The organism is Kribbella orskensis (assembly GCF_004342085.1).
GTDB lineage: Bacteria > Actinomycetota > Actinomycetes > Propionibacteriales > Kribbellaceae > Kribbella > Kribbella orskensis.
In genome coordinates, this window is sequence record NZ_SLWM01000008.1 from 111893 (window position 1) to 300475 (window position 188583).

The following is a 188583-nucleotide window of genomic DNA, read 5'->3' on the forward strand; positions in this document are numbered from 1 at the left end:
CCGGCCCGACGACCTGATCACCAGCACGCACCGGGGACACGGCCACGTGCTGGCCAAGGGGGTGAACCCGGCCCGGATGTTCGCCGAGCTGATGGGCCGGGAGTCCGGGCTGAACAAGGGGCGCGGCGGCTCGATGCACGCGGCCGACTTCAGCCTCGGCATCCTCGGCGCGAACGCCATCGTCGGCGCGGCCGGGGCGATCGCCACCGGCGCTGCCTGGGCGCAGCGCCGGCGGGGGCGGTCGACCGTCGCGGTCAGCTTCTTCGGCGACGGCGCGGTCAACGAGGGGATGTTGCTGGAGGCATTCAACCTGGCGGCGCTCTGGCGCGTTCCGGTGCTGTTCGTCTGCGAGAACAACGGCTACGCCACCACGATGCCGGTGCATTCCGCGGTGGCGGGCAGCATCACCGGCCGGGCCAGGGCCTTCGGCATCCCGGCCTTCAGCATCGACGGCCAGGACCCGGAGAAGGTGCTCGCGGCAACCACTGCCGCGGTGGACCGGGCCCGGGCCGGTAAGGGTCCGACCTTCCTGGAGTGCCGGACCTACCGCTTCGACGCGCACCACACGTTCGAGCACTGGGCGCGTCTGAACTATCGCTCGACCGAGGAACTCTCCACTGGGCGGTCGCGGGACCCAGTGGAGATACAGGGCGCACGGCTGGCTGCCGAGGATCGGACAGCCGTCGATGCCGAGGTCGAGGCCCTGCTGGACGCGGCGGCCGGGATCGCGCTGGGCAGTGCCCATCCCGATCCGGCCGCCGCGCTCGAGTACCTCTACGCCACGCCGATGCCGGGACTCCGGAGGTGATGCGCTGATGCCCAAACTGTCCTACCTGAAGGCGTTGAACCGGGCGCTCGGTGACGAGCTGGACCGGGACCCGGACGTCTTCCTGCTCGGTGAGGACATCCGGGCGGCCGCCTCGAACCTGACCGCCGGGCTGTTCACCCGGTTCGGCTCGGACCGGGTGCTGGACACGCCGCTGTCCGAGCAGGCGTTCACCAACTTCGCCACCGGCGCGGCCCTGGCCGGACTGCGGCCGGTGATCGAGTTCCAGATCCCGTCGCTGCTGTTCCTGGTGTTCGAGCAGATCGTGAACCAGGCGCACAAGTTCTCGCTGATGACCGGCGGCCAGTGCAAGGTGCCGGTCACGTACGTCGTACCGGGGTCGGGGTCGCGGACCGGGTGGGCCGGACAGCACTCCGACCACCCGTACAGCCTGTTCGCGCACGTGGGGGTGAAGACGGTCGTGCCGGCCACTCCGGCCGACGCGTACGGCCTGCTGCTGTCGGCGATCCGGGACGACGACCCGGTGGTGGTTTTCGCTCCGTCCGGCGCGCTCGGGGTCAGGGACGATGTCGACTTCGCGACATTGCGGCCGGTGCCGTTGGGGGTCGGGCGGATCGCCCGGGCCGGCAGCGACGTGACAGTCGTTGCCCTGGGCCACCTTGTGCAAGACGCGCTGGCCGTCGCCGACGAGCTCGCGGGCGAAGCCTCAGTGGAGGTGTTCGACCCACGCACTGTCTATCCGTTGGACGTCGACGGCCTGGCTGCGTCGGTGGCCCGGACCCGGCGGCTGGTGGTGATCGACGACTCCAACCGGACCAGCGGATTCGGTGCGGAAGTCCTTGCGGTGGCAGCCGAACGGTTCGACCTGGACGCCCCGCCCCGGCGGGTCACCCGGCCGGACGGTGCAGTGCTGCCCTTCGCGCTCGCGCTGGACCGGGCCGTCCAGCCGGGCCGGGACGACCTGCTCGAGGCGATCCGCGGCGTACTGACAGAAGGGGGACGGTAGTGACCGAACGACCATCCGCGGCCGAGCTGTGGCCGGTGCTGTCGGAAGGCGTCCGCGACAAGTTGCTTGCCTACGGCCACAAGCACTGGCAGCAGGTCTACGAGGACGTCGCGCTGCAGAACCAGAACTGGATCCCGCTCCGCTCACCGGTCGCGACGCGAGCCGGGTACGACGAGATGAACCGCATCACCCAGCGGGTCTCGCAGCTCGTCCTGGACGCGTGCCGCCGCCGGGCCCGGACCGCCGGCGAGCTGCGGCAGGTCCTGCAGGTGCCGGTCGGCCGGATCCAGCTGCTGGACGACACCGAGCCGTTGACCGGCCGGCTGATCAACGCGATCCGCTCGGATCTCCTGCTGGAGCAGGGTGTTCCGCGGATGGTCGAGTGCAACGTCGAGAGCGCGCTGGGCGGCGTACTGGATGCCGACGGCGTGATCAAGCGATGGATGGACGTGTACGCCGGGGAGCCACTCTTCCGGGCGATCGGAGCGGCTGCGCCGCCGTCGGCGATCGACGCCCGCTACGACGCGATCCGGTCCGACGTCGGGCCGGGCAAGGTGACGGCGATGCTGTTCACCGCCGGCGGCGGCTACCCGGGCGCGGATCGGCCGAACTACATGATCAACCGGCTGAAGCCGTTCGCCGACCGTGGTCGCGAGCTCGGCGTAGACCTGGTCGTCTACCCGGTCGAGTGGGTCGAGCAGGACGCCGACGGCCGGCTGAAGGCGGGGGAGCAGACGATCGACGCCGTCTGGCGGATGTTCGTGCCGCCGTTCGTGAACGACAGCCCGGGCCTGCAGGCGCTGCGGCTGGCGAACAAGGCGGGCACCTTCCGGATGTACCTGCCGACCGCGGTCTGGCTGCTCAGCAACAAGACGATCTTCGCCTGGCTCTGGAACGACCTCGACGAACTGCCCGACGAGGACGCCGAGATCGTCCGGGCGCACATCCCACGCACCTGGATCTACGGCCCGGAGCTGCGGCAGCGGGCGATCAACGAGCGCGAGCAACTCGTCTTCAAGCCGACCGACGACTACGGCGGCCACGGCGTCTTCATCGGCCCGCAGACCAGCCCGGAGGCCTGGGCCGAGGCGCTCGACGCCGCCGAGGGCCCGCACATCATCCAGGAGCTGATCGAGGCCGATCCGCTGACGATGCAGTTCCTCAGGCCGGAGACCGCGGAGGTGGTCGAGGCCGACGTCTCGTACTGCGTGTCCACCTATCTGTTCGACCGGATCCCGGCGGGCGTCTTCACCCGCTTCTCACCACCCGGCGCGGGCGGCGTCGTCAACCTGACCCAGGGCGCCTTGACCGGCGGCCTGCTGCTCGTGAACGGAGAGCTGACGTGACCGTCGACTGGCAGCGGACCTCGTCACCGGTCCGCTGCTGGTCGGAAGTGCCTGATCAGGGCCGGGGGTACTTCTGATGCATCAGGGTGATGTCCTTCAGTTCCGCGTCGCGCGGGGTGTCGAGCACGGAGCGGATGGTCCGGGCCATGGTCTCGGGCTGTACCCACTCGTCCGGCACGTACTCCTTGCCCTCCTGGGCGTGCACCTTGGCCTGCAGCGGCGTCGCCACCCGGCTCGCGTAGATGCTGGTCACCCGGACGCCACGGTCGAACTCCTCCAGCCGGAGCGTCTCGGCGAACGCGCGCAGGCCGTACTTGCTCATCGCATAGCCGATCCAGCCGGGCCACGGGTAGAGGCCGACCAGCGAGTTCACCAGGACGACGCTGCCGCGGGCGGCCCGGAGCGCGGGGAGCGCCAGGCGGGTCAGCTCGGACGGGCCGACCAGGTTCACCTCGAGGTGCTCGCGGATCAGCGCCGGGTCGCTCTCGCTGAACGGTCGGCCCTCGCAGATGCCGGCCGCGTGCACCACCGCGCCGAGCCGCTCGGGGAACGTCACGCTGCCCGCCAGGGTGTCCGCCTTGCCGATGTCACCGACCAGCACCTGGGCGCCGGGCAGTTCCGCGGCGACCTTCTCCAGGCTCTCGGCGTTGCGCCCGAACAGCACCAGCGGCAGTCCGTCGGCGTGCAGGGACCGGGCCAGCGTGCTGCCGATGCAGCCGGTGGCACCGGAGATCAGGATCGCGTCGTTGTCGGCCATGCCGGGACTGTAGACGAAGTGATGCCATTTCGGCAGTGTTCAAAAGGGTCGGAAAACACTATCAGAGGATCACCAGATGAAGGAGCAGCCGGTGTCGAGTGCGCCCAACCCAAATGTCATCTACCCGTTCAGTGATCGTCGGCGCACTGTATTCCTGAAACCCCTGATCACGGTCCCCTATGTCCAAATAGGGGAATTCACCTATTACGACGATCCGGACGATGCGGCGGGTTTCGAGCGGAACAATGTGCTGTATCCGTTCGGGCCGGAGAAGCTGATCATCGGCCGGTACTGCCCGATCGCGGCCAAGGCCACCTTCCTGCTGTCCTCGGCGAACCACCCGCTGGTCGGCGTCTCGGCGTACCCGTTCTTCATCTTCGGCGGGGACTGGGCGGAGCGGACGCTGGAGCCTGCCCTGGGGGCGCCGCGCAAGGGGGACACAGTGGTCGGCAACGACGTCTGGATCGGGTACGGCGTGACCGTGATGCCCGGCGTGACGATCGGCGACGGGTCGATCATCGCGACCGGGGCGGTGGTGACGTCCGACGTGCCGCCGTACTCGGTCGTCGGCGGCAACCCGGGCCGGGTGCTCAAGCGTCGGTACGACGACGAGGACGTCGACCGCCTACTCCGCGCCGCCTGGTGGAACTGGCCCGTCGACCTCGTCACCGAGCACGCCCACACCATCTTCACCGGCACCCCGAAGGACGTGGAGGAGGTAGCCCTGAAGCATGGGCTAGTGACTGAGGTGGGCGCCTAGGCGTCTGATCGTTTCGGCGGTGGCGACGGCGTCGCTGCGGGCGTTGCCGTGGCGACCGTCGGTGCTGTAGAGGCTGGGGTCGGTGGAGAGAGGGTGGTCGGTGAGGTGGACGTGGATGGTGCCCAGGCGCTCGGCCAGCGCGCGGGTGCGCCCGGCCAGGGTCCCCATGCGGGTGCGGAGGCCGGGGCGGAGCCACTCGACGACTGCGGGGGAGTAGGACACGTCGAACATCCCGAGCGTGATCACGTCCGCGCCGGCCGTCTGCAGCGCGGTCACCATCGCGCCCAGCTCGGCGTCCACCCGGTCGGCGTCGTACCGGGCGCTGAAGGCGTCGTTCCCGCCTCCGACCACGAGCGCGAGATCCGGTTCCAAGGCCAGCGCGGGAGCCAGTTGACGAGCGCGGATCTCGTGCGCCCGGAGCCCGCTCACGCCGAGGTTCAGGTACGCCAGCGCCGGCGCGGACGCCCGCAGCTCAGCACTCAACCGGTCAGCCCACTGCAGCTCGGAGTACCCCTTTACCGGCTCACACAGCCCCTCGGCCACGCTGTCACCCAGTACTACGAACCGCCGCCAGGGGTGACCCGTCAGCAGCTTGGCCGATTCGCCCTCGGCCAGGCAGTACTCGTCTGTGGCCTCGGTGATCACGCCGCCTCCTCGGACGCCGGGGACCCGTAGCGGGCGAGCTCGACCGGGTGCCGCCACCAGCGGTAGACCGGCACCAGGCTGACCACCAGCAGGATCACCCCGGACGCGATGAGGGCGGGTCGCAGGCCGAAGGTGGCGGCCGACCAGCCGGCCAGGACACCGCCGATCGGGATGCCGATGAAGGCGATCGCGCCGGTCACGCCGAACACCCGGGTCTGCAGCGCGGCGGGCACCCGTTCGTACAGGGTCACGCCCATCACCGGGTTCACCGCGGCGTTCGCGATGCCGCAGCCGAAGCTGACCGTGACGACCACCCAGAGTTGGTGGGACAGGCCCAGCGCGAACAGCCGCGGCGCGCCGCCGATCGCCGCGCCGATCACGAACGACGCGTACTGCGGCAGGCGCGGGCCGAGCACGATGAAGATCACGTTGCCCAGCAGTGCGCCCGCGGCGAACCCGCCGAACAGCAGCCCGAGGGCGGCCGGCGACTTGAGCACCTCCTCGACCCAGAGCGGTACGAAGACCGCCGTGCCGGCCTGGTTGAAGACGTTCAGGAAGAAGACCATCACGATCATGCCGAGCAGCAGCTGGTCCCTGCGCAGGTAGCTGAAGCCACCCCGCAGCGCCTGGAAGTAGGGCTCCTTCGGCGGCGCCGGCGCGTCCTCCGCGGCAGGCGGCAGCCGGACCAGGGCGGCCACGAGCGCGGCGCAGACCAGGAACGAGATCGCGTCCACCCAGATCGCCTTGTTCGGCCCGATCCAGCTGATCAGCAGGCCACCGAGCGGTGCGCCGACGAGGGTCGCGGTCCGGGTGAACCCCTCGTAGGACGAGGTGACCCGGATCATCTGCACCCCGCCGGCGTCGGCCATCGGCTTCAGCATCACGTGCTTGACCCGGTCGCCGAGCCCACGCAGTGTCCCCGCGATCGCGACCAGCAGGCAGAGCCAGGCGAACGACGAGCCCGGTGTCATCACGATCGCCGCCATCGCGACGGCGCTGCCGAGGTCCGTCACGATCGACGTCCGGCGCAGCCCGAACCGGTCCGCCAGCGGAGCCGCCAGCACGCCCGACACGACGTACGGGAGCATCTCGGCGCCGGCGATCAGGCCCATCTTGGCGGGGCTGCCGGTGGTGGTCAGGACCAGCCAGGGGATCGCCACCATCGATACGCGGTTGCCGAGGACGGACACCACGTCCGCGGTGAAGAGGGCGATCAGGCCGGACCGGCGGCTCATCGCGACGCGTAACCCGGACCGCAGGGCGACCTTGTCCACCTTGTGCGCCGAGGTCAGCGGCAGCTCGGCGAGGAACTCGATCCCGCGCGGCATCCACATCTGGTTGAACTCGTCGCGGACCAGGTCCTGCAGCTCCGCCGCGGTCACCTCGGCGTCTTCGTACCGGACCACGTAGGCGTGCGGGACCTCGCCGTACGCCTCGTCCGGTACGCCGATCACGGCGGCCGCGCGGACCCCGGGATGCGCCTGGAGCAGGTCCTCGATCGGGCGGCAGTAGATGTTCCAGTTGCTCGAGCCGGTGACGATCGTGTCCTGCACCCGGTCCACCACGTACAGGTAGCCGTCAGTGTCGAGGTACCCCAGGTCGCCGGTCCGGACCCAGCCGTCGACGATCGCGCGCTCGGTCAGGTCCGGGCGGCCCCAGTACCCGGCGAAGCGGAGCTTGCTGGTCGTGTAGATCTCCCCGGTCTCACCGGGCGGAAGCGGGTTCCCCTCGCCGTCGCGGATCGCCACCCGCACATCGCCGTACGGCGTACCGGAGGAGCGGAGGCGCTCGGGATGGTCCGGGTCGTGGGTCAGCCCCGGCTGGGCGGTGACCACGATGACCTCGCTCAGGCCGTACACGATCCGCAGTACCGGGCCGAACCGCTCGATCGCCTGCCGCAGCCGGGAGGGAGCGGCGGGGCCGGCGCCGACGTTGAGCATGAACAGGCTGCTCACGTCGGTGGCCGGCAGGTCGGGGTGATCGAGCAGTTGGTAGAGCAGCGGCGGCGAGACGTAGGTGGAGTTGATCCGCTCGCGCTCGATCGTCGCCAGCGCGCGGCCGGCGTCCCACTCGTCCTCGAGGAACAGCACGCCGCCCATGAACAGGTTGAAGAAGCTGGTCATCTGCCCGCTCGCGAAGGCCATCGGCGAGTGCGAGAGGTGCCGCAGCACGGGCAGCCCGGCGGCCAGGTAGTCGGCGGCCAGCGTCAGGATCTGCTCGTAGAACGCCTGGCGGTGATGCACCAGCTTCGGTTCGCCGGTCGTGCCGCTGGTCTGCAGGCATGTGGCCGGCTCGACATCGTGCGGCTCCGGCTCGAACTCGGCCGCCGCGGGGACCAGCAGGTTCCGCCCGAGGCCGCCCTCGCCCAGGCAGTGCACCGGTACGCCGAGGCTGACCGCGAGGCGCTCCCCGAGCACGCCCTTGGTGGTCGCGTCGTAGACGAAGACGTCCGCGTCCGACAGCTGGGCGAACGCCTCGATCTCCCGGCGGCCCGCGATCGGCGCGATCCACATCGTCCGCGCGCCGACCAGGTGCAGGGCGAGCTGGAGCGCGGGCAGTTCGGGGGTGTTGCCGGCCAGCACGAGCACGCCGGTGCCCGCGCCGATGCCCCGGTTCTGCAGGGTGGCGGCCAGGTCGAGCACCTGGGCCCGCAACCCGGCGAAGCTGATCCGGCGCTCGCCGGCCACGATCGCCTCGGCGTCGCCATAGCGCTCGAACAAACGCAGCGCGGCCACCACATAAGAACCGGACTGCTCCAGGTTCTCCTCCAGCACGACATCGACCGACATGGCTGCCACACCCTTCCCGATCCGGAAGGACTGTACTTCGAGAATTACGCCGCGGCCAAGGGTCCGGGAGAATTCAATCGGCCAATTCAAAACCGCCGTTGACGTGTCAGGAATCCGGAACTAGGTTTCCGTCACCGCCACTCGCGCCGGGTATTTCTCGCCCGTCGCGCGCCAACCCATTTGGGGGGTTGTTCCATGCGCATTCCCAGTACCGTCAGATCCGCGGCCCTCGCGGCCGCCGTCTCGCTGGCCGGGTCGGCTCTGGTCTTCACCGGCTCCGACGCCGTCCAGTCCTCGAACCAGTCGTCCGGGTACGAGGGCCGGTCGGAGTGGGTCGGCAGCTGGTCGGCCGGTCTCTCGAAGGCCGAGGCGACCGGCTTCACCGCCACCGGGCTCGACAACCAGAGCGCCCGCTACGTGGTCCGGCCGTCCGTGGGGGGCGACAACGTCCGGATCCGGTTCTCGAACATCTACGGCGACCGGCCGATCCAGATCGGCGCCGCCACCGTGGCCAAGGCCGACACCACGACGCCGGTGCAGTCCGACATCGACCCGGCCTCCAAGCGCACGCTGACCTTCGGTGGCTCGCCGACTGCCGTGATGAACAAGGGCGCCGAGCTGCTCAGCGACCCGGTGAACCTTCGCGTCGCCGACCTGACCACGCTGGTGATCAGCGTCTACTACCCGACCGCGACCGGGCCGACCACCTGGCACGCGTCCTCGACGCAGCAGAACTTCTTCGGCCCCGGGGACCTGACCAGCGCGACCGACGGCACGCCGTACATCACCACGCGGGCCTGCTGCTGGACCTTCCTGTCCGGCGTCGACGTGCAGACCGACGAGGCGGACGGCGCGATCGTCGTCCTCGGTGACTCCATCGCCGACGGCCTGCTCAGCACCCTGAACGGCAACAACCGCTGGCCCGACCAGCTCGCCGAGCGGCTGGTCGCCGACCGGCGCGACGACGTACCGGGTGTGCTGAACGTCGGCATGGCCGGCAACCGGCTGCTGCACGACAGCCCGGACCCGATCCTCGGCGCGCCCAACGGCATCGAGCAGCTCGGACCGAACGCGTTGGCCCGGCTGAACGAGGACGTCTTCAGCCAGACCCGGCCGAGTGTCGTGATCACCCACCTGGGCGTGAACGACATCTGGATGGACAACGCCACCACCGACCAGGTCGTCGCGGCGCTGAAGCAGCTCAACGCCCAGCTGCACGAGCGGGGCATCCGCAGCCTGGGCGCCACCATCACGCCGTTCGAGGGCCTGTCCAACCCGGGCGGCTGGACGCCGGAGAAGGAGGCGACCCGGCAGGCGGTCAACTCCTGGATCCGCACCAACCACGAGTTCGACGGGGTGATCGACTTCGACCAGGCGGTCCGCGATCCGCAGGCGCCGAGCAAGCTGCGGGCCGACTTCGACGGTGGCGACCACATCCACCTGAACGACGCCGGCTACCAGGCGATGGCCAACGCGGTCCCGCTGCAGCTGGTCCGGTGAGGTCGAAGTGACCACCGCCGCCGATCAGGTGCTCAAGGGACTCTTCAGCGAAGCCGGCCTGGACGATCCGTACCGGTACTACGCGGAGCTCCACCGGTTGGGCCCCGTGTCGCTCCTTGCCGGCACCGGCTCCTACGCGGCGGTGGTCACTGGTTACGAAGCCGCGGACCAGGTCCTGCGCGACCCACGGTTCCGCGTCACCGACGACGCGTACACCGACGAGCGGAGCGGGCCGGCCTGGCGCGACCACCCGCTGCTCGCGGTGCTCAACAACTCGATGATGTACAGCAACGGCAGCCGCCACTCGCAGGCCCGGCGGCTCTTCCACCAGGTGTTCACGCCGCGCCGGGTGGCGCAGCTCGAACCGGATGTCAGCCGGCTGGTCGACGGCCTGATGGACGGACTGGCGGACCGGCTCGCGACCGACGGGCAGGCGGACTTCATGACGGAGTTCGCCTACCCGTTGCCGAGCAGCGTGGTCGCCGCCCTGCTCGGCATCCCGCAGGCGGACCTGGCCTGGTTCCGGCCCAGGGTCGAACGGATCAACGACTTCCTCGACGTGACCGGCAAGTCCGACGAGATCCTCGCGGCCGCGGATCAGGCGACCGTCGAGTTGTCGGAGTACTACGGGTCGCTGATCGCCGAGCGGCGGACCAAGCCGCGGGACGACCTGATCAGCCAGTTGGCCGAGGCCATCGACGCCGGCGAGCACGACGTCTCCGACCACGACCTGATCTGCAATCTCATGGTGCTCTTCAACGCCAGCTTCGTGACCACGATCCACCTGATCGGCAACGGCATGCGGCTGCTGCTCGACGACCCCGCGCTGCGCCGGGCGGACACGGACAACTTCGTGGAAGAGGTACTGCGGTACGAGGCGCCAGTGCAGTTCGTCGCGCGATTCGCCGCGGAGGAGGCCGAGGTGGCCGGCACGGTGATCCCGCCCAAGCAACTGGTGCTGGTGATGCTCGGCGCCGCCAACCGGGACCCGCGCCGCTACGAGGAGCCTCAGGTCTTCGATGCCGGGCGACCGGAGATCAGGCCGTTGAGCTTCGGCGCCGGACCGCACTTCTGCCTCGGTGCCGCGCTGGCCCGGGCCGAGGGACGGCTCGCCTTCCCGCAACTGCTCGAGCGGTTCCCGTCGCTGCGCGCGGCCGGCGACCCCGTGCGCAACCCGCAGCAGTTCCTGCGCGGCTACAAGTCGATGCCGGTGGCAACATGACGGCCGACGAGCTCCTCGCCGAGCTGCAGACCGACGACGGCCGCCGGGCGCCGTATCCCTTGTACGCAAGGCTGCATGAGCTCGGGCCGGTCAACCTGACGCCAGCCAGTCCGGCGTACGCCGCGGTGGCGAACGGGTACGCGGCGGTCGATCAGATCCTGCGGGACCCGCGCTTCGTGAAGGGTGGTCCGCCGCCCGCGGCCGACGCCGACCCGATCACGACCGCGCTGAGCAACTCGATGATGTTCCGGACCGAGCCGGACCACGGGCGGATGCGCAAGGCCTTCCATCAAGCCTTCACCCCGCGCCGCGTGGCCGCGCTCGAACCGCAGATCACCGCCTTGACCGATTCCCTGCTGGACCGGCTCGCGTCGCTCGGCGCGGACTGTCCGGTCGACTTCATCGCCGAGTTCGGCTACCTGCTGCCGGCCGGGGTGATGAGTGCGCTGCTCGGCATCCCCTCGCCCGATCTCGACTGGTTCCGGACCCGGGTGCAACGGGTCGAGGACTATCTGGACTTCGGCGGCCGAACGCCCGAGAAGGTTGCCGCCGCCAACGAGGCGGCCACCGAGATGAGCGCGTACTACGCGGCGCTGATCGCCGAGCGGCGGGTGTCACCGGGGGACGACCTGATCAGCGGGCTCGTCCAGGTGATCGACGCGGGGGAAGGTGAACTGACCGACGAGGAGCTGATCGGGAACCTGCTGGTGCTCTTCAACGCCAGCTTCGTCACCACCATCAACCTGCTCGGCAACGCGCTGCCGCCGTTGCTCGAACGCCCTGCCCTGGTGAAGTCGCTGGCCACCGATCCCGCTGTCGCCGAGGTTTGTGTGGAAGAGGTCCTCCGGTACGACGGGACCGCGCAACTGGTGGTCCGGACGGCCTCGGAGGATCTCGAGGTCGGTGGAGTCGTGATACCGCGGGGCGGCCTGGTGCTGGTCATCCTCGGCGCGGCGAACCGTGACCCGGCCCGCTTTCCGTCGCCCGAGGTGTTCGATCCCGAGCGGCCCGACAAGCGGCACATCACCTTCGGCGCCGGCGCCTACTTCTGCATCGGAGCAGTGCTTGCCCGGGCGGAGGGACGCCTCGCGTTGCCGCGGTTGTTCCAGCGGTTCCCGGATCTCGCCCTGGCCGAGCCGCCCGTGCAGAGCGCGGGACTCGCGCTGCGTGGCTTCGCCACCATGCCTGTTTCACTGGGCCTTTGACCGTCGCTGGATGAGGGGATTCGTCGTGCCGTTGGATCCACAGGTCGAGGCGATGCGCGCGAAGCGCGAAGCCGGCGATGTGCCGCAGTTGTACACCCAGACTCTCGCCGAAGCCCGGGCAGCCGATCTGGCGTCCATCCGGGCCGCGGGGGGGTGTCGAGCACGTTCACCACGTCGAGGACGTCGTGCTGGCCGAATCGGGACTGCCGCTCCGGATCTACCGGCCCGAGGGCGACGGGCCGTTGCCGACGCTGGTCTATTTCTTCGGCGGCGGCTGGACCCTGGGCAGCATCGACACGGCTGACGGGATCTGTCGTCAACTCGCGAACTCCGTGCCCTGTCAGGTGATCACCGTCGGCTATCGCCTGGCGCCGGAGAACCCGTTCCCCGCCGCTGTCCACGACTGCCACCAGGCGACCCAGTCCATCGTCGCTCGTGCTGCGGAGTTCCAGGTCGACGTGGACCGGATCGCGGTCGGCGGAGACAGTGCCGGGGGCAACCTCGCGGCCGCGACCACCTTGCTGGCCAGAGAATCCGGGCCATCGCTCGTTGGGCAGCTGCTGGTCTACCCGAACACGTTGTACGGCTCGGACACCGCCTCGATGCGTGCGGGGGATGATCCGTTCCTCTTCAACAAGACCTCGGTCGGCTGGTACTGGGAGCACTACCTCTCCGATTCCGCCGACGGCCTCAACCCACTCGCCTCGCCACTGCTGGCCACGTCGCATGCCGGGTTGCCGCCGGCACTGGTGATCACCGCCGAGTACGACCCGCTGCGCGACGAGGGCGAGTTCTACGCCGAGAAGCTGTACGCCGCGGGCGTCCCGACCGAGCTCAGCCGGTACGACGGGATGGTGCACGGGTTCTTCGCGATGTCCGGCGTCCTCGACGGTGGCCGCAAAGCCATCAGCGAAGCCGCCACCTGGCTCCGCAGGACCTTCGATGGCTGACTCTCTCACTGATTATGAGGAGTTGGCTGCTGCGGTACTCCCATCGGCTGTGCGGGATTTTGTTGCCGGAGGCAGCGGTTTCGAGACGACGCTGCACTTGAACAGGGCGGCCTTCGACTCCGTGACCTTGACGCCGCGCGTGCTGGGCGGGATCACTTCTGTCGACACCACCTGGCAGTCCTTCAGTGGTGCGTCGATGCCCGTGGTGGTGGCTCCGATGGCCTACCAGCGGTTGCTCCATCCCGAGGGGGAGTTGCTGCTGGCAAGAGCAGCCGCCGACGCCGGCATTCCCTACACGATCAGCACCTTGAGCAGTTATCCGCTGGAGAAGATCGCCGGGACCGGCCCTTCGTGGTTCCAGCTGTACTGGTTGAGAGATCGCCTGCTGATGGAGTCTCTGGTGGACCGCGCCGAGGCTGCCGGTTGTACGGCGCTGATGGTGACCGTCGACGTGCCGGTGATGGGCAGGCGACTGCGCGACGTGCGCAACTCGTTCGCTCTGCCGCCGGATGTTGTCGCCGCGAACCTGGTCGATGCCGCCACCGAGGCCCACGTCGGGGTCCCTGGTCTCTCGGCTGTCGCAGCTCACACCGCCTCCGCCTTCGAGCCCGCCGTCTCGTGGCAGGATCTGGAGTGGTTGCGATCGAGGACGCAGCTTCCCCTTCTGGTCAAGGGCATTCTCGATCCACGCGACGCCGTACGAGCTGTCGAGATCGGTGCTGCGGGCATCGTCGTGTCGAACCACGGTGGCCGGCAGCTCGACGGAGCCGTCGCCTCGATCGACGCTCTACCCGCTGTGGTGGATGCTGCAGGCAAGCATTGCCAGGTGCTCGTGGACAGTGGCGTACGCAGCGGCACCGATGTACTGCGAGCACTCGCGCTCGGAGCGTCCGCAGTACTGGTCGGGCGGCCGTTGCTGTGGGCGCTGGCCGTTGATGCGTGTGCAGAGGGGTTGGGGCTGCTCCGCAAGGAGTTGGAAGATGCGATGCTGCTCGCCGGGTGCGCGGATCTCGCGGCCGCCGGGCGGCTGACGACCGGGAGGATCTGATGGCCGACCTGCAGTTGGCGGACCTGCACGGCTCGCTCACCGACCGGGCGCTGACCTCGATGAACTTCCTCAACGAGGTGGCGAACCACTACCCCGACGCGATCTCGCTCGCGGCCGGCCGTCCGTACGAGGAGTTCTACGCGCTGGAGGACCTGCACTCTTATCTGGACACCTTCACCCGGTACCTCCGCGACGAACTCGGGTACGACGCGGCTGCTGTCCGGCGGACCGTCTTCCAGTACGGGCGGACCAAGGGCATCGTGCATCGCCTGGTGGCGCGCAACCTCACGATCGACGAGGGGATCGAGGTCGACCCCGAGGCGATCGTGGTGACGGTGGGCTGCCAGGAGGCGATGGTCCTGGTGCTCCGGGCACTCCGGGCCGATCCGGCGGATGTGCTGCTGGCCGTCTCGCCCGCCTACGTCGGGATCACCGGCGCCGCGCGGCTGCTCGATCTCCCGGTGCTGCCCGTTGCGGGCGGCAGCGATGGGGTGGATCTGGAGGATCTGGTCGCGGTGGTGAAGTCCGCGCGGGCTGAAGGACTGCGGCCGCGCGCTTGTTACGTGATGCCGGACTTCGCCAACCCGTCGGGGCTCAGTCTGGACCTGGAGACCAGGCGGCGATTGCTCGAGGTCGCCGCGGAACAGGATCTCCTGCTGCTCGAGGACAACCCGTACGGGCTGTTCCCGGCGACCGGCGTGGACCGCGTGCCCACGCTGAAGGCCCTGGACACCGACAGGCGAGTGATCTATCTGGGCTCCTTCGCCAAAACCGCTTTGCCCGGAGCCAGGGTCGGGTACGTGGTGGCCGATCAGACCGTGGCGTCTCCGGACGGAAGCACCGGGCTGCTCGCGGACGAGTTGTCGAAGATCAAGAGCATGGTGACGGTGAACACCTCGGCCGTCGCGCAGGCGGTGATCGGCGGCAAACTGCTGGAGAGCGGCTGCAGCCTGGTCGCCGCGAACGAGCGCGAGCGAACTGTCTACGCGGCCAACCTGCGTGCCCTCACCGACGGACTGGCCACGCGGTTCCCCGGGGGCGAGGTGACCTGGACCGTGCCGTCCGGCGGGTTCTTCGTCGTCGTCACCGTGCCGTTCCCGGTCGACGACGCGCTGCTGGAGAAGTCCGCCCAGGAGTACGGCGTGCTCTGGACCCCGATGAGCCACTTCTACGACGGCGACGCCCCGGTGAACGCCCTCCGGCTGTCCTGCAGCGCGGTCACCCCGGCCCAGATCGACGCCGGCCTGAACCGCCTGGCGGCCCTGATCGCCGGCCACCTCTGAAATTGGTCCTCTCCCGGCGCCCGGAACTGGATCTGTAGAGCAGACCGGTCTGTTCCTACGGTGAAGTCATGACTGACATCGCCTGTGAGATCCAGACCCTCGGTACTCCGGTCCGCGGTACCACCGACCGGCTTGTCACGCCGCAGTTCGCGCGGCTGCTGGTGATGGTGTTCGGCTCCGGGCTGAGCATGTACCTGCTGACCTCGGTGGTTCCGCTCTACCTGGCGGCCAGCGGGTCCGGCGGGATCGGCGCGGGCCTGTCCACCGGCGCGATGATGCTCTCGGCCGTGGCGATGGAACTGCTGGTCCCGGCGATGCTGGTCCGCTTCGGGTACCGCGGCACGCTCGGCCTCGGGCTGATCCTGCTCGGCGCGCCTTCCCTGGTCCTGGTGGTCACCTCGTCGCTGCCCCTGGTCCTCGCGGTCTGCGTGGTGCGAGGAGCCGGCCTGGCGATCCTGGTCGTCGGCGCGGTCGCCCTGGTCGCCGAGATCACCCCAGCTCATCGGCGCGGCGAGGGCCTCGGCATCTACGGCATCGTGGTCGGCCTGCCGGCGGGGATCGGCCTGCCGCTCGGGGTCTACCTGACCAACGTGGTCGGCTTCGAGGTGCTGTTCGTGCTGGCCGCGGTCGCGTCGCTGGCGGGATTGGCCACTCTGCCGGGGATGCCTCAGCGCAGTACCGAAGGCGCCGGCGAGGAGCAGCACGTGAAGGTGCTGGGTGGGCTGCGGGGGAGCGGGCTGTTGATGCCGACCTTCGTGTTCGCGGCCGTGACCGTTGCCGCGGGCATCAGTGTCACCTTCCTGCCGCTGGCCGCGCACAGTCACGCGGTGGTCGCCGTGGCGCTGCTGATCCAGTCCGTCACCGCTCCTGCCGCCCGTTGGCTGGCGGGCCGGTTGGGTGACCGGTTCGGCCCGGTGAAGCTGCTGGCGCCGGCGCTGGTGCTCGCCGCTCTGGGGGCCGCATCGCTGATCTTCATCGGCAGCCCGGTGGCCGTCATCGTCGGCTCGGCCTTCTTCGGCATCGGCTTCGGCGCCGCGCAGAACCTGACGCTGGCGACCATGTACGACCGCTCGCCGAAGTCGCGGTACGGCCAGGTCAGCGCGCTGTGGAATCTCGCGTACGACGGCGGCTGGGGCATCGGCGCCATTCTCTTCGGCCTGGTGGTCGCGGGCGTCGGCTACCCCGTGGCCTTCGCCGTCACCGCCACCATCGTGGCCGTGGCCGTCATCCCGGCAGCGAAGGCGTCACTTTCCGCTTGAACCAGCCCGGGTCAGAGCTTGCGCAGCCGGACCCAGCGGACGGCGTGGTCGGCGCCCTTGCGGAGGACCAGGGTGGCCCGGGACCGGGTGGGCAGGATGTTCTCCCGCAGGTTCGGGCCGTTGATGCCGTCCCAGAGGGACTCGGCCTTGGCGATCGCCTGTTGCCGGCTGAGCTCGCCGTAGCGGACGAAGTACGACTCGGGGTTGCGGAAGGCCGTCTCCCAGAGCTTGAGGAAGCGGTGCACGTACCAGGACCGGATGTCGTCGGCGGCGGCGTCGACGTACACCGAGAAGTCGAAGAAGTCGCTGACCGCGAGGCCGCTCTTGCCGTCCGCGTGCCGGGGCGCGGGCTGGAGCACGTTCAGGCCTTCGAGCAGCAGGATGTCGGGCTGCTCGACGGTGGTCCGGACACCCGGCATCCGGTCGTAGTGCAGGTGCGAGTAGACCGGCGCCTCGACGTTGTCCATCCCGGACTTCACCTCGACCACGAAGCGCAGCAGCGACTTGCGGTCGTAGGACTCCGGGAATCCCTTGCGCTGCATCAGGCCGCGGCGTTCCAGCTCGGCGTTCGGCCAGAGGAACCCGTCGGTGGTGACGAGGGCGACCCGGGGGTGCTCGGGCCAGCGGGCCAGCAGCTCGCGCAGCAACCGGGCGGTGGTGGACTTGCCGACGGCAACGGACCCGCCGATGCCGATCACGAACGGGGTGCGGGCCACGGTCGGCTTGCCCAGGAACGACTCGGTGTCGGAGTGCAGCGCGCGGGCGTGCCTCACATAGAGTGACAGGATCCGCGACAGCGGCAGGTAGACCTCACGGACCTCTTCGATGTCGATCTCGTCGCCGAGGCCGCGCAGCCGCTCGATCTCCTCGGCCGTCAGCGGTGACTCGGTCGTCTCGGCGAGCTGTGCCCAGGCGGCGCGATCGAGCTCGGTGTACGGGGTCACCTCCCGCGACGGCTGCAGCATGGCACCCATTCTTCCCACAGATGCCCCGGCTACGCTGACCGGCATGTGCGGCTACCAGACTGCGGGTGTGTCAGTTGTCACATCAGGAACCCCATGATCGTCGGCGTCGGAATCGATGTGGTGGACGTCGAGCGGTTCATCAAGACCCTCGAGCGGACACCGGGGCTGCGGGACCGGGTCTTCACCGAGACCGAGGCCAGGAAGCCACCGGCCTCGCTGGCGGCGCGGTTCGCCGCGAAGGAGGCGCTCGCCAAGGCGCTCGGCGCCCCCGCCGGGATGCAGTGGCACGACGCGGAGGTCCGGACCGACGACACCGGCCGGCCCTGGCTGGAGATCACCGGCACGGTCGCCGCGCAGGCATCCCAGCTGGGTGTCCAGAGCCTGCACCTTTCCTTGAGCCATGACGCCGGCATCGCGTCGGCGGTCGTCATCCTGGAGGGCTGAGATGCGCCACGCCCACACCGTCGAACAGGTCCGCGCGGCCGAGGCCGAGCTGATGGCGCGGCTCCCCGAAGGCACCCTGATGCAACGCGCCGCCACCGGCCTCGCCGTTGCCATCAGCAACTTCATCGGCCACGTGTACGGCGCTCGCGTGGTGCTGCTGGTCGGTTCGGGCGACAACGGCGGCGACGCTCTCTACGCAGGCGAGAAGCTGGCTCGACGCGGCGCCGGCGTGATCGCCGTACTGCTCTCCGACAAGGCCCATCCGGCTGGGCTCGCGGCTCTTCTCGTCGCAGGCGGCCGCGTCGGGTCCACCGAGGACATCGCCACAGCGGACGTCGTCGTCGACGGAATCGTGGGCATCGGCGGCCGCCCAGGCCTCAAGCCACAAGCCCTCGCCGCCGTGCAGGCAGCCGAGGAGCACGGAGTACCGATCGTCGCCGTCGACATGCCGTCCGGCGTCGATGTCGACACCGGCGAGACTCCGACCGAGCACGTGAAGGCCGCGCTCACCGTCACCTTCGGCACCCACAAGATCTGCCACCTCATCGACCCCGCGGCAGCAGCCTGCGGCCCGGTCCACCTGGTCGAGATCGGCCTCGACCTGCCACCGGCCGGGGTCCAATCCCTCCAGACCGCCGACGTCCGCGCCCTCTATCCGCTACCGCGCGGCGAGTCCGACAAGTACTCCCGCGGCGTGCTCGGCCTGATCGCCGGCTCCAGCCAGTACCCCGGCGCCGCGGTCATCGCCGCCACCGGAGCCCTCGCCGGCCCGATCGGCATGCTCCGCTACATCGGCCCCGACTCCGTCGCCGAAGCAGTCCGCGCCGCCCACCCGGAAGTAGTAGCCGGCGAAGGCAGAGTCCAGGCCTGGGCGGTCGGCTCCGGACTCGGCGACGAGCTGGACGTCGCGAAAGTGCGCGAGCTGCTCGACGCCGAGGAGCCGGTTCTGCTGGATGCGGACGGGCTGAAGGCCCTCGACGAGTCCGGCGACCACGACGAGGTCCTGATCACGCCGCATGCGGGCGAGCTGGCGCGCCTGCTGGGTGTAGAGCGGACGGTCGTCGAAGCGGAGCGGCTGAAGCATGCACGGATGGCGGCGGAGCAGTTCGACGTGACGGTCCTGCTGAAAGGCTCCACCACGGTGATCGCCCGGCCCGACGGCGAGGTCCGTGTCAACACGAACGCGACCGCCTGGCTTGCGACTGCCGGCGCCGGCGACGTGCTGGCCGGCCTCTGCGGCTCCCTGCTCGCGGGCGGGCTGAATCCCCTGGACGCGGCGAGCGTCGGCGCCTATCTGCATGCGGCGGCGGCCAACCTCGCGTCGGCCGGCGGACCGGCGACGGCGATACAGGTTGCGGGGAAGGTTGCGGAAGCCACGCGGCTGGTGTTGCTTGAAATAGATTCCGGCGGGTAGGACGGATGAGGGCGCGTCTGCGCGGGACGAGCAGTCACGCCCGGCCAGTGCCTCCACCGCCCGAGGAGTCCGCACATGAAGCGTCTGTTCAGTCTGCTTGCCGCGTCGATCCTGCTCACTGGTCTTGCGGTCAGTGTTCCCGCCGAGGCCGGCCCACCGCCGCAGTACGGGTCGGAGGGCAACTATGTGGCCGATCGGGACACCAAGATCGACGTGATGGGGGAGTGGGCGCACCCCGATGACGACACCAGCATCATCGGGCCGTGCGGCGTCTGGCATCAGCTGTACGGCGTGAAGTGCGGCGTGATCATGGTGACCCGCGGTGAGGGCGGCGGCAACGCCGTCGGCACCGAGCTCGGCCCGGACCTCGGGCTGCGCCGGGAGAACGAGGACCGGGTGGCGCACTACCGGTCCGGCACGCTCGACATCTTCAACCTGGACCGGGTGGACTTCTTCTACAACCAGAGCGCGCCGCTGACGCAGTACTTCTGGGACGAGGAGGAGACGCTGCGCCGCGTCACCCGGGTGATCCGGACGACGCAGCCGGAGATCTACATCGGGTTCACCCCGACGCTCGCGGCCGGGCACGGCAACCACCAGCAGGCGGGCCGGCTGATCTGGGAAGGCGTGCTGGCCGCGGCCGACCCGACGAAGTTCCCCGAGCAGTTGCGTGGACCGGACGCCTTGAGCACCTGGCAGGTCAAGAAGGTGTTCTCCGGCGGCAGCACCACCGGGACCGGCGGAACCACCACCGCCGCCAACTGCACCACCGGGTTCGTCCCAACGCCGGGCACCAACCTGGACACGGTGGCAGGAGTCTGGACCGGGTACGACTCGCAGTACAAGTGGCCGACCGGCAACCTGCAGGGGAAGCCGGTGGGGTCGGCGAAGATCTGGCAGCAGGTCGCGGACGAAGGGCGCGCGGCGTACCCGACGCAGAGCCGGGTGATGTTCAAGGGCGCCTCGGCGCCGGCCTGTTCGCGGTTCGGTATGACGCAGTCGTTCGTCCCGTTCCAGCCGAACACCGCTGACGGTACGGCGAACCCGGCGGCCGGTCGTGACGACGCGATCCTGTTCGGGGCCACCGAGGCGGATCCGGGTGGGCTGCCGAAGGGGACGCTGGAGTATCTGACGTTCTCGCGGTTCCTCAACGTGGCCGGTGAACCCTTCCAGGCGACGCTGCACCTTAAGGCCGGCTCCGGCCAGTTGAAGCCCGGCAAGGTCGCGCTGACGGTTCCGGCGGGCTGGACGGTCGACGGGCCGAAGCAGGTCGGCGCGGTGTCCGACAAGCAGGAGACCACGGTGACCTTCACCGTCACTCCGAGCGCGACGGCTCCGGTCAACCAGAACGCGAAGATCTCCGCGCTCTACACGAGCCAGGCGGAGACGGGGTACACGGACAACGTGGTCCGGATCGTCTCGCCCACGGAGGGTCGGTTCGAGCGCTGGGGCAACTGGGCGGAGTACGACGAGTGGCTCGCCGACACGGCCCCGCAGGCGATCCGGCTCGGCCGGTCGGCGGCGATCCAGTCGATGAGCATCGGCAGCACGCTCGCCGTGCCGGTGGTCGTGCACAACTGGTCGAACCAGCCGCAGAGCGGCACAGTCGGCCTCACCCTGCCCGCGAACTTCACCGCCGACGCAACCTCGAAGCCGTACTCCGCGTTGGCGCCGGGCGCCGAGACCACGGTGACCTTCCAGGTCACGAACACCGATACGGCCTTGCCTGCAACGCAGAACGTGTCGATCCCGATCACCACGACCTACAGCGCACCAGCCGGAACGGGCAACGAGACGCTCACCCTGTCGCTGGTCCCGTCGACCGCGATCGCCCAGTCCACGACGACTCCGGTCGTCGACGGCACCGCAGCACCCGGTGAGTACTCCGGTCCGACGCTCGACCTCGGCCGGATCTGGCAGGGCGCCGCGACGTGCACCGGTGTCGACGACTGTGGGGTCTCGCCGACCGGCGAAGGCAGCACGGCCAAGGTGAGCTGGTCCGAGGACGCGCTCTACTTCTTCATCCACATCCGCGACGACTACCAGTCGTACGCCGTCACCCCGCAGGAGTGCGTCGGCCACTGGCAGGCCGACTCCGTCGAGATCCTGCTCGACCCGCGCGGTACCGCGTCGCAGGTGCTGAAGGACACCGCGAACACCTTCAAGCTCGGCATCTTCCCGTTCACGAACGACCCGAGTGCGAGCAACGGGAACGGCGCGAACGGGCCGTGCTGGTCGCGCGACGCCGACAACCACCAGGGCTACTCGACGGGTCCGTTGGCCGGCACGGTCAGCGATGCGCCGAACGCCCCCGGGGTACAGGTGGCCTCGACGGCGACGTGGGTCGGCACCAACGAGACCACGACTCCGCACGCGTATGCGGGTGGCGGGTACGACCTCGAGGTGAAGATCCCGCTGGCCGACCTGCCCGCGGCGGTGGATCCGGCGAAGCTGGGGCTGAACATCACGCCGTACGACAACGACGACACCTCGGCGGCCGGGACGACGACGCTGCGGCACATCGACATGAGCACGCGGCTCGGGTGGTCCGCGCTCGGCTCGGTCCAGTCGGATCCGTATCGCTGGGGACGGGCGACGATGCCCGGGTACACCCCGCCGGCGGATCGGCCGACCACGCCGTCCGCGCCGAACGTGTCGAGCCCGAACCTGAACGGTGCGCTCTCGCCGCAGACGATCGCGCAGTCGGCGAGGAACGACGTACCGATCTCGGGGCGCGTCCCGACCTCGGGGCTCGAGGTTCTGTCCGGTCGGCTGGGGGAGAGCTCGGTGGAACTCGTTACGTCGTCAAGTGTTTCCGGGACGGCTCGGATGTTCCTGACCAGTGGTGAGCTCGGCGCGATCCCCGTCTACACGACGAGTTGCTCGCCGGCGGCCGATCCCGCGCCGGACTACGGGCTGACGCCGTGTGCTGTCACAGATGGCGGGATTCCTGCCTGGTCGCCGGACCTGAGCGGTCACCTGGTGAAGCAGGACAGCAAGCAGATCACCGGGGGAGTGCAGAAGTTCTCGATCCCGCTGACCGCCGCCCAGCGCGCGAAACTGGCAGCCGACGGCCACCTGCTCATCTCGTTCGAAACACCCCAGAACGAGGTCCAGGCCTTCGACCTGAAACTCAGCCGCTGAGCCCGACCTGCAGCCGACGGCCTCGCCGCCGGCTGCGGGCCTCGGTCAGTTGCCTCGGTGCCGGCTGCGGGTCAGTTGCTGGTGAGGTCGATGCCGTTGCCGTCAGGGGTGCGGAGCTTGAGGCGGTTCGCCTCGATGCTGTAGCTCACCTCGCCCTTCAGCGCGGCCAGGACCGCCTTCTCCAAAGCGGCGGCGTCCCCCGTGCACGCTTTGAGGGTGACGCTCAGTTCGCCGAAGGTCAGCTTGTTGCCGGTCCGCGCCACGATGCCCTGCAGGTCGTTGCATCCCGTCGATCCGGTGACGCGTTCGCCGCTGATGGTGAGGTACGACCTCTCCGAACCCACCGAGTGCGAGGCGGTCTCCCCGGCGATCACCGTTTCAAGCGACCATTTGGTGCCGTCGAGGGGTTTGTCGGGCTCCGCGGTCTCCCGATCCTGCAGGACCAGTTCGGTACCGCCATTGGACACGCTGAGCTTGTCCGCCTCGAGCTTCCAGGCCGGTTCGTCCTGCAGGAGTTTCGCCAGCCAGTCGTCCTGGGCGTGCCGGGGCGCGTCGCATCCCATGTCGGTGATCGCGAGATCCTGGACCGACATCTTCCCGCCGTCGGTCGAGACCTTGCCGCCCATCGAGTTGCAGCCGGCGTCCGCGATCAGCCGGCCGTCGTCGGTGAACTGCATCCGGATCCGCGTGTTGGCGACGAGTTCCATCGGCTTCCCGTCCGCCGTCGCGGCGGTGGACAGGTACGACCTGCCCTTCAGTGACCCGCCGCCCGCACTCGACTCGTCCCCGCAGCCGGCGAGCGTCAGCAGCAACCCGGCCCCAGCGACGGCGATCATCCGCATCCTCACACCCTACGGACGCTCCAGCCCCTCCAGACGTTGCAGCCGACTCGGGCGCCCCGAGATGCGCTCGAATCCGGCCGTCGTGGCTGCGATTGACGGGTTGGACGTCGTCCGGCGCCAGGCCCGGAACGGCTCGGATACGCTGCGTGAAAGGGGGTACCCCGGGTTGGCTTTTCGGATCACGGTTGGATAACGTCGGCCGCCGTACGCGCGAGAGCGAACGAGAACGACATGGCCGGCAAGCCTTCATCGCCGGTCTGCCGGGACCGGATCGGCGCTTCGGGGGCGTCGGCTGTCCTGGCCTTTCTGGGGATCCAACAGAAGAGTTTTTGTGGGCCATCGCTGGAGTGCTGGGGCAGTCAGTGGTGGCCCGTCGAGCAGAGGAATGTTTCGCATGCCCCCCATCCGAACTGCCCGAAGCCGCCTCGTCATCCCAGCGGTGTTCCTTGCCCTCGGTGCGCTGGTAGCCGCACCGATCGCCGTTCAGGCGGCCAAGGATTCTCCCGTCGCTGCGACCGCGACCGCCGCGGACAGCACGGTTTCGACCCTCCCGAGCGTCGGCCGCGTGGAGACCTGCGTCCTGGACGCGTCCTCCGGTTGTACCGTCGTGCACGGCTTCGGCGTGAAGCCGGCCGCGATCACGGCGACCGCGGCCGGACCGGCGATCATCTCGATCGACCCGAGCCAGACCAACGACAAGACCTACCGCCTCCGGGCGTTCACCCGGAACGGCGAGAAGTACCGCGCCGGGGCCAAGGTGCGCTATACCGCGCACTACGACTTCGCCGAGGCTCCAGCGCAGCCGACCACCCCGACGCCGACGACCACGACAACCCCGACCCAGCCGCCGGCGAGCACCCCGACCCCGACCACCACCACGACGACGCCGACGTCGACCCCGACGACCACGTCGACGCCGACCGCCAGCCCCACCACATCGACCCCGACGTCGACGACCAGCCCGGTGGGGACCTGCACCAACCCGGTGTGGACCACCACCTCGAGCAACAACCAGGGCGATGGCCGGACCTTCGGCGCGTACTACGTCCACAACAACATGTGGAACAACGACAACGGCACCTACTCGCTGGGCGCCTGCAACTACAACAGCTGGTACGTCGACGTCACTCAGCCGCTGCCGGGTGACAAGGGCGTCCAGGCGTACCCGAACGTGCACAAGGACTACAGCGACGTCCCGCTGTCCAAGATCCAATCGGCCAAGTTCGCCGCGACGACCCCCGCCAACTGCGCGGCCTGCATCTACAACGTCGCGTTCGACGCGTGGATCGGCGACGGTCTGAACAACGAGCTGATGATCTGGACCGACAACAAGGGCCAGGTCCCGGCCGGGCGGAAGGTCGGCACCGTGGCGTTCGGTGGCTTCACCTACGACGTCTGGCACCAGGACGGCTACACCGCCTACGTGTCCCAGGTGACCCAGAAGTCCGGCACGATGCCGCTGGCCAGCTTCTTCAACGACATGGTCTCCCGGGGCTGGGCCCCGAAGGCCACGACCTGGCAGGTCGACTTCGGCGTCGAGGTCGTGTCCACCGGCAACACCAAGCAGCGCTTCAACTTCAACGACTTCTCCATCCAGGAGAACTGACCGCCTCGCTCTCGCGCTCCCCGCGGCCGCCGTGACGCTCGACGTCACGGCGGCCGCGTTGCATAGGGTGCAGCTGTGACTGAACTGGTGATCTTCGACAACGACGGCGTGCTGGTGGACTCGGAGCGGTTGGCCAACACGATCCTGGCCGGACTGCTGACCGAGGCGGGGTTGCCGTACACGTTCGAGGAGGCGGTCCGGGACTTCATGGGCGGCAGCATGGTCTCGATGCGGCAGAAGGCCGAGGCGCAACTGGGTTCGCCGCTGCCCGCTGACCTGGAGGACCGCTACCACCAGCGACTCTTCGACGGCTTCGCCCACCTCCAGCCGGTCCCCGGTGTCCGCGAGGTGCTCGACCAGCTGGACGCGGACGGCATCACCTACTGCCTGGCGTCTTCCGGCACCCACCGGCGGATCCACACCGCATTGACCGCGGTCGGTTTCTGGGAGCGGTTCGAGGGCCGGATCTTCAGCTCGGAGGATGTGCGGCACGGCAAGCCCGCGCCCGACCTCTTCCTGCACGCGGCGAGCACGATGGGCGTGAAGCCGACCGACTGTGTCGTCGTCGAAGACAGCCCGCTCGGAGTCGCCGCGGCCAACGCGGCGGGCATGAAGGTCTTCGGCTTCGCCGCCATGACCGCCCCTGAGAAGCTGGCCGCCGCAACCGCAACGTTCCACGAAATGGCCGCCCTGCCGACCCTCATCCAAACCGCCTGAGAGACTGGAGGGGCTATGTCTGAGCCCCGAGAGTCCTCCAACGTTCGTGCTGAGGCGGTTGTCGACCTCGGTGCGATCCGCCACAACGTGGCCACGCTGCGTGCGCGCGTCGGTACTGCCCAGCTGATGACGGTCGTGAAGGCCGACGGTTACGGGCACGGAATGGTCCCCGTCGCTCGCGCTGCCCGGGAAGCCGGTGCCGACTGGATCGGGGCTGCCGTGCTCGAGGAAGCACTGGCACTGCGTGCGGCCGGCGACACCGGTCCGATCTTCTGCTGGCTGACCACGCCTGGTGAGCCGCTGGAGCAGGCGATTGCCGCTGGCATCGACCTGTCCGCCGCCGCGCCGTGGGAGATCGACGAGCTCGCGGCGGGGGTGACGGACAGGCCGGCTCGGGTGCACCTCAAGATCGACACCGGCATGAGCCGCGGCGGCGCAGTACCGGAGGAATGGCCGGCGCTGATCCGTGCTGCCCTGCGCGAGGTGAAGGCCGGCCGGTTGGAGATCACTGGGATCTGGTCCCACCTGTCCTCGTCGGACGAGCCGAAGAGCGCGGCGAACGAGGCGCAGCTCGCGACGTTCGAGTCGGCGGTGGAGATCGCGGCGTCCCTCGGGGTCGAGCCGCCACTTCGTCACCTCGCGAACTCCGGCGGCACGCTGGCTCTGCCCGAGACGCACTTCGACCTGGTCCGGCCCGGCATCGCGACGTACGGGTTGTCGCCGTTCGGGCATGAGTTGCCGTCGTCCGAGCTCGGGCTGCGGCCGGCGATGACGTTGCGCGCGCGGCTCGCGATGGTCAAGCGGGTCCCGGCCGGCGCCGGGGTGTCGTACGGGCTGACCTGGACGGCGCCCCGTCCGTCGACGCTCGGGCTGATCCCGCTCGGGTACGGCGACGGGCTGCCGCGGCACGCGTCGAACGGTGCGCCGGTCCAGGCCGGGGGCGCGCGTCGTACCATCGTCGGCCGGATCTGCATGGATCAGTGCGTGGTCAATCTCGAGGACGCCGAGGCCGCGGCAGGCGACGAGGTCGTGCTTTTCGGGCCGGGTACCGGTGGCGAGCCGACCGCGGACGACTGGGCGGATGCGGCAGGAACCATCAACTACGAGATCGTCACCCGACTGGGCGCCCGGATCCCCCGTCGGTACGTCGACAGCGGGAGGTGACCGGCGTGGCCAACGTAGGTCGCACCGCCGGCCTGATCGGCGCCGCGGTCGGCGTTATCGCCGCCGGCGCCGCGGCGGGTGTCGCCGTCGAGCGCCAGCTGATCGGCCGGCGCTCGAGCCAGCGCGCCCAGCTCGAGGCCGAGCCGTTCGGATCGCTGCGCGGTGAGCCGCACGTCTTCACCGCCGACGACGGCGTCGAGCTGTACGTCGAGGTCGACGAGCTGAAGCGGTCCCGGCGTCCGGCGCCCCCGGCCAAGCGCCGGCTGCGGCGCAAGGTGGAGGTGAACGCGCCGGAGGACCTGACGCTGATCTTCGCGCACGGCTACGGGCTGAACATGGACTGCTGGCACTTCGAGCGCCGCGACCTGGCCGGGATCGGCACGATGGTGTTCTACGACCAGCGCTCGCACGGACGGTCCGGCCGGTCGCCGAAGGAGCACGTCAGCATCGAGCAGCTCGGCCGGGACCTGTTCGGGATCATGGAGGAGTTCGCGCCGACCGGCCCGGTGATCCTGATCGGGCACTCGATGGGCGGCATGTCGATCATGGCGCTGGCCGAGCAGCATCCGGAGATCTTCGGCGACCGGGTGATCGGCGTCGGGCTGTGCTCCACCAGCGCCGGCGGGCTGGACCGCGTCCCGATCGCGCTGCCGGGCAAGGCCGGGATGCTGATCCGGGCGCTGGCGACGCCGACCGTCTCGGCGCTGGCCCGGATCCCCGACGTGGTCGAGCGCAGCCGCAAGGCCGGCACGGACATCAGCTACCTGCTGACCCGGAAGTACTCGTTCGGCTCCGAGGTGCCGCCGGCCTTCACCGAGTTCGTCAACGAGATGATCGCCGCGACGCCGATCTCGGTGATCGCGGAGTTCTACCCGATCTTCGCGATGCACCAGCGATACGAGCATCTGGAACCGTTGCAGAAGGTGGAGTGCGTGGTCATCGGTGGTGACTCCGACCATCTGACCCCGTTCGAGCACTCGGAGGACATCGTCCGGCACGTACCGGGGGCGGAGCTGGTCGAGGTGAAGAACTGCGGGCACCTCGGCCTGATCGAGCACCACCGCGAGTTCACCGCAGCCCTGCTCGGCATGATCGAGCGGGCCGAGACATCCCTGGGACAGACATGACCGACCTGCACGTGGTGGACGCCACCGCGGAGCACGCGGAAGAGATCGTCGACGTCATCCACCACGCCTTCTCCGCCCGGCGGGTGCTCGACCCGCCGTCGACCGCGCTCTCGGAGAACGCCACCACCGTCGCCGCCGCGGTCGCCGCGCACGGCGGACTGCTCGTCCTCATCGACGGCGTAGCGGCCGGCGCGATGCTCTTCGAGGTCGACGGCGACGTGCTCGGCCTGCGCCGGGTCTCGGTGAACCCGCGCTTCCAGGGCCGCGGCGTCGCCTCCGCGATGGTCGGCTGCGCCGAGGACACCGCCCGCGAGCGCGGTCTGCGCCGGGTTCGGTTGATCGCCCGGGTCGAACTGCCCGACACCGTGGAGTTCTGGCGGCGTCGTGGGTATTCCGTGGTCGAGCGTGAGGGGCAGAACCTCATCTACGCGAAGGCGATGCCGATCGAGCTGACCATCCCCACCGCGGACGACATGCGCGCGGCCTCGGAAGAACTCGCCGGCCAGTTGCGAGCGGGTGACGTACTCGTGCTGTCGGGTGATCTCGGCGCCGGCAAGACGACGTTCACCCAGGGGCTGGGGGCCGGGCTGAAGGTGCGCGGCGACATCACCTCGCCGACGTTCGTGATCTCGCGGGTGCATCCCTCGCTCGCGGGCGGTCCGGCGCTGGTGCACGTGGACGCCTACCGGCTGGGCGGTATCGCCGAGCTGGACGACCTCGACCTGGACGCCAGCCTCGACGACGCGGTCACCGTGGTCGAGTGGGGCCACGGGCTCGCCGAGTCGCTCGCCCCGGACCGCCTCGACATCGTGATCACCCGCGGCGACGACGACATCGACGAGACCCGGGACCTCCGCATCACTCCAGCCGGCCCCCGCTGGGCCGAGACCGGTGTCTCGCTCACCCCGCCGGTTCTGTCCGCGGCGGAGAGGGACTGACCATGTTGCTTGCGTTCGATACGTCCAGTGCCGCGGTGACCGTGGCCGTCGCCGATCCGGTCAGCGGGGCCGTCCTCGCTTCCTCGTCGACCGTGGACGCGCTGCGGCACGGCGAGTTGCTGGCGCCCGCGATCGCTGAGGCCATGGCAGCCGCCGGCTGTATTCCGCGCGACCTGACCAAGATCGCCGTCGGTGTCGGACCAGGTCCGTTCACCGGCCTGCGGGTCGGCCTGGTGACCGCGCGGACCATGGCGGACGTGCTCGAGATCGAGGTCGCCGGTGTCTGCAGCCTCGACATCCTTGCCAGGCAGTCCTCGCTGACTCTGCCCGTCGCCGTCGCGACCGACGCCCGCCGCAAGGAGATCTACTGGGCCCTGTACGACGGACCCGCGGCTGACGGGAGTCGCCGGCGCCTCGAGGGGCCGGCCGTGGATCGCCCGGCCGATGTCGCCCACGTTCTCGCCGGGCTGCCGGTGATCGGACGCGGTGCGGTTCTCTATGCGGAGGCACTCGGGCTCGACACCAGCGACGTGCCCGAGTACCCGTCGGCCGAAGTACTGGCGCTGGGGGTGGCGACAGGGACTCTGCCTGTGGTCGCGCCGGATCCGCTGTATCTGCGACGGCCTGACGTGACGATGTCCGGTGGGCCCAAGAGCGTGCTGCCGAAGTGAGACCTCGCATTCGTCCAGCCGAACCCGCCGACCTGGCGATACTTGTTGCGCTGGACAAGGTCTGCTTCGGCCCGTCCGCGTGGAGCTCCGACTCCTGGGCGGAGGAGTTCGCCCGGTTGGACGACGATCGTGTGGTGCTGGTCGCCGACGAAGGTGCTGTGGTCGGGTACGTGGTACTGCTGGTTCCCGTCGCTCTGGAGGACCCGGTGGATCTGCTGCGGATCGCGGTCGCGCCGGACGAGCGGCGTACCGGGATCGGCGGGCAGTTGCTGACCAAGGCGCTGGAGCGGTGCGCCGGCCGGACCGTCCTGCTCGAAGTTGCTGCGGGCAACGAGTCGGCGAGGGCCCTGTACCGGCGCTTCGGCTTCGAGGAGATCAGCCGGCGGCGCGGGTACTACGCGGGCGGCGAGGACGCGGTCATCATGCGGTGGCCGGGAGACGTGGTGGCAGTGGATGCGGTGGCAGGAGATGTCGGATGAGTGAGAACGAGCCCTTGATCCTGGGCATCGAGACGTCGTGCGACGAGACCGGGGTCGGTATCGTCCGCGGGCAGACGCTGCTGGCCGACGCGATCGCCTCCAGCGTCGAGGAGCACGCCCGGTTCGGCGGTGTCGTCCCGGAGGTCGCCAGCCGCGCGCACCTCGAGGCGATGGTGCCGACGATCCGCCGCGCGTGTGAGACCGCGGGGATCAAGCCGTCCGATGTCGACGCGGTCGCCGTCACCAGCGGACCCGGCCTGGCCGGCGCCCTGCTCGTCGGCGTCGCCGCCGCCAAGGGCCTTGCCCTCTCACTCGACAAGCCCTTGTACGGCGTGAACCACCTCGCCGCGCACGTCGCCGTCGACACGCTCGAGCACGGGGATCTCCCGAAGGGCGCGATCGCGATGCTCGTCTCCGGCGGGCACTCGTCGCTGCTCGCGGTCGAGGACATCACCGTCGGCGTCGAACCGATGGGCGCCACCATCGACGACGCGGCGGGGGAGGCCTTCGACAAGGTCGCCCGGGTGCTGGGGCTGCCGTTCCCCGGAGGTCCATATGTCGACAAGGCGGCACGGGACGGCGGTGACGCGCTCTACGTGCGGTTCCCGCGCGGGCTGACCAGTCAACGGGATCTCGAGCGGCACCGGTTCGACTTCTCCTTCTCCGGCTTGAAGACCGCCGTCGCCCGGTGGGTCGAGGCGAAGCGTCGCGACGGCGAGGACGTGCCGGTGAACCACGTGGCCGCCGCGTTCCAGGAAGCCGTCTGCGACGTGCTGACGCGCAAGGCGATCGATGCCTGCAAGGACCGCGGCTACGAGCACCTGCTGATCGGTGGCGGGGTCGCGGCGAACTCCCGGTTGCGGGCGATGGCCGAAGAGCGCTGCTCCGCGGCCGGCATCGCCGTACGGGTGCCGCGGCCGGGGTTGTGCACGGACAACGGAGCGATGGTGGCGGCGCTCGGCTCCGAGCTCGTGCGGGCCGGGAAGTCGCCGTCGCCGCTGGGGTTGCCGGCCGACTCGTCGATGCCGATCACGACGGTGCTGAACTCATGAGGTGGGAGCACCCGGACGGGTTCGTCGCCGACGACGACACCGCACGGATCGACCTGGATGTGGTGCACGGGTTCCTGCGTACGTCGTACTGGGCGCCGCAGATTCCGCGGGACGTGGTGGCCAAGGCGGTTGCGAACAGCCTCAACGTCGGGGTGTATGCGCCGGACGGAGCTCAGGTCGCGTTCGCGCGGGCGGTGACGGATCGGGCGACGTTCGCCTGGATCGCGGACGTCTTCGTGCTGCCGTCGTCGCGCGGGCATGGGCTCGGGCGCTTCGTGGTCTCCACCCTGCTCGAGCATCCGGATCTGCAACTGTTGCGGCGCACGATGCTGGCGACGGCCGACGCGCACGGGCTCTATCGTTCCTACGGGTTTGAAGATCTCTCTGACCCGAGTCTGTTCCTGGGCGTCGCTCGCAGTCCCGCCGAGATCTACGGCCAACCGTGAAGTGTGTGCTGGGTGGGGGCCGGCCGGCATGAGTCTTCCCGGGATCGATCTGCTCGCCGCGCCGGAGGAGGCGACAGAGCTGGTACTGCTCGCGCATGGTGGCGTGGTGGACTCGCTGGATCCGGCCGGTGGCTGGCGAGCGGCGATCCTGCGGATGTGGCCGTTGGCCCTGGCTGCGCGCTCGGCTGCTCCCGGCGCCGCTGTCGGCCTGATGCGCTACCGGTATCGCGGTTGGAACGGGACCGAGGCTCATCCCGCGAACGACCTTCGCATGGTGCTCGACGGACTCCCGTCGTCCATCCGCCGGGTGGTCCTGATCGGCCACTCGATGGGCGGCCGCGCAGTGGTTGCCGCTGGCAATCACCCGTTGGTCTCGGGCGTTCTGGGGCTTGCTCCGTGGCTCCCCGACAGCGAACCACTCGTCGCGTTGCGCGGGCCCGTAGTACTGGCGCATGGGACGTTGGACCGGATGACGGATCCCGCGCAGACGGCTGCTTTTGCCAGGCGCTTGCGTGCCACCGGAGTACCGGTTGCACTGTTGTCCGTGGAAGGCGAGACGCACGCGATGCTCCACCGCTACGGCGATTGGAATGAACTCGTACGCCGTTTCGTCGCCGCCGCTCTCGGTGGTCCCACGGATTGCCCGGCACTCACCACCGAGCCCGATCGGGTGGATCCGCTCCCGCTGTGGAATCGCCCGGGTGGGAACGCGGCCGGAGTACGAGACATCGCCGCGGCCCGTCTCCGCCTTCGGGTCCTGGGCTCCCAAGCACTCGAACAGGTCTGAGCACTCGAGCAGGTCTGGCTGCTGCGTCTCAGGTCGGGTGCTCCTGCAGCGCGGGGAAGGGCGCGGCAGGCAAGAGCCCGTGGACCTGAACTCACCGCTAGTGTCCCGTAAGCGATGTAGCTTGACGCTATCGGCGCCCAGGCACGCACCTCGCGGCACTTGCCCAGCGCCCACGATGCTCCGCATCGAGGCCACTGCTCAAGCACCGCGATGCACGCACCTGGACACCGTTATCGTTCAAGCTACATCGCTTACGGGACACTCGGTCCCCAGGAAACGGTCAGCGGCAGACCGGTTCCCGCCAACCCTGACGCACCGAGGTGAACAGCCGGCGACACCGACGTGATGCTTAGTGGCGGGCTCCTGGCCGGGTGCGGCAACAGACGCAGCACCTCGTCCGTCGGCTGGCCGGCCAGGAGCCCGCTCGTGAGATCGATCATATGTTCGAATGTGCCGCGAAGGCAAATCGACATGACAGGCAAATCGGCGGCTGACGGTCAGGAAGCCTGCGTGGAAACCCGGCGGCAGGAGTAGGCGACCGCGTCCCGGCCGATCCGGGTCACGATGAGCGTCGCGCTCGCGGAGCCCTTCGGGGCCAGCTTCTTGCGGAGCTGTGCCGGGTCGAAGTCGACGCCGCGCTTCTTGATCTCCAGTGTGCCGATGCCGTTCGACCTTACCCAGGCCCGCAGTGCCTTCTCGCGGTACCGCACTTCCTCGATCACCTCATAAGCAGCGGCCAGAGGAGTCGCCACCAAGGATGAACCGGTCACATAGGCGATCCGCGGATCCAGCAGCCAGCCGTCGACCGCCGCAGCAACGGCGGTGACCAGTCCGGCCCTGACGACAGCTCCATCCGGCTCGTAGATGTACTGCCCGACAGGGCCGCTGTCTACCTCAGGCGCCGTCGTCACTGTCGCGCCGCCAGGCAGGAGCGTCGCCCGGCGGCTGGTGCCGGCGTAGAGCTTCCCGGACCACAGCGCGGCCTCCTTGACCTCGCCTGCGTCGCTGACCCACTCCGCCTCGACACCGTCCGGCACCGCGTCGTGCGGAATGCCCGGAGCCACCTTGACGCACGCAGTACCCGCCAGGAGGTCGGTGATGAAGGACCACGGCGGCGAGTAGGCGTTGTGGTCGAACACCCGCTTCCCATCGGCCCGCCGTGCGGGATCCGCGAAGACCGCCTCGTACTGCGTGACGTCCTGCGCCTCGGCGTCTCCCACCAGGACCTCGCCGGGTAGTCCCAGCGCCGCGAGGTTCGCCTGCGCTGCAGCGGCTGTCGCGGGGTCTCGCTCCACGCCCGTGACGCGCAAGCCGGCGCGGGCGGCGCTGATGAGGTCACCACCGATCCCACAACCAAGGTCGACCACAGTGGCGCCAGGAATAGTGCCCGCGATGCGTGCGGCCCGGTGGACCCCCACTGTGGTTCGCGTGGCCTGCTCGAGCCCGTCCGGCGTGAAGTACATCCGTGCGGCGTCCTCCGCGCCGAACTTGGCGGCCGCCCGATGCCGCAGCGAAGCCTGCGTGACCGCGGCGGTCACCACGGCAGCGTCGTACCGGCGTCTGAGCTGTTCGACCAGCTTGAGCTCACCGCCGGGCCTGAACGCGGCACAGGCCTCGGCCAGTACTGCGTCCCCGGGTGCGGTGAGCAGCGAGGTGATCGACGAAGGGTCCACCCGCCCCAGTCTGCCCGGGGACTACAGCGGGCTGGAGCAGGCCTTGCTCCAGGTGTTCGTCGTCGATGAGAACAGCCGCCAGTTCATGGCCGAGCGGGTCTTCGGGCCGTAGATGCCGTCGGCCGTGAGCTTGTGCCGCTTCTGCACCGCCTTGACCACTCCGCGGGTGTTGCTGCCGTACACGCCGTCCACTGTGAGGCGGTACCCGTAGCAGTAGTTCAGGTTGCGCTGCAGGGTCCGGATCGCCGTGTCGGGATCACCGGTGCGCGCGGAACCGCGGTACGGGTCGTCGCCGGACATGAGGTTGCAGGTCGTACTGGGGCTGTTCCACACCGACGGCATCGGGACACCCCACCCTGTCTTGCCGACCGGTACCAGCCGCGCGGACCGGCACTGCGTCAATGCGGCCGCGGCCCGGGTCTCCGCCTGGGCGTCCGTCTTCGCTTCCGCTGAGTCAGCCTTCGGCGGCTGTACTGCGGGGGCGGCGCCACCCGAGGCGGCGGAGCCTTCCTGGGGCGGGTTGTTCCCGTTGGCCGCGACGGCCGCCACGGCGATCGGGCTGACGAGGATCGCGACGACGGCGACGGCCTTTCGAGGGGTGAGCTTGAAGAGGGACAGGTTCCGGAGCGACGGGATGCGGACGGCCATGGGTTCTCTCCTGGTGCGGTCGATCCCGGGGCGGCCGGGAATGCCTCCACGCAAGACGGTCCCACGCCGGTGGCCCCGCCGCCTAGGGCTCGGTGGCGGAAAGCGCACGGACGATCACTTCCGGTGCGGCTGTCCGCCGTGGGCGAGAATCTGGCACTCGAGTTGACCGAGTGCTAATCGCCGCCTAGATTCGGTGTTGGCACTCTCCACTCGAGGGTGCCAGCGGCCCGGCCTCTGATCCCCGCGACGGCAGAGGTGAACGGCCGCTCGCAGCACCTGCAGAACACACCAAGAACTCGACCGTGGAGGTCAGCAAGTGTCGGTCACGATCAAGCCGCTCGAGGACCGCGTCCTCGTTGCGCCGCTCGAAGCCGAGCAGACCACGAAGTCCGGCCTGGTCATCCCGGACACCGCCAAGGAGAAGCCCCAGGAGGGCGAGATCCTCGCCGTCGGCCCCGGCCGCATCGACGACAACGGCAACCGCGTCCCGCTGGACGTCAGCGTCGGCGACAAGGTCATCTACTCGAAGTACGGCGGCACCGAGGTCAAGTACGACGGCCAGGACTACCTGATCCTGGGCGCCCGCGACATCCTCGCAGTCGTCACCAAGTGATGTAAGGGCGTGCCTCCTCGTCCGGTGCGTGCCGCGTGGCTCTGCCCGCTACCGCGCGGGACGAGGGGACACACCCTCGCTCGCTGTTCTGACTGACACCGCTCCGGTGCCGGATGCCGGCGCCGGAGCGGAGTCGATTCCGGACCCGCGAGCCCCATGTTGAAACTCAGAGAGGGACTAGTTTTCCATGCCGAAGATCCTCGAGTTCGACGAGAACGCGCGGCGCGCGCTGGAGCGCGGCGTCGACAAGCTCGCGAACACGGTGAAGGTGACGCTGGGGCCCAAGGGCCGCTACGTCGTGCTGGACAAGAAGTGGGGCGCCCCGACCATCACCAACGACGGTGTCACCGTCGCGCGTGAGGTCGAGCTGGACGACCCGTTCGAGAACCTGGGTGCGCAGCTGGCCAAGGAGGTTGCCACCAAGACCAACGACATCGCCGGTGACGGTACGACCACCGCGACCGTGCTCGCCCAGGCGCTGGTGCACGAGGGCCTGCGCGCCGTCGCGGCCGGGGTCAACCCGATGGGCCTGAAGAAGGGCATCGAGGCGGCCGTCGAGGCCGTGTCGGCGAAGCTGATCGAGACCGCGCGGCCGGTCGACGACAAGGGCGACATGGCCCACGTCGCCACCATCTCCGCCCGGGACCCCGAGATCGGCACCCTGATCGCGGAGGCCTTCGACAAGGTCGGCAAGGACGGCGTCATCACCGTCGAGGAGTCGAACACGTTCGGCACCGAGCTCGACTTCACCGAGGGCATGCAGTTCGACAAGGGCTTCATCTCGCCCTACTTCATCACCGACGCCGAGGCCGGCGAAGCGGTGCTGGACGACCCGTACATCCTGATCAACCAGGGCAAGATCTCCGCGGTCTCGGACCTGCTGCCGCTGCTGGAGAAGGTCGTGCAGTCCGGCAAGTCGCTGCTGATCATCTCCGAGGACGTCGAGGGCGAGGCCCTGTCGACCCTGGTGGTCAACAAGATCCGCGGCAACTTCACCTCCGTCGCCGTCAAGGCGCCGGGCTTCGGCGACCGCCGCAAGGCGATGCTCGAGGACCTGGCCGCGCTGACCGGCGCCCAGGTGGTCGCTCCCGAGGTCGGCCTCAAGCTGGACCAGGTCGGCCTGGAGGTGCTCGGCACCGCCCGTCGCATCGTCGTCAGCAAGGACAACACCACCGTCGTCGAGGGTGGCGGCAAGTCCGACGACATCGAGGGCCGGGTCAACCAGATCAAGTCCGAGATCGAGCGCACCGACTCCGACTGGGACCGCGAGAAGCTGCAGGAGCGGCTGGCCAAGCTGGCCGGTGGCGTCTGCGTGATCAAGGTCGGCGCGGCCACCGAGGTCGAGCTGAAGGAGAAGAAGCACCGGATCGAGGACGCCGTCTCGGCGACCCGTGCGGCCATCGAGGAGGGCATCGTCGCCGGTGGCGGCTCCGCTCTCATCCACGCCGGCGCGGTGCTGGAGAACGGCCTGGACCTCGAGGGTGACGAGCTCGCCGGTGTCCGGATCGTCCGCAAGGCCATCGTCGAGCCGCTGCGCTGGATCGCGGAGAACGGTGGCTACGAGGGCTACGTCGTCACCGCCAAGGTGGCCGAGCTCGAGGTCGGCAGCGGCTTCAACGCCGCCACCGGCGAGTACGGCGACCTGCTGGCCCAGGGCGTCCTGGACCCGGTCAAGGTGACCCGGTCCGCCCTCGCCAACGCCGGCTCCATCGCGGCCCTCCTCCTCACCACGGAGACCCTGGTCGTCGACAAGCCCGAAGATGAAGAGCCCGCCGCAGGCGGTCACGGCCACGGTCACGGCCACTGATTCCTCGGCACCCGCTCCACCCGAACTGCCCGGCCGGTCCCCTCGGACCAGCCGGGCAGTTCGTCTTCCCCAGCCCGAGTCGCGCAGTACGCGAGCCGGCGTACGGACCGACAGGTAGTACTCGGAGAAACCGCGGTGCAGCTGACTCGCGCAGGCGCGGGCGCGGGCGTGAACCTAGACCTCTTCCTGTCCCTCGGTACGGCGACGCCTCACCAACCGCCGCCATCGGCAGAGGCGGTCGCCCCAGCGGCCCGGACCGGGCGCTGTGGACTGGTACGAGCGCGGTCTGCTGGAAACGCTGGACGGCGCCCGCGTACTCGATATCGGGTGTGGCGCCGGGCGCAACAGCCGCTGGTTCGCGCAGCACGGCGCGAGCGTGGAGGGCATCGACCTCGCGGCGCCCCTGCTCGAACGCGTTCGGCCGGACATGCCCGGCTCGGTGAACCTGACCGCACTGGACGTACTGCGCGACCCACTCCCGGCCGGCCAGTTCGACCTGGTCTACGACTCCGGTTGCTTCCGCCACATCGCGCCGCACCGACGCATCACCTACCTCGAGCGCGCACTGCCGATGGTGTGCCCCGGAGGCCGGTTCGGCATCGTCACGCTCGCCGCCGAGCGCATGCAGACCCCCGACGACAACGAGGTCGTCAGGACCGGCGACACCTCCGGCGGAACGGCCTTCTCCCGCGACGACCTCGGCAGCATCTTCACCCCGCTCAGCCCCGTCGAGATCCGCCAGGTCCACCCCGACCGAGAGGGCACCTTCGGAGCCGACTTCCTCAACGCGGCCCTGTTCACCGCACCCTGAGTGACGCAGTACGCGAGCCGGTGTTCGGACCGACAGGAAGTACTCAGGAAAACCGCGACGCCGCTGGGTCGTGCAGGCGTGGGCGTGAACGGGAACCGCAACATCGGCCTGTCGCTCGGTACGGCGGCGCCCCGCCAACCGCCGCCATCGGCAGATGCTGTGGAGCGCACCCGGCCCGCAGTCAGCAACCGCCGAACCAGGGGCGCGGCGGAGGGCTGGTCGGCGTACTTGCTCACCGGTTGTAGTGAAAAAAGCTCAGTGATTACGCGTTGCCACTATGCAAGCGGGGGTGGCCGCCGTACTATCTTGCAGGCTGACCGGTCTGGAACGAGGGGGGCGAGGGGTGACCGAGGTCCAAGTACCGCACACCCACGATCGGGTCGAGCTCCGTGACCTGGCCGCAGCTGCGGCTGAAGGTGATCGGAATGCTCTGAACGACCTGCTCACCAGGGTGCGGGCAGTCGCCCACCGCTACGTGCGGTCGAGGCTCTGGACCTACCCCGGCGGCGCCGACATGGTCGACGACGTCGCGCAAGAGGTCTGTGTCGCGGTATTCGGCGCTCTGGGCCGGTACCGGGACGAGGGGAGGCCGTTCGAGGCCTTCGTCTACGGCATCGCGGCCCGCAAGGTCGCCGATGCCCAGCGTGCGTTCGCGGTCGCGGACTTGTCGACGCCGGATCTTCCGGACGGGGCGGACGAGTCACCGACGCCGGAGGAGCACGCCGTACGCCATTCAGAGGTCCAGCACATCGTGAGCCTGCTGGACAGGTTGCCGGAGAAGCTGCGGGAGATCCTGCGGCTCCGGGTGGTAGCGGGGATGTCAGCCGAGGAGACCGGCCGGGCACTGGGGATGACACCGGGGGCGGTGAGGGTCGCACAACATCGGGCGTTGAACACGCTCAGGGGGTTTGTGGGGCATGAGGCAAAGATGGAACGAGGGGCAGGGGAGGAGCGACATGGCTGACCGTTTTGATCTCGACGCGATCGAAGCAGATGACGCGTTGCTCGACCTGCTCGCAGCCGGTGGGGAGTCCGCCTGGGAGGCGGGCGAGCACGACCCGGCCCTGAAGCTGCTGGCCGATCTGCGGCTCGCGGTGGAGGTCGAGGACGAGCTCCCGGTCGAGACGATCGACGATCCGGAGAACTTCCTGGCGCGCTGCGCCGCGTTGAACCCGGTGACGGACCCGTTCGCGCGCAAGATGGCCGCCCGGGGTCTGGCCCTGGGTGTCGCCGCGGTGGCCGCGCTGTCGGTCTCCGGCGTGGCCGCGGCCGTGACCGGCGATCCGCTGTCGCCGTACGAGAAGGTCATCGAGAAGGTCGTCGACGGGCTGCGTCCGCAGACGAGCTTCCCGCAGGAGCAACTCGACGGCATGCCGGTGGTCGACAAGACGAAGATCGTCAAGGTCGCGAAGGACTACCAGAAGAAGGTCGAAGAGCAGAAGGCGGCCGCCGAGGAGAAGGTGGCGCAGAACGAGGACCCGCTGACCTTCCCGCCGGCCTCGGTTGTCGCCCAGACGCCGCCGCTGCTGCTGGCCCGGCCTCAACCGACGCAGGTGGAGGAGCCGACCACGGTCCAGGAGCCGGTCGAAGAACAGCCGGTCCAGCCGCAGCAGCCGGTCGACGAGCCGACCACGCCCACCGAGGACCCGACCGCGCCGACGGCCACCACGCCGCCGCCGACCGAGACCACGGACCCGCCGCCGACCACCACCGAGCCGACCACGCCGGTCGAGCCCGGTAGCGGTTCGAACGGCGACCCGGGGACGCAGCCGACCGCCCCGCCGGAGACCGGTACGGGCGAGGCGGGCACCGGTGGCAGCGGCGACACCAGCACTGGTGACACGACCACAGGTGACACCACGGCCGGTGGTGACCAGACCGGCGACACCGCTCCGCAGAGCGGCGGCGGCGGCGAGCAGTCCGAGTCGGCCGACCTGCCCGTAGGCAACCCGCCCGCGGCGCAGTCCGCCGACCAGGGCAACAAGACCGACGAGCGGGCAGCCGACGAGAAGCCCACGATCGAGGTCCCGCCGGTGCTGTCGCTCGCACCGGTTGTGCCGGTCGTACCCGTTGTGCCGGTCGAGGAGCCGACCCGCCTGGAGCAGTACATCGGCAAGTCGGCCGCGTCAGGCGCCAAGCACTCCAACGGCAAGCCGTGGGTGGGCTACGTCAGGGCGAAGTACGCCACCGGCAAGCACTCCAGCGGCCTGTACGCCGAGGGCAGGCACGCCGCGATCGCCCGGGCGCACGGATCCATGAAGCCGGTCACTCTCCGTCAGATCCTGGGAGTCCTGAACACCCCGATGACCGGTCTCTGACCGAGCCACCCACCGCCCACCCACCGCTCGGTGACCGGGCCGGGGGGTGGCTGCCGGGCGGGACCGATTCGGGGCGGCGGGTAGGCGCGGCATACGATGGGGTCCCGTTCTCGCCGTGCAAAGGTGCCTGCCTTCCTCATGGACATCACACCCGCTGGAGTTCCCGACAAGTTCGCCGTCCTCGGCCTGACGTTCGACGACGTGCTGCTGCAGCCGAACGAGTCCGACGTCATCCCCTCCGAAGTCAGTACCAAGTCCCGGGTCAGCCGGAACATCGAGGTCAACATCCCGCTGCTGTCCAGCGCGATGGACACCGTCACCGAGGCCCGGATGGCGATCGCGATGGCGCGCCAGGGCGGCCTCGGCGTACTGCACCGCAACCTCTCGATCGAGGACCAGGCCCAGCAGGTGGATCTGGTCAAGCGCTCCGAGTCCGGCATGATCGCCCAGCCGATCACCATCGGCCCGGACGCCACCATCGGTGAGGCCGACGCGCTCTGCGGCCAGTACCGGATCTCCGGCGTGCCGGTGGTCGACAACGCCGGCGTTCTCGTCGGCATCGTGACGAACCGGGACATGCGGTTCGAGAACGACCCGTCCCGGCCGATCCACGAGGTGATGACGCGGCAGCCGCTGGTCACCGGCCCGCAGGGCATCTCCGCGGACGACGCGATCAAGCTGCTGAGCCAGCACAAGATCGAGAAGCTGCCGCTGGTCGACGAGGCCGGCAAGCTGACCGGCCTGATCACGCTGAAGGACTTCGTCAAGCGCGACCAGTTCCCGCTCGCCACCAAGGACTCCGCCGGCCGGCTCGTCGTCGGTGCCGCCATCGGCTTCTTCGGCGAGGCGTGGAAGCGCGCGATGACGCTGATCGAGGCCGGTGTGGACGTGCTCGTGGTCGACACCGCGCACGGTCACTCGCAGGCCCAGCTGGAGATCATCCGCAAGCTCAAGGCCGACCCGGCCACCCAGGGCGTGGACATCGTCGGCGGCAACGTGGGTACCCGCGCGGGCGCCCAGGCGCTGGTCGACGCTGGCGCCGACGGCGTCAAGGTCGGCGTGGGCCCGGGCTCGATCTGTACGACGCGCGTCGTGTCCGGCGTCGGCGTCCCGCAGGTCACCGCGATCTACGAGGCGTCGCTCGCCTGCAAGCCGGCCGGCGTACCGGTGATCGGCGACGGCGGCCTGCAGTACTCCGGCGATATCGCCAAAGCCCTCGTGGCCGGCGCGGACACCGTGATGCTCGGCTCGCTGCTCGCCGGCTGCGAGGAGTCCCCGGGTGACCTGGTCTTCATCAACGGCAAGCAGTTCAAGGCCTACCGGGGCATGGGTTCGCTGGGCGCGATGCAGTCCGGTGGTCTGCGCAAGTCCTACTCCAAGGACCGCTACTTCCAGAGCGACGTCGGCAGTGACGAGAAGCTGATCGCCGAGGGTGTCGAGGGCCAGGTGCCGTACCGCGGCCCGCTGTCCGCCGTCGCGCACCAGCTGATCGGCGGCCTGCGCCAGTCGATGTGGTATTGCGGGTCCCGGACGGTCCCGGACCTGCAGGACAAGGGCACGTTCGTGCGGATCACCTCCGCCGGGCTGCAGGAGTCGCACCCGCACGACATCCAGATGACGGTCGAGGCGCCGAACTACTCCGGCCGCTGACCCGCCACCACCCAGAAGGAACCAGATGACCGAGATCGAGATCGGCCGCGCCAAGCGGGGCCGGCAGGCCTACGCGTTCGACCACATCGCGATCGTGCCGTCGCGGCGGACCCGGGACCCCGAGGAGGTCTCGGTCGCCTGGCAGATCGACGCGTACCGGTTCGAGCTGCCGATCCTGGCCGCGCCGATGGACTCGGTGATGTCGCCGGCCACCGCGATCGCGATCGGCAAGGCCGGCGGTCTCGGCGTCCTGAACCTCGAGGGCCTCTGGACCCGGTACGACGACCCGACGTCCTTGCTGGAGGAGATCACCACCATCAGCAAGGAAGCCGCCACCACGCGGCTGCAGGAGATCTACTCGGCGCCGATCAAGCCCGAGCTGATCTCCCAGCGGGTGCAGGAGATCCGCGACTCCGGTGTCACCGTCGCGGGTGCTCTCTCGCCGCAGCGGACCAAGCAGTTCGCCAAGCACGTGGTGGACGCCGGGGTCGACCTGTTCGTCATCCGCGGTACGACGGTGTCGGCGGAGCACGTCTCCGGTCAGGCCGAGCCCCTCAACCTGAAGCAGTTCATCTACGACCTCGACGTACCGGTCATCGTCGGCGGGTGCGCCACCCACCAGGCCGCACTGCACCTGATGCGGACGGGCGCGGCCGGAGTACTGGTCGGCTTCGGCGGCGGCGCGGCGCACACCACCCGCAAGGTGCTCGGTGTGGCGGTGCCGATGGCTTCGGCCGTCGCGGACGTGGCCGCGGCGCGCAGGGACTACATGGACGAGTCCGGCGGCCGGTATGTGCACGTCATCGCGGACGGGTCGGTCGGCCGGTCGGGTGACGTGGCCAAGGCGATCGCGTGTGGCGCTGACGCGGTCATGGTCGGCTCGCCGTTGGCGCGGGCGAGCGACGCTCCCGGTGGCGGTTTCCACTGGGGAGCGGAGGCCTGGCACCAGGACCTGCCGCGCGGTGAGCGGGTCGAGGTCGGCGTGACCGGCACGATGGAGCAGATCCTGTTCGGCCCGTCCTGGGTGCCGGACGGCACGATGAACCTGGTCGGCGCGCTCAAGCGGGCGATGGCGACCACCGGCTACACGGAGCTGAAGGAGTTCCAGCGGGTCGAGGTCGTCGTCGGGTGACGACCGGCGTCCTGCTGCTGCACGGCTCCAGCGGCAAGCCCGACCTGGACCGCGTCCAGATTCTGGCGGCTGCAGGGTACGACGTGGTCGCGCCGCAGTGGTTCGACCATCGCATCAGCGAGATCCCGCTGGAGTCGTTCCCGCTGGACGAGTTGGCCGCGCGCAACGACCGGCTGATCACCATGGGGATGTCGCGTGGTGCCGAGGCGGCGCTGCTGCTCGGCACTCTCGATCCGCGGGTCGACGCGGTGGTCGCGATCGCTCCGAGTGCGTATGCGTGGGGCTGGATCGAGAACGGCGTCCAGACTTCGGCCTGGACCTGGCAAGGTGAGCCGCTCCCGTTCGTCCCGTTCGACCTCGACTGGAAGCCCGACGACGACCCGCCGAGCTACGTCGGGATGTACCGCTCGTCGATGAAGAAGTTCCCCGACGAGCTCGAGGCAGCGCGGATCCCGGCGGAGCGGTTCACCGGTGAGCTGCTACTGCTCGCGGGGGGTGACGACAAGCTCTGGCCATCGGTGGAGTTCGCCGAGCAGATCGCGTCGCCCCGAGGAGGCCTCGTCACCGAGGTGCTGATCTCGGGCCAGGCAGGCCACCGCCTGATCTTTCCCGGCGAAGAGCCGAAGACGACCGGCCGGCGGATGGCCCGCGGCGGCACCGACGAAGCCGACCGGAGGTTCGGCGCCGAAGTCTGGCCGCACGTCCTCCGCGTTCTCGAGGGCTGAAACCAGCTCGGAGAAAGAAGGCGCGACACCTGCGGCAGGTGATCGGGTTTGAGGGGTTCTGGAAGGATTGCGGCATGGGATTGTTCAGCCGGAACAGCAGCAAGGACGCCGACAACGTTGCCCTCGCCGCCGCGCGGGCCAGACTCTCCTCCGAGGACGTCGACCAGGTTCGCTTCCTTATCACCACCAAGAAGAACCTCTTGGCGGTGAAGCTGGTGCACGAGCGGACCGGCCTCGACCTCAAGCACGCGAAGGACCTCGTCGACGAGATCAGGCTCGGCCGCTACGTGCCGCCCGTGACCGACACGCCGGTCGTCCGCAGGCCAGGCGCCAACCTCGCCGAGCGCACGCGCGCGCTCAAGGCCGCCGGTGAGCTCCACCAAGCGACCGCCCTGGTCGTCAGCGAGACGGGCATGACCGAACTCGAGGCCGGCCTCTTCGTCGGCGCCTTGAAAAGCGAAGTCCAGGACTCCTAGCGGCCAAGCACCGCTAGCCCTTCACGTAGGACAGCTTCTCGGCGATCTTCCCGTCGCGCAGCTGGATCACGTCGACTCCGCGCACGTGGCCGCGGCTGCCGTCCGGTTCACGCCAGGAGAACCTCCACCGGACGACGGCACGGTCTCCCAGCACAGCCGACTCCTCGGTCTCGAACAACGCGTCCGGAGTCTCGTCGAACAACCTCTGCCACTGCTCCCGTACTGCGTCCGCTCCCTCGAAGCGGGCCCCGTCCGGAGCAGGCGAGGTGGACTCGAACACGCAGTCGTCCGTCATCTGCGCCATGATCGCGTCGACATCCCCGCGCCCGAAGGCATCGCCGAGCGCGGCCACCGCCGCGTGCGCCGGAGTCCAGGCCGGATCCCGCCCGAAGGCGCCCAGCAGCGAGTCCGCCGGATCCGAGAACCCATTCACCCGATCGCCGATCGCGCCGCCACCGCGGTAGAGATCCTCGCGCTCCTTGAACCACTGGGCGATCCCGTCCACCACCTCGGGATCCATCCGAGCGTTCGCGCCGATCGCGACCGCCAGATCCCAGCCGTGGATCAGATGGTCCGCAGCCAGTTGATAGACGTACTCCGCCGCCTGCTCCTCGCCGTACGACAGCTGCACGGAGCTGCCCCGGAGTACGGGCTCGGTGATCGCGTTCTGCGCGGCGCGGGCGGCATGTGCGGCGGCCGAGGCCGGGTCGTCGCCCAGCAGGTCACCTTCGAGCGAGTCGCCGACGTCCTCGATGGTCCGGCCGGCCATCAGCGGCACGGTCCAGCGTTCCTCGCCGACGACGTGGTTCACCAGCGTCCGCACGTCCCAGTCGGTGCACGGCGTCGGGTCGCCCCACTGATCGGGCCCGACCGCGGCGACGTTGCGGACGAAGTCCTCGCTGGCGCGTCTGTGCAGCTCTACGACATCCATCGCAAACCCCCCTCGCCGCCAGACTGCGCCTGCCGGGGAGCGGCAGTCAATGAGGTCCGGGGCTGCTGCCGGATCCGCCTAGGTCTGCAACTGCTGGGCTGCTTCGTGGGCGTGCTGTGAGGCGGTGAAGTCGCCGGTCGCGGCAAGCAGGTCGCCGTGGTGCCGGTAGCAGGCGCCGGCCAGGTCCTTCACCTCGAGATCAGTCATCGTGAACGGGATCAGCGCGGTGGCCACGTCAGCGCTCCAGCCGGCCAGGTCGAGCGCCATGTCGGTCTGCCCGGCGGCGTGGTACGCCTCGGAGAGGTCCAGCAGCACCTGTGCCCAGACCGGCGCGTAGCTGCTCGTCTCGTACCGCATCCGGTGCGACTCGCGCTCCGACGAGATCGCGAACAGGTAGTGCGCCTCGAGCCCGAGCGTCAGCGCGGTCTCCGCGTCGTGTGTGAGCATCGGCCGGACCAGTTCGGCCAGCTCAGTGGCCCGGACCGCGGCCGACTCGGGATCTGTCCGGCCGGAGACGGTCGCCAGCGTCATCCCGGGTGCGGGCTCGCTCAGCGCCAGCAGGCGGTGGTACTGCTCGTATGGCCCGAGCTTGATCTCGGCGTTCTCCAGCGCGGTGGTCAGCGACGGCGGGATGCCGCGGTCGATCTCCTCGGTGACCAGCGCGGCGGTGGCCGGATCCGTCGCGAACGCGGTCCGCAGGCAGTTCTCGCCCTCGATGATCCGGCCGACGACCTCCAGGTGCTTGCCCTTGCGGGTCAGTGCGGAGACGAGCGTGCGCAGGTCGGTCGCGGACTCCGAGTCGGCCAGCGTGTCGGCGGTGTTGAGCCCGATCTCGTCCGCCTCGAGCGCCAGGTCGAGCCGCCCCTCGGCAGCGTGCACGTCGGCCGAGACCGCGGTGGCCGAGCAGAGGTAGCGCGCGTACGACAAGGACTGCGGGCTCGCGTTGATCTGGTCGGCGAGCTGGAGGAACAGCTGGGTGGCCGCGTCCGCGGAGGCGACGGCCAGGTCGGGGTCGCCGTACCGGCGCAGGATGAGCGCGTTCATCGCCAGCACCCGGGCGAAGTCGGGCTGGTGCAGCACGCCGTCGTCGCCACCGACCAGCTGGCCGTAGGCGATCACCGCGCCGTCTATCTCCAGTACCGCGGTCGCGCCGTAGCCACGGTGTGCCTGGGTCATCGCGCGCCGCGCGCGGACATCGGCGAGGAAGGAGGTGGCCTCCAACTCGCCCGCGTCGCTGAGCTCGGTATAGCCGAGTTGAGCCTCGTGCAAAGCGGCAAGCGCTTCCTCGTGACGACCCGACGCGTTCAGGGAGCCGGCCAGCTCGTACTGCGTCGCCGCCATCAGGTGCCTGGCCTCGTAGTGGTCCGGGCGGTCCCCGGCTCGCTCCCTGGCCAGCTCGATCACACGCTGCTGGTACGGTCCGGCCTCGTCGGCGCGCCCCTCTTCGATCAGCACCTGGGCTGTCTGCAGAGCCTCGCCGAGCTCATCCTCAGGAGGCGTCCAGAGCCCCCCGCTGTCCACCATCTTTACAACCCACCCCTTCACACGCTCAGTCGCTCACCTTAGCGCCATCTTTACCGAACTCGCTCGTGATCGGGGCCAGGACATCAGTGCCGTGGCCAAGTACTGACACGAGCTGTTACCGACAGGTAGCCTGGATGAATGAGCGAGCAGACCTCGATCCCTGCTGACCCCGAGCTCGACCCGACCGCGTCGTACGCGACCGACCAGTCGGTCATCCGCCGCCTGGCCGGTCTGTTGCGCGCGTCGGCGGGCACTCGGACGACCTACGCACCCGCGACCGGCCAGCCGATCGCGGAGCTGCCCCTGTCCAGCCCGGACGACGTGCTCGCCGCGGTCCGGTCGGCGCGTCGCGCCCAGCGCGGCTGGAAGAACGTCTCGCTGGCCGATCGGGCGGCCATCCTGCTGCGCTACCACGACCTCGTGCTGGACCATCGGCACGAGCTGATGGACCTGGTCATCGTCGAGTCCGGCAAGGCCCGCAAGCAGGCCTTCGAGGAAGTCGCGCACGTCGCCATGACCGCCCGGTACTACGGGCGCAAGGCCGCCGAGCTGCTCGAGCCGCAGCGCAGGTCCGGCATGTTCCCGCTCCTCACCCGGGCCGAGCAGCGGTTCGTGCCGAAGGGTGTCGTCGGCATCATCTCGCCCTGGAACTACCCGCTCAGCATGGCGATGGCCGATGGCCTCCCGGCGGTGCTGGCCGGCAACACCGTGGTCCACAAACCCGACAGCCAGACCCCGCTGACCGCGCTCCGGGCGCTCGAGCTGCTCTACGAGGCGGGGCTGCCTCGGGACGCCTGGGTGCCGGTGAACGGCGACGGCCCGACGGTCGGCGGCGCGATCATCCAGAACACCGACTACATCTGCTTCACCGGCTCCACCAAGACCGGCCGCCTGATCGCCCAGCAGGCCGGCGAGCGGCTGATCGGCTGCAGCCTGGAGCTCGGCGGCAAGAATCCCATGCTCGTACTGCGGGACGCCGACGTGCACCGGGCTGCCGAGGGAGCTGTCCGGGCCTGCTTCAACAGCGCGGGTCAGCTCTGCGTGTCGATGGAACGGCTGTACGTCGCGGACCAGATCTACGACTCGTTCGTGACAGCCTTCCTGGACCGGGTGAAGCGGATGAAGATCTCGGCCGGGACCGGTTGGGACGTGGACATGGGCTCGCTGGTCTCCAAGGCTCAGCTCGAGACCGTGACCCGTCATGTCGAGAACGCCCGGGCCAAGGGAGCCGTCGTCCTCGCCGGCGGCAAGCCCCGGCCGGACCTCGGGCCGCTCTTCTACGAGCCGACCGTGCTGTCCGGGGTGACGCCCGAGATGGAGTGCTTCGACAACGAGACCTTCGGGCCGGTCGTCTCGATCTACCGCTTCTCGGACGAGTCCGAGGCGATCGAGCGCGCCAACGAGGGCGAGTACGGGCTGAACGCGAGCGTCTGGACGCGGGACGCTCGCCGCGGTCGCGCCGTCGCGGCCCAACTGGTGGCCGGCTCGGTCAACGTGAACGAGGGCTACGGCGCGACCTTCGGCTCGCTCGACACCCCGATGGGCGGCATGCGCGCCTCCGGGCTCGGCCGCCGCCAGGGCGTCGAAGGCATCCGCCGGTACGTCGACCCGCAGGCGATCGCGACCCAGCGCCTGCTCCCGATCGCCGCCTCGCACGGCATCAAGGACGAGGCCTACGCGGAGTTCATGACCGGAGCCCTCCGAGTGTTGAAGAAGTTTGGTCGCGCATGACCGAGCGGAGCGAGGGCATCATTCAATACAGGGCTTCTTGTGCCTCATCCGCGCCCGCAGCGAAGCGAGGACGCGGATGAGTTTCGACCACGACGTCGTGATCATCGGCTCGGGGTTCGGCGGCAGTGTCAGTGCGCTTCGCCTGGTGGAGAAGGGGTATGACGTCGCGGTGCTGGAGGCCGGCGCGCGCTTCGAGGACGCCGGGTTCGCGAAGAACTCCTGGGACAAGAACAAGTTCCTGTTCGCCCCGAAGCTCGGCTGGTACGGCATCCAGCGGATCAGCGCGGTGCGCGACGTGATCATCCTGTCCGGCGCCGGAGTCGGCGGCGGCAGCCTCGTCTACGCCAACACCCTGTACGAACCGTTGCCCGCGTTCTACTCCGACCGCCAGTGGGCCCACATCACCGACTGGAAGGCCGAGCTCGCCCCGTACTACGACCAGGCGAAACGCATGCTCGGGGTCACCACGTACCCCGGCTTCACGCCGGCCGACGAGGTGATGAAGCAGGTCGCGGACGATCTCGGCGTGGGGGACACGTTCCACCCGACGCCTGTCGGGGTGTTCTTCGGTGAACCCGGGGTCGACGTGGACGACCCGTACTTCGGTGGCGCCGGCCCCCGGCGTACCGGTTGTATCGACTGCGGCGAGTGCATGACCGGCTGCCGCCACAACGCGAAGAACACACTGACCAAGAACTACCTGTACCTCGCGGAGAAGGCCGGCGCCGAGGTCTACCCGATGACCACGGTGACCTCGGTCGAACCGCTGCCGGGCGGCGGGTACGCGATCGAGACGCGGCGCACCTCGAACCGGAAGCAGACGCGCAGATTCACTGCCCAGCAAGTGGTTTTCGCCGCCTCGGCGCTCGGGACCGCCAAGCTCCTGCACCGGCTGAGGGACGAGGGCAAGCTGCCGAACCTGTCCGATCGGCTCGGCGTGCTGACCCGGACCAACTCCGAATCATTGCTCGGGGCAATCGCCAGGGACCGGTCGGTGGACTACACCCGCGGCGTCGCGATCACCTCGTCGTTCCACCCGGACGAGATCACCCACATCGAGCCGGTCCGGTACGGCCGGGGCAGCAACGCGATGTCGCTGCTGCAGACCGTGCTGACCGACGGCGACGGGGACAAGCCGCGCTGGCGGACCTGGTTGCGCGAGCTGGGGGTGCAGCGGAAGAACCTGCGCCGCCTCTACGACCTGAAGCACTGGTCCGAGCGGACCGTGATCGCCCTGGTGATGCAGACCGCGGACAACTCGATCACCACCTTCGGCAAGCGGGACCGGCTCGGCCGCTGGCGGCTGACCTCGAAGCAGGGCCACGGGGCGCCGAACCCGTCCTGGATCCCGGTCGGCAACGAGGTCGTCCGCCGGATGGCGAAGATCATGGGCGGTACGCCGGGCGGCACCATCGGCGAGCCCTTCAACGTGCCGATGACGGCGCACTTCATCGGCGGTTGCGCGATCGGGGACTCGGCGGGGACCGGCGTGGTGGACCCGTACCACCGGGTCTACGGGTACGAGGGCCTGCACATCATGGACGGCTCGACGATCTCGGCCAACCTGGGCGTCAACCCGTCCCTGACGATCACCGCGCAGGCCGAGCGGGCGCTGTCGTTCTGGCCGAACAAAGGTGAGGAAGACGCCCGGCCCGCCCTCGGATCGGAGTACCGGAGAGTCACGCCGGTCACGCCAGTGCGGCCGGTGGTGCCGGCGGAGGCTCCGGGAGCCCTTCGGCTACCGATCGTGGAGATCACCAATCGCACGGCCACGAAGCAGGCTGTGACGGAGCCGTGACGCAATGACAACAATGTCCCGTGACCAGTGATGATCACGGGACAGGAATGGCCTGGAGTGAAAAATGAAAAAGCCTCAGGCGATGGCCTGAGGCTTCAATCATTACCAGGGCTTGTGTTCATCCTGGCCCAGACCGTGTTGATCTTCCTCCAGAAAAGGGAGCAGGTCCCTCAGGAACGTTTCCGCCCAAATCGTTTCCCGAGGGACCCACTCAAGCCGGGGTGAGGCGCCCGGCGCTTTGGGATCGGGTCACCAACCATAGCTGGCGACCCGAGCTCATATGCCTCACTCTACTACCGATTCGAGCCATTTCTACCTGCAGAGAGTGGTCGTAGCCACCCTGCGTGCCGATCGTAATGTGCGACCTTTCAGTCGCTCCTCGTTACCGGGAAGCGGTGTTCTTGCGATCAGCGCCTCTGCACACATCAACGAGAGGTCTCACAGAAGGTCACGAGGGGCCGCAGATTTATTTTTCCCGGGTCCCTGAGGCAGTTCGGCGACGGGTGTTCCAGGTGACGCCCCTCGCAGTGCGGGGTGGCCCGGCTGCCTTACTGTGACAACCGTCTGTGGACCGTTCGATGAGGCAGGAGAACCATGAACGACATCCTCGAGGTGGCGCGTGAGCAGGTCCTGGAACGAGGCATCGGCCTCTCCCAGGAGCAGCTGATCGAGGTCCTGCGATCCCCGGACGAGCAACTGGACGACCTGCTCGCCCTCGCGCACGAAGTACGGGTCAAGTGGTGCGGCGAGGAGGTCGAGGTCGAGGGCATCATCTCGCTGAAGACCGGCGGCTGCCCCGAGGACTGCCACTTCTGCTCCCAGTCCGGCCAGTTCACCTCCCCGGTCCGTTCGGTCTGGCTGAACATCCCGGAGCTGGTCGAGGCCGCGAAGGAGACCGCGAAGACCGGTGCGACGGAGTTCTGCATCGTCGCCGCCGTTCGCGGCCCGGACGCCCGGCTGATGTCCCAGGTGAAGGCCGGCATCGAGGCGATCAACGCCGAGGTCGACATCAACATCGCCTGCTCGCTCGGCATGCTCACCCAGGAGCAGGTGGACGTGCTCAAGGCGATGGGCGTGCACCGCTACAACCACAACCTCGAGTCCGCCCGCTCGTACTTCGGTGACGTCGTCACCACGCACTCCTTCGAGGAGCGCTGGGAGACCTGCGTGATGGTGCGCGAGTCCGGGATGGAGCTGTGCTGCGGTGGTCTGGTCGGCATGGGCGAGTCCCTGGAGCAGCGGGCCGAGCTCGCCGCCCAGCTGGCCGAGCTGGAGCCGCACGAGGTTCCGCTGAACTTCCTCAACCCGCGGCCGGGCACGCCGTTCGGAGACATGGAGATCATGGCCGGCAAGGACGCCCTCCGGACCATCGCCGCGTTCCGGCTGGCGATGCCCCGGACCGTACTGCGCTACGCGGGCGGGCGTGAGCTCACCCTCGGCGACCTCGGCACCCGCGAGGGGCTGCTCGGCGGCATCAACGCGGTCATCGTCGGGAACTACCTGACGACGCTGGGCCGTCCGGCGACCGCTGACCTGGACCTGCTGGCCGACCTCAAGATGCCGGTCAAGGAACTCCAGAAGACGCTGTGACCGTGACTACCGTTCTCTACTGCGGCCACTGCGGCCGCGAGGTGGCCGACGGCAGCCATGCCGACTGCCGCCAGGCCCTGACGATGGAACCACCCCGGTACTGCGAGCAGTGCCGCCGGCGGATGATCGTCCAGGTGCACCCGATGGGCTGGACGGCCCGGTGCTCCGCGCACGGCGAGGTCTCGTCGTGATGGACGGCTCCGAACTACTCGCGCGCGACTCCGAGCTGCTCTGGCACCCGTACTCGTCGCTGACCTCGCCCGCGCCCGCCCGGCTGGTCCGCGGGGCGTCCGGGACGCGGTTGAGCCTCGACGACGGCGCCGGGGGACAGGTCGACGCGATCGACGCGATGTCGTCGTGGTGGTGCATGATCCACGGCTACCGGCACCCGGTGCTGGACGAGGCGCTGCACCGGCAGATCGACGACTTCAGCCACGTGATGTTCGGCGGCCTGACCCACGAACCCGCCGTACGGCTGGGTGAGCGGCTGGTCGAGGTGACTCCGGACTCGCTGCGGCACGTCTTCTTCTGCGACTCCGGATCCGTCTCGGTCGAGGTCGCGATCAAGCTGGCCCTGCAGTACCAGGTGTCCCGCGGCCGCACCGGCCGGACCAGGATGCTCACCGTCCGCGGCGGGTACCACGGCGACACGTTCGCGCCGATGAGTGTGTGCGACCCGGTGAACGGGATGCACACGCTCTTCACCGGGGCGCTGAAGGAGCAACTGTTCGGACCGCGGCCCCCGGCCGGGTACGAGCGGACCGCGGACGACCCGGAGCTCGCCTCCTGGATGACCGTGATGAGCGCGCTCGCCGACGAGTTCGCGCACGAGATCGCCGCGATCATCGTCGAGCCGATCCTGCAGGGCACCGGCGGGATGTACCCGTACAGCCCGGACGCGTTGAAGTTCCTCCGCGGGCTCGCCGACCAGCACGGCTTCCTGCTGATCCTGGACGAGATCGCGACCGGCTTCGGCCGGACCGGGACGATGTTCGCCTCCGAGCACGCGGGCATCGAGCCGGACATCCTCTGCGTCGGCAAGGCTCTCACCGGCGGCTATATGTCGATGGCCGCGATGCTCTGTACGTCGGAAGTCGGCGAGGTGGTCTCCAACGGTCCGGGCGGCGCACTGATGCACGGGCCGACCTTCATGGCGAACCCGCTGGCGTGTGCCGTCGCCCTGGCCAGCCTGGACCTGCTGCTCTCGCAGGACTGGGCCGAGGGGATCGCCAGGATCTCAGCGGGCCTGGCCACCGGTTTGAAGCCGGCGGCGGATCTGCCCGGGGTGAAGGACGTCCGGGTTCTCGGCGCGGTCGGTGTCGTTCAGCTCGACCACCCGGTCGACGTACCGCGGATGACCGATGCCGTGCTGAGTCGCGGGGTCTGGGTACGCCCGTTCCGCGATCTCGTCTACACGATGCCGCCGTACGTCTGCACCGACGAGGACATCGCCGCGATCGGCGCTGCGATCACCGGTGCCATTGCCGAGGGCAACTGATGCTCGAGGACTGGCTCGCTCCGAAAGCCGCGGCGCTGGAATCGCGCGGGCTGACCCGCCGGCTCCGGCCGCGTGCCTCCGGGGAAGTGGTCGTCGATCTGGCGAGCAACGACTATCTCGGGCTGGCTCGTGATCCGCGGGTGGTCGAGGCGGCTGTCGAGGCTGTACGCGAGTGGGGTGCGAGCGCGACGGCTTCCCGGCTCGTGACCGGGACGACCGCCTTGCACGCGGAACTGGAGTCCGAGCTCGCGGCGTACGTCGGGCAGGAGACAGGTCTTGCCTTCTCCTCCGGCTACCTCGCCAACCTCGGCGTGATCACGGCACTCGGCGGGCCCGGGACGCTGCTGGTCTCCGACGACCACGTGCACGCCTCGATGGTGGATGCCTGCCGGCTGTCGCGCTCGCGGGTCGAGGTCACGCCGCACAACGACGTCGAGGCCGTCGCCAAGGCGCTTGCCGAACGCAACGAACCCCGCGCCGTCGTCCTGGTCGAGTCGGTCTACAGCGTCCTCGGCGACGCCGCGCCGCTGACCGAGTTGGCGGCGCTGGCGGTCGAGCACGACGCCGTGCTGCTGGTAGACGAGGCCCATGGGTTGGGTGTCACCGGCAACGGTCGGGGTTCGGTGGCGGCCGCTGGTCTGGCCGGCGCGGGCCACGTGATCGTGACGATGACGCTGTCTAAGGCGCTCGCGAGCCAGGGAGGCGTAGTACTCGGTCCGAGTGTCCTTCGCGACCATCTGATCAACCGCGCCCGGGCTTTCATCTTCGACACCGGTCTAACCCCCGCCGCCTGCGGGGCTGCCCTGGCCGCGCTGCGGATCCTGTCCGAGGAACCCTCGCGTCCAGAGGCCATCCACGGCACGGCCGCCCGGCTCGCTGCCGCATGCGGCGTGACCGCGTCGGCTGGTCCGGTCGTTTCGGTCCCGATGCCTGGCCCCCGCGAGGCGGTCCGGGCCGCCGACCTCTGCCTGGCCAACGGCGTACGAGTAGGAAGCTTCCGTCCACCTTCCGTGCCCGACGGCATCAGCCGCCTCCGCCTCACCGCCCACGCAGGCCTCTCCACCACCGACCTCGATCGCGCCTGCGACGTCATCACCACCGCAATCCGGGAAGCCTCATGACCCGCATCCTCTTCATCACTGGCACCGACACCGGCGTAGGCAAGACAGTGGTCACCGCCGCTCTCGCCTCCCGCGCTGCATCCTCGGGCACTGTCGCCGTCGTGAAGCCGGCGCAGACGGGGGTGACTGCTGAGGAGGCCGGGGATCTTGACGAGGTTCGTCGGCTGACCGGGATCACCGACCTGCACGAGGGCATCCGGCTGCTTGAGCCACTGGCACCGACGACCGCCGGCCGTCGGCAGGGCCTGGCGTTGCCCTCGGTCGAAGCCCACGCGAAGACCGTCGACGACCTGGCAGCCGGTCGCGACCTGGTGCTGGTCGAAGGCGCGGGCGGGCTTCTCGTCGGGCTGGATGAAGACGGCAATGACCTCGCCGACCTCGCGGCGCACCTCGAGACCGAGTTCGCCTTCGTCGTGGTCGCCCGGGCCGGCCTCGGCACCCTGAACCACGCCGGCCTGACCGTCGAAGCCCTCCGCGCCCGGTCTCTGCCGGTCGCCGGGCTCGTGATCGGCTCCTGGCCCGCCGAGCCGGATCTCGCCGAGCAGTGCAATCTCGACGACCTCCCGGCCGCGACCGGAGTACCGGTGATCGGTCGGGTTCCCGCCGGGGCGGGTGCGCTGGATCAGGCGGCCTTCACGGCGGCGGCGCCCGGCTGGTTCTCCGAGGCGTTCTGATGTCCGGCTGTCCCGCCCGGTACGACGAGACGCTCGGGATGTGGGTGATCGACGAGCCGGACGAGGTCCGGGAGGTGCTGCTCGATCCGGAGACCTTCCGGCCGGACAACGCCGTACTGGCTCATACCGCGCTGAGCGTGAAGGCGTTGCGGGTTCTGCAGGGAGCCGGGTTCACGCTGCCGCCGACGCTGGCGAACAACGCCGGGCCTTCGCATCGGCCGATTCGTGCCGCGGTCGCCCGATTCTTCAGCCCGGCGCGGGTTGCTGCCGTCGAGCCCCTTGCGCGCCGGCTGGTCGCCGAGCGGGTCACCTTGGCCGAGGCTGGGTTGCGGTCGGGCGCGGTGGATCTCGTCGAGGTGGTGGCTGCGGAGCCACCGGCGCTCGTGTTGCTGGACGTGCTCAGGCTGCGCGACGTCGACGTACCGGCGTTGAAGGCGTGGAGCCGGGAGTCGCTGGAGTTGTTCTGGGGCTGGCCGGACGAGGACCGGCAGTTGGAGCTCGCGCACAGTGCTGCGGAGTTCTACATGTGGTTGCGCCGGCGGGTGGAAGCAGCGAGGCGGGAGACCGGTGACGACCTCTTCGGGGTACTGGTCGAGCTGGGGTTGAGCGATGAAGAGGTGTGCGCGGTCGCCTACTTCCTGCTCATCGCCGGGCAGGAGACGACGACCCAGCTGATCTCGACGACCTTCCGCCGGCTGATCGGTCGGACTGTAGACGATGCGGCCGCTGTGGTCGAAACCATCCTGCGGGAGTCGTCGTCGGTGCCGACCTGGCGACGGATCACGACTGCGCCCGTGTCTGTCGGTGAGGTCGAGTTGCCTGCGGGTGAGCCGGTGCTGCTCGGGCTGACCGGGCACGGCGGCCCGGCGGATCTCGCCTTCGGGCTGGGGATTCACCGTTGCCTCGGCGCGGGTCTGGCCCGCCTGGAGGCCCGGGTCGCTGTCGAATGCGCCGGGCCCCTGCTGAGCGCAGTACAAGCTGTTGAGGCTGATCCGCCGATGATCGACCTGCTGTCCTTCCGAGCCCCGAAGCGGCTGCTGGTGACACTGCCTGGTGGGCAGGCCCTGATCAGGACTAACGTCGATCGAGACTGACTGTCTGCGTCAGTGGGAGGCTGATTGCGATGACCGGACGCGTGGTGCATTTCGAGATTCCATACGACGACGGAGATCGGGCGCGAGCGTTCTACGCGGAGTCGTTCGGGTGGGAGATCCACCTGATGCCCGAGTTGCAGTACACGACGGTGTCGACGGGGCCGGTGACCGAGCAGGGGATGCCTGCCGAGCCCGGCTACCTCAACGGGGGCATGTTCGACCGCTCCAACGGGCCGACGAACAGCCCGGTGGTCACCGTCGAGGTCGACGACATCGACGCGGCACTGGAGAGTGTCGAGCGACACGGCGGCAAGGCGGTGGTCGGCAGGACGGCAGTCGGCGAGATGGGTTTCAGCGCCTACTTCGCCGACCCGGAGGGCAACGTCCTGGGCTTGTGGCAAAGCCGCTGAGCTGCACCGATACGCTTTGTCGGTGACCGTTGCTGAGCATGACCTCGTACTCGTCGTCGACTTCGGTGCGCAGTACGCGCAGCTGATCGCCCGCCGGGTGCGCGAGGCGAAGGTGTACTCCGAGATCGTGCCGCACTCGATGCCGGTCGAGGAGATGCTGGCGCGGAACCCGAAGGCGATCATCCTGTCCGGCGGACCGCAGTCCGTGTACGCCGAGGGTGCGCCGCGGGTCGACTCGGGGCTGTTCGAGGCAGGGGTCCCGGCGTTCGGCATCTGCTACGGGTTCCAGGCGATGGCGCAGACGCTCGGCGGCGACGTACGGCGGACCGGGCTGCGCGAGTTCGGCCGGACCCCGGTCACCGTGAGCGAGTCGGGCACACTGCTGGCCGGCATCCCCGAGGACCTGAACGTCTGGATGTCCCACGGAGACGCGGTGCACGCGCCGCCGGCCGGCTTCGCAGTACTGGCTGCGTCGTCTGGTGCGCCGGTTGCTGCTTTCGAGGACCTGGATCGCCGGCTGGCCGGTGTCCAGTGGCACCCGGAGGTGCTGCACTCGCAGGCCGGGCAGGCGGTGCTCGAGCACTTCCTCTACGACATCGCGGGCTGCGCCGGCGACTGGACGACCACCAACGTCGTCGACGACCAGGTCGAGCTCATCCGTCAGCAGGTCGGCGACAAGCAGGTGCTCTGCGCGCTGTCGGGCGGCGTCGACTCCGCGGTCGCGGCAGCCCTGGTGCACAAGGCGATCGGCGACCAACTGACCTGCGTGTACGTCGACCACGGTCTGCAGCGCTCGGGTGAGTCCGAGCAGGTGGAGAAGGACTACGTCGCCGCCACCGGGATCCGGCTCGAGGTCGTCGAGGCCGAGGACCAGTTCCTGACCGCGCTGGCCGGCGTCACCGATCCGGAGCAGAAGCGGAAGATCATCGGCCGCGAGTTCATCCGCACCTTCGAGGCGACCGCGCGGCAACTGGACGCCGAACGGCACATCGAGTTCCTGGTGCAGGGCACGCTCTACCCGGACGTGGTCGAGTCCGGCGGCGGCACCGGTACCGCGAACATCAAGTCCCACCACAACGTCGGCGGCCTGCCGGACGACCTCGAGTTCGACCTGATCGAGCCGCTGCGGACCCTCTTCAAGGACGAGGTCCGCGAGCTCGGCGTGGCCCTCGGACTGCCCGAGGCGATGGTCTACCGGCACCCGTTCCCGGGCCCCGGCCTCGGCATCCGGATCGTCGGCGAGGTCACCAGGGAGCGCCTCGACATCCTCCGCGCCGCCGACCTGATCGCCCGCACCGAGATCACCGCGGCCGGCCTCGACCGCGACATCTGGCAGTTCCCGGTCGTCCTGCTGGCCGACGTCCGCTCGGTCGGCGTCCAGGGCGACGGCCGCACCTACGGCCACCCGATCGTGCTGCGCCCCGTCACCAGCGAGGACGCCATGACCGCCGACTGGGCCCGCCTCCCCTACGACGTCCTCGAAAAGATCTCCACCCGCATCACCAACGAGGTAGACGAGATCAACCGGGTAACCCTCGACATCACCAGCAAGCCCCCGGGCACCATCGAGTGGGAGTAACCACTCCAACCCGCTCGCGCCCCGCCGCTCAGCCGCCAGCCGGCCGAGCGGCGGTCTGCGTCCAGGCCCCGATCGGGCCGAGGGCCGAGATTGAGGTTCAGGGGAGTTACGAACTACCTTTGAACTATGGCCGAGCTGGAAGAAGTGAACTTTTCGGAGCTGCTCCAGCACCCCAACAAGACGGTGGAGCGGCTCAAGGCGACCCGGGGGCGTGCGTTGCGGGTGCACCGCCGCGGCTCCGAGGACGACCTGATCCTCACCACGGCCGCGCGTGCCACCCAGGATGGGGAACTGGTCGAGGTCGCCGGCCGGGTGCTCCGCGCGGTGATGAGCAACCCGGCGGTGCGGTCGCACCATCTGCTCGACATCCTGCCGCAGGTGTTTCCCTGGACCCGGTTCCTGACCACCGACGATCGGGTGGCCTTCGCCCAGGAACTCATCGACGTGATGGACGCCAGCGAGGACCTGGGGTCGCCGGCACCCGTGCTGCAGTTGATCAACCAGTGGCGGCATACCGCGGAGATCTACGCGGATCCCGAACTGCTGGCTGACTTGCGGGCCGAGACGCTCGACGACTTCGGCACGGTTGCCGAGCCGGTCGAGTGAGCCCAGGCAAGCGAGGCGACCGGGTCGCGCCACCCGCGGAGCCAGGTCGCTGGGTGCTGAAGTTCGGCACCTCCGAAGCAGGCAAGGGATGGGAGGACCTCTGCCGCCAGGCACCGGGCAACACCCTGAGGGCGTGGGAGGCGATCCGCACCGAGCCGCGGCCGTTCCCGCAGACCGACCGTCATCACCGGCTGAAAGGCAAGGAGTTGTCGACGGTGAACGGCCTCGAACAATGGCGGTACGAGGTGACCGGCGGCGGCCGGATCTGGTACCTGGTCGATGCCGCCAGCAAGACGGTCTGGATCAGGGTCGCGGGCACCGGTCATCCCAGGGCGACGGACTAGTCCGCTGCGGAGGTCGCTCTCCCCGGCCGGGGTCTGTGAGGATTGCGGCATGACAGACAGGGATGTTGAGGTTGAGTACCCGTTGACGGAGTTCGTGGCCAAGCTTCGGCGGTTGGCGGATGCGTTGGAGAGTGGGAAGCCGTTCCGGATCCAGGTGGCGAACAAGCGGTTCACCGTGCCGCGGAGCGCGCAGTGGAGTGTCGAGCACGAGGCTGAGCACGGCGAGGTGGAGGTCGAGTTCCAGCTGAAATGGAAACTGGCGGACGCCCCGGACAAGCCGGACCACGACGAAGAGGTCTGATCCGAGGTCCGTACCCGGATGACGGTTCGGCTGTCATCCGGTACGACGCTCGCCCAGAACTGGTCCGCCGACCTACCTTGGGGGGAGACCCGGAACGCGGAACAGGTGTGGCGGATGGATGAGCAAGTGCAGGACGTGCAGGACGTGCTGGCGGCCGAGCGGGAGACCACGGCCGAGAGGCTGGCCGCGTTGGAGCGGGATCTCGAGGGAATCGTCGAGGCCGGCCGGCTGGTCGCCACCGATGACGAGCATGATCCCGAGGGGTCGACGATCGCGTTCGAGCGGTCGCAGACAGGCGCGTTCATCGAGGACGCGCGCAAGCACCTGGCCGCTCTCGACAGCGCGCTGGAGCGGATCGCCGCAGGGGACTACGGGATCTGCGAGAAGTGTGCGCAGCCGATCGCGGCCGAGCGTCTGATGGTCCGCCCGACCGCGAAGACCTGCATCAGCTGCGCGGTCTGAGGTCTACGGCGACGTCAGCCGGGCTTCCAGGGCTTCGGCCTCGGCAGAGCGGTCGAGGCCGCGGAGGCGGTCGGCCAGGAGGTAGCCGGCCCGATGCCACTGGTCGTGGCCGGTCGGCAGGCTGTTGAAGATCTCCTGCAGCATCTGGTCGTCGGTAGTGCCATGCTCCGCGATCAGCAGCCGTGCGTTGAGGAGCTGACCTTCAAAGCCACCACGCTCGTACGACTCTGCCGCCTGCCGCGCGTAGTCCACGGCGGCAGGGATCTCGCCCCGCTGCATCGCCAGCATCGCCAGGTCCCAGTGAACCCCGGCCTGCTGGAACAGCACTGTCTCGTCTGCCGACGGCAACGAGTCGAGCACAGGACGTACCCGGTCGAGGAGCTGCGGGATCAGGTCGAAGTCCCCGGCGTACCGGGCTGATTGCGCCGCAAGCCGCACAGCCTGGACAAACTCGATGGGCAGCTCGGCCGTCTCGAAGTGCTCCGCCGCGGCCAGGAAAACGTCCACGGCCTCCTTGTCCCGATCAAGCCGTTCGAGCAGCAGTCCCTCGTCCTGCCGCGTCATCCCGAGCCAGTGCGGATGCGCCTCCTCCGGAGCGTCGGCCAGCAACGCACGCACCTGCGCCAGCGCCGGCTCCAACTCCCCGAGCGCCCGATAGGCGTCAACCAGCACCCCGCGTACGTCGAGCCGGATGCTCGTCAGCTCAGGCGCTCCCACTGCGGCGAGTGCCTCCTCGGCAGTCTCCGCCGACTCCAGCGGGCGACCCGTGAGGAGATAGGAGCGAGCGAGTTCGAGCCGGCAGATCGCCACATGGATCTCGGCTTCGGGAGTACCCGCCGCCAGCGCGATCGCCTCCTCGAGGTCGTCCACCGCCTCGGCCGGACGCTCCAGGGCGTTCCGGATCCAGCCCCGCTGGCGGAAGGCGTACGACCGGGGGAGTTCGTGCTTCGTCGCAGTCCCCGCGCCAGCCGCCTCTTCGGCATCGTCCAGCCGCTCGAACTGCAGGAACAGGCTGCACTGCAGGATGCCCGCGCCGGCCTTGAGCTCATCCTCGGCGTCGGCCGAGGCGCGCAATGCCGTCGCCTCGGCCAGTGCCTCCTCCGCGCGTCCGGCCTCCGCCAGCATCGTGGCCAATGAATACTGCCAGCCACCTCGCCGCCGCGGCTCGTCGTTCGCGATCAGCCGGCGCAGCGGCTCTTCACCGGTGGCGAGAGCTTCCTCGATCTGCCCTTGCTCGCAAAGGATCCGGGAGATCCGGCCGCGGTCGCGCAGCAGGCGGACCTCCTCGCCGAGTTCGGCGTACAGGCCGAGGGCCTCGCGCCAGGACTCCAGCGCCACCTCATGCTCGTCCTTGGAGGCGAGACCGCGGCCGTCGAGCAACCGAGCCTGGTCGAGCTTGCTGCGCTCGGCCTCCGGGACTTCCTGCTCGAACGCCTGCCAGTCGGCGACCGCCTCGTCGCGGCGATCGTTCTGCCAGTGCTCCTCCGCCCGGTCGAGCCACCCGCTGCCGGTCGGAGCAGGCCCGTCGGCAACTGGTGCCGTGACCTCCGCCTGCTGGACTGCCTGGCGACGAGCGTGGGCCCGCCGCGCGGTCTCCGACAGCGGCAGGTAGTCGATCCACGGCTCGGCGGTCAAGGTCGCCCGAACCATCTCCGTACGGAAGCCCGTCCCGTTGCGCTCGTCGAAGCGCGCCGCCAGTTCCAGCGCTCGCGCGGCCAGATCCTCGGCAAGTCGCGCGGACGGTACGTCGTCCGCCTTCGGCTGCCGGATCATCAGGTCGACCTTGCTCAGGGCAAGCGATGCCGCGGCCGCGAACTCCAGCTCCGCCAGCGGACTCGGCGGATCCTCGAGATCGCCGAGGTGCCGTTCCACCAGCTCGACGGCCCTGGTCTCGTTGCCGGTCCGGGCCAGGAAGACGATGTGGTCGGCGTACGAACCCAGCTCGCCGGGCTCGGCCCGCTGGATCCGGTAGGCCCGGCGATGCGCGTCCACCGCCTCGGAGTACATGCCCTCGGCAACATAGGCCGGCAGCAACGCGGTCAGCATCTGCTGTGGCTGCTCGTTGCAGGTCAGCTGCCCGTCCAGTACGCCGACCGCCAGCGCGACCGCCTCGGCGGTCTGGCCGATCCGGCTCAGGTGCCGCACCTTCGAGGTCGGGTCGCAGCCGACGCAGTCGGACAGGTCGTCGCGCGGCGCGGTCGACCAGAGCCGGAAGTGCTCGGCGGCCGCCTCCGCGTCACCGATGTGGTTGGCGACGAGCCAGCGGTGCTGGTGTACGGCGTGCATGCTGTGGCCGCCGACGCGCCACCGCCGCTCCATGTCGTCCAGTACGCCGTACGTCTGCGCCAGCGGGACCTCGGGGAACCGGGTCAGCGTGCTCGGCGCGTACTTGAAGCACCAGTGGAACGTGTGCGAGTGCTGCTGGTACTTCCCCGGGTCGGCGTCCCAGTCCGCGACGCAACGCGCGAACGGCACCAGCGACTTCCGCGGCTCACCACCCATCACGTACGCCGTGACGAGTTGCAGGCGGGCGTAGAACGCCAGGTCCTCGTCCTCACCTGCATCCGCGCGGCGGACCACGTCCTCCAGCAGGGCCGAGCGGGCCTTGCCGTACGGCGTGCTCTCGGCGCGGTGGAGTCGCTCCAGCAGGTCGTCGCTCATCGGGTCGGATCCTCCTGGTTGCGGTCGTTCAGGGTGGGCACGGCCTGGTCGAGCAGGCCGAGGAATGACCGGTTCACCAGCGCGGAATCCGCCGGGCCGATCGGGTGGTACCCGAGCATCAACGCGTGCCCGTACAGGCCTTCTACCGCCAGCCGTGCCAGTTCGGGATCGCCGAGACCGGCCATCCGCCGTACCAGCGGGCTGCGGTGGTTGAGCACGAGCTGCGGCCGGCTGTCGTCGTGGGTGTCGAGCGCCCCGAGCACCTCGGACCACAGCGCGTCCGCCTTGCTCTTCGTACTGCGAAGCTCGGCGGCGAACTGGGCGGACCGGTCGACCAGGTAGATCGCGGGGAGGTTGGCCGGGTCGAATGCGCGGACCACCACCTCGCAACCGACAGCATCCAGGGCTTCCTGGGCCAGCCGGACGAACGGCCTGAGCTGGAGCTCGGTCTCCGGGTCCAGGCTGTCGAAGCTGGTGCTGAGCTCGGTCGGGTCGAACCTGCTGGTGATCAGGTCGGGAACCACCTCGGGCAGCCGCTCGATCAGCTCGCTGTCGTAGGTGTACCCGCCGTTCACCACGGTGATCTGCTGAGCCGCGGCGACCGCCGCCAGCTGGCGGAACTCCTCGATCGTCGCGACGTACCGGATCTCGCCGTGCCGCTCCTGCAGCTCGGCGGCGGTCATCCGGCCGTGGTTCGTCTCGAACCGGAGCCAGCGGTGGACCAGCCGGAGCATCTCGTCGTCGTGCAGGGCCAACGCCTTCACGCCGAGCTGGTGGATGCCGAGGAAGCGGTCGAGCTTCTGCGGATCGGTGCTGCCGAGACGCACCAGCCAGCCGCGGAGCTGGGCGCCCAGGGCGTCCCGGGTGGCCTCGAGGTTGCCGTCGTCGAAGAGCGCCTCGCGGCTCGCGGTCGGGCGGAGCTCGGAGGTGTCGATCACGGCCCGGACGAAGAACGCCCAGTCCGGCAGGAGGCCCTCGACGCCTTCGGCGAGCAGCATGCGCTTGAGGTAGACGCGGTGGGTGGCGCGCTCGGCGGGATTCGCCGGGAACGGCAGCACGAACGCGACACCGTTCAACCCGGCGGCCGGGATGCTCAGCGGGATCACGTCGAACGGGGTGAACCCCAGCTTGTCCTGCGCGTACCCGACCAGCTCGGCGCGTTGCGCAGTACCGGTGCCTTCCCAGGGTGCGCGGCCGTCGGTGACGCGCTCGCCGTTGACGCGGATCTCGAGCGGGAGCAGGGCGCCGAAGAGCCGTACCAGCTCGACGACAGTGGCCTGCTTGAACCACTGCTCGGCTCCGCGTCTCGCCTTGAGGGTGACGGTGGTGCCGATCTCTGTTCGGGGCTCTGCCTCGTTGATCGTGTAGCGGCCGTCCGCAGTACCGATCCAGAGCGTGGTGGGGCCGCTGGCGGGATGCGTGCGGACTTCGATCTCCTCGGCGACCATGAACGCCGACAGCAGCCCGATCCCGAACTGCCCGAGGAACTCCGTCCGCGCGAACCCGATCTCGTCCCGCTTCGAGCTCCGCCCGATGGTGGCGAGCAACTCCCGCACCTCATCCGGCCGCAACCCGATCCCGCTGTCGGTGATGCTCAGCGTCCTGTCGTCAACGCCGAGGTCGATCCGCGCGGGCGCGTCCGGCTCGTGCGCCTGGCGTGCGGTGATCGCATCCACCGCGTTCTGCAGCAGTTCCCGCAGATAGACCCGCGGACTGCTGTACAGGTGATTGCTCAGCAGATCGACGATCCCGTGCAGATCAACCTGAAAATTCTCGCTACCCATCCCAGCCCTCTCTCAACACCCCCGGCGCGCTGGCCCACGGTACTAGTACCCCGGTCCGCACACCGCCCCCCGTCCGCCATCCCGCCGCCAGGGTTGACCTTCACATTCATGTGACGGTTTGAGGATGAAGCGACGGCTGACACTGAGGAGAGAGACCGATGGAGAACACGCTTTACGAGTACTCGCCGATCACGGAGCGCGAGCCGATCCACTGGCCCGATGGAAAGCGGGTCGCCTTCTACGTCGGCCTGAACATCGAGCACTTCCACGTGGACAAGCCGTCCACCAGCATCCACGAGGCCACCGCCTCGCTTCTTCCGGATGCGCTCAACTACGGGTGGCGCGACTACGGCGTACGGGTCGGGGTGTGGCGGCTCATCGAGGCCCTGGACCGGCACGGAATCCGGGCGAGCGTCCTGCTCAACTCCGAGGTCGCCGAGCGCTACCCGCAGATCATCGAGGCCGGACGCCGGCGGGACTGGGCATGGCTCGCTCACGGCAGGACCAATTCTGTGCTCCACACGGACCTCGACGTCGAGGCCGAGCGCAAGGAGCTCCTCGACATCGTGGACGCGATCGAGAAGGCCACTTTCCAGCGCCCCCGCGGCTGGATGGGCCCGGCGCTCACGGAAACCTTCAATACACCGAAGCTCCTCAGCGAGCTGGGTCTTCAATACGTGCTGGACTGGACCAGCGACGATCAGCCCTTCCCGCTGTCCGTCCCCGGCATGCTGAGCGTGCCCTACACGGTGGAGCTGAACGATCTGGCCATCTTCGGCTTCAAGGGCCTCACCGGGCCGCAGTTCCTGCAGATGTTCACCGACCACCTCGATCAGTTGGTGGCGGACTCCGGCGAGAGCGGACGAGTCATGGCGCTCGCCCTGCACCCGTTCGTCATCGGCCAGCCGTCGCGCCACAAGTACCTCGACCTGGCCCTCGAATACGCGGCCGACCACAGCGACATCTGGTTGACGACGAGCGACGAGATCGCCGACCACTACGCCCGGACCGTCAGTGCTTCTGGTCGAGAAATGCGGTGAGTGCCGCCACGAATTCCGTCGGCGCCTCTCGGTGAACGCCGTGGCCGACCGGGATTTCCTGGAAGGCGCCGCGAGGCATCCGGTCGGCCATCGCACGCATCTGGTCCTGCGGGAACGGGCTGGCCGGGCCACCGCCGACGACCAGTGCGGGAGCCCGGATTGCGTCGAGCTCGTCGAGCCAGCCTGGGCCAGGGGAATTGACCTGCTCGACAAGGGCGACCCGGGCGGCCCAGTCGTACTCGATCGGGCCGTCCGGGCGCTCCGGGATCGGCCGGTACTGCGGGAACGGCGGCGGTGGCTCGACGAGCACCAGTGGCCCGGCGCGGTCCGGGCGCCTCGCGGCGTGCAGGTAGGTCGCGACCGCGCCCATCGAATGTCCGACCAGGATCGGCGCAGTGAGGTCGCGCGCATCGAGGAACTCGCCCAGATCCGCGGCCAGCAGCTCGAACGTGTAGGCGTCGGCAGGCCCGGTCTGCCCGTGTCCTCGCTGATCAGGCACGTACACCCGCCACCTCTCGGCAAGCGCGCCGACAACCCCATCGAACGATGACCCATCCGACGTCAACCCGTGCAACAACACCAACGGCTCGCCACCATGCGGCCCATGACTGCGGAACTCCAGTCGCATGCCGGCATCCTGCCACGCACGAGGATCTGTCGGCGGTCGCTGCCAGACTCGCGGGCCCGGACTGTTCACCTGCGGTCATGGTGACGAAGAGTGGCTGGGGCCGTACGGTTTGGGTACAGCTCGAGGCCTGGGGAGGACTTGATGGCGCTGACGGTGGGGACTTTCAATCTCAACAACCTGTTCGACCGGTGGAACTTCGCCGGGGCGGTGGAGGTGCTGGCGGCGGGGACGAGCACGGTGCCGGCGACGTACACCTTCGATGACGAGCATCGGCGGCGGCTGCAGCTGGACGGGCGCGGCAAGTTGCTGGTGTCGAAGCCGGTCGCGGACACGAACCGGATCGCCGAGCGGCTGCTCGAGGCGGACGTGGACGTGTGGATCGTGCAGGAGGTCGAGAACGTCGACGTACTGCGGGAGTTCAACCGCGAGCACCTGAACGGGTCCTACCGGCACGTGATGGTGATCGACGGCAACGACTCGACCCGGTTCATCGACATCGGGATCCTGTCGCGGCGGCCGCTCGGTGGGGTGACGAGCTACCAGCGCACGTTCCACCCGGACGACCCGTCCCGGCCGATCTTCTCCCGCGACCTGGTCGAGGCGGAGATCCTGGACTCCAAGGGGCGGAAGGTGCTGACCGTGTTCGGCACGCACCTGAAGTCGAAGTTCGTCGACTTCACCGTGCCGAACCCGGTCGAGGCCGCGGCCGCCGCGGAACTCCTGCGCCGGCGGCAGGCCGAGACGATCGTCCGGATCATCGCGAACCGGACCAGCACCCGCCAGCGGTACCTGCTGTGCGGCGACATGAACGACACCCCGGACTCGCCGGCGTTGGTGGCGTACGCGCAGGCCGGCCTGGTCAGCGCGCTGCTGACGCCGACCGAGGTGGGGATGGTGAAGACGACGGTCGACCTGCCCGCGAGCCCGGCGTGGACGTCGACCTTCAAGGAGTCCGGCCAGCCGCGCACGTTCGACCTCATCGACCAGATCTGGCTGTCACCCGGGCTGGCACCGAGGCTGACCGGCGCGTTCATCGGGCGCCGCCGCAAACTGGCCCGCGACGGCACCGACCACGACCCCGCCTGGATCTCCCTCGACATCTGAGCATCCAGGCGAGCGCCTACCGTTCTGGCGTGGAAGAGAGCGTCGCGGACCCTGCTGGACGAGGTCGAGCTCCTCGAACGGCTGAACCGCGACGACGAGGCCATGTTCACCCTGGTCGCGGCGGCAGCGCAGTACGGGCGGTAAGAGCCTCGATGCCGTCGAGCAGGCGGTCGAGGCCGAAGCGGTAGGACTCATCCGCCGCCTCGCGGGTGCCGTCGCCGTACCCGTTCGCGTTCCAGATCGCCGTCATGGTGGGGTGCCGCTCGACGTCGAAGTACGTCTCCCACAGGTCATTCCGCTCGTGCCACCAGGCGTCGTTGCTCTGCCCGGTGGTGCGCTCCACCTGCTCGCTCTCGGCTTCCAGCCCGGCCGCGGAGTCGACGTACGTCGTGATTGCCAGCGCGGCGGTGTTCGTCTGGCGCGCGGGAAGTCCCAGTACTGCGCACGCTGACAGCAGGTACTCCCGGCTGGCGAGCATGCCGGGCCCGACGGGCGGGCGGATCGTGGAGATGCGCGCGAGCCAGGGGTGCCGGCGGAACATCGCGCGGGTCTGCTCGGAGTACAGCTCGATCTGGTCGCGCCAGTCGGCCGGGCGTGGTTCGCCGGGACCGGGTAGTTCGCGTTCGCCGAGGACCTGGTCGACCATCAGATCGAGCAGTTCGTCCTTGGACGGCACGTACGTGTAGAGCGTCATCGTGCCGACCCCGAGCGCCTTCGCCACCCCGTTCATCGAGGCGGCGGCAAGACCTTGCGCATCGGCCAGCGCGATGGCCGCCGTGACCACCGCATCCAGGTCCAGGGTCGGCTTGCGCCCCAACCTGGGCGGCACGTCCTCAGCCGTTCGCTCGCGGCGATTCCGCCAGAGCAACGCGAGCGTCCGCCCTGCCGGCCCCCCACCACTGCGCTCCACCATCCCAACCTCCCCGCCGCGTGCGCCGTTCTGCCGATCGACGATTCGTGCACTGCCGCCGAGTCGCGCACTGTCGTCGCCGAACTTTCTCATAGGCGCTCCGACAGTATTCTCGTATACCCTACGAAAACTGACCGCGGAGTGGAGGAGAGGCTGATGACGATCCTGGTGACCGGGGCGACGGGCAGTGTGGGGCGGTTGCTGGTGGACGAGTTGGTGGCGGCGGGTGCGCCGGTGCGGGCGTTGACGGCAAACCCGGTGAAGGCGGCCCTCCCGGACGGCGTCGAAGTGGTCAAGGGGTATCTGGGGCGTCCCGCGACGCTGCCGGCCGCGTTGGCCGGGGTCGACACCGTGTACCTGGCGCCGCTGCCTGCGTATGTGGACGACTTCGTCGCTGCTGCGCAGGAGGCTGGCGTACGGCGGGTCGTCGTCCTCTCGGGGGAGCCTGCGGAGTACGAAGCGAAGGGGGATCCCGCGGCGTGGCACTACTACAAGGTGGAACGGGCGATCGAGGATGCCGGCTTCGAGTGGGTGCATCTGAGGCCGGGGCAGTTCATGACCAACACGCTCGACTGGGCCGACTCGATCAAGGCCGAGGGAATGGTCCGGGCGCCTTATCCGGCGGCCGTGCAGACTCCGATCGACCTGGCGGACATCGCGGCGGCGGCGCGCGTCGTCCTGCTCGACGAGAGCTACACCGGGCGGAAGTTGACCATGAGCGGGCCCGAGGCGATCACCCAGCCCGAGGAGGTCGCGGCGATCGGTGTGGCGATCGGCCGGGAGTTGAAGTTCGAGGAGTTGTCCCACGCGCAGGCGCTGGAACTCTGGACGCCGGTGATGGGAGCGGAGTCGGCCGAGTGGTTGCTGGACGGCTTCCGGATGATGTCGGAGTTCCGGATGACGCCCGAGACGACCGTGCTGGACGTGACGGGACACCCGGCGACGACGTACCGGGAGTGGGCCGAGGCGAACGCGGACGCTTTCCGCTGACCGGACGGCCTGGTGGAGGGCGAGTTGAAAGCCCGGCGAACATGTGTTCGACTATAGTCCATGCGATGGGCCGGGCAGCGAATCGAAGCGGAGACACCGGGGACGTTGCCGGGCCTGGGGTCGATCGCCGGGCTGGTCCGGAGTGTGACGACGCCGGAGTTCCAGGGGATCACGTTCCACGAGGTGCTGGCGCGGTCCGCGCTGAACTCGGTGCCGGGCTCGGGGCTGCCGTTCAACTGGACGATCAACCCGTACCGCGGCTGCACCCATGCCTGCCGGTACTGCTTCGCCCGGCCGACCCACCGGTACCTCGAACTGGACCAGGGGCTCGACTTCGACCAGCAGATCGTGGTGAAGACGAACGTCGCGGACGTACTGCGGCGCGAACTGGCCCGGCCGTCATGGCGTGGTGAACAGGTTGCCCTGGGCACCAATACGGATCCGTACCAGCGGGCCGAGGGGCGCTACCGACTGATGCCCGGCATCATCGAGGCGCTGGCCGCTTCCGGTACGCCGCTGTCGATCCTGACCAAGGGGACTCTGCTCAGGCGCGACCTGGATCTGCTGGTGGCGGCGGCCGAGCAGGTCCCGGTCGGGCTCGGGGTGTCGCTGGCGCTGGCGGACGAGGAGCTCCGGCGGCTGGTCGAGCCGGGGGTGCCGTCGGTGCGCGGGCGGCTGGAGCTGATTCGCGCGATCCGGGACGCAGGGTTGCCGTGTGGGGTGATGGTTGCGCCTGTGCTGCCGTGGCTGACCGACTCGTCGGAGCAGCTCGACCATCTCTTCGGTGAACTCGCCGCGGCCGGTGCCACCGGGGTCACGACGCTCGTCCTGCATCTGCGACCCGGGGTGAAGGAGTGGTTCATGTCCTGGCTCGCGGAGGAACGCCCCGACCTGGTGAGTCGCTACGACCAGCTCTACTCGCATGGCACCAACGCCCTGCCGAGCTTCCGCAACGCCTTCGAGGACAAGGTCCGCCCACTTCTCGACAAGCACGGCTTCGGCCGAGCCTCCCGCCACCGCGCCAGCTCGGAGTCCCGCTCCGCCTCGGCGATGGGCGCCGGCATCCGCTCGACCAACGGCGTCGTCGAAGCCTCCGGCCCAGGCTCAGACTCCGGCTGGGGCGAACCAGACCCTTCCGACGACCGTTTCCGTGGCCCGAATCGCCGCCCAGACCGCACCCGCCGCGCCGGCGGCCGGTCATCCCGCCACCCACCAGCCCCCGTCCCAGCCGTCACCCCAGGCCCAGAACAGCAGTCACTCTTCTAGCGGTGCTTGGGGCAATGCGGTTCAGCGGGCGGTGAGGATCTCGGGGCCGTGGTCGGTGATGGCGACGGTGTGTTCGGCGTGGGCTCCTCGGGTGTGGTCGGCGGAGCGGAGGGTCCAGCCGTCCTCGTCGATGACGTAGACGGTGCCGGGGCCCTGCCAGAACCACGGCTCGATCGCGATCACATGGCCGGGACGGAGCTTGAGACCGCGGCCGGGCTGACCGCCGTTGGGAATGTGAGGGTCCTCGTGCATCCGGCGGCCGATCCCGTGGCCGCCGAAGTCCAGGTTGGTGCCGACGCCGGCGGCATGTCCGACAGCGCCGATCGCGGCGCCGACATCACCCAGTCGTCCCCCGGGGACAGCCGCGGCGATCCCGGCCGCGAGCGCCTTCTCCGTGGTGGCGATCAACTCGAGGTCCTCTGCCCGCGGCGTACCGACGACGAAGCTCATGGCCGAGTCCGCGCACCACCCCTCGACCGAGGCGCCGCAGTCGACGTTCAGCAGGTCGCCGTCCGCCAGCCGTACGTCGCTCGGCAGTCCGTGCAGCACCGCGTCGTTGACCGACGTGCAGATGACTCCGCTGAACGGGCTGGTCGCGAAGCCGGGCTGGTACCCCTCGAACAGCGAGACCGCCCCGGCCGTCCGCAGTACGTCGCGGGCGACCTCATCCAGTTCGCGCAGAGAGACGCCGACGGCAGCCTCCTTCTTCACCGCGATGAGCGCGGCGGCGACCACCTGGCCGGCGGTGCGCATCTGCTCGATCTCCGCCGCCGTCTTCAGTTCCACCATCTTCTGAGTCCTCAACTTCGCGTGATAGTTATACCGGTACTATTATCACGGTCATGGTTCGACCACCGCTCTCCAGTTGGGACCGCGAACGCGGACGGCAACTCGGCGCCCTGCTGCGCGAGGCTCGCGGCGAGCGGAGCATGGTCGATGTCGCCGCCGCCTGCGGGGTGTCCGTCGACACCCTCCGCAAGATCGAGACCGGCCGGATCCCGACCCCCGCGCTGTTCACCGTCGCGGCCGTCGCCGCCACCCTCGACCTGTCGCTCGACGACCTGGTGCTGGCCTGCCAGTTCAGCAAACCAGCCAAGCGCAACAGCGGCCTGATCGCCTAGCTCCTTCAACTTTTCCATCCTCCAGGACGTCTCCACCAGCAAGCCGGATAGCAAGCACCGGCAACTCTGGGGACGAAGGACGAACGACGTGAAGACAAGGTTGCTGGCAGCAATCGTGGTGCTCGCGGGCACGACGGGGCTGACCGGCTGCATCTCGGACACACAGGCCGCGGAGACCACTCCGTCGGCCGGGACCTCGACCGCGTCGAAGGGCACCAAACCTGCGGCTGAGAACGGACCCGACCGGATCACCTTGGTGGCCACCGGCGACGTCCTGCTGCACGAGCGGTTGTGGACCACGGCCAAACGCGACGGCACCAACGGCGAGTGGAACTTCGCCCCGCTCCTCCAAGGCGTCAAACCCCTGGTCAAGTCCGCCGACCTCGCCGTCTGCCACCTCGAGACCCCACTCGGTACGCCGTACTCCGGCTACCCGCTCTTCCAGGGTCCACCGCAGATCGTCCCGGCGCTCAAGCAGACCGGGTACGACGTGTGCTCGACTGCCAGCAACCACAGCTTCGACAAAGGCGCGGCCGGCGTGGATCGCACGCTGGACACGCTCGACAAGGCAGGCCTGAAGCACACCGGTACTGCGCGCACTCCCGAGGAGGCGGCGACTCCCACGATCGTCAGCGTGCGAGGTGTCAAGGTCGCCCTGCTCAGCTACACCTACGGCTTCAACGGCATGCCCTATCCCGACGGCGAGACCTGGCGGGCCGGCAAGCTCGACGTACCCAAGATCAAGGCGATGGCACAGAAGGCCCGGGAGAACGGCGCCGAGATCGTCGTGGTCAGCTGCCACTGGGGCGACGAGTACTCCAAGTCCGTCAACTCCCAGCAGCAGGATGTCGCCGCCCAGTTACTTGCCGACAGCAACATCGACCTCGTGCTCGGCCACCACGCGCACGTCGTGCAGCCGCTCCAGCGGATCAAAGGGAAGTGGGTTGCCTACGGCCTCGGCAACCTCGTCGCCGCCCATCGCGAGCCGGACAGCCTGAAGGCCGAGGGCCTGCTGGTCCGCTTCACCTTCCAGAAGTCGGGGGACCGCTGGAAAGCCGAGCAGGCGGAGTACGCGCCGCTGCTGATGACAGCCACCCTGCCCGTCCGCGTTCTCGACGTACGGCGTGAGCTCGCGAAGCCCGGCATCTCCGAGGCCCGCAGATCCCGGCTGGAGCTGGCCGAGCGGCGGACGACCGCGACCGTCGAGTCGCTCGGCGCCGAGCCGAAAGCACTCTGAAGCCGTCAAGGTGCTCGGGGGCTTCGGCCTTGCGGTGAAAATACTTTGAAAGCAAGGCGATCCGCACTCTAGGGTCGACGCATGTCTATCAACTACTTCGTGATGGTTCGCCGTGCCCGGCTCCGGGCAGGCGAGGGGTGCCTGGGGATGGCATCCGCTCGATAGTCGTTGGGCCCAACGCGTCGTGGACGCCGCCGGGGTCAGACCCGGTGAGCTCGTGCTCGACGTCGGTGCCGGCCTCGGTGCGCTGACCGCGCCGCTGGTCCGGGCCGGAGCCCAAGTGGTCGCCGTAGAGCTCCACCCTGGTCGTGCCGACCGGTTGCGTCGGCGGTTCGCGGATTCGCCGGTGACGGTGGTTCGTGCTGATGCTGGTGATCTCCGGCTGCCGAACAGGCCGTTCCGGGTCGTCTCCAGCCCGCCGTACGGGATCTCCACCGCTCTGCTGAAGAGACTGCTCGCGCCCGGCTCACGCCTGGTGTCGGCCGATCTCGTCCTGCAGCGCCAAGTGGTGAACCGCTGGGCCAACCAAGATGCTCCCGCGGCTGCCCGTTGGAGCCGGTACTACGACCTGTCGATCGGGATTCGCCTTCCCCGCAAGGCTTTCACCCCACCACCCCATGTCGATTCCGCCGTCCTGGTCCTGCGCAAGCGGGGCCGAACCAAACCCTAGGAAGCCGAAGGGCCCTGCTCCTCAGAGGTGAGGAGCAGGGCCCTTCGCGTTTACCGACCATGCGGGCTCAGCCGCGCCTGCCGACTGTGCAGGAGCTCAGCCGTGCCAAGAGTTCCAGAGCGCGGCGTACGAACCCTGCCGCGCGACCAGTTCGTCGTGGCTGCCGAGCTCGCTGATCCGGCCGTCCTCGACCACCGCGACCCGGTCGGCGTCGTGCGCGGTGTAGAGCCGGTGGGCGATCGCGATCACCGTACGGCCCTCGAGCACCGCTGCCAGCGAACGCTCCATGTGCCGAGCGGCCCGCGGGTCGATCAGCGAGGTCGCCTCGTCGAGCACCAGCGTGTGGGGATCGGCCAGCACCAGCCGGGCGAGCGCCAACTGCTGTGCCTGCGCGGGCGTCAGCGCGACCTGCCCCGAGCCGACGCGAGTGTCCAGCCCGTCGGGCAGAGCCTCGGCCCACTCGCGAGCGTCCACAGCCCCGAGCGCATCGAGCAGGTCGGCGTCGGAGGCGTCCGCGCGCGCCATCACCAGGTTGTCCCGCAACGTGCCGACGAAGACGTGGTGCTCCTGGGTGACCAGCGCGACCTGCTTGCGGAGCTCGTCCAGCGGTAGCTCGGTCATCCCGACGCCGCCCACCGTGACGGAGCCCGTGCGTGGCGGGTGGATGCCCGCGACCAGCCGGCCCAGGGTGGACTTGCCCGCGCCGGACGGCCCGACCATCGCGATCCGCTCGCCCGGCTGGACGGTCAGCTCCACCCCGTGCAGCACATCCCGCCCGTCGACGTACGAGAAGCGGACGTCGCGTGCGGCGACCACCTCGCCGTCGGGAGTGCGTCCCGAGGGCGTCCGGTCGTCCGGCACATCGGTGATGCCGAGCAGCCGGGCCAGCGACGCCGCACCAACCTGCAACTCGTCCATCCAGGAGATCAGCCGGTCCACCGGATCGATCAACTGGTTCACGTAGAGCACGGCGGCGGTGACCGCGCCCAGAGAGACGTGCCCGTTGATGTGCAGCCAGCCGCCGAAGAGCAGCGTGCCGACGATCGGGACGAGATACCCGACCTCCACCACCGGGAACCACACCGTGCGCAGGCGCAACGTGTAACGCTCGGCGTTGTACGACCCGCGGATGTCCCGGTCGGTACGCCGCACGCGGTCGTCGTACCGCTGGAGGGCTTCCACGGTGCGAGCGCCTTCGACGGTCTCGGCGAGCGAGCTCGTCATCTGCGCGTACGCCGCGTTCTCCCTCAGGTACCCGTCCTTGGCGCGGCGCAGGTACCAGCGGGTGCTCAGCGCGAGCACCGGCACCATCGCGAGCAGCGGGACGAGCACCCAGACGCCGACGAGCAAGGTCGCGCCGACCGTGAACAGCACGGTCACGAACGCCACGATCGTCTCCGGCACCGCGAACCGCACGGTCCTCGACAGCGCGTCCACGTCGCGCGAGGTGCGCGACAGCAGGTCACCCGTGCCGGCTTGCTCGACCGTGCCGATCGGCAGCGCGAGGGCGTTGTCGACGAACTCCTCGCGCAGCTCGGCCAGCACCTGCTCGCCGAGCGCGAACGAGCGGTACCGCGCCCACCGGGTGAGCAGCGACTGCACGACGATGAAGACCCCGATCACCAGGATGATCTGGTTCACCTTGCCGGCGGTGGTGCCTTGCTGGACGTCCTCGACCAGCTTGCCGATCAACGGCGGCGCGGCCAGACCGGACACCGCGGCCAGCGAGTGCAGGCCCATCGTGATCAGCAGCTCTCGCGGGTGCCGCCTGGCCAGTCGACGGGCGTGCCGGCGCACCTCGGCGGAGTCCGCCACGGGCAGGATCTGCCTCATGCGAGCACCTCCTCGTCCTCGGTCTGCCGGGTCACGGTCCTGCGGTACAGCTGGTCGGTCTGGAGCAGCTCACGGTGCTTGCCAACAGCAACCACTCGGCCGGCGGAAACGAAGATCACCTCGTCGACGCGGTCGAGCAGCAACGGGCTCGACGTCAGTACGACGGTGCTCCGCCCGGCACGGTGCTCCCGGAGCCGGTCCGCGATCCGAGCCTCGGTGTGCGCGTCGACCGCGGAAGTCGGCTCCACCAGCACGAGCACCGACGGGTCGGCCAGCAGCGCGCGAACGAGAACGAGTCGCTGCCGCTGTCCACCGGAGAACGAGCGGCCCTTCTCCTCGACCGTGGAGTCGAGTCCGTCGGTCAGCGCGACGAGCACGTCCTCGGCCGACGCGGTACGCATCGCGGCCATCAACTCCTCGTCGCTGCGCCGGCCGTCCGGGTCGAGCTCCTCGCGCAGCGTCCCGGTGAACATCTGGGCGCCGGTGTCGCTGACGAAGATCCGCCCGCGCACGTCCGCACGGGTCGCGCTCGCCAGCGTGACCCCGCCGTACCGGACCTCACTGGTGTCGTCGTACCGGCCGAGGCGGTCGGCCAGCACGGCGGCGCGGTCGGGCTCGGCCGAGACGATCGCGGTCAGCAGGCCGTCGCGGGCACGGATGCCGGAGACGGGGTCGACCAGGTCGCCACGATCCGGCAGGCCGACCGGGGTCGCCGGGTCGACGATGTCGGAGGTCAGCGACAGCACCCGGTTCACCCGGCGGGCTGCGACGAGGCCGCGCATCAGCTTGTCGGCGGCCTCGGTCGCGGTCCGCAGCGGCATCACCAGGAAGGTGGCGTAGCCGTAGAAGGCGACCAGCGTGCCCGCGCTCAGCTCGCCTCGGAGCGCGAAGTGCGCGCCGAGACCGACCACGATCACGATGAAGATGCCGGGCAGGAACACCTGGGCGGCATCGAGCACCGACTGGATCCGGGCCACCCTCACACCCGCGCCGCGAACCAGCTGCGACTCGCGCCGGTACCGCGTGGAGAACGAGTCCTCGCCGCCGATCCCGCGCAGCACCCGCAGGCCGGCCACGATGTCGGAGCCGAGCGAGTTCAGCTCGCCGACCGCCTCGCGGTGCGCGGACTGCCGCTTGTGCAGCGGCCGCAGCATCGGGCCCAGGCAGAACAGCATCACGGGCACGCCGATCAGCACGACCAGGCCGAGCAGGGTCGACGAGGAGAGCAGGATCACCGCGACCACGACGAAGGCGACGATCGCGCCGGCGAACCGGGCGACCACCTCGAGCACGTTCCCGATGTACGCCAGGTCGCTGGCGCCGACGCTGACCACCTCACCGGTGGCCAGGTTCTTCGGCAGCGTGGCGCCGAGGTCGGCCGACTTGCGGGTGACGACCTGGACCGTGCGGTAGGCGCCGCTCAGCCAGTTCACCACCGCGAACCGGTGCCGCATGATGCCCGCGAGCGCCTGCAGCACGCCGACCGCGAACAGCGCGGTGGTCCACAGCAGCAGCCGCTCGGTGTCGCCCGCGGCGATGCCCTGGTCGATCGCCTTGCCGAGGATCGCCGGCACGAACGCCTGCGCTCCCATCCAGAGGATGCCGAACGCCATCCCGCCCAGGAGCGTGGCCTTCTGACCGCTGGCCACCCACAGCAGGTAGCGGGCCGGCGAGCGGTGATCAGGTGTGCCGGGGTCGGCGACGGGAAGTTGTCTCATAACCCTTCGAGGCTAGGCGTGCCCACCGACAAAAGCATTCGAATAAAAGGTCTCCCGAGCGCCGGACGGTCACTTCCCAGGCGGTAGCCGACCGAGACCGGGAGAACACACTTGGTGTTCCGGCTTCATCTTGCGTTGGGCAACGAGTTCCCGGGCCGCCACCTGCACCGCCTGTGCTGGCTCCATGCTGGTGATCGCGCATCGGGGAGCGAGTGGCTACCGCCCGGAACACACGCCGGCGGCGTACCGCCTGGCTGCGGCCCTGGGGGCCGACTACCTGGAACCCGACCTGGTCGCCACGCTCGACGGCGTCCTGGTCGCCCGGCACGAGAACGAGATCTCCGGTACCACGGACGTCGCGGAGCACGCGGTGTTCGCGGACCGCAGGATCACCAAGATCATCGACGGCACCGCGGTCACCGGGTGGTTCGTCGAGGACTTCACCTACGCCGAGCTCAGCACCCTCCGGGCCCGGGAACGGATGCCCGCCCTCCGTGTGGCCAACACGGCGTACGACGGACGCGAGGCGGTCCCGACCTTCGACGACGTGGTCGCGCTGGCCCGGCAGGAGTCGGCCCGGCTCGGCCGCCCGATCGGGGTGATCCCGGAGATCAAGCACCCGGCGTACTTCCGCCGCCTCGGGCTGCCGCTGGAGGAACTGCTCGCGGAACGCCTGGACGCCCTCAGCCTGCACACGGGCGAGGTGATGATCCAGTCGTTCGAGCCGACGAGCCTGCGCCGCCTGTCGGTGATGACGGAGGTCCCGCTGGTGCAACTCGTGGACTCCGAGAGCGCGCCCAACGACTTCCTCCGGCACGGCGACAGCCGGACTTTCGCCGACCTGATCGAACCCGCCGGGCTGCGCGAGATCTCGACGTACGCGCAGGTGCTGGCACCGCACAAGGACCTGGTCATCCCGCGGACCGCGAACGGGTGCCTCGGCGAGCCGACCCCCCTGGTGGACCAGGCACACCGCGCCGGCCTCTCGGTCCAGCCCTGGACCTTCCGCGCGGAGCGCCGCTTCCTCCCGACCGGCCTCGACCTCGCTGGTGAACTGGACCGCTTCGCCGCCACCGGCATTGATGGCGTCTTCGCCGACCACCCCGACGTCGCGGTAGCAGTCGCAGCCAAGAAGACCCTCAAGGTCTAGCGCGGCAACTCCTGCCGCAACTCCTTGAGCACAGCCTCGGCCGTCGGCTTCAGCTCCTGGTCGATGGCCCGAGCCTGGTCCGTGCCCAGTACTACGAGCGCGTGCTGGGCAGGCCTGGTCCGGGACCAACCTCGTGCGCAGGTACGTCGGCGGGTGGGTCGAGTCGATCCGGGTGTCGCGCAGCCGGCTGAGCCGGACCTGCCGCTCGATCTCGCGGACAGGCACCTCGGCGGCAGCCCGGCGTACCGCTTCCAGCGGCTCCACGTCCTTGTCGAAACGCAGGGCGCGCTCGAGTGCCCGGCAGGAGGATTCGGCGAGCAGGGTCCGCTCCAGTGCCCAGGTGGTCGCGTCGGAGCCGGCGATCTCGGCCGCCTTGCGGTCCGCGAGGTACTCGGCCCGCTGGTTGCTGCGGAAGTTCACCATCTCCAGCAGCCAGGCATAGCTGCGCGCCGCGCCACCGATGACGGCGTTCAGGATCCTGGTGACGAGGGCCGGGGTCTGATCCATCCACATCTCAGTCGCGATGTCATCGCGGTACCGGTCGTACGGCTGTTCGCTGAAGGTCTTCTGGAGCTCGTCGAGCACCTGAGCGGCCGCGCCGACCACCCAGCCGTGCCGGGCGTCGGCGTTCTTACCGTGCCCGAGTTCGTGCGCGAGGATCGCGACCCGCTCTTGCGGCCCGAGGCCGGTCCAGAGCGGCAGGCCGATACCGATCACCGGACGGAAGCGCCAGCCGATCCCGGCGAACCAGATGTTCGGCTCCGCGTCGACCGCCACGGCTGCGATCGGCTTGGTCCCGATGGCCTCGGCGATCTCGTCCAGCAGCGCGAACAGGGCGGGTGCCTGCTCGCGGTACAGGAGGTGGGCGTCCGGGTCCAGCCGGTGGGCGCGGGGACGGAGGAGGACCGCCATGCCGAACGGCATCACGGACAGCGGGATGCTGAGCCAGAGCGGGCGGTAGAAGGTCAGCAGGGCGATACCGCCGAGAAGGCCGACCAGGGGAAGAAGGAGGACTACTGCCGACAGCAGGTATGCCCCGAGCCGGGCGGCGTCCCAGCCGGGGCGGTGGATGCTGCCGCGCTCGAGTTCGCGGTACAGGGTGTCGGCGAGCCTTTGCTCGAGCCGTTGTCGCCAGAGGGGCTGGTCGGCTTCAGCCGACGACGGATCGACGTTCCAGTCGCACTTTTCGCACCAGGTGACGTAGCGCCGGTAAGGCGGATCTGCTGGGCGCACTGGGGGCAGCGAGTGACGCCCTCTTGGGTCTGCACCGGAGCAGTGTGGCACCACTTCGGGCTGGTTGGTTGGGGTTGGCTGCCTGGGATTTGGCTGGTTCGGATTTTGGATGGTGCCGTCTCAGGCGGATCGGCCTGAGACGGCCGGGGGACGGACTGCACGGCAGCAGGGTGATGGCGCCTCGGGCCTATCAGGAGGCTGGTCAGCTTGCTGCCGTGCAGGGACCGTCAGGCCGCCGGCGGCTTGTCGTCATAGATCCGGGCGGCGATGTCCGACTCGGGGTTGGACTGCTGGTGGTTCTGCTGGACGTTCTGCCAGACGGCCTTGCCGTCGGCCTCCGGCATCACGATCCACGCGATCACGTAGCCGATCAGCGCGGTACCACCGGTGATCAGGGTCAGGCCGACGATGGCGAGCCGGACGAGCGTGGCGTCGATGCTGAAGTACTCAGCGAGGCCGCCTGAGACGCCCGAGAGCATCCGCTGGTCGCGTGATCGGCGAAGGGTCTTGCCGGACAGGTTCGAGAAGGGTGCGGTGGAGTTCGTCATGTCCATAAGGTTGCTGCACGCAGGCCCCTGTCCACATCAGGATCGGTACCGACCCGACCCTGGTCCCATCCCTGACCCCGGTCAGCGCCGGTCGTCGGCGCCCCTGACGACTTTCGTCAGGTTTGTCGGTGCCGGGTCTTGCCGTCGGGGCATGGATGCCGCGGCTGTGCAGAAGCTGATGCTCGAGCTGCCCGGGGTCGAGGAGCACGAGGGGTGGCGCCTCACCGCCCCGAAGTACCTGATCGCCCAGCTGGACGAGCGGCCCTGGCCGTCGGGGTCAGCGCAGTACTGCGCGCAGCCGTAGCGCCGGATCAGCCCAGTACCGCGCGCAACCAGGCGGCCGTGGTCGCGAGGTTCGCCGGGCTGTCGAACTCCGCATCCTCATGCCCGGCGCCTGCCAGCAGCTCGAAGCGGCTCCGGACGCCGGCCCTGGCGAGTGCGTCGTGCAGGGCGAAACCCTCCGCGGGAGGAACGATCCGGTCGCGGTCGCCGTGGACGATGAGGAACGGCGGCGCCTGCGGTGAGACCCGCGTCAGCAGACTGAGCTCCAGGGCCCGGTCGGCCAGCTGGGCCGGATCGGCCGTACCCAGCAGGTCTGCCTCGAACCGGAACGGCAGCAGCCGCGCCTCCAGTTCACTGCGCGCCGCCGACGCTGCCAGATCCGTCTGCCCGAACCAATGCACCACAGCCTGTACTGCGCTGGGCTGGTCGGGGTTTCCGCCGACTGCACCCTCCAGTTCGCTGTTGCCGTCGGACAGGGCCAGCAAGGACCCGAGATAGGCGCCCGCCGAAGCACCCCACATCCCGATGCGCTCGGTCGAGAGCCTGAGGCTCGGCCCATGCGCCCGCAGCCAGCGCACGGCTCCTTTGAGGTCGTGCAGTTGCTGGGGGAAGACCGCGCGTGGGGCCAGTCGGTAGTCCACAGAGACCACGGTCACGCCGTACGCGGCCAGCGGGGCGAGTCGTTTGGAGCCGTCCTGGCCCTTGTCTCCCATGCTCCACCCGCCGCCGTGTGCGTACACGGCGACTGGCGTACCGGGCTGGGTTGGACGGTAGATGTCGAGGCGCAGATCCTGATCGTCGACGGTCGCGTATGTGAGGTCCCGCTCGACCGTGACCTCACACTCGCCGGCCGTCACGCCTCGTCCACCTGGCTCGTGCCGGACGATTTCCGGTAGGTGCTGGGGGTGGTGCCGACCTCGCGGCGGAAGGCCGAGCGGAAGTTCGCGGCGGTGCCGAAGCCGGTGGCGGACGCGATCCGCTCGACCGACCAGTCCGACTCCTCCAGCAGGCGGCGGGCGCCGAGGTCGAGCGTGATGACGCGCGGTACGGCGAGGATCGCGACCGTCAGTTCGGACATGGCACCATCCTTGCTCACTTTGGCATCGCCATCCCTGGTGACAGCAGGTGCACGGCTCCTACGGTTGATTCGACATTCGCCTTCTCCGTTGGGAGCGACGTGACCAGTACACGAGTGGAGAACCTCGGGGTTCCGTGGGAGGACGCCTACGGCTACGTGCAGGCGATCAAGCGTGGGGACACCATCTACCTCTCGGGGCAGTTGTCCCACCAGGGCAGCGACCTGGTGGCGCCGGCGCCGGTCGACGAGCACGGCGCGGTGACGGACTTCTCTGCGATGGGTGAGCAGATGCGCCAGACCTACCTGAACGCCGAGGAGTTGCTGCGCCGTTTCGGTGCCTCGCTCGACGACGTGGTCGAGGAAGTCCTCTACGTGCTCGACATCGACGCGGCCTTCGCGGTGGCGGGCCCGGTGCGCAAGGCGGCCTACCGGCGGGAGGATCCCCAGGTGGCGAGCACGCTGGTCGGTGTCACCCGGTTGGCCTTCCCCGAGCAACTCCTCGAGATCAAGTTCATCGCGCGGGTCTAGTCGTCCGGCGGACCAGAATCCATTTGCTGGGAAGTCTGGGACCCTGATCACCCGCCCCTGACGACTTTCAGCTCACGGAACGGGCGATCGCTTGTTGATGATCGCCACCCGCAACAGCTGACTCAGCCTGGAAGCAACACCTTGAGGTCTCGGCGGGTGCGGCCGCCCAGCTTGCGCAGCGCACTGGCCACGTGGCTTTCGACCGTGCGAGTGGAGACGAACAGGCGGTCGGCGATCTCGGCGTTCGTCCGGCCGGCGGCCGCGAGAAGAGCGACTTCGCGCTCGCGGGGTGAGAGGTCGGTGCCGTACGAGCGGCGTCCGCCGCGACCGGACCGTACCGCGATGCCGAGCCGCCGGAGCGTACGGCGTACGCGCGCGGCATCGATCTCGGCCCCGAGTCCCGTGTAGATCCCCAGGACGTCGAGCAACATCGCCGGGTCGGTCCACTCGGCCAGGCGCTCGGCCGCGCGGGCGGCCTCGTAGGGAAGGCCGAGCCGAAGGAACTCCCTGCGCACGTGGGCGAGGCGCTCCACCGCCCCGTCCGGGTCGGTCGCACGGACCAGAATGCCCTGGCACCAGGCCAGAAAGGCCTCGGCCGAGGATGCCGACCGCGGCCCGAGATCCGTGCCGAACTCTGCCACGACCGGTACTGCGTCCCCTTGCCGCGCTTCACCTTGCTGGCGGTGCAGCCGGCCGAGCATGAACCGCAGCTCGCCGCGCCGCCAGGTCGGCAGGTCCGGGACGTAGCTGTCGACGTACTCCTGACCGGAGTGGGATCGGCACGACGGGGAAGATCACCGTCGCGGGCTCATAAATGTCGGTGGGGCCGCTTACCGTCGAAGGATGGACGTCGACGTGCTGCAGAAGGTCGTGCTGGGGCTGCCGGGGGTCGAGGAACACGAGGGCTGGGCAGGACAGCCGGTCTTCAAGGTGCGCAACAAGAGCTTCGCGTACATGTCCGAGGACGAGACCAGACTGCTCCTCAAGGCGCTGCGTGAGGAGCAGGAGGCCCTGGTGGCCGAGGACCCCGAGGTGTTCTCACCATCCTGGGCGTCCGGCCGCTTCGCCTGGCTGGACGTCAAGGTCGCCGCGGCCGACGATCAAGAGCTTCGCGAGCTCATCACCGAAGCCTGGCGCCTGACCGCCCCGAAGTATCTGATCGCCCGGTTGGCCTCCTAGAGAGTCTTGCGGACCAGGACCCACTGCGGGCTGGTGCGGCTGACCTCGGTGAAGCCTGCGTCGAGGAAGACGGACAACGGGCCGCGATAGAGGTCGGCCGAGGGAATGCGGTTGGTCGTGGAGGTGTCGACGGCACAGCCCTCGACAACGGTGGCGCCGTACGAGCGGGCCAGGTCGACAGCGCCGCCGGCCAGTCCCCGCGCGACGCCCTGGCGCCGGCGGCCCACCGGTACGACGAAGCACGTGATCACCCACGCCTCCGGCCGGTCGGTGCGCCAGTTGGGTGAGGCGACGACCCGTGGGTACGACGTCCGCGGGGCGACCGCGCACCAGCCGACCGGCGTGGTCCCGTCGTACGCGAGAACGCCGGGTCGTTGCTCCGCGTCACAGACCTGGGATCGCAACGCCTGCCGGTGGCTGTCCGGGGTCCCGTCCGACCATTGCCGGCCGCGAAGCCGGAAATACTGACAGAAGCACCGGGCCGGGTCGCCACGCTCGCCCATCACCATCGCCACGTCGTCCCACGAGTCCGGCCCGGCCGGGCGCACCTCCAGCATGCGGTCACCGTACTGCGCCTGGCGTGACCGGATGCGTCCGGTGAGGGACCGGGACGAGACTGTCGCCGGACCAGCTGTGATGCGAGGTTCGGGGCATGTCGAACGAACCTGAAGCAGTCTTTCTCGATGACGCCGAAACCAGCCCGGTGGCGCCGGGCATCGTCCGCCGGGCCCTACCGTCCAGCGGGCAGGTGCTGGTCCGCGCCTTCGATCTCGAGGCCGGGATCACCTGGCCGGAGATCGACGTGCACGATCGGGACGAGTTGATCTACGTCGCGTCGGGCGAACTGCTCGACCACGGCCGGGCCTACCCGGCGGGGACGTACCTGTACTACCGGGCCGGCAGCCGGCACCAGCCGCGGACCGAGACCGGTGTCCGGATCATCGTCATCGGCCCGGCGCAGGCGCCCGCCGCGGGCTGATCGCGAGCCGGCCCCTGGGCGCGGGCTGGCTTGCACTCGTTTGGGTCGAGTGCTAATACTTGGTTAGCACTCGCCGGGCGAGAGTGATAACCACCCACGCCCGGGAAGTGTGACCATAGACGGCCTCGATGAGGTACCGGAGGGGTGGCGGGACGTGACCGCCGCACCGAAAGTACCGTCCGTCGCGGGCATCCGGCCGGCTGAACCAAAAACTCGACGCGGGAGGACTCGCGGAGAATGCCCAAGCTGATTTCTTTCAATGAAGAGGCGCGCCGTGGCCTCGAGCGGGGTATGAACACCCTCGCCGACGCCGTGAAGGTGACGCTCGGCCCCAAGGGTCGCAACGTCGTGCTGGAGAAGAAGTGGGGCGCCCCCACGATCACCAACGACGGTGTCTCCATCGCCAAGGAGATCGAGCTCGAGGACCCGTACGAGAAGATCGGGGCCGAGCTCGTCAAGGAAGTTGCCAAGAAGACCGACGACGTCGCGGGTGACGGCACCACCACCGCCACCGTGCTGGCTCAGGCTCTCGTTCGCGAGGGTCTGCGCAACGTTGCCGCCGGCGCCAACCCGATGGGCCTGAAGAAGGGCATCGAGAAGGCTGTCGAGGCCGTCAGCGAGCAGTTGCTGGCGCTCGCGAAGCCCGTCGAGACCCGTGAGCAGATCGCGGCCACCGCCTCGATCTCCGCCGCGGACAGCCAGGTCGGCCAGATCATCGCCGAGGCGATGGACAAGGTCGGCAAGGAAGGTGTCATCACCGTCGAGGAGAGCAACACCTTCGGTCTCGAGCTCGAGCTCACCGAGGGTATGCGCTTCGACAAGGGATACATCTCGCCGTACTTCGTGACGGACACCGAGCGGATGGAAGCGGTCCTCGACGACCCGTACATCCTGATCGTGAACAGCAAGATCTCCAGCATCAAGGACCTGGTCCCGGTGCTGGAGAAGGTGATGCAGACCGGCAAGCCGCTGGCCATCATCGCCGAGGACATCGAGGGCGAGGCCCTGGCGACCCTGGTCGTGAACAAGATCAAGGGCACCTTCAAGACCGTCGCCGTCAAGGCGCCGGGCTTCGGTGACCGCCGCAAGGCCATGCTCGTCGACATCGCCGTCCTCGCCGGCGGCGAGGTGATCTCCGAGGAGGTCGGCCTCAAGCTCGACTCCGTGGACGTGGAGCTGCTCGGCCAGGCTCGCAAGATCGTCGTCACCAAGGACGAGACGACCATCGTCGAGGGCCAGGGCGACGCCGACCAGATCTCCGGCCGGGTCAACCAGATCCGCGCCGAGATCGAGAAGTCGGACTCCGACTACGACCGCGAGAAGCTGCAGGAGCGGCTGGCCAAGCTGGCCGGTGGCGTTGCGGTGATCAAGGTCGGCGCGGCCACCGAGGTCGAGCTGAAGGAGCGCAAGCACCGCATCGAGGACGCCGTTCGCAACGCGAAGGCGGCCGTCGAGGAGGGCATCGTCGCCGGTGGCGGCGTGGCGCTGCTGCAGGCGAGCGTGATCGCGTTCGAGAAGCTGGAGCTCGAGGGTGACGAGGCCACCGGTGCCGCCATCGTGCGGTCCGCGGTCGAGGCGCCGTTGAAGCAGATCGCCGTGAACGCCGGCCTCGAGGGCGGCGTCGTGGTGGAGAAGGTTCGCAACCTCGAGCCGGGTCACGGTCTGAACGCCGCGACCGGTGAGTACGTCGACCTGATCGCCACCGGCATCATCGACCCTGCCAAGGTCACCCGTTCGGCGCTGCAGAACGCAGCCTCGATCGCGGCGCTGTTCCTCACCACCGAGGCAGTCATCGCCGACAAGCCCGAGAAGGCCGGTGCCGCCCAGGGCGGTGCCCCCGACATGGGCGGCATGGACTTCTGATTCCCTGAAGTCCCGCAAGACAAGGGCGGTCCCGGGTTCCAACCCGGGACCGCCTTCTTGTTGGAGGCGGTGAAGGCGGTCGCGAGGCTCGATGCGGCAATCGGGTAGGACGCGGTCAGGCGTGGTGGCTTGCGGCTAATGCGGACCTTCGCACTCCGCCAGGAGTGCTTGGATAGCTGGGCTGGCGTTGGCGCTGTGGCGCCAGGCGGCGTGGACCTCGCGCTTTGGTTGGCGTCGGAGTGGGCGGGAGACGAGGTCTTCTCCCAAGGGTGGGCGAGCCAGGCGGGGGATCAGCGCGAGAACGTCCCCTGAGGCGACCAGGGACAGTTGGGTGGCGAAGTCGTCGATCAGGTGGCGTACGTCGGGGTCTTCGGGCACGTCGGCGAACAGGCGGCGGAACCATTGGTGGCACACCGAGCCGGGCGGGCTCGTCACCCACGCGTGGCCGGCCAGATCGGATCCGGCGAGTGGCCGGTCGAGCCGTGCGAGCGGATGCGTCCGGCTCATCACGACGTCACCGACGTCGGTGTGCAGGTGGCGCTGGGTCAGGGACGCTGGCAGCGGGGCCGGCAGCCCGTCGGCGTCGTGGACGAGGGCAAGGTCGGCGGTACCGGCATCGACGCTGTGGAGGGCTTGATCGGGGTCCTGCTCGGTGATGTGCACGCGGAGGTCCGGGCAGCGCGTCGACAGGCGCGGAAGGGTGGGCGCGAGCAGCCCGCGGACAGCGGTCGAGAAGGCAACCACGCGGAGGATGCCCCGCGGCGCGCCTTCCGAGACTGACTGGGCCGCTTCGGCGCAGCGCTCCAGCGCCTGGAACACTTCGGGCGCTGAGTCGACGATGGCCTGCCCGGCCGGAGTGAGCACGACCCCGCGTCCCGCCGGCGCGAGCACCGGCACACTGACCTGGCGTTCCAGCCGCTTGAGCTGCTGGGACACCGCCGAGGACGTGAACCCGAGTTCATCGGCCGCTCGCGCCAGCGTCCCGAGAGCAGCCACCGACCGCAACGCCCGCAAAGCACCGACCTCAATCATGAAGGCAGACTACGCAATACCGGCAAGAAAGCATCGCTGGACCGCACCTATCGGGCCGAGGCAGGATCGCAGCCATGACCGACCTGCAGGACTCTGCTGACCAACTCTTCGGCTCCAACCTCGTCGCCGTGGTGACCCCGATGCATCCGGACGGCACGATCAGCGAACCTGGTCTCGCCAACCTCGTCGACCACCTGCTGACCACAGGGTGCGACGGCATCGTCGTCGGCGGGACCACCGGTGAATCGCCCACCCTGACCGAAGCCGAGGCAGCCCGGCTGGTCGGTGCCGTGGCGGCTCGATCGAAGAACCGAGCTCGCGTGATCGCCGGTATCGGCACCTACGACACGGCCGTCAGCATTCAACGGTCCCGTGAGGCCGAGGCTGCCGGGGCGGATGCGCTGCTGCTCGTCTGCCCCTACTACTCGAGGCCGACCCAGGCCGGGGTGGTGGCCCATTGCGTGGCGGTGGCCGATGCGACCGAGCTACCCGTGATGCTGTACGACGTCCCCGCACGCACAGGGATCGCGATGGATGCGCCCACGCTCATCGAACTCGCCGGCCACCCCCGGATCCGAGCGGTCAAGGACGCCAAGGGCGACTTGTTCGAAGCGATGTCCGTGATGGCCCGTACATCGCTGGCCTACTACTGCGGCATCGATGAACTCAACCTGCCGTACCTCGCGTGCGGCGCCACCGGTGTGGTCAGCGTCGTGGGCAATGTCGTTGCCGACCGCAATGCCGAGCTCATCCGAGCGGTTCGCGGCGGCGACCTCGACTCGGCGAGGGCGATCCAAGGTTCGCTGATTCCCTTGGTGGACGCCATCATGCGCACCTCCCAAGGGGCCGTGATGGCCAAGGCCGCTCTGGCGGAGCTCGGGATCATCCCGCACGCGACCGTGCGCCTTCCGCTGCTCGAGTCGCCGCCGCCTCACCTCCAGCGGCTGACGGATGCCCTGGCAACCATCGCCGTCCCTGCCTGACCGAGCCCCGCCAGGCGTACTAGCCGGCCAGGGCCTCAGGGTCAGCGGCTCGGATCAGGCGGAGTTGGCCTATCTCAGCGGCGTTCTTCGTGAGCTCGACGTTCACCCAGGCGAACAGGTCGGCGACCGAGCGGCCGGACTCGGGTGGCCAGGGAAATGCGACCGGCTTGGCCAGCCAGCTGTCGTCGGCGTCTTCCAGGACGTGGGTCCACTCGTCGCGCAGTACGCGCATCCAGTGCAGCGTTCCGGCCAGGTCGCCGGGCCAGCGCACTGCGGCCCGCTCAGGCGGTAGGACGCCCCGGGCGTGGGCGATGGCGGTGGTCCACCACCAGCCGACATGCCAGCTGAGCCAGCCGATCGTCGGTACCGGGATCGGGTCGAGCGCGTCGTCCGACCAGTCGGCCTGCCAGGTGCCCGCGGCGTCCGGCCGGACCGTCCAGCACAGCGCCGCGGGCTCCCAGAGCAGATCGTCAGGGGTCAGCCGCTGCAGGTGGTACTCGAACAGCGCCCAGCTCACCTCGAACTGACCGAGCACGAGCTCCCTGATGCCCGACAGGCCTTGACCTCTGACCGGTACCGTCACCGGGGAATCATCTCAGGACTGCTCGTCCCCCTCGCAGCAGGATGCGTAGTGGTCGTCGGTGCGGCGGCGGCACATCCCAGCTGTGAATAATCGGTGGACTATGACCCTCTGCGGACCTAATCTCCTCGGCAGCGAGAACGAGCCCGAGTGGAAGGAGCGACCGATGAACAGCACATCGTGTAGTCCGGCGCACCGGTTCCGCTCGTCCAGCTCGCACTGAGCGGAGCCCGGCGCCTCCTTCTGGAGGATTCGTGAAGATCCGTACCGCCGTCGAGACCGATCTCGACACCATCCACACCCTGATCGCCGAGCAGTCGCTCAACACCGTCACGAGGGAACGCTTCGACCAGTACATCGCGTCGGGCGCGTACCGCTACGACTGGTCCTGGGTCGCCGAGCAGGACGGCCGGATCGTCGGCCTGTCCATCTGGTGGGGCATGGAGCAGTTCGACCACCCCTTCAGCATCGACGGCCTGTACTGCGTCCCCGGTGCCGACCGGGTCGCCGTCTGGACCGAGCTGATCCGGCACACCCTGACCGAGTTCCCGGCCGACGCGGAACCGCCGGAGTACCACATCTTCCTGCCTAACGGCTGGCGCGATCGCCCGGACGTCGTTGCGGAGCTGGAGCCGCGGCTCAAGGCTGCTGCCGCGGCCGGGCTGTCCGAACGCACGGAACGCCTGCGCTACGAGTGGCTCCCGGAGTACGGGCTGCCGGTGAGGTCGAGCCGGTTGCGGTTCGAGCCGGCCGACGACGAGCCGTTCGTCGACGTGTTCACCCGGGTGATCAAGGGCAGCCTCGACGCCGCGACCGCGCGGGATGTCGCCCGGCTCGGCGCGGAGGGCGCCGCCCGGCAGGACCTGGAGATCTACCAGTCCATGCCGGGTGACCGCTCCTGGTGGCGACTCGCGTACGACGCGGCCGGCGAGCTGGTGGGGTTCGCGCTGCCTTCGGCGAACAACGGCGGCCCGGTCGTCGGGTACCTCGGCGTGCTGGCAGAACACCGCGGCAACAGGTACAGCGACGACCTGCTCGCGGAGATCACGCACCTCCTGGTGGGGACCGGCGCGGAGCGGATCAGGGCTGACACCGACCTGACGAACAAGCCGATGGCGGCGTGCTTCGAGAGGCTCGGCTACCGCAACCACGAGGTCCGGCTGGTGCTCAGCTACCCGGCCGGCTGATCCTCGCCGCCGTCTGCCCCGAGGCCGGGAAAGGCTGCTGTTCCCGGGGCCGGGAAAGCTGCTGGAAATGGCAGGCTTCCAGGGGCAGACGGCGGCAGCGGTGACCCCTATGATTCCGTGACATATCAGTCACCTCTGGTCGTCCGGCCGGAGCCGAGGGGGAAACCAGCGATGCGTGACATCGCGCTGATCCTGCACGTCGCCGCAGGAGCCGTCGCCGTAGTACTCGGGCCGTTCGCGATCGTCTTCACGCTGAAGGCGCGCCGCCTCAACTGGGTCGGTGAGAGCTACCACTGGGCGATCGCCCTGCTCTGTGTCTCCGCGCTGGTGATGGTGCCCAGCGACTGGGCCCGGCTGTGGATGTTCTGGCCGATCTCGATCGCGTCGTACCTGTTCGTCTACCTCGGCCAGCGAGCCGCGGAAGCACCCGGTGGTCTCTGGTACCGCGGGGTGCTCCGCGGCTACGGCGGCAGCTGGATCGCTTTGTGGACAGCGATTCTGGTGATCAGCGCGCCGGATCATCCATGGATCTGGGCGATCCCGATCGTCGCCGGGACCGCCCTGATCGAACTGCTCTGCTTCCGGCCGGCTCCGGCTTGGACCGAGGCCGACAGGTAGTCAGCGCAAGGGACGGAAGAAGGTCCGGAGGTCGTCGGTCAGCAGATCGGGGACCTCCATCGCGGCGAAGTGCCCGCCGCGCTCGTACTCGTTCCAGTGCTCGATCTTGCCTTCGGGGTCGATGATGCTCTTGATCGCCGTCTCGGCGCCGAACACTGCCACCCCGGTCGGCGGCCCGGCGACCGCACCCCAGTCCCCGGACCCGCCGTCACCCTCGTCGGATCCCCAGCCTTCGGAACCGGCCGACTCCTGTTGGGCGACGAAAGCCTTCCACGCCTGCATTCCGTCGTACACGGCATGCGCGGTCGATGCGCCCGAGCCGGTGAACCAGTACAGGCTGATGTTGGTGAGCAGTTGGTCGCGATCGACCGCTTCCTCGGGGAGCTTGGCCAGTGGGTCGGTCCACTCGGCGAACTTCTCCACGATCCAGGCGAGCTGCCCGACGGGGGAGTCGTTGAGGGCGTAGGCCAGCGTCTGCGGGCGGGTCGACTGCAGCACGAGGTAACCGAATCCTTCGTCGAGCATCCGGTTGAACGTCTCGCCGCGCGCCCGGTCGCTGTCCGAGAGGCCCTCCAGTGGGAGCGGGTCGCCGAACGGCGTACCCCCGGCCAGCCCGGCCAGGTGCACACCCGTCACGTGTTCCGGGTCGACCATCGGCAGCATCCCCACGACACCCGAGCCGGCGTCGGTCCCGTGCGCGGCGTACCGGTCGTAGCCGAGGCGCTTCATCAACTCGGCCCAGGCCATCGCGACACCGAACAGGTTGAACCCCGCTTCGCCCATCGGAGTGGAGAACCCGTACCCGGGCAGCGACGGTACGACGACGTGGAACGCGTCGGCCGGGTCGCCGCCGTGTGCGCGGGGATCGCTCAGCGGGCCGATCAGCCGCTGGAACTCGATCGGCGAACCGGGCCAGCCGTGCGTCAGGATCAGCGCCTTCGCGTCCGGCTCGGGCGAACGCTGGTGGAAGAAGTGGATCCGCTGGCCGTTGATCTCGGTGGTGAACTGAGGGATCTCGTTCAGCGCCGCCTCCTGGGCGCGCCAGTCGTACCCGTCCGCCCAGTACTCCGCCAGTTCCTTGAGGTAGCTCACCGGGACGCCACGACTCCAGTCGTCCACCCGCGGCGTCACCGGCCACCTCGTGTTCCGCAACCGCGCCCGAAGATCGTCCACCTCACCCTGAGGAATCTCGATCCGGAAGGCCTCAACCTCGCTGCTGTTCGTCATGCTTCCAAGCTAGGACCAATAGCGGCGAGCTTCCTTCCGCAATAGGGAAAACTGGTTGAAGCCACCGGCTCGTCTAGGACTTCGGCTGGCGGTAGGGGACGGCGCGCTTCGGCTGCTCCTCTTTGGTATCGCCTGAGTCGGTGGCTGACGCCCGCTCATAGTCGGTCAGCACCTCAAACACGCGGGGTGCCTCGAGCAAGCGATACCTCTGCTGGTCGCCAACGGTGCGGAGGACGCCCGCGGTGACCAGAGTGTCGGCGGCCGCGAACGCGGCAGACCTACTTGCGCCGGTCAGACGGGCGATGTCTTCAGCCGTGATGACCGGATTTGCGATCAGTTCTGCCAGCAGGCGGTCAGTCGCGCTGTTGGCTCTGGGGTGTACCACCTCGCGCCAGTCTGCCTCGAGAACCTCGAGTCTGGACTGCAGAGCTCCCGCATCGGTGGTTGCGCGACGGGTGGCGGTCAGAAAGACATCCAGCCAGTCGCGGATCCCGGCGGAGGCTTCCGGACTGTCGGCGGTGCCGACGTACCGGAACTTCGACAGCCCTTCGACATAAGCGCTTGCCCGCGTCGCGAGGGCCAGGCTGATCGGTGGTACGAAGCCCGTCGCGAGTCCTCTCCGTCTCAGGACGACCTGGATGAGCGCTCGGCCGGTTCTGCCGTTCCCGTCCCCGAAGGGGTGGATCGTCTCGAACTGCGCGTGCGCGAGTCCAGCTTGAACGGTCCCTGGCAGATCATCGCGATTGACGAATGCGCAGAGGTCGTCGAGCAGTTCGACGACATACTCGGGCGGCGGAGGCACGAATGCCGCTTGACAGGGGTTGAAGTCGTTCCCGCCGATCCAGTTCTGCTTGGTGCGCAACCGACCCGCGATCTCCGGTTGGTCAGAGCGCTCCATCAGCGCGGCGTGGATGTCCAGGAGGTGTTGTACCTCGATGCTGTCAGCTGTCGCGACCGAGTTGACCGCAAGACTCATGGCTTGCACGTTGCCCAGGACGGCGTCGGCCGTCGAGTCACGGTCAGGTATGCCGGCGGCCACGCGGGCCTCATGCCTGGCCAGTCGCCTGCTGTTGACTTGAAGGCCTTCGATCTTCGAGGACGCGACCGCCTCGGCGCGGAGCAGAAAACGCGCGAGCTGCTCCAAGTTGTGCTTGCCGACGCTGCTGAAAGTCGCCAGGGCTCGCTCAGTGTCTGCTACGTCGGCGGCCAGTTCTGCGCTCAGGTCCAGCGCGTGGGTCGTTAGATGGTCAGGGACGTACGCCGAATATTCACAGGGTCGTCTGTGCTTGCGCGGTCCATAAGCTTCTGGACTCGAGCTCCAGATTGCTGTTATCTGCTGGCTCAAACCTGGACTCCTTCTCCTCTAAGTCCAGGTTATTACCACAACCTGGACTTAAAAGTATCTAAGTCCAGGTTGCAGAGCTGAAATCAGGCCTGGCCGGCTTGTTCTTCGGGGGTTGCCTTGCGTACTACGAGGCGGGTCCAGGCGCCTACGTAGACGCGGTCGTCGCTGTCCAGTTCGTGGCGTTGGCCCGGGGGGATGGGGTCTTCGGGGAGAGGGCCGGAGGAGGGGGCGACGAAGGTGCCGTTGGAGGACTGGAGGTCTTCCACCCACCAGCGCTGGCCGTCGGTGGTCAGCTGGGCCTGACGGCGGCTCACGCCGGTGTCCTCGCCACAGTCGATCTCCGGGGTGATGCCACGGCTCTTGGAGGGGCGCCCGATCAGCACGCTCTTCGCGGTCACCGGGATGACCACCGGAAGGCCCGGCGACGGGCACGGGTCGTCACTCTGCTGGACCTCGTACCAGTCGGGGTCGACCCAGCGCTCCACCACCCAGTCCGCGACCTGCTGGGGCGCGGGCGGCACCGGCGGCGGCGTACCGAGGTCGAGGGGTGAGGCCGGACGCGGCATCGTGCCGGTGGTGAAGTCGTAGCCGCAGTTCTCGCAGAACAAGGCGTCCGGCGCGGCGGGCTCCGAGCAGTTCGGGCAGTCCTGGGTCACCGGTGCGGGCGCCGGAGCGGCCGTCGCCGGGGCCGGTACCGACGCTGCCGCGGGGGTCGCGGCCGCGCCGATCGGCAGGCCGCAGACGTCGCAGTAGTCGGTGGAGACGGACGGGTGCCCGCTAGGGCACGTCACTGAGCTCATTTCTTCACCCGGGTGGTCTTGGTGGACGCGGTATCGAGTGCCATTTCGTCGGCCTTCTCGACGCTGCGCTTGAGCCGCACGGTGCCGGTGTCCTGGTCGTCGATGTCGACCACCTTGCGCAGCCGCGTGGTGGCCTCCTCGTTGCCGGTCTGGGCGGCGAGCTGGACGGCGCGGCCGAGCTTGGTGGTCGCGGTGGCGGTGTCGCCCGCGGCCTTCGCGGCCAGGCCTTCCTGGATCGCGTCGGCGAGCTCGGTCTGGCCGGTGTAGTGCGCGACCTCCGGGCTGATCCGGGTGGTGAGCGCCTCGTCCGCGGACCAGAGCGCCTTCACCAGGCCCTGCGCGACGACCTGGTCGCCGATCGCGAGCTGGACCCGGGCCGCGAGCTGCTCCTGCCCGATTCCCTTGGCAGCAAGGCGGATCGCGACGTGGTAGTCGCGGGACTCGTCACCCCAGGAGCCGGTCGGGTAGGCACCGGTCAGGGCGTTCACCTCGGTACGGCGCGAGGTCAGGTCGTCCACGGTCGGGGCGACCTGGCGGACGAACAGCACCTGGGCGCCCTGGGGAGCCCACACCCGCATGTCCGCGGTGGCGACGCCCTTGCTCATCGCCTTCTGGATCAGGCTGGAGAACTCGGCCGCGAGCTGGTCCGGCGCCGGGATGATGTCGACCGTGCCGAGCAGCGCGGTCGCGATCCGGCGTACCTCGTCGACCTGCCAGGCGACGCCGACGCCGCGGCAGTCGCACTGGAACTGCCCGGTGACAGCCTCGATCGTGGCGGTCAGCACCTCGGGCGACTCGTGCTGGTTCTCGCCGTCGGTGAGCAGGATCGCGTGCTTCTGGGTCAGTGACGGCACGGTCGCGAAGACCCGCGAGGCGAGCCGCAGCCAGGTGCCCATCGCGGTGCCGCCGTCGGCGTAGAAGCGGGCGACCGCGTCCTTGGCAGCCTGCCGGGTGAACATGTCCATCCGCACCATGACCGGCTCGGGCGACGGCGGGAAGGCGAGCTTGGCCCGGTCGTTGCCGGAGATGACCGCGAACCAGACCCCGTCGAGGATCTGGTCGAGCGCGGTCTGGGCGGCCTGGCCGGCGGCCAGGACGCCGTCGGCGCCCATCGAGCCGGAGGTGTCGACGATGATGATCTCGCCCGCGTCGCCGCTGCCGGTCTGGCCGGCCGCGCCCGCTCCGCTGCAGGACACCGTGACGATCGCGTGGACGTCGGTGCCGCCGTCGGGCAGGAACTCGTTCTGGTACACGGAGGCGGAGAACTCGGCCATCTCAGGCGTCCTTTCGGTCGAGCATCAGGCTGGGCAACGGTGAGAACTAGATACGGGCGAGGGCGACGGTGATGTTGTCCTGTCCGCCCTGGGCGTTCGCCCAGTCGACGAGCGCGGACGAGGTGGCCAGCGGCTCGCCGCCGTTGGCCGCCGCGGTCTGACGTACCAGGTCGGCGAGTGGTGCCGCCTCGGAGCAGTAGTTCCAGAGCCCGTCCGAGCAGACCAGCAGCCACCCGGGTCCGGTGACGTTGAGCGAGGTGGTACGGGGAGTGTGGTCCGGGGCGTCCTTGCCCAACCAGCGGGTGATCGCGTGAGCCTGCGGACCGGTCTCGGCCTCGTGCCGCGGTACGCCGGTCGCGATCAGCTCGGCGGCCCACGAGTCGTCCACCGTCAGGGCGACGGCCTCTGCCTCGTCCGGGAACCAGTACGCGCGGCTGTCCCCGACGACCCCGGCCACCAGCAGACCGTCCTCGAGCACAGTCGCCACGAACGTGCATGACGCCGGGTTCGGACTGTCCGGACTCGTGTTCTCCAGTACTGCGTCGCTCGCGGCATCGGCGGCAGCCTTGAGCCGCGCCACCACCGCACTGTTGCGCGACGACTCGGTGCCGAGGCCCTTCGCGTGACCGGCGACCAGTACGTCGCGGGCGGCTCGCGCGGCGGCCAGGCTGGCCACGTCGGAGTCGAGTGACGAGCTGACCCCGTCACAGACCACCAGCAAGGCCCTGCTGCCCGGCTCGGGATCGGCCGCTACGGCCAGGGCGTCCTCGTTGCGGCTGTGCCGGATCCCGCGATCGCACACACCGGCCACCCAGGGAGCGGGCTGCTCGCTGAAGTGGTCCCGGGGCTTGGTCGCCTTGGTGCCGCACGTCTCGCAGTACCCGTCCGCGCTGATCGTCCCGCCGCAGGAGCGGCAGGGACCCGGAACAGCGGAGGCCCCGGTGTTCAGCTCGATCGTCGGTTCGGTATCGGTGTCGATCGCCGGCATGCTGGGGCCGGTCGGCGTGAGCTCGGCCCCGCACGCCTCGCAGAAGCGGTCGGCCTCGGAGATCGGTCCGCCACAGCTGGGGCAGACCGTCTGGGTCGTACTCGTCATCGCAGCGTCCATCCTCGAACATCGTTGGCCAGGTCGACCAGGGCGATCCGTTCCTGCCGGCTGTGGGCCTGCCCGGCCAGCTCACGGTAAGCCTCTTCCAGCCCGTTCCGCAGGTCCGGCTCGGTCGCCTCCCGGCCGGCGACCCGCAGGGCGGGATCCGGCCCGCTCTTCCGCACCTCGTCGAGGGCGTTCTGGAACACGCTCGCCGACAGGTTGGCGCGGTCGACCGGGTCGATGGTCAGGTCCTCGATGTTGCTCATCGCCTCAGCCAGCGCCGCCAGCCCACGCCCCGATCCTGCCAGCAGCCCGGCTCTTTGGCGGCGAGCCCGCACGTACGCGCCGCTGGTTCGCGGTACCAGGTCGAGGGCGGCCACGGCGCCGTCGAGGTCGCCGCGGTTCGAACGGATCGCTGCCAGCCCGAACGCGGACGGCGCGATGTAGTTGGCGTCAGTGCGGGCACAGGTGAGGTACAGGCCCTCGGCAACGTCGTACTCGCCGCTGATCTCGCAGGAGACCGCCAGGGCGAGCTTGGGCGCCAGCTCGCCCGGCACCTGGCCGTAGACGGCGTTGAACGCCGACTGGGCCGTGGACGCGTCGTTGCGGGCCAGCGCGACCAGCCCGGACATCCAGACCGCCCGCCACTCCCACGGGTCTTCGGCGAGCAGGTCGGCGACAGCCGTGTCGACCATGTCGTACTGCCCGGACTCCAGCGCGGCCAGCGCGATCTCCAGTAGCACCTGGGCCGAGGACTCCGGCGCGTTGACCAGCAGTTCGAGCCGCTGGGCCGCGTCGGGCACGCTCACGGTCTTCAGCCAGCCGGCCATCTTGTCGCTGTTGTCCGTCGCCAGCGAAGGCAACCGCTGCCAAGGAGCCGCGGCGTCGCCGAGCCCGGCGGCCAGGTCACCCGGGCTGCCGAACAGCAGGGACGACGCGGAGTGCTGGGCCGCCTTGACGCCCTGCTTCTCCGCGACCACCTCCCGCAGTACGCCGAGGAGCTGGACACGGAACTCGTCCGCGGAGACGAAGCGGTCGGCCGGGTCGGACGCGCAGGCCTTCAGCAGCAGCCGGTAGACCGAGTCGTACTGCTGGAAGAGCGGGACCTCCGAGATCGGCGGCAGCGACCCGACGTACCGCGACTGGTAGCCGCGGAACTCGAACGCCAGCACGCACAGGGTGCGGCCGAGGGTGTAGATGTCGGAGGCGACCGACGGGCCGACCTCGGCCACCTCGGGAGCCTGGAAGCCGACCGTGCCGTAGATCGCGGAGTCCATGTCGTCGATCCGGCGGACGCCGCCCAGGTCGATCAGCTTCACCGCGTCGCCGACCTGGATGATGTTGTCGGGCTTGAAGTCGCAGTAGACCAGGCCGAGGTCGTGCAGGTAGGAGAAGGCGGGCATGATCTCGAGCAGGTAGGCGATCGCCTGGTCGATCGGCAGCGCGTCGTACTGGTTGTGGTTCGCCGCCATCCGTTGCTTGAGCAGGGTCTTCAGCGAGGTGCCGCCGACGTACTCCATCACGATGTAGCCGGCGCCGTCGTGAGTGACGAAGTTGTAGATCTCCACGATCAGCGGGTGCTCGACCCGGGCCAGGAACTGCTGCTCGGCGATCGCGGCCGCGACGGCGTCGGGGTCCTCGGAGTTCAGCAGACCCTTCAGTACCACCCAGCGGTCGGACACGTTCTTGTCCTGGGCCAGGTAGATCCAGCCGAAACCACCGTGCGCCAGGCAACCTTTGACCAGGTACTGACCGCCGACCAGGTCGCCGTCCTTCAGCTTCGGCGAGAACGAGAACGGGCTGCGGCACTTCGGGCAGAAGCCCTCGGTCCGGCCCGGCTGGTCGCCGCGGGACCGGCCGACCGGGTTGCCGCAGTTCGGGCAGTTCCGGCGGTCCTCGGGGACCATCGGGTTCGCCAGGATCGCCTTGCTCGCGTCGATCGCGGGGATCGGCGGCACGTGGGTCAGACCGGCGCCGAGCCGGGCCCCGCGCAGCCGGGTGGACGAAGTACCGAGGCGACGGGTCAGTTTCGAGCCGGCAGCCTGGGCGCGCGCGGAGCCGAGCGGTGTCGAGGCCAGCCGGTTGGAGGCGCGGGAGACTGTCGATGCCGTGCTGATCGGGTCAGGGGTATCCGGAGTCTCCACAGCGGGAGCACCGGCGACAGCGGACGGGCTGACCGCACCAGCGGGCGCCGGCGAGCCGCAGACGTCGCAGTAGCCGTCCATGATCGTGCCGGAGCAGCCCGGCTGGGTGCAGGCGATGGTCGTCATGTCGTCCCTCCTGTGGCGCGACCGGACTCGTGCCCCTGCTGGGGCTTCGGCCCGGTGGCCAGACTGGTGTCCAGATAGGTCTGGTACGCCGCCACGAGTGCGCCGAGCCGGACCAGGTTCACTGGTTCGGAGTCAAGCACCTCATGGCCGCGCCGGTAGAGCTCTGCCAGGTCTTCGGTGGTTCCACTGGTCCGGGCGACGCTGCCGGCCTTCACCTGGTACGCGTCCAGCCGCCCGGCCAGCTCGTCCCGCCGCTCAAGCGCGGCCCGGTACGCCGACTGCGCCTGCCCCAGCGCACGCCGTACGGCGTCCAGGCGGGTCAGGTATTTCTCCAGCTCGGCAGGGGTGTTCGGCACCGGCCCGAGCGCGGTGACATCCGGTACGCCGAGCCGTGGCGCCGGGGTGACTCCGGCGACGCACCGGTCGGCCAGGGCCCGAACAGCCTGCCCCTGCGCCTCGAGCTCTGTCCGGACCGCGCGCGCCCGGGCGACGTCGGCAGCCCGCTCCCGCCGGGTGGCACCGCCGACGATCAGGTCCCGTTCGTTGCGGGCGGCATCGATCTCCAGGGGGCCGATCAGGCCGCCCACGTCGGCACCGCGCCTGGCCCGCTCGGTCAGGTCGGTGACCCGGCGGTCCAGGTCGTGGTGCGCCGCGATCGCCTCGTTGCGGCTGACGGCCGGCTCGCGGGCGACCAGGTCGTTGATCCGCTCCACCTGGGCGCGCAGCTGGCGAAGCCGGGCGGCCAGATCGGCGTCGCCGGGCTCCAGGGCGAGCTTGGCCCGCAGCGTGGAGGCCAGCGCGTCCGACAAGGTGCATGCCTCAGGCAACGAAACCGCGAGTGATCCGCCGGCCCCGCCGGTGTCCAGACCGCCCCAGATCAAGGTGGAGATCCGCTCGGTCTCGGTCGGTCCGACCCGGCCGGAGTCCCAGGTCACCAGGATCAGCTCGTACCGGTCCGAGACCGCCTTCCACACCGCCATCGACAGCACTACGTCAGCACTGAGCGCATCGGCGTCCTCGGACTGCAGAGCAGCCTGGTCGAGCTCGTCCAGCTCCGCCCGCCGCCGATCCCGCCACGCCCCCAGCGCATCGAGGAACGACAGCAGATCCTTCGCAGGAATGCTGCTGCCGATCCTCCCCGGTGGAGCCGGCGCAGAAGCCGTCGGCGTACCTACTGTCATCAGCTCCTGCCGTAAACAGCCGCGGGGGGCGTCGGAGCCGTGCCGAGGTCCTCAGCGAGCCAGTCGTCATAGTGGATCTTCCAGCGACCGCTCGCCTTCATGTCCGCCAGCACGGCGTTCACGAACCGGACGAACTCGGGGTGCTCGAGGGACATCCCGAGGCCGTACGGTTCCTCGCTGAACCGCTCGTCCTTGATCACCTTGGCGTACGGATCCTGCGCCGCCTCGCCGGCCAGCACGGTGTCGTCACCGGTGATGCCGTAGGCCTTGCCCTGCTGGAAGAGCACCAGGCAGCCGCCGTCGCTGTCGGCGGTGATCGGCTTGACCATCGGGAACAGCCTGACCATGTTGTCGAGGCTGGTCGAGGCCGCCGGCGCGCAGATCGTCTTGCCCGGCAGGTCCCGGAGACTCTTCGCCTTGGAGTCCAAGGGGACCAGCACCTTCTGGCCGGAGCGGTAGTACTCCGCAGAGAACGCGATCTGGCCCCAGCGCTCACAGTTGATGGTCATGTTGCGCGCGACGATGTCGACCGAGCCGTCGACGATCACCGGGATCCGCTGCGGGCTGGAGATCACCCGCAGTTCGAGCGAGACGCCGAGCGCCTTGGCGACCTCGGTGACCATGGCGATGTCGAAGCCCTCGATGACACCGGTGATCGGGTTGCGCGCGCCCAGGTGCAGGCTGTCCGCAGAGACGCCTGCGATCAGCCGGCCACGCTTCTTGATCGTCGTGATGTAGGAGTCAGCCGGGAACTGCGCCGATGCGAGCAGACCAGGTTCCGGTGCGTAGGAGGCCAGCGGGTTGCCGCAGTCGGGCTGCGGCTTCACCTGGGCCGGAGTCGGCTTGGCCGGAGCGGGCTTGGTCGGGACCGGCGTCGCTTCGTAGGTGCTGGACCCGCAGGCTGTTGCGGCGAAGAGGAGGGTCAGGGTGCCGGCGATCAGGGATTTCTTGTTCATCGGTACTCCTCCAGTCGCTGCGACATGCCCCAGACGATGAGCAGGGCGGCAACGATGCCGATCGGCAGGCCGAGCCAGGCGATCGGCGGGAGGCCGTCGCGCGCGTCGGCCAGGTTTGCCTGGGTCAGATCGCTGACCGCGTTCAGGCTGTCGCCGGATTGCTTGTCGAAGGTGGTGAAGGCGGCGTTGGACGTCTGGCCGCCGCTGCCGATCGCCTTGTCGACCGCCTGGTCCCAGTTGCCGCCGTCGTCGTCCCTCCGGATGGCGACGTGCACGGTCTTGTAGGTGCTCCAGAGGCTGGTCAGTCCCGGACCGTTGGTGTCCGAGGCGGCGATCTGGTCGTCGACGGTGCCGGAGGACTTCTTCCAGGCTTCTTCGAAGGCGGCGCCGGAGCCGCGGGCGATCAGGGTCAGGCTCTCGTTCGACTTCGCGTCGTACGCCGCGATGCGGGCGCGGGAGAGCGCCAGCGTGTCGGCGTATGCGTCGCCCCTGGTGTCCTCGGCTGCGCCCGAGGCGCTCGCCAGCGACGTACCGCCGACCAGCATGGTCAGCAGCACCAGCACAGCGGCTGCGGCGATCGGCACGTTCAGGTACCGGTGGGTCTTGCGGGCCAGCCAGTACAGCGTCAGCCCCAGAACGATCAGTGTGGCCAGCCCGGCCAGGTACAGCCACACGCTGCCCTTGCCGACGTTATTGAACTCGGTGGCGACGCGCTCCTCGTTGGCCTTGACCAGTGCGGTCACCAGCGGCAGCGAGTCCGTCTGCAGGCTCGCGCTCGCATCCTTCAGGTACTGCGAACCGATGGGCAGACCCTGTCGGTTGTTGGCCCGGGCCTGCTCGATCAGCCCCTGGTAGGTGAGCAGGGTGGCGTTGAGGGCGCCGAGAGCCTCCTGGTCCGCGGGCTGTGCGGTGGCTGCCTCGGAGATCAGGTTGGCGGCTGTCGACATCGAGTCGACGAACTGCTGCCGCTGCGCGGGCGGCTCGAGGCCACCGACCAGGAAGGCGTTGGTGGCGTTGGCGTTGGCGCTGACCAGGTTGGTGTGGATCGCCTGGATCCGGACCAGCTGCGCCGTGTTCTCCTCGGCCCGCTGAAGTGCTCCCGCGGACTGGCGGAAGCCCTGCGCCGCCGCGGCGCCGAAGAGCACGGCGACTACCGCGGCCAGGATGAGGAGGGCCCGCATGCGGCCCGGCGTACCGGCGAACCAGGCGCGGACCGCGCCCAGCCGGGAGTTGGTGGGGGTTGACGAGGACTGCGGGCCGGTGGGCGCGGCCTGTGGAGCCGACGGCGACAATGTCGCCGGGGGCGCACTGGTTGTCTGGGTCACGCCGTTTCTCCTTGCTCGGGCTCGCTCAGGTCTTCGTCGGTCAGGTCCTCAGGGAGGATCTGACGCAGCTGCTCGGTGGTGGGTGCCGTGACGTCGCGAAGTCGCCAGGCGTGCCGGCCGATCGCGGCTTCGAGCATGTTCCGGGCGAACCGGCCGTTGCCGAACGAGCGGTCCCGCGGCGTCGAGGCCAGGATCACCTTGAACTGGTCCAGCGCCTTCTCGGTCAGCTCGTAGTCGGCGCCCTCGGCCAGCCCGGTCAGGATGTCGGTCAGCTCTTCGTCCGTGTAGTCCTCGAACCCGATGGTGGTCCGGAACCTGCTGGCCAGTCCGGGGTTCGCGGCGATGAAGGTCTCCATCGGCTCGGGATACCCGGCGACGATCACGACCAGGTCGTCGCGCCGGTCCTCCATCTCCTTGACCAGCGTGTCGACGGCCTCCCGCCCGTACTGGTCGGCGCCGGTATCACCGGCGGTCAGGCTGTAGGCCTCGTCGATGAAGAGCACGCCGCCGGCTGCGGAGGCGACTACCTCGGCTGTCTTGGTGGCGGTCTGCCCCAGGTAACCCGCGACCAGCTCTGAGCGGTCCACCTCGATCAGCTGTCCCTTGGAGAGCAGGCCGAGCGCCTTGTAGATGCCACTGACCAGCCGGGCCACTGTGGTCTTGCCAGTGCCGGGGTTGCCCACGAATACGAGGTGGCGGGTGATGGTCGGGCTCTTGAGTCCTGCCTCGGTCCGGAGCTTCTCGACCCGCAGTACTGCGACCTGTCGGTGTACCTCGCGCTTGACCTTCTCTAGGCCGGTGAGGTCGTCCAGCTCGGCCAGGAGTTCCTCTACGGTCCGCTCGGGCTCCGCCGGCTTCTCTTCTACTGCCTTGGCTTCTAGCGACTTGGCCTGTGTGGCTGGCGCCGGTGTAGCTGGGGTAGGTGTCGCCTGGACTGGCCGAGCGCCTACTGCTTGGAGCTGGGCCGCTGCTGCGACCGAGGCGTTGCCGATGACGCGCATGGTGGGTTCACCCAGGCTGCAGGCCGCCGATGCCACCTCAGCCAGCGCCTCGGCGTACGGGATCTTCTCCGGCGATCCCTGCGCGACCAGATCAGTCAGTACTGCGGTCGGCGCGCCCCGCCATCTCCGGCCGCGCACGGCGGCGTTGAAGAAGTCTTGTGTGCCAGCGCCAGGTGTCACCGAGGCCCAGTCGGCTGGTGCGCCAGGAGCTGACTCGGCCAGGGCCGCCGCGAGTGAGAGTGCTTCCGCCCGGGCAACGTCCTCCGGAACGTCTGCACGCGCGGCGACGGCCAGCAGAGCCGACAGTGCGCCCTGCAGCGAAGTACCCCCCGCGCCGCTCATGCTCCTCCTCGTCCCGGTGGTGGTTGCAGTGGTCCCGCCCCGCTGTCGGGCGGTGGTGTCGAAGGTGGCGTTGATGGTGCTGGTGTCGACGGGGTCGGGCCGAGGGCGAGGCCGCCGCCGGTCGAGCCGGTGCCGAACTTCTCCTGCAGGAAGCGGCCGTGTGCGATCAGGGCCGCCGCGTCCGCCCGGTTGACCGCGTCGAACACCTTGTCCATCGTCGAGCCCAGCAGGTCCAACTGGTCGATCAGGATCATCAGCGAGGTCTTGCCGCGGTCCACCGGCCGGCTGTCCGCCCACTGCCTCGGCAGTCGCAGGTAGCCGCCGATCGCCTCCGGCAGGTAGTCCGTCGCCGTCGCCATCACCGAGTACGCCTGGGCGCTGCCGCCGAGGTTCCCGAGCCGCGGGATGGTCTCCCGGACAGTCCGGACCACCCGGCCGACGCGTGACGCGACCACGGCCGGCACCGCTCCGTCCGCGACCAGTTGCTCGACCCGGACCAGCGCCTGCAGCAGGTCCTCGTTGGTCGGCGCGCGGGGGATCGGGGCAGGCTCGGGCTCCGCCTTGCGGCCGGTCAGCCGCGCGAAGAAATCACCCAACGCCATCCAGTTTTCCCGTCCCCCCGCTCGTCTGCCGGTTCCGTCCCGAGGTCCGCGCTCAGCCGAGGTCCAGGGTGCCCTGGACCGCCCGCTGGTCCTGCTGGGCGACCCGGTCCAGGTAGCTGCGCGACTTGGTCACCTCGGACTCGAGGGTGCCGATGGTGGCGGCCATGTTGTCCAGCGCCTCCACCTTGAAGGTGTCGATCGCGTCCATGGTGGCGTAGATGTTCGCGAACGCCGCCTGCAGCTGAGGCAGCCCGATCGAGGCCGACGCCGCCTGCTGCTGGATCGCCACCGAGTTGTCCCGCAACATCTGCGAGGTGCGCTCGATCATGCCGCTGGTGGTGGTGTTGAGCGCGGTGATCTGGTCGAGCACCAGCTTCTGGTTGCCGAGCGCCTGCGCCACGATGACCGCCGTACGGAGGGCGGAGACGGTTGTGGTGGAGGCGCGGTCGACGCCCTTGATCAGCTCGATGTTGTTCTTGATCACGATGTCGATGGCCAGGTAGTTCTGGATCGACACGGCGAGCTGGGTGAGCAGGTCCTGGTGCTTCTGCCGGACGTAGAACAAGACGTCGTCGCGCAGCGCCCGGGCCTTCTCGGGATCGGTCACCTCGAGGTCGGCGATGGTCGCCGCCAGCCGGGCGTCCAGCCGCTCGGCGACGTACACGTACTGGTTCAGCCGGGCCATCGCGTCCCAGAGTTGCTGCTTCTCCAGGTTCAGCGAGGCGTTGTCCTTGCCGAGCTGGTCCTGGCCGTCGCGGAGCGCGTGCAGGATGCCCTCGAGGTGCGTCTGGGCGCTCTGGTACTTGCGGAAGTAGTCCTCGATCTTGTCGCCGAACGGGATCATCCCGAACAGCTTCTTGGCCCCGGTGGCTTCCTTCGGGTCCAGGCTCTCGACCGTGCGGCGCAGCTCGAGCAGGGTCTTGCCGACCGTCGAGCCTTCGGAGAGTCCGCCGCTCTGCAGCGCCCTCACCGGCTGCTGGAGGAGCCGGTTGGAGCTCTCCGCTGCGTGCCGGATGTCGACGTCACCCATGCTCCGGACATCAGTGGCCTTGGCGGCGAACTCCGGCGAGCGCGGCTCGACCGTCATCAGCGAGGTGAGGAAGGTGTCGACCTTCGCGTCCAGCCCGGGCAGCGCGGCGGGGTCCACGGCGGGCGCCAGGCTCGGGGCGGCCGTCGCGGCGACGGGCTGTGTCGGTGCGGGCGCGGTCAGTATCAGGCCGGGTGCGGTCGCCGTCGGCGGCTGCAGCGGCGACTGCGCGGCTGCCGCCGCCGGTGCTGCCGCCGCGCCTTGCGTGTTGTCAGCTTCGGTCATCGTCGTTCCCCTCCGGTGGCCTGCCGCGAGCCTGCGGCCCACGTCCCCAGTCACACAGTCCGTGACGCGCACACAATCTACGCGGTTCCCGGCCCACCATGACCGAGCCGTTGCGCACTCGTTGTCAGGTAAGGCGTACGTCGGGCCGTCAGGCGCGGTGGTAGGTCACGAAGGTGAAGCCGTCGTGGGGGTTACGGGCGGTGACCTGCCAGTCCGACCGGTCGAAGACCGGGAAGGTGACGTCACCCTCGGGTGACTGGTCGACCTCGGTGAGTTCCAGGCGGTCGGCGTGCGGGAGGGCTTGGCGGTAGATCTCGCCGCCGCCGGCCACATAGACGTCCTTGCCGTCGGCAAGCCCGAGGGCGGCCTGCAGGCTGTGGGCCACCTCGACGCCGTCGACGGCCCAGTCCGGCTGCCGGGTGACGACGACCGTACGGCGGCCGGGCAGCGGGCGGCCGATCGAGTCGTAGGTCTTCCGGCCCATCACCAGGGTCTGCCCGAGGGTGAGCTCCTTGAAGTGCCGCAGGTCCTCGCGGATCCGCCAGGGCAGGTCGTTGTCGCGGCCGATCACCCCGTTGCTGCCGACCGCCGCGATGAGGATGACCGTCATACCGCGATGGGCGCCTTGATCCCGGGGTGCGGGTCGTACCCGACCAGCTCGACGTCCGCGATCTCGTAGGAGTCGATCGAGTCCCGCTTCGCCAGTTGCAGCGTGGGCAGCGGCCGGGGCTCGCGGGTGAGCTGGAGCCTGGCCTGGTCGAGGTGGTTCAGGTAGAGGTGGGCGTCGCCGAGGGTGTGGACGAAGTCGCCCACCTCCAGCCCGGTCTGCTGGGCCACCATGTGGGTGAGCAGCGCGTACGACGCGACGTTGAACGGCACGCCCAGGAAGATGTCCGCCGAGCGCTGGTAGAGCTGGCACGACAGCCGGCCGTCGGCGACGTAGAACTGGAACATCGTGTGGCACGGCGGCAGCGCCATCCCGTCCACGTCCGCCACGTTCCAGGCGTTGACGATGTGCCGGCGGGAGTCCGGGTTCTTCCTGATCGATTCGATCACGGCGGCGATCTGGTCGATCTGCCGGCCGTCCGGGGTCGGCCAGGAGCGCCACTGATACCCGTAGACCGGGCCGAGCTCGCCGTCCGCGTCGGCCCACTCGTCCCAGATGGAGATGTTGTTCTCGTGCAGCCACTTCACGTTGGTGGAGCCGCTGAGGAACCAGATCAGCTCGCCGACCACCGAGCGCAGGTGCAGCTTCTTCGTGGTCACCGCGGGGAACCCGGCGGTCAGGTCGTACCTGGCCTGGTGGCCGAAGACGCTGAGCGTCCCGGTCCCGGTCCGGTCTCCCTTCTCGACGCCGTGGTCCAGGACGTGCTGAAGGAGATCGAGATGCTGCCGCATGCCGCCAAACTAACAGCCGCCGGAATCACCCCGGGTGCGGCACGACGAGCTACCCGGAGGTGTCCGCTGAGCGGGCGGGCCGGGCTGGCAGACTCGCGGAGTGAGTTCAGAGGAGCGCGAGTTCGTGCTGACGTTGGTGCTGCAGGTGGAGAAGGCGGAGCGGCCGGGGCAGACGGATGCGCTGGAGACGGCGGCGCGCGCGGTACTGGCGATCCTGGCGGACGAGCGGTCGGTCGGGGACGGGGAATGGGCCGCCGCGATGCGGGACTGGCAGGACGCCCGGATCCGGAAGCTCGTACGTCGAGCCCGGGGTGCCGAGTGGCGCAGGGCGTCCGCGCTGCCCGGGATCACCGTGACCGGGACGACGGCCGTCGTACGGGTGTTTCCGCCTGTGCCGCTGGACGAGGTGCCCAAGGATCTTGCCAAGCTCCAGGTCACCGGCACCGATCTGCAAGATCCCGAGCCGCCGGGTGAACCCGGGCCTGGCACCCCGGTTCTGTGGGTGAACCCGCAGCTCGAGATGTCCACCGGCAAGACCATGGCCCAGGTCGGCCACGCCGCTCACCTCGCCTGGCTCGACCTGCCGGCTCCCGCTCGGAAGACCTGGCAGTCTGCGGACTTCCCTGTCGCCGTCCGCACCGCTACGGCGGCCCAGTGGTCGGCCCTCCTCCGGACCAGCCTCCCCGTCGTGCAGGACGCCGGCTTCACCGAGGTTGAGCCGGGTTCCTGCACTGTCATCGCCGACCACCCTGCCCTCCGCGGACGGGAGTACTGAGATCTAAGGGGTTCGGGGGCTTTTCTGAGGGGTTGCGGCCGATGTGGGTAGGGGGCCCGAGCCCCGACGGTGGAGGTAGAGCGGCGGTCCCGCGCCGCAGGGTCCACTGGAGGAGCCATGAACCGCAAGCAGTCAGCAGTCGCACTGTCCGTCCTGGCGATGGCAGGCGTCGTCCTGACCACCACCGAAGCGTCAGCGATGTACAAGGACCCGGAGTCCTGGGCCACGCACCTGACGCAGCCCGTCCCCGAGGGCTGGCCGGACGAGGGAGCCGGCTATCCGACGCCCGAGCCCACCATCACCGAGTACAACTACCCGAACTTCGACCCGAAGTACGAGGTTCCGCCACCGGCAAAGGTGGCGAGCGTCCCCAGGGTGTCGGACGACAACGGCGTCGAGGCCCTGCAGGCGGGTGCCTCAGCGCTGGGCGGCGCTGCCGTCGCCATGGGCGCGATGTGGTTCTACCGCCGCCGCCACGTCGTGACCGGCTGATCGTCTCCCACCTCGGGGGCAGGACTACCGGACTCGGTAGTGGAGGTGGGTCACGCGGGTGCCCTGGATGACAGAGGGGTCGTCCAGGAGCACCTGCGCGCCCGCGTAGGTACCGAAGAAGGGGATGCCGGTGCCGAAGACGACCGGGACCAGGTTGAGGACGACCTCGTCGACCAGGCCGGCGGCCAACGCCTGGCCGGTGAGATTGCCGGCGGTGAGGGAGACCGCCCGGTCGCCGGCGAAGTCCTTCGCCTGGTTGATCGCATCCTCGACGCCGTTCACGAAGGTGAAGGGGGCGTCGGGGAAGGGCCAGTCGGCCGGCGCTTCGTGGGTGACGACGAAGACATGCTCGCCGACCGCGGGGACACCGTGCCAGCCGTTGGTCAGGTCGAACAGGTGGCGTCCGATCACGGTCGCGCCGACCGTCGGCCACACCGAGTTGATGTAGCCGGCGGTCGCCTCGCTGACCTTGAAGGGCCGGCCCTTGTCGGTGCCGTACACCTCGACCGGACCGTTGTTGTAGAAGTCGAACAACGGACCGACGGCGTCGTCGGTGTCGGCGATGAAGCCGTCGAGGGAGACCGCGGCCGATGCGATGACCTTGCTCACGAGTCCTTCACCACCTTGTAGGTGAGATGTTGCGCGGCGGGAGTGGAGATGGCGTCGACCAGTTCCAGGCCGACTCTCGGTGCCTCGTCCCGGAACAGTGGGGTACCGCCACCGAGCACGATCGGTGCGACGTGCAGGCGCAGGGTGTCGGCGAGGCCCTCGGCGAGGACGGACCCGCAGATCGCGCCGCCGCCCATCACCACCACATCCTTGCCATCAGCAACTTCCTGCGCCTGCTGTACTGCGCTCGCCAGGCCGTCCGTGACGAAGTGGAACCGATCGCCGAGCCGGGTCTTCGCGGGCGCCTGGTGGGTGACCACGAAGATCGGCGGGACGGTCTCCCCATGGGGCTTGGCTCCGTAGCCCATCTCCTCGTTCCAGCCGTTCGGGCCGTCGATGAAGTCGAACAACCTGCGGCCCTGGATCACGGCGCCGGTCTGGGCGTACGACTCCTCCAGTACCGCGCGGTCCGCGTCGTTGCCCTCCATCACCCAGGTGTGCAGCACCAGGCCGTCGACACCGAGTCCGTGTGCGAGATCCGCACCCGGAGCGGTCACGTAGCCGTCCAGCGACATCGTGATGTCGACGACCACCGGGCTCTTGGCGGCGCTCATGACTTGTCACCGCTGAGCAGTTCGGCCAGTCGGTCCATCGAGTCGCGGATGCCGTACTCCATCCCGGCTTGGACCGCCGCGTCGCGGGACTCGACGGACGGGAACACCGACTGCGTGTGCAGCTTGACCCCGGTGTCGGTCTTCTCGTAGCGGGCCGACTCCAGGCAGACCTCGCCCGGCGCGCCCTCCCACTCGAAGGTCTGGATGATCCGCGCGTCCTGCTCGACCGTGTGGAAGACGCCGCGGAAGGCATCCTCGCGCCCGTTCGCCCGGTGGATGTAGCGATACCGGCCGCCCGGGCGGACGTCGTACTCGATCACGTCCATCTCCAGGTCGCGCGGGCCGAGCCACTGGGCGACCAGCGCCGGGTCGGTGGAGACCTTGAACAGCTGGGCCGGGGTGGCGTCGAACTCGCGGACGACCTCGATGAACGGGGTGCCCTCGGGGGCGTTGATGGTGGTCGGGTGAGTGCTCATGATTCCTGCTCCTTCACGGTTTGGAGGACGGCGTCGATCCGGCGGAACCGGCGCTCGGAGGCGAGCCGGTACTCGTCGATCCAGCTCGTCAGTTCTTCCAGGGCGGTCGGGTTGAGATGACAGGGACGGCGCTGGCCGTCACGGCTGCGCGTGATCAGGCCGGCGGCCTCGAGCACCTGGATGTGCCGGGACACGGCCTGCTTGGTGATCGCGAACGGCTCGGCGAGCTCGTTCACGGTCGCCTCGCCCCGGGACAGCCGGGCGATCAGTGCCCGGCGAACCGGGTCACCGAGCGCCATGAAGGCCCGGTCCAGTGCTGCCTCGTCAATCGACATCTTTATCAACCGTTCCGTTGATCAACTGATGCGTTGACTATAAACAGACCTTCTCGGGGAGGTCAAGAGGCGGGTTTTAGCAACCTTGGTTGACAGTTGCCTGTTGTCAACCTAAGTTGCTTCTTTGGAGAAATTGACGGATCCAACCGATCCCGGCGCGGGGCTGGCCGCGGTCGTCGCGCTGCGGCGGCTGGCGGACCGGCTCGAGGACAGTCAGGTGGAACAGGCGATGCGGGCCGGCTGGAGCTGGTCCGAGGTGGCCGAGGTGCTGGGGGTCACCCGGCAGGCCGTGCACAAGAAACACGCCAAGCGGCTGATCGCCGCGGGCGTCGCCCTGAGGAGGCGTTGATGTCGACGAAGACCAAGGACGTCCGGTCGGTGCTGGTCCGCGGTGCTCGCGCCGAGGCGAGGCTGGACAGCTCGTCCATGATCGAGGCCGAGCACGTGCTGCTCGCCCTCGCCACCTTGCCGGGGAGTGCGGCCGCGCGGATGCTGCACGGTGCCGGATTGACCAGGGACGCGATCCGCGCCGCGCTCGATCGTGAGTGGGAGCAGAGCCTGGCGACCGCCGGGATCGCCGTCACGGTCGCGGAGTTGCCCACGGCAACACCTGACGAGGAGCGGACTCCTGCCATCGGCGAGTCCACCAAGCTGCTGCTCAAACGCGCGATGGACAACGCGGCCGCGACCGGAGGCGGCCGGATCGGCGCCTCGAACATGCTCGTGGGTGTCCTCGACGCCAACCTCGGCCGCGTCCCCCGCGCTCTCGACCTGGCCGGCATCGACCGCGCCGCCCTCCGCGCCCAGGCCACCCAGGCCGCCGAACAAGGCGACCACTGAGCCGCCTGTACTGCGGACCCGGGGCTGGAGATCAGATTGTTTCGAAGCCGGCCATCATGGCCATGTCCTCGTGCTCCAGGTTGTGGCAGTGGATCAGGTATTTCCCTTTGTGGCTTGAGAATTTGATCAGCACGTCGACGACCTCGGCAGGGCGGACGTCGACGGTGTCCTTCCAGCCCGCGTCGTACGGGCCGGGCTTGGAACCGCCGCGGCGCAGTACCTGGAAGGGTGCGAGGTGGACGTGCACCGGGTGGTGCACGTCGGTGGCGAAGGACCACACCTCGTACTGATCGAGCTTCACCTGAGCCTGCATCACCTCGGGGTCGAAGGGTTTGCCGTTGATGGTCCAGCCCTCGTGGCCGTTCGCGTCGCCGCGGCGGAATCGCCACGTCCGGTGGACCAGACCGCCCGGTTCGGGCAGCGGCGCGTAGCTCGACAGCTTCTCCGGCACAAAGCTGTCGTCGGTAACCTTCCGGGTGACCTTGAACCGCATCACCTGCCCGGCGCGACCGCCGTCGAGCTTGTTGAGCAGCGTGAGTTCCGTCCCCGGCTGGTACTGCGAGAAGTCGAGCACCACGTCGAAGCGCTCGGCCGGGGCGATCACGAGGGTCTGGTGCTCGATCGGGGCGCCGAGCAGTCCACCGTCGCTGCCGATCTGGACGAACGTCGCCGGTCCGTTGCTCAGGGCAAGTTCATAGCGGCGGGCGTTCGACGCGTTCAGGATGCGGAAGCGGTACAGCGCGGTGTCCACCTCGAGCACCGGCCACGGCGCGCCGTTCACCAGGATCACGTCACCGATGACGCCCTCCATGTACTCCGGTTCGACGCCCGGGCCGTCCTTGAGGGCGGGGTAGAGGAAGGACCCGTCGGCGGCGAAGGCGCGATCCGCGATCACCAACGGGATCTCGCGATCACCACCAGGCAGCTGCAGGGCGTCCTCTTCCGCGTCGCGGATCAGGTGCAGCCCGAAGAGGCCGCGGTAGACCTGCGGAGCCGTGTAGTCCATCCGGTGGTCGTGGTACCAGAGGGTGGCGGCTCGCTGGGTGTTCGGATATGTGTACGTCCGGCTGCCGGTCTTCACGTCGCCACCGGGCATGTTGTGGTGGCCTGCGTGCTCGTGGTGTTCGCCGTTCGGCATCAGCAGGTCCAGGGGCCACCCGTCACTACTGGCCGGGGTGTGGCCGCCGTGCAGGTGAACCACCGTCGGTACGGCGAGTTGGTTGACCTGCTCGATGACTGTGGTTCGCCCGCTACGTACGTCGAACGTGGGGCCGGGCAGGAGTCCGTCGTACCCGAGTACTGGCGTCTTGAGGCCCGGGAGGATCTCCAGGTCGGCCTGCCGCTGGACCACTCGGTAGTAGTCGACTCCGGCCGCCGTGCGGATCGGCTTCTTCACTGGGGGGATAGGGAGCGGCACCTTGAAGGCTTCCGGCAGCGGGGCCCCGCTGCGGAGCAGTTCGGCCGTCTGGCCGGGGGAGGTGTCCAGGCCGCAGTTGGTGAGGGTGCCGGCGAGTCCGGTGCCTCCGGCGACGGCCAGGAACGTGCGGCGGGACATGCTCATCGCGCTACCTCCTTGCGGCCGCGGCGGGCGCTGGGGCGGAAGGACCAGATCGCCATCGCGACGACCGTGATGACGATGGCCGTCCCGAGCGGAACGTGGACGGCGAAGTTCTGCAGATAGCCGTAGGTCAACTGGACGAACTCGGCGAAGAACAGCACGAAGGTGAGCAGCGCGGGCCAGAGGCGGCCGCCGCTGGGGCGCCAGTAGAGCACCGCGGCCACGAACTGCAGCATCGACATCATCCACAGCGACGACCCGATCGGGCCGTGCCAGGCCATCGCATCTACCTCGCCGGAGAGGAAGTACCCGGCCAGGATGGGCTGCGCGACCACCAGTCCGGCGTGGAGCACCAGCACCATCCGGAGGAACCACAGCGACGCCCGCGGCCGGCGTACCGGCTTCTGCTCGACTTGCTCTTCCAGTTCGGTGGTCATGCCGCCACCGCCTGCTTCTCCGTACGCCGGACCGTTGCGCCTGGGCGGCACGTCCAGACGGCGAAGGCGCAGGCGATCGCCACGATCGCGATGCCGAGCGGGATGTGCAGGACCAGTTGACGGCTGTAGCCCATTCCGATCTGGAGTCCCTCTGCGAGCAGGAGCGCCAGGGTAGCGATGACCGCGAACCCGCGGCCGCCGGAGCGCCAGTAGATCGTTGCTATCAGCAACTGGGCGAGGCAGAGGAAGGCGACGCCGAGTCCGATCGGCTCGTGCAGCCGCATCGCGCCGCTGGAGCCGTTCAGGTAGACACCCGCGAGCACGGGTTGCAGGCAGACGGCGACGGCGTGCCCCACCGCGACCACCCGAAGAACCAGCAAGGACTTCATGGACGGCCACACTAGTAGCTTGTCTACATGTAGCGCGACAGGGTATTCCCCTGAGTCACCCCTGGGGTCAGGTGAGGCGGCCCAGGGGAGAGACGGCGATGCCGGCGCGTTCGCAGACCCAGTGGGGGTCGGGCCCGAGCTCGGGCTCGATCCGGAGCTCGTGGTCGTTGAGGTCGTCGCAGGCGGTGCAACGCGGCCAGCGGACGCCGGAGTCGACCAGGCGGTCCTGGACGTCTTGCGCGACCAGGCCGGCGATGTGCTCGGCGCCGTCGGGCCACTGGTCGAGCCACCACTGCCGGCCGGCGACCGCGTCCTCGAGCAGGGACACCATGATGGCGTCATCGAATCCCCGCGCGGCCAGGTCGTGGAGGACCATCGCGCGGGCCGTCAGTAACACGCCGGGCTCGTTCATCGCCCTTCAGAGTGCCAGACGGAACCGACAAAACCCCAAGCCGCCCGGCTCGGGGTCCTGTCGCCTCGGGAGAGGTCTGGTTTCGACAGTGGTTCTCGCCGGGGTCAGCCGGCGCTGCAGGTGGGCGCCGGGTCCAGGCGCTCGGCCAGCTTCAGCTCGCGCTCCGCGGTGGCGCGGAGGGCGGTGCTGAGGCGGGCGCGGAGGGACTGGGTCCGCGGCGGGCGCGGCTCCTCGTACGGCTCCTGCGGCGCGTTCGGCAGGGCCGACTGCGCGAGGGACCGGGCGTTTTCCACTGCGGTGTTGCCGGCGATGAAGTAAGTCATGGTCGTGCTCCCTTCCGAAGGGCGTGGTGATCAGAGCCGGCGGCCGGACGGCCGTGGCTGACTTGGGGTGTTCCTGGTTTCAGTTGCGGGGTGCCGGACCGCTGCTGGAGCGAACGATCAGCTCGGTCGGCATCGTGATCTGCCGCTCGGTCGTCGCCGGGTCGAGCAGCACCCGGCCGACGGCGCGGCCCTTGTCCCGGATCGGCTGGCGGACGGTGCTGAGCCCGGCGCTCTCGGCGGCCGGCACGTCGTCGAAGCCCGCCACGGTCAGGTCCTTGCCGGGGACCAGGCCGCGGGTCTTCATCGCCTCCATCGCGCCGAGCGCCAGTACGTCGCTCAGCCCGACGATCGCGGTCGGCCGGTCCTGCGAGTCGAGCACCCACTCGGCCGCGGTCAGTCCGGAGCTGAAGGCGTTGTGGCCGCCCGAGACCAGCCTGATCCGGGCGTCCGGCATCTCCTTCTGCAGGCCCCGGATCCGGAGTTCGCAGTCGGTGTAGCCGACCTCGTCGAGGGTGAGTTCGACCGGCTGCGAGCCGGCCGCCTCGGTGTTGTCGACCAGCACCACCAGGTCGCGGTGACCCAGCCGGGCCAGGTGCTTGCCGAGCTTCGCGGCCGCCTCGAGCTCGTCGATCGCGACCCAGGACAGGTCCGGGTGGTCGCCCCGGTCGGTCGAGACCATCGGGATGCCCCGATTCTTCAGCGTGTCGAGGGCCGGGTGGCCGCCGGCGACGCAGAAGATCGCGGCCGCGTCGATCGCGGCCTGCTGGACCGCGTTCGCACCGCCCTGGATGTCGGTCGAGCTGAGCGGCATCAGCAGCAGGCTGGTGGTGAACTCCTCGGCGACCTCGGCCAGCCCGGCCAGGAAGCCGACCGCGTACGGGTCGGAGAACGCGTAGGCGAGCTTGTCGGTGAACAGCACGCCGACCGCGCCGACCTTGCCGCTGCGCAGCGCCCGGGCCGAGGCGTCGGGCCCGGCGTACCCGAGCTCCTTGGCCTTGGCCAGGATCCGCTCGCGCATCGCGGCGGACAGCTGGTCCGGCTTGTTGTAGGCGTTCGAGACGGTCGACGGCGACACCCCGACGGCCTGGGCGACGGTCTTGATGGTGACTCCCGGCGACATCCTCGACACCTCTCTCCACACAGTCTTCTGAATCGTTCTTCTAAATCGTTCTAGAAAAACGATACAGAAGACCCTGGGGGAGTGCAACAGGGTTTGCCGAAGAGTTTTGCCGGGCCCGGATGAACCAGATGAAGGATGATGGCGGGCATGGGTTCGTTGCTGGAGGTCATCGCGCTGCATCCGGCGGACGCGGAGGCGGCTCAGGAGGGTGGGGCGGACCGCCTGGAGTTGTGCGCCTCGATGGAGGCCGGCGGCCTGTGTCCGTCGGTGTCGACGGTCAGCGCGGTACGCCGGGTCACGGACCTCCCGCTGCGGGTGATGCTCCGGCTCACCAACTCCTTCACCACCAACGGCGCCGAGCTGAACCGGCTGACCGCGACGGCGCAGTCGTACCTCTCGGCCGGGGCGGACGGGTTCGTCTTCGGGTTCCTGACCCCGGACAACGAGGTGGACGTGGAGTCGGTCGCGGCGCTGGCGAGCACCTTCGCGGGCACGCCCTGGACGTTCCACCGGGCGGTCGACGCCGTGCTCGAACAGCGCAAGGCCTGGCGCGCGCTGCGGAGTCTGCCGGGGCTGGACTGCGTGCTCACCGCTGGCTCGAGTCTGGGCGTCCGCTACGGGCTGGACGACCTCTGCAAGCTGGCCAAGGACGACCCGCAGGTCGCCAAGGTGATGATGGCCGGCGGCTCGCTCAAGCCGGAGCACGTGCCCTGGCTGTACGGCAGCGGAGTACGGCGGTTCCATGTCGGGTCGTCCGTGCGGCAGGACGGGTCGTGGACCAAGGCCTACGTGAACTCCCGCTTCGTCCGGGCCTGGCGCAACCTGCTCGACGCCCAGGACGAACGGCAGGAGGAGAAGGACGTGAAGGAGCACCCCGGGTGATCCTGATCGACCCACCGGCCTGGCCGGCCTGGAACAGGGTCTGGTCGCACCTGGTCAGCGACGATTCCCTCGACGAACTGCATGAATTCGCCCGCAAGGCAGGCATCCCGGCGCGGGGTTTCGACCGGGACCACTACGACGTGCCGTCCGACAAGTACGACGAGCTGGTCGCGGCCGGCGCCGTACCGGTCTCCAGTCGCGTCCTGGTCCGCCGCCTACTCGTCTCCGGCCTCCGTCACCGCAAGGGCAGCGGGCAGGTCCGGCCCTGAACCTCAGCAAAACAAGGCGCCCCGGGCTGATGCCCGGGGCGCCTCGTTCACTTCAGTCGAGCAGTTCGGTCACCGTGCCGGCGGCGACCGTGTGGCCGCCCTCGCGGACGGCGAAGCCGAGGCCGACGTCCATCGCGACCGGCTTGGCCAGCTCCACGCCCAGCTCGGTCGTGTCACCCGGCATCACCAGCTCGATCTCGCCGAGGTCGATGCCGCCCGACACGTCCGTGGTCCGGAAGTAGAACTGCGGCCGGTAGTCCGCGGCGAACGGCGTGTGCCGGCCACCCTCGGCGGTCGACAGCGCGTGCAGCTGCGCCCGGAACCTCCGGTGCGGCTGGACGCTGCCCGGCAACGCCACCACCTGGCCGCGACGGACCTCGTCGCGCTTGACGCCGCGCAGCAGCACGGCCGCGTTGTCACCCGCCTCCGCGGACTCCAGCGACTTGCCGAACGTCTCCATCCCGATCGCCGTACTGGTGACGGTCGGACCGAGGCCGACCACCTCGACGGTGTCGCCGAGGCGGAGCGAGCCGCGCTCCACCGCACCGGTCACGACGGTGCCACGCCCGCTGATGGTGAGCACGTTCTCGATCGGCATCAGGAACGGCTCGCCCAGCTCACGCGGCGGGTCCGGCACATAGGAGTCGACGGCGTCGAGCAGTTCGCCGATCGAGGCGATCCACTCGGGGTCGCCCTCGAGCGCCCGCAGCCCGGAGACCCGGACCACCGGTACCTCGTCGCCGGGGAACCCGTACTCCGACAGCAGCTCCCGGACCTCCAGCTCGACCAGGTCGAGCAGCTCGGGGTCCTCAGCGGTGTCCGCCTTGTTCAGCGCGACCACCAGGTACGGCACGCCCACCCGGCGCGCGAGCAGCACGTGCTCCCGCGTCTGCGGCATGGCGCCGTCCTGCGCCGAGACGACCAGGATCGCGGCGTCCACCTGGGCGGCGCCGGTGATCATGTTCTTCACGTAGTCGGCGTGCCCGGGCATGTCGACGTGCGCGTAGTGCCGGTTGGCGGTCTCGTACTCGACGTGCGAGATGTTGATGGTGATCCCCCGCGCGACCTCCTCCGGCGCCCGGTCGATGCCGTCGAAGGCGACGAACGAGTTGAGGGTCGGGTAGCGCTCGGCGAGCACCTTGGTGATGGCGGCGGTGAGGGTGGTCTTGCCGTGGTCGACGTGACCCATCGTGCCGATGTTGAGGTGCGGCTTGGTCCGCACGAACTGGCTCTTGGCCATGGTGTGTTTTCCCTTGCTGGTCAGAAGATTCGAAGAGCCAGGACCCGGTGGCCCACCTTCCGCACAGCTGTCTTCAGCGGTGGGAGGGGGCCGGTTCTCGAGCCACCCTCCTCCGCGGGTCCTGCTTCAGCAGGAGGAGGGTCGGCTTCGCGCGCCGGTGTGTGAAGCTGAATCGACTGACGTCCACGCGGCAGCGCCCGTCAGGCTGAGGCCTGACAGGTACGCAACAGAATCCACGCGGAACATGATGGTCACGGTAAATGCCAACGCTGCCACCGGCAACGGAATTCCCGCCGGGCGGTCAGCCGAGATAGGCCTTGCGGGTGGCGGGATCGAGCTTCTCGACGGCGTACCGAAGGGCCGGTCGCTGCATGGTGCCGGCGTGGTGGTCGAGGAAGGTGGTGAGAGCCGCCTCGTCCATCACCCCGGCGTACTTCAGCGCGATCCCGACCGGTTTGGACACCACCGGATCGCTGTCGTCGAGGAGTAGTCCGGCCAACGCGAACAGGTCGGACAGGTCGGCGGCCGTGCCGAAGCGGGCGAAGTACAGGGGTGCTGTGATGGCCGTACGGCGGCGCAGCGGGTCGGTGGTCCGGGCCAGCTCGAAGAGGGGATCCCTGGATCGCTTGAGCAGGTAGCGCCCGACGACGTGTGGAGCCGCGCGGTCGACCATGTCCCAGCTGTCGATGGCGTCGTGCCGGCGCAGGTACAGCTCGTACCCCGCGCGTCGTTCGTCGTCCGGCAGCTTGGCCCGGCGGGCGCGGAAGTCGAGCACGCAGAAGGCCGCCAGTCGAGCCTCGTACGACGACTCGTCGAGCAGCCGGTCCACCTCGGTGAGTGGCAGGTCGGTGAACGCCTTGGAGGTGTCGAAGGTCGCCTTCATCGGTACGCCGAGCACGTCGCCATCGCCGTGGTAGTGCTTCTGCACCACCTCGCCAGGCCGCGCCTTCTCCCGCAACGCCGCCACAACCGCGCCCGCAGTCAGCTCCATTCGCGGAGCCTAACCGGACTCAGCCCGGTGCGGCGGAGCAACTACTCAGTTGAGGGCGAAGAGGCGGGTGCCGTCGCTGAAGATGGGGCGGCCGCTGGCGACGGTGACGGCCGGCTTGTCGCAGGTGACCTTCTTGGTGTCCGCTACGGAGGTTGCGGTCGGGCCGGCGACTATCGGCCGGGGCTGGACGCCGGTGGTGCCGACCATGACCGGTGAGCAGCTGCCGTCGGGCTGCGGCATCAGGGTGACCACGCGGCCGTCCGGGAGCAGGCCGAACCCGTCCCGCGGGAACGTGGGCTGCTGCAGCTTCGGCGGCACTTGCAGCAGGTGGTGCCACTGCGGGGTGCCGTCTGCCGGGCTTACTGCCGACACGTCGTACGTCTGGGGCTCGCCGGGCTCGGTGCGCGTCCGGCAGGTCACGAGGACCAGGGAGGCGTGCGTCGCCGCGAGCTGCGCGTCGCAGGACGACCGCCCCAGCCGCGGCCTCGGAGTACCAGGGACTGGGGTGGTCCAGAGGATGCGGCCTTCGCCGACATCGACTGACCACTGGTGGAGGGTCCCGCCGGCAGCTCCGGTCCACACCAGCCCCGAGACCTCACGGGTTTCCGGTACGGCCACAAGCTCGCCGATCCAGGTGGCGGGGTCGAGCTCGGCGCTGAGCTCGAACCGGATGCCCAGGTCGACCTCCCAGCGCTGATCGCCGTCGGCGAGATCCAGGCCGCGTACTACGGCGCTGTTGCCGCCGCAGGCGTCCACCACGACGGCCTGGTCGGCCAGGAGCACGCCCTGCGTGACGCTGCATTTCAGCTGGGTCCGCCAGTGGGTGGGATTGCTCACGCCGTGCGCCACGACGTACCGACCCTCGGCGACGAGCAACTGGTTCGCGTCCACCGCGAGAGCCGTGCCGTCGGTGTGGACCTCGGTGAGCACGCGCCCGCTCTCTGCGTCGAGTACGGCGTACGTCGGGAGGTCGATCCCGCTCGGCGCATGGTTGGCGTTGTAGGGGAGGTGCGCGGCGAGGGTGCGTCCATCGGCGGAGACCAGGAGACCGCGTGAGCCACTGGAGGCGGCGTCGTCGACGTCGGCCCGGGCGTAGCGCCAACGGATCTGCCCGGTGGTCGCGTCGGACATCACCACGCCGTCGGACCGGAGCTCGGCCACGCCGCCCGCGGTACCGGCGATCGCACCGGTCGCGGGGACCTCCCGGCTCCAGGCGAGCTCTCCGTCGAGCTGCACCGGCAGCACGCCGGGCGGCATGGTGGCGGTGGTGCTGACCGTGTTGGCGGTCTCGAGCCGGGCCTGGACGAAGGGCTCACCAGCAGAGACCACGATCCAGGCGAGCAGTGAGGCGCAGACCAAGGTGACGCCGAGACTCAGCGCGCGTGGTGGAGCCAGCGCGTACGGCGGGGCCAGCCGCAGGCGCCGGGCGAGGGCCAGGAGCGCTCCGGCGAGCAGGATCGCGACAGAGGCGAGCATGAGGTACGGCCAGCGCTCGCTCATCGCGGCACCCGGTTGAGCCGCGGGCCAGCGCCACCAGCAGAGCCCGATCGCGACTGCGCCGATCGCGGCGAACACCAGAGCAGGGATGGTCACCAACCGGGGCTGGGCCCGTCGGAACCAAGCACAGGTCAGCGCGGCTGCCACGGCGGTACCGGCGATCGGAGCCCACACCGGGAAGCCGTTCACCTCGTCGGGGGTGGCTGGCCAGCGTGGCGCGGCGCCGAGGCCACGGCCGAGCAGTACGGAGGCAGCGACCACCACACCGAGCGCGGCACCTAGGTAGATCATCGGGATGAGCCCGGCGATCGGCCGGGCCGCCTCAGGGCCCCAGAGCTTCAGCTCCCGCCGGACGTTTTCGCGGGCCGCCTGCTCCCACTGCTCCTGACCCCGGCTGGTCGCGTACAGGCTGGTCTCGGCCAGGCTCTGGAGGAAGGTCATCCGGCCGCGGGCGAAGTCCCGGTCGCCGATGTGCCCGTACTCCTCGCGGATGTCGGCGGCGTACTCGTCGTACCGGCCGGCGGACAGGCTGAGGATGCGCAGGTCGGCGTCGCACAGCACCGCGCCGTTCGCGTCGTCCGGCTCGCAGTCGTGCTTGGCGGTCAGCCGGATCAGCCGGCCGATCTCCGTGACCTTGGCGGCCGCGACCCCGTAGGCGGACAGTTCGAGCTCGGCCAGCTGGGCCGAGACCTCCTCGTTCTCGCCGGGGTCGGCCCGCGGGTCGTAGATCGCGTCGTGGAACCAGGCGGCCAGCCGGACCGTGTCGGCGTCGTCGGCCAGATCCGCGAGCTCGTCGATGGTCTCGAGCATCTCGGTCAGGTGCCGCTGGTCGTGATAATGGCGATGTTGCTCTGCGTAACGGGCCAGCAGATCATCGCCCAGCGGCTGCGCGTCCGGCAGCAGGCGATCCCACTGGTCGCGCAGATCCATGATCGTGAGTCTCGCACCCTGAACCGGCCCGGACCGACCGATCCGGGGCTCCCGGCTAGGGTCGTGGCCAAAGCGATATCGGCTCGTCACCTGACCGGTGCGGTGGGTGGGCCCGCAGCAGAATGGAGAACGCCATGCGGTTCGGTCTGGTTGGCACCGGTCCTTGGGCCCGGGACACCCACGGACCCGGTCTGCGGGCCGCGGCCGGCGTCGAGTTCGTCGGTGTCTGGGGGCGGGATCCGGGCCGGACGGAGGCGTTGGCGACAGACCTTGGCGTGACGGGGTTCAGCGACTACGCGGAGTTACTCGAGACTGTCGATGCGGTCGCTTTCGCGGTCCCGCCCAAGGTCCAGGCGTCGATGGCGCTCGAGGCCGCTGCCGTGGGCAAGCATCTGCTGCTGGACAAGCCGGTCGCCGACTCGTACGACGACGCCCGCGCGCTGGCGGACGAGGCGGACGACGAGGGGATCGCCTCGGTGGTCTTCTTCACCGCCCGGTTCGCGCCGGAGAGCCGGACCTTCTTCGAGAAGGTGCAGGCGCAGGGTGGGTGGAAGGGCGGCTGGTCCCGGATGCTCGCCTCGCTCGATGCTCCGGACAACCCGTTCAAGGAGTCCGTGTGGCGTCGGGAGCCGCGCGGTGCGCTGTGGGACATCGGGCCGCACGCGCTGTCCAATCTGAGCGCGATGCTGGGGCCGATCGCGGAACTCCGCGCGGTGGGTGGCGAGGGGGACCTGGTGCACCTGGTGATCACCCATGAGTCGGGTGCGACCAGCACAGCGAGCCTGTCGCTGTTCGCGCCGCCGGCCGGGACCAACTTCGAGACCGGCATCTGGGGAGAGACCGGTACTGCGCTGCTGCCGCCGTGGGTGACCCCCGCGGTCGACTCGTTGCAGCTGGCGGCGCGGGAACTGATCGAGGCCGCCGAGTCCGGCGAGTCCCACCCGGTCGACGTCGCCTTCGGCACCCGGATCGTCGAACTCCTGGCCTCCGCCGAGTCCCAGCTGCAAGCCGCCCGCTGAGGTTCAACCCGCCGAGGTTCAGCGGAGGGCTATGACGCTGGTGTCGCCGGAGGTGAGGACGAGGTTGCCGACGGCGACGGCGTCGCGGCTGCAGGAGATTCCGGTCGGGAGCCGGACCTGGCGGAAGCCGGTCGCGCCGATCACGTTCGCCCAGCAGCCGTCGGAACCACGGGCGAGCGAGACCACCCGGGCGTCGGCGGTGACGGCGACCCGGGCGCGCGGGCTGACCGCCGCCGTCGTCTGCCAGACGGTCTGACCCGTGTCGGAGTCGATCGCCGTGACGATCGTCTGACGGTTCTCCCGGGTATTCGGACCGGGGCAGTCCACCACGACCAGGAGCTTCCCCGCCGCGTTGAGCAATGTGCGGCAGGCCCAGTTCCGCGGTACCGGCCAGCGCCACTTCGTCTCGCCCGTGCGCGGCTCGATCGCCAGCAGCGCGGCCGGTACGTCGGAGTCGCCGCCGGGCTCGGCCACGACGACCAGCCCGCCCACGACGACGGGCCGCCGGTACATGTCGCTGGGGGCCCTGGTCCACAGCTCCTTGCCGGTCATCAGGTCCAGCCCGGTCATCTCGTCCGGCTCGTCACCGCAGCTGTGCCCGAGGAAGGCGACCACGGTGTCCGCGGTGGCCACGGCGCCGATGTCGGTGCAGCGGCCGGGCTCGAACGTCCACCGGTCGTTGCCGTCCGGGTCGACGCCGCGCAGCTTGTCGGAGCCGCGGGCAACCTCCTCGCCGGTGAGCAGCGGATCGGCCTGCTGGATGGTGTGGTCGCGGGTCCGGCCCGGCCAAGCCGCCTTGCGCTCGCCGGTGTCCGCGTCGAGCAGCAGATAGCCGATGTCGTTGAACTCGGCGACGATGAACCGGCCGTTGGCGGTGGCGACGATGTTCGGCTTCTCGTCCGAGTCGGACCGGCTGTAGCGCCAGCGGAGCTCGCCGGTCGCCGCGTCGAGCATCTCCACCACACCGGCCTGGCGCGGGATGGCGATGCCGTACTTCGTCCCGATCGCCTCCTCGGCGCCCGCACCGGTCAAGGCGCGGCTCACCCAGGCGGCGTTGCCGTCCAGCACCGAGCCGGGCGAACTCCCGGCCGGGCGGTGGAAGCCTTCCACTCGCTCGTTCGAGCTGAGCACGTAGCTCCGCGCCAGCGGCTGCACGATCTGCAGGAGGATCAGCGCGATCACTCCCGGTACGGCGAGCCAGGCCAACTGCTGCCCGAGGTTTCGCGACGGCATGAACCGGGCGACCCTCGTGCGCAGGAGTGACGCCACCAGAGCCGACGTGCCGGCCACTAGAAGCAAGAGGAGCGCGGAGATCACCAGTGGCACCCGCAGCCCGACGCCCAGCGCCGGGTTGGTCACAGGCACCTGCGCCCAGGCGACGAGGAGCCCTGTCACTGCGATGGCGACCACGGCGCCGGAGATCAGCCTCGCCCGCTGGGTGTCGCTGCGGGCACAGCGGAACAGCACCGGCGTGCTGAAGAACGCGAACACCGCCAGGAGGACTGTCGGCCAGCCGGACTCAGGCTCGACCGTCGGAATCTGCCACGACGCACCTGCTGCAGCTATAGAGACGACGGCGGCCGCGATCGCGCTGAACGTCGCAGTGGCCGCCAGTGCGGCCTGCTGCCACCCGCGCCAAGGTGCTGGGAGTTCCCTGTCGAGTCCGGCGAGCTCTGTCTCCAGGTTGGCCCGAGCAGCCGGGCCAAGCCGCTGCCGAGCCAGTTGCGTTCGGTAGAGATGCCCCTCGAGCAGTTGGCGTACTTCGTCGTACCGGCGTTCCACCGCGGTGGTCCGGTCGCCCGCGTCCCGCCGTACTTCAGACGTGTGGGCCGCGTAGCGTGCCGGGGTCGTGGCCAGGGTGGAGTTGACCGCGTCGAGCAGGACGTCGCCGTTCGCGTCGCGCCGGGGTGGAGCGTAGGAGTCGGGCGGGGGAGCCGCGAGCTCACCGGTCAACCGGACGAGCCGGGCCACCTCGGCGATGCGGATCGGGTCGATCCCGTAGGAGGGCAGGGTCTGCTCGACCAGCCGCGCGGACGATTCGGCGTCTTCGGCCGGCCCGCCACCGGGCTCGTGCACCGCCCGGTGGAACCACGCGGCCAGCCGGACCGACGTCGGGTCGGTGCTGAGCTGGATGAGCGACTCGAGCGTGGTGAGCACGGTGTCGAGGTACTGGTCGCGGTAGGCGCGACGGTTCCGCCCGACGTACCTGGCGACCAGATCGTCCGCCAACGTCGCCGAGCCCGGGATCAGCTCGTTCCACCGTTCGCGCAGGGCCACCACCGCCACAGTCTGCCAGCCTGACCGCACGACCACCCCTCGATCACCCGACCGCAGCCTTGCGGTTGCCGAACAACCAAGCCCTCGCAGGCGTGGTTCGGTGGAATGCGAGTCCTTCGCCATCTACGATGCGGATACGGAAACCATATTTCAGGGAGAGGTGAAGTCGTGGCGCGTGCGATCGGCCGTGAGGCCGGGCCCGGGACGCAGAGTGTCGAGCGGGCTCTGTCGCTGCTGTCCGAGTTCACCGAGGCCCATCCGCAGCGGCGTGTCTCCGAACTGGTGGAGGCGACCGGCCTGGGGCAGTCCACCGTCTCCCGGCTGGTCGGGGCTCTGGTGGCCCTCGGCTTCCTCGCGTACGACCAGCGCAGCGGCCTGTACGGGATCGGCCCACGGGTGATCACCCTGGCCGGCATCGGGCTGAACGAGATGCCCGTCCACCAGCAGTCCCGCCAGGTCGCGCAGAACCTGGCCGCGGACCTGAACCTCGGCGCCAACGTGGCCGAGCGCCGCGGTGCCGAGATGTTCTACCTGTGCCACTTCGAGGGCCGCGCGGCCGGGCGGTCGTCCACGCTGGTCGGTCGGACCGGACCGCTGCACGCCACCGCGATCGGCAAGGCACTGATCAGCGAGCTGCCGCGGTCGGAGTGGCAGGAACTGGTCGGCGACAACCTCGCGCGCTACACGCCGCACACCGTCACGGACCCCGACGAGCTGGAGCGGATGCTCGCCCAAATCCGTGAGCGCGGCTACTCGCTGGAGCTCGAGGAGCTCGCCTTCGGCCGGGCCTGCCTGGCCGCGCCGATCCGCGACCGGACAGGTGCGATCGTCGCCGCGCTGTCGGTGTCCGGGCCGCTGACCGCGATGGACCTGGCCACCCGCGAAGAAGCCCTGGCCAGGCAGGTCATCGAGCAGGCGGACCAGATCTCGTCGGGCCTGGGGTACCACGCGTCGGCCGCGGTGAGCTGACCCGCCGCACCACCAGTACCGCAGCCAGCGCCGCCGCGGCCGGGCCGAACACGAGAACCACGGGTACGACGTACCAAGCACCAACAGCAAGCGCGACCAGTACTACGGTCGCGGCGAGTGGTAGAGCCGGGCGCCGCCAGCCGAGGTGCAACGTGACCAGCCAGAGCTCCTTCACCGGGCGATCCCAGGCTGACACCACAGCAGCCGGCAAGATCCACAGCGTGACCAGGTAGCCCAGGAACACCACCGACAAGGGGACAGCCCAGACCGTCTGCCTGGCGGCGGCGAGGTAGAACGCCAGCACCCACACGGTGGCCAGCGGTAGGCCGAGGACCAGTTGCCCACGGCCGAGCCACACCCGCCAGGCCGACCAGAAGCAGGACCACGGCCTGACCTCGGGCTCGTCCAGATAGGCCACCGTCAACCGGTGCGCAGCAAGGGTCGCCGGCGCCAACCCGGCGACGACCAAGCCGGCGGCAACACCGAGCAGCCAGAGCAGCGTGATCACCGCCAGGCGGAGCGGCCAGTCGAGAAGTCGGTAGATCGGTGCGAGCCGACCAGTGAGGTCGATCTCAGGCATCGCGCAGCCTGGCTTGGAGGTCAGCGCGCCCGGCAGCAGCCGGCGACATGACCGACAAGCCGCCGTCCACCGGTAGCACCACGCCGGTGATCCCGGAAGCTTTCGGACCGGCCAGGAACGCAACAGCGTCGGCAACCTCCCGCGCCAGGATGGTCCGGCCGATCGGGTAGCCGACCGCCGCGTCCGGGAGTTTCTCGCCGCCGACCATGCCGGGCGCTACTGCGTTCACCCGGACCCCGCGGCCGCCATACTCGACCGCGAGTTGCCGGACGAGCGCGTCGATCCCGCCCTTGGCCGCGGTGTAGGCCGCGGCCCAGGGAGCGGCGACCAGGGTGTTCACCGAGGACACCGCGACCACCGCGGCCGCGTCGCTCTCGAAGAGATGCGGAAGGGCCGAGCGGACCGGGAAGAAGAAGGTGTCGAGCGTGTTCGACAGCGCGTCGAACCACTGCGAATCCGTGGTCCGATGGGCGGGTTCTAGCGGCATCCGGCCGGCCGCGGTCACGAGTACGTCGAGCCCGCCGAAGTCGGCCACCACATGCGAGACCACCTGGGCCGCTCCGTCGGGGTCGGAGCAGTCGGCGGTCAGCCGCAGGTCCAGCCCGTCGACCTTGTCGTCCTCCAGCGACGCCCCCGCGACCCGGCAGTCGTCCGCGGCCAGCGCGGCCACGATCGCCTGACCGATGGGCGTCGTGGCCCCGATCACCAGGGCGCGCCGCGTCACCGGATGCACGCCGCGCGCACGGCATCCTCGTTGACCTCGACCCCGAGCCCCGGCCCGGTCGGTACGGCGAAGCCGAGCATGCCTGGCTCCAACGGCGTCACCAGGACCTCGTTGACCGGGCCGAACAGCATCGGGTGGAACTCGTAGGCGAGCAGGTTCCCGACCGCCGCCGACGCGTGGATGCTCGCGGCCATGATGATCCCGAGCCCGGCCGAGTGGTGCGGCGCCAACGGGGTGAACCAGGTCTCCGCTACGGCCGCGAGATCCACCAGTTCGGTGATCCCGGTCCGGCCGGCGTCGGGCTGGAGGATCGAGGCGGCGCCTTCCAGCAGCCACGGCTTGAACTCCTGCCGATGCCGCAGGCTCTCCCCGATCGCCACCGGGGTATCGATCCGCCGAGCCACTTCCGCATGACCTGCGACATCTTCGAACCCCACCGGCGCTTCCAGGAACCAGCCGCCCATGCTGTCGAGGCCCCGGCCGAGCCGTACCGCCTGGGCGACGTCGTACACGCCATGGATGTCGACGGCAACCAGCAGGTCGTCGTGCACGTTGCGAAGGGCCTCGACCGTCGCAAGGTCGGCCCGTACTCCGTGCCCCAGGCCGAGCTTGACCTGCCGGACGCCCTGGTCGACCCACTCCCGTGCGATGGCGACCCGCTCGCTGTCCTTCTTCCCCGGCAACCCGGACACGTACGTCGGTACGACGTCCCGCTGGGCTCCGCCGAGCAACTGGTGCACCGGCACCCCCGCGATCCGGCCGGCCAGGTCCCACAACGCCACGTCGATCGCGGCGACGGCGTCACCCTGATGCCCGCCGAGGTGACCCCGCTCGCGCATCAGTGCACGCAGAGCGGTGACCAGCGGCCGGACCCGGGTCGGGTCGGCTCCCAGCAGCGCGGGCTTCAGCAGTAGCTCGATGATCTTGCCGGGGACCTCCGGCGCCACCGGTGCCAGGGCTTCACCCCAGCCGACCGAGCCGTCGTCCGCGGTCAGCTTGACCAGCAGAGTCTCCCGCCCGGAGGCGTAGATGCTCGGCCAGGGCGGCTTGGTCGTGTACGTCCGGTCCGGTCCGGCCAGGACCAGCGGAAAAACCTGTACGTCAGTGATGGTTGGCATCAGCGGATCCCGGTCAGCGGAATGGTGCCGGCAGGAAGGTCCAGCCGGTCGAGTATCGCAGCCAGTCCGGCCCTGGCCCTGGTGTCCAGCTCACGGGCCGGAACGCGGACGGCCGCGTGGTCGATCAGGCCGCGGCGGACCAGGACCTCCTTGTGCACGGCCCAGGCGATCCCGGACTGCAGCCCGTACACCAGCAGCGGCAGCAGCAGGTCGAACCTCGCCCGGGCATCGTCGTACCGGCCGGCTCGCCAGTCGGTGAACACCGGCGCAAGCAGGTCGGGGATCTCGCAGGCGGGCATCGTGCCGATCGCCCCGGCCGCGAGCTCGTCGAGCAGGAACTGGGCGTTCTGCCCACCGAGTACGACGAAGCCGGGCTCGTCGATGCGGTCCACCACAGCGGCGACCTTCGGAGCCGTCGGTGGCGCCTCGACCTTCACCGAGGTGACTCGGTCGATGGTGGCGAGCTCGGCGATCTGCTGCGGCGACATGGCCACCCCGGTCGCGCCGGGGGCGTCCTGCACCATCACCTCGGGTCCGACCGCGGCGACGGCGGCGTAGAACGACGGCAGCTGGGCAGGACTCGGCGGCACCATGAACGGCGGCAGCACCATCACCGCGTCGGCTCCTCCCGCGGCCGCCTCCCGGGCCTGTTCCACCGCCGTCACCGTCGAGGTGGCGGCGACGCCGACCACCAGCGGGACCTGTCCGGCCACCACCTCGGCGACCGCGTTCGTGACGAGCCGGCGCTCGGTCGCGGTCAGGGCGAAGGCCTCGCTGGCCATGCCGAGCACGGCGACGCCGTCCACCCCGCTGGCCAGCTGGAACCCGGTCAGCCGGCGCAGGCTCGGCAGATCCAGACTGCCGTCGGGATGGAAGGGCGTGGCCAGGATCGGAACCAGGCCTTGGACGGTGGGGGCCACAGGAAGCTCCTCGATGTTCAGCATTCGGCATCCGATGGGTGCTTGACGAGATCCATCATGTGCGTAAGGCTGCCACATAGTGGATGACAACGTCCATCATTCGAGGAGAGGAATGCAGGCTGTGAGTGCCGAGGCTGGGACGAACCAGAGCGTGGAGCGCGCCGCGGCCGTCCTGCGGGCGTTCACCGGTCCGGGCGCCCTGCGCGTCACGGAGGTCGCCAAGCTGGCAGGCCTGCGGCAGTCCACCGCCTCCCGCCTGCTGAGCACCCTCGAGCAGGCGGGTTTCGTCGAGCGCGACGCGGACGGGCAGTACCGTCTGGGCGCCGACCTGATCACCCTGGCCGGCGCCGCGCTGAACGGACATCCCGTGCACCACGCGGCCCGACAACGCGCCCAGTCCCTGGCGGCGTCCACCGGGCTCGGCGCCAACGTCGCAGTACGGCGTGGAGATCACGCCTTCTACCTGTGCAATTTCGAAGGACACCTCGCACCGCGGTCGTTCGCGCTGACCGGCCGCCGCAACCCCCTGCACGCCACCGCACTCGGCAAGAGCCTGCTGCTCGGAGTCGAGGGCCGGCGCGACCTGCTGGGGGAGCTGGAGAGATACACCCCGCGCACCATCACCGACCATGACGTACTGACCGCTGCGATCGAGCAGGTCGCCTGGCAGGGCTACTCGACCGAGACCGAGGAACTGTCCCTCGGCCGGTCCTGCCTGGCCGCACCCCTGCGCGACCGGACCGGCCGGGTCGTCGCCGCGCTGTCCCTGTCCGGGCCGTCGAGTGTCGTCGACCTTCCCGGCCGGGAGCACGAACTGTCCCGCCTCGTCGTCGAGACCGCGGACGCCATCAACTCACAGTTGGGCCACCACGGCCCGACCGACCGCCAGATCCCGGCGCCCCCGCGCCACGACCTCCGGAGCCGATCATGAAGATCCGCCCTGCTCTCACCGTGCTCACCTGCGCGGTGGCGCTCGCCCTGTCAGGGTGCAACCTCGTCGGAGGCAGCCCGGACTCGGGCAACGCCACCGACAAGGTCACCGTCACCGTCGCGCTGGTCCCCGACCCGCCCGGCGCCAGCCAGTTCTACCGCCAGCAGTTCGACGAGTTCGAGAAGGCCAACCCGGGCATCGCGGTCAAGGTGCTGGAGAACCCCTCGGACCAGCAGCTGAACGCGGTCGAGCTGATGTTCCAGCAGAACAACGCTCCTGACATCTTCCGCGCCCAGGACGACGGGATGGACCGGATGGCCGCCCGCGGCTGGGTCGCGCCGCTGGACGAGTTCGTCACGCCGGAGTTCCTGAAGCGGTTCCCGGAGGGCAGCATGGACCCGGCCACCTCCGGCCTGCACCGCGACGGCAAGCTGATGAGCCTGCCGCTGGTCTGGGGTCCGTGGTCGACGCTGCGGGTCTTCCTCTACAACGAGGACCTGCTGAAGAAGTCCGGCTTCTCGGCGCCGCCGAAGACCTGGTCCGAGCTCGAGCGGACGGCCACCAAGGTCACCGCCGACGGCAAGGGCAAGTACTTCGGCTACGCGCCGACCGCGGCCAAGGCCGTCGGCGTCGAGATGCTCGCCGACACCGCCGTCCCGTACTCCGTGCCCGCGGCCGGCATCGACTACCGGACCGGCAAGCCCGCCACCTCCAGCCCGGGCCTGGTCGAGGCCGTCGAGCTGAACCGGCGGATGCAGGCGGCGAAGGTGATGATGCCGGGCTGGGAGAGCTGGGACGGCAGCCGTGCGTTCAAGGAGTTCGCGGCCGGCCGGCTCGCGATGTACCCGACGCCGCCGTGGCACGTCGCCGAGGTCCGCAAGCTGGCGCCCGAGATCAAGATGGGCATCACCGGCCTGCCCGTGCCGGACGCGGGGCGCGGCGCCTACCTGCCGCTGACCAAGTCCTTCAGCCCGCTGTGGTCGATGTCGTCCAAGTCGGAGCACAAGGCGGAGAGCTGGAAGGTGATGGACTTCCTCTCCTCGGAGTCGTTCCACAACGCCTACTACAAGAAGTTCGGCACGCTCACCGCCCTCGAGGGCGCCTGGAAGGCCGAGGCGGAGAAGAACCCGGACCAGGCCGCGATCCTGAAGGTGGCCGCGGAGACCATGCGGCGCGCGCCGAACCCGGCCCTGGCCAGCACCGGCGGCCGGGCGGTCACCGACGCGCTCGCGGCCAAGCCCGACCTGAAGCACACCGACGCCGCGTTCAGCTCGATCATCAAGAACCAGCCGTTCGCCCCGGTCGCGGCCAAGCTCGACAAGGACCTGCAGGCCTACCTCGACAAGACCTCGGCCGACCTGAAGGCGAAGGGCAAGGAGGGCTCGGCCAAGGACCTCACCTTCGCCGGCTGGGATCCCCTCAAGGACTACACGCCGGGAGGCTGACCGCATGACGACGACCGTCGAGCGTCCGCTCGCGAAGGCCCCGGCCCCGGCCACCAGGTCGCGCCGGCCGGGGCGGTTCCGCAAGCACCTGTGGAGCTACCTGTTCCTGGTCCCGCTGGTGCTGCTGTTCGGTGGCTTCACCGTCTGGCCGATGATCGCCAGCTGGTGGTACGCGTTCTTCAACTGGGACGGGGTCGGCTCGCCGACCGACTGGGTCGGCCTGGCGAACTTCCGCGAGGTGCTCGGCGCCGACGCGTTCTGGCGCGCTTTCTGGCACTCGTTCGCGTTCTCGCTGGCGGCGATCTTCATCGAGATGCCGCTGGCCCTGGTGATGGCGATCCTGCTGAACAGCAGCTGGCTGCGCTTCCGCAACCTGTACCGGCTGGTGCTGTTCCTGCCGGTGGTCGCCACCACCGCCGTGATCGGGATCGTGATCGCCATCCTGCTCGACCCGGCCGGCGGGCTGGTGAACCGGATCCTGCTGGACACCGGCCTGGTCGACCAGCCGGTGAACTTCCTCGGCAGTACGTCGACCGCGCTGCCCACGCTGCTGTCGATCGACGTGTGGAAGGGCTTCGGCATCACCTTGATCTACTGGCTGGCCGCGCTGCAGACCGTGCCGAAGGATCTGCGGGAGGCCGCGGCGATCGACGGCGCGGGCTTCTGGCGGGCCCTGCGCTTCGTCACCCTGCCGGTCGTCACGCCGATCGCGATCGTGATCCTGCTGCTGGTGTTCCAGCGCAGCCTGAACACCTTCGACCTGGTCCGCGCGGTCACCGAGGGCGGGCCGGACTACGCGACCGATGTGGTTCCGACCTACATCTACCGCTACGCGTTCGACCCGTCCCTGCAGGCACCGCGGTACGGGTTCGCCTCGGCGGCGGGCGTCGTCTTCGGGCTGCTGACGCTGGTCGTCACGTTGCTGCAGGCACCTTTCCTGAAGCGCCGGCTGTCCGGAGGCAAGGCATGAGCGGAGGTGTGGGACTGCGCCTGAACCGGCGCCTGAACCGACGCCTGGTCAGGCGCAACGTCTGGCACCTGCTGCTGATCCCACTGTGCCTGGTCTGGATCTATCCGTTCGTCTGGATGATCTCGGCCGCCTTCAAGACGCCGCGGGAGATGCTGATCGGCGGCCTCTCGCTGCTGCCCGACGAGGCGACGCTGGAGAACTTCCAGCGTGCCTGGACGACGGCGAAGTTCAGCACCTACACGGCGAACACCATCACGTTCTCGATCGCGGTCGTGGTGCTGGTGCTGCTGGTGGCCTCGACCGCCGGCTACGCGTTGGCGAGGCCGGGACTGCCGGGCAAGAAGGTGTTCGTCGGGGTGCTGATCGCCACGATGTTCATCCCGCACGGCTACACCATCATCCCGACCTTCATCGTGGTGAACGGCCTCGGGCTCGGCAACGGCCTGCTCGGTTCGGCTCTCGCGCAGGCGGGTCCAGCGCTCGTCGTACCGGTGCTGTTGTTCATGGGGTTCTTCAGTGGGATCCCGAAGGAGCTGGAGGAAGCCGCGCGGATGGACGGCGCGGGGTACCTGCGGACGTACTGGCGGGTGATGCTGCCGCTGGCGAAACCGGTGATGGGCACGGTGGCGCTGATGAACTTCATCGGCGCCTGGAACGCCTTCTTCATCCCGCTGGTGTTCACCCTGGGCAATCCGGACCTGCGCACGCTCGGCGTCGGGATGTACGGGTTCTACGGCCAGGACACCACCGACTGGACCGGACTCGCGGCCGCGGCCTGCATCAGCGTGGTGCCGATCGTGGTGGTCTTCCTGTTCCTGCAACGGACCTTCGTCGAGGGGATCGCGGGTGCGGTCAAGAGCTGACCTGATCTCCACCTCCGCTTATGTGCAAGGGGAATCACCCCGGCTCGATCCCAGGACCGGTGAGCTGGTCTGGGTGGACATCTCGGCCGGCCGGGTGCATCGCGGCAGCCTCGCGGACGGCGTACTGACCGTGTCGCGGGACTACGAGATCGGCCGGCCGGTCGGGGTCGCCGTACCACTGGCCGAGGTTGGTGCCGGGTGGGCGATCGCTGTGAAGGAGGGGTTCGCCCACCTGGCGGAGAATGGCACGGTGACGCCGCTGGTCACCGGCCTGACGTCCGGGCGGGACCAGATGAACGACGGCGCCTGCCATCCGGACGGCAGCTTCTGGGCCGGCTCGCAGGCGCTCCCGCGGGAGCCGCACGCGGCGCTTTTCCGCTTGTCGCCGGACGGCTCGGTGGACACCATGCTGACCGGCCTGACCGTTGCCAATGGCATCGACTTCAGTCCGGACGGCCAGACGCTGTACTTCGTCGACACCCTCCCGCACCGCCGCCTCGAAGCCATCGACCTGTCCACCGGTACGCCGGGCGAGCGCCGCACGATCGTCGAGGTCGGTGGCGGGAATCCCGACGGGCTGGTGCTCGACGACGAAGGTTGCATCTGGGTGGCCGTGTGGGATGCGAGCGAGGTCCGTCGGTACGCGCCGACGGGTGAGCTGCTGGCCACCGTCGAGCTGCCGGTACCGAGGCCGACCGCGGTCTGCTTCCAAGGCAACACCCTGGTGATCACGACGGCCTCGCTCGGGCTGGCTGATCCGCCGCCTGGCAGTGGCGGGTTGTTCGCCGTCGACGCCGGAGTCGCGGGCTCTGCGTCGAGGCCGTGGCGAGGCAGATGTGATGGGGTGGACGCATGAAGATCGAGGAGATCGACCTGGTGTCCCTGCCGGCGGCGGACGACTGGCCGGCGCTGGTAGCGGTGGTGCGGACCGAGGACGGCCTGACCGGGATCGGCGAGGTCGGCATGCGCGGCCGGGAGCGGGCGGCGGCTGGGCTGGTCGAGGATCTGCGCCTGCTGCTGGTCGGCGTCGACGCCACCCGGATCGAACACATCTGGCAGCTCGGCTACCGCTCCGCCTTCTTCCCGTCCGACCGGCACCACGGGTCCGTGCTGGCCGGGATCGACATCGCCTTGTGGGACCTGCAGGGCCGGCGCCTCGGAGTACCGGTGCATGCGCTGCTCGGTGGGCGCTCGCGGGACTACGTGCCTGCTTATGCGCATGTGCGCGGTGGGTCGATGGACGACGTGCTCAACCATGCGTCCGAACTGGCCGAGCAAGGATGGCAACACCTGCGGCTGACGGCGTGGGATCCGGAGGAGCCCGAGTACAACGCTCGCCGGGCCGTTCGGTGGACCGTCGAGCTGATGCGGGAGTTGCGGGCCGGACTGGGTGACGAGATCGAGTTGCTGCTCGACGTGCACACCCGGCTCGACCTGGCCGAGGCCGTCCAGCTGTGCCGTGAGCTCGAGCCGCTCCGCCCGTTCTTCGTCGAGGACCCGCTGCGGAGCGAGCACCTCTCGGCGTACAAGTCGCTCCGCGGCCGGGTCGGCGTACCGATCGCGGCGGGGGAGCAGCTGTGTACGAAGTGGGAGTTCCGGCAGCTGGTCGAGGACGAGCTGATCGACCACGCCCGGATCGACCTCGGGCACACCGGCATCACCGAGGGCCGCAAGATCGCCGCCCTCTGCGAGACCCACCACGTCCAGCTCGCCCTGCACAACTCGATCGGCGCACTCTGCACGGCCGCGTCGACGCAGTTCAACACGGCGCTGCCGAACGTGAGTGTGCAGGAGCAGTGTCAGCGGGCGACGCCTCCGCTCGGCGCCTTCACTTCGACCATCCAGGCCGAGCCCGGCCGGCTGACCGCCACGGACGCACCAGGCCTGGGCATCACCGCCGACCTGTCCCAGGCGCTGCCTCCCGAGACGGCCGTCATCCCCCGGCTGCACCGGCCGGACGGCTCGGTCACCAACTGGTAGCGATCCATGGTGTAGATATCTCATCTGCACTATGGACATGAAACCCGCGCGGTCATATCGTCGGTTCACGCCCGAGACGTTGGGAGCCGTCTGATGACCGTCCGCCCTGTTCGATTCCTGGCCTCACTCGCACTCATCGCATCCACCCTCACCGTCTCCGCCGTGGCCGGCGTCGCGCCGGCCACGGCCGACCCGGCCCCCGGCCCGAACCACGTCCCATCCGGGTACCAGCTCGACTGGTCGGACGAGTTCTCCGGCACGACGCTCGCCGCGGACGACTGGTACAAGCGCGAGGGCTCGAAAGCGATCTGCAAGAACGACCCGGACAACGTCACGGTCGGCGGCGGGGTCATGCACATCGCGCTGGAGAAGGAGGTGAACGGCGACACGGACTACACCTGTGGCGGCATCATCTCGACGAAGACCTTCGGCTACGGGTACTACGAGACGCGGGCGAGGTTGTGGGGCGACAAGGGCTTCCACTCCGCCTTCTGGCAGATGGGCCTGGCCGACTACGTGCCGGACGCCCCGGCGTACAAGGGTCCGTACAACAGGTTCAACGAGATCGACGGGTTCGAGATCGACTCGCACGCGCCGGGCACGGTCCAGCAGCACACGCACTGGACGGTGCCGCAGCACATCGGCAACCCGGGCGGGGTGTACGCCGGGCCGGACTCGTCGGACGGATACCACACGTACGGCTACGAGTGGCTGCCGACGGTGATCCGCTTCTACGTGGACGGCGTCTTGAGCCGCACTCTCGCCTACCCGGGACCGCATGCCCTGCAGAACGTCTGGCTCACCACACTCGGATTCACCCAGCCCGTGACCGAGACGAACCTGCCGGGTGAGACGACGTGGGACTACTTCCGCTACTACAAGCCGATGGACTCCGCCAGTGACGTTGCCTCTGGTGAAGTCCTTGTAGACAACGGAGATCCGGGCTACGCCGAGACCGGTACGTGGTCGGCCGCAGGCGATGCGTACGGCTACCAGGACAAGGTCACCCGGCGCGCGGCGACCACGGGTGCCTCCGCGACCTGGACACCTGCTCTGCCGGCGACGCAGTCCTACGAGGTCTACGCGTGGAACCCGGACTTCATCAGAACCGGTAGTACCGCGGCCCGCTACGCGATCACCCACGACGGCGGCACTACGAACGTCCTGGTGGATCAGACGAAGGCGGGTCAGCAGTGGATCGACCTCGGCTCCTACGTGATGACACCGGGAGCCGACCAGAAGGTGCAACTCGTCAACAATGCGGGTGCGACCGGCACGCTGCGGGCGGACGCGGTGAAGTTCGTCCCGACGGTAGTGATCGACAACGGCGGCGCCGGGTACACCGAGGCCGGGCCGTGGACCAGTACCACCACGGTGAAGGGCTGGCAGGGGACGGACACCCGCTACTCGTCCACCTCGACCTCCACGGCTCGGTGGACTCCGCAGCTACCGGCGGCCGGGCGGTACGACGTCTACGCGTGGATCCCGGGGAACTCCCTGAACGTGACGACAGCGCAGTACGTCGTCAACAGCAGTGCCGGGGCCAGTGCGCCGGTGGATCCTGCTGAGTCGGTGGGAGTCGATCGGTGGGTGCGGCTGGGTAACTACGAGTTCGCGGCAGGTGGTGCGGGCTGGGTCGAGTTGAGCAAGCCGTCGGGGCATGAGGGCTATCTCCGCGCCGATGCGGTGAAGTTCGTCCCGGCGCCTGCCGCCGACGCGGTGGCTCCGGCGACCCCGACGAATGTCACCAAGACCGTGCAGACGTTCCCGGCGATGGGCGACGCGGTGCTCGACCTCCAGTGGACTCCGGTGACGGGCGCGGATGTGGTCGGGCACCACGTGTACCTCGACGGCCGGCGCCAGACGGCGAACCCGCTACGCCGTGGATCGTTCCAGTTGCACGAGCTGGCTGCCGGGCAGACGTACCAGTTGTCTGTCACGACGATCGACAGGTCCGGCAACGAGTCGCCGGCCTCAGCCCCGGTCGCAGTACAGGTCCCTGCTGATGCTCAGGCTCCTGCGACGCCTACTGGTCTGGTGGGGGAGGCTGCGAACGGCCAGGCGGTTCTGTACTGGAACCAGAGCCCTGAGCTGGATCTGCTCGGCTACAACATCTACGCCGACGGTGTACTGGTGAACACCGATGAGCCGGTCGGCAACATCGGGAATCCCGGATTGGTTGCCCAGGGCATCCCTGTGCCGGATCTGGCGAACAACGTGGCGCACAGCCTGCAGGTGAAGGCCGTAGACCTCAGCGGCAACGAATCGGCGCCAGCGACGGTCTCGGTGACGCCGCTGCCGATGGCGATCGTGGGCGTCGCGGACCCGGGCTACACCGAGGTCGGGGTCTGGGCGGCGTCCAGTGTGCCGGGCTGGCTGACCACGGGGACTCGTGCGGCCAACGGTGTCGGCAGGAGCGCCGACTGGCGGCCGGACCTGCCTAGCGGCGGCCAATACGACGTGTACGCGTGGGTGCCCAACCACGAGAACAGCACAGCGGCCGCGCACTACGTGGTCACCCATGCGACTGGCATTGCGAGCAAGGACCTCAGTCAGAAGACCGGTGGAATGCAGTGGATCCTGCTCGGCCGGTACCAGTTCGCCGCCGGTACAGCGGGGCACGTCACCGTCTCCAATCCGTCCTCCGCCGGCTACCTCCGCACCAGCTACACCAAGTTCGTTCCGGTCAGCCCTGATTGTCGGAGGGTGCTGGCAGGGTCGGCGCATGCGGAGTTCGGTGCGGAGGGTTCAGGAGTTGGTGCGGGGGATTGTGCCGTTCGACGAGGTGGAGGCGGGGCATCGGGACGAGGCGTTGAGGTGGTTGGCGAGCACTGACGATGTGTTCCGGCGGGTGAAGCCGGCGACACCGAGTCCGCATCTGGTGTCGTACGTGGTGGTGATCGATCCGGTGGATCGGAGCACTCTGCTGGTGGATCACCTGAAGGCGAAGTTGTGGCTGCCGCCGGGCGGCCACGTCGAGCCGGACGAAGACCCGGTGGACGCCGCCCGCAGGGAGGCATCCGAGGAGCTCGGCGTCGAGGCTGAGCTCGCGGATGCCTTGCCGGCTTTCATCACCGTCACCGAGACGGTCGGGGTTGATCACGGGCACACCGACGTGAGCTTGTGGTTCGTGGTGCACGGGCGGCGGGGGAGGTTGTTCGTGACTGATCCGGCCGAGTTCCGTGAGGCGCGGTGGTGGACGCCCGAGGAGGTCCGTGCGGCTGATGCCGAGGTGTTCGACCCGCACTACCCGCGCTTTGTCGCGAAGCTCGCCTGCTAGCGCGGCGTCCGCAGTACTGGCGCCCGCAGTACGTCAGCGTTGGGCGGCGAGGACCCCGGTCAGGAGACCGGGGTAGAGGGTCTCGAGGTCCTCGCGGCGGAGGGTGCTGATGCGGCGGGTGCCTTCGGTGTGGGTGCTGAGGACGCCGGCCTCGCGCAGGGTGCGGAGGTGGTGGGCCCGGGTGGAAGCGGTGACCGGGAGCTCGATGTCGCCGCACGCGATGCCCTCGGGTGCGTCAGCCAGAGCGCGGACGATCTGTAGCCGGACGGGTTCGCCCAGTGCCTGCAGGACCGTCTCGACGCGAATCTCCTTGCGGTCCGGCTGCGGCAGTGCCCTTGTGGTCATGGGTCCATAGTACGACGCCTGTCGAAGTTCGACGAAGATCGTAGTACGATCAACGTCGAACTAGTCGTCCACCCCGGAAGGTCCCTTGATGTCCGTACGCATCTACCTGCTGGCCGCGGGTGCTTTCGCCGTCGGCACCAGCGCGTACGTCGTGTCCGGCGTGCTGCCCGCCGTCAGCTCCGAGTTGCACGTCTCGCTGACAGCCGCGGGCCAGCTCGCCACCGCCTTCGCCCTCTCGTACGCCGTCGGCGCGCCGCTGTTGTCGACGCTCACGGGCCGCTGGGAGCGCCGTACCCTGCTGATCGCGGCGTTGCTGCTGGCCGCACTGGGCAACGGCATCGCGGCCATCGCGACGAACTACCCGATCCTCATCCTCGGCCGGATCGTGGCCGCGCTCGGCGCCGCTGCTTACACCCCGGCGGCGACGTTGTTCGCGACCGGATTCCTGCCACCGGAGGAGCGTGGCCGAGCGGTCGCGGTCGTGTTCGGCGGACTGACCTTCGCCCTGGTGCTCGGCGTACCGGCGGGCAGCCTGCTCGGTGACAGCCTCGGGTACCGCGGGGTGTTCGCGCTGATCGCGGCTGTCTGCCTCGTGGTCGCCCTCGCGGTGCGGTCCGCGCTGCCGAAGGCGGCCGCGCCGGCTGCGGTGAGCTTGCGCGAGCGGTTCGCCGGACTGACCGACCGGCGCGTCCAGACCGTACTGCTGATGACGGTGCTGGCCGTGCTCGCGACCATGAGCGTCTACATCTACGTAGTGCCGTTGCTGGCCGAGACCGCCCATCTGAAGGGTGGAACGGTCGGCATCCTCCTCCTCGTGTACGGCGTGGGCGCGGTGCTGGGCAACCTGGTCGGCGGCCGGGCGACGGACCGCTTCGGCAGCCTGCGCACGCTGACGGTGACGCTGATCGGCTTCACCGCGGTGATCGCCACCCTGACCCTGTCCGCGACGACCGTGGCCGGTGCCGCCATCGCGCTGTTCGTCTGGAGCCTGTTCACCTGGGCCTTCAACCCGCCGATCCAGAACCTCCTGCTGGAGCTGGGCGAGGGCGGCGGCCTCCTGCTGGCCATGAACGCGTCCGCGATCTACCTGGGCGCAGGGCTGTCCGCGGTAGCAGGCGGCGTGATCATCAAGCTGGTAGGCGTTCAGTTCCTCCCGCCGATCGCCGCAGTCCTCGGTCTGGTGGTGCTCGGGCTGCTGTACACCTTGCGTCGTGACCCGGCGTTGCAGCAGGTCGAGCACCTTGAGCCGGTCGACGCCGAGGACTGCCTGGCCGCGGCGGTCGACTGACCAGCAGGCCGCCCGACACCCCAGGTGCCGGCTCAACCGGTAGACCCCGGCTAGGGCAGACTTTCGGCCCATGCGTCTGCTGGCCGGCCTCCTGCTCCTGACCTGCTGGGCTCTTCCTCAGGTGGCATCGGCGGATCCCTCGCCGACGCCCACCGAGATGGAACAGGGCACAGTCACTCCCCTTGACGTAGTGGAGGGCTGGAAGAGCTCGCCTGTGTACGTCGAACCGTCGCAGCGCTCGCTGGTTCCGGAGCAGGAGGCCGCCCGGCTCGCTGAAAGGGTCAGTGGGCAGAACGAGGCCATCCGGATCGCTGTAGTACCAGCAGCCGCTCTCCGCTTGGGTGCGCAGGAAGGCGCCGCTCGGGCCTTCGTGGACGAGGTGGTGGACCAGCAGAAGGCTGACGGGATCTACCTGATCGTCTTCGGCGGAGCGATCACCTGGGGGAGCGCGGTGGGAGTCGACACCTCCATCGCCGAGATCCTGACGGATGAGCTCGAGAAGCACAGCCGGTCGGATCCGGTCGGGCTGCTGGACGGCGTACTGGACGAACTGGACGTCCCGGGCTCATCGAGCGGTACTCCGGGGTGGCTGTGGCCGCTGGCGATCGTGCTGATCGTCCTGGTGGGGTTGGGCTTCGGCCTGCCGTGGTGGAAGCGCCGCCCGGGCAAGCACGAAGGGCCCGCGCTCTACCGGCCGTCGTACGACGTACTGCCGGATGAGGCGGACACTCTCGAGGAGCGGCAGAAGCTGGCCCGGGAGGACGTGACGCGCTTCGGCGAGGAACTGGACACCGCTGACGTGCGTCTGGACGGCGTGAACACGGCAGGGGATGTGCAAGCCGCGCTCGATGCGTACACGGAGGCCTGCGGGGTGGTCGACGGCCAGCCGGATGACGCGCGGTTGCGGGAGGTCCGGGCCACCGTGGAGTACGGCCGCTGGCGGCTCGCCACGGCGCAGGCCCTGGTGGCCGGAACGCCTGTACCGCCGAGGCGGGCCGCCTGCTTCTTCGATGAGGCGCACGGAACCTCGGTGACGGACTGGATGTGTACGCCTGTTGGTGGACGAGCGCGGGAGATCCCTGTCTGCACGTCCTGCCAGGCCCGGCTCTCGGGAGCAGCACGGTGAACCGCTGGACCGGACTGCTCGGCGCTGCCGCGGTGGTCGCTGCTACGACACTGCCAGGCCTCGCCGCACAGGCAGCGACACCGACGCCCACGCCAAGGCCGACCCCGAAGCCCAGCACCTCGAAACCAGTCTTCCGCTACACCCCACCCGACATCGAGGGCGATCGACGGAAGGCCCAGGCGGCCGCCGAGTCGTACCTGAACGACGTCGCCGCCAAGCTCGGCCAGACCGGTCTCTGGGTCGACCCCGACGTGAAGAAGCTGAGCAGCACCGAGACCGCCGAACTCGACAGACTGGCGAAGGCGGCCGTCGCGCCGCTGCGGATCGCGGTGATCCCGGCCGAGAAGATCGACACCGCGCCCGCCTCGATCTCGTCGTACACCAGGCTCGCCTGGGAGGGCGAGGAGATCGCCGACCAGTTGTACGACCGGGTCGGCGTCGAGGGCGTGTACGCCGTCCTCGTGGACGCCCGGTCCGAATCAGCCGGGCGCGGGTTCCACGCGGTACAGCGGGCGGACCACGGGCCGACCTACCACGTAGGTGACGGGGTGGACGACGCCGTCGACTGCTGTGCGCCGGACTACGAGGAGATGCTCACCAGGTTCATCGAGCGCGCCCAGGAGGTCGACAAGCCCCTCTACATCGACGTCGCCCCGTACGCCGGTGGCGTGGCCGGAGTAGCGGCCTTGTGGTGGGGCGGTACTGCGCTGGGTGCTCGCCGGGCGCGGCGGAAGGACGAGGAAAAGCACCTGGAGGTCTCGCGGCCGGTGCTCAACGAGGAGATCATCGCGCTGTCGCAGCAGGTGTCCTCGCTGCCGACCCCGGCTGATCCCCAGCAGTCCAAGCTGTCCAAGGACGTGCTCGACACGGTGGAGAAGGCACGGCACCGGCTCGACGAGGCCAAGGGGGACGCCGACATCGAGGCTGTCGCCTCGCTGCTCGGCTCGGCCCGCTACGGTCTGGCCTGCCTGGATGCCCTGCGCGCGGGCAAGCCGATCCCCGAACCGACTCCACCGTGTTTCTTCGATCCGCGGCATGGCCCGAGCACCACGTCGACCAACTGGACGCCGGAAGGTGGCAGGGAGCGGGGCATTCAGGTCTGTGACGCCTGCGCCGCCCGAGTGGCCGCCAACGAGCAGCCGGACATGCGGATGGTGACGGTACGGAACCAGCCCCAGCCGTACTGGACGCTGGCGGAGGAACTGGCCTCGTACATCGATGGCTACTGGTCCCAGGGCGATGGGCGCCGGTGGTACTTCCCCGACGAGGACGCGCGTCGCGCCGGTGACGCCATGCGTGCCCGCTGGCGCGCCCGCCGGCCCGGTGCTCGTTTCAGCCGCTGGAGCGGTGACGTCGGCACCTCGCTCGGCAACTGGTCCTCGTCCAGCGGCGACGGCGGTGGCGGCGGGTGGAGCTCCGGCACATCCCGCCGGCGCTCCTACTCGTCCCGGACCCGATCCAGCGGCGGCGGCTCCAGCCGCCGGTCTTCGCGGCGCTCCGGCGGCTCCCGCGGCTTCTGACCGACCGCGCGCCACGTGCAGCGGAGGACCTTCCGGGGCGGTGCGCGGTCGAGTCGGTCAGTGGGACTTGAGCCACTCGGCGTAGGTGGTCTCGGACAGCGTCGCGCCCTCGCCCGGGACCAGGCTGCGCTCCTCCAGCTCGGTGCCGAAGTAGGTGCCGTGCGGATCGACCACGACCTTGCGCGGGTCGTTGCTCAGGGAAAGGTGCTGCTGGATCAGGTCACCGAACCGGAACTCCTCCGGCCCACCGATCTCGGTCTTCCCGTTCAGCGGCGAGCCGACCGCGGTCCGGCCGACCGCCGCGGCGACGTCCTCGGCCGCCATCGGCTGGATCAGGGCGTCCGGCACCAGGATGACGCCGTCCTCGGTGGCCGAGTCGGCGATCCGGCCGACGAACTCGTAGAACTGCGTCGCCTCGACGATCGAGTACGGGACGGACGACTTGGCGATCAGCGCCTCCTGGGCGGCCTTCGCCTCCAGGTATCCGCTGTCCGGCAGCCGCCCGGTGCCGACCACCGACAGCGCGACGTGGTGTCCGACGCCCGCCTCGGCCTCCGCCGCGAGCAGGTTGCGGGTGGACGTCTCGAAGAAGTCCATCACCGCCTTGGCCTCGAAGGACGGCGAGTTGGACACGTCGATGAGCACCGACGCGCCGGTCAGCACCTCGGCCAGACCCTCGCCGGTCAGGGTGTTCACGCCGGTGTCGGGCGACGCCGGCACCGCCTCGTGGCCGTGCTCACCGAGTTTGGAGACGAGGTACGACCCGATCAGTCCGCTGCCGCCGATCACTACGATTTTCATGGGGGCCCCTTCGCTGCGTCCGGAGGCATCGGACGCCGCCCGGTCGTACAGCTAAGACAGGGCAGCACCCGGGGGTGTGACAGCGGTCAGCTTCGCCGGGTTCATCGCCCACTGGATCTGGTCGATCCCTTCGGCGGACGCGCTGACGGTGACCAGGGCGAAGGCCACCCCGTCCCGGGCGATCAGCACCGCCGACCGGCCGTTCGTCTCGACCCAGGTCAGCGTCGTACCGACCCAGAAGCGCGAGGCGAAGGACGCCACGTACTTCGAGACCTGCGTCCGGCCCAGCACCGGGATCCGGCTGGCGCGGGCGACGCCGCCACCGTCGGAGTAGCTCGCCACATCGGCCGCGAGCAGTTGCTCCAGCGAGGCGAGGTCACCCTGCTGTGCCGCGGCGAGGAACGCGTTCAGCAGGCGGCGCTGCTCGGCGCCATCGACCGGCTCGCGCCGTTCGTCCGCGAGCCGCTTGCGGGACCGGCTGACCAACTGCCGGACGTTCGCTTCCGAGAGCTGCACGATCTCGGCGATCTCGTCGTACGGGTAGCCGAAGGCCTCGCGCAGCACGTACGCCGCTCGCTGGGTCGGGGAGAGCTTCTCCAGCAGCAGGAGCACCGCCAGTTCGAGAGCCTCGCCGCGCTCCGCCCCGAGAGCCGGATCGGCACTGGTGTCCACCGGCTCCGGGAGCCACGGCCCGATGTAGGTCTCGCGGCGGACCCGGGCGCTCTGGGTCGCGTTGATCGCGAGCCGGGTCGTCATGGTGGCCAGGAAGGCCGCGGGCTCCTTCACCGTGCTGCGGTCGTAGGCCTGCCACTTCAGCCAGACGTCCTGGATCAGGTCCTCGGCCTCGTGCACGCTGCCGAGCATCCGGTAGGCGATCCCGAAGAGTCGCGGTCGCACTTCGCCGAAGGTCGCGGCGGCGTCGTCGAGATCGGTGGTCACGAACTCCAGCCTACGGGCGGTCGCCGAGGACGGCCGGGAGGTCCTCGCTGTGCAAGACCGCCAGCGAGGTGACCGCACGGGTCAGGCAGACGTACAGCCGGCGTAGCCCGGTCCGCTCGTCGGCCTCGCCGGCGACGATCCCCGCGGGCTCCACCAGGACCACGTGGTCGAACTCGAGACCCTTAGCCAGACCGGCCGGTACCACGTCAACGTGGGCCTCGACATCGTCCTCGTCACCCAGAACGGCGAAGCTGACTCCCTTGTCCTGCAGGGCTTTCCTGGTCTTGGTGACCAGCGCGTCCGGCACGATCAGCCCGATCGAGCCTGGCCGGTCGGAAACGGCCAGCACGGTCTCGACGGCAGCCACCAGGCTGTCCGGGACCCGCGTGATCGCCAGTTCACCGCGGGCCCGTCGTACGGCGGTCGGCGGGGTCAGGTGCGGCGCGATCCGCGGCAGCAGCCTCGCGGCGTACTCGATCACCTGACCGGGCACGCGGAAGCCGGCGGTCAGCTCCTCCGTGTGGGCGCCGGTCTTGCCGAGGTGGCCGAGCGCCTCGTCCCAGGATGGCGTCGCCCACGGAGTGGTTCCCTGCGCGATGTCACCCAGCACGGTCATCGAGCCTGTCGAGCAGCGCCTGCCGACGGCCCGGAGCTGCATCGCCGAGAGATCCTGCGCCTCGTCGAGTACGACGTGCCCGAGGCTGGGAGTGCGGTCGACCAGGTCCGCGACCTCGTCGATCAGGGTGGCATCGGCGACGGACCACTTCGCCGCGCCGGCCGACCGGGGCGCCTTCTCCCACCGCAACTGGTCCTGCTCCTCGGGGGTGAGGATCCCGTCGGCGTGCTCGGCGAGCAACTCGGCGTCGGTGAACAACTGGAACACGAGCCTGGCCGGGTCGACCGCCGGCCACAGCGCCTCGGCGTACTGCTTGACCGGGCGGCTCCGGGCCACGGAGTCCTGCACGCGATCGTCGGGGGAGTCACCGGCGGCCTCCATCCGCAGGAGGACGGCATGGGCGAGCCGCTGCGGCAGCATCGCCCGGCCGGCGCCGTACCGGACCCCGCGAGTCCGCAGCTCGTTGACCAGCTCCTCCGCCTGGTACGCCGGTACGCGCCACCGGTGGGACCCCCGCGGGACCACCAGCGCCTCCTTCGGGAGTTGCACCTGCGACCAGACGGCCCGGCGGAGCACCTCGGCCATCCGGGCGTCGCCCTTGAGCACGTCGACCGCCGCCGTCCCGGGCCCGGCGATCTTCACCCGCGCCACCATCTCCTCGACGGTGGTCTGCTTCGCCTCGATCTCGCCGAGCGCGGGGAGCACGTCGCCGATGTAGCGCAGGAAGCTCGCGTTCGGACCGACCACCAGGACCCCGGCCCGGCTGAGCTGGTCGCGGTACGCGTAGAGCAGGTACGCCGCGCGGTGCAGCCCGACCGCGGTCTTCCCGGTCCCGGGTGCTCCCTGTACGCAGATGGTGTCCTCGACCCCGGCCCGCACGATCACGTCCTGCTCCGGCTGGATCGTCGCCACGATGTCGCGCATCGGCCCGGACCGCGGCCGCTCGATCTCCGCGTCCAGGATGTCGCTGTGCTCCTCGACCGCGTCGGGACTGGTCAGGTCCTCGTCCTCGAAGGCGGTCATCTCGCCGTGCGTGAAGCCGAACCGGCGGCGCACCCCGATGCCCATCGGCTCGGTCCGGCTGGCCCGGTAGAACGGCACCGAGATCTCGGCCCGCCAGTCCACCACCAGCGGTTCGCCCGCGTCGTCGTTCACGTGCCGGCGGCCGATGTGGAACGTCTCCGGCGCCGGTTCCAGGTAGTCCAGCCGGCCGAAGAACAACGGCACGTCCGGGTCGTCCTCGAGCTCCTTCATTCGCCGCCAGATCGCCGCCTTGAGGAACTCCGTGTTCACCGGGTCCGCGCTGGCGATCTCCAGCGACCCCGTCTTCTGCCGCATCACGGCCAGCGCGGCGCGCGACGTACGGAGGTAGTCCTTCTCGCTGGAGAGGATCGGATCGTCAGGGGGCATGACAGGACCTCCGCAATGCGGTCGACGGTCAGGGAAGCCCCGCCACGTTACTTGAGCGCCAGCTCCGGCGAAACCGAATTATCCCCGTCGCCGTCCCTGCCGCGGGACCGGTCGCGGACCTTGGCTCGCGGCGTGTCGCTGCGCAGCCCGGGCCGCAGCAGCAGCGGCAGGCTGATCGCGAGCAGGATCAGCACCACGATGCCGTCCAGCCAGTAGTGGTTCGCCGTAACCACCACCACGCCGAACGTGATGATCGGGTGCAGCAACCACAGCCAGCGCCACTTGGTCCGGGTGATCAGGATCATCGACAGGGCGATCAGCGCTGCCCAGCCGACGTGCAGGCTCGGCATCGCGGCGAACTGGTTCGCCACCCCGCTCGAGTTGTCCGGTCCGTACACCGACTGGCCGAACCGCAGGCCGGTGTCCACGAAGCCGGGCATCATCCGCGGCGGCGCCAGCGGGAAGACCATGTGGCCGATCAGGGCGAGGCCGGTCAGCGAGACCATCGTCCAGCGAACCCGTGGATAGGCGTTCGGGCGCCAGATACTCAGCCAGAGCAGCACCGCGGCGGTGAGCGGCGCGTGCACCGAGGCGTAGTACAGGTTGGATCCCTCGACCACGTGCGGCACCTGGAGCGCCGCGTGCTGGATCGTCGCCTCGTCGGGCAGATGCATCCAGCGCTGGAAGGAGAGCACCTCGCGTGCATGGTCGAACGCCGACCCCGTGTGCTTCCCGGCGAACTGCCGGCCCGCACTGTAGACACCGAAGAGGGTGGCGAGCAGGACTACTTCTCGTACCACCCTCCACACCACCGGCGCGGGCCTCGAGGAGGCCCGCCCCCTTTCCCCCGCCAGCTCCACCTGCTCCAGTGCGTGTGTCCCCATACCCCTCGACGGTACCGGTCGGAGCGTCAGGTTTGGCCCAGGCTGAACCCTGATGTTGCCCTGGGCAACCCCCGAACCACGCTTCGTGACCGGCCCATCACCCCCCTCTGCGTGTCGGCGTACAACCCTCTTTCAACCCAACCCCCGAATCCCGCGGGTCATTCCAGGATGGCTGTCGGATCACACCTGCGCGAGACTGTGCTGCCATGAAGCCATTCGGAGTACTGCTCGCAGCCGGCGCCGGGACACGGATGGGGCAGCCGAAGGCGCTGGTCCGCGATGCCGACGGTGTGCCGTGGGTGGTGCGATCCGCCCGCGTACTGCGCTCGGGTGGGTGCGACACCATCGCTGTGGTCGTTGGAGCGGCGGCCGACGAGGTCTCGGCGCTGCTGGTGGACGAGGCCGTCGTGATCGTGCCGTCGCCCCAGTGGACGGTAGGGATGTCCGCCTCGCTGCGTGCGGGGCTGGACTGGGCCGCGACGACCGAGGCGGAAGCTGCCCTCGTGCACCTGGTGGACATGCCGGACGTCGGACCGGATATCGTACGGCGGGTCGTCGCGGCAGGCGGCCCCGGCGACGCGGCACTGGCGCGAGCGGGGTACAACGGCAGGGCCGGGCACCCGGTGCTGATGGGGCGGGTGCACTGGGAGCAGGCGAAGGCGGCCGCCACGGGGGACCGCGGCGCCGGCTCCTATCTGAAGCGAGCCGGCTGCCCGCTGATCCCCTGCGAAGACCTTGCCTCAGGCAACGATCAGGACGTCCGGGCGAGCCAGTCACCGTCCGGCCCTGAAGACGAGCCGGACCGCCAGCCCTGAGATCCCCCAAATCTCCCGGACTTTGCCTGCAGCCGATCCCCCAGGTGCGGGGAGGCCGGGTGGTCAGCTGGTGAAGAGGTTCTCGGCGTCGACGATGGTGTAGGCGTAGCCCTGTTCGGCGAGGAAGCGCTGGCGGTGGGCGGCGAACTCGGCGTCGACGGTGTCGCGGGCGACGATCGAGTAGAACCGGGCGGTGCGGCCGTCGCCCTTGGGACGCAGTACGCGGCCCAGACGCTGGGCCTCTTCCTGGCGGGAGCCGAAGGTGCCGGAGACCTGGACAGCGACGGACGCCTCGGGCAGGTCGATGGAGAAGTTCGCGACCTTGCTGACGACGAGCATGTTGATCTCGCCGGTGCGGAAGGCCTGAAACAGCCGCTGCCGCTCCTTGACCGTCGTCTCGCCCTTGATCACCGGGCATTCGAGCCGCTCACCGAGTTCGTCGAGCTGGTCGATGTACTGCCCGATCACCAGCATCGGCTCACCCTTGTGGTGCTCGGCGATCCGCTGTACCAGCCTCGCCTTGGCCGGCGTCGACGCGGCCAGCCGGTACCGGTCCTCGGGCTCGGCCGTCGCGTAGACGAACCGCTCGGTCTGCTCCAGGTCGACCCGGACCTCGACGCAGTCCGCCGGCGCGATCCAGCCCTGCGCCTCGATGTCCTTCCACGGCGCGTCGTACCGCTTCGGCCCGATCAGCGAGAACACGTCGCCCTCGCGCCCGTCCTCGCGGACCAGGGTCGCGGTCAGCCCGATCCGCCGCCGGGTCTGCAGATCCGCCGTCATCCGGAAGATCGGGGCCGGCAGCAGGTGCACCTCGTCGTACACGATCAGGCCCCAGTCGCGCGCGTCCAGCAGCTCGAGGTGCGTGTAGACGCCCTTCCGCCGCGTCGTCATCACCTGGTACGTCGCGATCGTGACCGGGCGGATCTCCTTGCGGGCGCCGGAGTACTCGCCGATCTCCTCCTCGGTCAGCGTGGTCCGCTTGAGCAGCTCGTCCTTCCACTGCCGCGCGGACACCGTGTTCGTCACCAGGATCAGCGTGGTCGCCGACGCCTGCGCCATCGCGGCCGCCCCGACGATCGTCTTCCCCGCGCCACACGGCAGCACCACGACGCCGGAGCCGCCGTGCCAGAACGCGTCCGTGGCCTGCTGCTGGTACGGCCGGAGGTCCCAGCCGTCCTTGACCAGGTCGATCTTGTGCGCCTCGCCGTCGACGTACCCCGCGAGGTCCTCGGCCGGCCAGCCGATCTTCAGCAGCGTCTGCTTCAGGTGGCCACGCTCGGACGGGTGCACCAGCACGGTGTCGTCGTCGATCCGCGCCCCGATCATCGGCTTCACCTTGGCCGACCGCAGTACCTCCTCGAGCACCGGCCGGTCGGTCGTGACGAGCACCAGACCGTGCTGCGGGTGCTTCTCGAGCCTGAGTCGCCCGTAGCGGTCCAGCGTCTCCGCGATGTCGACCAGCAGCGAGTGCGGCACGGGGTACCGGCTGTAGCGGAGCAGTACGTCGATGACCTGCTCGGCGTCATGCCCGGCGGCCCGGGCGTTCCAGAGCCCCAGCGGCGTCAGCCGGTAGGTGTGCACGTGCTCCGGCGCCCGCTCCAGCTCCGCGAACGGCGCGATGGCCTTTCTACAGTCGGTGGCGTCCGGGTGAGCGGTCTCCAGCAGCAACGTCTTGTCGGACTGAACAATCAACGGACCGTCGGTCACCGCGAGATCTCCCGTCAGCAGCTACGGGCGAAGATCTCCGCCCGACCCTCCATTGTGCCCGCTCCCGCCAAACCACCGGCCTCCCGCCATGAGTCCGGGTGGTGGCCGTACCGATTCGGGGGCTGGTGCTGTCGGTTTGTTCGACCATTGGCAGGTTGTTGGCCGGCTGGCGGTTGCTCGGCGACTTGTGGCTCATGTCCGGGTCCGCTGGATGGTTGTTGGCCGGCTGGCGGCTTGTAAGGCGCCAGTGGCCGAACGACCCGTCATCGGGACGCCGATCGCCGGCCTGGGGCCCGGCGGCGTGCGGTGGTGGGGACCGCGGACACCTTCTGGGGGCTGTGGCACCCGGTGCCGGTGCAGTTGTGGGGGCTGGGGACACCTTGTGGGGACCTGGGACAGGTCGTGTGGTGTCCGAGGTCCCGACTTGGTGTCCGAGGCCGCACCTAATGCACCAGCTGAGCGTCCGGAACTGCCCGAGGTGATGGAGTTGTCTGTGGCACCGGGTGGATCGGCCGCGCACCCACCTGGTGCTCGGGCGATCAGGATCAGCTGAGGGCGGGTGCGGGAGTCAGGCCCGCGCCGGGGGACCTCAGCGGGTTGGGAACTACCTGTCGACGGGGCGGGCGGCGGCGATTCGGTGGAGGGCGTAGGTGCGGGGTTGGTCGGCGGCTTCGTCGTAGGCGGTCAGCCAGCCGTCGGCTACGCGGACTGGTTCGACGATGCGTTCGGCGGAGTTGCCGTTGTGGTCTACGTAGGAGATCCAGGTGCGGGTGTGTCCCTCGGCGGCTTCGCTGAGGATGCTGATGGTTTCGGCGGGGGCGGTGGTGTCGCCGGAGGTGTGTTCGGCCGGGCGTTCGGCGGCTACGCGATCGCCGGCGCGGACGCGTTCGATGACGGCATGCACCTGGTCCTCGGACAGCTCGACCGTGTTGTCGGCGAAGTCCCGGCTGGTACGGCGACGCGGTGGCTCGCCGCGGCGGTTGCCTGCGGTCGTCACGTGGACGACCCCGTCGAAGGTCTCCCCGAGCGGAGCCAGCCCGGCTTCGCGCAGCCGGCTCAGCACCTGGTCGGGCGGTGACGGCGACACCACCACGGTCGGCGCGAGTCGCCGGAAGCGGATGCCCGGCAGGTTCGTGCTCAGCAACACGGTCAGCACGTTCTCGTCGTCACACCGCAGGTACGTCGACGCTGCGCCGATCCGCAGTACTCCGTGCCGGCGCGCGACGTCGTCGATCAGGTAGGTCAACGGCTGCGGGACAGGCGTGCGCGAGTGCTCGGCCAGCCACTTGTGCAGCTGGTCGCTGGTTCGCCCGAGGTCGAAGGCACGGCGCACCGAGCCCTCGCTGAAGCGGAACACGCCGCCCCCACCATGCGACTCCACATCAGCCATCGCAGCCAGCTCATCCTGTACTGCGCGGACGAGCGGCCCGGGTGCCACCGCGGTCAGGTCGGCCTGCAGCAGCACCTCCGACACGGGCTCTGGGACCAGCGGCTGGATCGCGGCGGCCAGGTCGTCAACGCTTGGCTCGTCCTTCAGGAGCACGTGCGCGTGGGACGCCAGAGCCCCGAGCCCGGTGAGGCCGAGCAGGGCGGCCTCGGTGATGGTCCATTCGACCAGGTCGTCCCGGAACTGGCCGCCCCGGCGCGGGCGGTGCCACGCGACCCAGGTGACGACGGACTCGCTCGCGGGCGCTGTTCCCGGGTCTGCCTCGGACAGAGCGCGCAGGGTGAGCTGCCGGATCTCCGGAGCCAACAGTCGCTCCAGATCCGGAGCCAGTGCGTTCACCAGTCGTTCGCGGGCAGCGGCAGTCGCACCACCGCTGTCACGTCGACCGATCAACCCGATCGCCCGCAGCCCGGTGAACCACGCGTTGACCAGCGCGGCCCACCGATGAGCGGTATCCAGCTCCAGCCAGTCGTCATACGAACCAGTGGGGAGCCATAACTCTGTCGTCCCCACCTCGACCGCTGCGACCAGCCCAGCGGAGTACGCGATCTCCAGTACGGCGGCGGCCGCCGGCTCGTCGGCACCGATCTTGGTGGCCAGGCTGCGGAGCTCCCGTACGCCGATGCCACCAGTACGCAGTACCGGCGGTGGTTCCGTGCCCAGCTGCTCGAGTGCGCGGTCGACCTGGCGCACGAGGTCCAGCGCGGCGCCGGCGGCGGCACGGTCGGCAATGGACGCCGACACCTGCTTGCCATCGAGCGGAGGCGGTGTCGGCCGAGTGGACGCCAGTACCCGCCCACCACGAAGGTGCAGCCCGATCTGCCGCGGCAGCACGACAGTGCTCGGATCCTTCGGTACTACGAGCCCGCGAGCGAGCAGTTGCTCCACCGGAGTACGAGCGGAGGCGATGGTCACCGGGCGCTCGGCCTTCTCGACAGAGCCGGTCGGCGGTCCCCAGGTGAGCTTGGCGAGAACCTCGCGAGCTTCCGGCCCGGCGTCCTCGATCAGCTGGTCCAGGTCACCGAAGTGCCGGGTGGTGATCGGGCCGAGCCCGGCCGGTGTCGGCCCGAGCAGTTCGTGCACGGCCCGGATCGGACGGAGGTCGTCCTCGTTTCCCCAGACCAGGGCGAGCGCCAGCAGCTCGGCGATCCGCGGCTGGACCACCTCGACGGGCTGGTCGACACCTTTGGCCAGGGCTGCGACGTCTACGGGTTCGGGTAGTGCGGACAGGGCTTCCAGCAGGTCGACGCCGAATTCGTCGAGCCTGTTGATGGCCCGGGCCGCGGAAGCGTTGGTGGTCGCACGGGCCGCCAGTTGGCCGGTGTCGGCCGGGATCGGTGTTGCCAGGTCTGGCCGGTGCCGGAGCAACTGGCCGAGGGCAGCGTCGTCCCAGCTGCGCAGTGCCTCGGCGAGGGTGCGTGGGCGGGTCCGCTCGGAATTGCTCATCCCTCCAACGGTACGGCCCCCGCCCCAGTGCACACGACCGACCGCCGAACTCTTGTCCCTGCAATGCGCTTTCCAGCCCCGGATCGGAGCGGCGGTCGGACCTTGGGACAAAAGGACAAAAGCAGCTAGTCGGTGAGCTCCCGGGTGTCGCCCGGCTTCCAGCCGAGGTCGGCCAGGATCCGTTCGACCGTCTGCTCCAGAGTGCTGTGCCTGTCGATGACTTCCTCGCCGACCCCGGACAGCACGTCTAGCGCCTGGTACCACGACCGCATCGCGTCGCTGCCGACGACGTTGGCCAGTTCGCGGGTGGCGTGCCGGGCCAGCGTCTCCTCGAAGGGGATGTCGAAGTAGTAATGCCGCGTCAGCCCCTGGTGGTCGGAGGTCAGGGTCCGCAGCATCTCGCCGTAGCGGCCCGCGTCCAAGATCCCTTCCACGATCACGTCGTACCCGTGGTCGAGGGCGTAGCGGGTGTTCGCGTCGATCAGGCCGATGTTCGGCGAGCCCGGCCGATCCCTTTCCCACAAGAGGATCCGGCGGATCTGGTCCTGCTCGACCCAGGCCGTACGACGGCCGAGGCGTTCCCGCAGCAGCCGGGCGGTACTGCTCTTCCCGGAACCCGAGTTCCCCCGCAGGACGATGAGCTTCGACTCCGGGGTTCCAGTGGCAGCCACCCGCAGGAGGATAGGCCTACTTGGGGGCAGGTTCGGCGGCGCCGACAGAGCCGATCCGGTGGAAGCCGACCCGCTCGTAGACGGCGGCAACGGCGTCGCTGTCGGCGGACAGCAGCACCAGGTCGATCCCGCTCGCGAAGGCGTGCTCGGCCAGACAACTCGTCACCGCGGCAGCCAGTCCCTGCCTGCGCATCGCCGGCAACGTGGCCACTCCGACGATCTCGGTGGCGTCGCCGACCGGCTGGTGGCTGCCGCTCGCGAGCATCCCCCGGTGGTCGTAGGCGCCGGCGGTGATGGAGACCCCCGCCTGCGCCCGTTCGAGCAAGGCGGCCGCGGTCTCGTCGGGGATCTCGGCGAGGTTGGCATCACGGGCCTCCGGGCCGCCGTCGCCGATCGCGGTACCGGGAGTTCCGAAGCCTACCGAGGCGACGGCGCGGGCCTCCCGCAGTACGGACTCGACGGCGGGCAGGATCGCACATTCGACAGCGACGGTCACCGGCTTGAAGTCCGCCCGGTCGAGCACCAGCAAGGGGTGCTCGCGCACCTCGAGTCCGGCGGCCGCGGCGGCCGGACCGAGGGAGGGGCAGGTGTCGACGACCCACTCGAGGCTGAACGGCAGCCCGAGTTCGTCGTTGCGGGCCCGCACCTTCTCGACGTCGCCGGGCTGGATCGTGGCGCCCGAGCCGGGGATCGGGCGGGCGTAGTACGGCCAGATCGTGGTCGAGCGGAAGAGCGTGAACGGTCCCACCTGCTGCCCGGTCGCCCCGGACAACGGGGCCGCGTGCAGGTAGTCGTCGACTCTGGAAAGGATACTCATCACTGGCAGTGAAGCAGCCGCCGTCGCACGCGACAAGCGAATATGTCGAGATCCGGTGAGCGGCGCCGACGTCGTCTGTGCAGGGGCGCACGCCCCTGCGGGAGGAGGACGGACATGCTGACAGTGAGGTCTGCGGACGGGACGCCGATCGCGTACGAGCGGTCGGGCAGCGGTGAGCCGGTGATCCTGGTCGGGGGAGCGCTCTGCGTTCGGGCGTCGACCGGGCCGCTGGGCGAGGCGCTGGCACCGAACTTCACGGTCGTCTCGTACGACCGCCGCGGCCGGGGCGACAGCGGGGACACCGACTCGTACGCCGTCGCTCGCGAGGTCGAGGATCTCGGCGCGCTGATCACGGCACTAGGCGGTACTGCGGTCGTGTACGGGCACTCGTCGGGAGCGGCCCTGGTGGTCGCGGCTGCGGCGAGTGGGCTGCCGATCACCAAGGTGGTTCTGCACGAGCCGCCGTACGGGGAGGACGACGAGGAGTCGAAGCGCGAGTCGGACGAGGCCGGCGCGACGGTGGTCCGGCTGCTGGCGGAGAACCGGCGGGTGGAGGCGGTCGAGGCGTTCCTGACGATGGCCGAGATACCGGCGGAGGATGCCGCGGGAATGGCCGGTGCGCCCGGGATGGCCGAGGTCGCCCACACGCTGGCCTACGACTTCGCGGTGATGGACAACGGGGCACCCGGCGGGGTGGTGCCGCTCGAGCGGCTCGGCAAGGTGACGCAGCCCGGTCTGGTGATCTGCGGATCCGTCAGCCCGCCCTTCATGACCGAGGCAGCCCGGAAGGTCGCGAAGGCGCTGCCCGGCGGTCGGCTGGTCGAGCTGGACGGTCATCACCACGTGGTGCCGCCGGAGGTTCTCGCACCTGTGCTGATGGAGTTCCTCAAGGCCTGAAACGCGCGAATCGGGCTGCACATCCCCCGCGCAGATGTGCAGCCCGATCAGGAGTTCAGTCGGCGAGGATCTCGATCGAGTCCACCCGGTCCGGGTAGAACGCGACGTGGTCCCGGATGTCGGCGACCGCGTCGTACGGGCGCTCGTAGGTCCAGACCGCGTTCACGGTCTTCTCGCCGCCAGGGATGACGCTGTAGTAGGACGCGTCGCCCTTGTACGGGCAGTAGCTTTCGTGCGGGGTGCGCTCCAGGGCCGTCATGTCGACGTCCTTGCGCGGGATGTACTGCACGGCCGGATAGCTGGCCTCCTGCAGCGACAGCGCGTCCCGGCTGTCCGCGATGACCTGGCCCGCGACCTTCACGACCACTCGGTCCGGGTTCTTCTGCACCGTGATCGGGTGGTCAGGACCCGGAATCTTGACCGGCTTGTCAGACATATCTCAACTCCCAAGACGTGCGAGATCGACTCTCTTCACATCTCGACAACCGCGCCCGCCGGCAGCGCATTCCGGCCCGGCGGAAATCAGCTCGCCGGTATCAGATCGGCAGCAGCTTGACGACGAGACAGGGGCCGCCGTCGAACGTGCCGCCGTCGATGCCCAGCGCCAGGCCGTCGGAGTACAGCAGCGGACCGGTCAGGTACGCCGGGTCGATGCCGAGCTGGTCCGCCACGATGCTGTGGCCGTGCACGATCCGCCGGCCGCCGAGGCGTTCCAGCAGTTCGGCCGCGATCACCGGGCCGGCCTCGCCGCGGAACGCGTACCGCGACGTCATCCGGCGCCACATCTCCCACCAGACGACGATGCTGTCGCTGTGCAGGTCGGACCGGGCGGCGGCGTTGATCTCCTCGATCGAGTTACCCCACGCGAGGTACTCCTCGGTGTCGGAGTGCATCAGCAGGTGGTCCGCGTCGAGCCCGAGCATCGGCCGGTCGATCAGCCAGGCGACGTCCTCGTCGGTGAGCAGTTCCTGGTCGCGGTCCTGGCCGCCGTTCAGCGCCCAGCTGCGTTCGAAGCTGCGGGAGGTGATCCCCTCGTGCGGCACGAAGGTGTCGCCGAACTTGCGCATCCCGAGCGCCAGGATCTCGTGGTTGCCCAGCAGCACGTGGACCTCGCCGGTGCCGTCGGCCGCCTGCTCGGCCAGCCGGCGCACCATCCGCAGTACTCCGATGCCGTCCGGGCCGCGGTCGAAGAAGTCGCCCAGGAACCACAGCCGGGCGTCCTCGCCGGACCAGTTGTCCTCGGCGTCGATCAGGCCGGCCTCCTGCAGCGCCGCGGTCAGCTTCTCCGGATGACCGTGGACGTCACTGACCGCGTACGTCGCGGTCACGCGGGGGTCACCCCTGCAGCGTCAGTACGATCAGTACGACGTTGAGGGCCGTGACGGCGGTCGCTACCAGGCATGCGGTGAGAGTAGTCGGCCACCGGTTGACAAGGGCACCCATGACACGCTTGGACGCCGTCAGCCGCACCAACGGCCACAAGACGCAGGGGATGCCGAAGCTCAGCACCACCTGGGAGACGACCAGCGCCCGGCTCGGGTCGATCCCGATCGCGAGGACCACCAGCGCGGGCAGCAGCGTGATCAGCCGGCGCACGGCGAGCGGGATGTGCCGCTTCCAGAAGCCTTCGAGGATCACCGAACCGGCGTACGTGCCGACCGAGGACGAGGCGAAGCCGGACGCGAGCAACGCGAGCGCGAACAGTAGAGCCGCCAGACCGCCGAGGCGGTCCCCGATCGCGGTGTGGGCGGCCTCGAGGGAGTCGGCGCCGGTGCCCTCGAGGGCGGCCGCGGCCAGGACGACCATCGCGAGGTTGACCGCGCCGGCCAGAGCCATGGCGACCGCCACGTCCAGCCGCGTGGCCCGGAGTACACGCTGCTTTCCTGAGGTGGAGCGGATGGACTTCCAGTGCCGGTCGGTGACCAGGGCACCGTGCAACCAGATGGCGTGCGGCATCACGGTCGCGCCGAGCATGCCGGCGGCAAGCACCAGCGACTCGGTGCCGTCCAGGCGCGGGACGAGACCGCTGACAATCCCGGAGCCGGACGGGTGCGACTGGACGGTGGAGACCACGAACCCGACCAGGACAACCGCGAGCAACCCGATGATGGCCGCCTCGAACGGGCGTTGACCGCGCTTCGACTGGTAGATCAGCAGGGCGAACGAGACCGCCCCGGTGATCACCCCGCCGAGCAGCAGCGGGATCCCGAACAGCAGGTTGAGCGCGATCGCGCCGCCGACCACCTCGGCCAGGTCGGTCGCGACGGCAACCAACTCGGCCTGCGCCCACAGCCCGGTCGAAGTGGAGCGACTGAAGTGGTCGCGGCACAGCTGCGGCAGTGTCCTACCGGTGGCGATGCTCGCCTTGGCGGCCAGGTATTGCACCAGCACGGCCATCAGGTTCGCGCCGACCACGACCCAGCAGAGCAGATAGCCGTACGTCGCCCCGGCCGCGATGTTGGTGGCGAAGTTGCCGGGGTCGACGTACGCGACGGCCGCCACGAAGGCAGGGCCGAGCAGCAGCAGACCCGAACGGTTCAGCTGACGACGCAACGGTGCCGGTGCATACATGGGAGGAGTGTGTACCAGGTGACGGACGGTTCAGCCGTCTGTCTGAAAATGAGACGACTCAGGTGCCCGTCTTGGCGGTGCCCAGAACCTTGGTGGCCTTCGCGGCGGCGTCGCTGGTCGGCTCCTCGATGTCGGCCGAGCTGTCGAAGGCCATGCTGAGCACCACGTCACCGAGGCCGGCGAACACGAAGGTGATCTCGAAGCCCTCCAGCGGACCGCTCGCCGCGGCGAACCGGGCCGCCACCGGGCTGGTGCCCGCCTTGGGCGGAGCGACCTCGGTGACCGAGACCGGGGACGTCCCCGCGCCGGGGATGGTGATGGAGGCCTTGCGGCAGGACTCGATCGCCTTCCGGGTGGTGGCGAGCAGAGTGGTCGCGGCAGCCGGTGTGCCCATCGCGTCCAGTGACTCCTGGATGAACGGCCCTTCCTGCCCGCCGGAGAAGACCCGCATGACCTCGGTCTTCGAGCCGGGCGCCGTCTTGGCGTTGAAGAGCCGGACCAGGCTCGCGCACTTCGGGTCCTTGGACGTCAGCCTGGTGCCGTCGTCCTCCTCGTTCGGCTCGATCTGGAAGCCGGGCGGGAGATCGGCGAGGGCCAGCAGCGCCTTGGTCAGCTCGGCCGCGGTGCGCGGCTTGGCGACCGGAGCGGACGGGGTGCTCGCCGGCGTCGAAGGAGCCGGTGTCGAGCTGGGCGGCGGCGTCGACGAGGTGCTGGTGCTCGGAGCCGGCGAACCGGCGTCGTCCGAGTCGCCCGAGCAGGCGACGAGCACCAGCGCGAGCCCTGCGGCAAGGGCAGAAGAGAAGAGAGAACGCTTGTTCACCACGGGATGACCTCCTGGTCGGACAAAGGGGGTCGGTCGCCACCAAGACGGCCCCCGCTCACCCCGGCCATAGCGTAGAGGTGGGAAGGGGCAGCACCACCAGAGGCCCGCGCGGACGGTGACCGAGGTCTCAGCCCCGATTCCTGTCGCGCATGCCTTCCAGCGTTGGGGTTCAGGCCCAGGACCAGCGGATTTCGAGGGAGATCTCGATGGTTTGCTCGCCGGGGGTTACCGAGAGCTCGGGGGCGGAGCCGTCGCCGGCTTTGGCGGACAAGAGCATCTCGCGGATCGGCGCGTGGCCGTAGGTCTCGGAGACGGCGGCGATGGAGCCGATCGACTGGCCCGCCAGCGTGGCGAGCTGGTCCGCCTTCTTCCGGGCCTGCGCGAACGCGAGCTCGCGCGCCCGGTCCATCAGCGCCCGCTTGTCCTCCACGTCGAACTGCAGGTGGTCCAGCCCAAGGTTGTTGCCCGCGGCATCCACCGCCGCGTTCAGCAGCCGGCCGAACCCGGTCAGGTCCTTGGTCGTCACAATCATCGAGTGCGACGCGCGGTAGCCCGCCACGGACATCGAGTCGGCGTACTGCGGATACACGTTCACCGAGCTGGTGTAGATGTCGGTCTCCGCGACACCTTGGGCGCGCAGCGCGGCGTTCACGGCGTCGGTCCGCTCGGCCACCTGCGCGACCGCGGCGGCCACGTCGGCGGCATCGTGCCCGACGCTGAGGTTGAGGCGGAGGACATCGGCCGGCGCGGTGGCCTGACCGGTCCCGGTGACGGTGATCCCAGAGTCCATGCGGGCCAGTCTGGCACCCCGCCGCCACCTCGCGCCGCTCGGCGGCCTGGCGCTGCTCGACCTGAAGGACCCACAACCGGATCCTGCACGAGATCCCGTTCCCTGCCTTCTCAACGGCCGGGCACTCGGTCACCCGCAACCCGGTGGCGATGGAGCCACCGGCACGGAGCTGCTGGTCTACGCGTCGCCGATCAGCTAGCGCGGGGCACTATCCGGGCACGGATGTCGTGCTGGTGGCAGAGGGCCAGCAGGCCGGTGCCGTCGATCAGTTGCAGCGGTTTGCCGTTGGCGAACTGGTAGCTGGACGGCCCGAAGCCACTGGTGGTGATCAGAATGCCCTTGGTCGCCCCGGCGTCGAGCACGGTACCGAAGAGGTCCCGCACCGCGGAGGGTGGCACGGTGCGGGTGTAGAGCTTCGCCTGGACGACGAACTTGCCGCCGGTGATGGGCCTCGGGTCGTAGGCTACGCAATCGATTCCACCGTCGCCGCCACGACGGAACAGGCGGGCCTCGAGGCCCATCCGCGTCAGCAGGTTGTGCACCAGGTGCTCGAACTCGTCCGGGGTGAGGTCCAGCAGGTTGGGCCGGCTGTCGATCTCGCTGAGTACGTCGACCGGCTCGATGGTGCGGGGATCCGCCAGGTCGAAGTCCAGCAGGGGTTCGACCGGCTGCAGCTCCTCGGGGTGCCGGGAGACCTCCGCGGCGAAGTAGTGCCGGACGCACGCGACCGGGTCGAGCTGGTCGAGCACGAGCGCCTGGTACTGCTGGCGGGTCGCCCGCAGCGTGATGAGGCACGGCCGCACCGCGCGCCCGGTCGCCAGGTCCACCGACTCCACCATGCCGTTGAAGACCACCGTCTCGACCACGCCGTACCGGTCGTTGCCGAAGACCAGGTGCAAGGCCCGCAGCGCGAGCTGGGCCACGAGTTGCTGGTAGAGCAGCCGGATCTCCTTGTCCGGCCGCGGTACCGGGACCACCGAGTCCCTCTCCTTGTCATATCGGTACGCCGCTTCGGCCGGTACGACGGTCAGGTCCGGCAGGTCCCACTCCAGCGCCAGCAGGGTGGACTCGGGCACGTAGCCGGCCCTGCGGCGGCGCGGGAAGTCGAGCGGCTCGGCAGCCCGGTCGAGCGCCTTCTGGAAGTACCGGCTCACCGCACGCCGGTCGCGGGACTCCACGGCGCGCTGGTACTCGTCGATCCGCGCGTGCTGCTCAGCGGCGGCGTCGTCGAGACGGCGTTGCCGCTCCGCCTGGTCCCGGATGGCCCGGGCGACCCGGGTGCGGCGGGTTTCCTCGGTGGCCCGGTGCCGCTCGATCGCCTCGGCGAACCTGTCCTCGGCCTCCGTCAGCCGCCGGGCATACCGCCGTTCTCCGCCGAACCAACGCACGACCGGCCTTGGACGAGGTGGCGCGAAGGCCGCCCACACCGGCCCCGGTCGCGATACCAGATCCGCCTGCGGCACAGCCGGCGGCGCCCGGCGAGGTACGCGCTTCAACTTCTGCAGATCGGTGCCCCGCACCTCGGTGCCAAGAGCGGCGGCCAGCACGCCTTGCAGTGCCCGGACACGGTCGGCCACCGCAGCGGATCGCTGCGCCGCCTCCGCGGTGCGGCCAGGCGGACACTCGCTGCGGGCATGCCGTTCGGTCGACCAACCCATGCCTCACACCCCTCCCTACAAGCGTAACCACTCCACCACGCTCCGCGATCGCGCCACACGGAGAGTTGGTCATGACATTGCTTGCCGTCCACATCCAGTTTCCCCGAAATCGAAGATCTGTTCGGATCTGGAGCGGGAATGTCAGTCATCAAGCAGTCTTCCGGTTCAGGGTCTGGCGGGGTGGTGCGCCGGCGACGGGGAGAGCGTCGCGGCGGAGCTCGGTGACGAGGCGTTCTCCGCGACGGACGAGTTGATTCAGTTCGCGACTGCTGTACTCGACGATCTCGCAGGGGTTGCCCGTCCAGCGGGTCGTGTGCTCGGCAAGGGTCTCGACCTGCAGCAACCACTGGGGATCGGATTCGGCGATGTCGTCCGGGCGTACGACCAGGATGTCGATATCGCTGTCTGCTCCACCCTGCCCGCGTGCGGTGGAGCCGAACAACCAGACTGCGGCAGCGGAGATCTCCCAGTTCTCGGCCTCGGCCCGCAGGCGACCGACGAACCGGTCGCGGAGGTTCGCAAGTTCTTCGATCGCAGGGGAGGCGATGTGATCCCGGTTCAAGGTGTAGAGCTTTGCCCGGCCGGCCGGTTCGGAACTGACCACGCCGTTGCGGACCAGGTCGTCCAGCACCTTCTGGACGCCGCTGGGGCTGGCGGGCGAGTGGAGAAGGCCTGCCAGGGCTCGGCCGGTCAACGCCGTGTCGGTCTGGGCGAGCACACTGAGAACTCGCCCGTGGAGTCCAGGGAAAACGGTCGATATCGGCTCCGAGAACTGCATCATGCTCACCTCTCTCATTGACCACTATAACGGGTATATGACCACTTGAGAGGTCATATGCCCACTCAAGTGAACAATCGGGGCGTCGGCCCTTGTCGGGGTCGGCGGCGGGGGGTCACGATGGCGGGATGAGGCTGCCTTCTTATGCGTCCGGGGTTTCCGAGGTGCCGTTGTTGGGGGAGACGATCGGGGAGAACCTCAGGCGGACGGTCGCGCAGTACGGGGACCGGGAGGCGCTGGTCGAGGTCGCGAGCGGGCGGCGGTGGACGTACGCCGAGTTCGGGGACGCGGTGGACACCTTCGCGCGCGGGTTGATGGGGCGCGGGATCGCGAAGGGGGACCGGGTCGGGATCTGGGCGCCGAACTGCGCCGAGTGGACGATCAGTCAGTACGCGACTGCCGCGATCGGCGCGATCCTGGTGAACATCAACCCGGCCTACCGGACCCACGAGCTGGCCTACGCGCTGAACCAGTCGGGTGTGAAGGTGCTGATCTCCGCCACCGAGTTCAAGACCAGCGACTACCGCAAGATGGTCGACGAGGTCCGGCCTGACAGCGCCGCGCTCGAAGACGTCGTCTACATCGGTACGCCGGACTGGGACGCGGTGGTCTCCGCAGCCTCAGCGGTCAGCCAGGAGCAACTCGACGAGAGAGCGGCGCAGCTGAGCTTCGACGACGCGATCAACATCCAGTACACGTCCGGGACCACCGGGTTCCCGAAGGGCGCGACCCTCTCGCACCACAACATCCTGAACAACGGCTACTTCGTCACCGAGACGATCGGGTTCGGCCCGGACGACCGGCTCTGCATCCCGGTGCCCTTCTACCACTGCTTCGGCATGGTGATGGGGAACCTCGGCTGTACTACGCACGGCTCGTGCATGGTGATCCCGGCCCCGGCGTTCGACCCCGCGGCCACCTTGAAGGCGGTCCAGGACGAGCGCTGCACCGGGCTGTACGGAGTACCGACGATGTTCATCGCGGAGCTCGGCCTGCCGGACTTCGAGTCGTACGACCTGACCTCGCTCAGGACCGGCGTGATGGCCGGGTCGCCGTGCCCGATCGAGGTGATGAAGCGGTGCGTGGCGGACATGCACATGGCCGAGGTGGCGATCTGCTACGGCATGACCGAGACCTCGCCGGTGTCCACGCAGACCCGCCGCGACGACGACCTGGACCGCCGTACGTCGACCGTCGGCCGGGTGATGCCGCACGTCGAGGTGAAGCTGGTCGACCCGGGCACCGGGCTGGTGGTTCCGCGCGGTGAGACCGGCGAGCTGTGCACCCGCGGGTACTCCGTGATGCTCGGCTACTGGGACGCGCCGGAGAAGACCGCCGAGGCTATCGACCAGGCCCGCTGGATGCACACCGGGGATTTGGCGGTGATGCGCGAGGACGGCTACGTGAACATCGTCGGCCGGATCAAGGACATGGTGATCCGCGGCGGCGAGAACGTGTACCCGCGCGAGATCGAGGAGTTCCTCTACACCCACCCGGACATCGCCGACGTCCAGGTGATCGGCGTACCGGACGACAAGTACGGCGAGGAACTCTGCGCCTGGATCAAGCTCAAGGACGGCGCCGACCCCGTCGACGCCGCCGGCCTCAAGACCTTTGCCACCGGCAAGCTCGCCCACTACAAGATCCCCCGCTACGTCCTCCTCGTCGACGACTTCCCGATGACGGTCACCGGCAAGATCCGCAAGGTGGAGATGCGCGAGAGGTCCCTGGACCTCCTCGGCCTCAGCTGACCTCGGGATGCGCCTTGACCAGGCGCTTGGGGGCTCGGGCGCGCCAGGAGTCGGTGATGATCTCGCGGACTTCGTCGGTGTCCAGTTGGTCGAGCCAGGCGAAAACGGCCGCGGGGAAAGCCTTCGAGAGCGAATAGGCCTCGGGGTTGCTCGCCGCCAACCCCTCTCGGTCTATGGCCCAGAACTGCAGGAGTTCCCGGCCCTCGTCCCAGCGGAGCCGGGCGAACTGCCTACCGGCGACGTCGTACGCCGGCGAGCCCTCGTGGGCCTCGCCAGGGGTGGCCTCCGCAGGTTCAGGGCGATCTTCCCGACGTCGTCCCAGCCGGCCATGGGTCGTCCCTCCCGTCCTTCCGGCTCACTGTAGTGAGCGACCAGGCGACCGCGCCTGATCGTTCTCGTGGTTACCCACCCGAAACCTGGGAGGGTGATTCGGAAACGGGAGTTTGTTCCGGAGGCAATCGGCCGGCAATCGGGCGGTCCTTCACTGGATGACATCCAGGCAGGACCGATTCCCGGGAGCCGACATGCCGCAGGTCAGAGTTCGCGACGGTGCGCACTACGCCGTGGTGGTCGTCGGTGGCGGACAGGCCGGGCTGGCGACCAGTTGGCAGTTGACCGCGCGGGGCATCGACCACGTGGTCCTGGAGGCGGACCGGGTCGCGAACGAATGGCGCGACCGCCGCTGGGACTCCTTCTGCCTGGTGACACCGAACTGGCAGTGCGACCTCCCCGGATTCCCGTACGCCGGGGCCGACCGCGACGGGTTCATGGTCCGCGACGAGATCGTGGCCTACCTGGAGGACTACGCGCGCTGCTTCGACGTACCGCTGGCGGAGGGGATCCGGGCGACCAACCTGGAGGAATACCCGCAGGGGTTCAAGCTGACCACTGACGCGGCCACGATCACTGCCGACCAGATGGTCATCGCGACCGGCCCGTACCAGCGCCCCAAGATCCCCCGGATGGCCGAACGGCTCCCCGGTGAAGTCCTCCAGCTCCACAGCTCGCAGTACCGCAATCCCGGGCAGTTGCCGGCGGGTGAGGTGGTTGTCGTCGGCACCGGCCAGTCCGGCTGCCAGATCGCCGAGGACCTCCACCTCGCCGGTCGGCAGGTGCACCTCGTGACGGGAAGCGCGCCACGAGTGGCGAGGTTCTACCGCGGTCGCGACGTGGTGGCGTGGCTCGACGAGATGGGCTACTACGTCAAGGGAATCGAGGAGTTCGACGACGTCGACGCCGTCCGGTTCCGGGTCAACCACTATGTCACAGGCCGCGACGGTGGCCGCGACATCGACCTGCGCCGGTTCGCCCTCGAGGGCATGAATCTGTACGGCCGGTTGGTCGCGATCGGCGGCAGCGACCTGCACTTCGCAACGGATCTCCGGACGAACCTCGATCATGCGGATGCGGTGTCCGAAGGCATCAAGGACTCCATCGACGCCTTCATCGGGGCGCGCGGGATCCAGGCGCCGGGGGAATCCCGTTATCAACCGGTCTGGCAACCGTCGGTTGAGCCCGAGAAGCTGCCACTGCAGGAGATCAGCGCCGTTGTCTGGAGCACCGGATTCTCCCGCGACGACTCGTGGATCCGCGTCCCGGTCTTCGACGGCCGCGGCTACCCGACCCACCGCCGGGGAGTGACGAGTGTGCCCGGCCTCTACTTCGTCGGCCTGCCCTGGCAGCACACCTGGGGATCCGGGCGGTTCGGTGGCGTGGCAGCCGACGCGGCGTACCTCGGCGACCAGATCGTGCAGCGTCGGATGCAGACCGGCGTCCGCTGGATCGCCGGCCTCCCGCGGTCGGAGAAGACTGTTGCGTAAGGCAATCGACATGTCGACATCAGACGCACATCGGCACCTCGGTGTCCTCCCGGCCTATCCCTTCTACGGCGGTCCGCCCGTCAATCCCGACCTCACCGCCCGCGCCACCATCGACGAGCTGCTGGCCGACCTCGATGCCGAGGGCACCGACCGAGCGCTGGTGATCCCGAACTACGGCGTGCCCGACGTCGCGGTCTCCTTCGCCTTCAACGACCTCGTGGTCGAGGCAGCGTCCCGCGACGACTGGATCCGGGCCGGGCACCTCGGCCGGCGCCGCGTCCGACATCGACCACGTCGGTCACCTGGTCGAGACGTACGCCGACCGGGTGCCGCTGCACCTCGTCCACTTCGGCGGCGGGATGAGCGGCCACATCAAGCTGATCGGGTCGCGCTTCTTCGACTGGATCGAGTCCGGCAGGCGCGTCTACGCCGACCTGTCCTGGGCGATCGGGTTCGCGCCGGCCTGGCTCGCCGCCGAGATCGAGCGGCGCGGCCTCGGCCATGACCGGGTGCTGTTCGCCAGCGACCAGCCATGGGGCGACCACGCCGGCGAACTCGCCCGGATGTGCGCCGCGATGGGCGACGGCGAGCTCGCCGACCACGTCTTCCACCGCACCTTCAGCCACCTCTACGACTGATTCACCCCAACCCCGCAAGGAGAAGTCATGCCCGAACTGGCCGAACTGACCGAGCTCGAGACCAAGAGCCTCGAGGAGATCCCGCACCCGTCGCTGCCGCAGGGGTCGAGCATCTACGGCGGTACCAAGGTCTTCCCGGACTACCAGGCCGAGGACGGCGAGACCTACTTCACCCTGGTGCACGGCATCGCGCACGAGTCGTCGGTGAGCTTCGTCGCGATCCTGCAGGCGACCCGGGCGCAGCGCAAGGGCTTCGAGTCCGCGATCTACTTCTACGGTCCGGGATCGCTGAACTGCCTGGCCACCCGGGGTTTCCCGACCACGGGCAACTCGGCCTTCCCGGGCGAGCACAACATCAACGAGTCACTGAAGACCTTCATCGCCGAGGGCGGCAAGGTCTACTGCTGCCGGTTCGGGCTGTCCCTGCACGGCGCCCGCGAGGAAGACCTGATCGAGGGCGTCATCCCGACGCACCCGCTGGACGTCCAGGACGCGCTGATCCACTACGCGCGCAAGGGCGCCATCATCAACTCGACGTACATGTTCTGAGGGGACGACGACCATGAGCGTTGGCACCGACGAATCCGTTGACGTGTTGTCCACCCGGGCCGAGATGGCCGTGTACGGCGTGCAGGTGGACGCCCCGGTCAGCCGCAACAAGGGCGCCGGCCCGAGCGACGACGGGCATCTGGTCGTCGACGGTGCCAACGCCACCCTCCCGATCGTTGCGGACAGCCCCTACCAGGTCCGGGACGGCGCGGTCTTCCGCGACGGCCTGAACCTGGGGCTGTCGGTCGAACCCGTCCGCCGGCCCAAGTTCTACGACCTGACCACCGCGGACGGCATCCCGTACCAGCAGATCGCTCTGCTGCACGGCAAGGACGTGCTGGCCACGACCGTCGTACAGACCTGCATCCGGTACGACGAGTCGACGCGGTGCAGGTTCTGCTCCATCGAGGAGTCCCTGCGCAGCGGCAGCACGGTGGCGGCGAAGACTCCCAGGCAACTGGCGGAGGTCGCCGAGGCAGCTGTGCGGCTGGACGGCGTCACCCAGATGGTGATGACGACCGGCACCACCACCGGCCCGGATCGCGGCGCACGCAACCTGGTCCGCTGCGTCCGGGCCGTCCTGGAAGCCGTGCCAGGCTTGCCGATCCAGGTCCAGATCGAGCCACCTGGCGACCTCTCCGTCATCGCAGACCTGTACTCCGCGGGCGCCACCTCGATCGGCATCCACGTCGAGTCCCTCAATGACGAGGTCCGCCGCCGTTGGATGCCAGGCAAGTCCACCGTGCCGTTGAGCGAGTACGACACCGCGTGGAACGAGGCAGTCCGCGTCTTCGGCCGCAACCGCGTCTCGACGTACCTCCTGATCGGCATGGGCGAGGACCCGGACGAATTGGTCGCCGGCGCCGGCCGGCTGATCGCCAGAGGGATCTACCCGTTCGTCGTACCATTGCGGCCGATGCTCGGTACGTTGGCTCGGGCCGATGGCGTGATGCCGCCGGACCCGCGAGTGGTTCGCGACATCACCGCCCGGGTGGCCGCCTTGCTGGCTGACGCCGAGATGCGCGGCGCGGACCAGGGCGCCGGTTGTGCCGCCTGCGGAGCCTGCAGCCTGCTGTCAGCGGCCGGCTCATGAGTACTGCGACCGAGGCGGTCCCGCAGCAAGCGCCGGTCGTTCCGAGGCAGTTGACGGGTGCTCGGCGAGCGGCCGACGTCCTCGCGCTGCTGGGAGACCCCGTCGCGGCTCAGCCGTCGTTCCTGATCGAGGAGGCCGCGGACACCGGAGCCGTGCGTTCCTACCGCGAGCTCAGGCGGCGAGCCTTCGTCGAGGACCAAGGCCTTTTCGACGGCAGCGACCTCGACGAGCGCGACGAGGATCCACGGACCATCGTGCTGGTTGCTCGAGACCTGTCGGGCGTGGTGATCGGCGGTGTCCGACTCGGCCCCGCAATGGCACGTCCGGATATCGGCTGGTGGCAGGGCGGTCGGTTGGTGAGAGCCAGAACCTCCAGTTCATCGAATGGCGTGGGAGCCGCGCTGGTGAGGGCCGCCTGTGCTCGGGCCGAGGCAGCGGGAGCCCTGCGGTTCGACGCGACCGTGCAGACCGGGACGCATCGGTTCTTCCAGCGGCTCGGCTGGGAGACGGTCCGTCCTGTGGAGGTCGCGGGAACGCCGCACGTGTTGATGCGCTGGCCGATCGGCCGTATCGCGCAGTTGGTCGCCGCGACGAAGAGCGATCTCGGTCCTCTGTTGCAGGGGATCGGACCCGCCGGCTTCATCGGCGACGACGGAGCACCGGTGCCCGGCAGTGACCTCGTGGCGGCGTGCGACGCGATCGTGCCGTCGTTGGTCGAGCGGGATCCCGAGTGGGCCGGCTGGTGTTCGGTGCTGGTGAACGTCAACGATCTGGCGGCGATGGGTGCCGAACCGGTCGGACTGCTCGACGCGATCGGCGCGCGGGACAGGTCGTTCGCCACCAGGATCCTTTCCGGGCTACGCCAGGCGGCACAGGCGTACGGCGTACCGGTGCTGGGCGGGCACACCCAGTTCGGTGTTCCGGCGGCCTTGAGTGTCACCGCGTTGGGCAGGGCGGACCGTCCGGTGCCAGGAGGCGGCGGGCGGCCCGGGGACGCAGTACGGCTGACGGCTGATGTCGGTGGTGGCTGGCGGCCGGGCTATGCGGGCCGTCAGTGGGATTCGACCACCCATCGGTCGGGAGCTGAGCTGCGGTTGATGACGAAGGCGGTCAAGGAAGCCCAACCGGCAGCGGCCAAGGACGTGTCGATGGCGGGTGCCGTCGGCACGCTGGGCATGCTCGCCGAGGCGAGTGGTTGCGCGGCGGTGCTGGAGGTCGCGGACATCCCGAAGCCCGCGACGGCCTCGATGGGCGACTGGCTGACCTGCTTCCCCGGTTTCGCGATGCTGACGGCCGGATCCCGCGAACTCCGGGCCGGTCCGGCGCAGAGCAGTGCATGTGGACAGCTGATCGAAGGGCAGGGCGTGAGTCTGCGCTGGCCCGATGGCGAGGTGACCGAGGCCGTCGCGGCCGGGGTGACCGGAATGGGCGCGGCATGACGGGCTTGCGGATGGCGGCGGTCGCCGCGAACTTCGACCGAGACCTGGAGGCCGACTTCCAGCGAGTCGGCAGGCTGATCTCCGAGGCACGTGCGGCCGGGGTGCGGCTGCTTGCGCTGCCCGAGGGCGCACTCGGCGGCTACCTGCTCAGCCTGGACGGGACCGCCGAGCCGCCACCCGCGTTCGAAGTACAGGGTCCTGAGATCGCGAGGCTCGCGGCACTGGCCGGGGACATGGTCGTCACCGCCGGGTACGCCGAGGCCGACGGCGGATTGATCTACAACAGCGCGGTCTGCGTTACCGGCGACGGCGTACTCGGTCATCACCGCAAGGTGCACCAGCCTTTGCAGGAGGACGCGCACTACGCGGCCGGGGACCGGTTCGAGGCGTTCGATACGCCGGTCGGGCGGCTCGGGCTGATGATCTGCTACGACAAGGCGTTCCCCGAGGCCGCGCGCGCTCTGGCGATGGACGGCGCGCAGATCATCGCCTGCCTGTCGGCCTGGCCGGGTGCCCGGACGAACCCGGACCCGGACCTCACCAAGGATCGGTGGAAGCGGCGCTTCGACCTCTTCGACCGAGCTCGGGCGCTGGAGAACCAGGTGGTCTGGCTGTCGTCGAACCAGTCGGGGATGTTCGGCTCACTGCGGTTCGTGGCCAGCGCGAAGATCGTCGATCCGGGTGGCGAGATCCTCGCGGACACGGGCGTCACCGAAGGGATGGCGATCGCGGAGGTCGACGTGGAGGAGGCGCTCGAGCTGGCTCGCCGGTCGATGGGACACCTGCGGGACCGGAGGCCGGAGACGTACGGCGCGCCCGAGCTCGCGCGGGCCTGACGCTGTGGGTGTGACGAAGGCTCTGCGGATCGGTGCGGTCGCGGCCGGCTTCACCCGGGATCTGGAGTTCGACCTGTCCCGGCTCGAGGCGCTGATCCGGCACGGCCGCCGGGAAGAGGTCGGGCTGCTCGTGCTGCCGGACGCGGCACTCGGCGGCTATCTGTTCGACCTGAGCCGATCCGACCACGACGACCTGCCGCCCGCACTCGAGCTGGACGATCCGCTGATCGCCAAAGTGATCGCGATGGCCGGCGAGATGGTGGTCTGCTTCGGCTTCTGCGAAGCGGCCGGCGACAGCCGCTACAACACGGCTTTGTGCGTGACCGGCGACGGCATCCTCGGCAAGCATCGCAAGGTCCACCAACCGCCGGGCGAGCGGGCGGTCTACGCGGCCGGCGACCGGTTCGAGGCGTTCGACACCCCGGTCGGGCGGCTCGGAATGATGATCGACTATGACAAGACCTTCCCCGAGGCAGCGCGGGCGCTCGCTATCGACGGCGCCGAATTGATCGCCTGCCTGAACGCCTGGCCGACCAGCATCACCAACCGCGCGCCACGGATGAACGAGGACCGCCAGTCCCGGCTGTTCGACCTCTACGACCGGTCCCGGGCCGCCGAGAACCAGGTCGTACTGGTCTCCTCGAACCTGACCGGCTCGATCGGCGGGATGCGCTTCCTCGGCCAGTCGAAGGTGGTCGGACCGGGTGGCGACATCGTGGCCCGCACCTGGTCCAAGGCCGGTATCGCGATCGCCGAGCTAGACATCCGGTCCGAGATCGAGCTGGCCCGCCGGGTCCTGCGGCACCTGGACGAGCGACGCCCCGAGGTCTACTGATGCGGATCGCCTTGCTCAGCTACTCGACCAAGCCGCGCGGCGGGGTCGTGCACACGCTCGCCCTGGCCGAGGCGCTGGCCGCGACGGGCGCCGACGTCACGGTCTGGTCCCTCGGACGAGGCGGCGACACCGCGTTCTACCGTCCTGTAGATCCCCGGGTCCGGCTGTCGGTGATCCCGTTTCCCGCGATCGAGGGAGAGGGCGTCGGTCCACGCATCCTGCGTTCGATCGCCGTACTCCGGGACGCGTTCGACCCCGAGCCGTATGACATCGTGCACGCCCAGGACTGCATCAGCGCGAACGCGGCCGGCCGGTGCGTCCGGACAGTGCACCACCTCGACACCTTCACCACCCCAGAGCTGGTCGCTTGCCACGAACGCGCCATCGTCCAGCCATACGCCCACGTCTGCGTCTCAGCCGCCGTTGCCACCGAACTGTCCGAAGGCTGGGGGATCAAGGCAACAGTCATTCCGAACGGCGTCGACTCATCCCGCTTCGCCGCTGCAGCAGCCAGTACGCCGACCGCCGTCGCCGCTCGTTCCGTCTGGCGCGAGCGCCTCGGCCGGTACGTCGTGACGGTCGGCGGCATCGAACCCCGCAAGGGCTCACTGGACCTGCTCGAGGCCTATTCGTTGCTCTCCGCAACAGATCCCGACGTGCGCCTGGTGATCGCCGGAGGGGAGACCCTCTTCGACTACCGGGACTACCGGGCCCGGTGGGGAGCCCGTGCTGTCGAGCTCGGGGTCACGCCGATCGTGCTCGGCCCGGTCGCCGACGAAGTACTGCCGTCGCTCGTCGCGGCCGCGGACGTGTTCGCCTTCCCTTCTGCGAAAGAGGGTTTCGGCTTGGCGCCGATGGAAGCATTGGCGGCCGGAGTACCGCTGGTGATGTCCGATCTGCCGGTACTGCGCGAGGTCTTCCGCGACGCAGCGACCTTCGCGAACGGTCCGCAGGAGCTCGCCAAGGCAATCGGGCAAGCCCTGGCCGACCCTGCACCGGATCAGCGGGCACGAGGCCGTGTGCTGGCGGCCGGCCACAACTGGCAGACCGCCGCTCAGGCACACCTCGATCTCTACGACTCCTTGCGCTGACCGCGTCAGCGGACGGCGGCGAGGGCGGCGGAGTCCTCGTCGCCGAAGACATCCTCGAGCTTTTCGGGGGAGTAGTCGAGGTCGATGCCGGCCACGTCGGCGCCGACGGCAGACTCGATCGCGCCGAGGCGGCGGGTGGCGCGGTCGCCCGCGTAGGTCATCAGGGCGGTCGGGTCGATCTCCGGCGGGACCTCCGGCATGGTGTCCAGGGCCCACTGGATCTGGGTGAGGGCGTGCGGGAGCAGTTCCTCCATCGTGTCGGTGACGACCTTCCAGTTTGACTCGTCGGCGGCGATGTGGCGGCGGCGGGTGAAGGTGCCCCAGGCCATGTGGCGGCGTTCGTCGTCGCCGATCCGGCGGATGAGTTCCTGCATGCCGGGCAGTACGCCGCGGCCGGTGCAGAGGAGGTGCAGATCGGGGGTGTGCCAGCTTCGAGCTGTGTGGTCATGGCCGGCTCCCGGCGGTCCGGGGTTGGTTAATGTCTATTTTCCTACTGAATTACTAGACTTAAAGGCTTGTCCGGGATGCGAGACCGGGTGTCCGGCCGTCTCGGGATCGCGACGGGCAGAGTGGGGCCGGCCGGGGAAGAAGTAGGGTTGGGGACGTGTCAACCGCCGAGATCCAGCCGCCTTCCGTGACCACCGACCTGCCGGAGCTTGTTGTCGGATTCGACCTGGACATGACGCTGATCGACTCGCGGCCGGGCATCGGGGCCGTCTGGGATCTGCTCGCGGCCGAGACCGGCGTACCGATCGACACCGACCTGGTGGTGAGCCGGCTCGGGCCGCCGCTGACCTGGGAGATGGCGAACTGGTTCCCCGAGGACCAGGTCGACGCGATGGTCGCGCGGTACCGCGAGCACTACCCGTCGCACGCGATCACCGGCAGTCTGCCGCTGCCTGGAGTGGCTGAGTCACTGGCCGCGATCCGGGCGCTGCGCGGACGCACGGTGGTGGTGTCGGCGAAGTACGCGCCTAGCGTGAAGCTGCACCTGGACCACCTCGGGCTGGACGTGGACGAGCCGATCGGCGATCTGCATGGCGCCGAGAAGGGCATCGCGCTGCGGGAGCACCAGGCGACCATCTACGTCGGCGACCACACTGCTGACATCGACGGCGCCCGCGCTGCCGGTGCCGTCGCGGTGAGCGTTGCCACCGGGCCGTTCACCGCGGACGAGCTGCGCGCCTACGGTGCGGACGTCGTACTGAACGACCTGACCGAGTTCCCCGCCTGGCTGGACGAGTACGTGCTCGAGCAGCGGCTGGAAGCGTTGATGGAGCGGCTGTCGGGCTACCAGAGCATGGTGGTCGCGTTCAGCGGTGGCGCGGACTCCGCATTCCTGCTGGCAGCGGCCGCGCGCGCGATCGGCCCGGCCAACGTGGTCGCGGCGACCGCCGTCAGCCCGAGCCTGCCGGTGGCCGAGCTGGAGCCCGCCGCACGGTTCGCCGACAGCGTCGGCGTTCGGCACGTCACCCCGCACACGCACGAGATGGACCGCGAGGGGTACCAGGCCAACGCGGGCGACCGGTGCTACTTCTGCAAGGCCGAGCTGGTGGAGACGTTGCAGCCGATCGCCGACGAGTTCGGTATCGACGCGATCGCCACCGGTACGAACGCGGACGACGCGATCGCCGGGTTCCGGCCGGGCATCCGGGCCGCCTTCGAGCGCGGTGCGATCACCCCGCTCCGGGACGCGCGGCTGACCAAGGCGCAGATCCGAGAGGCCTCCCGCAGCTGGGGGCTGGAGACGTCCGACAAGCCGGCCGCCGCCTGCCTGTCCAGCCGGATCGCTTACGGCATCCGGATCACGCCGAACCTGCTGGTCCGGGTGGACCGCGCCGAGCAAGCTGTCCGTGACCACCTCGCTCCGTACGGCGTACAGAACGTCCGGGTGCGGGACCTCGGCGAGTCGGCGAGCATCGAGATCGACGCCGGCCTACTCGGCACGGTCGACACCTCGGCGTTGGTCGAGCTGGTCCGGGCCGAGGGGTTCGCCGCGGCCGCCGTCGACCCCCGCGGCTTCCGCTCGGGATCGATGAACGAGCGCCTCCCCGATCCCGAGCGCTACCGCTGAGCTGGTGTGCCCGACGTACCGTGGAGAGTGAGCCGGGGCTCGCCGAGGAGTACCAGAATCAGGGGTGCGGAATCGTTGCCTCATCAGGTAGTTTCCGACAGGCGCAGCCACCCCGGGTTCACGTACGCTGGGTAGCCGGCCCCGGGCAGCCTGTCCGGTACCCCCTCCGTCCTGTTCCGACGATTGACACCGAAGAGGTTCCCGTGCCTGTAGGCAAGGTCAAATGGTATGACTCCGAGAAGGGGTTCGGCTTCCTCAGCAAGGAGGAAGGCGGGGACGTCTATGTCCGGGCGGAGGCCCTGCCGGCTGGAGTGACCAACCTCAAGCCGGGCCAGAAGGTCGAGTTCGGGGTCGTCGAGGGCCGCAAGGGTGAGCAGGCGCTGCAGGTCCGGCTGATCGACCCGCCGCCCTCGGTGGCGAAGGCGATGCGGCCGAAGCCCGAGGAGATGGCGCTCGTCATCGAGGACCTGATCAAGCTGCTCGACAACATCGGCGAGGGCTACCGCCGCGGCCGCCACCCAGACAGCAAGGCCGCCCGTGGGGTGGCCACCGTGCTCCGAGGCGTCGCGGACAAGCTCGACATCTGACCCGACCCTGTACTTCGCTGCGCCCTGCCGCACGTTCCTGAGGACGTGCGGCAGGGCGCAGCCGCAGTACGGGCCGTTGTCAGGCGGTGCGGCGGGTGATCAGGGCCTGGATGCCGTCGAGGACCGTGTTCAGGCCGAAGGAGAAGTCGTCGGCGTCGTAGTCGACGTCGAAGTCCGAGGTCCGCCGGGCGGCCAGGTTGCCCGCGATGGCAGGGAAGCGCTCGGGGTCGGCCAGCAGCTTGAGCCGCCGGGCGTAGGTCAGGTTGGCCTCGCCGGCGTCCTCGGCCTTGGTCGCCATGTCCATGGTCAGCGCCCCGACCCCGCGGACGTAGATGTTCACCAGCAGCATCGCGGACAGGCTGTCCTGCGGGGTCAACGGTGTGTCCTCGAACGCGCGCAGCCCGTTCTCCATCCACTCCAGCTGCAACGGTGACAGCGGCGGCTCGAACACCGGTACCTGGAGCGCCCAGGGGTGCCGCCGGATGGCGTCCCGGAACGTCATCGCCCAGGTGGTGATCCGCGCCCGCCAGTCCGCCCCCGGGTCCACTGGAGCCGGCGGCCCGAAGGCTTCCTCCAGCATCACGACGTACAGGTCGTCCTTGGAGTCGACGTACCGGTAGAGGGACATCGTGGTGCGGCCGAGCTCGGCCGCCACCTTGCTCATCGAGACCGCCCCGAGGCCGCCGGCGTCCGCGAGCCTGATCGCGGCGCGGGCGAGATCGCTGATGTGGAACGTCGGCTTCGGCCCCGGCCGCGCCGGTCCCTCGAGTCCCCACAACTGCTGCAGCACCCGCGGCAGGTCGTCCGCCGTCTCGCTCATCCGGTACTCCTCCCGATCCCGTGAACTCCCGGAATCTTATCTGTTTACATCATAGACAGATGCTTGCTATGGTCTGCGTATGGCGCACACAGTGTGCGACGTACACAGATATCTGGAGGGGTCATGAGCACTGCGGAGCTCGCCGGTCCGAAGGCCGGCCGGAAGGAATGGATCGCACTCGGCGTGCTCGCGCTGCCGCTGCTGCTGGTCTCGATGGACGTGTCGGTCCTGTACTTCGCGGTCCCGTTCATCAGCGCCGACCTCGGGGTGTCGGCGACCGAGCAGCTGTGGATCTTCGACATCTACGGCTTCGTGCTCGCGGGCCTGCTGATCACGATGGGCTCGCTGGGGGACCGGATCGGCCGGCGCCGGCTGCTGATCTTCGGTGCGATCGCGTTCGGCCTCGCCTCGGTCGCGGCGGCGTACTCGCAGACTCCCGAGCAGTTGATCGCCGCCCGCGCGGTGCTCGGCATCGGTGGTGCGACCCTGATGCCGTCGACGCTGGCGCTGATCCGGAACATGTTCCACGACCCGGTCCAGCGCGGTAAGGCGATCGCGTTCTGGAGCGCGGTGATGATGGGCGGCATCTCGCTCGGCCCGGTGCTCAGCGGCGTCCTGCTGGAGCACTTCTGGTGGGGCTCGGTGTTCCTGATCAACACCCCGGCGATGCTCCTGCTGCTGGTCCTCGCGCCGGTGCTGCTGCCTGAGTTCAAGGCAACCGTGCGTGGGCGCTTCGACCTGCTCAGCTCGTTCCTGTCGCTCGGTGCCGTGCTACCGGTGATCTGGGGCATCAAGGAACTGGCCGCGCATGGTGTCGCCATGCTGCCGATCGTCAGCATCGTCGTCGGTCTCCTTGTCGGACTGGCCTTCATCCAGCGGCAGCGCACCGCGGAGCACCCGATGATCGAGCTGCCGATGTTCCGCAACCGCGCCTTCAGCGGCGCTCTGGCCGCGAACACCGTCGGCATGGTCGCGCTGGTCGGCAATGCGGTCTTCATGACGCAGTACCTGCAACTGGTCCTCGGGATGAGCCCGCTGAAAGCGGCCCTGTGGTCCCTGGTTCCGTCGGTCGTCGTGGGCGGCGCGGCACCGCTCGGTACTGCGCTGGCCCGGAAGGTCGATCGGGCGTACGTCCTGGGCGGCGGGTTCGTGGTCGCGGCGGCAGGGTTCGGCGTACTGACTCAGATGCAGGTCGAGTCGAGCCTCGTAGTACTGCTGGGTGGTGCGGGTCTGCTCGCCGCCGGGCTGGTGATGGTGATGGCGCTGGTGACCGAGGCCGTGGTCGGCTCGGTCGCACCGGAGCGAGCCGGCTCGGCGTCCGCGCTGATGGAGACCTGCAGCGAGTTCGGTGGCGCACTGGGCATCGCGGTCCTGGGAAGCATCGGTACTGCGGCCTACCGGAGCGACCTGGACACGCACCTGCCGTCGGGCCTCCCCGCCGGTGCCGCAGGAGCCGCTCGTGAAGGTCTGGCCGGAGCCACCGCCACTGCCGCCCAACTCCCAGGCAACCTGGCCGACGCGCTGCTCAGCACCGCCCGCCACTCCTTCAACCACAGCATGAACGTGGCCGCCCTGGTCGGCACCATCCTCCTCGCCACCACCGCAGTCGCCGTGACCCTCGTCCTCCGCGGCACCTCGCACCCGACTCCGGCCGTCGGCGAACCCGCGGACCACGAGGGCGACGAGAGTGAGGTCGCCGGGGGCAACAAGCTGGCCGAGGTGGGTGGTGAACTGAGTAAGCGTTGAGTCGGCGCGGAGTCAGTGCTGACGCAGGGCAGGGTCAGCGTGGGGGCCGGCGGGTTGAGCCGGCATCGGGGTCCGACCGGCGTCGCCGGAAGGGCCCCGTCCTGCGTTCGGGTGCCTCGTCGCGGGGCGGCTGCTTGTTCTCGACGGTCTTGTCGGCGGCCCAGGGAGCCTCGTCCTCGAGGGTCTCGTCTTCGTCCGGCTGACCGCTCCACCAGCGGCCGACCGCCTGTCCCTGCACTCCACCGGATTCCCGGGGCTGCTGGTTGTCGGTCGGGTCGGGGCGAGGCTTGGAGTCGTCGTCGTTCGGATTGAAGCGGAGCTCGACGGTGGGCTCGGTGTAGCGGGTGCGGGAGTCCGTTCGCGGACGGTTGGCGCGGCGTTCGGCGATCGACTCCGGGTCGCTGGTCAGGATCGTGCGAGTGGTGCCGGTCCGCGGCTCCGGCGGACCGCCCTTGCCCGCGGGCTCGCGGCCACCTGAACCACCCGAGCCGCCAGAGCCCGAGCCGCCAGGACCGCCCGAACCGCCGGAGCCCGGACTGCCAGGGCCGCGCTTGGTGGGTGAGCCGGGACGGGGGCCTCGTGCGGGAATGGCGGGCTTGTGGCGGACGACCAGGACGACCACCAGGACGAGGATCGCGGCGAGGAAGCCGAAGCCGACGCGGGGCATCAGGGGGAGGAGGATGCCGCAGCCGCCGCCGAGCACCCAGGCCAGCTGGAGGACGGTCTCGGAGCGCGCGAACACCGACGTCCGGACCGACTCGGGCACGTCGCGCTGGATCATCGCGTCCAGCGACAGCTTGCCGAGGGAACTGCACAGCCCGGCGACCAGGCCGAGCGTGATCAGCATCGGGAAGCCGTAGAACACCGCGACCCCGACGGCGACCACCACGTCCGCGAGCAGCACGACCAGGACGACGGTCTCAGGTTTCCTTGCCTTGAGCAACGACCCGGCGATGGTCCCCAGGCTGTTGCCGATGCCGGCGGCGGCGATCACCGCACCCGCGGCGACCACGCCGTCGATCCCGCTGATCGGCCGGTCCCGCAGCAGGAAGGCCAGATACATGGTGAGGAAGCCCGAGACGAACCGCAGTCCCAGGTTGCACCGGATCCCACGCGCCACCGCCGCGGTGATCGCCCGTCGCCGGGCGTCGCGTCCCGCAGTACCCGTCATCTCTTCGCCGGCGGGGGAGTCGACGCGGCTCGGCAGGCGGATCGCGAGGATCAGGCCGATCGTGTAGACAACCGCGGCCCAGCGCAGTGACCACTGCGGCCCGATCGCGGCGAAGGCAGCCGCGAGGCCGGCCCCGACGGTCGCGCCGGCCAGACCGGCCAGAGAGATCCGTGAGTTGGCCGTGACCAGGGTGACGTCCTTGGGCAACAGCCGCGGTACAGCGGACGCGCGGGTGACCCCATAAGCCTTGGAGGCGACCAGACAGCCGAGCGCGGCCGGATACAACCAGGCAGAGCTCTCGTGGATCGACGCGGCAAGGCTCCAGACCAGGAAGCCGCGCAATCCCAGCGTGGCCCCGATCGCCCAGCGACGCCCGTGCCGGAAACGGTCCAGGATCGGCCCGATCAGTGGCGCCATCAACGCGAACGGCGCCATCGTCAGGACCAGGAACAACGCGACCCGGTCACGAGCCTGCGAGCTCGGTACCGCGAAGAACACCGTCCCCGCGAGTGACACGGCGAAGGCGGTGTCACCGGCCGCGTTCACCGCGCCCAGCTCGATCAACCGGGACAGACCTGATTCGCCCGCTCCCTGCGCGCCGGTGAGGCCGCGGATGCGACGCCCGGTCGCCTTGCCGAAGCGGCCGGTGACGTTCGCGGTCTTGCGGGACGCGGAGGCGAAGCCGGTGGCGCCGGACTTGGACGCCTGCCCGACCTTCTTGCTCGCGCTGCCGAGCCGTTTGCTTGCGCTGCCCAGCCGCTCACCCGCCGTACTGCGCGGCTGCTCTGCGGGATCCGGGCTTTCCATGTCACCATCCTGCCTTGCGGTGGGGACAGACCGCAGTGCCGACCGCGCGCGTTTCTCGTCACGGTGCCGTTCGGTTCGGAGCCGCGCCCGTGCGAGAATGACCGATTGTGACTCCCGTCAAGACTCCGGACCCGGTTCGCGCCAAGCCTGACGCCATCAGCGTCGCGGCGGTCGAGGCTGCCCGCGAGGCGGCGATCGAGGAAGCCGGCGCCGCCCAGGTCGGGGAACACCTCGGTCACCTGGTCGAGGGCGAGCGGCTCGTCACGCACTACTTCGCCTCGACCCACCCCGGCTACCGGGGCTGGCGCTGGGCCGTCACGGTGACCCGCGCCTCCCGCGCGAAGACCGTCACCGTCAACGAGGTCGTCATGCTGCCGGGCGACGCGGCGATCGTGGCGCCCGAGTGGGTGCCGTGGTCGGAGCGCGTCCAGCCGGGCGATCTCCGCCCGGGCGACCTGTTCCCCACGCTGCCGGACGACCCGCGGCTGGAGGCCGGATTCACCGACACCGGTGCGCCCGAGGATGTGCTCGAGGTCGTCGAGGAGCTCGGGCTCGGTCGCGAGCGGGTGCTGTCACCGACCGGCCGGCAGGAAGCGGCCGACCTCTGGTACTCCGGCGAGTTCGGCCCGACGTCGCCGATCGCCCAGGCCGTTCCGTACAAGTGCTACACCTGCGGGTACTCGGTCCGCCTCGCGGACAGCCTCGGTCAGGCGTTCGCCGTCTGCACCAACGAGATGGCGCCCGGGTTCGGGCGGAGCGTGTCCTTCGACTACGGCTGCGGAGCCCACTCGGACGTGGTGATCGATTCGCCGGACCACCCGTCGACCGAGCACGCCTTCGACACCACCGGGTACGACGAGCTCGCGATGGAGTCCGCCCCGGTGACCGACGACGAGGTACAGGAAGCCGACGCGGTCCAGGCAGAGGTTGAGGCGGCCGCCGAGCCCGAGTCGGACGACGAGGTCCTGGAAGAGGCCGCCGAGTCGGATCAGACCGAAGGCTGAGTCAGTCCTCGGTGGGCGGGCGATGGCCCGCCTGGATGGCGGCCCAGCGGCGGCGGCAGTAGGCGAGGCCGATCCAGCCCAGCCCGAAGCCGGCCACGGTGACCCACAACCACCACTCGGTGCCGTTCTTCTTCAGCTCGTCGCGGAAGATCAGCAGGACCACGAAAGCGATCGCCCAGGCGATGATGCCGGTGATCACTGACGGGATGCCGGACAGGTCGAGCGGCTTGACCTCGGCGTGCACCAGTTCGCCCCGGGCCAGCTGACTGGTCGGGTCGGTGCGCTTCTTCGAGGCCGGCGTCTCGTCCTGGTCTGCCACGCGTCCACCTTAGTCCCCGCCCACACCTATCCGGCGGTGCGGTCAGCCGGGCGGCGACACGGGTTCGCGGAATCTCTCGCCACCCGGCGCCACGAACTGGCACCATTCCGACATGAGCTCGCCCCAAGCTGACACCGCCCGCTCCCGATCCAGCCTCGTCGACTCCTTCTTCAAGATCAGCGATCGTGGCTCGACCGTCGGCCGTGAGGTCCGCGGCGGGCTGGTCACCTTCTTCACGATGGCCTACATCGTGGTGCTGAACCCGCTGATCATCGGCACCGTCAAGGACGGCGCCGGCCAGTACATCGGCGGCGGCCTCGATCCCTCGGTCTCGATCGCCAAGGTCGCGGTCGGTACGGCGCTGGTCGCCGGGGTTGTCACCATCCTGATGGGGCTGGTGGCGAATTTCCCGATGGCGCTGGCCGCCGGTCTCGGCCTGAACGCCTTCATCGCCTTCAGCGTGGCGGCCAAGATGACCTGGGCCGACGCGATGGGCCTGGTGGTGATCGAGGGCATCATCATCCTGATCCTGGTGCTGACCGGGTTCCGCAGGGCGGTCTTCGAGGCGGTGCCACGACAACTCAAGATCGCGATCAGCGTCGGCATCGGCCTGTTCATCGCGTTCATCGGGTTGGTCGACGCCGGCTTCGTCCGCCGGCCCGCGGCGCCGAGCGGACCGCCGGTGGAACTGGGGGTCGGCGGCAACCTGCGCGGCTGGCCGGTGCTCATCTTCGTGGTCGGCCTGGTCGTGATCATCACGCTCTACGCCCGCAAGGTGAAGGGCGCCATCCTGATCGGGATCCTGGCGGCCACCGTGCTAGCGATCGTGGTGGAGTCGATCTTCGAGGTCGGCGCCCGGACCGCCGACAACCCCGCCGGCTGGGGCCTGAGCGTGCCGAAGTTGCCGGACGACTGGTTCTCCAAGCCGGACCTCGACCTGATCGGTGAGTTCAACCTGTTCGGCTCGTTCGAACAGGTCGGCGTGATCGCCGCGGTGCTGCTGATCTTCACCCTGATGCTGGCAGACTTCTTCGACACGATGGGCACGATGACCGCGATCGGCGCGGAGGCCGGCCTGCTCGACCAGGACGGCACCCCTCCGAACACGCAGCGCATCCTGATCGTGGACAGCGTCGCGGCCGCCGCCGGTGGAGCCGCCTCGGTCTCCAGCAACACGTCGTACATCGAGTCCGCGTCCGGTGTCGGTGAAGGGGCGCGGACCGGGCTGGCGAGCGTCGTCACCGGGATCTGCTTCCTGCTCTCGATGGTGGTCGCGCCCTTGGTCACCCTGGTCCCGTACGAGGCGGCCACGCCGGCGCTGGTGCTGGTCGGGTTCCTGATGATGATGCAGGTCAAGGGCATCGACTTCGACGATTTCGAGATCGCGTTCCCGGCGTTCCTGACCATCATCCTGATGCCGTTCACCTACTCGATCTCGGCCGGGATCGGCGCCGGGTTCGTCTCCTACGTGCTGCTCAAGGTGGTCCTCGGCAAGGCCCGCGTGGTGCACCCGCTGATGTGGATCGTCTCCGCGCTCTTCGTCATCTACTTCGCCATCGGCCCGCTCGGTGACTGGCTCACCTGACGCTGTGTGACCGACCGGACGGCCAGCAGGTGCCAGGCCAGCCGCTCCGCGTCGTACTCGGCGTCCGCGGGCCCCACCACCAGGCCCGAGACCGCCTCGCGCAGTTCCTCGATCAGGTCGCCGGTGGCCAGATCGGTGTACTCCGTGGTCATCCGCGTTCTTCCTCTGAGAGAGTTCGTTCTGGTGCTCCCATTGGATGCCGCCGGCCGGTTCGCCCGCATCGGCCACACCTGCTCATCTTTGGCGTCCGGCCTACCCACATCTCAGCGCCGGAGCGTGGATTGGTAGAGTTACGTCCGTCCGGGTTCTCCGGCAGCCACGACCGATCCACTCGCTTGTCCCTCCCAGAAGTGTCCGATCGCTGTCGTACTCTCACTTCCCTCAGTACCGGTGCGGATAGGAAGCCCAGAGTCTCGGTTATGGATACGAACGAATTCCCTGCCCAGTTCGCGCGGACCCGCCGCTTCACCCTCGGCCTGCCGCGCGATTTCACCTTGTCACCCGATGGAAACCGGGTGCTCTTCCTGCGCACCCGCGGCGGCGAGGACCGCGGTAGTTGCCTCTGGCTCCAACAAGCGGGCGAGGAGCGTCTGCTGGTCGCCCCCGAGCATCTCGGCGCCGACGGCCCGATCCCGGAGGCGGAGCGGATCCGCCAGGAACGTGCCCGCGAGAGCTCGGCCGGTGTGGTCGCCTACTCGGCCGACACGACGCTGAGCAAGGTCGCCTTCGCCGTCAACGGCCGCCTCTGGACGCTCGACCTTGCGCAGCCGGAGTCGCTCCGGCAGGTGGAGACCGCCGGGTCGGTGGTCGATCCGCGGCTGGATCCGACCGGCAGCCGCGTCGCCTATGTCACCGACGGGGCGGTGCACGTCCTGGAGCTTGCCGATGGCAACGAACTGCGACTGACCGGGGATGAGGATCCCGAGGTCAGCTGGGGCCTGGCCGAGCACGTCGCGTCGGAGTCGATGGGTCGCTACCGCGGTCACTGGTGGTCGCCCGACGGCACCCGGCTGCTGGCCACGAGGGTCGACCTCACCCCGGTCCAGCGCTGGTGGATCGCAGACCCGGCGAACCCCGACCGGCCGCCGCGCCAGATCGCCTACCCGGCCGCGGGCACTCCGAACGCCCTGGTGACCCTGCACGCCTTCGACCTGGCCGGCGGATCCGTCGAGCTGACGTGGGACCACACGGCGTACGAGTATCTGGTCTCTGCGGCCTGGGACACCCACGGGCCGTTGCTCAGTGTGCAGTCGCGCGATCAGCGGACGCTGCGGGTCCTCGCGGCCGATCCGGAAACCGGCGAGACCCGACTGCTGCACGAGCAACTCGATCCCGCTTGGGTGGAGATCATCCCCGGGACGCCGGCCCGCACCACCTCGGGCAGACTCGTCCACACCGCCGACGAGGGGAAGACGCGCCGACTCGTGATCGACGGCGAACCGGTGACGCCGGAAGGCCTGCAGATCCGTGCTGTGCTGGAGGTTTCGGGCGAGTCCGTCCTCTTCGAGGCGACGGACGAGCCGACCGAATGCCACCTCTGGCTGTACGACGAATCCGGGCTGCGCCGGTTGAGCGACGGTCCGGGTGCTCACACCGGCACGCGGGTCGACGGTGCGCTGGTGCTCTGCTCGAACACCGAGTCCGGCCGAGCGTTCGTCGTCCGCCGCGAAGGCCGTCCGGACGAGCCGATCACCTCGCACGTCGCGCAACCCTTGGTGACTCCGCGGATCACCTGGTTGAAGGCCGGGCCGCAGGAGTTCCGTACCGCGTTGCTCCTGCCGTCCTGGCACCAACCGGGCAACCCGCTGCCGGTGCTGATGGCGCCGTACGGCGGACCGGCGATGCAGATCGCGATGAAGGTGACCGGCGGGTGGTTCTGCACGGCGCAGTGGTACGCCGAGGCCGGGTTCGCCGTGGTCATCGCGGACGGCCGCGGTACGCCGGGGCGTGGACCAGCGTGGGAGAAGACGGTCCACCGGGACACGTTGACGGCTCCCCTCGAGGACCAGGTGGTGGCGTTGCACGCGGCCGCGGAGTACTGCCCTGACCTCGACCTGACCCGCGTCGGGATCACCGGCTGGAGCTACGGCGGCACCCTCGCCGCGACCGCGGTACTGCGGCGGCCGGACGTCTTTCACGCGGGGATCTGTGGCGCCGGTCCGAGCGATCAGCGGTTGTACGACACGCATTGGCGCGAGCGGTTCCTCGGCCATCCGGACGAGCACCCGGAGGACTACGACCGGTCGTCGCCGATCAATGACGCGGCGAAGCTCGAGCGGCCGTTGCTACTGGTGCACGGCCTGGCCGACGACAACGTGGTGGCCGCCCACACCTTGAGGATGTCGGCGGCTCTGCTCGCGGCGGGACGTCCGCACCAGGTGCTCCCGCTGTCGGGCGCCACCCACAGACCTACCGAGCCTGCCGCGGTGGCAGGTCTGATGCGGTTCGAACTGCAGTTCCTGAAGGACTCGCTGAAGGTCTGACCTGCTGAGGCCCGCGCCCCTTGCTCAGGGGCGCGGGCTGTCCGCGGGCAGCAGGCGGGCGCGCAGGTCGAGGTACTCCGTGCGGGCGGTGAAGAGTTCCCGGAGTTCGGCGGTGACGTTGTCGAGGAACTCGGTCCGGTACGTCGCGTCCGTCATCAGCGAGATCGAGTAGTAGAGCCCGGTGAAGTTCGCGATGCCGACGGCGACCTTGACCAGGGAGGCGCTGATCAGCAGCGGATGCCCGAGCAGATCGAATTCGTACGACCAGGCGCCCGGGCTGACACCCCACTGGTCGTAGATGTGCTGGCTGATCGCAAGCAGGCCGAAACCGACGAAGAACAGGCCGACGCCCGTGCTGACCACGAGCACCTGCATCCATTGCCGGACCACCAGGCTGATGCTGAGGTTCAGTCGCTGGATCCGGCGCAGCGGGGGACCCGAGCCGGCGTCCTTCTCGATCTCGTCCAGTTCCTTCGGCAGCCGCAGCATCAGGAAGAGGTCGCTGAGCAGGGCGAACGCGAGCGCGAACAAGACGATGAAGGCGACCGGCATACCGGCGAACACCTGCCACATCTCGGTGTTCACGAACAGCACCAGAGAGAACACCAGCAGCAGCGGCAGCGCCCGAACCAGGCTGGCCACCGAGCTCGCCAGTTCGGCGCCGAGCCGGTGCAGGCCCCAGAACGTCGTACCGATCAGGCCGTAGCCGACCACGGCGTAGATCAGGCCGACGAGCAGAAGGTTGCCGAGGGCCACTCCGAAGGACTGCCGCAGCTGGCCCTCGGAGGCGAGCGGGAGCAGCGCCGGGAGCAGCACGAAGACGGCGAGCTCGGCGATGCCGAAGCGGGTCGGGAAGGACCAGAACGGCCGGCCGCGGAGCCGGTTGAGCACGCCGAAGCCGCCGATCAGGACGGCCAGGCCGGCGAGGGCGGCGAGCAGGTTCTGCCAGAGCGGCCACTCGAGCGAGGTGGCGCCGAGCATCTCCAGGATGAAGACGAGCGCCAGCAGCGGGGTCGCCCGGCTGAAGATGTCGTGCGCCGGTGAGAAGTCCTCGATGAACAGCGGCAGCCCCGCGCGCCGGAAGCGCTGCTCGTACCGGGCCAGCTCCGGTGGTGTCCCCATGCCAGCGAACCCTAGTCGCCGTCGAAGGGCATCGCCTGAGATCCAGAAGGATTCCGCGGCACCTGTCGACGCACGGTTCAGGCGACCACCGGTATCCACTGGCGATAAGTGCGGCGGAACAGCGCCCGGCGAGGTCATCATCCAGTCCGGTAGCGTCAGACCCGCGATCGGGGCTTCAGGAAGATTCGGTGGCGCAGCGCCGTCGGACTGGAGGGTCGCTTCGGAAAGGTCCACTTCGCCGCCGGCCGGGTCAGGGGTAGAGCCGGAACCCGTCGAACCTGGTGTGCGGCAGGCTGTCGTAGAACGGGTTCGACTGCGAGGTGGACAGCAGGTCGATGCGCTCGGCTCCGGACGACCGGAACGCGGCCTCCACCAGCAGCCGGGCGATCCCGCTCCGGCGGTGCTCGGCCGCGACCGCGAGGAAGGTCAGGTACCCATGGTGCCCGTCGGTGAGCAGGTGCGCCGCACCCACGACCTTCCCGCGCCGAACCGCGATCGCGCCCGGCGCAGCCCAGTCCCCTGACGTCCACCAACGAGTCGACCTCGACACTCGCCGCCTCGTCACCGATCAGAACAGCTGACCCCCCGCGGCCGGGCCGGCCGTGTGCGCGAGCTTTCTCACGCCGGCGCATCCTCGAACGCGGCCGCGTCGATCGTCGCCTGGTCGGTCTCGGCGATCTGCTGCAGAAGGGCGCGGGCTGCCTCGACCTGGGTCGCGTCGAAGAGGCTGAACACCCGACCGGTCACCGTGCCGATCCGGTCAGAGAGGGACGCGAAGCGCTCGGCTCCTGCGGGCGTGAGGCTGAGCTGCTCGTCGCCGTCCTCGAGGAGTCCGTCGGCGGCGAGGCGCGCGAGCAGCGCATCCACGCTCCGGTCGTCGTACCCGCTGGTGAAGAGCAGTTCCTTGACAGTCGTCGTCGGAGTACCGCCGCGCAGGCCGAGGGCGTTGAGCGTAAACCACGCGCCGGGCTCGAGGTCCTCCTCGGTGAGGATCCGGATCAGAGGACCGCGCAGGTTGCGCTCAGCGAGGGCCATCGCAGTACCGAACGGGAGTCTCGGTGCGTTCACCGTCGTGCTCCTTCCTACAATGGACAGTTACCTGTCCACCGTAATCGAAAGACAGGAGACTGTCTATATGCCTGAGCGACCCCAACCACTCATCGGGTTGCTGCTGCGCCTGGCGAACCAGCGCTGGTCCACCGAGATGGACGCCGAGCTCGACAAGCTCGGTGTCCGCGACCTCACCGCGGCACATGCGCGAGTGATCCCGTTCGTACCGCCCGAGGGCGTCACCGTCCAGGCGCTCGCCGCAAAGGCCAACGTGCGCAAGCAGACCATGGCCCACAGCGTCGATCAGCTAGTCGCTGGCGGCCTGGTCGAGCGCCGTCCAGATCCCAACGACCGGCGCGCGTCGCGCGTCGTACTCACCGAGGCCGGGCTCGCGATCCGACCGATATCGCGCCAGGCCGGAGGCACCGTCGAGCGCGCCTGGGCCGACCAGCTCGGCGAGGACCGACTGGAGGCGCTCCGGGCGGCGCTGATCGAATTGGTCGGGTACGACGCAGGCATCTAGACGCGATCGAACAGCCGGTCGAGTCCCATCCGCGCTCGACGTGCCGGCGGTGCTAGCCAATGGGTAGTTCGCGTGCCCGTGCGCGTTGATTGGCGCGGGCAGCAGTGAGCTCGGCATGGGCGTGCCCGGGTCGGGGTGGAGTCACCGGTTGACTGCGTGCGGAATACGGCGGCAACTCATTTTCGTTAGCAAAGGTAATGAGTTAGGCTAAACACATGCCCGAAGTCGTAGCCCAGCAGGTGAAGAGCGACGTCGGTCTGGCCAGCGCCCTGAGATCGTCCACACTGCGGCTGTCCCGGCAGATCCGCCGGCAGCGTGTGGACAGCCACGACCTCACCGCGAACCAGCTCGGCGTGCTCGGTGCACTCGGCAAGCACGACGCGATGACGATCGGCGAGCTGGCCACGCACGAACAGGTCAAGCCGCCGTCGATGACGCGGATCGTGTCGAACATGGAGGAGGCGGGCCTGGTCGCTCGCCGCCCGCACGAGACCGACAAGCGCCAGATCGTGGTCGAGCTGACCGACGCCGCGCACCACCTGCTGCGCGCCAACCGGCGCCGCCGCGACGAGTGGCTGCAGACCAAGCTGAAGAAACTGACCCCCGAGGAGCGCGACATCCTGCGCAAGGCAGCACCTGTTCTCGAACGCCTGGCGGCCCCATGAGTCCGACCTTCCGCGCGTTCAAAGTCCGCAACTTCCGTCTCTACGCCACCGGCGCGATCATCTCGAACACCGGCACCTGGATGCAGCGGGTCGCCCAGGACTGGCTGGTCCTTGAGCTGACCCACTCCGGGACGGCGCTCGGCATCGTCACCGGCCTGCAATTCCTGCCCGCCCTGCTGATCTCGCCGTATGCCGGCCTGATCGCCGACCGGTTTCCCAAGCGCCGGGTGCTGACCGTCACCCAGCTGGCGATGGGGACCGTCGCCCTGGTCCTCGGCACCCTGGCGGTCACCGGACTGGTGCAGGCCTGGCACGTCTTCGCACTGGCCTTCGTGTTCGGCATCGGCACCGCCTTCGACGCGCCGACCCGGCAGTCGTTCGTGGTCGAGATGGTCGGCAAGGACGACCTGTCGAACGCGGTCGGCCTGAACTCGGCGTCCTTCAACGCGGCCCGGCTGATCGGCCCGGGGCTGGCCGGTCTGCTGATCGCCTGGATCGGGACCGGGCCGGTGATCATGATCAACGGCTTCAGCTACGCCGCGGTGATCCTGTCGCTGTACCTGATGCGCCCCGACGAGCTGCACACCCCGAAGATGGCCGGGCGCGAGAAGGGCATGATCCGCGACGGGATGCGCTACCTGTGGCGCCGGCCGGACCTGATGATGGTGCTCGTCGCGGTCTTCTTCGCCGGCACCTTCGGCCTGAACTTCCAGATGACGTCCGCGCTGATGGCGACCAGCGCGTTCGGCAAGGGCGCGGGGGAGTACGGCATCCTCGGCTCGATCCTGGCGATCGGCTCGCTGGCCGGGGCGCTGCTCGCCGCCCGGCGGGTCCGGACCCGGGGCCGGCTGGTGATCGGGGCCGCGCTCGCCTTCGGCGCGATGGACATCGCCAGCGGCCTGATGCCGTCGTACCTGTCCTTCGCCGCGGTGCTCCCGCTGGTCGGGTTCACCGCGCTGACCATGCTGACCGCGGCCAACGCGACCATGCAGCTCGGCATCGAGCCGACCATGCGCGGCCGGGTGATGGCGCTGTACATGACGGTTCTGATGGGCGGTACGCCGATCGGGTCGCCGTTCATCGGGTGGGTCGGCCAGGAGTTCGGCGCCCGGTGGTCGCTGATCGTCGGCGGCGGTCTCACCATGCTCGGCGTGACCGGATCGGTGCTCTACTTCTCCCGTCGCCAGGGCCTCGCCATCCGCCCCCGCCTGCTGCCACGCCCCCGCCTGGAAGTCTTTCCCCAGACCGAGCTCCTCGCCGACAAGGCAGCAGTGGGCGTCGCCCCCCGGGTCGCCTGACCCCGCGTTGCGTTCCCGTGGCTGGGTAGTCGCGAACAATGCGCTGGACAGGTTCCACACCGGCATGAGCCAGAGAGGTTGTCTCCCCGAGTTGGTGTGGTTCCGCCGGCGACAGTGCGGGTGGTTGCGTCCCCGGGCTGCGTGATGGTGCTAGTCGGGGCGGTGTGCGTCAAGAGCGCTTCGCGTCCCTTCGGGATCGGAACAAGTTCCGACTCTTGACGCACACCACCCCGACCAGGGAAGGACGCAGCTATCCCGGGGCCGCTGAGGGGTGTGGCGACAAGGCCCAGGGGAACACGTCTGGTGGACAAGGTGCGGGTCCTGGGGCGCCGGCAGGCGGTCGGTGGCGGGTTGTTCGGCCGCTGGCGCCTTATAGAGCCTGTTGAGAAATGGGTGTGGCGGTGGTGTGGGTCACCGGGTGGGCGTTCGAGTATTGGGTATGGCGAATTCGTATCGGCCGGTTGATCGT

The 188583-nt window shown here is 69.4% G+C and carries 184 protein-coding genes and 1 pseudogene (1 of these 185 running past the window's edge); 103 read left to right on the top strand and 82 right to left on the bottom strand.

Annotated elements, in window-relative coordinates; translation table 11 throughout:
- The 3 genes in view from EV644_RS22530 to EV644_RS22540 are tightly spaced (at most 7 nt apart) and all read left to right on the top strand, a layout consistent with a single transcriptional unit that may run on beyond the window.
- On the top strand, positions 1–808 hold the 3' portion of the coding sequence (locus tag EV644_RS22530) for a thiamine pyrophosphate-dependent dehydrogenase E1 component subunit alpha (RefSeq protein WP_132190675.1). The gene continues 149 nt to the left of window position 1, outside the view; only the last 808 of its 957 coding nucleotides appear in the window; the start codon falls outside the window, past its left edge; its stop codon occupies positions 806–808.
- 7 nt (positions 809–815) lie between these two features.
- Positions 816–1793 carry an alpha-ketoacid dehydrogenase subunit beta gene (locus EV644_RS22535; RefSeq protein ID WP_132190676.1) on the top strand — a complete coding sequence of 326 codons (978 nt, stop codon included), beginning with the start codon at positions 816–818 and terminating at the stop codon, positions 1791–1793.
- Positions 1793–3139, top strand: coding sequence for an ATP-grasp domain-containing protein (locus EV644_RS22540; RefSeq protein WP_132190677.1), 1347 nt, complete (start codon positions 1793–1795; stop codon positions 3137–3139). The genes EV644_RS22535 and EV644_RS22540 overlap by 1 nt, the downstream gene beginning before the upstream one ends.
- Positions 3140–3194: 55 nt before the next feature.
- Here the strand turns inward: EV644_RS22540 and EV644_RS22545 are convergent, their stop codons facing one another.
- Positions 3195–3896: an SDR family oxidoreductase gene (locus EV644_RS22545; RefSeq protein WP_132190678.1), complete on the bottom strand. Its 702-nt coding sequence runs from the start codon at positions 3894–3896 to the stop codon at positions 3195–3197.
- A gap of 76 nt (positions 3897–3972) precedes the next feature.
- Here EV644_RS22545 and EV644_RS47555 point away from each other — a divergent pair, with 76 nt between their 5' ends.
- Positions 3973–4656: a CatB-related O-acetyltransferase gene (locus EV644_RS47555; protein WP_132190679.1), complete on the top strand. Its 684-nt coding sequence runs from the start codon at positions 3973–3975 to the stop codon at positions 4654–4656.
- Here EV644_RS47555 and EV644_RS22555 read toward each other — a convergent pair.
- The gene (locus tag EV644_RS22555; protein WP_132190680.1) at positions 4633–5301 is read right to left on the bottom strand and encodes an SGNH/GDSL hydrolase family protein; all 669 of its coding nucleotides are present in this window, start codon (positions 5299–5301) and stop codon (positions 4633–4635) included. The two genes, EV644_RS47555 and EV644_RS22555, sit on opposite strands and share 24 nt — an antisense overlap.
- Entirely contained in the window at positions 5298–8090 is a 2793-nt protein-coding gene (locus tag EV644_RS46505) for an MFS transporter (RefSeq protein ID WP_241998627.1), read from the bottom strand. Before EV644_RS46505 ends, EV644_RS22555 begins: the two co-directional genes overlap by 4 nt.
- Before the next feature lie 195 nt (positions 8091–8285).
- Between EV644_RS46505 and EV644_RS22570 the strand changes: the two genes are divergently transcribed.
- From EV644_RS22570 to EV644_RS22600, 7 genes are all read left to right on the top strand, one after another.
- A complete protein-coding gene (locus EV644_RS22570) occupies positions 8286–9590 on the top strand; it encodes an SGNH/GDSL hydrolase family protein (RefSeq protein ID WP_132190681.1) in 1305 nt (434 codons plus the stop codon).
- A 7-nt stretch (positions 9591–9597) separates the two neighbouring features.
- The gene (locus tag EV644_RS22575) at positions 9598–10812 is read left to right on the top strand and encodes a cytochrome P450 (protein ID WP_132190682.1); all 1215 of its coding nucleotides are present in this window, start codon (positions 9598–9600) and stop codon (positions 10810–10812) included.
- Positions 10809–12017, top strand: a complete 1209-nt coding sequence (locus EV644_RS22580) for a cytochrome P450 (RefSeq protein WP_132190683.1) — start codon at positions 10809–10811, stop codon at positions 12015–12017. Before EV644_RS22575 ends, EV644_RS22580 begins: the two co-directional genes overlap by 4 nt.
- Positions 12018–12202: 185 nt before the next feature.
- Complete coding sequence (locus tag EV644_RS22585) at positions 12203–12967, top strand: alpha/beta hydrolase (RefSeq protein ID WP_241998629.1); 765 nt, start codon at positions 12203–12205, stop codon at positions 12965–12967.
- On the top strand, positions 12960–14015 hold the full coding sequence (locus EV644_RS22590) for an alpha-hydroxy acid oxidase (RefSeq protein ID WP_132190684.1): 1056 nt from the start codon (positions 12960–12962) through the stop codon (positions 14013–14015). The genes EV644_RS22585 and EV644_RS22590 overlap by 8 nt, the downstream gene beginning before the upstream one ends.
- Positions 14015–15298 (top strand): aminotransferase-like domain-containing protein, encoded by a 1284-nt coding sequence (locus tag EV644_RS22595; protein ID WP_132190685.1) that lies wholly within the window; start codon positions 14015–14017, stop codon positions 15296–15298. Before EV644_RS22590 ends, EV644_RS22595 begins: the two co-directional genes overlap by 1 nt.
- A 68-nt stretch (positions 15299–15366) precedes the next feature.
- Positions 15367–16557 carry an MFS transporter gene (locus EV644_RS22600; RefSeq protein ID WP_132190686.1) on the top strand — a complete coding sequence of 397 codons (1191 nt, stop codon included), beginning with the start codon at positions 15367–15369 and terminating at the stop codon, positions 16555–16557.
- A gap of 11 nt (positions 16558–16568) precedes the next feature.
- Here EV644_RS22600 and coaA read toward each other — a convergent pair whose 3' ends face one another.
- A complete protein-coding gene (coaA, locus tag EV644_RS22605) occupies positions 16569–17522 on the bottom strand; it encodes a type I pantothenate kinase (protein WP_132190687.1) in 954 nt (317 codons plus the stop codon).
- 93 nt (positions 17523–17615) lie between these two features.
- Here coaA and EV644_RS22610 point away from each other — a divergent pair, with 93 nt between their 5' ends.
- From EV644_RS22610 to EV644_RS22620, 3 genes are all read left to right on the top strand, one after another.
- Complete coding sequence (locus EV644_RS22610) at positions 17616–17966, top strand: holo-ACP synthase (protein ID WP_132190688.1); 351 nt, start codon at positions 17616–17618, stop codon at positions 17964–17966.
- A 1-nt stretch (position 17967) separates the two neighbouring features.
- Positions 17968–19380 carry an NAD(P)H-hydrate dehydratase gene (locus tag EV644_RS22615; RefSeq protein WP_132190689.1) on the top strand — a complete coding sequence of 471 codons (1413 nt, stop codon included), beginning with the start codon at positions 17968–17970 and terminating at the stop codon, positions 19378–19380.
- Positions 19381–19455: 75 nt separating this feature from the next.
- The gene (locus tag EV644_RS22620; RefSeq protein ID WP_132190690.1) at positions 19456–22524 is read left to right on the top strand and encodes a PIG-L family deacetylase; all 3069 of its coding nucleotides are present in this window, start codon (positions 19456–19458) and stop codon (positions 22522–22524) included.
- Positions 22525–22595: 71 nt separating this feature from the next.
- Here the strand turns inward: EV644_RS22620 and EV644_RS22625 are convergent, their stop codons facing one another.
- Positions 22596–23366 (bottom strand): META domain-containing protein, encoded by a 771-nt coding sequence (locus EV644_RS22625; protein ID WP_241998631.1) that lies wholly within the window; start codon positions 23364–23366, stop codon positions 22596–22598.
- A gap of 394 nt (positions 23367–23760) precedes the next feature.
- On the opposite strand from EV644_RS22625, the gene EV644_RS44670 reads away from it, so the two are divergent.
- The 10 genes from EV644_RS44670 (at position 23761) to EV644_RS22685 (ending at position 32353) form a co-directional block, all read left to right on the top strand.
- Entirely contained in the window at positions 23761–24972 is a 1212-nt protein-coding gene (locus EV644_RS44670) for a glycoside hydrolase family 12 protein (protein WP_158292906.1), read from the top strand.
- Positions 24973–25047: 75 nt separating this feature from the next.
- Positions 25048–25689 (top strand): HAD family hydrolase, encoded by a 642-nt coding sequence (locus EV644_RS22645; protein WP_241998634.1) that lies wholly within the window; start codon positions 25048–25050, stop codon positions 25687–25689.
- A gap of 15 nt (positions 25690–25704) precedes the next feature.
- Positions 25705–26853, top strand: a complete 1149-nt coding sequence (gene alr, locus EV644_RS22650; RefSeq protein ID WP_132190693.1) for an alanine racemase — start codon at positions 25705–25707, stop codon at positions 26851–26853.
- A 5-nt stretch (positions 26854–26858) separates the two neighbouring features.
- Positions 26859–27980, top strand: a complete 1122-nt coding sequence (locus tag EV644_RS22655) for an alpha/beta fold hydrolase (RefSeq protein WP_132190694.1) — start codon at positions 26859–26861, stop codon at positions 27978–27980.
- Positions 27977–28918, top strand: coding sequence for a tRNA (adenosine(37)-N6)-threonylcarbamoyltransferase complex ATPase subunit type 1 TsaE (gene tsaE / locus EV644_RS22660; protein ID WP_132190695.1), 942 nt, complete (start codon positions 27977–27979; stop codon positions 28916–28918). The genes EV644_RS22655 and tsaE overlap by 4 nt, the downstream gene beginning before the upstream one ends.
- Before the next feature lie 2 nt (positions 28919–28920).
- Positions 28921–29589, top strand: a complete 669-nt coding sequence (gene tsaB, locus EV644_RS22665; protein ID WP_132190696.1) for a tRNA (adenosine(37)-N6)-threonylcarbamoyltransferase complex dimerization subunit type 1 TsaB — start codon at positions 28921–28923, stop codon at positions 29587–29589.
- On the top strand, positions 29586–30068 hold the full coding sequence (locus EV644_RS22670) for a GNAT family N-acetyltransferase (protein ID WP_132190697.1): 483 nt from the start codon (positions 29586–29588) through the stop codon (positions 30066–30068). The genes tsaB and EV644_RS22670 overlap by 4 nt, the downstream gene beginning before the upstream one ends.
- Positions 30065–31120 (top strand): tRNA (adenosine(37)-N6)-threonylcarbamoyltransferase complex transferase subunit TsaD, encoded by a 1056-nt coding sequence (gene tsaD / locus EV644_RS22675; RefSeq protein WP_132190698.1) that lies wholly within the window; start codon positions 30065–30067, stop codon positions 31118–31120. Before EV644_RS22670 ends, tsaD begins: the two co-directional genes overlap by 4 nt.
- Complete coding sequence (locus tag EV644_RS22680; RefSeq protein ID WP_132190699.1) at positions 31117–31566, top strand: GNAT family N-acetyltransferase; 450 nt, start codon at positions 31117–31119, stop codon at positions 31564–31566. Before tsaD ends, EV644_RS22680 begins: the two co-directional genes overlap by 4 nt.
- Before the next feature lie 28 nt (positions 31567–31594).
- On the top strand, positions 31595–32353 hold the full coding sequence (locus EV644_RS22685; protein WP_132190700.1) for a dienelactone hydrolase family protein: 759 nt from the start codon (positions 31595–31597) through the stop codon (positions 32351–32353).
- A gap of 497 nt (positions 32354–32850) precedes the next feature.
- Here EV644_RS22685 and EV644_RS22690 read toward each other — a convergent pair whose 3' ends face one another.
- Both EV644_RS22690 and EV644_RS22695 read right to left on the bottom strand, forming a co-directional pair.
- The gene (locus tag EV644_RS22690) at positions 32851–34026 is read right to left on the bottom strand and encodes a class I SAM-dependent methyltransferase (protein ID WP_132190701.1); all 1176 of its coding nucleotides are present in this window, start codon (positions 34024–34026) and stop codon (positions 32851–32853) included.
- A gap of 21 nt (positions 34027–34047) precedes the next feature.
- Entirely contained in the window at positions 34048–34674 is a 627-nt protein-coding gene (locus EV644_RS22695; RefSeq protein WP_132190702.1) for a peptidoglycan-binding domain-containing protein, read from the bottom strand.
- Between the two features lie 316 nt (positions 34675–34990).
- On the opposite strand from EV644_RS22695, the gene groES reads away from it, so the two are divergent.
- The 9 genes from groES (at position 34991) to EV644_RS22740 (ending at position 44206) form a co-directional block, all read left to right on the top strand.
- Positions 34991–35287 (top strand): co-chaperone GroES, encoded by a 297-nt coding sequence (gene groES, locus EV644_RS22700; RefSeq protein WP_132190703.1) that lies wholly within the window; start codon positions 34991–34993, stop codon positions 35285–35287.
- A gap of 187 nt (positions 35288–35474) precedes the next feature.
- Positions 35475–37094, top strand: a complete 1620-nt coding sequence (gene groL / locus EV644_RS22705) for a chaperonin GroEL (protein ID WP_132190704.1) — start codon at positions 35475–35477, stop codon at positions 37092–37094.
- Positions 37095–37359: 265 nt separating this feature from the next.
- A complete protein-coding gene (locus EV644_RS22710; RefSeq protein ID WP_132190705.1) occupies positions 37360–37905 on the top strand; it encodes a class I SAM-dependent methyltransferase in 546 nt (181 codons plus the stop codon).
- A 343-nt stretch (positions 37906–38248) separates the two neighbouring features.
- A complete protein-coding gene (shbA, locus tag EV644_RS22715) occupies positions 38249–38869 on the top strand; it encodes an RNA polymerase sigma factor ShbA (protein WP_132333390.1) in 621 nt (206 codons plus the stop codon).
- Positions 38862–40223 carry a hypothetical protein gene (locus EV644_RS22720; protein WP_132190707.1) on the top strand — a complete coding sequence of 454 codons (1362 nt, stop codon included), beginning with the start codon at positions 38862–38864 and terminating at the stop codon, positions 40221–40223. Before shbA ends, EV644_RS22720 begins: the two co-directional genes overlap by 8 nt.
- 138 nt (positions 40224–40361) lie before the next feature.
- Positions 40362–41873, top strand: coding sequence for an IMP dehydrogenase (gene guaB / locus EV644_RS22725; protein ID WP_132190708.1), 1512 nt, complete (start codon positions 40362–40364; stop codon positions 41871–41873).
- Positions 41874–41898: 25 nt separating this feature from the next.
- Positions 41899–43005 carry a GuaB3 family IMP dehydrogenase-related protein gene (locus EV644_RS22730; RefSeq protein ID WP_132190709.1) on the top strand — a complete coding sequence of 369 codons (1107 nt, stop codon included), beginning with the start codon at positions 41899–41901 and terminating at the stop codon, positions 43003–43005.
- The gene (locus tag EV644_RS22735; RefSeq protein WP_132190710.1) at positions 43002–43730 is read left to right on the top strand and encodes an acyl-CoA thioester hydrolase/BAAT C-terminal domain-containing protein; all 729 of its coding nucleotides are present in this window, start codon (positions 43002–43004) and stop codon (positions 43728–43730) included. Before EV644_RS22730 ends, EV644_RS22735 begins: the two co-directional genes overlap by 4 nt.
- 74 nt (positions 43731–43804) lie before the next feature.
- Entirely contained in the window at positions 43805–44206 is a 402-nt protein-coding gene (locus tag EV644_RS22740; RefSeq protein ID WP_132190711.1) for a hypothetical protein, read from the top strand.
- Positions 44207–44219: 13 nt separating this feature from the next.
- Here the strand turns inward: EV644_RS22740 and EV644_RS22745 are convergent, their stop codons facing one another.
- Both EV644_RS22745 and EV644_RS22750 read right to left on the bottom strand, forming a co-directional pair.
- A complete protein-coding gene (locus tag EV644_RS22745) occupies positions 44220–45137 on the bottom strand; it encodes a TIGR03086 family metal-binding protein (protein WP_132190712.1) in 918 nt (305 codons plus the stop codon).
- 78 nt (positions 45138–45215) lie between these two features.
- Positions 45216–46661 (bottom strand): tetratricopeptide repeat protein, encoded by a 1446-nt coding sequence (locus tag EV644_RS22750; protein ID WP_241998636.1) that lies wholly within the window; start codon positions 46659–46661, stop codon positions 45216–45218.
- A 138-nt stretch (positions 46662–46799) separates the two neighbouring features.
- On the opposite strand from EV644_RS22750, the gene EV644_RS22755 reads away from it, so the two are divergent.
- The 14 genes from EV644_RS22755 to EV644_RS22820 all read left to right on the top strand — a co-directional run bounded on the left by EV644_RS22755 (position 46800) and on the right by EV644_RS22820 (position 59869).
- Positions 46800–48392, top strand: a complete 1593-nt coding sequence (locus tag EV644_RS22755; RefSeq protein ID WP_132190713.1) for a succinic semialdehyde dehydrogenase — start codon at positions 46800–46802, stop codon at positions 48390–48392.
- A gap of 76 nt (positions 48393–48468) precedes the next feature.
- Positions 48469–50190: a GMC oxidoreductase gene (locus tag EV644_RS22760; RefSeq protein WP_132190714.1), complete on the top strand. Its 1722-nt coding sequence runs from the start codon at positions 48469–48471 to the stop codon at positions 50188–50190.
- A gap of 594 nt (positions 50191–50784) precedes the next feature.
- On the top strand, positions 50785–51780 hold the full coding sequence (gene bioB, locus EV644_RS22765; RefSeq protein WP_132190715.1) for a biotin synthase BioB: 996 nt from the start codon (positions 50785–50787) through the stop codon (positions 51778–51780).
- A 2-nt stretch (positions 51781–51782) separates the two neighbouring features.
- Positions 51783–51971 (top strand): biotin synthase auxiliary protein BsaP, encoded by a 189-nt coding sequence (gene bsaP / locus EV644_RS22770; protein ID WP_132190716.1) that lies wholly within the window; start codon positions 51783–51785, stop codon positions 51969–51971.
- The gene (bioA, locus tag EV644_RS22775) at positions 51971–53278 is read left to right on the top strand and encodes an adenosylmethionine--8-amino-7-oxononanoate transaminase (RefSeq protein WP_132190853.1); all 1308 of its coding nucleotides are present in this window, start codon (positions 51971–51973) and stop codon (positions 53276–53278) included. Before bsaP ends, bioA begins: the two co-directional genes overlap by 1 nt.
- A complete protein-coding gene (locus EV644_RS22780; RefSeq protein ID WP_132190717.1) occupies positions 53278–54399 on the top strand; it encodes an 8-amino-7-oxononanoate synthase in 1122 nt (373 codons plus the stop codon). Before bioA ends, EV644_RS22780 begins: the two co-directional genes overlap by 1 nt.
- Positions 54396–55073: a dethiobiotin synthase gene (bioD, locus tag EV644_RS22785; protein WP_132190718.1), complete on the top strand. Its 678-nt coding sequence runs from the start codon at positions 54396–54398 to the stop codon at positions 55071–55073. The genes EV644_RS22780 and bioD overlap by 4 nt, the downstream gene beginning before the upstream one ends.
- Positions 55073–56167 (top strand): cytochrome P450 family protein, encoded by a 1095-nt coding sequence (locus EV644_RS22790; RefSeq protein WP_132190719.1) that lies wholly within the window; start codon positions 55073–55075, stop codon positions 56165–56167. Before bioD ends, EV644_RS22790 begins: the two co-directional genes overlap by 1 nt.
- Positions 56168–56196: 29 nt before the next feature.
- Positions 56197–56577: a VOC family protein gene (locus tag EV644_RS22795; protein WP_132190720.1), complete on the top strand. Its 381-nt coding sequence runs from the start codon at positions 56197–56199 to the stop codon at positions 56575–56577.
- Positions 56578–56599: 22 nt separating this feature from the next.
- Positions 56600–58156, top strand: a complete 1557-nt coding sequence (gene guaA, locus EV644_RS22800; protein WP_132190721.1) for a glutamine-hydrolyzing GMP synthase — start codon at positions 56600–56602, stop codon at positions 58154–58156.
- 126 nt (positions 58157–58282) lie between these two features.
- Positions 58283–58762 (top strand): hypothetical protein, encoded by a 480-nt coding sequence (locus EV644_RS22805; RefSeq protein ID WP_199239950.1) that lies wholly within the window; start codon positions 58283–58285, stop codon positions 58760–58762.
- A gap of 53 nt (positions 58763–58815) precedes the next feature.
- The gene (locus tag EV644_RS22810; RefSeq protein ID WP_241998638.1) at positions 58816–59106 is read left to right on the top strand and encodes a hypothetical protein; all 291 of its coding nucleotides are present in this window, start codon (positions 58816–58818) and stop codon (positions 59104–59106) included.
- A gap of 49 nt (positions 59107–59155) precedes the next feature.
- Positions 59156–59407 carry an amphi-Trp domain-containing protein gene (locus EV644_RS22815; RefSeq protein ID WP_132190723.1) on the top strand — a complete coding sequence of 84 codons (252 nt, stop codon included), beginning with the start codon at positions 59156–59158 and terminating at the stop codon, positions 59405–59407.
- A gap of 114 nt (positions 59408–59521) precedes the next feature.
- Positions 59522–59869: a TraR/DksA family transcriptional regulator gene (locus EV644_RS22820; protein WP_132190724.1), complete on the top strand. Its 348-nt coding sequence runs from the start codon at positions 59522–59524 to the stop codon at positions 59867–59869.
- 3 nt (positions 59870–59872) lie between these two features.
- On the opposite strand, the gene EV644_RS22825 is transcribed toward EV644_RS22820, so the two are convergent.
- Together EV644_RS22825 and EV644_RS22830 are read right to left on the bottom strand one after the other, a co-directional pair.
- Complete coding sequence (locus EV644_RS22825; RefSeq protein WP_132190725.1) at positions 59873–62530, bottom strand: ATP-binding protein; 2658 nt, start codon at positions 62528–62530, stop codon at positions 59873–59875.
- Positions 62527–64314 carry an HSP90 family protein gene (locus EV644_RS22830; protein WP_132190726.1) on the bottom strand — a complete coding sequence of 596 codons (1788 nt, stop codon included), beginning with the start codon at positions 64312–64314 and terminating at the stop codon, positions 62527–62529. Before EV644_RS22830 ends, EV644_RS22825 begins: the two co-directional genes overlap by 4 nt.
- Positions 64315–64472: 158 nt before the next feature.
- Here EV644_RS22830 and EV644_RS22835 point away from each other — a divergent pair, with 158 nt between their 5' ends.
- Positions 64473–65354: a polysaccharide deacetylase family protein gene (locus tag EV644_RS22835; RefSeq protein WP_132190727.1), complete on the top strand. Its 882-nt coding sequence runs from the start codon at positions 64473–64475 to the stop codon at positions 65352–65354.
- Here EV644_RS22835 and EV644_RS22840 read toward each other — a convergent pair.
- Complete coding sequence (locus EV644_RS22840; protein ID WP_132190728.1) at positions 65326–65982, bottom strand: alpha/beta fold hydrolase; 657 nt, start codon at positions 65980–65982, stop codon at positions 65326–65328. The two genes, EV644_RS22835 and EV644_RS22840, sit on opposite strands and share 29 nt — an antisense overlap.
- Positions 65983–66123: 141 nt before the next feature.
- Between EV644_RS22840 and EV644_RS22845 the strand changes: the two genes are divergently transcribed.
- On the top strand, positions 66124–67086 hold the full coding sequence (locus EV644_RS22845) for an endonuclease/exonuclease/phosphatase family protein (protein ID WP_132190729.1): 963 nt from the start codon (positions 66124–66126) through the stop codon (positions 67084–67086).
- A gap of 106 nt (positions 67087–67192) precedes the next feature.
- Here the strand turns inward: EV644_RS22845 and EV644_RS22850 are convergent, their stop codons facing one another.
- Complete coding sequence (locus EV644_RS22850; protein WP_241998639.1) at positions 67193–68089, bottom strand: TetR/AcrR family transcriptional regulator; 897 nt, start codon at positions 68087–68089, stop codon at positions 67193–67195.
- 63 nt (positions 68090–68152) lie between these two features.
- Here EV644_RS22850 and EV644_RS22855 point away from each other — a divergent pair, with 63 nt between their 5' ends.
- Both EV644_RS22855 and EV644_RS22860 read left to right on the top strand, forming a co-directional pair.
- The gene (locus EV644_RS22855) at positions 68153–68986 is read left to right on the top strand and encodes an NmrA family NAD(P)-binding protein (protein ID WP_132190730.1); all 834 of its coding nucleotides are present in this window, start codon (positions 68153–68155) and stop codon (positions 68984–68986) included.
- A gap of 60 nt (positions 68987–69046) precedes the next feature.
- Positions 69047–70252, top strand: a complete 1206-nt coding sequence (locus EV644_RS22860) for an Rv2578c family radical SAM protein (protein ID WP_132190731.1) — start codon at positions 69047–69049, stop codon at positions 70250–70252.
- Between the two features lie 21 nt (positions 70253–70273).
- Here the strand turns inward: EV644_RS22860 and map are convergent, their stop codons facing one another.
- Positions 70274–71041: a type I methionyl aminopeptidase gene (map, locus tag EV644_RS22865; protein WP_132190732.1), complete on the bottom strand. Its 768-nt coding sequence runs from the start codon at positions 71039–71041 to the stop codon at positions 70274–70276.
- 53 nt (positions 71042–71094) lie between these two features.
- Between map and EV644_RS22870 the strand changes: the two genes are divergently transcribed.
- The 3 genes from EV644_RS22870 to EV644_RS22880 all read left to right on the top strand — a co-directional run bounded on the left by EV644_RS22870 (position 71095) and on the right by EV644_RS22880 (position 73280).
- On the top strand, positions 71095–71373 hold the full coding sequence (locus EV644_RS22870; protein WP_132190733.1) for a helix-turn-helix domain-containing protein: 279 nt from the start codon (positions 71095–71097) through the stop codon (positions 71371–71373).
- An 88-nt stretch (positions 71374–71461) separates the two neighbouring features.
- Positions 71462–72610 carry a CapA family protein gene (locus tag EV644_RS22875; RefSeq protein ID WP_241998641.1) on the top strand — a complete coding sequence of 383 codons (1149 nt, stop codon included), beginning with the start codon at positions 71462–71464 and terminating at the stop codon, positions 72608–72610.
- Positions 72611–72722: 112 nt separating this feature from the next.
- A complete protein-coding gene (locus EV644_RS22880) occupies positions 72723–73280 on the top strand; it encodes an rRNA adenine N-6-methyltransferase family protein (RefSeq protein ID WP_132190734.1) in 558 nt (185 codons plus the stop codon).
- A 96-nt stretch (positions 73281–73376) separates the two neighbouring features.
- On the opposite strand, the gene EV644_RS22885 is transcribed toward EV644_RS22880, so the two are convergent.
- Together EV644_RS22885 and EV644_RS22890 are read right to left on the bottom strand one after the other, a co-directional pair.
- Positions 73377–75113 carry an ABC transporter ATP-binding protein gene (locus EV644_RS22885; protein WP_132190735.1) on the bottom strand — a complete coding sequence of 579 codons (1737 nt, stop codon included), beginning with the start codon at positions 75111–75113 and terminating at the stop codon, positions 73377–73379.
- Positions 75110–76831, bottom strand: coding sequence for an ABC transporter ATP-binding protein (locus tag EV644_RS22890; RefSeq protein WP_132190736.1), 1722 nt, complete (start codon positions 76829–76831; stop codon positions 75110–75112). The genes EV644_RS22885 and EV644_RS22890 overlap by 4 nt, the downstream gene beginning before the upstream one ends.
- 184 nt (positions 76832–77015) lie before the next feature.
- Between EV644_RS22890 and EV644_RS22895 the strand changes: the two genes are divergently transcribed.
- Positions 77016–77981, top strand: coding sequence for a glycerophosphodiester phosphodiesterase (locus EV644_RS22895; RefSeq protein WP_132190737.1), 966 nt, complete (start codon positions 77016–77018; stop codon positions 77979–77981).
- Positions 77982–78173: 192 nt separating this feature from the next.
- On the opposite strand, the pseudogene EV644_RS46510 reads toward EV644_RS22895, so the two are convergent.
- Together EV644_RS46510 and EV644_RS22905 are read right to left on the bottom strand one after the other, a co-directional pair.
- Positions 78174–78905 (bottom strand): annotated as a pseudogene (locus EV644_RS46510) (M48 family metallopeptidase); the annotation flags it as partial.
- A gap of 536 nt (positions 78906–79441) precedes the next feature.
- Complete coding sequence (locus tag EV644_RS22905; RefSeq protein ID WP_241995717.1) at positions 79442–79762, bottom strand: PspC domain-containing protein; 321 nt, start codon at positions 79760–79762, stop codon at positions 79442–79444.
- A 151-nt stretch (positions 79763–79913) separates the two neighbouring features.
- Between EV644_RS22905 and EV644_RS44675 the strand changes: the two genes are divergently transcribed.
- The gene (locus EV644_RS44675; protein WP_158292907.1) at positions 79914–80066 is read left to right on the top strand and encodes a hypothetical protein; all 153 of its coding nucleotides are present in this window, start codon (positions 79914–79916) and stop codon (positions 80064–80066) included.
- A gap of 7 nt (positions 80067–80073) precedes the next feature.
- Here EV644_RS44675 and EV644_RS22910 read toward each other — a convergent pair whose 3' ends face one another.
- Together EV644_RS22910 and EV644_RS22915 are read right to left on the bottom strand one after the other, a co-directional pair.
- Positions 80074–80901, bottom strand: coding sequence for an alpha/beta hydrolase (locus tag EV644_RS22910; protein WP_132190739.1), 828 nt, complete (start codon positions 80899–80901; stop codon positions 80074–80076).
- A complete protein-coding gene (locus tag EV644_RS22915; RefSeq protein ID WP_132190740.1) occupies positions 80898–81122 on the bottom strand; it encodes a helix-turn-helix domain-containing protein in 225 nt (74 codons plus the stop codon). Before EV644_RS22915 ends, EV644_RS22910 begins: the two co-directional genes overlap by 4 nt.
- Positions 81123–81221: 99 nt before the next feature.
- On the opposite strand from EV644_RS22915, the gene EV644_RS22920 reads away from it, so the two are divergent.
- Entirely contained in the window at positions 81222–81650 is a 429-nt protein-coding gene (locus tag EV644_RS22920; RefSeq protein WP_241998646.1) for a RidA family protein, read from the top strand.
- A gap of 122 nt (positions 81651–81772) precedes the next feature.
- Here the strand turns inward: EV644_RS22920 and EV644_RS22925 are convergent, their stop codons facing one another.
- Positions 81773–82351, bottom strand: a complete 579-nt coding sequence (locus EV644_RS22925) for a helix-turn-helix transcriptional regulator (protein ID WP_132190741.1) — start codon at positions 82349–82351, stop codon at positions 81773–81775.
- A 142-nt stretch (positions 82352–82493) separates the two neighbouring features.
- Between EV644_RS22925 and EV644_RS22930 the strand changes: the two genes are divergently transcribed.
- The gene (locus EV644_RS22930) at positions 82494–82829 is read left to right on the top strand and encodes an MmcQ/YjbR family DNA-binding protein (RefSeq protein WP_199239951.1); all 336 of its coding nucleotides are present in this window, start codon (positions 82494–82496) and stop codon (positions 82827–82829) included.
- Here EV644_RS22930 and EV644_RS22935 read toward each other — a convergent pair.
- Positions 82826–83386 carry a GNAT family N-acetyltransferase gene (locus tag EV644_RS22935; RefSeq protein WP_132190742.1) on the bottom strand — a complete coding sequence of 187 codons (561 nt, stop codon included), beginning with the start codon at positions 83384–83386 and terminating at the stop codon, positions 82826–82828. The two genes, EV644_RS22930 and EV644_RS22935, sit on opposite strands and share 4 nt — an antisense overlap.
- 95 nt (positions 83387–83481) lie before the next feature.
- Between EV644_RS22935 and EV644_RS22940 the strand changes: the two genes are divergently transcribed.
- Positions 83482–83808: a cupin domain-containing protein gene (locus EV644_RS22940; RefSeq protein ID WP_132190743.1), complete on the top strand. Its 327-nt coding sequence runs from the start codon at positions 83482–83484 to the stop codon at positions 83806–83808.
- A 237-nt stretch (positions 83809–84045) separates the two neighbouring features.
- Entirely contained in the window at positions 84046–85671 is a 1626-nt protein-coding gene (groL, locus tag EV644_RS22945; RefSeq protein WP_132190744.1) for a chaperonin GroEL, read from the top strand.
- Between the two features lie 135 nt (positions 85672–85806).
- Here the strand turns inward: groL (EV644_RS22945) and EV644_RS22950 are convergent, their stop codons facing one another.
- Entirely contained in the window at positions 85807–86703 is an 897-nt protein-coding gene (locus EV644_RS22950; RefSeq protein ID WP_132190745.1) for a LysR family transcriptional regulator, read from the bottom strand.
- Between the two features lie 74 nt (positions 86704–86777).
- On the opposite strand from EV644_RS22950, the gene dapA reads away from it, so the two are divergent.
- On the top strand, positions 86778–87686 hold the full coding sequence (dapA, locus tag EV644_RS22955) for a 4-hydroxy-tetrahydrodipicolinate synthase (RefSeq protein WP_132190746.1): 909 nt from the start codon (positions 86778–86780) through the stop codon (positions 87684–87686).
- Between the two features lie 19 nt (positions 87687–87705).
- On the opposite strand, the gene EV644_RS22960 is transcribed toward dapA, so the two are convergent.
- Positions 87706–88269 carry a DinB family protein gene (locus EV644_RS22960; RefSeq protein ID WP_241998648.1) on the bottom strand — a complete coding sequence of 188 codons (564 nt, stop codon included), beginning with the start codon at positions 88267–88269 and terminating at the stop codon, positions 87706–87708.
- A gap of 251 nt (positions 88270–88520) precedes the next feature.
- On the opposite strand from EV644_RS22960, the gene EV644_RS22965 reads away from it, so the two are divergent.
- Entirely contained in the window at positions 88521–89453 is a 933-nt protein-coding gene (locus EV644_RS22965; protein ID WP_132190747.1) for a GNAT family N-acetyltransferase, read from the top strand.
- Positions 89454–89624: 171 nt separating this feature from the next.
- Positions 89625–90071 (top strand): hypothetical protein, encoded by a 447-nt coding sequence (locus EV644_RS22970; RefSeq protein ID WP_132190748.1) that lies wholly within the window; start codon positions 89625–89627, stop codon positions 90069–90071.
- Here the strand turns inward: EV644_RS22970 and EV644_RS22975 are convergent, their stop codons facing one another.
- The 14 genes from EV644_RS22975 to EV644_RS23040 all read right to left on the bottom strand — a co-directional run bounded on the left by EV644_RS22975 (position 90072) and on the right by EV644_RS23040 (position 106194).
- On the bottom strand, positions 90072–91298 hold the full coding sequence (locus tag EV644_RS22975; RefSeq protein WP_132190749.1) for an epoxide hydrolase family protein: 1227 nt from the start codon (positions 91296–91298) through the stop codon (positions 90072–90074).
- Positions 91299–91371: 73 nt separating this feature from the next.
- Entirely contained in the window at positions 91372–92643 is a 1272-nt protein-coding gene (locus EV644_RS22980; RefSeq protein WP_132190750.1) for a Fic family protein, read from the bottom strand.
- An 83-nt stretch (positions 92644–92726) separates the two neighbouring features.
- Positions 92727–93443: an FHA domain-containing protein gene (locus EV644_RS22985; RefSeq protein WP_132190751.1), complete on the bottom strand. Its 717-nt coding sequence runs from the start codon at positions 93441–93443 to the stop codon at positions 92727–92729.
- Positions 93440–94717 carry a vWA domain-containing protein gene (locus EV644_RS22990; protein WP_132190752.1) on the bottom strand — a complete coding sequence of 426 codons (1278 nt, stop codon included), beginning with the start codon at positions 94715–94717 and terminating at the stop codon, positions 93440–93442. Before EV644_RS22990 ends, EV644_RS22985 begins: the two co-directional genes overlap by 4 nt.
- A 46-nt stretch (positions 94718–94763) precedes the next feature.
- Positions 94764–95813 (bottom strand): PP2C family protein-serine/threonine phosphatase, encoded by a 1050-nt coding sequence (locus EV644_RS22995; RefSeq protein ID WP_241998649.1) that lies wholly within the window; start codon positions 95811–95813, stop codon positions 94764–94766.
- Positions 95810–98077 carry a serine/threonine-protein kinase gene (locus tag EV644_RS23000; protein WP_132190754.1) on the bottom strand — a complete coding sequence of 756 codons (2268 nt, stop codon included), beginning with the start codon at positions 98075–98077 and terminating at the stop codon, positions 95810–95812. Before EV644_RS23000 ends, EV644_RS22995 begins: the two co-directional genes overlap by 4 nt.
- Entirely contained in the window at positions 98074–99258 is a 1185-nt protein-coding gene (locus EV644_RS23005) for a coiled-coil domain-containing protein (protein ID WP_132190755.1), read from the bottom strand. The genes EV644_RS23000 and EV644_RS23005 overlap by 4 nt, the downstream gene beginning before the upstream one ends.
- Entirely contained in the window at positions 99258–100214 is a 957-nt protein-coding gene (locus EV644_RS23010) for a glutamate ABC transporter substrate-binding protein (protein ID WP_132190756.1), read from the bottom strand. The genes EV644_RS23005 and EV644_RS23010 overlap by 1 nt, the downstream gene beginning before the upstream one ends.
- The gene (locus EV644_RS23015) at positions 100211–101539 is read right to left on the bottom strand and encodes a GlnX family signal transduction membrane protein (protein ID WP_132190757.1); all 1329 of its coding nucleotides are present in this window, start codon (positions 101537–101539) and stop codon (positions 100211–100213) included. The genes EV644_RS23010 and EV644_RS23015 overlap by 4 nt, the downstream gene beginning before the upstream one ends.
- A complete protein-coding gene (locus EV644_RS23020) occupies positions 101536–102882 on the bottom strand; it encodes an AAA family ATPase (protein ID WP_132190758.1) in 1347 nt (448 codons plus the stop codon). The genes EV644_RS23015 and EV644_RS23020 overlap by 4 nt, the downstream gene beginning before the upstream one ends.
- On the bottom strand, positions 102879–103484 hold the full coding sequence (locus EV644_RS23025) for a hypothetical protein (RefSeq protein ID WP_132190759.1): 606 nt from the start codon (positions 103482–103484) through the stop codon (positions 102879–102881). Before EV644_RS23025 ends, EV644_RS23020 begins: the two co-directional genes overlap by 4 nt.
- A 52-nt stretch (positions 103485–103536) precedes the next feature.
- Complete coding sequence (locus EV644_RS23030) at positions 103537–104796, bottom strand: toxic anion resistance protein (RefSeq protein WP_132190760.1); 1260 nt, start codon at positions 104794–104796, stop codon at positions 103537–103539.
- A gap of 148 nt (positions 104797–104944) precedes the next feature.
- Positions 104945–105406: a dihydrofolate reductase gene (locus EV644_RS23035; RefSeq protein WP_132190761.1), complete on the bottom strand. Its 462-nt coding sequence runs from the start codon at positions 105404–105406 to the stop codon at positions 104945–104947.
- The gene (locus EV644_RS23040; RefSeq protein WP_132190762.1) at positions 105403–106194 is read right to left on the bottom strand and encodes a thymidylate synthase; all 792 of its coding nucleotides are present in this window, start codon (positions 106192–106194) and stop codon (positions 105403–105405) included. Before EV644_RS23040 ends, EV644_RS23035 begins: the two co-directional genes overlap by 4 nt.
- A 100-nt stretch (positions 106195–106294) precedes the next feature.
- On the opposite strand from EV644_RS23040, the gene EV644_RS23045 reads away from it, so the two are divergent.
- Together EV644_RS23045 and EV644_RS23050 are read left to right on the top strand one after the other, a co-directional pair.
- Positions 106295–106969, top strand: coding sequence for a peptidyl-tRNA hydrolase (locus EV644_RS23045; protein WP_132190763.1), 675 nt, complete (start codon positions 106295–106297; stop codon positions 106967–106969).
- Positions 106970–107086: 117 nt separating this feature from the next.
- The gene (locus tag EV644_RS23050; protein ID WP_132190764.1) at positions 107087–107461 is read left to right on the top strand and encodes a hypothetical protein; all 375 of its coding nucleotides are present in this window, start codon (positions 107087–107089) and stop codon (positions 107459–107461) included.
- A 24-nt stretch (positions 107462–107485) separates the two neighbouring features.
- On the opposite strand, the gene EV644_RS23055 is transcribed toward EV644_RS23050, so the two are convergent.
- From EV644_RS23055 to EV644_RS23070, 4 genes are read right to left on the bottom strand one after another with little or no spacing between them, the layout of a single operon-like run.
- Positions 107486–108070, bottom strand: coding sequence for a dihydrofolate reductase family protein (locus tag EV644_RS23055; protein WP_132190765.1), 585 nt, complete (start codon positions 108068–108070; stop codon positions 107486–107488).
- Entirely contained in the window at positions 108067–108684 is a 618-nt protein-coding gene (locus tag EV644_RS23060; RefSeq protein WP_132190766.1) for a dihydrofolate reductase family protein, read from the bottom strand. Before EV644_RS23060 ends, EV644_RS23055 begins: the two co-directional genes overlap by 4 nt.
- Positions 108681–109160, bottom strand: coding sequence for an SRPBCC family protein (locus tag EV644_RS23065; protein ID WP_132190767.1), 480 nt, complete (start codon positions 109158–109160; stop codon positions 108681–108683). The genes EV644_RS23060 and EV644_RS23065 overlap by 4 nt, the downstream gene beginning before the upstream one ends.
- The gene (locus EV644_RS23070) at positions 109157–109495 is read right to left on the bottom strand and encodes an ArsR/SmtB family transcription factor (RefSeq protein ID WP_199239952.1); all 339 of its coding nucleotides are present in this window, start codon (positions 109493–109495) and stop codon (positions 109157–109159) included. Before EV644_RS23070 ends, EV644_RS23065 begins: the two co-directional genes overlap by 4 nt.
- Positions 109496–109628: 133 nt before the next feature.
- Between EV644_RS23070 and EV644_RS23075 the strand changes: the two genes are divergently transcribed.
- On the top strand, positions 109629–109844 hold the full coding sequence (locus EV644_RS23075; RefSeq protein WP_241998651.1) for a hypothetical protein: 216 nt from the start codon (positions 109629–109631) through the stop codon (positions 109842–109844).
- On the top strand, positions 109844–110335 hold the full coding sequence (locus tag EV644_RS23080) for a Clp protease N-terminal domain-containing protein (RefSeq protein WP_132190769.1): 492 nt from the start codon (positions 109844–109846) through the stop codon (positions 110333–110335). The genes EV644_RS23075 and EV644_RS23080 overlap by 1 nt, the downstream gene beginning before the upstream one ends.
- 31 nt (positions 110336–110366) lie before the next feature.
- Here the strand turns inward: EV644_RS23080 and EV644_RS23085 are convergent, their stop codons facing one another.
- The 6 genes from EV644_RS23085 to EV644_RS23110 form a co-directional block, all read right to left on the bottom strand.
- Positions 110367–111896 carry a multicopper oxidase family protein gene (locus tag EV644_RS23085; RefSeq protein WP_132190770.1) on the bottom strand — a complete coding sequence of 510 codons (1530 nt, stop codon included), beginning with the start codon at positions 111894–111896 and terminating at the stop codon, positions 110367–110369.
- Entirely contained in the window at positions 111893–112330 is a 438-nt protein-coding gene (locus tag EV644_RS23090; protein ID WP_132190771.1) for a hypothetical protein, read from the bottom strand. The genes EV644_RS23085 and EV644_RS23090 overlap by 4 nt, the downstream gene beginning before the upstream one ends.
- Positions 112327–112719, bottom strand: a complete 393-nt coding sequence (locus EV644_RS23095) for a hypothetical protein (RefSeq protein WP_132190772.1) — start codon at positions 112717–112719, stop codon at positions 112327–112329. The genes EV644_RS23090 and EV644_RS23095 overlap by 4 nt, the downstream gene beginning before the upstream one ends.
- Before the next feature lie 67 nt (positions 112720–112786).
- Positions 112787–113131 carry a DUF8819 family protein gene (locus EV644_RS23100; protein ID WP_132190773.1) on the bottom strand — a complete coding sequence of 115 codons (345 nt, stop codon included), beginning with the start codon at positions 113129–113131 and terminating at the stop codon, positions 112787–112789.
- A 104-nt stretch (positions 113132–113235) separates the two neighbouring features.
- Positions 113236–113454, bottom strand: coding sequence for a hypothetical protein (locus tag EV644_RS23105; protein WP_132190774.1), 219 nt, complete (start codon positions 113452–113454; stop codon positions 113236–113238).
- A gap of 79 nt (positions 113455–113533) precedes the next feature.
- Positions 113534–114574, bottom strand: a complete 1041-nt coding sequence (locus tag EV644_RS23110) for a LacI family DNA-binding transcriptional regulator (RefSeq protein ID WP_132190775.1) — start codon at positions 114572–114574, stop codon at positions 113534–113536.
- A 147-nt stretch (positions 114575–114721) separates the two neighbouring features.
- Between EV644_RS23110 and EV644_RS23115 the strand changes: the two genes are divergently transcribed.
- Both EV644_RS23115 and EV644_RS23120 read left to right on the top strand, forming a co-directional pair.
- Positions 114722–115456, top strand: coding sequence for a copper homeostasis protein CutC (locus tag EV644_RS23115; RefSeq protein WP_132190776.1), 735 nt, complete (start codon positions 114722–114724; stop codon positions 115454–115456).
- The gene (locus tag EV644_RS23120) at positions 115453–115725 is read left to right on the top strand and encodes a DUF4031 domain-containing protein (RefSeq protein ID WP_132190777.1); all 273 of its coding nucleotides are present in this window, start codon (positions 115453–115455) and stop codon (positions 115723–115725) included. The genes EV644_RS23115 and EV644_RS23120 overlap by 4 nt, the downstream gene beginning before the upstream one ends.
- A gap of 52 nt (positions 115726–115777) precedes the next feature.
- Here the strand turns inward: EV644_RS23120 and tuf are convergent, their stop codons facing one another.
- From tuf to EV644_RS23135, 3 genes are all read right to left on the bottom strand, one after another.
- Positions 115778–116965, bottom strand: coding sequence for an elongation factor Tu (tuf, locus tag EV644_RS23125; RefSeq protein ID WP_132190778.1), 1188 nt, complete (start codon positions 116963–116965; stop codon positions 115778–115780).
- Between the two features lie 301 nt (positions 116966–117266).
- Positions 117267–117956, bottom strand: coding sequence for a DNA alkylation repair protein (locus EV644_RS23130; protein ID WP_132190779.1), 690 nt, complete (start codon positions 117954–117956; stop codon positions 117267–117269).
- A 45-nt stretch (positions 117957–118001) separates the two neighbouring features.
- Entirely contained in the window at positions 118002–120383 is a 2382-nt protein-coding gene (locus EV644_RS23135; RefSeq protein WP_132190780.1) for an outer membrane protein assembly factor BamB family protein, read from the bottom strand.
- 134 nt (positions 120384–120517) lie between these two features.
- Between EV644_RS23135 and EV644_RS23140 the strand changes: the two genes are divergently transcribed.
- On the top strand, positions 120518–121402 hold the full coding sequence (locus tag EV644_RS23140; RefSeq protein WP_132190781.1) for a Gfo/Idh/MocA family protein: 885 nt from the start codon (positions 120518–120520) through the stop codon (positions 121400–121402).
- Between the two features lie 18 nt (positions 121403–121420).
- Here the strand turns inward: EV644_RS23140 and EV644_RS23145 are convergent, their stop codons facing one another.
- The gene (locus tag EV644_RS23145) at positions 121421–123682 is read right to left on the bottom strand and encodes an outer membrane protein assembly factor BamB family protein (RefSeq protein ID WP_241998652.1); all 2262 of its coding nucleotides are present in this window, start codon (positions 123680–123682) and stop codon (positions 121421–121423) included.
- Positions 123683–123847: 165 nt separating this feature from the next.
- Between EV644_RS23145 and EV644_RS23150 the strand changes: the two genes are divergently transcribed.
- Positions 123848–124648, top strand: a complete 801-nt coding sequence (locus EV644_RS23150) for an IclR family transcriptional regulator (protein WP_199239953.1) — start codon at positions 123848–123850, stop codon at positions 124646–124648.
- Here EV644_RS23150 and EV644_RS23155 read toward each other — a convergent pair.
- Genes EV644_RS23155 through EV644_RS23170 form a run of 4 tightly spaced genes read right to left on the bottom strand, consistent with a single transcriptional unit; the run spans position 124584 to position 127990 of the window.
- Positions 124584–125228, bottom strand: coding sequence for a DUF624 domain-containing protein (locus tag EV644_RS23155; protein WP_132190784.1), 645 nt, complete (start codon positions 125226–125228; stop codon positions 124584–124586). The genes EV644_RS23150 and EV644_RS23155 overlap by 65 nt on opposite strands.
- The gene (locus EV644_RS23160) at positions 125221–125961 is read right to left on the bottom strand and encodes an SDR family NAD(P)-dependent oxidoreductase (protein ID WP_132190785.1); all 741 of its coding nucleotides are present in this window, start codon (positions 125959–125961) and stop codon (positions 125221–125223) included. Before EV644_RS23160 ends, EV644_RS23155 begins: the two co-directional genes overlap by 8 nt.
- Positions 125949–127070: a mandelate racemase/muconate lactonizing enzyme family protein gene (locus tag EV644_RS23165; protein ID WP_132190786.1), complete on the bottom strand. Its 1122-nt coding sequence runs from the start codon at positions 127068–127070 to the stop codon at positions 125949–125951. Before EV644_RS23165 ends, EV644_RS23160 begins: the two co-directional genes overlap by 13 nt.
- On the bottom strand, positions 127070–127990 hold the full coding sequence (locus EV644_RS23170; protein WP_132190787.1) for a dihydrodipicolinate synthase family protein: 921 nt from the start codon (positions 127988–127990) through the stop codon (positions 127070–127072). The genes EV644_RS23165 and EV644_RS23170 overlap by 1 nt, the downstream gene beginning before the upstream one ends.
- A 112-nt stretch (positions 127991–128102) precedes the next feature.
- On the opposite strand from EV644_RS23170, the gene EV644_RS23175 reads away from it, so the two are divergent.
- The 8 genes from EV644_RS23175 (at position 128103) to EV644_RS23210 (ending at position 137459) form a co-directional block, all read left to right on the top strand.
- A complete protein-coding gene (locus tag EV644_RS23175) occupies positions 128103–128921 on the top strand; it encodes an IclR family transcriptional regulator (protein ID WP_132190788.1) in 819 nt (272 codons plus the stop codon).
- Positions 128918–130366: an ABC transporter substrate-binding protein gene (locus EV644_RS23180; protein WP_132190789.1), complete on the top strand. Its 1449-nt coding sequence runs from the start codon at positions 128918–128920 to the stop codon at positions 130364–130366. The genes EV644_RS23175 and EV644_RS23180 overlap by 4 nt, the downstream gene beginning before the upstream one ends.
- 4 nt (positions 130367–130370) lie before the next feature.
- Positions 130371–131336, top strand: a complete 966-nt coding sequence (locus EV644_RS23185) for a carbohydrate ABC transporter permease (RefSeq protein ID WP_132190790.1) — start codon at positions 130371–130373, stop codon at positions 131334–131336.
- Positions 131333–132199, top strand: coding sequence for a carbohydrate ABC transporter permease (locus EV644_RS23190; RefSeq protein WP_132190791.1), 867 nt, complete (start codon positions 131333–131335; stop codon positions 132197–132199). Before EV644_RS23185 ends, EV644_RS23190 begins: the two co-directional genes overlap by 4 nt.
- Entirely contained in the window at positions 132183–133055 is an 873-nt protein-coding gene (locus EV644_RS23195; RefSeq protein ID WP_132190792.1) for an SMP-30/gluconolactonase/LRE family protein, read from the top strand. The genes EV644_RS23190 and EV644_RS23195 overlap by 17 nt, the downstream gene beginning before the upstream one ends.
- Complete coding sequence (locus EV644_RS23200; RefSeq protein ID WP_132190793.1) at positions 133052–134179, top strand: mandelate racemase/muconate lactonizing enzyme family protein; 1128 nt, start codon at positions 133052–133054, stop codon at positions 134177–134179. Before EV644_RS23195 ends, EV644_RS23200 begins: the two co-directional genes overlap by 4 nt.
- 93 nt (positions 134180–134272) lie before the next feature.
- Complete coding sequence (locus tag EV644_RS23205) at positions 134273–137014, top strand: golvesin C-terminal-like domain-containing protein (protein WP_132190794.1); 2742 nt, start codon at positions 134273–134275, stop codon at positions 137012–137014.
- Positions 137001–137459, top strand: coding sequence for an NUDIX hydrolase (locus tag EV644_RS23210; protein WP_241998654.1), 459 nt, complete (start codon positions 137001–137003; stop codon positions 137457–137459). The genes EV644_RS23205 and EV644_RS23210 overlap by 14 nt, the downstream gene beginning before the upstream one ends.
- Before the next feature lie 33 nt (positions 137460–137492).
- Here the strand turns inward: EV644_RS23210 and EV644_RS23215 are convergent, their stop codons facing one another.
- Complete coding sequence (locus EV644_RS23215; RefSeq protein ID WP_132190796.1) at positions 137493–137804, bottom strand: ArsR/SmtB family transcription factor; 312 nt, start codon at positions 137802–137804, stop codon at positions 137493–137495.
- Between the two features lie 88 nt (positions 137805–137892).
- On the opposite strand from EV644_RS23215, the gene EV644_RS23220 reads away from it, so the two are divergent.
- From EV644_RS23220 to EV644_RS23230, 3 genes are all read left to right on the top strand, one after another.
- Positions 137893–139092 carry an MFS transporter gene (locus EV644_RS23220; protein ID WP_132190797.1) on the top strand — a complete coding sequence of 400 codons (1200 nt, stop codon included), beginning with the start codon at positions 137893–137895 and terminating at the stop codon, positions 139090–139092.
- A gap of 70 nt (positions 139093–139162) precedes the next feature.
- A complete protein-coding gene (locus tag EV644_RS23225; RefSeq protein ID WP_132190798.1) occupies positions 139163–140218 on the top strand; it encodes a hypothetical protein in 1056 nt (351 codons plus the stop codon).
- Positions 140215–141738, top strand: coding sequence for a hypothetical protein (locus EV644_RS23230; protein WP_132190799.1), 1524 nt, complete (start codon positions 140215–140217; stop codon positions 141736–141738). Before EV644_RS23225 ends, EV644_RS23230 begins: the two co-directional genes overlap by 4 nt.
- A gap of 57 nt (positions 141739–141795) precedes the next feature.
- On the opposite strand, the gene EV644_RS23235 is transcribed toward EV644_RS23230, so the two are convergent.
- From EV644_RS23235 to EV644_RS23250, 4 genes are read right to left on the bottom strand one after another with little or no spacing between them, the layout of a single operon-like run.
- Complete coding sequence (locus EV644_RS23235; protein ID WP_132190800.1) at positions 141796–142539, bottom strand: SDR family oxidoreductase; 744 nt, start codon at positions 142537–142539, stop codon at positions 141796–141798.
- Between the two features lie 51 nt (positions 142540–142590).
- The gene (locus EV644_RS23240; protein ID WP_132190801.1) at positions 142591–143478 is read right to left on the bottom strand and encodes an RNA polymerase sigma-70 factor; all 888 of its coding nucleotides are present in this window, start codon (positions 143476–143478) and stop codon (positions 142591–142593) included.
- 10 nt (positions 143479–143488) lie between these two features.
- Positions 143489–145504 carry a HelD family protein gene (locus EV644_RS23245; protein ID WP_132190802.1) on the bottom strand — a complete coding sequence of 672 codons (2016 nt, stop codon included), beginning with the start codon at positions 145502–145504 and terminating at the stop codon, positions 143489–143491.
- 47 nt (positions 145505–145551) lie between these two features.
- On the bottom strand, positions 145552–146388 hold the full coding sequence (locus EV644_RS23250; protein WP_132190803.1) for a phosphatase PAP2 family protein: 837 nt from the start codon (positions 146386–146388) through the stop codon (positions 145552–145554).
- A 206-nt stretch (positions 146389–146594) separates the two neighbouring features.
- On the opposite strand from EV644_RS23250, the gene EV644_RS23255 reads away from it, so the two are divergent.
- The gene (locus tag EV644_RS23255; protein WP_132190804.1) at positions 146595–147203 is read left to right on the top strand and encodes a nucleotidyltransferase family protein; all 609 of its coding nucleotides are present in this window, start codon (positions 146595–146597) and stop codon (positions 147201–147203) included.
- Positions 147204–147266: 63 nt separating this feature from the next.
- Here the strand turns inward: EV644_RS23255 and EV644_RS23260 are convergent, their stop codons facing one another.
- The 4 genes from EV644_RS23260 to EV644_RS23275 form a co-directional block, all read right to left on the bottom strand.
- Positions 147267–148910 (bottom strand): DNA repair helicase XPB, encoded by a 1644-nt coding sequence (locus tag EV644_RS23260; protein WP_132190805.1) that lies wholly within the window; start codon positions 148908–148910, stop codon positions 147267–147269.
- Between the two features lie 604 nt (positions 148911–149514).
- Positions 149515–151803 carry a helicase-associated domain-containing protein gene (locus tag EV644_RS23265; protein ID WP_132190806.1) on the bottom strand — a complete coding sequence of 763 codons (2289 nt, stop codon included), beginning with the start codon at positions 151801–151803 and terminating at the stop codon, positions 149515–149517.
- Between the two features lie 125 nt (positions 151804–151928).
- Positions 151929–152474 carry an AAA family ATPase gene (locus tag EV644_RS23270; protein WP_132190807.1) on the bottom strand — a complete coding sequence of 182 codons (546 nt, stop codon included), beginning with the start codon at positions 152472–152474 and terminating at the stop codon, positions 151929–151931.
- Positions 152475–152490: 16 nt separating this feature from the next.
- Positions 152491–153291: a GNAT family N-acetyltransferase gene (locus EV644_RS23275; protein WP_132190808.1), complete on the bottom strand. Its 801-nt coding sequence runs from the start codon at positions 153289–153291 to the stop codon at positions 152491–152493.
- Positions 153292–153405: 114 nt separating this feature from the next.
- Between EV644_RS23275 and EV644_RS23280 the strand changes: the two genes are divergently transcribed.
- Positions 153406–154188 carry an alpha/beta fold hydrolase gene (locus EV644_RS23280; RefSeq protein WP_132190809.1) on the top strand — a complete coding sequence of 261 codons (783 nt, stop codon included), beginning with the start codon at positions 153406–153408 and terminating at the stop codon, positions 154186–154188.
- A 55-nt stretch (positions 154189–154243) separates the two neighbouring features.
- On the opposite strand, the gene EV644_RS23285 is transcribed toward EV644_RS23280, so the two are convergent.
- The 5 genes from EV644_RS23285 to EV644_RS23305 form a co-directional block, all read right to left on the bottom strand.
- Positions 154244–154624, bottom strand: coding sequence for a DUF427 domain-containing protein (locus EV644_RS23285; protein WP_132190810.1), 381 nt, complete (start codon positions 154622–154624; stop codon positions 154244–154246).
- A 100-nt stretch (positions 154625–154724) separates the two neighbouring features.
- Positions 154725–155516 carry a metallophosphoesterase gene (locus EV644_RS23290; protein WP_132190811.1) on the bottom strand — a complete coding sequence of 264 codons (792 nt, stop codon included), beginning with the start codon at positions 155514–155516 and terminating at the stop codon, positions 154725–154727.
- Between the two features lie 7 nt (positions 155517–155523).
- Complete coding sequence (locus EV644_RS23295) at positions 155524–156759, bottom strand: Nramp family divalent metal transporter (protein WP_132190812.1); 1236 nt, start codon at positions 156757–156759, stop codon at positions 155524–155526.
- A gap of 58 nt (positions 156760–156817) precedes the next feature.
- Positions 156818–157579, bottom strand: a complete 762-nt coding sequence (locus EV644_RS23300; protein WP_132190813.1) for a hypothetical protein — start codon at positions 157577–157579, stop codon at positions 156818–156820.
- A 172-nt stretch (positions 157580–157751) separates the two neighbouring features.
- Positions 157752–158372 carry an SIMPL domain-containing protein gene (locus EV644_RS23305; RefSeq protein WP_132190814.1) on the bottom strand — a complete coding sequence of 207 codons (621 nt, stop codon included), beginning with the start codon at positions 158370–158372 and terminating at the stop codon, positions 157752–157754.
- On the opposite strand from EV644_RS23305, the gene EV644_RS45470 reads away from it, so the two are divergent.
- Entirely contained in the window at positions 158371–158571 is a 201-nt protein-coding gene (locus tag EV644_RS45470; RefSeq protein ID WP_199239954.1) for a hypothetical protein, read from the top strand. The genes EV644_RS23305 and EV644_RS45470 overlap by 2 nt on opposite strands.
- Here EV644_RS45470 and EV644_RS23310 read toward each other — a convergent pair.
- Together EV644_RS23310 and EV644_RS23315 are read right to left on the bottom strand one after the other, a co-directional pair.
- On the bottom strand, positions 158564–160030 hold the full coding sequence (locus tag EV644_RS23310; protein ID WP_132190815.1) for a restriction endonuclease: 1467 nt from the start codon (positions 160028–160030) through the stop codon (positions 158564–158566). The two genes, EV644_RS45470 and EV644_RS23310, sit on opposite strands and share 8 nt — an antisense overlap.
- A 148-nt stretch (positions 160031–160178) precedes the next feature.
- Positions 160179–160811 (bottom strand): nucleotidyltransferase domain-containing protein, encoded by a 633-nt coding sequence (locus EV644_RS23315; protein ID WP_158293272.1) that lies wholly within the window; start codon positions 160809–160811, stop codon positions 160179–160181.
- Positions 160812–160936: 125 nt separating this feature from the next.
- Between EV644_RS23315 and EV644_RS23320 the strand changes: the two genes are divergently transcribed.
- Positions 160937–162559: an AMP-binding protein gene (locus EV644_RS23320; RefSeq protein ID WP_132190817.1), complete on the top strand. Its 1623-nt coding sequence runs from the start codon at positions 160937–160939 to the stop codon at positions 162557–162559.
- On the opposite strand, the gene EV644_RS48285 is transcribed toward EV644_RS23320, so the two are convergent.
- Positions 162552–162881, bottom strand: coding sequence for an MmcQ/YjbR family DNA-binding protein (locus EV644_RS48285; protein WP_500789596.1), 330 nt, complete (start codon positions 162879–162881; stop codon positions 162552–162554). The genes EV644_RS23320 and EV644_RS48285 overlap by 8 nt on opposite strands.
- Before the next feature lie 202 nt (positions 162882–163083).
- On the opposite strand from EV644_RS48285, the gene EV644_RS23325 reads away from it, so the two are divergent.
- A complete protein-coding gene (locus EV644_RS23325; RefSeq protein WP_132190818.1) occupies positions 163084–164379 on the top strand; it encodes an MSMEG_0569 family flavin-dependent oxidoreductase in 1296 nt (431 codons plus the stop codon).
- Positions 164380–164398: 19 nt separating this feature from the next.
- Here EV644_RS23325 and EV644_RS45475 read toward each other — a convergent pair whose 3' ends face one another.
- Entirely contained in the window at positions 164399–164665 is a 267-nt protein-coding gene (locus tag EV644_RS45475; RefSeq protein WP_199239955.1) for a hypothetical protein, read from the bottom strand.
- Positions 164666–164705: 40 nt separating this feature from the next.
- On the opposite strand from EV644_RS45475, the gene EV644_RS45480 reads away from it, so the two are divergent.
- Genes EV644_RS45480 through EV644_RS23360 form a run of 7 tightly spaced genes read left to right on the top strand, consistent with a single transcriptional unit; the run spans position 164706 to position 170860 of the window.
- On the top strand, positions 164706–165017 hold the full coding sequence (locus tag EV644_RS45480; protein WP_199239956.1) for an amidohydrolase family protein: 312 nt from the start codon (positions 164706–164708) through the stop codon (positions 165015–165017).
- A gap of 27 nt (positions 165018–165044) precedes the next feature.
- A complete protein-coding gene (locus EV644_RS23335; protein ID WP_132190819.1) occupies positions 165045–165566 on the top strand; it encodes an MSMEG_0572/Sll0783 family nitrogen starvation response protein in 522 nt (173 codons plus the stop codon).
- A 13-nt stretch (positions 165567–165579) separates the two neighbouring features.
- A complete protein-coding gene (locus EV644_RS23340; protein ID WP_132190820.1) occupies positions 165580–166659 on the top strand; it encodes an MSMEG_0568 family radical SAM protein in 1080 nt (359 codons plus the stop codon).
- A complete protein-coding gene (locus EV644_RS23345; RefSeq protein WP_132190821.1) occupies positions 166656–168098 on the top strand; it encodes an MSMEG_0567/sll0787 family protein in 1443 nt (480 codons plus the stop codon). The genes EV644_RS23340 and EV644_RS23345 overlap by 4 nt, the downstream gene beginning before the upstream one ends.
- The gene (locus tag EV644_RS23350) at positions 168095–168934 is read left to right on the top strand and encodes a carbon-nitrogen hydrolase family protein (RefSeq protein WP_132190822.1); all 840 of its coding nucleotides are present in this window, start codon (positions 168095–168097) and stop codon (positions 168932–168934) included. The genes EV644_RS23345 and EV644_RS23350 overlap by 4 nt, the downstream gene beginning before the upstream one ends.
- Positions 168935–168944: 10 nt before the next feature.
- Positions 168945–169769: a carbon-nitrogen hydrolase family protein gene (locus EV644_RS23355; protein ID WP_241998656.1), complete on the top strand. Its 825-nt coding sequence runs from the start codon at positions 168945–168947 to the stop codon at positions 169767–169769.
- On the top strand, positions 169769–170860 hold the full coding sequence (locus tag EV644_RS23360; protein ID WP_132190823.1) for an MSMEG_0565 family glycosyltransferase: 1092 nt from the start codon (positions 169769–169771) through the stop codon (positions 170858–170860). The genes EV644_RS23355 and EV644_RS23360 overlap by 1 nt, the downstream gene beginning before the upstream one ends.
- Positions 170861–170865: 5 nt before the next feature.
- Here EV644_RS23360 and EV644_RS23365 read toward each other — a convergent pair whose 3' ends face one another.
- A complete protein-coding gene (locus EV644_RS23365) occupies positions 170866–171234 on the bottom strand; it encodes a ferritin family protein (protein ID WP_241998658.1) in 369 nt (122 codons plus the stop codon).
- A 230-nt stretch (positions 171235–171464) separates the two neighbouring features.
- Here EV644_RS23365 and larE point away from each other — a divergent pair, with 230 nt between their 5' ends.
- Together larE and EV644_RS23375 are read left to right on the top strand one after the other, a co-directional pair.
- Positions 171465–172934, top strand: a complete 1470-nt coding sequence (larE, locus tag EV644_RS23370; protein ID WP_132190824.1) for an ATP-dependent sacrificial sulfur transferase LarE — start codon at positions 171465–171467, stop codon at positions 172932–172934.
- Between the two features lie 203 nt (positions 172935–173137).
- The gene (locus EV644_RS23375) at positions 173138–173521 is read left to right on the top strand and encodes a cold-shock protein (RefSeq protein WP_132190825.1); all 384 of its coding nucleotides are present in this window, start codon (positions 173138–173140) and stop codon (positions 173519–173521) included.
- A gap of 79 nt (positions 173522–173600) precedes the next feature.
- Here EV644_RS23375 and EV644_RS23380 read toward each other — a convergent pair whose 3' ends face one another.
- Positions 173601–174341 (bottom strand): TetR/AcrR family transcriptional regulator, encoded by a 741-nt coding sequence (locus EV644_RS23380; RefSeq protein WP_132190826.1) that lies wholly within the window; start codon positions 174339–174341, stop codon positions 173601–173603.
- A gap of 123 nt (positions 174342–174464) precedes the next feature.
- On the opposite strand from EV644_RS23380, the gene EV644_RS23385 reads away from it, so the two are divergent.
- Positions 174465–176087, top strand: a complete 1623-nt coding sequence (locus EV644_RS23385) for an MFS transporter (protein WP_132190827.1) — start codon at positions 174465–174467, stop codon at positions 176085–176087.
- A gap of 34 nt (positions 176088–176121) precedes the next feature.
- Here EV644_RS23385 and EV644_RS23390 read toward each other — a convergent pair whose 3' ends face one another.
- Positions 176122–178065 carry an MFS transporter gene (locus EV644_RS23390; RefSeq protein WP_132190828.1) on the bottom strand — a complete coding sequence of 648 codons (1944 nt, stop codon included), beginning with the start codon at positions 178063–178065 and terminating at the stop codon, positions 176122–176124.
- A 107-nt stretch (positions 178066–178172) separates the two neighbouring features.
- On the opposite strand from EV644_RS23390, the gene EV644_RS23395 reads away from it, so the two are divergent.
- Complete coding sequence (locus EV644_RS23395; protein ID WP_132190829.1) at positions 178173–179069, top strand: DUF3027 domain-containing protein; 897 nt, start codon at positions 178173–178175, stop codon at positions 179067–179069.
- Position 179070: 1 nt separating this feature from the next.
- Here EV644_RS23395 and EV644_RS23400 read toward each other — a convergent pair whose 3' ends face one another.
- Entirely contained in the window at positions 179071–179388 is a 318-nt protein-coding gene (locus EV644_RS23400) for a DUF2530 domain-containing protein (protein WP_132190830.1), read from the bottom strand.
- Between the two features lie 112 nt (positions 179389–179500).
- Between EV644_RS23400 and EV644_RS23405 the strand changes: the two genes are divergently transcribed.
- A complete protein-coding gene (locus EV644_RS23405; RefSeq protein WP_132190831.1) occupies positions 179501–180973 on the top strand; it encodes an NCS2 family permease in 1473 nt (490 codons plus the stop codon).
- Here the strand turns inward: EV644_RS23405 and EV644_RS23410 are convergent.
- Entirely contained in the window at positions 180934–181125 is a 192-nt protein-coding gene (locus EV644_RS23410) for a hypothetical protein (protein ID WP_132190832.1), read from the bottom strand. The two genes, EV644_RS23405 and EV644_RS23410, sit on opposite strands and share 40 nt — an antisense overlap.
- A gap of 267 nt (positions 181126–181392) precedes the next feature.
- Between EV644_RS23410 and EV644_RS23415 the strand changes: the two genes are divergently transcribed.
- A complete protein-coding gene (locus tag EV644_RS23415) occupies positions 181393–183456 on the top strand; it encodes a S9 family peptidase (protein ID WP_132190833.1) in 2064 nt (687 codons plus the stop codon).
- A gap of 24 nt (positions 183457–183480) precedes the next feature.
- On the opposite strand, the gene EV644_RS23420 is transcribed toward EV644_RS23415, so the two are convergent.
- From EV644_RS23420 to EV644_RS23430, 3 genes are all read right to left on the bottom strand, one after another.
- On the bottom strand, positions 183481–184578 hold the full coding sequence (locus EV644_RS23420; RefSeq protein WP_132190834.1) for a hypothetical protein: 1098 nt from the start codon (positions 184576–184578) through the stop codon (positions 183481–183483).
- A gap of 250 nt (positions 184579–184828) precedes the next feature.
- The gene (locus EV644_RS23425) at positions 184829–185128 is read right to left on the bottom strand and encodes a GNAT family N-acetyltransferase (protein ID WP_158292909.1); all 300 of its coding nucleotides are present in this window, start codon (positions 185126–185128) and stop codon (positions 184829–184831) included.
- A gap of 68 nt (positions 185129–185196) precedes the next feature.
- On the bottom strand, positions 185197–185646 hold the full coding sequence (locus tag EV644_RS23430; RefSeq protein WP_132190836.1) for a MarR family winged helix-turn-helix transcriptional regulator: 450 nt from the start codon (positions 185644–185646) through the stop codon (positions 185197–185199).
- A gap of 67 nt (positions 185647–185713) precedes the next feature.
- Here EV644_RS23430 and EV644_RS23435 point away from each other — a divergent pair, with 67 nt between their 5' ends.
- From EV644_RS23435 to EV644_RS23445, 3 genes are all read left to right on the top strand, one after another.
- Positions 185714–186151, top strand: coding sequence for a MarR family winged helix-turn-helix transcriptional regulator (locus EV644_RS23435; RefSeq protein ID WP_158292910.1), 438 nt, complete (start codon positions 185714–185716; stop codon positions 186149–186151).
- 215 nt (positions 186152–186366) lie between these two features.
- Entirely contained in the window at positions 186367–186816 is a 450-nt protein-coding gene (locus EV644_RS23440) for a MarR family winged helix-turn-helix transcriptional regulator (RefSeq protein ID WP_132190838.1), read from the top strand.
- Entirely contained in the window at positions 186813–188114 is a 1302-nt protein-coding gene (locus EV644_RS23445; RefSeq protein WP_132190839.1) for an MFS transporter, read from the top strand. The genes EV644_RS23440 and EV644_RS23445 overlap by 4 nt, the downstream gene beginning before the upstream one ends.
- The last annotated feature ends 469 nt before the right edge of the window (positions 188115–188583 follow it).

Coding starts and splice junctions, on each gene's coding strand:
- EV644_RS22535 (WP_132190676.1), top strand. CDS start 816: ATGCCCAAACTGTCCTACCTGAAGGCGTTGAACCGGGCGCTCGGTGAC.
- EV644_RS22545 (WP_132190678.1), bottom strand. CDS start 3,896: ATGGCCGACAACGACGCGATCCTGATCTCCGGTGCCACCGGCTGCATC.
- EV644_RS47555 (WP_132190679.1), top strand. CDS start 3,973: ATGAAGGAGCAGCCGGTGTCGAGTGCGCCCAACCCAAATGTCATCTAC.
- EV644_RS46505 (WP_241998627.1), bottom strand. CDS start 8,090: ATGTCGGTCGATGTCGTGCTGGAGGAGAACCTGGAGCAGTCCGGTTCT.
- EV644_RS22570 (WP_132190681.1), top strand. CDS start 8,286: ATGCGCATTCCCAGTACCGTCAGATCCGCGGCCCTCGCGGCCGCCGTC.
- EV644_RS22580 (WP_132190683.1), top strand. CDS start 10,809: ATGACGGCCGACGAGCTCCTCGCCGAGCTGCAGACCGACGACGGCCGC.
- EV644_RS22590 (WP_132190684.1), top strand. CDS start 12,960: ATGGCTGACTCTCTCACTGATTATGAGGAGTTGGCTGCTGCGGTACTC.
- EV644_RS22595 (WP_132190685.1), top strand. CDS start 14,015: ATGGCCGACCTGCAGTTGGCGGACCTGCACGGCTCGCTCACCGACCGG.
- EV644_RS22600 (WP_132190686.1), top strand. CDS start 15,367: ATGACTGACATCGCCTGTGAGATCCAGACCCTCGGTACTCCGGTCCGC.
- coaA (WP_132190687.1), bottom strand. CDS start 17,522: ATGCTGCAGCCGTCGCGGGAGGTGACCCCGTACACCGAGCTCGATCGC.
- EV644_RS22610 (WP_132190688.1), top strand. CDS start 17,616: ATGATCGTCGGCGTCGGAATCGATGTGGTGGACGTCGAGCGGTTCATC.
- EV644_RS22615 (WP_132190689.1), top strand. CDS start 17,968: ATGCGCCACGCCCACACCGTCGAACAGGTCCGCGCGGCCGAGGCCGAG.
- EV644_RS22620 (WP_132190690.1), top strand. CDS start 19,456: ATGAAGCGTCTGTTCAGTCTGCTTGCCGCGTCGATCCTGCTCACTGGT.
- EV644_RS22625 (WP_241998631.1), bottom strand. CDS start 23,366: ATGCGGATGATCGCCGTCGCTGGGGCCGGGTTGCTGCTGACGCTCGCC.
- EV644_RS44670 (WP_158292906.1), top strand. CDS start 23,761: ATGCCCCCCATCCGAACTGCCCGAAGCCGCCTCGTCATCCCAGCGGTG.
- alr (WP_132190693.1), top strand. CDS start 25,705: ATGTCTGAGCCCCGAGAGTCCTCCAACGTTCGTGCTGAGGCGGTTGTC.
- tsaE (WP_132190695.1), top strand. CDS start 27,977: ATGACCGACCTGCACGTGGTGGACGCCACCGCGGAGCACGCGGAAGAG.
- tsaB (WP_132190696.1), top strand. CDS start 28,921: ATGTTGCTTGCGTTCGATACGTCCAGTGCCGCGGTGACCGTGGCCGTC.
- tsaD (WP_132190698.1), top strand. CDS start 30,065: ATGAGTGAGAACGAGCCCTTGATCCTGGGCATCGAGACGTCGTGCGAC.
- EV644_RS22680 (WP_132190699.1), top strand. CDS start 31,117: ATGAGGTGGGAGCACCCGGACGGGTTCGTCGCCGACGACGACACCGCA.
- EV644_RS22685 (WP_132190700.1), top strand. CDS start 31,595: ATGAGTCTTCCCGGGATCGATCTGCTCGCCGCGCCGGAGGAGGCGACA.
- EV644_RS22695 (WP_132190702.1), bottom strand. CDS start 34,674: ATGGCCGTCCGCATCCCGTCGCTCCGGAACCTGTCCCTCTTCAAGCTC.
- groL (WP_132190704.1), top strand. CDS start 35,475: ATGCCGAAGATCCTCGAGTTCGACGAGAACGCGCGGCGCGCGCTGGAG.
- EV644_RS22720 (WP_132190707.1), top strand. CDS start 38,862: ATGGCTGACCGTTTTGATCTCGACGCGATCGAAGCAGATGACGCGTTG.
- guaB (WP_132190708.1), top strand. CDS start 40,362: ATGGACATCACACCCGCTGGAGTTCCCGACAAGTTCGCCGTCCTCGGC.
- EV644_RS22730 (WP_132190709.1), top strand. CDS start 41,899: ATGACCGAGATCGAGATCGGCCGCGCCAAGCGGGGCCGGCAGGCCTAC.
- EV644_RS22740 (WP_132190711.1), top strand. CDS start 43,805: ATGGGATTGTTCAGCCGGAACAGCAGCAAGGACGCCGACAACGTTGCC.
- EV644_RS22745 (WP_132190712.1), bottom strand. CDS start 45,137: ATGGATGTCGTAGAGCTGCACAGACGCGCCAGCGAGGACTTCGTCCGC.
- EV644_RS22750 (WP_241998636.1), bottom strand. CDS start 46,661: ATGGTGGACAGCGGGGGGCTCTGGACGCCTCCTGAGGATGAGCTCGGC.
- EV644_RS22755 (WP_132190713.1), top strand. CDS start 46,800: ATGAGCGAGCAGACCTCGATCCCTGCTGACCCCGAGCTCGACCCGACC.
- EV644_RS22760 (WP_132190714.1), top strand. CDS start 48,469: ATGAGTTTCGACCACGACGTCGTGATCATCGGCTCGGGGTTCGGCGGC.
- bioB (WP_132190715.1), top strand. CDS start 50,785: ATGAACGACATCCTCGAGGTGGCGCGTGAGCAGGTCCTGGAACGAGGC.
- bioA (WP_132190853.1), top strand. CDS start 51,971: ATGGACGGCTCCGAACTACTCGCGCGCGACTCCGAGCTGCTCTGGCAC.
- EV644_RS22780 (WP_132190717.1), top strand. CDS start 53,278: ATGCTCGAGGACTGGCTCGCTCCGAAAGCCGCGGCGCTGGAATCGCGC.
- bioD (WP_132190718.1), top strand. CDS start 54,396: ATGACCCGCATCCTCTTCATCACTGGCACCGACACCGGCGTAGGCAAG.
- EV644_RS22790 (WP_132190719.1), top strand. CDS start 55,073: ATGTCCGGCTGTCCCGCCCGGTACGACGAGACGCTCGGGATGTGGGTG.
- EV644_RS22795 (WP_132190720.1), top strand. CDS start 56,197: ATGACCGGACGCGTGGTGCATTTCGAGATTCCATACGACGACGGAGAT.
- EV644_RS22805 (WP_199239950.1), top strand. CDS start 58,283: ATGGCCGAGCTGGAAGAAGTGAACTTTTCGGAGCTGCTCCAGCACCCC.
- EV644_RS22815 (WP_132190723.1), top strand. CDS start 59,156: ATGACAGACAGGGATGTTGAGGTTGAGTACCCGTTGACGGAGTTCGTG.
- EV644_RS22820 (WP_132190724.1), top strand. CDS start 59,522: ATGGATGAGCAAGTGCAGGACGTGCAGGACGTGCTGGCGGCCGAGCGG.
- EV644_RS22825 (WP_132190725.1), bottom strand. CDS start 62,530: ATGAGCGACGACCTGCTGGAGCGACTCCACCGCGCCGAGAGCACGCCG.
- EV644_RS22830 (WP_132190726.1), bottom strand. CDS start 64,314: ATGGGTAGCGAGAATTTTCAGGTTGATCTGCACGGGATCGTCGATCTG.
- EV644_RS22835 (WP_132190727.1), top strand. CDS start 64,473: ATGGAGAACACGCTTTACGAGTACTCGCCGATCACGGAGCGCGAGCCG.
- EV644_RS22840 (WP_132190728.1), bottom strand. CDS start 65,982: ATGCGACTGGAGTTCCGCAGTCATGGGCCGCATGGTGGCGAGCCGTTG.
- EV644_RS22845 (WP_132190729.1), top strand. CDS start 66,124: ATGGCGCTGACGGTGGGGACTTTCAATCTCAACAACCTGTTCGACCGG.
- EV644_RS22850 (WP_241998639.1), bottom strand. CDS start 68,089: ATGAGAAAGTTCGGCGACGACAGTGCGCGACTCGGCGGCAGTGCACGA.
- EV644_RS22855 (WP_132190730.1), top strand. CDS start 68,153: ATGACGATCCTGGTGACCGGGGCGACGGGCAGTGTGGGGCGGTTGCTG.
- EV644_RS22860 (WP_132190731.1), top strand. CDS start 69,047: ATGCGATGGGCCGGGCAGCGAATCGAAGCGGAGACACCGGGGACGTTG.
- map (WP_132190732.1), bottom strand. CDS start 71,041: ATGGTGGAACTGAAGACGGCGGCGGAGATCGAGCAGATGCGCACCGCC.
- EV644_RS22870 (WP_132190733.1), top strand. CDS start 71,095: ATGGTTCGACCACCGCTCTCCAGTTGGGACCGCGAACGCGGACGGCAA.
- EV644_RS22885 (WP_132190735.1), bottom strand. CDS start 75,113: ATGAGGCAGATCCTGCCCGTGGCGGACTCCGCCGAGGTGCGCCGGCAC.
- EV644_RS22890 (WP_132190736.1), bottom strand. CDS start 76,831: ATGAGACAACTTCCCGTCGCCGACCCCGGCACACCTGATCACCGCTCG.
- EV644_RS22895 (WP_132190737.1), top strand. CDS start 77,016: ATGCTGGTGATCGCGCATCGGGGAGCGAGTGGCTACCGCCCGGAACAC.
- EV644_RS22905 (WP_241995717.1), bottom strand. CDS start 79,762: ATGACGAACTCCACCGCACCCTTCTCGAACCTGTCCGGCAAGACCCTT.
- EV644_RS44675 (WP_158292907.1), top strand. CDS start 79,914: ATGGATGCCGCGGCTGTGCAGAAGCTGATGCTCGAGCTGCCCGGGGTC.
- EV644_RS22915 (WP_132190740.1), bottom strand. CDS start 81,122: ATGTCCGAACTGACGGTCGCGATCCTCGCCGTACCGCGCGTCATCACG.
- EV644_RS22925 (WP_132190741.1), bottom strand. CDS start 82,351: ATGCTCGGCCGGCTGCACCGCCAGCAAGGTGAAGCGCGGCAAGGGGAC.
- EV644_RS22930 (WP_199239951.1), top strand. CDS start 82,494: ATGGACGTCGACGTGCTGCAGAAGGTCGTGCTGGGGCTGCCGGGGGTC.
- EV644_RS22935 (WP_132190742.1), bottom strand. CDS start 83,386: ATGCTGGAGGTGCGCCCGGCCGGGCCGGACTCGTGGGACGACGTGGCG.
- EV644_RS22940 (WP_132190743.1), top strand. CDS start 83,482: ATGTCGAACGAACCTGAAGCAGTCTTTCTCGATGACGCCGAAACCAGC.
- groL (WP_132190744.1), top strand. CDS start 84,046: ATGCCCAAGCTGATTTCTTTCAATGAAGAGGCGCGCCGTGGCCTCGAG.
- EV644_RS22950 (WP_132190745.1), bottom strand. CDS start 86,703: ATGATTGAGGTCGGTGCTTTGCGGGCGTTGCGGTCGGTGGCTGCTCTC.
- dapA (WP_132190746.1), top strand. CDS start 86,778: ATGACCGACCTGCAGGACTCTGCTGACCAACTCTTCGGCTCCAACCTC.
- EV644_RS22970 (WP_132190748.1), top strand. CDS start 89,625: ATGCGTGACATCGCGCTGATCCTGCACGTCGCCGCAGGAGCCGTCGCC.
- EV644_RS22975 (WP_132190749.1), bottom strand. CDS start 91,298: ATGACGAACAGCAGCGAGGTTGAGGCCTTCCGGATCGAGATTCCTCAG.
- EV644_RS22985 (WP_132190751.1), bottom strand. CDS start 93,443: ATGAGCTCAGTGACGTGCCCTAGCGGGCACCCGTCCGTCTCCACCGAC.
- EV644_RS22990 (WP_132190752.1), bottom strand. CDS start 94,717: ATGGCCGAGTTCTCCGCCTCCGTGTACCAGAACGAGTTCCTGCCCGAC.
- EV644_RS22995 (WP_241998649.1), bottom strand. CDS start 95,813: ATGACGAGTACGACCCAGACGGTCTGCCCCAGCTGTGGCGGACCGATC.
- EV644_RS23000 (WP_132190754.1), bottom strand. CDS start 98,077: ATGACGACCATCGCCTGCACCCAGCCGGGCTGCTCCGGCACGATCATG.
- EV644_RS23005 (WP_132190755.1), bottom strand. CDS start 99,258: ATGACAGTAGGTACGCCGACGGCTTCTGCGCCGGCTCCACCGGGGAGG.
- EV644_RS23010 (WP_132190756.1), bottom strand. CDS start 100,214: ATGAACAAGAAATCCCTGATCGCCGGCACCCTGACCCTCCTCTTCGCC.
- EV644_RS23020 (WP_132190758.1), bottom strand. CDS start 102,882: ATGAGCGGCGCGGGGGGTACTTCGCTGCAGGGCGCACTGTCGGCTCTG.
- EV644_RS23025 (WP_132190759.1), bottom strand. CDS start 103,484: ATGGCGTTGGGTGATTTCTTCGCGCGGCTGACCGGCCGCAAGGCGGAG.
- EV644_RS23030 (WP_132190760.1), bottom strand. CDS start 104,796: ATGACCGAAGCTGACAACACGCAAGGCGCGGCGGCAGCACCGGCGGCG.
- EV644_RS23035 (WP_132190761.1), bottom strand. CDS start 105,406: ATGACGGTCATCCTCATCGCGGCGGTCGGCAGCAACGGGGTGATCGGC.
- EV644_RS23040 (WP_132190762.1), bottom strand. CDS start 106,194: ATGCGGCAGCATCTCGATCTCCTTCAGCACGTCCTGGACCACGGCGTC.
- EV644_RS23050 (WP_132190764.1), top strand. CDS start 107,087: ATGAACCGCAAGCAGTCAGCAGTCGCACTGTCCGTCCTGGCGATGGCA.
- EV644_RS23060 (WP_132190766.1), bottom strand. CDS start 108,684: ATGAGCGCCGCCAAGAGCCCGGTGGTCGTCGACATCACGATGTCGCTG.
- EV644_RS23065 (WP_132190767.1), bottom strand. CDS start 109,160: ATGAGCACTCACCCGACCACCATCAACGCCCCCGAGGGCACCCCGTTC.
- EV644_RS23070 (WP_199239952.1), bottom strand. CDS start 109,495: ATGTCGATTGACGAGGCAGCACTGGACCGGGCCTTCATGGCGCTCGGT.
- EV644_RS23080 (WP_132190769.1), top strand. CDS start 109,844: ATGTCGACGAAGACCAAGGACGTCCGGTCGGTGCTGGTCCGCGGTGCT.
- EV644_RS23085 (WP_132190770.1), bottom strand. CDS start 111,896: ATGAGCATGTCCCGCCGCACGTTCCTGGCCGTCGCCGGAGGCACCGGA.
- EV644_RS23090 (WP_132190771.1), bottom strand. CDS start 112,330: ATGACCACCGAACTGGAAGAGCAAGTCGAGCAGAAGCCGGTACGCCGG.
- EV644_RS23095 (WP_132190772.1), bottom strand. CDS start 112,719: ATGAAGTCCTTGCTGGTTCTTCGGGTGGTCGCGGTGGGGCACGCCGTC.
- EV644_RS23100 (WP_132190773.1), bottom strand. CDS start 113,131: ATGAACGAGCCCGGCGTGTTACTGACGGCCCGCGCGATGGTCCTCCAC.
- EV644_RS23105 (WP_132190774.1), bottom strand. CDS start 113,454: ATGACTTACTTCATCGCCGGCAACACCGCAGTGGAAAACGCCCGGTCC.
- EV644_RS23110 (WP_132190775.1), bottom strand. CDS start 114,574: ATGTCGCCGGGAGTCACCATCAAGACCGTCGCCCAGGCCGTCGGGGTG.
- EV644_RS23115 (WP_132190776.1), top strand. CDS start 114,722: ATGGGTTCGTTGCTGGAGGTCATCGCGCTGCATCCGGCGGACGCGGAG.
- tuf (WP_132190778.1), bottom strand. CDS start 116,965: ATGGCCAAGAGCCAGTTCGTGCGGACCAAGCCGCACCTCAACATCGGC.
- EV644_RS23130 (WP_132190779.1), bottom strand. CDS start 117,956: ATGGAGCTGACTGCGGGCGCGGTTGTGGCGGCGTTGCGGGAGAAGGCG.
- EV644_RS23135 (WP_132190780.1), bottom strand. CDS start 120,383: ATGGATCTGCGCGACCAGTGGGATCGCCTGCTGCCGGACGCGCAGCCG.
- EV644_RS23140 (WP_132190781.1), top strand. CDS start 120,518: ATGCGGTTCGGTCTGGTTGGCACCGGTCCTTGGGCCCGGGACACCCAC.
- EV644_RS23155 (WP_132190784.1), bottom strand. CDS start 125,228: ATGCCTGAGATCGACCTCACTGGTCGGCTCGCACCGATCTACCGACTT.
- EV644_RS23165 (WP_132190786.1), bottom strand. CDS start 127,070: ATGCCAACCATCACTGACGTACAGGTTTTTCCGCTGGTCCTGGCCGGA.
- EV644_RS23175 (WP_132190788.1), top strand. CDS start 128,103: ATGCAGGCTGTGAGTGCCGAGGCTGGGACGAACCAGAGCGTGGAGCGC.
- EV644_RS23180 (WP_132190789.1), top strand. CDS start 128,918: ATGAAGATCCGCCCTGCTCTCACCGTGCTCACCTGCGCGGTGGCGCTC.
- EV644_RS23185 (WP_132190790.1), top strand. CDS start 130,371: ATGACGACGACCGTCGAGCGTCCGCTCGCGAAGGCCCCGGCCCCGGCC.
- EV644_RS23190 (WP_132190791.1), top strand. CDS start 131,333: ATGAGCGGAGGTGTGGGACTGCGCCTGAACCGGCGCCTGAACCGACGC.
- EV644_RS23200 (WP_132190793.1), top strand. CDS start 133,052: ATGAAGATCGAGGAGATCGACCTGGTGTCCCTGCCGGCGGCGGACGAC.
- EV644_RS23205 (WP_132190794.1), top strand. CDS start 134,273: ATGACCGTCCGCCCTGTTCGATTCCTGGCCTCACTCGCACTCATCGCA.
- EV644_RS23215 (WP_132190796.1), bottom strand. CDS start 137,804: ATGACCACAAGGGCACTGCCGCAGCCGGACCGCAAGGAGATTCGCGTC.
- EV644_RS23220 (WP_132190797.1), top strand. CDS start 137,893: ATGTCCGTACGCATCTACCTGCTGGCCGCGGGTGCTTTCGCCGTCGGC.
- EV644_RS23225 (WP_132190798.1), top strand. CDS start 139,163: ATGCGTCTGCTGGCCGGCCTCCTGCTCCTGACCTGCTGGGCTCTTCCT.
- EV644_RS23235 (WP_132190800.1), bottom strand. CDS start 142,539: ATGAAAATCGTAGTGATCGGCGGCAGCGGACTGATCGGGTCGTACCTC.
- EV644_RS23245 (WP_132190802.1), bottom strand. CDS start 145,504: ATGCCCCCTGACGATCCGATCCTCTCCAGCGAGAAGGACTACCTCCGT.
- EV644_RS23250 (WP_132190803.1), bottom strand. CDS start 146,388: ATGGGGACACACGCACTGGAGCAGGTGGAGCTGGCGGGGGAAAGGGGG.
- EV644_RS23255 (WP_132190804.1), top strand. CDS start 146,595: ATGAAGCCATTCGGAGTACTGCTCGCAGCCGGCGCCGGGACACGGATG.
- EV644_RS23265 (WP_132190806.1), bottom strand. CDS start 151,803: ATGAGCAATTCCGAGCGGACCCGCCCACGCACCCTCGCCGAGGCACTG.
- EV644_RS23275 (WP_132190808.1), bottom strand. CDS start 153,291: ATGAGTATCCTTTCCAGAGTCGACGACTACCTGCACGCGGCCCCGTTG.
- EV644_RS23280 (WP_132190809.1), top strand. CDS start 153,406: ATGCTGACAGTGAGGTCTGCGGACGGGACGCCGATCGCGTACGAGCGG.
- EV644_RS23285 (WP_132190810.1), bottom strand. CDS start 154,624: ATGTCTGACAAGCCGGTCAAGATTCCGGGTCCTGACCACCCGATCACG.
- EV644_RS23295 (WP_132190812.1), bottom strand. CDS start 156,759: ATGTATGCACCGGCACCGTTGCGTCGTCAGCTGAACCGTTCGGGTCTG.
- EV644_RS45470 (WP_199239954.1), top strand. CDS start 158,371: ATGCGGGCCAGTCTGGCACCCCGCCGCCACCTCGCGCCGCTCGGCGGC.
- EV644_RS23305 (WP_132190814.1), bottom strand. CDS start 158,372: ATGGACTCTGGGATCACCGTCACCGGGACCGGTCAGGCCACCGCGCCG.
- EV644_RS23310 (WP_132190815.1), bottom strand. CDS start 160,030: ATGGGTTGGTCGACCGAACGGCATGCCCGCAGCGAGTGTCCGCCTGGC.
- EV644_RS23315 (WP_158293272.1), bottom strand. CDS start 160,811: ATGATGCAGTTCTCGGAGCCGATATCGACCGTTTTCCCTGGACTCCAC.
- EV644_RS23320 (WP_132190817.1), top strand. CDS start 160,937: ATGAGGCTGCCTTCTTATGCGTCCGGGGTTTCCGAGGTGCCGTTGTTG.
- EV644_RS23325 (WP_132190818.1), top strand. CDS start 163,084: ATGCCGCAGGTCAGAGTTCGCGACGGTGCGCACTACGCCGTGGTGGTC.
- EV644_RS45475 (WP_199239955.1), bottom strand. CDS start 164,665: ATGTCGGACGCGGCGCCGGCCGAGGTGCCCGGCCCGGATCCAGTCGTC.
- EV644_RS23335 (WP_132190819.1), top strand. CDS start 165,045: ATGCCCGAACTGGCCGAACTGACCGAGCTCGAGACCAAGAGCCTCGAG.
- EV644_RS23340 (WP_132190820.1), top strand. CDS start 165,580: ATGAGCGTTGGCACCGACGAATCCGTTGACGTGTTGTCCACCCGGGCC.
- EV644_RS23345 (WP_132190821.1), top strand. CDS start 166,656: ATGAGTACTGCGACCGAGGCGGTCCCGCAGCAAGCGCCGGTCGTTCCG.
- EV644_RS23350 (WP_132190822.1), top strand. CDS start 168,095: ATGACGGGCTTGCGGATGGCGGCGGTCGCCGCGAACTTCGACCGAGAC.
- EV644_RS23360 (WP_132190823.1), top strand. CDS start 169,769: ATGCGGATCGCCTTGCTCAGCTACTCGACCAAGCCGCGCGGCGGGGTC.
- EV644_RS23365 (WP_241998658.1), bottom strand. CDS start 171,234: ATGCAGGAACTCATCCGCCGGATCGGCGACGACGAACGCCGCCACATG.
- EV644_RS23380 (WP_132190826.1), bottom strand. CDS start 174,341: ATGAGCGAGACGGCGGACGACCTGCCGCGGGTGCTGCAGCAGTTGTGG.
- EV644_RS23385 (WP_132190827.1), top strand. CDS start 174,465: ATGAGCACTGCGGAGCTCGCCGGTCCGAAGGCCGGCCGGAAGGAATGG.
- EV644_RS23390 (WP_132190828.1), bottom strand. CDS start 178,065: ATGGAAAGCCCGGATCCCGCAGAGCAGCCGCGCAGTACGGCGGGTGAG.
- EV644_RS23405 (WP_132190831.1), top strand. CDS start 179,501: ATGAGCTCGCCCCAAGCTGACACCGCCCGCTCCCGATCCAGCCTCGTC.
- EV644_RS23410 (WP_132190832.1), bottom strand. CDS start 181,125: ATGACCACGGAGTACACCGATCTGGCCACCGGCGACCTGATCGAGGAA.
- EV644_RS23415 (WP_132190833.1), top strand. CDS start 181,393: ATGGATACGAACGAATTCCCTGCCCAGTTCGCGCGGACCCGCCGCTTC.
- EV644_RS23420 (WP_132190834.1), bottom strand. CDS start 184,578: ATGGGGACACCACCGGAGCTGGCCCGGTACGAGCAGCGCTTCCGGCGC.
- EV644_RS23435 (WP_158292910.1), top strand. CDS start 185,714: ATGCCTGAGCGACCCCAACCACTCATCGGGTTGCTGCTGCGCCTGGCG.
- EV644_RS23440 (WP_132190838.1), top strand. CDS start 186,367: ATGCCCGAAGTCGTAGCCCAGCAGGTGAAGAGCGACGTCGGTCTGGCC.
- EV644_RS23445 (WP_132190839.1), top strand. CDS start 186,813: ATGAGTCCGACCTTCCGCGCGTTCAAAGTCCGCAACTTCCGTCTCTAC.